A 223,147-nucleotide genomic window follows, 5' to 3' on the forward strand; every position below is an offset into this window, starting at 1 on the left:
CCCACGACATGGGCCGCGAGGTCGCCGTCCAGCGCGGGCTCGCACCGTTCTGGCCGATGGTGCCGAAGGTGTACGGGTTCTGCGAGGACACCTCGGTGATCGGCGCCGAGTTCTACGTCATGGAGCACCTCGCCGGCGTGATCCTGGGCTCCGAGCTCCCGCCGGGGGTCGAGCTCGACCCGGCGCGGGCGCGCGTGCTGGGCGAGACGGTGATCGACACCCTGGCCGACCTGCACGGCGTGGACGTCGGGAAGGCCGGGCTCGCCGCGCTCGGCAAGGGCCAGGGGTACGTGCGCCGCCAGATCGAGGGCTGGTCGCGGCGCTGGCTCGGCGCGGCCACCGACGACGCCCCCGACGCAGGGCCGCTGCTGGCCTGGCTGGACGGGAACCAGCCCGGCGACGTCGCCGCCCGGATGCTGCACGGCGACTGGAAGCTCGACAACCTCGTCCTGGACCTGGACGGCCCGGCTCCGCGCGTCGTGGGCGTCCTGGACTGGGAGATGGCCACCGTCGGGGACCCGCTGATGGACCTGGGCGCGTCCATGGCCTACTGGGTCACCGCCGACGACGACCCCTTCTTCGCCCTGCTGCGCCGCCAGCCCTCCCACCTACCCGGCATGCCCACCCGCGAGGAGATGGTCGCCCGCTACCTGGAGCGCACCGGCCTGCCCGCGAACGGCTGGCGCTTCTACGAGGTGTACGGCCTGTTCCGCCTCGCGGTCATCGCCCAGCAGATCTGGGCGCGCTACCGCGCCGGGCAGACCACCAACCCGGCCTTCAAGGACTTCGGCTCCGCCGTCGCCGTCCTCGTCGACCGCGCGACCCGGCTGATCCCGGAGCGGGCGTGAGCGGCGCGGCGGTGCGCGGCGAGGGCCGCGAACGCATCCTCGCCGCGGCCACCGACCTCTTCGCCCGCCAGGGGTACGAGGCCACCGGCACCCGGCAGATCGCCGAGGCCGCGCAGGTCACCAAGGGCGCCCTCTACCACTGGTTCGACTCCAAGCAGCACCTGCTGATCTGCATCTACCGCGACCTGCTCGCCGAGCAGACCGGCCGGCTGGCCGCCATCGCCGCCGAGGACGCCCCGGTCGAGCGGCGGCTGCGCGCCGCGGTGCTCGACCTCGTCGAGCACGTCGCCGAGCACTTCGAGCCGCTGACCGTCTGGGCCCGCTCGACGCACCTGCTGGAAGGCGAGCCCGCCGCCGCCATCCGCGCCGACCGCCGCCGCTACCACCAGATGTTCCGCAACCTCCTGGCCGAGGGCCAGGAGGCGGGCGCCGTCCGCACGGACGTCTCGGCGAGCGTCATGGCGCACGGCTTCCTCGGCACCGTCAACAACGTCCACACCTGGTTCGGGGCGGACGGCCCGCTCACCCACCGCCAGGTCGGCCGCCAGCTCGCCGTGCTCTTCCTGGACGGCCTGCGCCCGCCGGAGAGATGATCACCACTTCGTCCCCCGACAGCCCGTCACGGCGGACTTGACGCATTCCAGCCCAGGTCGGGGAGCGATTCAGTAATCTGCCCCCCATGGGAGTGGTCGGGACCTGGCGCGTCCCCGGATACGACGAGGTACGGGAGCTGAGCAGCGGGTCACAGGGCCGTACGGTCCTGGTCCGCCACCACAGCTCCGGCAAGCCCTATGTCATCAAGTACCTGACCTCGACGAACCCGGCGACCCGCCGCAGGTTCGAGGAGGAGTCGTCCCTCATCCAGCAGATCTTCAGCCCGTACGTGGCCCGCTGGTACGGGCACCTGGACCAGGGTCCCGTCGCGGCGATCCTCCTGGAGGCCGTCGACGGCGTCCCCCTGCGGGACGTCCTGACCTGGCACGGGCACCTGTCGCCCGAGGCGGCGCTGGCGGTGCTCAAGAGGTCGCTGCTCGGGCTGCAGGAGGCGCACTCGCGGGGGATCGTGCACCGCGACTGCAAGCCCGCGAACATCGTGGTGCGCCGCAACGGGCTGAGCAAGCTCGTCGGCTTCGGCGTCGGCACGCTGGCCGGGGAGCGCCGGCATCCGGGCACCCCGGCCTACAAGGCGCCGGAGCAGTGGCTGAACGCCTCCGCCGTCCCGGCGACCGACGTCTACGCCGTCACCTGCGTCTTCTTCGAGTGCCTCACCGGCCGCCCTCCCCTGGGCGCCGCCAAGGAGGCCCACCTGTCGGAGCCGGTCCCCCTCGACCACGTCCCCGAGCCGCTGCACGACCTCGTCCTCAGCGGCCTCGCCAAGAGCCTCCTGCACCGCCCCTCCAGCGCGGCGGGTTTCGCCGCCGACCTGGAGAGGCGCGCCACCTCGCTCTACGGGCCGGAGTGGGAGCGCCACGGCATCACCCTGCTCGGCGGCCTCGCCGGGAGCCTGGCCCCGCTCCTTCCGGAGGCCGAGCCCGACCCCGCCCGCTGAGTCAGGCCGGGGACGCCGTCCCCGAGCCCTCTGAGCCGAGCTCGAAGCGGGCGCGGCGGTCGGCGGGGACCAGGTCGAGGTATTCGGGGTGGCGCTGGATGTAGCGGCGCACGAACGGGCAGAACGGAAGGACGTCGAGGCCCTGGGCGCGGGCCGCGTCCAGGGCGCCGCGGACCAGGACCGAGCCGAGCCCGCGGCCCCCGAACCGCGGGTCGATCTCGGTGTGCAGGAACGACAGGCCCGCAGCGGTGCGCTTGTAGTCGATGAAACCGGCCAGGTCGTCGTCGAGGAAGACCTCGAAGCGGTGGGCCTGCGGGTCCTCGGTGACCCGGGTCTGCTGCTGTTGCATGCTGCGCTCCTTCAGGGGGTCGGGTTCAGGCGGCGACGGCGGCGTGCATCTCCCACACCAGGATCTCGGCGTCCGCCACCGCGGTGACCTGCTGGCCGCCCGTGGCGGTGAAGCGCACCGCGTCCCCGGTGTCCAGTGCTCCGGCGCCTTCCAGGTTCACCCTGCCACGCGGGACGAACAGGTGCAGATAGGGGGCTTCGGGCAACTGCACGCTCTGGCCGGCCGCGAGGCGGGCGGCGTACAGGCCCGCGTAGCGGTTCTTGATGCGGATGGCCGCGGCGTCGCGGTGCTTGTCCATGCCGGACGCGACCGGCACGAGGCCGCCCTTGAGGAGCTCGTCGCCGATCTCCAGCTGCTCGTAGCCGGGGGCGATGCCGGCCTCGTCGGGGACGACCCACATCTGCACGAAGTGCACCGGCTCGTCGTGGGCGTCGCCGCCCCGCAGCCGCCAGGAGTCGTTCTTCTCCGAGTGCCGGATGCCGGTGCCCGCGCTCATCCGCTGGGCGAGGCCGGGGTAGATGACGCCGTTGTGCCCCTCGGAGTCCTGGTGGACCAGCGAACCCTGGAGCACCCAGGTGACGATCTCCATGTCCCGGTGCGGGTGGGTGTCGAAGCCGGTGCCGGGCCGTACGACGTCGTCGTTGTTGACCAGCAGCACCCCGTGGTGGGTGTTGGCGCGGTCGTGGTGGTGGCCGAAGGAGAAGGAGTGCCGGGAGGTCAGCCAGCCGGCCTCGGTGGGGAAGCGCTCGGCGGAGCGGCGGATGTCGATCTGCGGGGTCGAAGTGGCGGCCATCGTGACCCTCCCAAGAAGATGACGTGTCATGTACCTGCCCCAACCTATCCGGGTCCCCGCTCATTCCGCAAGATGACATGTCATCTAAACCGCTACAGTGAGGCCATGAGCGACACCCGGTGGCTGAACGACGACGAGCAGCGCTCCTGGCGTGCCTACCTGCGCCTGCAGGGAGCGCTCGGCGCGGAACTCAACCGGCGCCTGCAGGCCTCCTCCGGCCTGTCCCTGGCCGACTACGACGTCCTCGTCCACCTCACCGACGCCCCCGATGGGCGGCTGCGCCCCTACGAGCTGCAGCACGAGCTGCACTGGGAGCAGAGCCGCCTCTCCCACCACCTGAGCCGCATGCAGAAACGCGGCCTCGTCCGGCGCGAGGAGTGCGACGAGGACGGGCGCGGCGCCTACGTGCTGCTCACCGAGGCGGGCCGCCGGGCGATCACCGAGGCGGCCCCCGACCACGTCGAGACCGTCCGCCGCCTGTTCATCGACGCCCTGTCCCCCGAGCAGATCACCGCCCTGGAGGAGCTCGCCACCCGGGTCCTCGCCCGCCTGGAGGAACCCGCCGGAGACGCCGGCTGATCCCGGGGCTCAGGCCTGCCGGGAGGCCAGCTCGATCACGGTGATGTCGGAGGGCGCGCCGACCCGGACCGGCGGGCCCCACGCGCCCGCGCCCCGGGAGACGTACAGCTGGGTGTCCTCGTAGCGCTCCAGCCCGGCGAGGGTCGGGTTGGCCAGGGCCGCCACGTAGCTGACGGGCCACATCTGCCCGCCGTGCGTGTGCCCGGACAGCTGGAGGTCCACCCCGTGGCGGACGGCGTCGTGGACGACCACGGGCTGGTGGGCGAGCAGTACGGAGGCGCGCGTGCGGTCGCGGTCGCCGAGCGCGCGGGCGAAGTCCGGGCCCTGCCCCTCGTCCTCGCCCGCCAGGTCGTTGACGCCGGCGAGGTCGAAGCCGGGCAGCTCGACGCGGGCGTTGGGCAGCAGGTGCAGGCCGAGCCCCTGGACGTGCTCGACCCACTGCTCCGCGCCGGAGATGTACTCGTGGTTGCCGGTCACGAAGTAGGCGCCGTGCCGGGCGCGCAGCCCGGCCAGGGGCGCCACGGCGGGGCCCAGGTCCTCGACGTTCCCGTCGATGAGGTCGCCGACGACGGCGATGGCGTCCGACTGGGTGGCGTTGATCGTGTCGACGACCCGCTGGGCGAAACCGCGGCCCAGGACCGGGCCGAGGTGGATGTCGCTGACGACGGCGATCCGGAAGCCGTGCGCGCTGCGCGGCAGCTTGGCCAGCGGGACCGTCACACGCTTGACCTTCGGCCCGCGGAGCGTCCCGTACGCGCCGTAGCCGACCGTCCCGAGCGCGGCGGCCGCGGCTGTCCCCGCCACCACGCGGGAGACGAAGAGCCGCCGCGAAGGGCCTCCGGCCCGCTCCGGCGCGTCGGACGCAGGCTCCGGAGCGGCCGCCGGGGACTCCTCGGACGCCTCCCCCGCCGGCACCGTCACGAGCTCCGACACCTTGGCCTGGCGCGGCGCCTCCTTCTCGCGCGGCAGCCGGACCAGCAGCGGCCGGACGAGCTCGCCGACCGCCAGCGCCAGCAGCAGGTACAGGAAGACGGCCAGCCACAGGTACCCCGGCCAGGCGATGACCTGCACCACCTCGAACGGCAGCACCGTCCTCCCGCCGACGAAGGTGGCGACCGTCAGCAGCGGCAGCCCGATCATCACGATCCGGCCCGCCCGCCGCGCGGCCGACCCGGGGGCCGTCGTGTCCCTGACCAGCCGCCGCCAGACGTACCAGTGCAGCACGCCGAGCAACGTCAGGACGGCGACCGCGACGAGAACGAAGACGACGACCACGACAACACCGTTCCACGAGTTCTCAAGGGGATCCGCAAGCGGGCGAGGACCTCACCACCTGCACACCCCCGCATAACGCATCCTCGCATCCCGGGGTTCCCGCCGGGCAGGCCGGGCTCAGCGGGCCGCCGGAGGCCCTTCGGGAACGGAGGACAGGCGGTGCGCCTTGACGGCCAGGTGGAGCAGGAGGCGGTCCTCGCCGGACTCCAGGTCCAGGCCGGTGAGCGCCTCGATCCGGGAGAGCCGGTAGTACAGCGTCTGGCGGTGCACCGAAAGGGCGGCCGCGGCCCGCTGGACGTGGCCGGCGTGGTCGAGGTACGTCTCGGCGGAGTGCAGGAGGTCGGTGCGGGCGGCGTCCAGCAGCGGGAGCAGGACGGGATCGGCGGACGGGGCCGGGGGCAGCGAGGCGATCAGGCGGTAGGCGCCCAGCTCGCCCCAGCGGGCCACCGGACCCAGCCGGGGCTCGGCACGGGCGGCCCGGAACGCCGTCCAGGCCTCCCGCCAGGAGTCCACGGCCTCCTCCAGGAGGGCCCGTCCGCCGCCCACCCCGGCGAGTGGCGCGTCCGGCGCGGGGCCGAGGACCCGGACGGCGGCGGCTTCGGCGGGCGAGGTGTCCGAAGGATCCGCCAGCGGGACGAGAAGCGCCAGTCCGTCGGGGCTCTGGTACGCCAGGACGCCGTGCGGGATCCGGGCCCGCACGTATGCGGACGCCGGACTCACCACGACCGCAGAGGCCCGCGCCGAGGAGATCGGGTGGCCCATGGCGGCGAGGGCCCGGGACCCCTCCGCGCGTTCGGCGCCCGAGGCGGACAGCAGGCGCGCGAACGCGCGCGGGGCCGCCTCGCCCTTCCAGACCTCGGCGGCCAGCAGTGCTCCCGCCCGTTCCGCCAGCGCCATGGCCCGGCCCAGCCGGGGATCATCGATCTCGACGGCGCCGTTGTCCAGCAGCCACAGGTAGCCGTAGGCGCGCCCTTCGTGCCGGGCGGGGAGGCACAACCGTCCGCGCACCCCCGTGGCGGGATCGGCGGGAGTGCGCACCGGCCCCGCCGCCTCCGCTATCCCGAAGCCCTCGAACCAGGCGCGGACCTTCGGGGAGGACCTGCGGCTCAGGATCGAACGGGCGCGCACCGGGTCCGGCTCGTCCTCGTGCGAGCTGAAGGCGATCAGCGTGAACTCCCGGTCCTCCAGCGTCACGGGGGCCCGGAGCAGCCCGGACACCTCGTCCACCAGGCTCTGATAGTCGCTCACCGGCACCCCCTTCAGACAAATGTATGACGCGTGCCGCCCCAGGTCATGACGGTTGTCGATGGTCCTCCCGGCTCCCCGCTCCTAGGTTCGAGAAGACCGGAATCCGCTCCCCGTCCAGGAGGCCGCCGTGCTGACGCCCCTGCTGCTCACCGCCTCGCGCAGCGAGCTCATGCGCCGTTTCGTCAGCGGCGCCCCCGTGACGCGCCCCGTCGTCGACCGGTTCATCGCCGGGGACGCCCTGGCCGAGGCGCTGGCGTCCGTCCGGACGCTGGCCTCGCAGGGCGTCGACGTCACCCTCGACCATCTGGGCGAGGACATCACCGAGCCCGCCCAGGCCCGCCGCAACCGTGACTCCTACCTCGCGCTGCTGGCCGCGCTGGGCGGCGAGGGCCTGGGGGACCGCGCCGAGGTGTCGGTGAAGCTGTCGGCGTTCGGCCAGTCGCTGCCGGACGGGCACCGGCTCGCCCTCGACGGCGTCCGCGCGGTGTGCGAGGCCGCCGCGGCGATCGGCACCACGGTCACCCTCGACATGGAGGACCACACCACCGTCGACTCCACCCTGGCGATCCTCGCCGAGCTGCGGCGCGACTTCCCGCGGACCGGCGTGGCCGTGCAGGCCGCCCTGTTCCGCACCGAGCAGGACGTGCGGGCGCTGGCCCTCCCCGGGTCGCGGGTCCGGCTCGTCAAGGGCGCCTACAAGGAGCCCGCCTCGGTGGCGCACCAGCGCAAGGAGGACGTGGACCGGGCGTACGCGCGGTGCCTGAACGTCCTCATGGCCGGGGACGGCTACCCGATGGTCGGCTCGCACGACCCGCGGATCATCGACCTGGCCCTGCGGCTGGCCGAGCGGTACGGCCGCGGGCCCGACTCGTACGAGTTCCAGATGCTCTACGGCATCCGCGACGCCGAGCAGCGGCGGCTGGCCGCCGAGGAGCACCGGCGGGTCCGCGCCTACGTGCCCTACGGCTCGGACTGGTACGGCTACTTCATGCGCCGCCTGGCGGAGCGTCCGGCCAACCTCGTCTTCTTCCTTCGTTCGTTCCTCATCCGTCGTTGATCGGAGACTCCTCATGGACGCCATCACGAACGTTCCCGTGCCCGTCAACGAGCCCGTGCACGGCTACGCGCCCGGCAGCCCCGAGCGGGCCCGGCTGGAGGCCCGGCTGGAAGAGCTGTCGGCGGGCGGAGCCGAGCTGACCTGCGCCATCGGCGGGGAGCGCCGCATGGGCGGCGGCGGGCGCGTCCAGGTCGTCCAGCCGCACCGGCACGCCGAGGTGCTGGGCGTCACCGCCCACGCCGACCACGCCGACGCGCAGGCGGCCGTCGAGGCGGCCCGCGCGGCGGCCCCCGGCTGGCGGGAGCTGAGCTTCGAGGACCGGGCCGCGGTGCTGCTGCGCGCCGCGGACCTGCTGACGGGCCCCTGGCGGGAGACGATCGCCGCCGCGACCATGCTGGGCCAGTCCAAGACCGCCCAGCAGGCCGAGATCGACGCGCCCTGCGAACTCGCGGACTTCTGGCGCTTCAACGTGCACTACGCGCGGCAGATCCTCGCCGAGCAGCCGGAGTCCTCCCCCGGCGTGTGGAACCGCGCCGACCACCGGCCGCTGGAGGGATTCGTCTACGCGGTCACCCCGTTCAACTTCACCGCGATCGCCGCGAACCTCCCCACCTCGCCCGCCCTGATGGGCAACACCGTGGTGTGGAAGCCCTCCATCACCCAGCAGTTCGCCGCGCACCACACGATGGCGCTGCTGGAGGAGGCCGGGCTGCCGCCGGGCGTGATCAACATGGTCACCGGTGACGGGCTGGCCGTCTCCGACGTCGCGCTGACCTCCCCGGACCTGGCGGGCATCCACTTCACCGGCTCCACGCCGACCTTCCAGCACCTGTGGCGCACCGTCGCCGAGAACCTCCCGCGGTACCGCTCCTACCCGCGGCTCGTCGGCGAGACGGGCGGCAAGGACTTCATCGTCGCGCACCCGTCGGCGGACCCGGCCGTCCTCGTCACGGCGATGGTCCGCGGCGCGTTCGAGTACCAGGGCCAGAAGTGCTCGGCGGCCTCGCGCGCCTACGTCCCGCGCTCGTTGTGGCACCGGATCGAGGACGAGCTCGCCGCCGTCGTCGACGGGCTGACCATGGGCGACGTGCGCGACCTGGGCAACTTCATGGGCGCGGTGATCGACGCCCGCTCCTTCGGCCGGCTCAAGGGCGTCCTGGAGGGCGCCGCCGCCGACCCGGCCGTCCGGATCGTGGCGGGCGGCACCTGCGACGACTCCGAGGGCTACTTCGTGCGCCCGACCGTCCTGCTCTGCGACGACCCCGGCCACGACCTGTTCCGCACCGAGTTCTTCGGCCCGGTCCTGGCCGTCCATGTCTACGAGGACGGCGACTACGAGGCCATGCTGGCCCAGATGGAATCGGTCAGCCCGTACGCGCTGACCGGAGCCGTCATCGCCCGCGACCGCGCCGCGATCGCCCATGCCACCGCGGCCCTGCGGTTCGCCGCCGGGAACTTCTACGTCAACGACAAGCCCACCGGAGCCGTCGTCGGCCAGCAGCCCTTCGGCGGCGGGCGCGCCTCGGGCACCAACGACAAGGCGGGCTCCGCGCAGAACCTGCTCCGCTGGACCTCGACCCGCACGATCAAGGAGACCTTCGTCCCGCCGACCGACCACCGCTACCCGCACATGGGCTGAAACGCCCGTTTCAGGGCTTCCTCCGGTGGCGGAGCAGGACGACCTGGGAGTCGAACGTCCGCGACTCCACGAGCTCCAGGCCCGCCCGCCGCCCCCGGGGCTGGAAGACGGGCTTGCCGCCGCCGAGGAGCACCGGGTGGACGCACACCTGGTACTCGTCGATCACGCCTTGCTCGGTGAGGTGCGAGGCGAGCTCGGAGCCGCCGAACAGCAGCAGGTCGGTGCCGGACTCCTTGAGCGCCGTCAGCTCCTCGGCGGCGTTCTCGCCGATCACGCGGGTGTTCCAGTCGGCCTTCTCCAGCGTGCGGGAGACGACGACCTTCGGCGTCTCCCGCCAGATCGGCGCGAACGCCAGGTCGTGCTCGTCGGTGGAGTACTGCTCGGCGTTCGGCCAGTAGTTCGCCATCATCTCCCACACGACCCGCCCGTACAGGAAGGTCTTGCCGCCCCTGCTCAGCTCCTGGGAGTAGGCGGACAGCTCCGGGCCCATCAGCGGCCAGTCGAACTCTCCGTTCGGTCCCTCGATGAAGCCGTCCAGGGACTGGTGCACGAAGTGGATCAGCTTGCCCATGGTGGGGTCCTCTCTGCCGGTTCCGCGCCCCTGCGGCGCGTTCTCATCCGGTGGTCGGAGCCGTCGCCGCCTTCTCTACATCCCTCGCTGAAGTTCCCTGATTTTCTTCGGACCTCCGTGAGTCCTCTCACCCAGGGTTCCACGGGCACCTTCTCCGACCTGCGGAAAGGCCTTCGCACGATGTGCCACCGCCCGCCGCACTCGTTTTGGTGAAGTTTGTCCTGGGCACAGGGGCTTCATGGTAATTAGTCCGGAAAGACAGGCGCGGCAGGCCTCGCAGAGCAAGACGATGGGCCTGCTGGCACGGCTGGGACTGGCCGTGCGCGGCGTCCTCTACGTACTCATGGGGCTGCTGGCCCTCCAGATCGCCTTCGGCTCGGGCGGCGAGGAGGCCGACAACTCGGGAGCCATCCAGACGCTGGCCGCCCAGCCCGGCGGCGAGTTCCTGCTCTGGCTGATCGTCGCCGGGCTGGGCGGGCTGGCGCTGTGGCGGCTGGCCGAGGCCGCCTTCGGGGCGGCGGGCCCCGACGGCCACAAGGCGTCCGAGCGGCTCATGTCCCTGGGACGGGGCGTCGTCTACACCGCCCTGTTCGTCACGACCCTCCTGTTCACGCTCGGAGCCGGCGACCAGAAGTCGACCGACTCGCAGTCCAAGGACCTCACCGCCCAGGCGATGCAGGACATCCCGGGCGGTCGCTGGCTCGTCCTGCTGGCCGGTCTCGCCCTCATCGCCGGTGCCGCGTGGATGGCCTGGCAGGCGGTGGCGCACAAGGACTTCATGGACAGGCTCAACGTCACCGGCAACGCCCGCGAGGTCGTCGAGAAGCTCGGCATGGCCGGTTACACGGCCCGCTCCGCCGTCTACGTGGGCATCGGCGCCTTCCTCTCCTACGCCGCGATCACCTTCGACGCCGGCAAGGCCAAGGGCATCGACGGCACCCTCCGCGAACTCGCCGGCACCCCCGCGGGCCCCTGGCTCCTGGCCGTCGTCGCCCTGGGCCTCGTCCTCTTCGGCGTCTACTCCTGCTGCGAAGCCCGCTGGCGCCGCGTCACCCCCGGCTGATCCACAGGGCCCCGTCCGAGATTGTCTACAACAAAACCATCTGCTAATGTCCCTTCTGTCACGGAACGAACCGCAGAGAGGCGCTGATCCAGATGGCCGAGCCCACCACCGCACCCCCGGAAGAAGAAGCAGGACCCGCGCCGCGCGCCCTCAGCGAGAAGGAGGCCTCGGACCTCATCGGAGCGCAGGAGTTCGGCGTGCTGGCGACCGTGAAGCGCAGCGGCCACCCGCACCTGTCCACCGTCCTCTACCGCTGGGACCCGGCGGAACGGATCATCCGGGTCTCCACCACCGAAGGACGGCTCAAGACCCGCCACATCCGCAACGACCCCCGTCTGGCCCTGCACGTGAACGGCCCCGACGTCTGGTCGTTCGCCGTCGCCGAGGGCGAGGCGGAGATCTCGGAGCCGACGGTCGAACCCGGTGACGCGACCGGCAGGGAGCTGCTGTCCCTCACCCCCGGCTTCGACGACCCCGCGGAGGAGGCCGCCTTCCTCGCCCGGCTCGTGGCGGAGCGGCGCGTGGTGATCCGGCTGCGGGTGACGCGCCTGTACGGCACCGCTCTCGACTTCCCGACGGGAGACGACGACGGGAACTGACACTGTCGGTGATCGGCCTCCGAAGATTACTGTCGTTGTCGCAGCTCCCCGTACCTTCCTCGAAGGAGGCCGCGACCGTGACAGCCACCGCCGACCGTCCCGTACGACTGGAAGACCGCTACGAGATGCTCGACGGGGAGGTACACCTCTCGGGACTGCAGGCACTGGTGCGGATCCCGTTCGACCAGATGCGCATGGACCGCCGCCGGGGGCTGAAAACTGCGGTCTTCGTCTCCGGGTACGAAGGCTCTCCGCTGGGCGGCTACGACCTCGAACTGAACCGGCGGAAGAAGCTGCTCGACGCGCATGACGTCGTGTTCCGGCCCGCGGTCAACGAAGAACTCGCGGCCAACGCGGTGCAGGGGTCGCAGCTCGTGCCCGCGTTCGAGGACCGCCTCCACGAGGGGGTCCTGGGCATCTGGTACGGCAAGGCGCCCGGCCTCGACCGGGCCACCGACGCGCTGCGGCACGCGAACCTCGGGGGCGCGTCGCCGACCGGCGGTGCGCTCGCGCTGGTGGGCGACGACTCGATCGCGAAGTCCTCGACGGTGCCGAGCGGGTCCGAGAGCGCCATGGCGGGCATCGGCATGGCCGTGCTGTCCCCGGCCGACCCGCAGGACATCCTGGACCTGGGGCTGCACGGGATCGCGCTGTCCCGGTTCAGCGGGTTGTGGGCGGGATTGAAGCTGGCCACGAACGTCGTGGACGGCACGGGCACCACGGTCGTCCGCGGCGACCAGATGACGCCGGTCCTGCCGGATCGCGACATCGACGGGCGGCCTTTCGTCCACGGGGTCTCGGCGGACTTCCTCCAGCCGAACCTGGCCGTGCTGGAGGAGAGCCTGGTCACGTCGCGGGCGGAGCTGGCCCGCCGGTACGCGTACGCGAACGGGCTCAACAAGATCGAGGGCGACCCGCGGGCGAAGGTCGGGATCGTCGCGGCCGGAGGCACGTACCTCGACGTGCACCAGGCGCTGACGGCGCTCGGCGTCTCCCGGGCGGATCTGGCGTCCTCGGGGATCCGGATCCTCAAGCTCGGGATGATCTCCCCGTTGGAGCCCCGGATCGTGGCGGAGTTCGCCGACGGCCTCGCGGAGATCGTCGTCGTCGAGGAGAAACGGCCGTTCATCGAACCGGCGCTCAAGGACCTCCTCTACGGACGGCCGGGCGCTCCCCTGGTGTCCGGCAAGCGCACCCCGTCGGACGAGCCCCTGCTCCGCTCGCACGCCGACCTCCCGCCGCACCTCATCGCCGAGGCGCTCGCTCCCCGGCTGCTCGCGCACCTCGACGACGACCGGTTCCGGGCGGTGAAGGCCGCCCGGCCCCGCCCGCTGCTGCCGGTGGTGGCCCGGACCCCCTACTTCTGCTCCGGCTGCCCGCACAACCGCTCCACCGCCGTGCCCCCGGGTTCGCTGGTCGGGGCCGGCATCGGCTGCCACACCCTGGCCACGCTGATGCCCAAGGAACGCGTCGGCGACATCATCGGGCTCTGCCAGATGGGCGGCGAGGGCGCGCCCTGGATCGGGATCTCGCCGTTCACCGGGCGCAAGCACCTCATCCAGAACCTCGGGGACGGCACCTTCCACCACTCCGGAAGCCTCGCGATCCGCGCGTCCGTCGCGGCGGGCTCGAACATCACCTACAAGCTGCTCTACAACGACGCCGTGGCCATGACGGGCGGGCAGCGGGCGGTCGGCCGGATGGCGGTCCCCCAGGTCGTCCGGTCCCTGCTCGCCGAGGGCGCCGCCCGGGTGGTGATCACCACGGAGGACCCCGGACGGTACCGCAAGGCGCGGCTCCCCCGGGGCGTCGAGGTCCGGCACAGGGACGACCTGCTGCGGACGCAGGAGGAGCTGGCCGCCGTCGCGGGCGTCACCGTGCTGATCCACGACCAGGAGTGCGCCACCGAGCTCCGCCGCAAGCGCAAGCGCGGCCGTGCCGCGGTCCCCGCCGAGCACGTCTTCGTCAACGAGCGGGTGTGCGAGGGCTGCGGCGACTGCGGGGCGGTGTCGAACTGCCTCTCGGTGCACCCCGTGGAGACCGAGTTCGGGCGCAAGACCCAGATCCACCAGGCCTCCTGCAACAAGGACCTCTCGTGCCTGGACGGGGACTGCCCGTCGTTCGTCACCGTCCGCCCCGGCAGGAAGGCCGCGCGGGCCGCGGAGCCCTTCACCGGCCGGGACCTGCCCGAACCGGTGCTCAAGGTCGGCGCCGCCGACTTCGCCATGCGCCTCACCGGGATCGGCGGGACGGGCGTCGTGACGACCGCGCAGATCATCTCGACCGCCGCGACGATGGCGGGCCTGCACGTGCGCGGCCTGGACCAGCTGGGCCTGGCGCAGAAGGGCGGCGCGGTCGTCTCCGACATCAGGCTGTCGGACTCCCCGTTCCTGGGCGCCAACAAGGTCGGCCCCGGCGAGTGCGACCTCTATCTGGGCTGCGACCTGCTGGTGGCCGCGAGCGAGGCGAACCTGGCCGTCACCTCCCCCGAGCGGACCATCGCGGTCGTCTCCACGTCCAAGGTGCCGACGGGTCCGATGGTGACCGACGTCCGGACGTCCTTCCCGCCCGTGGACGGGATCGCCGACGGCGTCCGGGCCCTGACCCGCCGGGAGGACGGCGTCTTCACCGACGCGGGGGCGGCCGTCCGGGGGCTGTTCGACGACGACCAGTACGCCAACGTCTTCCTCGTCGGCGTGGCGGTGCAGGCCGGGGCGCTGCCGGTACCGGCGGACAAGCTGGAGCAGGCGATCGCGCTCAACGGGGTGGCCGTCGAGCGCAACATCGAGGCGTTCCGTCGCGGCCGCCAGCTCGTCGCCGACCCGGAAGGGCTCCGGGCCGCCCTGCCCTCGCGCGCCGTGCACCGCGGCGCTCCCTCCGGCCGTGTCGCGGCGATCGCCGCTTCGGTGCGCTCGGGGGAGGACGTCGAGCTCGCGGATCTCGTCTCCCGGCGGGTCGCCGAACTCATCGCCTATCAGGACGAGAGGTATGCGAAGCGGTATGCCGGGTTCCTGGAGCGGGTGCGTTCCCGGGAGGCCGAGACCTGCGGTGAAGCCGGGGCCGTCACCCGCGCCGTGGCGCGCAACCTCTACAAGCTCATGGCCTACAAGGACGAGTACGAAGTCGCCCGGCTCTCGCTCGATCCCGCGTTCGAGCAGGCCGTCCGGGAGCGGTTCGGCGAAGGCGCGAGGTACTCCTACCGGATCCATCCCCCCGTGCTGCGCGCGCTGGGCCTGGACCGGAAGATCAGCCTCGGGCCGTGGTTCAGGCCCGTTTTCCGGGCCCTCCACGGTCTGCGGCGGCTGCGCGGGACCCGGCTGGACCCCTTCGGCCGCGCCCGGGTGCGGGTCGTGGAGCGGGAGCTCGTCCCGGAGTACACCGAGGCGGTGGCCACGGCCCTGCGGTCCCTGACACCCGAAAACCGGGCGGCCGTGGCCGAACTGGCCGAGCTGCCCGACCTGGTGCGCGGTTACGAGGAGCTGAAACTGACCAACGTCACCATTTACCGCACAAAGCTCGCCGATCACCTCCGAGCCCTGTAAAGATCCGGAAGAACGAGGGAGCAGCGTCATGAAGGCAGCGCGGTGCCACGGGTTCGGCGATCCGGACGCCGGCCGCCTCATCCCCGCGCCGGCGGGCGCCGCCCCCTCGCCGAAGCCCACCCAGGCAGGTCCAGGCAAGGCCCTGGTCCTCCCCGAATAAGGCAGTGACACCATGACCCTCCCGCTGTCCAGCCCGGACGCCGTCGTCCTCGGCACGAACACGATGGACGCCACCGCGGCCTTCCTGCAGAACCTCGGCTTCACCGAAACCAGCAAGACCGTGCTCTCCTCGGACGCCGCGCAGGCGCTGTACGGGCTCACCGGCGAGGCGGAGCAGCGCACCTACGCCGTGCGCGACGCGTCCGGCCAGTCGCTCCCCGGCCGGATCCGCCTGGTGCACACCGACGAGGAGCCCCTGGAGTACAACGCGTACCGGACCGGCGGGCACGCCATCGACGTCTACTGCCTCGACCAGGAGAAGGGCTCCCTCCTGGCCAGGGAGGGCGGCGCGGAGGTCGGCGAGACCGCCGTCTTCAAGACCGCCTTCTTCACCATGTCCGGCACGTTCTGCATCATCCCCGGCGGCGGCCCGGTGGTCCTGCTGAGCGCCGAGCGCCGCCTGCCCAGCGTCCTCGACGACGACCCGTCCCGCCTCCACTCCCAGGTCCACAGCCTCATCTGGATCGTCCCCGAGCTCGCCCCGTCCCTGGAGTTCTTCGCCGCGGCCGGCCTGCCCGAGACCCGCCGCAACGTCTTCGGCCCCGACCCGGACGTGGCCGCCCTGATGGCGCTCCCCGAGCCCGCCCCCTTCAGCATGGCCCTGCTCGCGGACGCCGCGATGACCCCGTCCCGCCTGGAGCTCCTGGCCTTCGACACCCCCGACGTCCCCCTCGTCCCGGACCCCGGCCGCCCCCTCCGGCCCGGCCAGATGGTGTTGTCGTTCTCCGTCGCCTCGCTGCCCGCCGCGCGGACGCTCCTGGCCCGGCACGGCGCGTCGTTCGGCGCCACCGCCGCCGCCGGCGACGCCCAGGCCGTCACCGGCCTGGCCCCGGGCGGCATCTGGCTCGAACTCCGCGCCCGCTGAACCGCCTCCGAGCGGCGGCCCGCGACCGGGAGATGCCACTATTGGTCGAGGAAGCCCGGCTGTCCTCGGCCGGGCTCCGCGTCGGTTACCTATCCGGAAGGACCTCCATGGCCACGCTGCGCCTCGGCGACGAAGCCCCTGACTTCACCGCCGCCACCACTGACGGCACGCTCAGCTTCCACGAGTGGAAGGGCGACAGCTGGGCGGTGCTGTTCTCGCACCCGAAGGACTTCACCCCGGTGTGCACCACCGAGCTCGGCCGGGTCGCCGGCCTCAAGCCGGAGTTCGACAAGCGGAACGTCAAGGCCATCGGCGTCTCCGTCGACCCGCTGGAAGACCACCACGCGTGGGCCGGTGACATCGAGGAGGTGACCGGCAACGCCCTGAACTTCCCGCTGATCGCCGACTCCGACCGCAAGATCGCCGATCTGTACGACATGATCCACCCGAACGCCAACGACACCCTGACCGTGCGTTCGGTCTTCATCATCGGCCCGGACAACAAGGTCAAGCTGACCCTGACCTACCCGGCGTCCACCGGCCGCAACTTCGACGAGATCCTGCGCGTCATCGACTCCCTGCAGCTGACCGCCCAGTACACCGTCGCCACCCCGGCCGACTGGAAGGACGGCGACAACGTCATCGTCGCCCCCGCCCTCTCCGACGAGGAGGCCAAGCAGCGCTTCCCCAAGGGCTTCGAGACCAAGAAGCCCTACCTCCGCGTCACCCCCCAGCCCAACAAGTAGGACCCCGCACTCCCGCTCGTGAGCCGGCGCCCTCCCGTCCGGCTCACGAGCAGCCCCGCCGCAGAGGTCGTCGCGAGGGGCGGGACCGCGGCTTGGGGACCGGCTGGCGCGGCGCCGGGCGGACGTGGGTCGCGTGACGCGCGGAACGGGCATGATCCGCGCGAGGCCGCGGTCGGCGCTCAGCCGCGGGAGCCGGGGCGCTTGGGCGGCCTGATGCGCACCCGCTCGTCCTCGCTGGCGTTCTCGATGTCGTCGAGCTGCGCGCGGACCGTCTCCCGCAGGTCGTCGTAGTCGCGGAACGAGTGGTCCTTGAACAGGGTGTAGCCCGTCCACATCAGGTTGGCGCACACCCGGGGCGGCACCTGGCCCGTCGCCGCGCCCATCCCGACCAGCGCCACCGACGCGATGCCGCCCTGCGCCCTCTCGTTCTGCATGTGGACGGCCTGGAAGGCCGCGGCGCACGCCAGTGCCACGTTCAGCGTCCGGCTGACGTCCTGCGCCGAACTCTCCATCGTCGGCGTCGAGATCAGGAACTTCGGGTTGGTCGCCCCGGACGGTACGCACACGGCGCTTCCGACCGGCATCCGCCCCTCGAACCGGTCGCGGATCGCCCGCTGGACGCGGAGCTGGATGCCCGCGCCGAGGTGCCGCTTGATGACCGCGTCGGTCCCGCCGTCCATCCGCCCGCGGGAGTTGGTCGGGGTGACCCAGGCGTCGACGTGCTGGTCGAGGATCGACCCGCGGTGGATGTCGACCTCCGGGGTGTCGGCGAACGCCGCCAGCCAGGCCTCCACGACTTTCGTGTTGACGTCCGCCAGCACGACCCTGAGCTGCGGTTTCACCCGATCGACGGCCATGACTCACTCCGGTCTCCAAGAGGGGCTTTCCAACACCGGCGAAACTACCGCGGCCCACCGACAAACCATTACCGGCCGCAGGACCGCGCCCGTTCGGTGCGATTGCGGGTGTCATACCCCGGTGTTACTCTGCCGCGAACCAAGCCCTGAAAGACGATGACCGCGGCGGAAACACCATCCGCTCCCCCGGTTTCCGGACATCGTGGCCAGGGCTTTTACGCGAGCGATTCCGTCTCGACAGCCCCGTGCCGACAACGGTACTTTTCGCCAATCCTGGAGTCCACGATGAGCGACGCCTCCGACCGGCCCGACCCGCATGACCCGCTGGCTCTCGCCGAACTCTTCGAGGGCGGCGGCGAGCCGTGGCTGCCCCTGCTGAAGCCGGTCATCGAAGGGAATCCGGCCGCGGCCACGTTCATCGGCCCCGGCCGCAGCCCGGAGGTCGTGCCCGTGCGGGAACTGACCTTCCAGGCGCTCAAGCCCAACCCGCCGCACAAATGGAAAGTCGTCGTCTTCGGCCAGAATCCGTATCCGCGCCCCGAGAGCGCCACCGGAATCGCCATGTTCGACAACACCTTCCACGACTGGAAGGACAGCCAGTTCGGGCGGGTCGTCTCCATCCGCTGCATCATCAAGGCCGCGGCGATGTGGAAATACGGCATCCCCAAGAAGACGCCCATCGCCGATATCCGTGCGCTCCTGAAGAAGCAGGAGACCGTGCAGCCGCCGGAATGGTTCCAGGCGATGCTCACGCAGGGCGTGCTGCTGCTGAACGCGGCGCTCACCGCCAGCAGCAGCGGCGTGATGGCCACCGACCAGCACACCGCGTTCTGGCGCCCGGTCGTCGAGCGGATCGTCGAGGAGATCCTGAAGGCCAAGCAGAACGCCGACGAGGACGACCGGGGCGTGGTGTTCGCCTGGTGGGGCGTCCACGCCCGCGGCCTCAAGCAGATCGTGCTGCGGCTCCAGCAGAAGTACCCCGACGTCGAGGTCTGCCACATCGACCACCCCAACCCCGCGGCGCAGGGCGACATCTTCTGCGACGGAGACCACTTCGGCGCGGTGAACACGGCGCTCAGGTCGCTCGGGGCCGACGAGGTCGACTGGCTGCCCCGCAAGGGCTGGAACAGGCCCACGTCCCAGGGCGGCGGACCCGACGCGGACACGGCGGAACGCATGGGAGCGTTCATCACCTCCACGATGGAGGCGCACAAGCTCTACCTCGAACGCCTCGCGAGCGTCAAGGACGAGGGGCTGGTCCTCCCCGCGATCACCGGTGTGTTCGACTCCCCCCTCATGGACTTCCGCGAGACCATCGCCCCGGTGGCCAAGCTGCTTTCGGGGCTCGACTCCTACGTCCGGCGTTCCTACGAGTTCGGCAAGATGCAGGCGGACGGAGTGACCGAGGGCCTGTCCGCCGACGAGATCGCGGCGCTCTACCTCTACACCTGCGAATCGGCCTTCTACCGGCAGATCAACGCCACCCTGCGCAACCCCGACCGCACCCGGGCCGTCCCGTACCTGCCGTACCTGCGGCTTCTCTTCGCCGCCGTGTCGCGCCTCCCCGCCCGCAGGGAGCCGCTGTGGCGCGGAGTGTCGCTGGACCTGCGGGCGCAGTACCCCCTCGGCCGGACCGTGACGTGGTGGGGCGTGTCCTCGTGCACGTCGAAGCTCAGCGTGGCCCGGTCCTTCCTGGGCGGCCGCGGCAAGCGGACGCTCTTCGAGGTGACCCCCGTGCGCGCCGTGGGCATCCGCGACTTCTCGGCCTTCACCGGCGAGGAGGAGTTCATCCTCCCGCCCGGCACCCAGCTCAAGGTGACCGACGTGAAGGCCGAGCGCGGCGGCCTCTACACCGTGAAACTGACCGAGCTCGACGAGCAGCCCCTGATCACGTGACCGGTCACACCGCACCGGTCTTCTCCGCGATCTACCTTTTTCGCGGAACACTCTGACAACACAGCTTTTCTTTAGGAAAAGGAGCGACTTCTAGTTTTTCTTGGTTCATCGCAGAACAACAGCGACGGTTCTCGGTACTCGGTGACGGCCCGTGGCCGCCTAGCCTCGGTATCCGGACGACAGGTGGAAGCCACGAGTCACACCCTCACTCCGGAGGCAGGCATGATCAGGAGAACGCTCGGCGTCGCGGTCCTCGGCACGGCCCTGCTCGGCGCGCCCGCCATGGCGACCTCGGCGGAGGCCGCCACGGGCGTCACCGCGTCGGCCCAGGCGTCGGTCCAGGCCCGGGACTGCCGGTGGAAGCACGACTGCGACCGCGACTGGTGGAAGGACCACCACCGCAAGTACTGGAAGCACCACGGATGGAAGTACCACCACAAGTGGAAGCACCGCCACCACGACAAGTGGGACCACCACGGTAAGTGGCACAGGGGGGACCACCACGACAAGTGGCGTCACCACGACAAGGGGAGCCACTACGACAAGGGGAGCCACTACAGCAGGTACTGAGACCTGAGGCCGCGCCACCGGCCGGTGCCGCGAGAACGAACCGGGTCCGGCTCGGGACCAGCGTCCCGAGCCGGACCTTCGCCGTGCAAGCGCAGGGCCGGACACGTCCGCGCACCGTCCGCGGCTTTGACGCGGCCCGTTCCCCCCGACCCGCGGCGCACCGGACCGGCCCGCCGGACGAGCCTCACCCGAGGTCGTCCGCCCCGTCCGCGGACCGCTCCGAGGCGGAGGCGAGCAGGGTGTCGAGTGCCCGCCGGGACTCCTGAAGCCTGGTGATCTCCCCGGTCACGCGGCTGCGCTCCCGCCGCAGATCGGTGACCATGCCCGGACAGCCCGACGGCACGAGCCGCTCGCCTTCGTCGTGGACGCAGTGGAGAAGGCGGGCGATGACGGCGGTGGGAAGACCCGCGGCGAGAAGCCCCCGGATATGGCGTACCGCGGTCACGTCCGACTCGGAGTACTCGCGGTAACCGTTGGCGAGCCGTACCGGCCGGAGCAGGCCCTGCTCCTCGTAGTAGCGCAACAACCGCCGGTTGACGCCTGTCGCGCCGGCGAGATCTCCGATCCGCACGGGTCCCTCCGCGGTTGACCTTCACACCGATGTGACGCCTTAACGTCCCCATTGTCACCGATCACGACCGAACAAGGAGACAGGGATGTCCGGAGCAGTGGTCATCGGAGCGGGTCCGGGCATCGGCCGGGCCGTCGCCCGCCGGTTCGCCCGGGAGGGACTGCCGATCGCCCTCATCGCACGCGGTGCGGAGACGCTGAGCGCCGCGGCCCGGGACCTCGCCCCCAGCGGGGTGCGGGTCGCCGCCCTGGCCGCCGACAGCAGCGACGACACCGCGCTGCGCGCCGCGCTCGACAGGGCGGCCGACGAGCTCGGGCCGCCGGACGTCGTGGTGTACAACGCCGCGGTCGTCCGGGCCGACGCGCTGGGAGAGCTGTCCGTGCGGGCCCACCTGGACGCCTGGGCCGTCAACGTGGTCGGAGCGGTCACCGCCGCCGCCCACGTCCTGCCGGAGATGGCGCGGCGCGGCGGCGGTTCGTTCATCATCACCGGCGGGATGCCCGAGCCGAAACCGCAGTACGTCAGCCTCTCGCTCGGCAAGGCCGGAGTGCGGACGCTGGTGGCGCTCCTCGACCGGGAGTACGGGCCCTCCGGCGTCCACGTGGCGACCGTCACCGTGGACGGCCCGGTCGCCCCGGGCACGGACTTCGACCCGGACGACATCGCCGAGCACTACTGGCGGCTGCACGGACAGCCGAGGCACCGGTGGGAGCGGGAGGTCCTCCACCGGGGCGGCCGTCAGTCGCGGGACCTCTCCCACATGCGCAGGTAGGCCTCCGCACCGTGTGACATGTCGGTGATGATCTCGTCGCCGCCGACGGTGTGGACGTCGGCGAGCCAGTCGGGGATCAGGCCGTAGTTGGCGACGCCCTCGGTGTTGACGTCCCAGGCGCGTTCGCCGGTCCGCTGGCGGTCCAGCCGCACGCCAGGGTCGAACGGAGAGGTGAACGGGTAGCGCACCGGGTTCGCCGCGTTGCCGCCGCGGGGGCCGGGGAGCGGGCCCATGCCGTTGGCGTCCAGGCCGAAGCCGAAGCCGAAGAAATCACCGGGGACGCTCGCCTTCCGCGCCTGGCGCCAGCTCGCGACGAAGCCGTCGGCGGCGGAAGCGTAGGAGGTGGCCATCCCGCCGAGCCGGTAGATGCGCTGGAGGAAGTTGCGGTCGGTCCAGCTGTGGCTGGAGACCACTCCCGGGTAGTCCTCCTGTTCCAGGATCGACAGCGTCCGGTCGGCCGCCTCGACACTCATGTGGTCGACCTCGACGAGCATTCCGCGCTTGATCATGCCCTTGACCGCGTACGCGCCGAGGTCGGTGAGCCCGTTGATGTTGCAGTGCGGCGGCTCGGGATAGGCGGGCACCGTGAGGCCGAGCGGTCTCAGGTGCGCCAGCGGGCCCGCGAGCACGGAGGTGAACTCGTTCGCCGGCGAGATCGTGTTGTCGCGTTCGGGTCGCCTGCAGGTGTCGGCCTGCCAGAAGCGGCCGCTTCCCAGGAAGTTGCCGATGTTGAGGACGAGCCCGGTGGTGTCGGGGTCGAAGCGGACCCCGCACAGCGCGTTGTCGAACTTGTGGCAGAGGAACATGGAGCCGACCCCGAGCCGCTGCATCTCGTCCAGCCCGTCGTCGATCTGCTTCTCGGTGCACCGCGCCCGCCCGCGGACCTGCCTGCACCCGAACGGTTCGGAGGTCTCGACGCCCAGCACGACCGCGAGCTTCCCCTGCTCGATGACGCGGCGCGCCTCGTCCGGCCCGCGCACGATCCGGAACCAGCCCCGGCCGGGCCCTCCGCTGCGCCCGTCGATGTACTCCTGGAGATCGTACGTGCGTTCCGCCTGGAGCCGGATCGAGCTCATCTCGTCGCAGGGGTGCTTCTTCAGCGGGTACACCTCGCAGAGGGTCCGGTTGGACACCAGGTGGTTGACCAGCAGCCGCTGCCCCGCGCGCCAGGACCGCTCGATCCAGGTGTGGTAAGCCTGCTGGTGGGTCCGCGAGCTCCTGCTGGGCCAGTCCTCGAACGTCGGCCAGCCCTCGGTGTCGTGCTTCCCGAACGGGCTCCCCGTGCTGACGAGGTTCTCGAACCAGGCCGTCGAGCCGTCGGTCCCGTGGTCGGGGCAGTCCTTCAGCGCTTCCGCGACCCCTCCCTCGTCGAACACGCTCCCGCACATCACCCTGCCGCCGAAGCCCTCGTACGACATCAGGTGGCTGTGCAGGTCGGCGTAGCCGCGCACCAGCCCGTCCGGCGAGGTCCCGCTGAAGGGCTCCCCGCTGACTTCGACCGCGTCCTCACGCGGGGGGACGGGTTCGGCGCGGCTCGGCGCGGCTCCGTGGACCAATCCGCCGAGAACGGCCGTCGCGGTCAGGACGGTGAGGACGGCACGAGTGGCGAGATTCCCATGAGGCATGGCGGGCACCCTCCAAAGGCGAATATTTTTCGCACTTCTAGCTGAGTACCACGCCCTGGCACATCCGGGAAGGGCCCCATCACCCTGCGCGTCGGCTCTGCCACAGGGTGGCGGGAACGCGAAACGGCGCACACCGCCAGGGGTGTACGCCGTTCGTGCTGGTGCCGGGCTAGCGGGCGGCGGCCGCCCGCGGGCGGCCGTGGCCGACGCGGCGGGGGTTGCCGGAACCGGAGCGGCGGCGGCCGCCCTGGGCGGCGCGAGGCGCGGCGGGAGCGGGCACGGAGGCGATGACCACCGGGATGCCGGAGGGCGCGCGGGCGCCGGTGATGCGGGTGAGGAGGTCCTCGCCCGCGGCGACACGCGCCTCGTGGGGGGTGATGCCCGCGGTGCGCATCATCTGGTCCATCTCGCGGCGCTGGTCGGCCAGGACCAGGGTGACGACCGTGCCGGACTCGCCCGCGCGGGCCGTACGGCCGCCGCGGTGCAGGTAGTCCTTGTGGTCGGTCGGCGGGTCGATGTTGACGACCATGTCGAGGCCGTCGATGTGGATGCCGCGGGCCGCCACGTTGGTCGCGACCAGCACGTTGACCTCGCCGGTGCGGAACTGCTCCAGGGTCCGGTTGCGCTGCGGCTGGGACTTGCCGCCGTGCAGGGCCGCGGCGCGGACGCCGCTGGACAGCAGCTTCTTGGTGAGGCGGTCGGCGGCGTGCTTCATGCCGACGAACATGATGGTGCGGCCCTCGCGGGCGGCGATGTGGACGGTGGCGTCCATCTTCCCGCCGTCCGAGACGTACAGGAGGTGGTGCTCCATCGTGGTGACCGCGCCGGCCGACGGGTCGACCGAGTGGGTGACCGGGTCGTCGAGGAACCGCCGGACCAGCCGGTCGACGTTGCGGTCGAGGGTCGCGGAGAACAGCATGCGCTGGCCGCCGGCCTCGACCTGGTCGAGCAGCCGGGTCACCTGCGGCAGGAAGCCCATGTCGGCCATCTGGTCGGCCTCGTCCAGCACCGTGATGCCGACCTGGTCGAGCTGCACGGCACCGCGGTCGATCAGGTCGGCGAGCCGGCCGGGGGTCGCGATGACGACCTCGCGGCCCCGCTTGATCGCCGAGGCCTGCCGGCCGATGGACATGCCGCCCACGACCGTGGTGAGGCGGACCCGCACGGCGTCGGCGTACGGGGTGAGCGCGTCGGTGACCTGCTGGGCGAGCTCGCGGGTCGGCACCAGCACCAGGGCCAGGGGCCTGCCCGGCTCGGCGCGCCTGCCGGCGATCCGGGAGAGCACGGCGAGCCCGAAGGCGAGCGTCTTGCCGGAGCCGGTGCGGCCGCGGCCGAGCACGTCACGGCCGGCGAGCGCGTTGGGGAGCGTCGCGGCCTGGATCGGGAACGGGGCGGTCAGGCCCTGCTCGGCGAGGACGGCCAGCAGCGGGGCCGGCATGTCCATCGCCGCGAACTCCTCGACCGGCGGGAGCGCGGGAACGACGTTGACCGGCATCGCGAACTCGTCGTGCCGGGCGGCGGGCCGGGAGGATTTGCGGGGGGCGTTCGAGCGACGCGGTCTGCGTTGCTGGGGCTGGGGTGTACGGGTCATCGGATCGACCTTCCTCGATGCGGCACGTATCGAGGAGACGAATCCAAGTACGAACCAGGTGTGGGGCAGACAGCCCACAGGGGCTCGAATCTCTGCGGATTCGAGCCCCCGTGGGAGGTGAAGCCTTAGGCGGGAACGATGTTCTCCGCCTGCGGGCCCTTCTGGCCCTGGGTGACGTCGAAGGAAACCTTCTGGCCCTCCTGCAGCTCGCGGAAGCCCTGGGCGGCGATGTTCGAGTAGTGGGCGAAGACGTCAGCGCCGCCGCCGTCCTGCTCGATGAAGCCGAAGCCCTTTTCCGCGTTGAACCACTTCACGGTGCCAGTAGCCATGTCTGAATTCTCCTCTGGAGGCATGCACGGAGCCCGCACCTTACGAGCTCCCAGCTGCCGAAATGACCCCGTCAGGTAGAACCTGTCAAACAAAAATGCGCCACCGCCAGCCAGATGCCTGCGGGGCGCATAGAACGTCTATGGGAACCACAACTACAACCGCTACTAACTGTAGCCTCTGCCCTCACAAAAAGCAACCGCACGGCCGAAGCCGCTGCGACAGGGCCCTGAGCAGGCAGGACACCGGGGAGCCGCCGCACTCCACGACCACGACCGCGCCGGATGCCTCGCCGTCGAACGCCCCTTCCGGAAGTGGCGTCTTGACCGGCGATCCACACTGACGGGTGTGGACGGGAACGATCGGGAGTACGCGCGGAGCTGGCTGGCGGCCGACGGCGTCGTAGAGATCAGTGCCGGCGTTTGGACCAGCGCCGAGGAGCCGGATGCACGGCTGACGGCGTGCGAAGTGGCGCACGAATGGGCGCAGGCGGCCCTGAACGACTCCGAACTCGAACCGGTCGAGCGGCTTCGGCTCGGTTTCGGGATGCTGGACCTGCTCGACGAGTTCTGGGTGACCGCCGAGATCGGCTTCATGGTGAAGGCGGAGAAGAACCCGCAGGTGAACGAGGCGCTCTGGGACGCCTACCGCCGCAGACTCGAGGCGCCGCAGATCGCCGAGAACGTCTCCTACTCCCTGTGGGTGGACTGGTTCGAGAACCACGCCACCGTGGAGACCGCCTTCGCCGAGGTGCTGGGCGCCGACATCGGGGAACTCCAGCGCGGTGGCCGGCTCGACGAGATCACCCGCGATCCGCTGATCCGGAGGGTCCGCCGGGTGCTGGAGGTCTCCGGCCCCGTCCCCTGGACGATCAAGCTCCCCGTCCACCAGGCCGTGGCGGGGTTCCCTGAACTGCACCCCGCGCTGTTCAGGGGCCTCCTCCTCAGCTACCACGACGTCTACGGCGACCTCGAACCCCGTGCCGCCCTCGCCCTTCTGGAGCGGCTCGAACTTCCGCCCGGAACCGAGCACCTCGCCACGCTGAGCGCGGTCCTCAGGGAAGGCCACACCAACCACTACCGCTCCCCGGGGGCCTGGGACCACGCAAAGCAGTGAGAAGCGGCAGGGCTTCCACATCCGCACGAAAGCCTGCGGAAATCAATAAATCCGGCAAACTCCAGCGATAAGCCATTACCATGCACCAATGGATGACGACACACGAAGGCAAGCAGCTCTCGAAACGATGTGGGAGCGTTTCCCCGCCGTCTCGGAAAGGGTCCAGCAGGTTTACGGACTGCGGCTCCCCCGCCACCTCGCCGTGTTCTGCGCCTTGTGGAAGAGCGCCGATTCCGCAGAACGGCAGGCGCTCGGCCACCTGGGCGTGGGCCCGTTCGGCGTCTCCGACTACTTCGGCGACGACGGGCTGCGGCTGGTGGGCCGCGACGGGCTGGACGAGCGGCTCCACGGCCGCTTCCGGTGCGACCCCGCCGAATTCGTGACGGTGATGACGGGCGGCTCCGACGGGCTGCATTACGGCCTTTGGTACGACGACCCGGCCGAACTCCCCTCGTTCGTCGCACACAACTACGCCCGCGATTCCGCGGAGACCTGGACCAACCATTTCCCGGCCCTGATCATGGAGCTGCGCGACATCGTCTCCATGGCGATGTCGGACTACGGCGACAGCGGCGAGGAGGCGGAAATACTCCAGCCTCTCGTCGCCGCCCTGGAATGGTTCGCCCCTGCGGAGTACCAGGCCCTGGAGACCGACGGAAAACCGCGTTGGGCATCGGCGGCGCGGCCTTCCGGCTTCCCCTCGATCTTCCCCGCCCTGCCGCCGGACAGCGGCGATCCGCACTCGTCGCAGTCGAGCAGCCGCCTGTCGGCCTTCCGGAACGGCACTCCCGAGGCCGCCGAATGGATCACGCGGGCCGAGCAGGAGCTGGCGGCCGGCAGACCCGCCCTCGCCCTCGCCGTGGGCGGCGAACTGCACTGGATGGACCGCGACGACCACCGGCAGCAGTCCCGGCGCCTTCTCGTCGACGCCTACCGGCTGCTCGGCCGCGACGCCCTGGCCGACCTCGTCGAAGTGCACACCGCGCACCGCGACCTGCGTTCCGTCGACGTGCTCGTCAAACCCGACCACTGACGCTCTGCCGGGCCGCGATCATCCGACCGGCACGAACGGGCGCCCTTGAGGCGTCGCCTGTGATCGGCCTCCCGTCAGGGAGAAGGCCCGGACGGCTCCGTGACCTGCGCTGCTCGCTCCTCGGCCTGTCCGGGGAGGAAGAGCCGGACGGTGAGGCCGCCTTGGGGGGCGGCGACAAGGCGGAGGGTGCCGTGGTGGGCGGCGGTGATGCGGGAGGTGAGAGCGAGACCGAGACCGTGGCCGCGGCGGGTGGGATCAGGGTCGGCGGTACGGCCTCGGCCGCGGAGGAAGGGTTCCAGGTAGGTCTCGACGGCGTCGGCGGGAAGGCGCGGGCCGGTGTTGGTGACGGTGAGGAGCGCGCGGCCGCCTTCGGCGGAGTCGGGGCCGGTGGTGATGGTGAGGGAGCCGCCGGAGGAGAGGTTGTGGCGGACGGCGTTCTCGAGGAGGTTGCCGATGGCCCGCCGCAGGAGGACGTCACTGGCCTGGACGGTGACGGGCCGCAGGTCGGCGGAGACGGCGATGCCGCGTTGGGCGGCTTCGGCGCCGCACGCCTCCAGTGCCTGCGCGGCGACGGCGGCCAGATCGACCGGGGCGGTGGTCAAGGGGGTGCTGTCGAGCGAGGACAGCTGGAGAAGCGCGTCGATGATCTCTATGCCGCGCTGGTTGGTCTCGTACAGCCTGGTCAGGAGGCGGTCGTCCGGACCGTCGGGGTCTGCGAGGGCGACCTGCAGCATGGTCCGGGTGATGGCCAGCGGGGTGCGCAGCTCGTGGGAGGCGTTGGCGGCGAAGCGCCGCTGCTCGTCGAACGAGCGCTGCAGGCGGTCGAGCATGGTGTCGAAGGTGTCGGCGAGATCGGTGAACTCGTCTTTGCGGCCCGTCAGCCGGATGCGGTGGTCGAGGGAGCCGTTCGCGGCGCGCACGGCCGCCCGGTTGATGTGCTGGAGCGGCCGCAGGACCCATCCGGCCAGCAGCCAGCCGCCGGCCAACCCGATCACCGCCAGTACCGCCAGCGCGGCGCCCGACGCCGTCACCAGGGTGTCGAGGATCTCCTCACGCGAAGGAGCCGTCCTCGTGTCCCGGGGGTTCGCCGCGGTGAGGGGGTAGTTGGGCACGTACCGCATCCCCAGATAGAGGATCGCCATGGTGACCGCCCCCGCGCCCACGAGGAAGCACGCGTAGCCCAGGGTGAGGCGCAACCGCGCGGTCACGGCCGGGGGCTCCCGTCGTCCATCCGGTAGCCGACGCCCGGCACCGTGGCGATGGCGGAGGGCTCGCCCAGCCGGGCCCGCAGCGACGAGATCGTGATGCGAATGGCGTTGGTGAACGGGTCGGCGTTCTCGTCCCATGCCCGTTCCAGCAGTTCCTCCGCACTGACGACGCCGCCGCGCGCGGTCATCAGGATCTCCAGGACGGCGAACTGCTTGCGGGCGAGTGCCACGTAGCGTCCCGCCCGGTAGACCTCGCGGCGGAACGGGTCGAGCCTGATCCCGGCGTACTCGACGACCGGCGGCGTCCCCCGCGCCGGGCGGCGGGCCAGGGCACGCAGCCTCACCACGAGTTCGGGCAGGTCGAACGGCTTGGTCAGGTAGTCGTCGGCGCCCAGCCGGAAGCCGTCGAGCTTGTCGGTGAGGCCGGCCGCCGCGGTGAGCATGAGCACCCGGCAGCCCAGGCCCCGCTCGACCACTCTCCGGCACACCTCGTCCCCGTGCACGCCGGGAAGGTCGCGGTCGAGCACCACGACGTCGTAATCGTGGACGCCGAGCCGCTCCAGTGCCGCCTCGCCGTCCGGGGCGAGGTCGGCCGCGATCGCCTCCAGCCGCAGGCCGTTCTGGATCGCCTCGGCGAGATAGACCTCGTCCTCGACGACGAGCACACGCATCGGACCCCGCTTCTCCCTCGACCATCACCGGCCGTGTCACCTTATGCAAGCACGTCTATCGAAAAGGTATGCGGAAAGGCATACGGCCTGGTGACACGGGCTGCGGTGCGGTGGGCGCATGCGATCTCGTCTTCTTCTGCCCCTGATCGGAGCCGCGAGCGCCCTGGTCCTGAGCGGCTGCGGCCGTCCGCCGGCACCGGACGTCCGGCCCGGCTCCGCGGCCCCCGGTTCGGCGACGGCCCCGGCGCCCCGAGGCGACGGGCGCATCGCCGACGACCGCGGCCTGAGCCCCTTCGAGACCGACCACGTCGCCCTCACCGAACTGGACCCGCGGCTGCTGCGAGCCGTCCGCCAGGCGGCGGCGCGGGCCAAGACCGACGGCGTGGACCTGTTCATCACCTCCGGCTGGCGCAGCGCCGACTACCAACGCCGGCTGTTCGACCAGGCGGTCACCCAGTACGGCAGCCGGGAAGAGGCGAAACGCTACGTCCTTCCACCCGAGAAATCGGCCCATGTCCGGGGGGAGGCCGTGGACATCGGCCCGACCGACGCCGCCGACTGGCTCGGCCGCCGGGGCGCCGCGTTCGGACTCTGCCAGGTCTACGCCAACGAGATGTGGCACTTCGAACTCGCGACGCGCCCTGGAGGCGCCTGCCCTCCGCAGCTCCCCGACGCCACCGCGGCCGAGTACTGACGTCCCGTCCCGAAGGTGGTGCGGGTCACTCGTAGCGGAGCCGCGAGATCACGGAGCGGACGGTTTCGCCGTGCAGTTTCACGACCTCGCGGTCCTGGGTGAGCAGGCCGTTCATCTCGTCCTGCACATCGCTCAGCTGGGTGTACACGGTGGCGCTCAGCCCGCGCGGGATCGCCGGGATGATCTGCTCCTCGTGGAGGCGCTGGAAGGCGCGGGTCAGGTCCTCGGAGGAGCGGTAGCGGCGGTAGCCGAAGAGCTTTTCGCTGCTGCGGTGCCCGTCGACGGCCAGGCTGTAGCCGCCGTACTCCGTCAGCGCGAGCACCCGGCGGTCCCGGCGCCGCCGTTGGCGGGGGACCCGGAAGCGGCGGAAGTAGACGTGCAGGCTGCGCAGGTCGCCGCCGCCCTGGTCGTGCCAGCCGCTGGCGTGGTCGACGCTCCGGGTCGTGTCGAGTTCGGCGAGCTCGGCCGCGACCCGGGCCGCGTCGAACTGGCCCCAGCCCTCGTTGAACGGCACCCAGACGGCCAGGCTGACCACGTTGCGCAGGTGCTCGACGGTGGCGCGCAGCTCGCGTGCGAACTGCGCGCGGCCGGCGGCGTCGGCGCGGCCGAAGCGGCGGACCGCGCCGAGCCGGTCGTCGCGCAGCCGGACGAAGGGGGCGACGGCCGGGAGCGTCACGGCCGCCGGGTGGTAGCGGCCGCCTCCGTTGACCATGTCCTGCCAGACCAGGATGCCGAGCCGGTCGCAGTGGTGGTACCACCGCAGCGGTTCGATCTTGATGTGCTTGCGCAGCATGGTGAAGCCGAGGTTCTTCACGGCCTGGATGTCGCGCACCATCGCCTCGTCGGACGGCGGCGTGTACAGGCCCCCCTCCCAGTAGCCCTGGTCGAGGACCCCGGCGTGGAAGTACGGGCGGCCGTTGAGCAGGAGCCTGGGCAGGCCGGACGCGTCCGGGCCGACGCCGAACGAGCGCATGCCGAAGTAGCCGCGCACCCGGTCCTCGCCGAGGCGGACCTCGACGTCGTACAGGAACGGGTCCTCGGGCGTCCACGGCCGGACGTCCTCGACCGGCAGGCGGACCGGCTCGCCGGGCCCGGCCTCCGCGGTCGCGATCACGGCGCCCTCGCGCAGTACGTCGATGCGGGCGGTCCGCCCCTCGGCGGCCTCCGCGCGCACGGTGATCTCCACGCACGCCTTCGCGAGGTGCGGGACGATGACCAGGCTCCGGACGTGCGCCGCCGGCACGGACTCGGCCCAGACGGTCTGCCAGATGCCCGACTGCGGGGTGTACCAGATCCCGCCGTGCTCGCCGCGCTGCTTGCCGCGCGAGTGGTGGGCGGTGTCCGTCACGTCCCGCACCTTCACCACCAGGGTGTTCTCCCCCGGGACCAGCGCCTCGGTCACGTCCAGGGCGAACGGGAGATAGCCCCCCACGTGATCGCCCACCGCCACCCCGTTGAGCAGCACTTCGCAACTCTGGTCCACCGCGCCGAAGTGGAGCAGCACCCGGTCCCGGACGAACCCCTCGGGCAGCACCAGGGCGCGCCGGTACCACAGCGCCTGGTCCGGCTCCAGCGTCCGCCGGACGCCGGACAGCTCGGCCTCCGGGGAGTAGGGCACCAGGATCTCGCCGTCGTACGTCTCCGGTTCGGCGGCGTCCGCGGCGGTGATGGCGTAGTCCCACCGCCCGTTGAGGTTCAGGTAGCTGTCGCGGGTGAGTTGCGGGCGCGGGTACTCGTCGAGCATGGAAGGTCTTTCCGTTCCTCAGATCCCGGTGGTGGAGAGCCACACGGAAGTGTCCGGCGGGAGCATCCCGTCTTCGAGCGGGTCGCCGGCCAGGAGAGCCCGGGGTGCCGCGACAGCGCCACGGGCGCCGTGCCGAAGTCGGTGGTGGACGACCGCGTCGTCAGCGAACACCTCGGATCCTCCAGACCAGTGAGGCCCCGGTCAGCGCGGCGAGCGCCGCGACGCCGTACATCAGGGGGTAGCCGCCCGCCGAGGTGACCAGCGGCGCGGCGACCACCGGGCCGAGGACGAACCCGAGCGAGTTGGCCAGGCTCACCACGCCCAGGTCCTTGCCGCGGTCGGCGTCGGCGGGCAGCAGCCGGGTCACCATGGCCTGGTCGACGGAGACGAAGATGCCGGTGCCGGCGCCCAGCAGCCCGGCCGCGACCAGGGCCGCGGTCCAGTTGTCGCCGAAGGCGAGGGTCAGCGCGGCGAGGGCCATCACGGCGCCTCCGGTGAAGACCACGACGCGGGTGCGGCCGCTGCGGTCCGACCACCAGCCCGCCGCGAGGCCGGGGAGGACGCTGCTCAGCGAGAAGACCGTCACCATGACCAGCACGCCCTCCTGGTTCGTGGAGCCGGGGAAGAGGCTCTCGTAGCGCAGCGAATCCCGCAGGTAGTACAGGAGGTAGCCGATGCCCATCGAGAGCGACAGGTTCACCAGGAAGCGGCTGAGCCAGGCCCAGGCGAAGTCCGGATGCCGCTTCGGGTCGACCCAGAGCCCGGACCAGATCGGCCGGCGCGGTCCGGGCGGCGGCAGCGCGGGCTCGCGGTAGCGCAGCGGGAACGGCAGGGCCACCACCAGCAGCAGCGCGCCCATGGCCAGGTACCCGGCCAGCAGGTCCTCGACCGCGAAGGTCACCACGGCGCCGCCGATCAGCGGGCCGATCAGGACCGCCACTCCGGCCAGCGCGGAGGCCCTGCCGCGCTGGCCGACCGGGACCTGGTCGGGCACCGCGGCGACCGCGGTGGCCAGCACCAGCGTGAACGCCAGCTGCGCCAGCGCCCAGCCGAGGACGAGGCCGGCGATCGAGTGCTGCGCGCCCAGGAACCCCAGGGAGGCCGCGGCCAGGAGGGATCCGGCGACCACCCACGGCCGCCGCCGCCCGAACCGGGTGCGGGTGCGGTCCGACAGGGCCCCGGCCAGCGGGTTGGCGATCGCGGTGACGATCGAGCCGACCGCGAAGACGAGGGCGAGCGACGCCTCCTTGTGGAGGGCGTCGATGCGCTCGACGTGCGAGGGGAGCAGGATCTGCGTCGACGCGTTCGAGGCCATGATCACGCCGAGCTGGACCAGCGCCAGAAGGGACATCCAACGCAGCGAGACGTCCGGGAACCGGTCGTCGTCGCGGGCCGCGGGCCTGGCGAGCTCCGTCACGGCCGTCACCTGCCTTAACTGAAACATGAGGAGGCGCCATGTTAGAACATGACGGGTCGCCATGTTATGACTGTGCCGTGGAGAGTCAAGGGGTGCGCCGCACACCGGTGCAGCAGCGCAGCCGCGAACGCGTCGAGCGCATCCTCGACGCCTGCGCCGAACTCCTCGACGAGGTCGGCTCCGACGGCCTGACCATCACCGAGGTCGCCCGCAGGGCCGGGGTCCCCACCGGCACCGTGTACCAGTTCTTCGAGGGCAGGCTCGGCCTGCTGCGCCAGCTGGCCCTGCGCCACCTGGACATCCTGATCGGGCGGCTGCGCGCCCGCGCCGCGGAGGAACCCGGGCTGACCTGGCCGCGCGCGGGGCGGATCGTCATCGAGGAGACGGTGCAGATGCGGCGGCTGATCCCCGGCTTCACCGTCGTCGACTTCGGCGAGGCCCGCCCCGGCGGCGAGAAGTACCTGCCCGAGGGCACCACCGAGGCGGGCGGCGACATCCTCGCCGAACGGCTCTACCGGTTCGCGGTCGAGGAGGCCGGGCTGCCCCCGCTGACCGACCCCTACCGCGTGACCAGCCTCGCGATCCAGGCCGCCGGCGCGGGCCTGGAGCTGGCCTTCCGCAACTCCCGCGAGGGCGACACCGCCCTGATCGAGCAGACCGGGCACCTGCTCGCCGCCTACTTCGCCGACGCCGCCCGGCGTTCGAGCGCCGACCTGCCGGGTCCCGGTGGCCCGGCCCGCACAGACCAGGACGGTGGCCAGTGACCACGCACGAACCAGAGATCATCGCGGCCACCGACCTGTGCGGCCCCGACGGCCGGCTGAACCCCGCCGCCGCGGGCTGGTCGCGCACCCCGCTGCACCGCGCCAACCTGAGCGGCTGGGGCCGGACGAAGCGCTGGGAGTACTGGTGCGTCACCTCCCCGACCCACCTGGTCGCGGTGACCGTCAGCGACCTCGACTTCATGGCCCTCAACTCGTTCTACGTCCTGGAGTACGCGCGGGACGGGCGGCCCGCCGTCGAGTTCGACCGCACCGCGCTGGTCCCCTTCGGCCGCGGGGTCTCCCTGCCGGAGGGCATCGCCGGAAGCGGCGGCCCGTACGGCGGCGACGTGGTGGTCGGCCCGGAGAAGCCCGTCGGAGGCCAGGTGCGGGTCTCGCTCACCCACGAACAGGGCGGCACCCGCCTGCGGGCGCGCGCGGTGTCCCCCGACAGGCGCCCCGTCGAGCTGGACGTCTTCGCCGCGCTGCCGGAAGGCCACGAGACCCTCAGCGTCGTGGTCCCCTGGGACGAGAAGCGCTTCCAGTTCACCTCCAAGCACACCGCGCGCCCGGCCTCCGGCAGCCTGCGCGTCGGCGACCGCGTCCTGCCCTTCGCCGAGGACTCCTGGGCGACCCTCGACCACGGCCGAGGCCGCTGGCCCCGCAGCATCACCTGGAACTGGGGCGCCGCCTCCGGCACCACGGACGGCCGCACCGTGGGCCTGCAGTTCGGCGGCAAATGGACCGACGGCACGGGCGCCACGGAGAACGCCCTGTGCGTCGACGGCCGCCTCGACAAGATCGGCTCCCCGATCGACTGGCACTACGACCCCGCCGACTTCATGCGCCCCTGGACCCTGCGCACCGCGGACTCCGACCAGGTCGACCTGACCTTCACCCCGTTCCACGACCGCCGCACCCGCACCGAGGCCGTGCTCATGGCGAACAACGCCGACCAGTGCTTCGGCCACTACTCCGGTCGCATCAGGACCGACTCCGGCGAGACCATCCGGATCGAAGACCTCCTCGGCTGGGCCGAGGAGGTCCACATGCGCTGGTGATCCGGCCGGCGGTGCGCCCCGGGTCAGGAGGTGGTCGCGGTGACCTTGATCGCGGGGTTGAACTTGAGCGCGCCGTCGAACGCGATGGTCTCCCCCTCGGTCAGCATCCCCTGGCAGTAGGGCTCCTGACCTTCGGGCGTCCCGAGCCTGGTCTGGGCGGTCGTGGTCTTCAGGGTGGAGGTGGCGTTGGAGTAGGTCCCCGCCACGGACTGGACGAAGAAGGCACAGGTGGCGCCGGCACCCACCTGGCTGAACATGTAGGCCGGGGTCGCGGGCGTCATCCCGCTGTGGGTGACCGTGGTCGTCCCCGTCGCGGCGTTGAAACCGGTGGCCCTGAAATAGCTGGGCCCCACCATGACGCCCAGCATCCCGGCCCATTCTTCTCCACCGGCGCCGGTGCAGGAAATCCGGTGGTAAGAAGTGAACTTCCCCAGGTGCTGGCCGGAGGTCGTGGACTGGCTCTTCATCTCGCCTATGAGCGGGACATTCGCGCAGGTGAAGAGCGTCCGGCCGGCGGAGTTCTTCACCGTCAGCGGACCCGACGTGGTGAAGGCGCCGTCGGCATGGGGGTTGACGACCTTCCAGGTCGTGGCCGCGGCCTGCACGGGAGCAGCCTGCGCCCCCAGTGCGAGCAGCGAGGACAGGGCCAGCAGCGACATGGTCTTCTTGCTCATGGGATCACTCCTCCGCCCGCTCCCGCGGGTGTCCGACGATCAGGCTCTGCAGGGAACCTAGATCACGGGGAGCGGAAAACAAAGGTCTGATTTCTATTTTTCAATGCCGTCCCGAATCGCGTCCCGCAATATACCCGACGGGTATCGAGGCCACTCCGCCCGACATACCCGTTCCGTCATCCGGCCGCTCGGGGGAACGGGCGGCGGATTCGAGAATGCTCCCGGCCGCCAAGGGCTTTCATCCTTTTGTGAAAACAGGACGGCCTCCGGCGGAACCGACGCGATCCTCCCCTGACCCGTGAGCCGACCGGCCTGAAACGCCGGGAGGCCCGGCTCCGGACCCATGCCCCGAGCCGGGCCTTCGCGCAGGGAGCGGAGCACTCCCGTCAGCCGATCCGGCCGACGGGTCGTGCGCCGTGCCCCGCCGGGTGTTCAGCCGCAGTGCTCGAAACCGCTGTACCACCACTGGTTGTTGGTGCCGCCGCCCCACTTGACGCACTGGCCCGCGGCGCTCGCCCGGGTCGGCCCGGCGTAGTAGGAGTAGTCGTCGACGTCGGTGAGCGGGGACTTGTTCTGGACCTGGAGGTAGGTACCGGTGCGGGTGGGGGTGCCGACGGAGGTCGTCTTGACCGTCACCACGCAGTTGCGGCCGGCCGAGCCGCTGTAGAGCAGGTAGACGACCGAGCCCTTGAGGGTCTGGGAGTCGATGATGCCGTACCCGGAGCCGCAGACGGCGGCGGGGCTGGTCGCCGCCACGGCCGGAGTCGCGGTACCCGCGACGGCCGCGGCGAGGGTTCCGGCGGCGAATACGGAGAAAAGTGCCTTCTTCAAGAGCGTGCGCCTTTCGTCTCCCGGACGGACACCGGGCTGGCAACGATCTTGATTCGCGGGAGTGAATCCCGCATGAACCGGCGGAGGCGGTCTTCACCGATCTTGGTTGCCCCACCATGAACGATCTTGAACCCATTCACCGGCAAACCGTCCCACCCGTCCGTGATACTCACCCGCATGGTCACGGATCCACGCGAACTCATCAGATTCCATCTCGCCCTGGGGCAGGACGGCCACGGTGCCCTCCTGAGCCGCTGCAAGGACCACCTGGGAGATTCCACCGACGTCACGCCGATCGTCGCCGAGGAGTTCGCGTCCTACCTGGACGACCAGCGCACCTGGCCCGACGTCCTCGACTCCGACCGGCTGCTGCGCGCGTTCGGTGACCTGAACACCGCCGGCATCGTCGCCCGCACCGATTTCACCTGCTGCCTGGCCTGCGGAACGGACGAGATCCACGGCGAGGTCCCCGACGGCCTGGAACGCCGCGGCTACGTCTTCGCCCACCGCCAGGACATGGAGAGCGCCGCCGCCGGTCTCGGCTGCCACCTGGCCTTCGGCACCTTCGGCGCCGCCACGACCCGCGAGATCGGCGAGGAGGTCGTCACGGCGCTCCGCACCCACGGCCTCGCCCCCGACTGGAACGGCGAACCCGCCGTCCGCATTCACGTCCCCCTGACCTGGCGCCGCCGCCGCTTCGGCCACCTCGCCGCCTGGCCGGGCGGGCCCGGTCCCGAGGACACGGCCCCGCACCCCCTGCACGTCTTCTACAGCGGTTACCAGAACCGCGTGGAGAACGCCGAAGTCCCCATGTCACTTGCCGAAGCCAGGAACGTCCTCCTGGAACTGCCCCCCTACGAAGGCAACTTCGCCGGGTTCGTAGGCCGCTCCGAAGGCTGCGTGCAGGTCGCGTGGACGCGGGACGGAGACCTCTCGCTGGACTCCCCCGACCCCGAGAACCGCTGCTTCCGCCGCCGCAACGTGACCATGGCCGAGGCCGAGAAGATGATCACGATCCTCGCCGACGAAGACCGCGTCGCCATCGACGAACTGGGCGGCCTGACCATCGAGCCCTGGTCCTGATCGCGCGTTCCGCCCTCGGCCGTCTCCTCGCCGGAGGCGTGCGCGTGCCGCTTCGAGACGCTCGCGGTGGTCCGGCATGGAGATCTCCACGGGCCGGGTCTCCAGCTGTCCCAGGACGCCGGAAGACGTTCCGCTCGTACGGACGCAACGGGACCACGCCGATCCCGGCGTGGTCCCGTTCGTGTCCTATCTGCTGCGTGACGGTGCGGGTTCCCTTTCGAAGTGTTCAAGCCGTCGGCTGGGCCGCTTCGTTGGTCTGTCCGCTGCCGAATACTTCCTGGACGAGGCGCTGGGTGGCTTCCTGGAATGCCGGGCCGAGGGAGAGGTCGGCGTCGTCCACGTAGTTCAGTGCGGCGGTCAGGGTGGTGGCCCCGTCGGGGGTGGTGTACATCAGTGCGGCGTGGCCGGAGATGCCGCCGTTGTGGGTGATGAGGGTGCCGCCGCCGTTGGGCTGGACGAACACTCCCAGGCCGTAGCCGGCCTTGTCCTCGGGGGTGAGCATCTCGGCCAGCAGCCCGGCGGGCAGCAGGCGGCCGCCCACCAGGGCGGTGATGAAGGTCTGCAGGTCCCGGGTGGTGGAGATCATGTCGCCGCCGCTGGAGATCCAGGACGGGTTCTGACGCGTGACGTCCACGGTCCGGGTCTGGCCGTCTTGTTCGTAGCGGTAGTAGGCGTGGGCGTGCGGGCCGGGGATCTGCGGGCAGTCGGGCACCACGGTGCCCGTCAGGCCGAGGGGCTCCAGGATGAGGCGCTGCATCTCCTGGGCGATCGTGCGGCCGGTGACCTTCTCGATCAGCAGCCGGGCCAGCACGTAGTTGGTGTTGGCATAGCTCCAGTCCGTGCCCGGCGCGAACCGCGCGGGCTTGGACAGCGCCAGCTCCACCAGCTCCTGCGGCCGGTAGACGCGCAGGCGGTCTTGCACCCATTCCCGCCCCGACCACACGATCCCGGGCACGAAGTCGGGGTAGTAGTCACCGGTGAAGTTGAACACCCCGCTGGTGTGCTGCAACAGCATCCGCACCGTGATCCGCTCGTCCAGCCCGAACCCCGGCAGATAACCCGCCACCGAATCCTCCAGAGCGATCCGGCCTTTGGCCACCAGCTGCAACACCACCGTCGCGGTGAACGTCTTGGTGTTACTACCGATCCGCACATGCCCCTCGACCGGCGGCGGCGCATCCCCGCCCAGCTCGGCCGCCCCGGCACTGCCGGCCCACTCGCCGTGCTCGTCACGCACCCGCAGCGACATCCCGACGAAACCTGAATCGACGATCTCCTGGATGACCTTCTGCAGTTCGGGGCGGTCCTGACCGTTGGTGGTGGCGGACATGATCATGTACTCCTTCACATCTGTGACGAACGTCCATCGCATGGACGGCTGGTGGAAAGCGGTCCCGTGCCGGGGGCACGCGGGTGCGGTCAGAGGCTGCGGGCGGTGATGTCGCCGTAGGCGGTGGTGGCCTGGATGGCGAGCCCGGCGGCGGCGCCTTCGGTGTTCCTGAGGGCGTTGGTGATCCGGCCGTAGGAGGTGCCGGCGTCCAGGGTCGCCGAGACACCGGGAGCGGCGCCGACCGTCAGGTCGCCCGCCTGGGTGTCGAGCACGAGCGTTCCGCGCACGGCTTCGGTGACGCGGATGTCGCCCTTGGCGGTGCGGATCTGCCCGGGGCCGTCGAGGCGGCTGATGTGGACGTCACCGGCTTCGACGGCGATACGGGCGCCGGCGGCCTCGTCGATCTCGATCCAGCCGTGGGCGTTCTCGTAGTCGATCTCGCCGAGCCGTCCCACGACCCGGAACTCGGCGCTGGCCGTCCTGGCCCTCAGGGCGGAGCCGGCGGGCAGGCGGACGGTCACCTCGACCGACCCCGAGGACCCGAGGAGCCGGTCGGCGGCCGGGTCCTCGATCCGCAGGACGCCCTCGCCGTACTCGACGCGGATCCGCTCCGCGGCCTTCACGTCACGACCCCGGGAAGGATCGGCGGGACGCACCTCGACCGTGGTGTCCGCCCGGTCGTCGGCGATGAGCTGGATGCGCCCGGCGGGGACGTCCAGGACGGTGGAGATCGGGGTGGGGGTGGGGAACCGCATCGTGGCCTCCTGCGCCTCGTCGTTTCTGACATCGCAAACGCTACGTTGCTTTCCAAAATTAGGCAAGGAGTTCATTGCGTAAAAACTACGTTTACGCAGGTAGAAGCAAGCATATTGTTGCAACAGTCTCGAAACTAACGCAACGATCACCACCGATCCGTTGCAACACATTGGGAGTGAACGCTATGGCGGAGACCTCGGGGAGCACCCAGGGAAGCGATACCGTCCGCAGCAGCCCGAACCGGCCGGTCCCAAGACCGACGGGCTTCTCGTGGACCTCTGGCGGGTCGGCACCGGCGAGTCCGGCAAGGGCACCGTCGCCCTCGACGGCCCCGGCTGGTTCACCGCCCGCGTCGCTCCCGGCGGCCCGGCCGACGGAGGACCACCCGTCACCGGCCGTCCGGTGCCGAACTACGGCACCCGGGCCCTCGCAGGCTGCCCCCGTGATCTCCGTGGCCGCGACCACCCGCGGCTTCCGCTCATCCGTCCACGCACCCGCCGAGGGTCAGGCCTCCTCGAGCCGCCGCAGGTACTCGGCCAGTTCGGGGACCGTCGGCAGCACCCGCGGGTCGACGCTCTCCCGGATCAGGCCGGCCTCCTCGTCCCCGCGCTGCCCTTCGAGAACGGCGACGACGAATCCGGACGGAAGCGAGCGGTGGACGCCGCCCCGGCGCGCTGTGGCGGTCATCGCCCTGCAGACCTTGGCCATCGCGGCGTCGTGCGCCTCCTCGAGCGCGCTCAACGCCGCGTCCTGCTCGGCCTCGGTGGCAGCGGACGCCAGGTACTCCTCGGTGAGCCGGCGGTACCAGGGCGACATCGCGCCGCTCGCGGCGTCCAGGACGTCCCACCCCCACTCCGACGGGACGAACCGCGTCGAGTACCCGCCGTCCTCGCGTACCGCCGCCTCGGTGTTGGCGGCCAGAGCAGGCGAAAGGATCTGGACGTCGTCCATGTAGAAGAGATGGAAGGCCGCGGCGTACAGCCGCTCGCCTGGACATGCCTCCGCGAGACCGCTCAGAACGCGGCATCCGTGGTCATGCCATGCCGTCTCGAAGGCGCCCCAGTCCATCGCCGCATGCTACTCCGGACCTTTCAGCGAAATCCGGTTCTCCTTCTCGCGGACGGTGCTTCCTGAAAAGATCCATCGAATGCCCGGCTGCGGCGTCTCCGTCCGCCCCGGGGGATCGGAGGCGACGTGCGGGTCGGGTTGGAGCTCGCCGGGCGGTACCGCCTGGTGCGGAGCGTGGGCCGGGGCGGCTTCGGCGAGGTGTGGGCGGCCGACGACCTGCTCCTCGACCGCTCCGTGGCCGTCAAGTTCCTGTACCGAGAGGTCGTGTCGAAAAGCCCGGTATGGCTCAGCAAGTTCAAGCAGGAGGCGCGGATCGCCGCCCGGCTCGACCATCCGGGCATCACCGCGGTCGACAACGTCGGCGAGTACGACGGCCAGTGGTACCTCGTCATGGAGTTCCTCCCCGGCAGGGATCTGGCCCGGGAGCTGGAGTCGCACCCGAGCGGGCTGCCGGTGGACCGGGCCCTGGACCTGGGCGCCCAGGTCGCCGAGGCCCTCGCCGCCGCGCACGGGCACGGCATCGTCCACCGCGACCTCAAGCCCGGCAACCTCATGCTGCTCGACGGCGACCGGGTCAAGATCTGCGACTTCGGCATCGCCCGCATCGCGGAGGCGACGGCCACCCACACCCTCAACGGCACGGTGACCGGCACCCCCGCCTTCATGGCGCCGGAGCAGTGGCTCGGCGGCGCGGTCGACCACCGCACGGACCTCTACGCCCTCGGCGGGATCCTGTACGCCCTGCTGACCGGTGGCACCCCGTTCCCCGGGCCGTCGGTCCCCGCACTGATGGGCCAACACCTCCACGTGCCGCCGACCCCGCCGGGCGAGGCACGGGCGGGGATCCCCGCCGAGGCCGACCGGCTCGTCCTCGACCTGCTGGCCAAGGACCCCGACCGGCGGCCCGCCTCCGCCGCACGGGTGGGCGAGGCCCTGCGAGCGGTCATCGTCCGCATGTCCGCGCCGCCCGACCCGCCGCCGTCGGCTCCCCGGTCCGGCGGACGCGTCCTCACCGGGCACACGAGCGCCGTCTCCACGGTGGCGTTCAACCCGGACGGCACGGTCCTGGTCTCCGGCGGCGACGACGGCACCGTACGGCTGTGGGACCCGGACTCCGGCCGCACGACCAGGAGACTGGCGGACCAGACCGGCCGCGTCCTGCTGACGGCGTTCGGTTCCGGCGGCACGCTCCTCAGCGGCGGCGACGATGCGACCGCCCACCTGCGGGACCTGGCGACGGACCGGACCTCCCGCCTCCTCACCTCCCACCCCGGCCCCGTCCACGCCATGGCGTTCAGCCCGGACGGCACGGTCCTGGTCACCGGCGGAGACGACGCCTCGGTACGGCTGTGGGGCGGGGTCACCGCGCGGCCGATCCGCGTCCTCACCGGTCACACCAAGCCCGTCCGCGCCGTCGCCTTCAGCCCGGACGGCACCATCCTGGCCTCCGGCGGCGACGACGGCACCGTACGGCTGTGGAACCCGGGCTCCGGCCGTCTCCTGGGAGCGCTCACCGGCCACTCCGGCGCAGTCAACTCCGCGGCGTTCAGCCCGGACGGAGAGATCCTGGCGACGGCCGGCGACGACGCGGCCGTCTACCTGTGGCACGTCGCCGCCGCCAACGCCATCCGGGTCCTCACCGATCATCCCGGCCCCGTCCGCGCCGTAGCCTTCGCTCCCGACGGCGCCGTCCTGGCCTCCGGTGGCGACGACGGCACCACCCTCCTGTGGAACATGGCCTCCGCCACCCCCTTGCGCGACCTCACCGCCCACACCGGCCCCGTCCGCGCCCTGGCCTTCGCCCCCCGCACCCCCGCCCTGGCCACCGCCTCAGCCGACAAGACCCTCCGTATCCATCCCCTCTGACCACGTCCTCGCCGTCTCCTCCACCGGGAACCCGCCGAACGGTCTGCCCGGCAGGCCCCCCAGCGCTTCGCCCACACCACCCGGAGCAGACCGGCGACAGGATTTGTAAGCTGCGTATGGGTGCGGCTCATCAGCGGTCTTATCCGCTGCGGTGACCCGCGTTCCCCTGCTGCTTCTCCAGGATGCCCAGGTTGTGCATGGCCTGGGGCGCGGCATCCGCATGCCCGGAGTCGATGGCTTGTTGATAGAGGACACGTGCAGCGTCCAGATTTCCCCGCTGCTTCTCCAGAACGCCCAAACTGTTCATCGCCCGGGGCGCAACATCTGCATGCCCGGAAGCAGCGGCCTTGCCGTACCAAGAGCGCGCGGCATCCAGATTCCCCTGCTGCTTCTCCAGAATGCCCAGGTTGCGCATGGCCCGAGGTGCTTCGTCTACGTGCCCTGAATCGATGGCCTGCCGATAAAGGGCACGTGCAGCATCTAGATTCCCCTGTTTCTCTTCCAGATACCCCCAGCCGTTCATCGCCTGTGGCACAACATCTGCATGCCCGGAAGCAGCGGCCTTGCCGTACCAGGAACGCGCAGCGTCCACGTTCCCCTGCCGCTCCTCCAGAATGCCCAGGCTGCGCATGGCCCGGGGCATTTCGTCTACGTGCCCTGAATCGATGGCCTTGCCGTACCAGGAACGCGCGGCGCCCAGATTCTCCTGTTCCCCCTCCAGGTATCCCAGGCCGCGCATGGCCCGAGGCATTTCATCTACGTGCCCTGAATCGATGGCCTTGCCGTACCAAGAACGTGCCGCGTCCACGTTCCCCTGCCGCTTCTCCAAGATGCTCAGGCTGTTCATAGCCCACGGCGCGGCATCTGCATGCCCGGAGGCGGCGGCCTTGCCGTACCAGGAAAGCGCAGCGTCCACGTTCCCCTGCTGCTCCTCCAGATACCCCAAGCTGTTCATCGCCCGGGGCGCGGCATCTGCATGCCCGGAATCGATGGCCTTGCGATACCAGGAACGCGCAGCGTCCACCTTCCCCTGCCTCTTCTCCAAAATGCCCAGGCTGCGCATGACTCGCGGCACGGTGTCCGCGTGCCCGGATTCGACGGCCTGCAGATAGAGGACACGTGCAGCATCCAGATTCCCCTGCTGCTCCTCCAGATACCCCAAGCTGTTCATCGCCCGGGGCGCGGCATCTGCATGCCCGGAATCGATGGCCTTGCGATACCAGGAACGCGCCGCATCCACGTTCCCCTGCCTCTTCTCCAGAATGCCCAGGTTGCGCATGGCCTGAGGCGCGACGTCTGCATGCCCGGAGTCGATGGTTTTGCCGTACCAGGAGCGCGCCGCGTCCGCGTTCCCCTGCTGCTTCTCCAAGATGCCCAGGTTGTTCATAGCCCACGGCGCGGCATCTGCGTGCCCGGAGGCGGCGGCCCTGCCGTACCAGGAGCGCGCAGCGTCCGCGTTCCCCTGCTGCTCCTCCAGGTATCCCAGGCTGCGCATGGCCCGGGGCGCCTCGTCGGGGTGTGCGGAATCGATGACCTGTTGGTAGAGGGCGCGTGCTGCTTCGATGTCGCCGGCTTTCGTTCGGTCAGCCGCGGCGGCGAGCAGTTCGCCGCGCTTGGGCGGACCAGCCAGGGATGCGAGGACCGAGGCGTGGTCGGGACGCTGCTCGGGGTCTTTCTGGAGCAGCGTATGAACGAGTTCGTCGAGGTGGCGGGGAACACCGGGACGCGCGATGCGCGGTGGGGGAAGAGTGAGGTGCTGGCCCATGAAGGCGGTGACGGTGGGGCCGGGAAAGGGCGGAGCACCCGTGAGGAGGGCGTGCAGGATGCTTCCCACCGCGTACAGGTCCGTCCGGTGGTCGACCGGCCGGCCCAGCCACTGCTCGGGTGCCATGTAGGCGGGTGTCCCGATCTGGCGGCCGTTGATGCTGTGGCTGGCCGACGCCTCGGCGATGTGGGCGATCCCGAAGTCGCAGATCTTGATCTCGTCACCGGCCAGGAGCATGAGGTTGCCCGGTTTGAGATCCCGGTGCACGATCCCCTTCTCATGGGCGGCGCTCAGCGCCCGCACCACCTTCTCCATCAGCCTCACCGCCCTGCCGGGCTCCAGTCCCTGCGGATGCTCGGCGAGCTCACGGCCGAGATCCTTGCCCTCGAGGAACTCCATCACGAGGTACCACTGCCCGTCGTACTCCCCGAAGTCCTCGACCGACGTGACCCCGGGATGGTTCAACCGGACCGCGATCCGGGCCTCCTGCCGGAACTTGCTCAGCCACAACGGTTCAGAGGCCGCCACATGCCGGTACAGGAACTTGATGGCCACCCGTTGCTCCCGCAACAGATCCTCGGCCGTCCACACCTCGCCGAACCCGCCCTGCCCCAGCCTCTTCCCCACCTGGTAACGCCCGGCGATCTCCAGCCCCGCTCGCACTCAAGCCTCCCCGCTCTCGGCCCACCGCCCCCATCATCCCGACTCGACCCTCCTCCACACCAGGAAAAGTCACACCCCATGCCCATGTCCGATCCGAGCACTCCACGCCGGCCGACGGCCTTGCCCACAGCCGGACGAAGCCTCAGCGAGAACTGATCCGAACCGTCACCTTGAGCCTCTTCATGAAGGAGACTCACCGTATGCCCACCGAACACCTGGAGTGCGAGGGCGCGAACTGGATGCTCCTCGACACCTATGTCCCCTCCTCGTCGGAGTGGAGCATCGAGCTGACCAAGGTGACGCCGGACAACGAGTTCGTAGTCGGCATCGCGGTCCCTGACGATGACCTCGGCCGTCCCTGCACCGTCTCGATCCACACCGAAGAGAACATCCCGAACGCCGTCCTGCTCCGCCTGCTCCTGAGGGTGGCGGACACCAGCCGTCACGCGGGCGTCGAGCACAGGCGAGAACGCTCATCGCCAGAATCCTGATCACCCGCCCTGGCAATCGTCCCCGCGTCGGTGCGACTGGGGACTTGAGCCGCTGTGCTGTGGGTGAGACGCTCGTCTGGTCACCTCAACAGGTGTTGCCGGGGCACCCGAGGTCCGAGACCGAACCGGCGGGAGAAAGCGGCGGCGCAGGTGGCAGCCGTACGCGTGACGCACGATCGGCGTCCCGAATGAACCCCTCTGGAACCCGGCCTGAACGGCGGCGGAAGCGGGGCCCGAGCCCCCGCTTCGCCCGGTCAACCGGCTCTGCCCGCGCGAACATGCCGAGCCTAGAATGACCGAATGAGACGACGCAGCCCTCAGGAGAAGAAACGTCTCAGCTATGCCCGCGATCGGCGAAACGACTATGGCGAGAACGACAAGAGTTCACGCTCCGCCGTCCGACTCAACAAGCGCTTTCCGCACAGGGCCAACCGCGTACTCGTCCGTCAAGACCTGAGAACCGCGTCCGGCATCCTGGATCCGGACCGCGGATCCGCAGCCGAAAGCACCTTGCTGGCCCGGCGCCCCAAAAGCTGGAGAAAGGTCCCCGACAGATCCCTCGGCGATCACGTCGAAGCCGCTCTAGCCCGCCGAATCTCCAAGGAAAAGGCCGATACCTCCTCCCGACACCGGCTGGCCGAAGTCCGGGCACAGCGGCGTTCTCACCGCCGCCGCGCCGGCAAGGCCACGTTGACCTACTCGGGCACCTGGCCCCAGAACTGGTGAGAGCACCCCAGACCGCAGAACACCGGCCGGCAGAGCATCGCCCTGCCGACTGCGACCATCGCGAACGGCTGAAGGCCCTGCTCGGGATCTCTATCCGGAGCAGGGCCTTCATCTCGAAAGCGGCCCTCACGGACGAGTGCTCCGACCTGCGGGAGCTCCCATCGCGCGGCCGATGCGGTCGAGCATGTCAAGGGTGGGAACACCACCGCCGAGTTCGATGCGGGACAAGGTCGGCTGGGTGATCCCGGCCTTCCTGGCTACTTCGGCCTGGGTGAGATTCCGGCCGATACGGATGTCGCGGAGCCTGTCTCCCAGAGCCAGATCACGGACGGCCTGGGTGTACTCGGGATGCTCCTGGACCTCTTCGCCCTGGAGCCGCTTGGCCTTGAGGGTCTTCCAAGTACTGTGTCTGGCCATCACGGCCTCCTGTCGAAAACATGGGTGACGGTCATGTCGTGTTCCGCCTGGCAGACCCTCTTGGCCCTGACGGCCCGGTTCACGTCATCGTGCTGCGGTCCGTTGCGCGTCTTGGCGAAGACCGTGAGCAGCACGATCGCCGGTCCTCCCGGTTTCCAGAAGGTGATCCGCCATGAACGGTCACCCACCGCCAACCGTAGTTCGCTCACCCCGTCCCGCAGGCTCTTGACGTGATCGCCATCGGGCACGCCGCCCTTCTCCACGAGGTAGCGGTCCACGTTCCGAGGACCGGAGGCAACGCGTCACCCGATCACCTGCGACCACGCGAAAGCCTCAACCCCAACGTGGCGGTCGTCGTAGTCAGCCGATAACCGATTTCACATCAGGTCCAGGACCAGGCTGCTCCAACCAAGGGCATGGGGCGCTTGCCAGTCAGCCCTTCCACCGCGACGAGCGAGCTCGCGTCCCTCCTCGAAGCTGCCACGCACCAATGGACCGACCGCGAGGGCGCGTTCTATCAGTAGCCGTGCCTGATCAAGCTCGCCTCGACTCACTGCCAGCTCCACAAGATGCTGAGCCCGCCCTTTCACCAGACGGTCCGGAACCGTTTCTGCCAAACGGGCTGGATCGATCGTGCTTGCGAACCACGGGAAAGCGATCTCTGCGACGTGCTCCGCCCATGCCCCGACCCTTGAAAGGCGGCTTTCCGGCTGAGAGAGTTCCACCCAGTATCGCGAGGTCAGGTCCAGGAAACTGGTCGTGCACGCTAGGCCGGCCAGCCCTTCCGGCCGCTTCGCCGACAGCTCCGGATGCCTCTCGCGCCACTCCTTGACCTGGTCATCGTGGACAGCCAGTCCCGCGACCCAAACCTTGGTCCGTTTGCCCGCCCGGTTCCGGTAGGACGAGGACAACTCAACTTGTTCCCGCCGCTCTCCCCGGTGCCGCTCCCAACTCTTGCGCGATCGCACCCAAGAAAAGCCCGCGGCGGTCCACTGCCGCTCAACCCACTTCCCCGTCGCCTGGACGACCTCGCGCGACAACCGGGCTTTAACCAAAAGCTCAACAAGGTCGACACGAACAGCAGCCTCGTCAGAACCAACCACCGACACAGAATGTCCTACTAAGCCAGGCAAGACGAGTACCGTGCATCTCCATCCCAGCCACGCACCAACCTCGACCCAACGTGGCAACCTACGCATTACAAGACAAACGAGCGGCGTCCAGGGCCGTCCACACCTGTCCTCTGGTCAGCCCGGAGAGGCCGCATGCCCGCGGTCCGACCGAACCTAGCGGACCGCCTTGAACCCGTAGAGAAAGTCCTCATCGGGAGTGCTGGGCCTCTTGTCGTGACCTGGGAGATGCTTGACGCTCCTGTCCCAATCGATACTGACGGATGCTTGTTCGGCTTGGCTGTCATGCGTTCGTTTGCGGGCGTCTCACAGGTCAGAGGCCGGGATCGGCACTGGTGGAGTTGTCGGTTGTCGAGCAGTGTTGTCGGGGGTGTCAGTGACCGAGGCCGCTTGCGGGCGGGGTACCTCATCAGAGCATGCGTGCCTGGCTGGGTTGGCCGACCGGTCGAAGAAAGCCGGCCTCCTCACCAAAGCGGATGTGATGCCTGCGGGCGGCGAGGCGGTGGGGCGCGGCCTAAGGCGTGTTGGCCCGATGCGGTGGGGGTCAGAGTCCGTAGGAGTCGGTTTTCACGGCGTGGGTGAGGGTCCGCCATTGGGCTGGGGTGAGGAAGAGGGGCGGGGTGGCCGGGTGCTTGGAGTCTCGGATGGCTATGGAGGGGCCCAGACGGGTGAGTTCTACGCAGGAGCGGTCGTCGCCTGCGCCTGAGTGGGAGGACTTGCGCCAGGTGGTCAAGAGGACTCCAGGAGGGTGTGGAGAAGAGTTTTGGTGGCTGCTCGGGTGAGGGCGTCGGCGCCTATGTGATCGAAGGCGATGGCGCAGGTACGGACGCCGGAGGCTTCGGTGACCAGGCGGCCGCCTATAGCCGCGTCGGTGTAGGCGATGTCGCCGGAGGCGGTCGTCAGGATCTCGAAGGGGCCGTTGAGTCCGACGTGCAGACCGCTCGACAGGGGAACGACTCTGATGATCGTGTTCGGGTGGTCGGCGGCTTCCAAGAGCTTGGAGAGCTGGCCTTGGGCGAAGGGCCTGGCCTTGAGACGTAGCAGGGCGTTCTCATCGATCAGGACAGAGACGTGGGGCGGGTCGTCGCTCGTCAGGATCTGCTGGCGTCCCAGACGTGCGGCCACTTGCTCGTCCACCTGTGTCGATCGGCCTGCGGTGAGTACAGCGCGGGCGTACTCCTCTGTTTGGAGGAGCCCTGGAATCCACGATACTTCGTGAATTCTGATCAATGAGGCGTGTGCTTCGTAGCGCAGGTATTCGACGAACCAGTCCGGGTTGTGGGCCGTGGTCGCATAGAAGTAGATGCGTTCGAGCAGGCCGCCGGTCTCCCAGGCTTCGTCTAGTTTGCGGCAGGCTTCTTCGCTCGGCTTGTGACGGGCGGCTTCCCAGTTCTGGACAGTCTTGCGCGAGGTGGGGACGTGACAGGCAGCGTCGGCCAAGGATTCTCCCCGGCTCGTGCGCTGGAAGCGCAGCTCGTAGGCCAGCCAAGCCCACATGCCGGTCTTCGGATCCACTGACTGTGGGGCGCTGGTCGTCGACACTTCGGCTCCTCCAACTGTCTTGACTGTCCCGCGAGGCAACCAAGAGTAATCATCTGGTGTCAATCTGTTCCCGGAATCGGTGTCGTTTCGAGGGGGCGGAAGTGTCGAGAGGCGAGGTTCGGCTTGAGGGCGGGCGCTCAGAGACGCAAGACACGCGAGACGGTCTGGCCTATTGGTCACAGGAGAAGGAGTTCCTCGCCGAGCTGGCACAGGTGAGGGTGGGGAGGAGATGGGTGCGGGAGGTGTTTCCGCCCATGTGCTCGTTGCGGGACGACTGCGTGACGGTGCTGTCGGAGTTGCTCGCGAACTGCGCCGAGCATGGCGGCGGCGGGCAGGTGAGCGTGCTCGTGACGCATGTGTGGGGACGGGTGACGGGGATGCTGGTGCACCATGCGGCACCCACAGCTCAGGTATGGATTCCCGAGCTGGAAGTGGACGAGGTCGGGAACATCGAGCAGTTGGAGGAGTCGGGCCGCGGGTTGGTCGTGGTGGCCGAACTCTGCGGCGGAGAAGTGGAGATCGTCCAGAAGGCCGATCGCACGGTGACACGGTGGCGGCTTCACGGCAGCTGTTCTTGTGAAGAGGCTGATGGGTATTGAGGCGGAGCAGATCGAGGGGCGGCCTCGTGCCGACGGACCGAAGGCAGGGTGTACGAGCCGCCAGGCTCGGGGCACCGCCGAACCTTCTGGCGTTCCTACACGGAGCATGGCCAGGTGTTCTCGGGCGGTGCAGAAGAGAGCGCTCGGCCAACGGGGAGCGGGAGCCCCTCGTCCGGGGTCTGGGGCTGAGCCCCGGAGAACACAGTTTCGAGCGTAGCGAGGGCCATGCTTTCAGGAGCGGCAGGCAGGAGGTGGCTGATCCTCCGTCGGCTAATTGCCCGTTAATCGTCCACGCTAGATCAACAGCCCTGGAAACGATGAGGCCCGACCCGGGATCATGTCCCTGAGCTGGGCCTTCGCTATGAGAGCGGATGACGGGAATCGAACCCGCGCTGCCAGCTTGGGAATCAAACGAAGCTCCGCCCTTCCAACCTCTGACCTGCGAGCGGCTCTGCCCGCGGATATCCCTACTGCCCTCCGTTCACCCTGGCTGATTGCACGGCGATCCGGCGCAGCTGCATGTCAGTCGGGTGCTGCTGCGCTAGGTCGTTCGTTGGTGCACACTGGGTGTATGAGGTACGCGGACAGGCGGACTTATGCGATACCGGAGGACCTGGCCCAGTTGACCGGGCCCGTCTCCGGTGTCGTCGAGCTGCCTCGTCACCTCGACTGGTCCGAGCAGCGCACCTATGACCTCGACGACCCGGCCCAACTCGGGCTGATGTACGAGCGAGTGATCCGGGAGGCGTCCTCTCCGGAAGATCTCGCCACCTACCTCGACGCCCAGACTCTCGTCCGCTGCTGGGGACGCCTCTACCTGCCCGTACAGGCGCGTCGGCTCTGGGAGATCCGGTTCCCGTCCCTGGTGGCGGCGGCGTAGCCCCGGGATGGATCCTCTCCACGAACTGGTGACGCGTATCGGTCTTGCCGCGACCGGCGAGTACGGGTTCGCTCTCGCCGGCGGCTACGCCGTTCAAGCGCACGGCTTCCTCGACCGGATCTCAGAAGACGTCGATCTGTTCACGGTGGACGAAGCGAGAGCCCAGTTCCAGGAAGCGGTCACCGCTGCGGTCGACGCCTACCGCAACGAGGGCTTCGACGTTGAGACGACCCTGGCCGGAGACGGTTTCGTCCGGTTGCTCCTCATCTCGTCCGACGGTCGCTCGGTGAAGGTGGAGTTGGGCATCGACTGGCGGGCACACGCCCCGGTCACGCTGCCCGTAGGTCCCGTTCTGCATCCTGATGATGCCGTCGGCAACAAGGTCGCAGCACTTTACGGCAGGGCTGAAGTACGCGATTTCGTCGATGTGGAGGCGATCCTTCGAAGCGGTCGCTACACGACCCATGATCTGCTGCGCCTCGCCGCCAACGCAGACCCCGGCTTCGAGCCCGAGATGTTCCTGCTCGCCCTCAACGCCCTCGACCGCCTTCCCGACCAGGCGTTCGCCGTCCATGGGCTCTCGCCGGTCCGCACCCACGAACTGCGCCAACGCTTCAAAGCATGGGCAGCCGAGATTGCCCGTTAATCGCCCGCGCCAGATCCACATCCCCAGAAACGATCAAGGCCCGGCTCCGGATTCACATCCTGAGCTGGGCCTTCGTTATTGGATGGGCCGCCCCTTGGTCGACCGGCTGGAGGGCTCGCAGGTCCACAATCTGAAAGAGCTGCGGCCCGGCTCGGCAGTGCACTCCGAGATCAGGATCATCTTCGTCTTCGACCCCTGGAGGTCAGCGATCCTCCTGGTAGGCGGGGACAAGTCAGGGGACTGGTCGGGCTGGTACCGGCGGGCCATCCCCCGTGCCGAGGAACTGTACGCCAAATACGTGAAGGAACGAGAGGCCGAGGAGGGACAGTGATGACGGACTTCCCCAAGTGGAGTGACGTGCGGGCCGACATCGTCGCCGAAGCCGGCGGAGAACAGGCCGTGGCCGAGGCCCGCAAGCGCAACCAGTCCTACATCGACGGACACCGACTCGCCGAACGCCGCACCTCACTCGGTCTCACCCAAAGCGAAGTCGCCGAACGCATGGGCGTCACCAAAGGCCGCGTCTCCCAGATCGAACGCGGCGAGGTCTCCACCGTGGACGCCATCGCCCGCTACGTCCAAGCCCTCGGCGGACACCTCCAGATCTCCGCCGTCTTCGGCGACGACCCGTACATCCTGCGCGGCACCAACACCGACACCGCATAACCCTGCCCCGGTCACCTCATCAACCACTCACCACCCGCACCAGGGCAACAGCCCTAGAAACGATCAAGGCCCGGCTCCGGGCTCACATCCTGAGCCGGGCCTTCGCTATGAGAGCGGATGACGGGAATCGAACCCGCGCTGTCAGCTTGGGAAACAAACGAAGATCCAGTCTCATGGCCTCTGACCTGCGAACCACTCCGCCCGCGAGTGCCCTCTACTGACCCCTGTTCACCCTGGCTAATTGCACGCCACCGCCCGTCTCACCTGGCTGAGCACAGCTCCCACAGCGCCGTGCCTCAGACCAGGCACATGAGGGCATCAAGGGCGCCAGGCGTCCCGAGGAGAGCACGAGACAGAACATGACTGAATGGTTATACTCGCTGCATGAGCTGGGAGATCAGCCTTCACCGGAGGTCGAGGCGTGGTACCTGCAGATCTGCAAGACCGACCCAGAGAGCGCAGACCTGATCAAAGACGCGATCGATCAGCTCGCCGAGGAAGGACCTACGGCACGTCGCCCGCTGGTGGACCGGGTCCAAGGCAGCCGCTACCACAACATGAAGGAACTGCGTCCTCCCTCCTCCGGCACGAGCGAGATCCGGATGCTGTTCTGCTTCGATCCCGCCCGGGAAGCGATCTTCCTAGTCGCCGGAGACAAGGCCGGCAACTGGAACCGCTGGTACCGAGAGGCGATACCGCTGGCCGATGAACGGTTCACCGAACACCTGATCACCCTCAAGGAAGAAGAGCAGGAGGAGCGATGAGCACCCGCTACAGCAAGTGGTCAGACGTCAAGGCCAAGGGAGCCTCGCTCGACCCCCGCAGCGAGGAAGAGCAGGCCGCCGGAGCCGCCATCGCGCGCGAACGGCGCGAAGCCTACGTCCGCGGATTCCAGCTCGCCGAGATCCGCCAGGCCGCCGGCGTCACCCAGGCCGAGCTCGCCCAGACCCTAGGCGTCAGCCAGGCACGAATTTCCAAGATCGAACACGGCGAGGTCTCCGGCATCGACGTCGTACGCGACTACATCACCGCCCTCGGCGGCCACCTCGACCTCGTGGCTACCCTAGGCGACCGAACCTGGAAGGTCGCCTGACAGCACGGCAGCCCACCCTGAACAGATAGCCCCGAAAGCAACCAAGGCCCGGCTCCGGACTCACGCCCTGAGCTGGGCCTTTGTGATGAGAGCGGATGACGGGAATCGAACCCGCGCTGTCAGCTTGGGAAGCTGAAGTTCTACCATTGAACTACATCCGCGCGTGTCTCCGGGGAGACGGCTGCGTGAAACATAGTAGCGGAAGCTCGGGACTGGTGGGTCAGGAGCTCATGCGGAACCTGACCGGGGGGGCGTCCGGGGTCGGGTCGCCCACCAGGAGGTGGGCGTGGAGGTGGCGGATGGTGCCGCCGGTGTGGCGGCAGTCGCCGTTGCGGACGCCCAGGGCGTAGTAGGTCAGGTCGTGGTGTTCGCGGGCCCAGGCCAGGGCGGTGAAGAGCTCCAACTGGGCGGGTTCGCTCAGGTCTGCCATGTCCTCGACGTGTTCGTGGGGGAGCAGGAGGAGGTGGAGGTCGGCGCCTTTGTAGGGGTAGGCATTGGGGGTGATGGTCCAGTGGGCGCCTTCCCACAGGATGCGCTGGGTGCCTTCCTTGCGGAACGCGTCGGGGCAGAAGAGGCAGATGCCGGCGGCTTCGAGGCGTTGCATCTCGGCCAGCTGCTCGGGGGTGCGGTGGTTGTCGAAGCAGTACAGGCTCATCGGGCGTATTCGATGAAGGAGTAGCCGGAGTGGTCCTGGCGGGAGCGTTCGGTGAAGCCGGTGAGCCAGCCTTCGGGCATGGTGGCGTCGCCGTCGACGTCGCGGTGGACGCGGGTGAGGTGGATCTTCGTGATGTCGGGGAGGGCCTGGGCGTAGACCGAGGAGCCGCCGCAGACGAAGATCTCCCGGCCGTCCGGGGCCGCCAGGCTCCGGGCCGCGGACAGTGCCTCTTCGATGGTGGTGGTGACGGTGGTGTCGGGGTGGGGGGCCACTTCCGACGGGTCGCGGGTGAGCACGACCGTGCTGCGGTCGGGGAGGGGCCGGCCCAGCCGCGTGATGATGGAGTCGTAGGTCTTGCGGCCCATCACGACCACGTTGCCGGTGGTCAGCTTCCTGAAGTGGCGCAGGTCCTCGGGGAGGTGCCACGGGAGGGCGTTGTCCCTGCCGATGACGTCGTTGGCGGCCGCGGCGACGATCAGGATGAGGGTCATGAGGACACCGGGATTCCGGGCATGGACGGGTGGGGGTCGTAGTCCGTCACGTCGAAGTGGTCGCCGCGGAAGTCGTGGATGTCGTCGATCTTCATGCCGACGTCGGTGAGGCCGACGGTGGGCAGGCGGCGGGGTTCGCGGTCCAGGAGGACGCGGACGGCGTCGGCCTGGTCCTCGTAGATGTGGGCGTCGGAGATCGTGTGGTAGAAGGTCGACGCCTCGTGGCCGGTCAGGTGCTCCAGCATCAGGAGCAGGGCGGCGTACTGCACCATGTTGGACGGGACGCCGATCGGGAGGTCGCCGGAGCGCTGGAACATGTGCAGGTGGAGTCTCCCGTCCAGGACGCGGACGTGGACCCAGCCGTGGCAGGGGGCGATGGTCGCCTTGGGCGTCTTGCCGGTCCCGCGCACGAGGTACTGGGGGATCCAGGGGCTGACGAAGTGGGTGCGGTCGCCGGGGAGCTCGCGGATCTGCTCGACCAGGTGCCGGAACTGGTCGAAGCCCTCGGGCTGCTCCAGCGACGGGAAGGAGTGGAACGCGCCGCCGTACGAGCCGGGGCCGAGTTCTCCGGGGGCGAGGCCGCGCTTGGACGTCTTCGCCTCGGTGGCCCAGGCACCCCACCAGTCGCAGCCGTACTCGGCCAGCTCCTCCAGGGTGGTCGCGCCGTTGATGAAGGCGCACAGCTCACCGATGGGCTTGCGCCAGAACGAGCCGAGGCTGCGCTCGGTGATCAGCGGGAAGCCGTTGGCCAGGTCGAAGCGCATGGTCTGCTGCATCAGCGTCAGCGCGGCGGGGCCCTGCCGGGTCGGGACGCGGACGCCCTCGTCGAGCACCCGCCGGAGGAGTTCCCGGTACTGCCCGTCCGGAGTCCGCTCCGCATAGGGCAAGTAGCGCATGAAAGACCTTCCGGGAGCCTCAGGAGTGACAGACGAAGCAAGGCTACCCTCGCCGCCCCCTCCTCCCGGAACCGGCGCTCCGATCGGAGCCGGTGCCCCGAACAGCCCCTTTTCCCGAGCCCAGCAGGTCACAACACCCGACGCGATAGCATGAATCCGCTGAAGCCGATCGGGAGGAAAGCAGGAGTGACCAGGAGCACGCAGAAGAAGCGCCCCTTGGTCAGCCGCGACTTCTTCGACGACGCCTCGAACTTCGAACTCCGCTACGTCCAGGACTACGACCGCATCAGCGAGATCGTCGACGCCCTGCGCGCCGTCGACAACCGCATCGTCCTGACCAACGGCTCCTTCGACATCCTGCACGAGGGCCACTCCATGTACCTGGAGGCCTGCCGCGGCTTCGGCGACTTCCTGATCGTGGGCGTCGACAGCGACGACAAGATCCGCGCCCGCAAGGGCCCGCACCGCCCGGCCGTCCCGGAGATGGAGCGCCTGCGCATGGTCACCCACCAGCGCGGTGTGGGCCTGGTGACGCTCAAGCACCTCGACCACGAGAAGTGGGCGCTGATCAAGGCGGTCCGCCCGGACGTCCTGATCGCGACGGCCGAGACGTACTCCCCCGAGCAGATCGCCGAGCTGGAGGCGAAGTACTGCGGCGAGGTCCGCGTCCTGGAGCGGATGGCGACGATCAGCACGTCGGCCCGCCTGCGCCGCATCCAGCTCGGCCTGGCCGAGAACGCGGAGCGATGAGCGGTAGCGCGAAGCGGCTCGTCCTCTACCTCCCCGTCCTGCACGCCGGCTACGAGCGGCTCCTGGAACGCCACGGGGACGCCGAGGTCCTCCTCCTCGGCAGGGGCTTCCACGAGGTGTTCCCCGCCCTCCGCAAGGACATCCGCGCCCTGGACCCCGCGAGGGCGGCCGCCTATCTGGGCGGCCCGCCCCGGGTGAGGGTCATCGAGCCCGAGGACCTCCCCGGCGCGCTGGCCGGGGATCTCGTCATGCCCGACGAGGAGGTCATGCGCGAGCTGGCCGGCAGGTACGGCCTGGAACCCGCCTTCGAGCGGACCTTCCTGCGCTGGGACCGCCCGTGGAGCCTGGAGGAGGCGCCGGTCGGCTCGGCCGGGATCACCAGGACGGAGCTCGACCGCCACTTCATCAGGGAGGCCCGGGGCCAGGCCGGGCGCAGCTCCGACTGGTGGCGGCAGGTGGGCGCCGTGGCCGTCCGGGACGGCGAGGTCCTCGCCGAGGCCTACAACCGCCACCACCCCTCGGAGTACTCCCCCTACGTCGACGGCGACCCGAGGAACGAGTTCCGCAGAGGGCTGCGCGCGGACCTCTCCACCGCCATCCACGCCGAGGCCGCCGTGGTCGCCGAGGCGGCGCGTGAGGGCTTCTCCCTCAGGGGCGCGGACCTCTACGTCACCGCGTTCCCCTGTCCCGCGTGCGCCCGCCTGATCGCCGAGACGGGCTTCCGCAGGCTCTACTTCACCGGCACCTACTCCGTGCTGGACGGCGAGGGCGTCCTCAAGGCCGCGAACGTCGAACCGGTGTGGGTGGATCTCAACGGTTAAACCAGGAGACGGTAACAACCTGGCAACGCCGTCGTCGCGGGGAAAGTATTCAACGTCACACCTGTCGTGCGTGTGAGGAAGGGCCTGGCACGGCGGGTGCGGCGCGGGCCGACCCTGCTGCTGCCGGAGGTGCCCCAGCGGCTTCTGGAGACCGTGCGGCTGTTCGCTCCGGAGGCCCGGCAGGAGGAGGGGGTCGTCGTGGCGGGCTCGGCCCTGCTCGAGGGCCCGTTCGAGGTGACGTCCCGGCTGGCCCGGCTGGCGGAGCTTCCCGAGGGCTGGGCCGTGGCCTATGTGGGCGAGGGCCCGGACGGCCTGGTGGCGGGGCTGGCCAGGCGGCTCGGCGGGTTGTGGTTCCAGAACGGCCGCCCCGTGGCGTACCGGGACGACGAAGACCAGACGGTCACCGTCTACCTGCCGCGGAGGCCCGACCCGGAGAGGCTGACGAGCCTCGTGGAGAACACCACGTACACCGCCACCCCCGACACCGACCTCTACAGCGGCGGGCTGGTCTCCCTGCTCGTCCAGAAGGTGCACGAGCACCATGTCACGTGCGACCTGCACTCCGCCGACGCCCACCGGCTGGGCCACACCGCGCTGGCCATCGCCCGCGAGTTCGGCGGCGTCGCCCTGGACGGCGACGGCTACCGCATCACGGCCCCGGAAGACCTGAAGCCCGTCCCCAGGCAGCGGGGACGGGCTTCAGAACACTGACCGGGGAGAGGTCACTCCTTGCCGGCGGGGACCGCGGCGGGCTTGATCGACTGGAGCAGCAGCTGCGCCACGTCGACGACCTCCAGGGTCTCCTTGGCCTCACCGGAGGTCTTCTTCTCGTTGATGGCGTCGCCGAGCATCACGAGGCAGAAGGGGCAGGCCGTGGACACGGTGTCGGGGTTGGTCTCCAGGGCCTCGTCGACGCGCTCGGTGTTGATGCGCTTGCCGATGCGCTCCTCCATCCACATGCGCGCGCCGCCGGCGCCGCAGCAGAAGCCCTTGTCCTTGCAGCGGTGCATCTCCTGCGTCTTGACGCCGGGGACCTTCGCCATGATGTCGCGCGGCTGCTTGTAGACCTTGTTGTGGCGGCCGAGGAAGCAGGGGTCGTGGTAGGTGATGTTCTCCTCGATGGGAGTCACCGGCACGAGCTTGCCGTTGTCGACCAGGTCGGCGAGCAGCTGGGTGTGGTGGACGACGTCGTAGTTGCCGCCGACCTGCGGGTACTCGTTGGCGAGGGTGTTGAAGCAGTGCGGGCAGGTGGCGACGATCTTCTTGACGCCCGCGTCGTTCAGGGTCTCGACGTTCTGCTGGGCCATGCCCTGGAAGAGGTACTCCATGCCGAGGCGGCGGGCCGGGTCACCGGTGCAGGCCTCCATCGGGCCGAGCACGGCGAACTTGACGCCCGCGGTGTGCAGCAGCTCGGCGACGGCCTTGGTGGTCTTCTTGGCCCGGTCCTCCAGGGCGCCGGCGCAGCCGACCCAGAAGAGGTACTCGGCGTCCTCGGGGATCTTCTCGTCGATGACCTCGACCTCGAAGTCCAGCTCCTCGATCCACTCGAGGCGCTTCATCTCGCCCATGCCCCACGGGTTGCCCTTGTTCTCGAGGTTGCGCAGCATGACGCCGGCCTCGGACGGGAAGGACGACTCGATCATGGCCTGGTAGCGGCGCATGTCGAGGATGTGGTCGATGTGCTCGATGTCGACGGGGCACTGCTCGACGCAGGCGCCGCAGTTGGTGCAGGACCACAGGACGTCGGGGTGGATGACGCCGTCGTCGGCGACCAGCGGCTTGTCGACCTCCATGGCGAGCTTCTGCTCGTCGGTGAAGGCGCCCTGCTGCTCCTCGGTGGCCATGAAGAACGGCGCCTTGTGGAAGGCGTGGTCGCGCAGCTCCATGATCAGCAGCTTGGGCGACAGGGGCTTGCCGGTGTTCCAGGCGGGGCACTGCGACTGGCAGCGGCCGCACTCGGTGCAGGTCGCGAAGTCGAGGAAGCCCTTCCAGGTGAAGTCCTCGATCTTGCCGCGGCCGAAGAGGTCCTCGTCGGGGTCGGCCTCTTCGAAGTCGAGGCTGGTGCCGTCGGCCTTGAGGACCGGCTGCACGGCGCCCAGGCCGTTCGGGCGGCGCTTGAACATGACGTTCAGCGGCGCGAGGAAGATGTGCAGGTGCTTGGAGTTCACCACGATGACGAGGAACACCAGCGCCACGCCGATGTGCAGCAGCAGGCCGATCGAGCCGAGGATCTCCAGCGTGTCGTACGACATGCCCTCGAAGAGCCTGCCGGTGGCGTAGGAGCCGAACGCGGCCTTGCCGAACCCGAGGTGGTCCATCGCGGACAGCACGCCGCGGTAGAAGAACATCGTCCAGACCACATTGAAGATCATGAACAGGATCAGCCACGCGCCGCCGGTGTGCGAGCCCTTGAACCGGGACTTGCGGTCGAGCTTGGCCGGGGCGTTCTTGATCCGGATGATGCTGAAGACCACCAGGCCCAGGAAGCACATGATCGCGATGAAGTCCTGGACGAACCCGATCGGGCCCCAGGTCTGCAGGATCGGAATGTGCGCGTCGAGCCCGAAGAACAGGCCGACGGCGGCTTCGAGGTACACCGTGGCCAGCAGGAAGAACGCCCACATGACGAAGAAGTGGGCCAGGCCGGGGATGGTCCACTTGAGCAGCTTGCGCTGCCCCAGGACCTCGGTCACCTGGTCTTCGACGTCGGCCTTGGGGTCACGCTTGACGCTGGCGACCCGATCCGGAGCGGGCTGCCCGCTCTTGAACAGGTTCCATAGGAAGAGCACTCGCTTCCCGGCGAGGAACAGGGTCACCGCAATGCCGGCGAGCCCGATTATCAACGTGAGCCAGAACATCTGTTCCGTCCTCCTGAGGTACGGCCATCGGCTGAAGCGTAGGGCTCGCTACAGGCTGTCATGACATGGGGCCCCCGATTGTACCGACGAGTAACTTGTTGGGCCAAGCCGCCGGAGCCTCGAGTTGACGGGCCGATCCCCGCTAGAGGTACCCCGCGTTTCCCGTTCGTGACACAACAGATCTTGGAATGCCTGTTTTGTGAGGTTACTCTCACCGGCAACAGGAGGCAGGCGCGGCCTCCCTTTTTCACCCACCCCCCAAGGAGCAAGTCCATGCGCCGTGTCATCACGACCGGGCTCGCCACACTGGCTCTGACCTTCGGTTTCGCCGCCGCACCAGCCTCCGCGGCCAACCCCTACACCCCGTCCGAGGCCGACTTCGCCGACTGCCCGCCCAAGCCGGCCGGCGCCACGGAGTGGAAGTGCTTCGTCATGACGGCGCTCGACGGGCAGTTCCGGCTCAAGAACATGAAGGTGCGGATCGACCATGCCGTACGGTTCACCGTCGCCCAGGGCAAGGTGAACGGGCAGAAGGTCGCGCAGATGGGCGCGGTGCGCGGCGAGGCGATGCCCTTCGTCACCGGCGTGCTCGGCACTCCGCTGGAGGTGCCCGACCCCACCGGCTGGCAGGTGAAGATCGAGTCCACCGGGCAGGCCTCCCCCGGCGTCCTGTACCCGTCCAAGATCGGGCTGAAGGCGCGCATCATCGGCGAGGGCCTCGGCGACAACTGCTGGATCGGCTCGGACGCCGCCCCCGTCGTGCTCGCCCCCCGCATCCAGTGGAGCATCCCCTCGCTCCAGGGCGGCCTGCTCATGGTCAAGGCCAAGGTCTACGACGACGTCTTCGCCATCGACTGGGCGACCGGCTGCCAGAGCCCGCTCGTCAACACGCTGATCGGCAAGGCCAACGCCACCAGCAACCACTTCGACGCCACCTGGGCGATCCGCCACAAGACCTTCTAAGGGGACGTCCAGATGAAACTCCGCCGTATCGGCGTCGTCTTCGGCGTCGCCGCGCTCGCCCTCGGGCTGACCTCCTCCCCCGCCAGCGCCGAGCTGTCCTACGTTCCCTCCGAGGCCGACTTCGCCGACTGCCCGCCCAAGCCGGCGGGCGCCGAGAAGTGGACGTGCTACGTCTCCACCGCGCTGGAGGGCGGCTTCACCCTCGGCACCAAGCGGAACATCCGCATCCTCATCGACAAGCCGATGCGGATCACGTCCGCCGAGGGCCAGCTCGCCGACGGCACCAAGGTGGCCGCGTTCGGCGGCGTGCGCCAGCCGCAGAACTTCAAGGTCGTGACGGTCGTGCCCGGCACCAAGGCCATCCTCTCCGTCCTGCCGGAGATCGAGGGCCGGTTCGTCGGCGTCGGGCTCAATGGCGACGAGGCCGACGAGTTCAAGGTGCGGTTCCAGTTGTGGAGCCCGGGCGGCCTGCTCGGTCCGAACTGCACGATCGGCACGGACGCCGCCCCGATCGTCTTCAAGCCGAAGATCAACGTCTCGATGCCGTGGCTGTTCTGGCTGACCCCGATGGCCAAGGTCTGGGCGAACGAGAAGAACTTCGCGCTGCCGGCCTCCACCGGCTGCAACGCCTACCCCCTGCTGGGCCACCCCGACCAGCTGCTGGGCCTGCCCTCGGGCGGCGGTACCAACTCCGCCGACTTCGTCTGGGCGGTTCGGCATAAGACGTTCTGATTCGTTATCAGCGAGGCGTTCACTTCGGGATAAGCGGCGGGTTACGCTCCTCATCCCGGAGCACGCTCCCCCCTAGACGAACAGGCTCGTTGCCTTCCCCCCCGAGAGGTGACGGGCCTGTTCCCTTTCCCGCCCCGTCCCGCCGAGGACCCGGAGCCGGAGAAACGGACAGGCCCGCCGCTTTCCCCCCGGAAGCGAGCGGGCCTGTTCCGTGTTCCTATTGTCCCCCGTTCACGGCGCTTCTTCCGTCCAACCGGACGAGACGATCGTCACTGCGTTCCACAGGGCGCCCGCGGGCAGGGTCCTTTGATAGCCGCCCGGCTCGACGATGACGCTGTCGGTCTGGAGGGCGCGTCCGGTCGCCCGGTCGAACACGAGGCGGTTGAGGAGGACGGCGCCGCTCGCCTTCTCCTTCATCGTCACCGCGGTGCCCGACCTGCCCTCGAAGTCCGTGACGTTCTCCACCACCTGGACGGTCTTGAGCTCCGCCAGCATCCGGAACGCCGCGCCGCGGACCTTGGGGGTCACCGGCATGTCCGCGATCAGGCCGGTGGTGACGCGGTAGAGCCAGGCCTCGGACGTCATGGGAACGCTGGACGACTCGGTGTCATGGCCCTTGTAGGAGCGGAGAAGCCATGCCTTGAGCCGCTTCGGGTCGCCCGGAAGCTCCTGCAGCTCCTTCATCGTGACGTTCTTGCCGAGCCAGAAGACCTTGTCCCCGTCCACCAGCCGGCTGCGGGAGACCCTTTCTTTCCCGGGCTCCCGGTCGATCGGGTAGGAGGCCTGTTCGGCGCTACCGGCTTTGACGGGCTTCGGGGCGCCCACGGAGACCTTGGACGGGGAGCCCGCCTGCTTCCACGCCGCCTCGTCCTCCGGCGAGGGGAACTCGAATCCGCGCCGCTGCGAACGGCTGATCTGCTCCCCGCCGGGTGCGTACGGTGTCCACGCCTCCGTTTCACTCAGCTCGTAGACGGCGTACGAGGGCTCGCCCTGCACGCGTGACATGTGGCGCTGAACGGACGTGGAGCTCCACCAGGTGCCGGTCTTCTCCTGCTGCGCCTCGGCCTGGGTCGCGGCGGACAGCAGGACCGTCCGGGCGTCCAGCGCCACGGAAGCGGTCGGGGCGACGACGGGATCGGTCGAGACCTCTGCCTGGGGGTCGAAGAGCACGCCGGAGGCCACCACCGCAGCCGCCGTCACGGCCCCCGCGAGCCCCAGACCCCATACGGGTCGGAAGCTCCGCCGTGACGCCGTCTGCCGGTGCTGGGAGAAGGCGTGGTCGAGTTCCCGGGTCCGCGTACCGGGGTCCGTGGGGGTGTCCAGGTGAGCGGGCCGGGCCGCACGAAGACGTTCCATCGAGTTCATGAGCACTCCTGGGGGGAGATCCGGACCTGGGGAGAGATCCGTGCGGGGGTTTCTTCGAGTGCCCGCGTGAGGCGTTTGCGGGCACGGTGCAGCCGTACGCGGAAGGCCGCCTGACCGCAGCCGACGACCGCGGCGGCGTCCTTCACCGCCAATCCCTGCCAGGCGACGAGCAGGAGCAGCTCCCTGTCGTCCTCCGAGAGGGAGGCCAGGGCGCGCAGCACCTCCAGCCGCTCGGCCACCTGCTCGGCGTGGTCGCCTTCGGTCCAGGCCCTCAGTTCCGCCTGCAGGGAGTCGCGGCGGACCTGGGCCCTGATGTTCTCCCGCAGCACGTTGCGGGCCACCCCGATGAGCCAGGGCAGGGGCTGCTCCGGCAGGTCGTCCAGCCGCCGCCAGGCGATCGCGAAGGTCTCGCTGACCACCTCGTCGGCGATCTGCCGGCCCGCCCGGCTGACCACGTAGGCCCACACCCGTTGTCGGCACCCGTCGTACATCTCGGTGAAGCGCCGGTGATCTTCGTTCACGCGCTCCCCCCTTCGTCCGGCCGTCTCTGACACCGGGTAGTGGTCGCCAGAGAACTCCTGTTACATCCCATCTCATCGGGACAGGCGATTCGGGAACATCTGGAGCTGCTCAACCGTTCTGCCAGTAGATCGGCAAGAAAGTTGAGTCGGGGGGACTCAAGTGATTTGACACTGGAACGCCCCCACGGCATCCTTGGACCAGCAGATCTCTTTCAGGCCGACCAAGACCTGACGAACAACGGAGGATTCTGACGATGGCACGTGCGGTCGGTATCGACCTCGGGACGACCAACTCGGTCGTCGCGATTCTGGAGGGCGGCGAGCCCACCGTGATCGCCAACGCGGAGGGGTCGCGGACCACGCCGTCCGTCGTCGCCTTCGCCAAGAACGGCGAGGTCCTCGTCGGCGAGGTCGCCAAGCGGCAGGCGGTCACCAACGTCGACCGGACGATCCGGTCGGTCAAGCGCGAGATCGGCACCGATTGGAAGATCGGTATCGACGGCAAGGACTTCACCCCGCAGCAGATCAGCGCGTTCGTGCTGCAGAAGCTCAAGCGCGACGCCGAGGCCTACCTGGGCGAGACGGTCACCGACGCGGTGATCACCGTCCCGGCCTACTTCAGCGACCACCAGCGCCAGTCCACCAAGGAGGCCGGCCAGATCGCGGGACTGAACGTCCTGCGCATCATCAACGAGCCGACTTCCGCCGCGCTGGCCTACCACCTGGAGAAGGAGGGCGAGGCCACGATCCTCGTCTTCGACCTCGGTGGCGGCACGTTCGACGTCTCCCTGCTCGAGGTGGGCGACGGCGTGGTCGAGGTGAAGGCCACCTCCGGCGACAACCACCTGGGCGGCGACGACTGGGACAACAAGGTCGTCGACTGGCTGGTCACCAAGTTCAAGAACGCGCACGGCGTCGACCTGTCCAAGGACAAGATGGCCCTGCAGCGGCTGCGCGAGGCCGCCGAGAAGGCGAAGATCGAGCTGTCCTCCTCCGCGGAGACCACGATCAACCTGCCCTACATCACGGCCTCGGCCGAGGGCCCGCTGCACCTGGACGAGAAACTCACCCGCGCGGAGTTCCAGAAGCTCACCGCCGACCTGCTCGAGCGCTGCAAGGCGCCGTTCCAGCAGGTGATCAAGGACGCGGGCATCAGCGTCAACGAGATCGCCCACGTGGTCCTGGTCGGCGGCTCGACCCGGATGCCCGCCGTGACCGAGCTGGTCAAGGAGCTCGCCGGCAAGGAGCCCAACAAGGGCGTCAACCCGGACGAGGTCGTGGCCGTCGGCGCCGCGCTGCAGGCCGGTGTGCTCAAGGGCGAGGTCAAGGACGTCCTGCTGCTCGACGTGACCCCGCTGTCGCTGGGCATCGAGACCAAGGGCGGCATCTTCACCAAGATCATCGAGCGCAACACCACGATCCCGACCAAGCGCTCGGAGACCTTCACCACGGCCGACGACAACCAGCCGTCCGTGGAGATCCAGGTCTACCAGGGCGAGCGCGAGATCGCCGCGTACAACAAGAAGCTGGGCACCTTCCAGCTGACCGGCCTGCCCCCGGCGCCGCGCGGCGTCCCGCAGATCGAGGTCACCTTCGACATCGACGCCAACGGCATCGTGAACGTCTCGGCGAAGGACCTCGGCACCGGCAAGGAGCAGTCGATGGTCATCTCCGGCGGCTCCGCGCTGCCGAAGGACGACATCGAGCGCATGATGCGCGAGGCCGAGCAGTACGCCGAGGAGGACCGCCGGATCAAGGAGCAGGCCGAGATCCGCAACCAGGCGGAGACGGCCACCTACACCACCGAGAAGTTCCTCAAGGAGAACGGCGAGAAGCTCCCCGAGGACCTCAAGAAGGAGGTGGAGGAGGCCATCGCACAGGTCCGCAAGGACCTCGAGGGCACCGACACCGAGGCCATCAAGACCTCGAACGAGAAGCTGGCGCAGGTGTCCCAGAAGCTGGGCGCGGCCCTGTACGCGCAGCAGCAGGCCGAGGGCGGCGCGACCACGCCGGGCGCGGAGCAGCAGCAGGAGGCTCCGCAGGACGACGAGGTCGTGGACGCCGAGATCATCGACGATGACAAGGACGCCAAGTGACCAACTCTCAGGACGAACCGGTGATCCGCGACTCGCGGCGCATCGATCCTGAGACCGGTGAGCTGCGGACTCCTCCCGCCGAGCAGACGGACGAGGAGGAGCCCGCGGCCCTGGCCGGGGAAGTGGTCGATGAAGCCGCCGAGCAGCCCGCGGACGGCAGGCTGCAGGAGGAGCTCGACGAGCGGACCGCGGATCTTCAGCGGTTGCAGGCCGAGTACGTCAACTACCGCAGGCGGGTCGAACGGGACCGGGTGGCCGTGCGCGAGCAGGCCATCTCCGGGGTCGTCACCGACCTGCTGCCCGTCCTCGACAGCCTCGACAAGGCGCGCGAGCACGACGAGCTGGTCGGCGCGTTCAAGTCCGTGGGCGAGTCCCTGGAGACCATCCTGGGCAAGCTGGGACTGGAGAAGTTCGGCTCGGTCGGCGAGCCGTTCGACCCCAACGTGCACGAGGCGCTGACCCACGTGCCCTCACCGGACGTGACCGAGGAGCAGATCCTCGAGGTCTACCAGCCGGGTTACCGGATCGGTGAGCGCGTGGTGCGGCCCGCACGGGTCGTCGTCGCCGGCCCGCAGGACTGAAAACAGAACAATCCGCCCCGGGGGTGCCGCCACCCCCGGGGCGCACCGAAGCACTTTTTTCGAAGGGGAGCCGGTGAGCACCAAGGACTACCTTGAGAAGGACTACTACAAGTCCCTCGGTGTCGCCAAGAACGCCACCCAGGACGAGATCAAGAAGTCTTACCGGAAGCTCGCCCGCAAGTACCACCCCGACGCCAACAAGGGCGACGTCGAAGCCGAGGACCGCTTCAAGGAGATCTCCGAGGCCTACGACGTCCTGTCCGACGACAAGCGCCGCAAGGAGTACGACGAGATCCGCGCCTACGGCGGCGGCGCCTTCCGGCGCGGTCCGGGCGGCGGCGGCACCCAGGGCTTCGACCTGAACGACCTGTTCGGCAACGCGGGCGGCGGCGCCGCCCCCGGCGGGCTCGGCGACATCTTCGGCGGGCTGTTCGGCCGGGGCGCGCGGACCACCGGCCCGACCACCGCGGGCAGGCGGTCCCGCCGCGGCCAGGACATCGAGTCCGAGGTGACGCTGACGTTCTCCGAGGCGCTCGAGGGCATCACGGTCCCGCTGCGGCTGTCGTCCGAGGCCCCCTGCCCGACGTGCCGGGGCACCGGCGCCAAGGCCGGGACGCTGCCGAAGGTCTGCCCGCACTGCGAGGGCACCGGCCAGGAGACCCGCAACATGGGCGGCTTCGGGTTCGCCGAGCCGTGCAGCAGGTGCCACGGGCGCGGCATGGTCGTGGACGACCCGTGCGGCACGTGCCGGGGCAGCGGCCGGGCCATGAGCACCCGCACCATCCAGGCCAGGGTCCCGGCCGGCGTCAAGGACGGCCAGACCATCCGGCTCAAGGGCAAGGGCGCCCCCGGCGAGAACGGCGGGCCCCAGGGCGACCTCCTGGTCAAGCTGAAGGTCACCCCGCACCCGGTGTTCGGCCGCGAGGGCGACAACCTGACCGTCACCGTGCCGGTGACGTTCCCCGAGGCCACGCTCGGCGGCGAGATCCTCGTGCCGGTGCACGGCGGCCAGCCGGTGAAGCTGCGCATCCCCGAGGGCACCCCCAACGGGCGCACGTTCCGGGTCAGGGGCCGCGGGGCGACCCGCCGCGACGGCACCAAGGGCGACCTGCTCGCCACCGTCGAGGTGCAGGTCCCGCAGAAGCTGAGCAATGACGAACGCGAGGCGCTGGAACGCTTCGCCCGGAGCCACCGCGGCGAGGAGCTGCGGGACGACCTCGTGAGACAAGCCAAGGAGGGGTAGTGAACCTTCCTGACGACACCCCTGTCTACGTCATCTCGATCGCGGCGCAGCTGTCCGGGCTCCACCCGCAGACGCTGCGCACCTACGACCGGATGGGGCTGGTGTCGCCCGGCCGCACGTCCGGCCGGGGCCGGCGCTACTCCATGCGCGACATCGTCATGCTGCGCGAGATCCAGCGCCTCTCCCAGGAGGAGGGCGTCAACCTCGCGGGCATCCAGAAGATCCTCGAACTCCAGCACGCCAACGAGGAGCTCCACGCGGAGATGAAGCGGCTGCGGAGGCTGGTCGAGGATCTGGGCAACGAACTCGAATCCACCCGAGCCGTGGCGGCACGGCTGGCCCAGCTGCGCGGGGAGAGCCGCGGAGGGGACCTCGTGCCGATCAGGCAGGCCGGGGTCGTCATCTGGCGGCAACAGCAGGAATCCGGGGGCTGAAATGGACTACAAACTCACGAACAAGAGCCAGGAGGCGGTCTCCGTCGCGGTCCGGCGGGCGGCTTCCGAGGGCAGCCCGCAGGTCGAACCCGCGCATCTGCTCGCCGCGCTGCTGGCCCAGCAGGACGGCACGACGGTGCCGCTGCTGGAGGCCGTCGGGGCCGACCCGGCCGCCGTCCGCCGCCGCACCGAGGAGCTGGTCGAGCAGCTGCCGAAGGCCAAGGGCTCGACGGTCGCCGCGCCGCAGAGCTCGCGCCCGCTGCTGGCCTCGCTCAACACCGCGGCGTCGCGGGCCCGGCAGCTGCAGGACGAGTACGTCTCGACCGAGCACCTGCTGGTGGGTCTGGCCACCGACGGCGGCCAGGTCGCGACGCTGCTGAAGGAGTCCGGGGCCACCCCCGACGCGCTGCTCGACGCGTTCGAGAAGGTGCGCGGGCACGCCCGGGTGACGAGCGAGAACCCCGAGGACACCTACCAGTCGCTGGAGAAGTTCGGCGTCGACCTCACCGCCAGCGCGCGGGAGGGCAAGCTCGACCCGGTGATCGGCCGCGACGCCGAGATCCGGCGGACCGTCCAGGTGCTGTCGCGGCGCACCAAGAACAACCCGGTGCTGATCGGCGAGCCCGGCGTCGGCAAGACGGCCGTCGTCGAGGGCCTGGCGCAGCGGATCGTGGCCGGCGACGTGCCCGAGTCGCTGCGCGACAAGCGGCTGATCGCGCTGGACCTGTCGGCGATGGTGGCGGGCGCGAAGTTCCGCGGCGAGTTCGAGGAGCGGCTCAAGGCCGTCCTCAACGAGATCAAGCAGTCCGAAGGCCAGATCATCACCTTCATCGACGAGCTGCACACCATGGTCGGGGCGGGCGCCGCCGAGGGCGCGATGGACGCGGGCAACATGCTCAAGCCCATGCTGGCCCGCGGCGAGCTGCGCATGATCGGCGCGACGACCCTGGACGAGTACCGCGAGCGCATCGAGAAGGACCCGGCGCTGGAGCGGCGCTTCCAGCAGGTGCTGGTCGACGAGCCGTCCGTCGAGGACTCCGTGGCGATCCTGCGCGGCCTCAAGGGCCGGTACGAGGCGCACCACCAGGTGCAGATCTCCGACTCGGCGCTGGTCGCGGCCGCGACGCTGTCCGACCGGTACATCACCTCGCGGTTCCTGCCGGACAAGGCCATCGACCTGGTGGACGAGGCCGCGTCCCGGCTCCGGATGGAGATCGACTCCCGTCCGGTGGAGATCGACGCGCTGCAGCGGACCGTCGACCGGATGAAGATGGAGGAGCTGGCGCTCTCCAAGGAGTCCGACGAGGCGTCCCGGCAGCGGCTGGAGAAGCTGCGCGCCGACCTGGCCAACAAGCAGGAGGAGCTGAACGCGCTCGTCGCCCGCTGGGAGCAGGAGAAGGCCGGCCTGAACAGGGTCGGCGAGCTGAAGAAGAAGCTCGACGACCTGCACGGGCAGGCCGAGCGCGCCCAGCGCGACGGCGACTTCGAGGCCTCCTCGCGGCTGCTGTACGGCGAGATCCCCATGCTGGAGAAGGAGATCAAGCAGGCGTCGGAGGCCGCGGAGTCGCGGGGCGCCATGGTCAAGGAGGAGGTCGGCCCGGACGACGTCGCGGACGTGGTGTCGGCCTGGACGGGCATCCCCGCCGGGCGGCTCATGCAGGGCGAGACCGCCAAGCTCCTGCACATGGAGGACCACATCGGCAAGCGCCTCATCGGGCAGAAGGCCGCCGTCATGGCGGTGTCCGACGCGGTGCGCCGCAGCCGGGCCGGCGTGGCCGACCCGGACCGCCCCACGGGCTCGTTCCTGTTCCTGGGCCCGACGGGCGTGGGCAAGACCGAGCTGGCCAAGGCGCTGGCGGACTTCCTCTTCGACGACGAGCGGGCCATCACCCGGATCGACATGTCGGAGTACTCCGAGAAGCACTCGGTGGCCCGGCTGGTCGGCGCCCCTCCCGGTTACGTGGGGTACGAGGAGGGCGGCCAGCTCACCGAGGCCGTCCGCCGCCGCCCGTACAGCGTGGTGCTGCTGGACGAGGTCGAGAAGGCGCACCCCGAGGTCTTCGACCTGCTGCTGCAGGTGCTGGACGACGGCAGGCTGACCGACGGCCAGGGCCGCACGGTGGACTTCCGCAACACGATCCTGATCCTGACGTCCAACCTGGGCTCGCAGTTCCTGGTGGACCCGACGCTGTCGCAGGAGCAGAAGCGCGAGACGGTCATGGCCACGGTGCGCGCCTCCTTCAAGCCGGAGTTCCTCAACCGCCTGGACGACGTCATCCTCTTCGAGCCGCTGACGCAGCTGGAGCTCGCCGAGATCGTCGACCTGCAGGTCGAGCGCCTGTCCAGGCGCCTGGCCGACCGCCAGCTCACCCTCACGGTGACGCCGGAGGCCCGCCAGTGGCTCGCCGAGACCGGCTACGACCCGGTCTACGGCGCCCGCCCGCTGCGCCGCCTCGTCCAGACGGCCATCGGCGACCAGCTCGCCCGCGCCCTCCTGGACGGCACCATCCGCGACGGCTCCGAGGTCGTCGTCGACCTCGACAAGGAGTCCGACAAGCTCACCGTCGGCTCCCCCCTGTCCCTGACGAAGTGACCCTTCGTCGCCGGGCTGCGCCCCTTTGGGGCGCGGCCCCGGCGACGAAGGGCCCTCGAGAGCAGCCGAACGCCACCCGCGCCCTCCGGGCGCGGGCCCGGCGAAGGACGCCTTCCAGGGCGGGCAGCCGTCGGCCCGCGCCTTGCAGCGCGGGTTTTCGGCGGGATCAGGGCATGCCGCCGTCGACGCGGAGGGTGGCGCCGCTGGTGTAGCTGGACGCGTCGGAGATCAGGTAGAGGACCGCGCCGACGATCTCGGCGGGGTCGCCGATGCGCTGGAGGGCGTGGGGGCGTACTCCTTCGGCGAGTCTGTCCTCGTCCCAGCCGCGGGTGGCACCGGTGGCGAAGGGGCCGGACATCAGGGTGTTGACGCGCACCTTCGGGCCCAGTGCCAGGGCGAGGCCCTCGGTGAGGGCGTTGAGGCCCGCCTTCGCCGCGGCGTAGGGGACGATCGCGGGGCGGGGCCGGATCGAGCCGGTGGAGCTGATGTTGAGGATCGCGCCGCGGCCCGCCTCGGCCATGCGCTCACCCGCCAGGACGGACAGGCGGAAGGGGCCCTTCAGGTTGAGGTTGAGCACGGAGTCGAACAGCTTCTCCGTGACCGAGCCGAGGTCGTCGTAGACCGGGGACATGCCCGCGTTGTTGATCAGCGCGTCGAGCCTGCCGAACCGCTCGTAGACGGCGTCGACCAGTCCCGGCAGCTGGTCCCAGCGCCCCACGTGCACGCCGTAGGGCATCGCCGCCCGCCCGGTGGCCTCCTCGATCTCCCTTGCCGTCCTGGCGCAGGCGTCGCGGTCCCGGCTGGCCACCACGACGTCCGCCCCGCACCTCGCCGCCGCGAAGGCCATCTCCCTGCCCAGCCCCCGGCTCCCGCCGGTGACCAGCACGACCCGCCCCGTCAGATCGAAGAGCTCGTCCGCGTAACCCATTCGCGCCTCCCGCATTCCACGATAGGAGAATGTCATTCTCCATAGGCAGAATGCTAGTTACCAGAGCTTCGCCTCACAAGACCGCCCGGCCCGCGCCGTCCGTACGATGAGCACGTGGCAGGTCGCAGCAGAAAACAGAAGAAGCCGGACTCGCGGAAGAGGGCCGAAGCCGCACAGAAGGCGCAGACCGCGCAGAGGGCACGCACCGCGCGACGGGCCCGCGCCCCCCGGCTCCCGGCCGGTCGGCCCGCGAAGCGCACCCCGTGGCTTCCCCTGCTGCTCCGCGGCCTGCTCGTCGTGGCCGCCGGCTACCTGGCCTCGCTCATCTCCTTCGTCTCCTTCTTCAGCGGCGGCACCCTCTTCGCCGCCGACCCCGCCCGCCCCTTCTCCGGAGCGGCCCTGATCGCCGGAGGCGTCCTCCTCCTCCCCCCGCTCCTCTACTACGGCGCGGCGAGACTGACGGCCGCCGCCACTCCCCTCACCCGGACCTGGCAGGGCCGTCTCCGCTGGAGCATCGTCGCCTACGTCCTCACCATGCTCCTCGCGGTCCTCCTGGACTTCAGCCAGATCTCCTTCCTCCTGGCCGCCCTCCCCGCCGCCTTCATCCTCGGCGAACGCACCTTCCGCGCCGCCCTCCTGGCCTGCGCTCTCCTCACCTGCACCGTCATCGCCCTCTGGTGACCACCACGCCTAAAACGAAGCACCACCTCCGGCCAGGGCGCCCCACCACCTTGGGACCGCCATCAGCACCTTCGCCACCTGGCGAACACCAACCCGAAACGACGCGCCGCCCCCGACCGGAGCATCCCGCCGCCCAGGGACCACCATCAGCATCTGCACCACCTGACGAACACCAACCCGAAACGACGCGCCACCTCCGACCGGAGCGCCCCGCCGCCTTGGGACCGCCATCAGCACCTTCGCCACCTGGCGACACCAACCTGAGAACGACGCGCCGCCCCCGCCGGGGCGTCCCGCCGCCCCGGGACCGCCGTCGGCGTCCTGTCGCCGGAGGGTCGGCGGCCGGGTCGGGCACGGCGGGCGTCAGGGCAGGGGGGCCGCGAGGTAGGGGACGGGCGGTCGGCCGGGCCGGACGACGAGTTCGGTGCCCGCGGGGGCGGTGCGCAGGGTCGTCTCGACGGCGGCGGCGACCTCGTCGGCGCTGAGCATGGGGATGCCGGCCGCGCGGAAGCGGTCGCGGGCCCCCGCGGTCAGCGGGGTGTCGACGAGGCCGGGGCAGACGGCGCTGAGGCGGACGCCCTCCTGGGACAGGGTGGCGGACAGGGCGCGGACCAGGCCGATGACGGCGTGCTTGGTCATCGTGTAGACGGGGTCCTGCGCGACGCCGTGCAGGGCCGCCAGGGAGGCGACGGCGACGATGGAGCCGCCGCCTCCCGCGCGCATGACGGGGAGGGCGGCGCGCAGCCCGTAGACGACGGAGTGCTGGTTGACGCCGACGACGGCCTGGTAGCGGTCGAGGTCGAGGGTGGCGGGGTCCTTGTCGACGGAGTTGGTGCCGGCGTTGAGGACGAGCAGGTCGAGCCGGTCGCCGGCGGCCGCGACGGCCCGCAGCGACAGGTCCGGGTCGGTCAGGTCCCCCACCAGCGCGGCGCCGCCGATGGAGGCGGCGACGCCTTCGACCTTCGGGTCGCGGTCCACCAGGACGCAGCGGGCTCCGGAGGCGGCCAGGCGGCGGGCGACGGCCTCGCCGATCCCGCCCGCGGCTCCCGTGACGATCGCGGTCTCACCCATGATGATCTCCCTACTTACATGTAGGTAGGTGACGGTAGCGGACGGCCGCACCGGTACGGTCGTCGGGTGGCAGAACAGACGCCGGGCGGCAGGCGCGAGGAGATCGTCGCGGTCGCGCTCGAGATGGTCGCCGAGCGCGGCTACCGCGGGACCTCCCTGGACGCGATCGCGCGGGAGGTCGGGCTGACCCGCCAGGGGGTCCTGCACTACTTCCCCGGCAAGAAGCACCTGCTGGCGGAGATCCTGCGGCGCCGCGAGGACCTCAACCGCGAGCACCTGCTGGCCGGGCACGCCCATGAGGACTGGCCCGCCCAGATGGCCCGGGTCGTCGACCACGACCACCGGCGGCCCGGCCTGGCCCGCGCCTACAGCGTGCTGATGGCCGAGAGCGTCACCAGCGGCCATCCCGCCCAGGAGTACTTCCGCGACCACTACGCCGCCGCGCGTGAACGCATGGTCGCGGCCTTCACCGACCGGTGGGGCGAACGCCTGCCCAGCGGCCTGACCCCGCGCGCCGCCGCCGTCGCGCTCCTCGCACTCCTGGACGGCATGCAGCAGCAATGGCTCCTGGACCGCGACCAGGCCGACCACCCGCAGATCATCCGGGAGGTCCTCACCGTCGTGCTCGGCACCGGCCCGCACCCCGAGGATCCGGAACCCGGCCCCGGATGACTCCGTCCGCCGCCGGTGGCCCCTCACACGCCGCGGTTCAGGACCCGCCGCGGAAGAGGCGCTTCACGAAGGGGACGGTGTGCTTCAGGGAGGCCGAGAGGGTGCCGCTGTGGTCGGTGGCGTAGGTCTTGAAGGTGAGGGGCTGGCGGTTGGACCTCAGGACGCCGACATAGGCGAGGGTGGCGGGGATGGGGACGTCGGTGTCCTTGAGGCCGTGGGCCATGAAGAAGGGCTTGTCGAAGCCTGATTCCGGCATCCCCATGTAGGCGCGCACGGTCTTGCGGAAGCCTGGGAGGGCCGACGGCGGGCTGGTGAAGTAATCACCGACGTTGACGTTCTTCAGGTGCTTCTCGAAGGTGAAGACGCATTCCTTCTCGGCCAGGGACAGGTATTCGCGGCCGGTGGGGGTCAGGATCTCGTCGATGCCCAACTCGGGATGGACGTGCCTGAGGCTGGTGAAAATGTAGGTGAGGTAGGCGGTCAGGCCGGGCGGCAGCGCTATCGGGGGGACCTTCGGGCCCAGGGGCAGGAGGTAGTTCTCGATGTACGCGGGGGTGCCTGTGCCGACCGCGCCCCGGTAGTCGAGGCGGGAGCCGCCGAACTCGGTGGCGTGGCGGGCGGTGTAGACGGCTGCACCGGCGCCCTGCGACTGGCCGATGGTGACCCACTTGCGCGCGAGCCGGGCGGACCTGGGGAAATGGCGGCCGGAGAATTCGCGGGCCGCCAGCACCATGTCCACGACGTTGTAGGCGGTCGTCTTGCCGTCGAGATAGGCGGGCAGGCCCCGGGTGCCGAGGCCCGCGTAGTCGCTGGCGACGACCGCGTACCCCTGGCGCATCCAGGAGGCGAGGTACTTCCAGTCGCGTTCGGGAAGCGCGGGACCGGTGCGGGACGGGGCGCACGAGTCGTGCAGGCCGGACGTGCCGTGCGCCCAGGAGATGACCGGCCAGCCGCCCTTGGGCGCCCTGCCGCGGGGGACGAACACCGTGCCGGTGCTGCGCGCCCGCTTGCCGAACGCGTCCACCGTCACGTAAGTGAGGACGAACGCCCTGCTCGTCGTCTCCGGTATCCACAACGAGCGCGCCAGCGGCGACCATGACACCACGGATCCCCGGGGAGTTCGCGCCTCCGCCGAGGCGGGCCCCCCGTACGGCAACAGGACCGAGAGGAGCACGAGGACAGCGAGGGTCCCCCTTTTCAAGGGCCGGACTGGCATACGGGCCTCCGCGGTCGCACGGTGTCTGCCGGAGGCTACAACGCGGACCGCCGCCAGGACTTGTCAGTTCTGGATGGAAGGCCGGACCCCTGATGGTCGGATCGCACGAAGGACGGCCACCGCCGCGCCCGTCGCGGCGAGCATGCCGATCACGACCATGCCGGCGCCGATCGCCCACAGGCCGCTGTCGTCGTCGGACCAGTCGACGACGACGGCCAGCGCCATGCCGAAAGTGGGGGCGAGGACCGCCGTCCAGGGGCGGCGGGCCAGTGCCGTCGCCACGACCAGCGCGGCCAGGACGACCACGAGGCCGGCCACCTGCCAGGCCTCGTAGGGGCCGCTGACACTGCCGTCGGGATGCTCGTCGTACTTCTGGTCCCAGCCGAGCCAGACCGCCCAGTTCGCCGCCGTGAGAGCCGCCACCGCGACCCAGGCACCGGCCTTCTTCAACGCATCGCTCATGAGAAGAGAATCCCCTCTCCGGCGGCGCCCTCGGCACCGTCGGGATACTCAATCACCGCTGAGTACCCGAACCCGCGAAGAAATATGTTGACACCACCGCGGCCCGAGTTTATTGTCATGGGCATGGAGATTTGATTCTTACGGGTTGAGCCCCCCGGCGCCCACGCGGCGCGGGCAGGTTCCCCTTCCCTCATCTCATCACACAACCCTTGTGCCGTCGACGTCCCAGGACGTCTCCGTCCGGCCCGGGTCTCTTCCTTTCTTCTTTCACTTCAATGCCCTGCCCTTTTTACGCGGCGGGCACGGAGGTTTTTCACCATGCGCGACGGCAGCCGAATTCAGCGACCCCAGAACATCACCATTCCCGGTTTCGAGAATTCGCAGGAGGCTGTTTTGCCCGCCAAGAACAACAACAAGAAGTCCAACCGCAAGTCCCTGCTCAAGGGAGCCGACCAGCGGCACACCGCCATGGGCCGGCACGCCGCGGGACGCCACAACGCCCGCAAACTGCCGACCCGGCAGATGAACAACCGCGGCGGCCGCTGAGGTCATCCGGCGGTGTGGTCGCCGAGCCTCTCGCACAGCGACCACACCGCCGCCCGCGCCCTCGGGTCGCGGACGCTCTCCGGCCACGGCGTACGACGCCCGCCGGGTCCGATGTAGACATCGGTGACGCCCTCGAATCCGGCGTCGGACGCCAGGCGGACGGCCGCCCGGGCCGGCTTGGCCAGGTCCGACAGCACGAACGGGCCCAGTACCCGCAACAACGGGACCACCGGGCGGTAGGCCCTCGGGAACGAGGACATGGGCAGGCCCTGGTTGCCCGGCGTGTTGCCGTGTCCCGGGTAGACCACGTTGACGGTCACGCCCGTGCCGGCCAGGCGTCCGGCCATCTCATGGCTCATCGCCATGAGCGCCGTCTTGGCGTGGTTGTACTGGCTGAACGTCCAGCCCACCCGGATCTTCTCGCCCTGCAGGTTGTCCGGGTCGATCGCCCCGCCCGGTATCCCTCCGGTGACGTTGACCACGCGCCCCCGGCCTTCCCTCAGCAGCGGCAGCAGCAGGTTCGTGAGGGTGAACGGGGTGAGGACGTTGGCGGCGAAGGTCGCCTCCAGTCCCTCCTCGGTCGGAGGCAGGCACGGATCGAGCACGCCGAAATTGTTGACGAGGGCGTGCAGCCGGTCGGTCCGCTCCCGCACCCGCCGTGCCAGGTCGCGCACGTCGCGCTGGAGCAGCAGATCGGCGGTGAGCGCCTCGACCTCGGCGTTGCCGGCGGAACGGGCGATCTCCGCCGCGGCGGCCGCCGCCCTGCCCGCGTCGCGCCCCACCAGGAGGACTCTCGCCCCGAGCCCGGCGAGCCCGCGCGCCGTCTCCTTTCCGATCCCCCCGGTACTTCCGGTCACCAGCACCGTTCTGCCTCGCAGGTCCATCTCCCGCCTCCCCTGTGCGCACCAAATGAAATTCTTGTCACCTGATGACATTAATAACACATGATGCCGTTCGCTAACCTCGGTGCATGCCGAGAACCAAGGGGACCGGAAGCGATCTGCGGCAGCGGACGCGGCGGGCGGTGCGCGCCGAGCTGGCCGAACTGGCGATGGCGATGTTCGTCGAACGCGGCTACGACCAGACGACCGTCGACGACATCGCAGCCGCGGCGGGCCTGTCCAAACGCAGCTTCTTCCGCTACTTCCCCGCCAAGGAGGACGTCGTCTTCGACGAGGTGGAGGAGGTCGCCGACCGCGTCGCCGCCGACATCCGCGCGCGGAGCGGCGACGAACCCGCGTGGGACTGCCTGCACGCCGTCCTGCGCCGCTGGAACGGCGAGATCCTCGATGCACGCAGGGAGCTGACCGGGTTGCGGTTGATCGAGTCGAGCCCCGCGCTGCGCGCCCGGCTGCACCACAGGCGCGACGAACTCCGGGTCAGGGTCGGCGAGGCGCTGCTCCAGCGTGAGGGCTCCGAACTGGACGTGTTCACCGCCGACCTGCTCACCGCCGCCGCGGGAGCCGCGCTGGACGCGGCCGACCGGGCGTGGCTGCGTTCGGACGGCACGGCCGACCGCGGGGAGCTCGTCGACCGCGCCTTCGCGTTGCTGGCCCCGCAACGGTCTCGGGACCGCCCCGGAACGTGAAGACGACGACCGGCCCGGTGGAGAGGTCGCGGGGCCGGCCGTCGGTATGCGTACCGGGTCATGTGGCCCGGCGGTGCGCGTCGGGTCAGGCGAGGGTGCGGAGGCGGCGGAGGGCCAGCACGATCAGCAGCGCGGTGAGCGCGAGGAAGATGCCGGTCTCGATGCCCTGGAACAACCAGAAGCGGTCGCCGGGCTGGTAGAGCTGCCACTGGTGGGCGCCGGGGCCCAGCGACTGGATCTCCTGGCCGCAGGCCGACTCCGCGGGGCAGGGGCCCATCCGCGCGTCGGGCATGATGAGCTCGCCCGATCCGTCGCGCACACCGTGCGACTGGATCCAGTCGCCGGAAGCGGAATTGGGCTGGTCGGTGCTCAGCAACGAGTAGGTCAGCTCCTTCGGCGCCAGGTAGCGGGGCCGTGCCAGCAGCTCGATCCCGCCGCGCACGACGGTGAAACCCGCGAGCGCCACGCCCATAGCGGGCAGCACCCTGCGCCAGTACGTTCCGGTGAAGACGCCCAGCGCCAGGGCGAACAGGGTGTAGGCCACGGGCACCACGCCCTGCACGTCGAAGGCGAGGTACTCCATACGGGAGCCCACGGCGGCCACCAGCGGGGTGAACCACCAGGAGACGCCCAGCGCGTACACCACGGCCACCAGCAGCGCGAACCCGCCGATCAGCCCGAGCTTGGCCAGTGCCCAGCGGGTACGGCTGACGCCCTGCGTCCACACGAACCGGTGGGTGCCCTGCTCCAGTTCCCTGGCCACCAGCGGGGCACCGAAGAAGACGCCCACGAAGACCGGCAGGATCACGAACAGGACAGCGACGAAGGCCAGGCTGCTGTACTTCTGCTGGAACTCGTTGGCCAGCCTCTGGCACTCGGCCGCGCTCTCCGTCTGCGGGATCAGCGAGGCGGTGCCCAGCCCGTCCATGCAGGCCTTCAGGCCGGTGTCCTCGAACCGCCCGTGCATCGTCAGGCCGGTGGGCACCAGGATCGCCGCCAGCGCGGCCAGGGCGATCAGCGTGTACAGCACCTCCTTGCGGTGCTGCCTCCAGGTCAGCCAGATCACGCGGTCACCTCCCAGGCGGTCTCCGCCTCGCGGGTCTCGGCGTCGGCCAGATACGCCAGGACGAGGTCCTCCAGGCCCACCTCGTGCTCGGTCCAGCCGGACGCCGGAGCGGGCAGCGCCCGGGAGCGCACCAGGAGGGTCGACTGGCGTTCGGTGTGCGCGGCGCGGACCACCTTGTCCACGCCGGCCGGCGTCGCGGCGTCGCGCGGCCCGATCAGGAGGCGGTGCCCGTCCAGCAGCTCGTCGACGGACCCGGACAGCTGGACGTGTGCGGTCTGCAGGACGATGAGGTGGTCGCAGGTGCGTTCCAGCTCCGCCAGCAGGTGCGACGAGAACAGCACGGTGGTCTCGCTCTCGGCGACCGCGCCCATCAGCGCCTGCATGAACTCCCGGCGGGCGAGCGGGTCGAGGGCGGCGACGGGCTCGTCCAGCAGCAGGAGCCGCGGCCGTTTGGCCAGCGCCAGGGCGAGCGCGACCTGCGCGCGCTGGCCGCCGGAGAGCTTGCCGACCGGCCTGTCCGGCGGGATGTGCAGCGCGGACAGGCGGTCGCGGGCGAGCGCGGCGTCCCAGCGCCGGTTGAGCCTGCCCCCGAGGGAGATGAGCTCGCGTGCGGTGAAGTCCCGGTACAGCGGGGTGTCCTGGGCGACGAAGCCGATCTCGTCGAGCACCTCGGGGCCGCCGCGCGGCTCCCGGCCGAACACGCGCACCCGTCCGGAGTCGGGCTTCAGCAGCCCGACGGCCAGGTGCAGCAGCGTGCTCTTGCCCGCGCCGTTCGGCCCGACGAGCGCGGCGACCCGTCCTGGGGGCAGTTGGAGCGAACAGTCCTGCAACGCCCAGGTCCGCCCGTAGCGCTTGCCCAGTCCCTCTGCTTCCAGAGCCTGTTCCATCTCACGCTCCCCGGCTGTCGGCCGGCGCCGCGAGGTCCTGCGGCGCCGGAGGTTCGAAGTCGCTCCGCATCGTGGTGTCGATCAGGGCGGCGATGTCCTCCCGCGACAACCCCGCCTTGCGCGCCTTGCCCAACCAGACCACCAGTTCCTCCCTCAGCTCCCCCTGGCTGGCCAGAGACGGCCCGGCGAGGGTGTTCACCACGAACGTCCCCACCCCCGGCCGCCCTTCGGCCAGCCCTTCCAGCTCCAGCTCCCGGTAGGCCTTGTGCACCGTGTTCGGGTTGATGGCCAGCGACTGCGCCACCTCCCGCACCCTCGGCAACCGGTCCCCCGGCCGCAACAACCCCACCCGCAACGCCTGCTTCACCTGCAGGACGAGCTGCATGTACGTCGCGACCCGCGACCGCCCGTCCAGCACGAACTCGATCACCGGCATCCCTTCCTATTGTTCTACTACAATAGGACAGCACGCGGGGGCGTCCCGGCGCAACCTCTTCGCCCGGCCCTCTCGTTCTGGTGGTTCTCATCACCTCGCCGAGTTGCGGGTCATGTGGACGGGAAGGGAAGAGTTCGGGTGTGATGGCAGGCATGACGGCAGCATTGGTGATTGGGCCACTCCTCCGAAATGTCACGGAGCAGACGGCGACCGTGTGGGTGGAGACGAGCGAGGCCTGCGAGGTGAGCGTGCTCGGACGGGCCGAGCGGACGTTCACGCTGCACGGTCACCACTACGCCCTGGTGGACGTGGAGGGGCTGGAGCCGGGGAGCTCCACGGCCTACGAGGTGCTGCTGGACGGCAGGAAGGTGTGGCCGCAGCCGGGAAGCGAGTTCCCGCCCAGCACCATCCGGACGGTCGACCCGTCGCGGACCCCTCAGGTGGCCTTCGGCTCGTGCCGGGTGTCACCGGCCTCGCAGGAGACGCACGGGGTGGACGCGCTGAGCGCCTTCGCGCACGAGCTGAAGAACGGGGCCGAGCCTCCGACGATCCTCGCGATGATCGGCGACCAGGTCTACGCCGACGCCACCGGCGAACGCATGCAGGAGTTCATCAAGGGCCGGCGCGACATCGAGAGCGGCGCGGGCGACGAGATCGCCGACTTCGAGGAGTACACCGAGCTGTACCGGCTGGCCTGGATGACCGATCCGGCCGTCCGCTGGCTGTTCTCGACCGTGCCGGTCTACAGCATCTTCGACGACCACGACGTCCGGGACGACTGGAACACCTCCTACGTGTGGCGGAAGTGGGTGGCCGAGCAGTCCTGGTGGAAGTCGCGGATCGTCGGCGGCCTCGCCTCGTACTGGGTCTACCAGCACCTGGGCAACCTCACCCCGGAGAAGCGCCGCGCGGACCCGCTCTACCAGCGCGTCAAGGAGGCGGCGGACGGCGGCGGGATCCTCGACGAGTTCGCCGAGCGGGCCGACCTGGACCCCTCGACGGCCCGCTGGTCCTTCCGGGTCGACCTCGGCGGCACCCGGCTGGTCTTCATCGACACCAGGGCGTCGCGGCTGCTGACCGAGACACGCCGCGCGATGCTCGACGACACCGAGCAGGCGTGGGTCGACGAGCAGCTCACCGGGGACGTCGACCAGCTCGTCATCGCCAGCTCGCTGCCGTTCCTGCTGCCGCCCGTCATCCACCACGCCGAGGCGTGGAACGAGAAGGTCGCGGCGGGCGGGCGCAAGGGCGACCACACCAGGAACGGTTTCGGGGAGAAGCTCCGGCAGGTGATCGACCTGGAGCACTGGGCGGCCTTCGGAGACAGCTTCGACGCCGTCGCCAAGGCCGTCGTCGAGGTGGCGGGCGGGCGGCGCGGCAGGCCCCCGGCGCACATCTCGTTCCTCGGCGGCGACGTGCACTACAGCTACCTGGCGCGGGTGAAGGGGCTGCCGATCAACCAGATCGTCTGCTCGCCGTTCCGCAACCCGCTCGGCGCGAAGTTCCAGTGGGCCAACCGGCTCGCGGCCATGGTGTGGGGGAACGTCCCCGCGCGGCTCGTCGCCAAGACCGCGCGGGTGCCCCGGCCGCCACTGCGCTGGCGGCTCACCGACGGACCCTGGTTCGACAACGCGATCGCCACGGTCGGCCGCGACGAAGTCGTCTGGCGGACTCCGTCCGGCCCGACCGCCCTGACCGAGCTGCACCGGGCTCCGTTGGACCACGGACGGACGCGCTGAACGTCCGGACGAACGCCCGGGACGCCCGTCCGGACGCGCCAGGCGCCCAGACGGACGCCCCGGACTCCCGAACGGACTCCCAGAGCATCCAGACGGGCGCACAGGCGCCCGAAGGCGGACGCACGAAGCGTCCAAAGGCGGACACCTGAGGCATCCAGACGGGCACACGAGGTGCCCGGACAGACGCGCACGGCATCCAAAGGCGGACGCACAAAGCATCCAGGCGGGCGCCCACGGCGTCCGGACGGGCGCCCACGGCATCCAAAGGCGGACGCACGAAGCGCCCAGATGGGCGCTCTAGGCGTCCGGACGGATGCGCAGGCATCCAAAGGCGGGCACACGAGGCGCCCTGATGGACGCCCAGGCGCCCTGGTGGGTGCGCGAGGCGTCCGGGTGGACGAGAGTCCGGGTGGGCGTGCTAGGCGTCCAGGAGGGCGTCGTACTCGTCCTCGGGACGGCCCAGGTCCACGCGGGCGCGGAAGCGCAGCCGCAGCAGCCCTTCGAGGCTGTCGGTCGCGTCTCCGCGCTCGTGTTCGGGCCGGCTGAGCACGAGGTCGGCGCCCTCGGTGGCCCAGGTGTGCACGCCCAGCAGGTCGCCGTGCTCGTACAGCACCTCGGCGACGCTGCGGTACACCTCCGGGTCGCTGGGCCTGCTGTCCCTGACCTGTGCCAGCAGGTCCAGCGCCCCGGCGTTGTCGCCCAGCTGCAGCAGGGCGTCGGCCAGGTAGACCCGGGGGTCCCCGTACACCTCGCCGCCGTCCTCGATGGCCTTGCGGTACAGCTCCGCGGCACGCGCGTGGTCACCGGCGTGCTGGAACTGCTCTCCGGCCCGCAGCAGCACCTTGGCCCGGGAGACACCTCCCGCACCGGTGGCCCGGTCCGCCAGCTCTGCGAGACGCACCGCGGCGTCCCGGTGCTGACCGGTCCGCAGGCCGTCGAACTCCAGATCGTCGAGATCGGCTTCCGTCACGTGGGTCACGGCTATGACGTTACCCGCGAGTCGCCCCCGAAACCGGAGGAATCCTCAAGATCGTCTAAACCCACGCCAGCGGCGAGCATGTTCCGGAGCGCCCCCAAACCACGCACCGCGCCGAGCACCGGCGACGGAGGCCGCGGCGGAGACCGGCGAGGCGGAAGGGCGGCGGAACCCGGCCACGGGAACCCGCGGTGAAGTGCCGCAGGACGCCCGGCCGCGGCGGAGGTCACGGCGAGAACCGCGACGGGGTCAGCGGCGGGCCCGTTCGAGGGCGTCCCAGAAGCCCCGGCGCAGGGCGTGGCGGACCTCGTCGTGCAGGAGGAAGTCGATCGGCAGGGCCGAGCCCTGCAGGAGGCGCGCCTCGAGGTCGGAGGGCATGCGCGGCTTGCGGGCGAGGACGGCTTCCAGCCACAGCGCGGGCGCGTCCCTGGCGACGGACTCGCCGAAGTCCTGGCCCTCGGAGTGCGCGGCCTGGACGGCGTCGGACAGGGAGGGCGCGGGCTGGGCGGCGCGCGGCTGGGGGACCAGGGAGTTCGTCCCGGTGTAGGAGCCGTACGTCGGGGGGTTCTGCAGGGGCGGCTGGGCGGGGGGAGGCGTCAGCGGGTAGGCGGGCAGGCTGCCGGCGTTCGTGCCCGCGTGGCCGGTGTACCCGTCCGTGCCCGTCGTGGTGGGGCCGCCGAAGCCGCCGGAACCCGTGGACGTCGGGCTGGAGAAGGCGTCCGGTTCCGTGGACGTGAGGCTGCCGAAGCCGCCGGGGTTCGTGGACGTCGGACCGCCGAAGCCGCCGGAACCCGTCGAGGTGGGGCTGGAGTAACCGCCCGTGGACGTGGGGCCGCCGAAGCCGCCGGAACCCGTGGACGTCGGGCTGGAGTAACCGCCCGTGGACGTCGGGCTGGAGTAGGACTGCGGCGACAGGGACGGGGACGTCGACGTCGGGGACGGCAGGGCGCTCGGGCCGGCGGACGGCGGCGAACCGTAGGAGGGGGTGGTGTAGCTCGGCTGGGACTGCTCCGGCGAGGTCGAGCCGAAGAGCCCGTTCAGCACGGCCGCGGCGCCGCCTTCGGCCGGGGCGGCGAGCTGCGACACCGCGGCGGGCTGCGGGGTGAGCGGGGTGGACGGCGGCGGCGAGGGGTGCGCGGTGTCCTGGAGCACCGAGAGCGGGGAGCCGCTCATGGTGCCGTGGCCGTTGGACAGCGGGGACGGGCCGGTGTCGTAGGCGCGGTCCACACCCGACAGGAGGCTGACGTACGGGCGGAGGTCGCCGGAGCCGACCGCGACGACGTCGTCGCACTCCTGGCGCAGCACCCGCGAGAACGTCGTGGAGCCCTCGCCCGCGACGTGCATGACGGTGACGCGCACACCGAGGTCCTGCGCGTCGCACAGCACGCCCGCGAGGTCCTCGTCGCCGCTGACGACGACGGCGTCGGCGATGGCGCGGTTGCGCGCCAGGGTCATCAGGTCGCGGTTCAGCTCGGTCTCGACGCCGTCGCCGCGGCCCGGACGGGTACGGCCCAGCCGCAGCTTCAGGCCGGGGAGGTCGGCCAGCGCCTCGTGTTCGGGGCCGCGCCTGCCCTCGGCCGCGGACCCGTACCAGTAGCAGCGCAGCAGCGGCAGTCCCGAGTGCTCCCTGGCCAGCTCGCCCAGCCGGTCGAGCAGCCCGCTGAAGTTCCAGGAGACCCGCTCGCTCTGGCGGGTCCCGTGCACCGCCATCGCGCCGTCCGACAGCAGGTAGCCGGCGTCTATGAACAGCGCACAGCGATCCACGAGAACACCGAACCTCTCGACCCTGGGGTAGCTCTAGCGTAGTGAAAGCCACTCGTGCCGTATGCCGTTCCGGCGATTCGCCATCCTTCACCGCGCAAAGAACGTGCGCAAGAGCCCGGACTCGAGCAGAGTGACCTGGGTAACTGCCAGCGCGGACGTTACCAGTCGTTCTGGTCTGTCCGGAATGAGTTCACACCATCTTTACACTGAATCTCGATACCGGTCAGCGATGAGAAGGTGCTGTGATCGTGACGACGCCCACCACCGTGGCGTCGGCGGTGGAGACCACCTCCAGCACGGACGGGTCGCCGAGCTCCGCTTCGTAGGCCACCGCGTCCATGCCGAAGGCGAGCGCCCTGCCGCTGTGGGGCAGCGTGCCGGTGAACGCGTTGGGCGAGCTCAGCGGCCTCCCGTCGAGCAGCACCCTGTCTCCCGCGCGGGCGGCGTCGCCCTCCCAGGCGAGCAGCCCGATGCGCGCCGCGGGACCGCCGCGCGGCAGCCCGCCCAGCGGGACGCGCAGGCGTGTCGCGTCGGCGACGCCGAGCGGCCGGGCGCCGTCGAGCACCACGGTGCGGGCGGGCGCGGCCGCCGGGTCGTCGGCGACGACCACCAGGCTCCAGCCCGCGTACCTGCCGGGGCCTTCGAGCGCGGGCACGTCGGCCACCCACCAGCGGCCCCGCCCGCCCCGGCGCACCTGCTCGGTGACCTCGGCGAACGCCTGGTAGGCGCGCTGTCCGGGCAGGCCGACCCGGTCCACCCAGGACGCCTCGACCGTCCGGTAGCCGCCGGACGGGCCGCGCAGCCGCGCGGTGTACTCGCGGGCGCGGGCGGCGTCCCGCCCGGTGGTGCCCGACCAGTAGAGCCCGGCCCAGCGCACCCTGCCCGGCACCTCCAGCACGGCCGGGCTGGAGGTGCGGGTGTCGGCGGCGCCGTCGAGGTCGAGCGGGCCCATCTCCCACTGGTCGTTGTCGAGCCGCACTCCCCTGCGCTGCCGGGCCAGCCCGCATGCGGCCTCCCGGTGCGGGCAGCTCAGCAGGACGTTGCCCGCCGTGGTGACGCGCGCCCGCCCTTCGGTGACGAACCGGGCGGGCAGCCCCGACGTGCTCACCCCCGTCGAGGCGCGGGCGCTCACCCGCGAGCCGGCGAGCCGGACCTCGGGCGACGCCCCGGCGCGCGCGTCGGAGGCCACGGCGACGGGCAGCAGGGCCGAGCTCCCGCCGCCGGGCGGGAGCGGGACGTGGACGCAGCGCAGCGCGCGCTCCGCGGGCAGGCACGACCATCCCGCGCCGGCCGGGCCGTCCGAGCGCACACCGCGCGGCAGCGACACGTCGGCCACGACCTCGCCGGACGGCGCGTTCCCGGCGTTCCACACCGTGAGGACGACGACGCCCGTCCGGCCCGGCTGCAGCACTCCGGCCGTCCCGATGTCCGCCTCCAGCACCGGCGCGGCCCACGGCTCGACGGGCCGCGGCGGCACGGGCGACGTGGGCAGGGAGGCCGGCGGGCGGGCCTTCGGGCCTCCGCCGGGCCCGGCCCCTCTGTCCGCGCGGTCGGTCCGGTCCGTCTGCGCCCGGCGGGAGGGTGAGAGCGACGGCTGCTCCGGCCCCGCCGCCACCCGTGCCTCGTCGGGGACATCCGGCCGTTGAGCGGGCTCCGTCCCGCTCAACGGCCACGCCAGCAGCCCCGCGGTGAGCGCGGCGACCAGGACACCGGCCGCCAGCGCCTGTTTTCGCCGGTTCGGGGACGAGCGCCACCACCATGCCGCCAGCACCGCGCCCGCCCACCGGAACGGCCGTCCGAAGCCTCCCGGCACCAGGTAGCCGGAGGCGGCCGTGCCCAGCACGAGAGCCGCGACGTCCGGCAGGCGGCCGTCGACCTCCCGCAGGTCGGCGACCGCGGTCCTGCACCGCGCGCACTCCCCCAGATGCCGCCGCATCCGCGCGTTCTCGCGGTCGGGGAGGTCGCCGCGCAGGTAGACGCGGATCCTGCCGAGCAGCGGGCGGCACTCCTCGGGCTGCTCCTCCGCGGGATGCAGCCGCAGGTACGCCTGCCTGAGCCCTTCCCTGGCGCGGTGCGCCAGGGCGGTGACCCCGTCGGCGCCGATCCCGAACAGCGGCAGCACCCGCGCCGGGCTCGCGCCCTCGACCGCGGTGTGCCAGAGCACCGCCCGCCACCGCTCGGGCAGCGAGAGGTACGCCCGGACCATCGGCCTGTGCTCCAGCCCCTCCAGCGCCGGGTCGACGAACGGCGCGTCCGGGTCGAACGCCTCGCGCTCCTCGTCCGGGTGCCCGGCGAGCCTGCGGCGCAGGGTGGTGAGCAGGAAGGGCCGGAAGGCGTCGGACGGGCCGCCGCCCTGCCGCAGGATCTCGAACACGCCGGCGAAGGCCAGGTCCACGGCGGCCTCGGCCTCGGCCTGGTCGCGCGTCAGCAGCCCCGCCAGCCGCAGCGCCGCCCGCCCGTGCCGTTCACGGAGCACCCCGCAGGCCTCGTCATCACCTTCTCTGGCCCTTGTGATGAGGACGGCATCACCCTGATCCGCCCCGGCGTGCTCACCCATGGATTCCCCTTTGCCCCTGCCTGAATGTAACCTATTGGCTACCGAGGGTCGCCGGGGCGGATTCCACAAAGCGTTATTCCGGCCGGGCGGATTCCAGGAGCGGGGGTTCAGAGGTCCTCGATCAGCTCCAGCAGCGCGGGCGCGAGCCCGGCGGGTCCGGCCTCGGCCGTACGCCAGGCGCGCAGCCGCGCCGCGTCCAGCCGCGGGTCCCCCGGGGAGGTCGCCAGGTAGCCGCACGGGGCGTCCGGCCAGTCGCCGGCCGGCGCGGGCGGCTCCGCGTCCACGAAGACGTAGCCGCCCACCAGCCGGTGCGCGGCACGCTGCGCGCCGCCGAGCGCGGGCAGCGCCGGACCGGCCGCGCCGTACGCCACCAGGACGAGCGGCGTCCGCGGGCCCGCCGCGCCGATCCGCAGCGCGGCCCCCGCCACGTACCGGGGGCCCGCCTCGGGCGCGTCCGGCGGGTCGGCCGCCACGAGGCCGTGCCCCGCGGCGCGCAGCTCGCCGTACGGCGTGCGGGACGGGGGGAAACCGAGGAGAACGAGAGTGCCGGGCGTCATACCGGCCATCGTGGCAGTTCGCGGGACGCGCGATGCCCGGACGCCGCCGGGCGCTCTAGGGTTTGGGGGTGAGCGATCGCGATGAGCTGCTGGAAGAGATCAAGACCAAGGCCGTGGTGCACGGCGACTTCACCCTGTCGTCGGGGAGGAAGGCCTCCTTCTACGTGGACCTGAGGAGGATCACCCTGGACGGGACGGCGGCGCCGCTCGTCGGCCGGGTGATGCTCGACCTGACCACCGACCTCGGGTACACCGCCGTGGGCGGGCTGACGCTGGGCGCGGACCCGGTGGCGGCGGCGATGCTGCACGCCGCGGCGGCGCGGGGGCAGCGGCTGGACGCGTTCGTGGTGCGCAAGGCCGTCAAGCAGCACGGGATGCAGCGGCGGATCGAAGGGCCGGACATCGCCGGCAAGCGGGTGCTGATCGTGGAGGACACCTCCACCACGGGCGGCTCCCCGCTGACGGCGGTGGAGGCGGCCCGGGAGGCCGGTGCGACGGTGGTCGGCGTGGCGACCGTGGTGGAGCGCAGCGCGGCCGAGCCGATCACGCGGGCGGGCCTGGAGTACCGGTACGCCTACGACCTGGAGTCGCTGGGCCTGTGAACCCGGGGCCGGGCGGCCGCGGCGGCGCGGATCGTCCGGCCCGACCCCCGGGGGCCGGCACCGTCCCGGACGGACGGACTCATTCGACGAGTTCGGGCACTCCGCCGACGAACCGGATGCTGATGTTCCCCTTGGCGGGGAGCTGGAAGCGCTTGCCCTTGACGGTGATCCGGACCGCGGACGCGTCCGAGATCGTCAGGTCCAGGTCCTTCCAGCTGATGTTGCGGATGTCGCCCCGGTTGAACAGGCCGTTCCAGATGACCTCGCTGTTGCCCGGCTCGGCGGCGTAGACCTTGACGCTCTGCCCGACGACCTCCAGCTTGGCGTAGGGCTGCTGGCTCTCGCCCTTGGTCAGGACCTGCGCGGGCTGCTCCTGTGGAGACGCGGTGGCGCCCGGGGCGGCGCTCTCGGAGTTCATGGAGCGCACCAGCGCCGAACCGCCGACCGCGATCAGGCCGATGACCACGGCTACGGCCACGACGATGATCGCGATACGAGCGAGACCCTGAGGGTCATTCCGGTGACGTCCCACGCGCCAGAGAGTATCGACACAAAGGGAGTGGGGCGACCGGTATGACCTATCCGTAGGAGATAAACACATCCGTTATCTCCTGACCGAGACGCTTGGTTTCGGTCTTCCCTTTCCCCGTTCCGTGTCCGCCCGGAGCCCGCGGCGGTGGCGGCCGGTGCCGCCGGACCCGCCCCCGCGGTGCCGATTAATAGAACAAATAGGACGGCGAGCTAAAAAACCCCACAGTGGCACAAGGTGGCCTAAGTGGTGGAGATGTGCTGGTGGGAGGTACCGGCAGGCAGAACCCCTGTCCGGGTCCGGAGAGGGGGTACGAGATAGTAAGGGCTGAGGCAGACCATCGCCGCACCCTCCTGCGGCACCACCGCTCCGGCGGTGGCTGACCTGCCCCGTCATGAGAGGAACGCACATGCCCATCGCCACTCCCGAGGTCTACGCCGAGATGCTCGACCGCGCCAAGCAGGGCGGCTTCGCATACCCGGCGATCAACGTGACCTCCAGCCAGACGCTCAACGCGGCACTGCGCGGGTTCGCCGAGGCGGAGAGCGACGGCATCATCCAGGTGTCCACCGGCGGCGCCGAGTACCTGTCCGGCTCCCTCAAGAGCATGGTCACCGGCTCCGTGGCGTTCGCCGAGTACGCGCGCGTCGTGGCGGCCGAGTACGACGTCCGGATCGCGCTGCACACCGACCACTGCCCGAAGGACAAACTGGACGGGTTCATGCGCCCGCTGATCAAGATCTCCCAGGAGCGGGTGGCCCGGGGCCAGGAGCCCCTGTTCCAGTCGCACATGTGGGACGGCTCGGCGGTACCGCTGAAGGAGAACCTCGAGATCGCGGTGGAGCTGCTGGCCGAGTCCGTCAAGGCGCGCACGGTCATGGAGATGGAGATCGGCGTCGTCGGCGGCGAGGAGGACGGCGTCTCCCACGAGATCAACGAGAAGCTGTACACCACCGTCGAGGACGCGCTGGCGACCGCCGAGGCCGTCGGCACGAACGACAAGGGCCGCTACATCCTGGCCGCGACGTTCGGCAACGTGCACGGCGTCTACAAGCCGGGCGCGGTCAAGCTCCGTCCGGAGGTCCTCAAGGAGCTGCAGGACGCCGTCGGCGCCAAGTACGGCAAGGACAAGCCGTTCGACCTGGTGTTCCACGGCGGCTCCGGCTCCAGCCTCGAGGAGATCCGCGAGGCCGTCTCCTACGGCGTGATCAAGATGAACATCGACACCGACACCCAGTACGCCTTCACCCGCCCGGTCGCCGACCACATGCTCCGCAACTACGACGGCGTGCTGAAGGTCGACGGCGAGGTCGGCAACAAGAAGCAGTACGACCCGCGCTCGTGGGGCAAGGCCGCCGAGGCCGCCATGTCCGCGCGCATCGTCACCGCCTGCGAGGACCTGATGTCCGCGGGCAAGAAGATCAAGTAGCCCTCGGGGTGAACGCCGGGGGGCGGGTTGCTTAGCATTCGGGTATGACCCAGAACCTGCTTGACGGCCCGCCCCCCACCCACCTGCCCGACGTGCCCGAGGCCGCGGGCATGCTCTCCGACGGCACGGACCCGTACGAGGTGGCGGCGAAGTTCCCCGCCTACCCGGCGGTCTGGGCCGAGCTGGCCGAGCGCTCCTTCGCCAAGGGCAGCGTCATCGACTGCTACGCCTACGCCCGCACCGGCTACCACCGCGGCCTTGACGCGCTGCGCCGCAGCGGCTGGAAGGGCCACGGACCCATCCCGTGGTCGCACGAGCCGAACCGCGGCTTCCTGCGGGCGCTGGCCGCCCTGGGACGGGCCGCGGCGGCCATCGGCGAGGAGGAGGAGGCCCAGCGGTGCAGGGCGTTCCTGCGGGACTCCAGCCCCGAGGCGGCGGACGAACTGGGCTGACCCCGCTGTTTCCTCGCAGCTCAGAGCCGGGTAAGATCTGATCGCAAGAGGCCCCTTGTCGCACTTGCGATCAGGGGCTTTATCCATGGCCTTAAGGAGATCGTCAGATGCCGGCCATCGTGCTCGTCGGGGCTCAGTGGGGTGACGAAGGGAAGGGGAAGGCGACCGACCTGCTCGGGGGGAAGGTCGACTACGTCGTCCGCTACCAGGGGGGCAACAACGCCGGACACACCGTCGTCATCGGGGACAAGTCCTACGCCCTGCACCTGCTGCCCTCGGGGATCCTCTCCCCCGACGTCGTCCCCGTGATCGGCAACGGCGTGGTGATCGACCCGGGGGTGCTGCTCCAGGAGATCGACGGCCTCAAGGCCCGCGGCATCGACTGCGAGCGGCTGCTGATCTCGGCCAACGCGCACCTGATCATGCCCCACCACCGGGCGCTGGACAAGGTCTCCGAGCGCTACCTCGGCAAGGCCCGGATCGGCACCACCGGCCGCGGCATCGGCCCCGCCTACGGCGACAAGATCGCCCGGATGGGCGTGCGGGTCCAGGACCTGTTCGACCCGGGCATCCTGCAGAAGAAGATCGAGCTGTCGCTGCGGGAGAAGAACCAGGTCCTCACCAAGGTCTACAACCGGCGGCCCATCCTGGTCGACCCGATCGTCGAGGAGTACCTGGAGTACGGCGAGCGCATGCGCCCGTACGTGGCCGACACCGAACTGGTCGTCAACCGGGCGCTGGACGAGGGCAAGGTCGTGCTGCTGGAGGGCGCCCAGGGCACCCTCCTGGACATCGACCACGGCACCTACCCGTTCGTGACGTCGTCCTCCCCGACGGCCGGCGGCGCCTGCGCGGGCTCCGGCGTCGGCCCGACGAAGGTCAAGGGCGTCATCGGCATCCTCAAGGCCTACACCACGCGCGTCGGCGCGGGACCGTTCCCGTCGGAGCTGCTGGACGAGATGGGCGAGTACCTGCGCACCACCGGCGGCGAGTACGGCGTCACGACGGGCCGCGACCGCCGCTGCGGCTGGTTCGACGCCGTCATCGCCCGTTACGCCGCGCGCGTCAACGGCATCACGGACTTCTTCCTGACGAAGCTGGACGTGCTCTCGGGCCTGGAGCAGGTCCCCGTGTGCGTGGCCTACGACGTCGACGGCGTCCGCCACGACGAGCTCCCGTCCACCCAGACGGAGTTCCACCACGCCAAGCCGATCCTGGAGTACCTCCCGGGCTGGCAGGAGGACATCACCATGGCGAAGTCCTTCGACGACCTGCCGCCCAACGCGCAGGCCTACGTCCGGCGCGTCGAGGAGCTGTCCGGCGCCCCCATCTCCGCCATCGGCGTCGGCCCCGGCCGCGACCAGACGCTGACGCTGCGCGACCTGATCTGAGGCCTCGTCGCCGCACACGACGCCCTCCGGCTCCCGCCGGGGGGCGTCGTGCTTCTCGTCGGTCTCCCCTCAGGCGGAGGCGAGGGCGCGGGTGGAGGACTCCAGGATGTCGCCCAGGGCCGTGCGGGCCCGGGTGAGGTCGCCGATCCGGGAGTCCAGGTCGGCCAGCTGGGTTCTGAGGTGGTCCAGGACGCAGGCCTGGAGCTCGGTGCCGTCGCCGGCGAAGCAGGGCATGAGCTCGCGGATGACCTTGGTGGGGAGTCCGGCGGCGAGCAGGGCGCGGATGCGGGCGACGGCGGCGGGCGCTTCGGCGCCGTAGTGGCGGTGGCCTCCCTCGCTGCGGTGGGAGGTGAGGAGGCCCTGCGCCTCGTAGTAGCGCAGGAGGCGCACGGCGACGCCCGTCTCGCGGGACAGTTCACCGATCTTCATGTGGCCCACCTCACGGGGAAGCGACTTGAATCTGACACTTATGTCACATTCTAACGTTGCTCACATGACGACGACATCGACGACCTCGACTTCGCAGACGCCCGTCTCCCTCTACGGATTCCTCACGCCCAGGCCCGGACACGCCGACGAGCTCAGGAGGCTCCTGATGGACCTCGTCGAGCCGTCCCGGGGACACGAGGGCAGCCTCCAGTACCACCTCCACGAGCAGGAGGACGGCCGGTTCTTCCTCTACGAGGTCTGGCGCTCGCGGGAGGATCTCGACCGGCACAACGCGACACGGCTGCTGCGCACCACCCTGAGCGAGCTGCCCGAACACCTGGAAGGAGCACCCGAGTCCTACTTCGGTGCGATGCGGAGCCCCTACCCGTCCGGCGCGGCCTGACCGGCGGAACGGGGGCCTGGGCCGTTCACGGGGGATGCGAGTGGATGTTCCACACCCGGATCAGCCCGTCGCGGCCGCCCGACAGGACGACGGGACGGCCGTCGGCCTCGCCGAACGCCACCGAGGTGATCGCGCCCGTGTGGCCGGTGAGGGACAGGCCGCCGGAGCGCGGGGCGTGCAGGTCCCACACCCGGACCGTCCCGTCGCGGCCGCCCGCCGCGGCGACGGGACGGCCGTTCACCTCGCCGAACGCCACGGAGGCGGCGGTGCCCGAGGGGCCGGTGAACGGTTCGCCGACGGGGCGCAGGTCGGTCAGGTCCCAGGCCCGCACCGTGCCGTCCGCGCCGGCGGACAGGGCGGCGGGGCGGCCGTTCATCCGGCCGAAGGCCACCGAGCGGACCTCTCCCGTGTGTCCGGCGAGCGGTTCGCCGACGAACCGCATCGCGGCCGGGTTCCACAGGCGCACCGTGCCGTCGCCGCCGCCGAACAGCACCAGGGGCCGGTCGGCCGATCCGCCGAACGCCACGGAGACGGCGTCGCTGATCGGACCGGCCAGCGGCACCCGGCGCAGGTCGATCGGATCCCACAGCTGCGCCGCCTCCCCGTCTCCGGCGGACAGGGCGACGGGGCTCCGCCAGACCTCGCCGAAGGCCACCGACCTGATCCGGGTGCCGTGGCCGACGGAGGCCCTGCCGAGGATCTGCATGGTGCGCAGGTCCCACGTCCGCAGCAGGCTCCCGCCCGCGGCGAGCGCGACCGGGCGGCCCCTCACCTCGCCGATCGCCACCGTGCCGACCGCGCACGGCAGGGACGGACCGAGCCGGTGGCTCTCGAGCCGGCCCAGGGAGCGCATGCCGTCCAGGTCCCAGACGCGCAGCTCGCCGCCGGCCCCGCCCGACAGTGCGACGGGGCGGCCGCCGACCTTCCCGAACGCCACGGCGGTGACCTCGTCCCCGTGGTCGAGGGAACCTCCGTGGAGCAGCTCTGGCGCCGGGTCGTGGCCGGAGGGCGCAGCGGCCTCGGACGGGACCGGCGCCCGCGGCGGCGGCGGAGACAGCAGGGAGATGAGCGCGTCCGCGGCGGTGGGGCGCAGCTCGGGGGCCTTGGCCAGGGTGGAGGTGACGACGTCCCGCAGCGGGACGGGGAGCGCGGACACGTCCGGATGGTGGTGGAGGACCCGGTGCAGGACCGCGGGGACGGTCGCCGCCTGGAACGGGGAGACGCCGGTGGCCGCGTAGCAGAGGGTGGCGGCCCAGGCGAACAGGTCGGTGGGCGGGCCGATGGTGCCGAGGTCGGGGTCGACCTGCTCGGGCGCCATGTAGGCGGGGGTGCCGATGAGGCGGCTCGCGTCGGCGGTGATGGTCTCCAGCGCGCGGGCGATGCCGAAGTCGACGACGCGGGGGCCGTCCGGCCCGAGGACGATGTTCTCGGGCTTGAAGTCGCAGTGCACGATCCCGGCCGCGTGGATCGCCACCAGCGCGGTGAGCGTCCCCGACGCCAGCCGCGTCAGCTCCCCGCCCTCGACCGGTTTGCCGTCGGCGACCCGCGCGGCGAGCGAGGGCCCGGAGATGTACTCGCTGACCACGTACGGGATGCCGTGGTGCTCGCCCGCCTCCAGCACCCGTGCCGTGTAGTCCGACACCCGCCGGGCCACCTCGATCTCCCGCAGGAAGCGGTCGCGGGACGCGCCGCGGGCCACGTAGCGCGGATGCAGCAGTTTGAGCGCGACCGCCTCGCCGTCCGCCTCGGCGAGGTAGACGATGCCCTGCCCGCCCTCCCCCAGCACCTCGGCCAGGGAGTACCGGCCCACCCGCCGGGGATCCCAAGCGTCCAACGGCCGAGCCCCCGGCATGCCACCTCCATCCCCGGCCTAAGGACCTATCACCCGGGGCGGTCATACGTCTCCGATTTCGAAGATCCCTGAGGAATCATCCTGTACCGGACTGCGGAAACACCAGGTTTCCGAAGGGACGAGACCACCTGCGGCCGACGCGGAGAACACATACTCGGACGGAAGTCAGCATGGGGTAAGTGCCACGGCAGTCAGAGCGGAAGGGCGGGGGCGGCGGCGAATCCGAGCGCGACGCAGACGGGCGCCCAGAGGGCTCCGGCCACGGTGGACCAGACGAGGTAGCCGCGCAAAGGCGTGCCGCTCATGCCGCACAGGGCCGGGACGAGGGTGCGCAGGACGGCGGTGAAGCGGGCGATCAGCACGGCCTTGCCGCTGTGGCCCGCGATCAGGCGCAGGGCGCGGTCGGTCTGGCCGGGCCTGCGCCAGCGGGCGGGGACGCGGTGCAGCAGCCCCTCCTGCCAGCGGCGGCCCGCCAGGTATCCGGCGAAGTTGCCCGCCACCGCGCCGATCAGCGCGGCCGCGAGGATCGCCGCGAGCGGCACCCGCTGGTGGTAGGCGAGGATCCCGCCGACGACCACGGCCGTCTGCCCGGGGACCACCACTCCGATCAGGGGCAGCGCCGCCTCCAGCGCCGGGATGAGCAGCACCATGGCCAGCGCCCCCCACACCCCGATCGACGCCGCGTTCGCAGCCAGCCACCCCGTCATTTCTGCCCCTCCGCATCGTTTCTTCCGATACGTCAAGACAATCGGATCTTGCTCCGGGAAACCCTCCCCCTGATCTCTCTTTCCGGGGTGGCACCAGTGCCACCCCCGCCCTCCGTCTGCCTTCTCCTCCGCCGCCGGCCGCGGACCCGGCCGCCTTGTCTCCAGGGGTTCCCGGCCCGCATACGGCGAACGTCCGGGGCGGGTGGGCCGCCCCGGACGTTCGCCGCGAGACGCCCTCGCCGTTCGAGCGGAGCTCAGCGGGTCGAGCGGCGCAGGCCCGTGAACTGGAGTTCGGCGTAGGCGGCGACGATGAGGGCCATCAGCAGCATGAAGGCGACGCCCAGACCGGTGAGGGGGACCAGGTCGGTGAGCGCCAGGACCACGAGCCCGGCGGCCGAGAGGGCGTTGCCGCCGATGACGAACGCGACGTGGCGCGGGACGGTGTCCGGGTGGTCGACGACGAGGGCGACGGCCAGCGCCCAGCCCAGCAGGGCGATGCCGAGGGGGACGCCCCAGGCGACGGGCAGGCCGAGCAGGTCCTCGAGCGGCCGTGCCGCGGCGAGCAGGAGGACCCCGGAGGCCGCGGTGCTCACGCTGTCGATCCACAGGACGCGGCGCAGCAGGGGCGAGGCTTCGGCGGTCGCGGGACGGTGAAGCGCTCCGGTCTGCATGCTCATACGAGCCTCCTCGGTCGGAAGCGGGCCTGACCTGGCCCGATGCGAGAAGCGTGCCACCGCACCGTTCACGGCCTCAATAACCCGTCAGGTCATCATCCGGACCAGCCTTGGCCCATCAAGTGGGGGAACCACAACCGCGCGGCGGCGTCCCGGGCGACGAGGAATCCGGCGATGGCGATGATCCAGCCGGTGGCGCCGCCGGCCTTCTCGGTGATCCATGTGTTCATGCGCTGCAAGAGCGGTTCGATCCGGGACCGGGCGGTGACGCGCGCGGTGAGGAGCACCGTGGCGGGAAGCACCATGAGGAGGCAGTAGCCGGCGAGGAGCGCCGCCACCCAAGGGGTGCCGAGCTCCGAGGTGGTGATCATCCCGATGGCGCCGAGGTAGGGCAGCATCGTGGCGACCTCGACCAGGCCCGCGAGGAGGGCCAGTCCCATCAGCCACGCCGTCGACGTGGACTCCGCCGTGGCGCGGTCGCGCCACCGGGAGACGCCGCCGGTCCCTTTGGCGCGCTCGGGGTCGAAACGGAAGCTCCACGCGAACAGGGCGATGCCGATGGCGAGCTGGACCCAGAGCGCGGCGCGGCCGTCCAGTGCCGCGCCCGCGGCGTCGGCGGCCGAGCCGGCGCCGAGCACGACGAGCAGGCCGACGCAGAAGTAGAAGACCGTGATGGCGGCGAGGTAGGCCAGCACCCGTCCGGCCCTGACGCGGCCGGGCGCCAGCAGCAGCCAGACCGGGATGAACAGCGTTCCGATGCTGGTGCCGTCCACCAGGGCGAGACCGGCCAGGGACAGGACCAGTCCAGTGCTCAACGTTGCTCCCGTTCGTCAGGGGGTGGTGAAGATGCGGCCGATGTGGCGGCGGAGCATCCGGCGGGCGGCCTCCTTGGTCACCAGGTCGGGTTCGAGGGCGCGTTGGAGCGCGATGCCGTCGGCGAAGGCCGCGAGCGCGACGGCCTCGTCGCGGGGGTCGAGGGCCGCGTCGACCTGGCCGAGGGAGCGGGCGACCTCGAACGCGTGCTGACACCGGACGCGGATCATCTCGGCGCCCGCGACGTGCCGTTCGCGCAGCACCGGGTGGAACGCCGCCCGTGCGAGGAACGCGAGCCAGATCCGCCCCTCGCCGTCCTGCTCGTCCTCGTCCGCGCTGGCCAGCACGCTCATGCTGCGGAGGAGCCGTTCGTCGATGCCCTCGTGGGCGGTGTCGGCGAGCGCGGCGTCGACGCGTTCGTTCACCAGGTCGGCGAGGTGGTCGAAGGCGAACAGCAGGAGCTCGTCCTTGCTGCGGAAGTAGGTCTGCACCAGGCCGGTGGTGGCCCCCAGCTCACGCGCGATCCGGGGGATGCTCGCCGCGTCCAGCCCCTCGGCGTCCACGACCCGCAGGAGCGCTTCGGCCACCTCGCGGCGGCGCTGCAGGGGGTCGACCCGTCGCGGCATATTTTTAAATTAAGGTCTTAATCTAAAACCGTCAACCGGCGCCGGGGTAGTGCTGGGGCTACCTCCAGGTTGGTGGATCGCCGTGATGCCGGCACCGGGGCGATGGGATCGGCGAGCGCGAGTTCGAGCTGTGCGCCGTCGCGCGTGCCGGAGGCCCTGGAGAAGAACGGCAGCGACAACTTCCTGGTGCCGCGCGGCCTCGTCCCCGCCGCGATGCTCACGGACGCGCCGGCTGAGACCATGGTCCAAGTCGCCCCGGCATGTCGCCGCAGGCGGTCGCCGACCGGATCCGCGCCGCCGGGGTCGGCGAGGTGCGCACCCTCCGGCAGCGGGCCGACGCGTCGGCCGTGAGCGCCGCGCTCGCTGGGCACCGGCCCGCCATCGCGCCTGAGGCAGGGGTCTGCGAGCACCGGGCCCCGGCTCGGCCGGGGGCGAGCCGGGTGATGTTCCGGCCGGTCAGGGTCGCGGCGGAAGTGCGGGACGGCGGCCTCGATGGGTCGAGGCCGTGGACGACCAGGTCGGCCGGGCGGCTCAGGAGGGCGGGTGGGCGGGACCGGTGGGCAGGGTGTCGAGCCAGTGGAGGAGGCGGGCGCCCTCGCGGGTCATGATCTCGGGGTCCCGGAGGGCGTTGGCCAGGAGGGACATGCCCTGGTAGGAGGCGACGAGGGTGAGCGCGAGGTCGTCGGGGGCGGGGAGGGACAGTTCGCGGAACTGGCGTTCCACCCAGTCGAGCAGCAGGCGGATGACCCGGCCGGCCTCCAGGTCCATGCCGCCCTCGGTGCGTTTGTCGAGCTCGACCGCCAGCGTTCCGGTGGGGCAGCCGTACTGAGCCGCGGTCTCCCGCTGGCTCACCCAGGCTTCGACCAGGGCCCTGAGGCGGTCGAGGGGGTCGGGGAGGCGGTCGAGTTCGCCGGTGAGCCGCGCGAGGTGCTCGGAGTGCTCGGCCAGGGCGGCCTGGACCAGCTCGTCCTTGGTCTTGAAGTAGTAGTACACGTTTCCGACGGGGACGTCGGCGGCGCGGGCGATGTCGGCGATGGTGGTGCGCTCCACGCCCTGCTCGTGCAGGACTCTGGCGGCGGCGCCCATCAGGCGCCGCCGCTTGTCGGCTCCCCGTGCCCGGGGTTTCACTGAGTCGGACATCTGACTGACTATAGACAGCCCGCCATGGAGGTGTGCTAGCGTTCTTCTAAGTCAGCCAACTAACTAACAGGAGAACGCAATGATCGTGGTGACAGGGGCGACCGGGAACGTCGGCCGTACGCTGGTGGGTCTGCTGGCGGAGGCGGGCGAGCCGGTGACCGCCGTGTCCAGGAAGATCACCGAATCCGACGTGCCGCGGGGTGTGGCGGCCTTCGCGGCGGACCTGACCGATCCGGCCGGCCTCCGGCCCGCCCTCGAGGGCGCCGACGCGCTGTTCCTGCTGATCTCGGGTGACTTCGTGGCGGCCGCCGACGACCCGAGCGGCGTCATCGACGCCGTCCTCGCCGACGCCGAGGGCGCCGGGGTGAAACGGGTGGTGCTGCTGTCCTCCCAGGGGGTCGCCACCCGGCCGGACTCGCCCTCCCACGGGATCACCGGACGGTCCATCGAGGACGCCGTCCGGCGGTCGGGCGCCGACTGGACGATCCTGCGCCCCGGCGGCTTCGCCTCCAACACCTACGCCTGGGCCGAGTCGATCCGCGCCCGGCGGACGGTCGCCGCGCCGTTCGGCGACGTCGGCCTGCCGTTCATCGACCCGGCCGACATCGCGGAGGTCGCCGCCGCGGTCCTGCGCGGAGACGGGCACACGGGACAGGTCTACGAGCTGACCGGGCCCGCCCCCACCACGCCCCGGCAGCGGGCCGAGGCGATCGGCGCGGCCATCGGCGAACCCGTCCTGTTCGTCGAGCAGACCCGCGAGGAGGCACGCGCGCAGATGCTGCAGTTCATGCCCGAGCCCGTGGTCGAGACCACCTTGGCCATCATCGGCGACCCCACCCCCGCGGAGCTGCGCATCAGCCCCGACGTCGAGCGCGTCCTCGGCCGCGCACCCCGCTCTTTCGCCGAGTGGGCCCGCGACAACGCCGCCGCCTTCCGCTGAGCGGCGCGAGCGCGAAGCCATGGCACACGGTCCGTCGGCCACCGAATGACGTGAGTCGTCGGGCCGGTGTCGGTTTCTTCTCGTGTACGGGTGGGTGCGTTCCGATGCTCGGAAGCGGCGCCTGCCCGTGCCGGGCACCGAGAGGGCGCGGGGCCGGGCCGTCGCGTGCGCCTGTACCGGGTGCGGCGTCCGCCTTACCCCGACGGGATGGTGGCTTCTTCGGCGGTCGCGGTCGGTGTGAGGGGCGGTCATGGCCGATTCGTTCAAGCCCTGGGCGGGTGCGCGTGCGTATGTTGCCGCTCGTGGACTCGCCGGACACCGGCCCGCCACCGCGCTTGGGACAGAGGCCTACGAGCACGGAACCCCGGCTCAGCCGAGGGCGAGCCAGGTGATGTTCCGGTCGGTGAGGGCCCGGGTTTCGGCGGGGGTGAGGGGGAGGCGGCCGGTGGCCTTGCGGAGGAAGGTGGCTCGGTCCCAGCCGTCGGGGCGGGAGGCGCCGCCGAGGAGGAGGTGTTCGACGGCCCGGGCGGCATGCGGGGTCGGCCACGGGGTGCGGGCGAGGGCGGCGGCCAGGTCGAGGCCGTGGAGGGTGAGTTCGACCAGGCGGGTCAGGAGGAAGTCGGCGAGGAGCATGGCGTCGCCGTGGCGGGTGCGGACGACGCGGGGTGCGGGCTCGGCCGCGCAGAGGGCATGGGCCAGCCGCCAGGTGGCGGCGAAGTCCTCGACGAGGTCGGGGGGCGTGGCGTGGGCGGCGGCCTTGGCGCGGGCGAGGGCGACGCGGGCCTGGTCGGTCTGCGGGGAGAAGCGGTCGTCGGGGCGGTAGTAGGCGGCCGCGGAGACCTCGGCACGGGACGGCGCGGGATCGGTGAGCATCGCGGGGAGCCAGGAGATGACGACCGTCAGGTGGCCGACGAGGTCGCGGACGGTCCACGGCTCGCAGGGAGTCGGAAGGTCCCATTCGGCCGGGGTGAAGGTGGTGAGGACGTCTTCGAGTTTCCAGGCTTCGTCATGGAAAGCCTGGATCATCGATTTCTGGGCGGTCTTCATGAGTTTTCCCGCCTTTCGGGGGCTCACCGGGCTGGGTCTTCCCGGCTCCATGGTGCAGATCCCGGGCGATACCCCTCCGGTTCGCCCGAACGACGAAGAAAGCATGGGTGCCGTGCTCACCGGTGCCTGCCCTTCCGCCCGGAGAGGGCGAGAAAGGCCAGGGTCGCGGCCAGGGACAGCACCATCACCATGAGGAGGACGAAGCCGACGGCCCCCATGGCCGTCACCGGTACCTCGTTCATCGGCCGGCCTCCCCCGGGAAGGACACGGACTCCTCCGGACAGGGTTTCCCCGAAGGAGGCGCTTGCAAGCCGGGCTCCCCCGAGACGGGCTCGCACGGCCCGGCCTCCCGCAGGGCGGACTCGATGTCGAGCTGGACGGACAGCTCGTCACGGAGGTCCTCGGCCGAGTCGGCCAGGAGGGTGCAGGCCAGACCGGCGGTGAGCTCGTCGTCGGTGAGGGAGCAGCGGCGGCGGGTCGCCATCCAGCCGCCCGCAGGCAGCACCCGCACCCGCCAGCCCGGATGCCGTTCCCGCAGGTCCTCCAGCATGTGCTCGCCCATGGTCGCGCCCCTTCCAGATCTTTCGCGGTTCAGGGGACCAGGATCGTGACGCGCGGATACTCTCGGCTACATACCGGTCACACCCAGAGTCCCCCCACCCGGGCGTGCAGGACCTACCAGAGGACCCCCATGGCACAAGGCGAACTGGCCCGAGATCCCCTGATCAGGGCGTTCGGCGCGGTGGTGCGCACTCATCGGGAAGCGGCAGGACTGTCTCGCGCCAAACTGGCGGACGCGCTCGGTTGTTCACCGCAGTGGATCGAGAAGATCGAGACGGGAGCACGGCCCCCATCCGAGGCGACTGCGATCGATCTGGACACCTATTTCAAAACGCCTGGCGTCCTCCACGCCATGTGGAAGGAGATCAAGCGATCCGGGAAGGCCGTGGAACTACCACCCGGGTTTCCGGGATTCATGGTTTTGGAATCCAAGGCCCGAGTCATGAGCATCTTCGAGAACATGACCGTCACAGGACTATTCCAGACCCCCGATTACGCCTATGAGATACTTAGTCCCGGCCGTGGGAAGGAGGCCATTGAGGAAGTAATACAGACCCGCCTGGAACGCCAGAAGATCCTTACCAGAAGAAACCCTCCAGAGATCGTCCTCGTCCTCGACGAAACCGCCCTCCATCGCCCTATCGGGGATGCAGCGCTGCGCAGAAAACAACTCGACCACCTGGCATCACTCGCCGAATCCCCCAACATCACCGTCCAGGTCGTCCCCAAGACCAAAGGATCATACGCAGGGATCATGGGGACCTTCACGCTCATGGAATTCGACGATGGACCTCATCTCGTCTATACCGAAGGCCACATCGATGGTCACGTCATAGACCATCCCGAGAAAGTAATGAAATACGGAATCAGATTTAGCCTCATCCGGAGCGCAGCAATGTCAGCCGACGATTCACTAAACCTCATCCGCGCAATTGAGGGCACTCTATGAATCAGAAGAACGAGACGTTCACCACATGGCGCAAAAGCAGCCATAGTGGCGACACCGGCGGCCAATGCGTCGAAGTCACCGCGCTCCCCGGCCAAGTCGGAGTACGCGACTCCAAGAACCCCGACGCCCCCCACCTCACCCTCACCCTCTCCACCTTCCACCAGCTCACCCGGCGGCTCCGCTCCGAGGGATGAACGCGAAGCCATGACACACGGTCCGTCGGTCACCGAATGACGTGGGGCCGTCGGGCCGGTGTCGGGCTCTCCCTCTCGTGTACGGGCGGGAGGTGCCGTTCCGGTGCTCGAAGGTGACGGCTGCCCGCCGTCCGAGGACTTCGCCGAGCGGTGGGAGAGAGCGGGCCTGGACCGGCGTGTGCGTGCTCGGAAGTGCGGCCGGTCGACAGCCGGAGGCGGTCTTTCGGTCTGCTCGCGTGGCGGATGCCGGGGCACCGGCGGGTCGGGCCGTCAGGGTGCCAGGCCCTGGAACAGGGTGGCGAGGGTGCGGCGGCGCAGATCGTCGTCCCAGGCGCCGTGGACCGCGCCCTGGCAGACGGCTCCGAGCAGGGCGACCACCTCGTCCGCTCGTACCTCCGGGCGGACCGTGCCGGCCTGCTGAGAGCGGAGGAGCAGAGCCTGGACGCCGTCGTGGAGCAGGGCGACGGCCTCGGCGACCTGGAAACCGGAGCCGTCACGTGACAACAGGTCGATGACGGTTCGCTTGCGGGCCGCCTGCTCGACCGTCCGGGTGAAGTAGACGAACAGGCCTTCCGCCGCGTCGCCTGCGGCCAGTTCCTCCGCCTGGGCGAGGAGGTCCGCCAGCAGCCGTTTCATGACGGCCTGCAGGAGCTCCGCCTTGGTGGGGAAGTGCCGGAAGACCGTGCCGATCGCAACTCCGGCCCGTGCCGCGACCTCCTCGGTCGAAGCGGTCGCGCCGTGTTCGGCGAACACCTCCTCGGCCGCCGCCAGGATCTTCTCCCGGTTGATCCGCGCGTCCGCGCGCATGCCCTTGGACGTTGACAAGATGAGTCTCCACTCAGCATCATGAAAATGAGCCCCGACTCACCTTAATGGGAAAGGACGTTCACCATGCCGACCCCCCGTGATGTCTTCGAGCACATGCGCCGCCAATGGCTCGGTCCCGTTCCCGGACCCCACGCCGACCTCCTCGCCGACGACGTCGTCATCGAGACGCCCTTCGCCCCACCCGGCCGGCCCTCCCGTATCCAGGGCCGCGAGGCGTTCCTCGCCTACGCCGGTCCCCAGCGCGCCGCCCTCCCCGTCCGCTTCGAGGCCGTCGACGTCCTGGCCGTCCACGACACCGCCGACCCCGAGGTCATCGTCGTCGAATACACCATCACCGGCGCCCTCGGCGAACACCGCGCCACCGCCCCCTTCATCGGCGTCCTACGCGCCCGCGACGGCCTCATCACCCACTGGCGCGAGTACCAGAACCCGCTCGCCCTCGCCCTGCTCTCCGGCGCTTAGCCCCGACCGACGAGCGCGGACGCCTGTCCCACCGCCCTGCCCGCCGAGCCGGTCGATCGGGAGCGGCTTCTCCGGTGTCCGAGCTCGGTGCGCAGGGGGCACGGCCGATTCGTTCAAGCCTCGGGCGGGGCGCGTGCGTATGTTGCCGCTCGTGGACACGGGTGAAGGTGTGGTGCTGCGTCCGGGGGACGCGGGTTATGACGGCGAGCGGCTCGGGTTGAACCGGGCGGTCGGGTCGCGGCCCGCGTACGTGGTCGGGGCGGCCGGGGAACGGGACGTGGTGGACGCGGTGCGGTCGGCCGGCCGGCGGGGGCTGGCCGTGGGGGTGATGGCCACCGGGCACGGGCCGGCGGTGTCCGCCGACGGCGCCGTGCTGGTCAACACGCGGCGCATGGACGGGGTCGCGGTCGACGCGGCGGGCGCCACCGCGTGGGTCGAGGCCGGGGCGCGCTGGGAGCGGGTGCTGGCGCGCACCGCCCCGCACGGGCTGGCGCCGCTGAACGGGTCGAGCCCCCACGTGGGCGCGGTCGGCTACACGACGGGCGGCGGCGCGGGGCTGCTGGGCCGCCGGTTCGGTTTCGCCGCCGACCACGTACGCCGGTTGCGGCTCGTCACCGCCGACGGGCGGCTGCGCGACGTGACGGCCGAGACCGACCCCGACCTGTTCTGGGCGGTACGCGGTGGAAAAGATAACTTCGGCCTGGTCGTGGGCATGGAGATCGACCTCTTCCCCGTTCCGCGGCTGTACGGGGGCGGGCTGTACTTTCCGGGCGAAGCAGCGGCCGAGGTGCTGCACGCCTACTCCGCATGGACCCGGCACGCTCCCGAGGAGCTGGCCTCCTCGGTGCTGCTGGTCCGCAACCCCGACCTGCCCTCCGTCCCCGGGCCGCTGCGCGGACGGTTCGTCATCCACGTCCGCGTCGCCCACAGCGGAGACGCGGCCGAAGGCGAACGGCTGGTGCGGCCGCTGCGCGACCTGGGCCCGACGCTCCTGGACACCGTGCGGGACATGCCCTACGCCCAGGTCGGCTCCATCCACCACGAACCCGTCGCCGAACCGTACGCCGCCGACGACCGCAACCTGCTGCTGCGCGACCTGACCTCCGACGCCGTCGAAGTCATCACCGCGCACGCCGGACCGGACGCCCCGTTCGTCACCGAACTGCGGCACTTCGGCGGCGCCTACGCCCGTCCGCCACGCGTCCCGAACTGCGTAGGCGGCCGCGACGCCGCGTTCTCCCTCTTCACCGGCTCCACCACGCGGCCCGCGGCCCTCAAGCGGCGCGAGGACCTGCTCACCCGCATGCGCCCGTGGAGCACCGGGAACACCAACCTCAACCTCGCCGGCATCCAGGACACCGGCCCGGACCGGGTGGCCGCCGCCTACACCCCGGCCGACTTCGACCGCCTCTCCGCGCTCAAGGCCCGCTACGACCCTGAGAACACCTTCCGGATCAACTTCAACATCCCACCCATGAAGGAAGCCCCCGCACCCCGCCTCCCGCTGTGAGGAGTGGCGGGCCTCAGGTGAAGAGCGCGGTTTCCAGCATCGTGACGAGGGCTTCGGCGGCGGCCTCGGTGTCGTAGGCGGCGTCCTGGAGGCGTTCGCCGATGATCGCGTCGATCGCGCCGCCGACGATGAGCGCGAGTGTGCGGGGGTCCGTTCCCGGGGCGAGGCCGCGGGCCTCGCGGGCGCTCCGCAGGAGGGCGGCGAGCGGCCTCCAGCGGGCCTCCGCGTCGGGGCGGTCGACATTGATCATCGCCTCGATGATCATCCGGGCGTGGTCCGGGTGCTCGGTCAGGTGGCCGATCATCCGCCGCACGTAGGCGGCCGGGGCCCGGTCGGCCGGGGCGGCGTCGACCGCCGCCCCCACGTCGGCCACCAGCGCGTTCAGGACGTGCGCGTGCGCCGCCGCCACGACGGCGTCCTTGGAGGCGAAGTGGTAGAGCACCGCGCCCTTGGTGAGCCCCGCGGCCTGCGCGATCCGCGCCAGCGAGGCGGCGGCGTATCCGCGCTCGGCCACCAGGTCGACCGTGACCCCGATGAGCTGGTCGCGCCGCGCCTGCTCGATGAAGCTGAGCGGCCTGTCCCCGGTGCCCGAGGGTGTTCGCCTCACTGCCATGGGGACGAAGTTACCCCATCTTCACATATTCTCTGACCATGAGGTCAAAAATATGACCGGTGTTCAGCACGGAGGGACCGATGGACGGCGTCGAGCAGAGCGGACCAGGCGAGCAGGCCCGGCAGGCCGAGCCGGGCCGGCGGGCCGAGCAAGCCGGACGGGAGCGGCAAGCCGAGCGACCCGGGCAAGCCGAGCGGGACCAGCAGGACCAGCAGGACCAACGGACCGTTCAGGACCGGCAGGCCGGTGAGGCGGTGCGGGCGGCCGCTCGGGCGGACCGCGGGCGCCGTCGCTGGCGGGTGTTGAAGATCTCGGCCGCCGTCGCCGCCGTGGCGGTCGTGGCGCTGGCCTTCGCCCTGCGCAAGCCGTCGCCCGTGGGGCACTGGAACGGCGCCGAGGGCCACGCGGACTTCATGGCCGCCTACGACAGGGCGATGGCGGACATGCCGCGGGCCGCCGAGACGATCGACGTGCGCACCGGTTTCGGGTTCGTGCGGGCCTACCGGTACGAGGGTTCCTCCGACCGTGCCGAACCGCTCGTGCTGCTGCCCGGGAGGGCGTCCGCGTCACCAGTGTGGGCGGACAACCTGCCGCGCCTGCTGGAGATCGGCGACGTCTACACGATCGACCTGCTGGGCGAGCCGGGCAAGAGCGTGCAGGAGGCGCCGATCACCTCCGACGCCGACCAGGCCGCGTGGCTGGACCAGGTGCTCGCGCACCTGCCGGAGAAGTCCTTCCACGTGGTCGGGCTGTCGATCGGCGGCTGGACGGCCGCCAACCTCGCCGTCCACAGGCCGCGGCACGTCGCCACGCTGACGCTGATCGACCCCGTGTACACGTTCTCGAACATCCCGATCGGCACGGCGGTCCGCGCCATCCCCGCCTCCGTGCCGTGGCTGCCGAAGTCCTGGCGCGACTCGTTCAACTCCTACACCGCGGGCGGCGCTCCCGTGGAGGACGTGCCGGTCGCGGACATGATCGAGTCCGGCATGAAGAACTACACGCTGCACCTGCCCCAGCCCTCGCTCATCGACGAGAAGGCGCTGGGCCGCCTGACGATGCCGGTGCTGGCGATCCTGGCCGGCGAGTCGGTGATGCACGACGTCGAGGCCTCTCCCGAGGTCGCCGAACGCGCGCTCCGGAACGGAACGGTGAAGCTCTACCCGAACGCCTCACACGCGATCAACGGCGAACACCCGAACGAGATCGCCGCCGACATCGCCGCGTTCCTCGACGCCCGCTGACCCGATCCCGGCCCCGCGAGACCGACCGCGACGACCACAGCCAGGCCACGCCGTCACCGCACTCCTCGGCTTCCGCTGAACAACCCCCGGCCCGCGAGACCAGCCGCAGCGACCGGGACCAGGCCACACCGTCTCCGCGGCTCCCGCCGAGCGGCTCCCGAACCCGCCGCAGCGGCCGGGCCAGGGCCTACGTGGCTCTTCGGGCGGGACGGCGGAGCGGGGTTCTGGGCGGGGGTTCGAGGGTGCCGGAGGCGGCGGAGCGCAGGAAGTCCTGGAAGGTGGGGCATTCCAGGTGGGTGGGGGCGGGGCAGGCGGCGGCGTGGCGGAGGCCGTCGCGCAGGGCGGTGAGCCTGGCGACCGTCTCGTCCAGTTCCTGCGCCTTGGCTGCGAGCATCTCCCGGTCGATGTGCGGTCGGCCGTCCGGGGCGAACATGCGGGCCATCTCGTCGAGGGAGAAACCGGCGGTGCGGCCCAGGCGGATCAGCGCCAGGCGCTCCAGCACGGCCGGGCCGAACCGGCGGCGCAGGCCGTGCCTGCCGCTGGAGGCGATCAGGCCCTTCTCCTCGTAGAAGCGCAGGGTCGAAACGGCGAGGCCGGTGCGGCGCGCCACTTCGGCGATGTCCAGATCCGTCATGCTCTTGACCTCAAGTCGACTTGAGGTGGCACGGTTGCACCTCCGGCAGGGAAAAGCAACCACGAGAACCAGGACGGGAGACGAACGTGGACACCACGCGCACGAGCGAGGACCAGAGCGCACGCTGGAACGGGCCGTCCGGGCAGGTCTGGACCGAGTTCCAGGCGATGATGGACGAGATGTTCCGGGACTTCGAGGAGATCCTCGTCGAGGCCGCCGGGCCCTGGGGACGGGTGCTCGACGTCGGCTGCGGCACCGGCGGCACGACGGTGGCCATCGCGCGGCGGCTCGGCGAGAAGGGGCACTGCACGGGCGTCGACATCTCCGGCCCGATGGTCGAGGCCGCGCGGGCCCGCGCCGAACGCGAGCACGTGCGGGCCGAGTTCGTCCAGGCCGACGCGCAGGACCACGCGTTCGAGCCGGCCTCCTTCGACACGATCGTCTCGCGCTTCGGCGTCATGTTCTTCGGCGACTCCGTCCGCGCCTTCACGAACCTGCGGCATGCCGCGAAGGACGGGGCCCGGCTCCGCCTCATCGTCTGGCGCGGGGCCGAGGACAACCCCTTCATGACGACGGCCGAACGCGCCGCGGCCCCGCTCCTGCCGGGCATCCCCGCCCGCGTCCCGGACGCGCCGGGGCAGTTCGGCTTCGCGAACCGCGACAGGGTCCACCGCATCCTGGAGGAGAGCGGCTGGTCCGGCATCGGCATCCAGCCGATCGACGTGACCTGCGCCTTCCCCGAGAGCGAGCTGACCGGCTACTTCACCCGCTTCGGACCGCTGGGCCAGGTGCTTCCCGACGCGGACGAGCGGACCCGCGAGCAGGTCGTCGAAGCGGTCCGCGGCGCGTTCGCCCCCTACGTGCGCGGCACGGAGGTCCGCTTCACCGCCGCATGCTGGCTGGTCGACGCCCGCCGGAACGGATAGCTTCAAGACGATCATGGGCACGGGGCCGGTCTCCGGCCCGTGATCCGTCGTTCCGCCCGCGGGCCCTCCCGCGGCCCGCGGGCCTCCCCTCGAAAGGAGACACCCATGGCGAAGACCGTGACCCTGATCCGCTCGGGCAGGCTGTCCGACGTCGCCGAATACGCGTACGCGGCCACCGCTCCCGCCGACGCGCGGCTGGTCTACCTCGCCGGCGCCTGCCCCCTGAACGCCGACGGCACCACGGCCGCCATCGGCGACTACGCCGGCCAGGCCGCCAAGGCCGTGGAGAACCTGCGCATCGCCCTGGAGGACGCCGGGGCCTCGCTCGAAGACGTCATAGGCACCCGGGTCCTCGTCGCGTCCACGCGGCAGAGCGACCTCGTCACCGCCTGGGAGGTCGTGCGCGGCGCGTTCGGCGAGCACGACGTGCCCAGCACCCTCTTCGGCGTCACCGTCCTCGGCTACGACCACCAGCTCGTCGAGATCGAGGCCGTCGCCGCCGTCCGGGACCTGCCCGCCACCTGAGAGCCGGGCGGGGCCCGTGCGGCCCCACCCGTACAGATGCCTTTACCGGCGTCAGAAATTCATTCACGGAGAGTGATGAGGTGAGCCGGGCCACGGGGGGCGCCAACTTTTGAGGGACGTTGGGGGTGTTGTGCCTCACAACACACGGTCAATCGGGTGAACACGGGCATGGAGGTGTTGGGAGGGCCCCTAGCCTGTGGGGCCATAAGGGTTGTTCTTGGAACAACCACCGGTTTGAGCGGGGGTCTGGCCCATTACTCTCCGTACGTTTTCCCCTTTCCTGCGCAGGGTGGAGCTCCAGGGCCACCGGGGGGCGCGCGGGCTGCGGCCCGAGAACACGCTGCCCGGCATCGCGCACGCGCTCGCCCTCGGCGTCGACGCGGTCGAGTTCGACGTGGGGCTGACCGCCGACGGCGCGGTCGTCGTGCACCACGACCAGACGCTCTCGGCGCTGACGTCCGTGGACGGGGCCCCCGCCGAGCCCGGCGACCCGATGTGGCCCTATGTGGGGCGGCGCATCCGGGAGCTGACGCTGGCGCAGGTCAAGACCGTCGACTCGGGGGTGCGGCGGCCCGACGACCCGCTGGACCCCTTCACGCTGACGCAGCTCCCGCTGCCGGGGACCCCCGTGGCGACCCTGCAGGAGGTGTGCCGGCTGATCCGGTGCGCGCCCACGGTGCGGCTCTGCGTAGAGCTGAAGACCGACCCGTCCTGGCCCGACGCCGAGGTCGGGGAGTTCACCGCCACCGTGGTGCGCGTGCTGAACGAGCACGGGCTGCTCAGCCGGTCGCGGCTGCTGGGGTTCGACTGGCGGTTCCTCAAGCACGCGCGGCGGCTCGCCCCCAGGCTGGGCCGGGTGGCGCTGGCGGAGCCGCCGACGCTCGCCCCGGAATGGCTCGCGGGAACCGATCCCGGCCATCCCGTGGTCTCGGCCTTCGCGGCGGGGGCGACCGTCTACTCCCCGCAGTACACGATCCTCGACGAGGACGTCGTCAAGGAGTCCGCCGAACTCGGAATGCCGGTGACCGTCTGGACGGTGAACGATTCCGAGGAGATGGAGCGGTTCATCCGGATGGGGGTTTCGGCGATCGTCTCGGATTATCCGGATCAGCTGCGCATCGTCGCCAGAAAGCAGGGGCTGAATCTGCCCCGGCGTTACCGGACGCGGGAAGCCGTCTTCTTCTGAGCCTTGGGAAAAGCCCCGGCCGTGTGCGCACGGCCGGGGCTTTTCCCGCGGATTCAGATACGGCCTTCGGCCGCCTTGAGAGCGATGTCGGCGCGGTGGTGCGACCCGCGCAACGAGATCCTCGCGACCGCCTCGTAGGCGCGGCTGCGCGCCTCGGCGAGGTCCGCGCCGGTGCCCATCACCGACAGCACGCGCCCGCCGTTGCTGACGAGCACGTCGTTCTCGTCGAGCGCGGTGCCCGCGTGCAGGACGTACGCGCCCTCCACCGCCTCGGCTTCCGCCAGGCCCTCGATGGCGTCGCCCTTCACCGGGTTCGCCGGGTAGCCGTCCGCGGCCACGACGATCGTCACGGCCGAGCCGGGCTTCCACTCCAGCTTGGTGTCGGGGGCGAGGTTGCCGATGGCGCAGGACTGCAGGAGCAGGCCCAGCGGGGACGCCAGCCGGTCCAGGACGACCTGCGTCTCCGGGTCGCCGAACCGCGCGTTGAACTCGATCACCCGCACCCCGCGCGACGTGAGCGCCAGGCCCGCGTAGAGCACGCCCACGTACGGGCTGTTGCGGCGGCGCAGCTCGTCGATCGTCGGCTGGACGACGGTGCGCATCACCTCGTCGACCATGCCCTCGGGGACCCACGTCAGCGGCGTGTAGGCGCCCATGCCGCCGGTGTTGGGGCCCTCGTCGCCGTCGAGCGCGCGCTTGAAGTCCTGGGCGGGCAGCAGCGGCACCGCGTGCTCGCCGTCGGACAGGGCGAACAGGGAGACCTCGGGACCGTCCAGGTACTCCTCGATCACCACGCGCTCGCAGCTCAGCGCGTGCGCGAGCGCCTCGGCCCGGTCAGCGGTGACCACGACGCCCTTGCCCGCGGCCAGCCCGTCGTCCTTGACCACGTACGGGGGGCCGAAGACGTCCAGGGCCTGCTCGATCTGGCCGGCGTCGTCGCACACGAACGCGCGGGCCGTCGGCACCCCGGCGACCTGCATGATCTCCTTGGCGAACGCCTTGGAGCCCTCGATGCGGGCCGGGCCCGCGTCGGGCCCGAAGCAGGGGATGCCCTCGCGGCGCACCGCGTCGGCGACCCCGGCCACCAGGGGGGCCTCGGGTCCGATCACCACGAGGTTGATCCTCAGCCGGACGGCCAGTTCGACCACGGCTATCGGGTCGGTGGGGTCCAGTACGTGGTTCTCGGCCGACGCCGCCGTTCCGGGGTTGCCGGGGGCGCAGAACAGCGCGGTCACGGAGGGGTCTTGGGCAAGGGATCGGACCAGGGCGTGCTCGCGGCCGCCGGATCCGAGAACAAGGACGCGCACGTTGGTTGAGCCTATCTCGCCGTGGGTGTGAACCTTGACGTTGACCGGTACGTCTTAAGTGTCAGCTGCTAACCTGGCAGAAGTTCGTGGCCCTGTCCCCCAGCCGAGAGGAGGTGGCCGGAATGAGTACTGGTGATCCATGCAGTACCAGCGAAATGCCTCATCATCCGCAGTCCACCTCTTGCAGGGGTCCGGTCACGCCCGCGCTGCGCTCCTTCCGATAATCGGAGGTCGAGCGCCGCTTTCGGCGTTTTTGCCTTGATGGTCCGGGTCCCCCGTCCTGCGTGAAGGAGCCCGTCATGGCCATGACCAAGGTGCCCGGCTTGTCCCTGTTCGGACGCAGCCCCAAGCCCGTCGCCTGCGACCCGGTGGTCCGCCGCGGCAGCGCGGTGATCGACTGGGCCGTCTACATCGACGGCCACCGCGTGGTGACCGAGAGCGTCGCCGACGCGATCCGCCTCGTGCGGGACGGCGAGCTGTTCGTCCCGCGGGACACCGAGTCGCCCGGGTTCGTCTGGGTGGGCCTGCACAACCCCGAGTCCAGCGAGCTGGAGCGGCTCGCCGAGCTGTTCGGGCTGCCCGAGCTGGCCGTCGAGGACGCCATCAACGCCCACCAGCGCCCCAAGCTGGAGCGGTACGACGACATGCAGTTCTTCGTCCTGAAGACCGCCGGTTACGTCGACAGGGACGGCGTCGACTCGGTCGAGACCGGCGAGATCATGGTCTTCTGCGGGCCGGACTTCGTGGTGACCGTCCGCCACGGCGCGCACGCCGAGCTCGCGTCCGTCCGCCGCCGCCTGGAGGCCGACCCCGAGCGCCTGGCGCTGGGCCCCACCAGCGTCCTGCACGCGGTCGCCGACCGGGTCGTGGACGGCTACCTGTCGGTCTCCGAGGCCGTCCAGCAGGACGTCGACGAGGTCGAGGAGTCCGTCTTCTCCCCCGAGCGCACCAACGACACCAACCGCATCTACCACCTCAAGCGCGAGACCATCCAGCTCAAGCGCGCCGTCGGCCCCCTGGCCGCCCCCCTGCGCACCCTGTGCAACCGCCGCTCGGTCCCCCTGGAGATCCGCGAGTACCTCCGCGACGTCGAGGACCACCTCACCCGCGTCCGCGAGCAGGTGGACGCCTGCGACGAGCTCCTGAACCCCATCCTGCAGGCGCACATGACCCAGGTGACCGTCGGCGACAACCAGGACATGCGCAAGATCTCCGCCTGGGGCGCCATCCTCATGCTCCCCACCGCCATAGCCGGCATCTACGGCATGAACTTCGACCACATGCCCGAACTCGGCTGGGTCTACAGCTACCCGGCCGTCATCGCCGTCATCGCCACCGGCTGCCTCCTCCTCTACCGCGGCTTCCGCCGCAACGGCTGGCTCTGACCAGGCACGGAGCGGGTCGACTACCGTGTGAAGGGTCGGCGGTGTGGCCGATCCGAGGGCCGAGGGAGAAGGACCGCGCATGGGCACGCTGGTCGCGTTGAACGTTCATCCGCTGAAGAGCGGGGCGGGGATCCCGCTGACGGAGGCGGTGCTGACGCCCAGGGGGCTGCTGCACGACCGGGAGTTCATGCTGGTCGACGCGGAGGGCGCGTTCCTGTCGCAGCGGAAGCACCCCCGCATGGCCCTGCTGCGGACGGCCTACGACGGCGAGGTGCTGAGCGTCAACGAGTTCGTCCACAAGGCCGTGGACGACGGAGGCGTCCGGGAGGTCACCGTCCACGGCAGGCCGTGCCTCGGAGTGGAGCAGGGGGACGAGGCCGCGGCCTACTTCTCCGACTTCCTCGGGCTGGAGTGCCGCCTGGTGCGGTTCACGGGGCACCGTGCGACGCGGCGCGGCGAGGGCGAGCTGGCCTTCGCCGACGGGTACCCGCTGCTGGTGGTCTCGCAGGAGTCCCTCGACGACCTGAACGGCCACCTGGACGAGCCCGTGCCGATGAACAGGTTCCGGCCGAACCTGGTGTTCTCCGGGCTGGGGGCGTTCGGGGAGGACGGCGTCGGGCGGCTGCGGGTCGGCGAGACCGAGATCGAGCTCATCAAGCCGTGCGGGCGGTGCGTGATCACGACCGTCGACCAGGAGACCGGGGTGAAGGGGCGGCAGCCGCTGGCCGCGCTGGCCCGCTACCGGGCCCGGGAGTTCGAAGGTCAGCGGCAGGCGATGTTCGGGCAGAACGCGATCCCCCGGACGACCGGTAACCTCAAGGTCGGCGACCCGGTGGAAGTTCTGGAGTACAAGGCGTGAAGCACCTGCACAGCGGCAAGGTCCGTGACCTCTACGAGCTGCCGGGCGGTGAACTGCTCATCGTCGCGCGCGACTCGATCTCGGCCTACGACCACGTGTTGAAGACGCCGATCCCCGACAAGGGCAGGGTGCTCACGCAGCTGTCCCTGTGGTGGTTCGAGCAGCTGGCCGACGTCGTGCCCAACCACGTGGTCTCCACCGAGCTGCCCGAAGGCGCTCCCGCGGAGTGGGCGGGGCGTGCCGTCGTCGTCAAGAAGCTCGACATGGTGCCCGTGGAGTGCGTGGCGCGCGGCTACCTGACCGGCGGCGGGCTCAAGGAGTACCGCCAGAGCGGCTCGGTGTGCGGGGTGGCGCTGCCGGAGGGCCTGGTGGACGGCTCGCGGCTGCCCGAACCGGTCTTCACGCCGACCACCAAGGCGGCGGTCGGCGCCCACGACGAGCCGATGAGCTTCCCCGAGGTCGAGCGGGCCGTCGGCGCGGAGCTCGCGGCGCAGTTGCGCCGGATCACCCTGGAGGTCTACCGGCGCGGCGCGGAGCTCGCCCGCGACCGCGGCGTGATCGTCGCCGACACCAAGATCGAGCTGGGACTGCGCGACGGAGGGCTGGTACTGGGCGACGAGGTGCTCACACCCGACTCCTCCCGGTTCTGGCCCGCCGACGACTGGGAGCCCGGCCGTTCCCAGAAGTCCTTCGACAAGCAGTTCGTCCGCGACTGGCTGGTCTCCCCCGAGTCCGGCTGGGACCCGGCCTCCGGCGCCGAGCCGCCCGTGCTGCCCGAGCACATCGTCGAGCAGACCCGCGCCAAGTACGTCGAGGCCTACGAGCGGCTCACCGGCCGCACCTGGATCTGAGCGGCACGGCGCGGCCCGGTCCGGCCCGCCCGACCGGGCACGTGAGGCCGTCCCCACCGGATAGGTTCTGTGGCATGTCGGTGCCCAGGGTCGCGCTCACGGTCGATCTCGTCGTGCTCACCGTGCGGGAGCAGCGGCTGTGCGCGCTGACCTGGATGCGGGACCGCGAGCCCTACCGCGGCTGCTGGTCGCTGCCCGGCGGCTTCATCCAGCTCGACGAGGACCTCCCGGTGGCCGCCGCCCGCGTCATGGACGAGAAGGCCGGGCTCGCCGACGTCCGCATCCACCTGGAGCAGCTCGCGACCTTCGGCTACCCCGACCGCGACCCGCGCCAGCGCGTGGTCAGCGTGACCTACCTCGGCCTGGCCCCGCACCTGCCGGCGTCGTCCCGCGCCCAGGTGACGTGGAAGCCCGTGGACGTGCTGCTCGACCTGGAGGAGAACGCCTTCGACCACCGGCGGATACTGCGCGACGGCGTGGAACGGGCCAGGTCCAAGCTGGAGTACACCTCGCTGGCCGCCGCGTTCTGCCCGCCGGAGTTCACCGTCGCCGAGCTCCGCCGGGTCTACGAGATCGTCTGGGGCACCCCGCTGGACCCGCGGAACTTCCACCGCAAGGTGACCGGCTCCGACAGGTTCCTGGTGCCGACCGGCACGACCACCACCCGCGACGGCGGCCGGCCCGCCCGGCTCTTCCGGCGGGGCAGCGCGGTGCAGCTCCACCCGCCGATGCTCCGGCCGGGCGCCTGAGCCCCGGGCATAAAGTGTGCAGGACCCCGCAGAGGAGAGAGACGAGATGAGCCCGCGATTCCGTTCCGTTCTCGACCGCTTCCAGGCCTACAAGCCGGGCCGTACGGTCGCCGCTCCCGACGGACGGTCGTTCAAGCTCTCCTCCAACGAGTCGCCCTACCCGCCGCTCCCGTCCGTGCTGAAGGCCATCTCCGAGGCCGCCCTGCAGGTCAACCGCTACCCCGACAACACCTGCGCCGAGCTGATCTCCGCGATCGCCCGGCACCACGGGGTGCCCGAGGAGCACGTCGCGGTCGGCTGCGGCTCGGTCGGCGTGGCCCAGCACCTCTTCGAGGCCGTCGCCGAACCCGGCGCCGAGGTCGTCTACGCCTGGCGCTCCTTCGAGGCCTACCCGCTGCTGGCCGACCTGTCGGGGGCCACGTCGGTGCGGGTCCCGCTGCTCGCCGACGAGCGGCACGACCTGGACGCGATGCTCGCCGCGATCACCCCGGCGACCCGGCTGGTCCTCGTCTGCAACCCCAACAACCCGACCGGCGAGGTCGTGCGGCGCGCCGAGCTGGAGGCGTTCCTCGACCGCGTCCCGCAGGACGTGCTGGTCGTGCTGGACGAGGCCTACCGCGAGTACCTCACGGACGCCGACGTCCCGGACGGCCTGGAGATCTACCCGTCCCGGCCGAACGTGGCGGTGGTGCGCACGTTCTCCAAGGCCTACGGGCTGGCGGGGCTGCGCGTGGGCTTCCTGGTGGCGCACCCGGTCATCGCCGAGGCCATCCGCAAGGTGTACCTGCCGTTCAGCGTGAACAGCCTCGCGCAGTCCGCCGCGATCGCGTCCCTGGCGGCCGAGGACGAGCTGCTGGAGCGCGTCGCCGTCACCGCGAAGGAACGCGAGCGCGTCATCACGGCGCTGCGCGGGCAGGGCTGGACGGTCGTGCCGTCCCAGGGCAACTTCGTGTGGCTGCGGCTCGGCGAGCGCACTCTGGAGTTCGCCGAGCTCTGCGAGGGGGCCGGGGTCAGCGTCCGGCCGTTCGCCGGGGAGGGCGCGCGCGTCTCCATCGGCTCGCCGGAGGAGAACGACGCCTTCCTTGCCGTCGCGGCGTCAGCGGCAGGAGTACTCGAACGAGGCTGAGGCCTCCCGTGCGGACGGCGCGCTCACCTCGAAGGTCCCGGTGAGCCTGGTGCGCCCGGTGCCGCTCACCTGCCAGTTGAGCGGCACCACGAGGGTCTCCTCACCGGCGGAGACCTCGGCGGTGGCGAACCCGCCCGGCTCGCGGTCGCTCTGCCGCCAGCGGTAGCGGATCTCGCCCGTGCCGCCGTTCAGGGTGAGTGCCGCCGTCAGCCGCACCGTGCGCGACCGGCTGGCCTTGTCGCACGCGAGCAGCCCCTCGGGGGCTTCCACCCGCACTCGCGTCACCTCGAGGACGGTCCGTTCGCGGGCCTGCAGCCACAGCAGAACGCCGCCGATGACGGCCAGGGACACCGCGATGCTCACCCACGAGGTCAGTCGCGACCTGCGCCGGCGCCGGGCGGCCGTGGCCGGGTCCCACATCCTGGGCGCGTCCTGGCCGGGACGCCGGGCGAACCGCTCGTCCTCCGGCGGCGCGGCCGGTCGCGGCACCCGGCCGTAGGCGTCCAGGGGGCGGCGCGGACCGCCCGGGTCCTGGCGCGTGGCGTCCGCGGGGACGTCGCCGCGGACGGCCTCGGGCTCGTCGGGCGTCATTGGGCGAGGATGCCGCCGCCCTCGGTCTTCTCAGGGGTCTTCGAAGCCGTCGGGCGTTCGGCGGGGGCGCCCGGCGCGACAGGGCCGGTCGTGTCCTCCGGGACGGCCGGCGTCTCCGGGTCCGTCGGCTTCCCGCCCGGCGGGGTGGGCTCCACCGGGTCCGTGGGATCCGTCGGGTCCGTCGGGTCGGTCGGATCCGTCGGGTCCGTCGGATCGGTGGGGTCCGTCGGATCGGTCGGATCGGTGGGGTCCGTCGGGTCCGTCGGGTCCGTGGGGTCCGTCGGATCGGTGGGGTCCGGGTCGACCGGGTCCTCGGTGGGCTCCTCCTCGGTCGGGTCCGGGTCGGGGGAGTCGGTCTCGGACGGCTTGGGACCGGTGGGGGTCCCGGGCTCGGAGGGCTTGGCCGGGCCGTCCGGGGAGGGGGCGCCCGAGGGCGAGGCGGTGACCGTCACGGTGATGGACGGCCGGTCCCCGACCGGCTGGACCCCGTCGGGCTCGCCGGTGGGCACCTCGCCGCCGGTCTGCGCGGTCGGCGAGGACTGGGTGGCGGGCGCCGCCTGCTGGACGACCTGGTCGCGGTCGGCGGCGTTGACCGCCAGCAGCGCGCCGGTGACGACCAGCGCCATGACCGCGCCCGCGGCGGTGGCCACCAGGCCCATGCGGGTGCTCGGCCGGTACCTGGCGGGCTCCGGCGGGAGCAGGAGCGGCGCGGACGCCGTCGCGTCCATGACCGTGGTGAGGACCTCGGTGTTCGGCTCGTACTGGGGCCGGGTCACGGGGAACAGCAGCGCCAGCGAGTGCGCGCGGGCCTTGAGCTGGGCGCGGCCCCTGTCCTCCCAGTCGGCGCCGTAGGCGGCGCCGGCCGTCATCTCCAGCTCCAGCAGGTAGGCGAACGCGCTCTGCGGGCGGCCCCGCACGTCCTTGGCCAGGCCCGCGGCGACGAGGTCGCGCAGGCCGGGCGGCACGTTCTCCACCGGGGCCGGCCGGCTCTGGTGCATCATCGCCAGTTCCTGCAGCGTCCGCGCCTCGTACGGGCGGCGGCCCGTCAGGCACTCGTAGCAGACGGCGGTGGCGGCGTAGACGTCCGCGGCGGCCGTGACGGGGCCGCCCGCCCACTGCTCGGGCGGCATGTACGCGGGCGTCCCGGCGACCGGGAGCCTCTCGTCGGCGCGCGCGGCGACGCAGAAGTCCGACAGCAGGCTGTTGCCCTCGCCGTCGACGAGCACGTTGCCGGGCTTGTAGTCGCGGTGCACGACGCCGGAGGCGTGCGCGGCGGCCAGGCCGAGCAGCGAGCCCTTGAGCACGACCAGCGCGGCCTCGGGCGCCAGCGGCCCGCCGTCGGCCAGGATCTGGGACAGGCTCACCCCGTCGACCAGCTCCATCACGACCGCGGCCTGGGTGGACGTCTCGACGTACTCGAAGAACTGCACCAGGTGCGGGTCCTCGAGTTCGGAGAGCAGCTGGGCCTCGTCGCGAAAGCGCGCCACGAAGGCGGGGTCGAGGGCGAGCTCGGGGTTCAGGTACTTGACGGCGACCTGGATGCCGGATTCCATGTGCTCGGCCATGACGACCCGCCCGGTCGCCCCCGTGCCGATCTCACGGATGTGCCGGTAACCCGGTACCGTCCATACGCTCTCCACGCCGAATCCTCCAGACCACGCGCAATCACAGCTTGAGACGCGCCTCGTTGTGCAGTGGTTGCGGGGATTTTAGTCTTTTTCTATTAAGTGTCTGTTACCCGGGGCTCTTTCCGGGGCCCAGCTTCTCGACGATGAGCCGGTAGAGCTGGCGGGGCCGACCCGGCTGGGGAGTGCGGTTGGGCGGAAGAGGCCAGGCCAGGCCCTCCTCCACCAGCGTCCTCAGCAGCCGGCGAGCGGTACGGGGTGTGACGCCCAACATACGTCCGGCGTTCTCCGCGTCGACGATCAGCGGAGCCCCCATGTCCCCTTGGTCACCGAGCTTATCGGCCAACCGGGACAAAGTTTCCAATCCCTTGGGTTTGGCGGGCTGCCCGCCGCGTGCGGGCTGGCGCGGCGCGGGCACCAGGGCCCGCCCGTCGCGGTCGAGCGCGAAGCCCTGCGCCCGCTGGGAGGTCTGCGAACGGGCCAGCGCGGCGCGGGCGTGGGTCTCGGCCTCCTGGGCGGTGCGGCCCATGCCGATGCCCACCTCGATCACCAGGCCGAGCTCCTCGCGGACCCGCTCCACGAACGGCGGCGTGCGAAACCCCTCGGTGCCCGAGACGACCGAGCCGCGGGTGGCGGTGACCAGGTAGCTGTGGTCGTCCAGCGGCCACACCGTGGCGTTCATCCGGTGCGCCTCCTGCAGCAGCACCCGGTGCAGCGCCAGCTTGAGCTCCTCGCGCCAGTAGCGGGGGGTGACCCGGCGCGGCGACTCGCGCAGCGTGGGCACGTCCACCAGCACCACGACCAGCTGGGACTCCTCCAGCCGGTGGTGGGCGCCCAGCAGCGCGGCGGTCTGCAGCGAGCTGCGGATGGCCGCGCCGGTCGGCCGGATCCGCAGGGTGGGCACGCCCGCCAGCTCCATGCGCTCGGCGGTGGCGTGCACGCAGGTGAGCGCGACGCTGGTGAGGCCGCGGCGCCACAACCGCTCGTGGAAGGCCGCCAGCGTGCCGGGGCCGGCCACCTCCTCGCGCAGGTGCACCTGGTCCACGGGCAGGCCGACCTCGGCGAAGGCCTCCTCGACCTCGCCGCGGCCCAGCACGTCGACGCTCACCCTGGCCGGGTCGAAGCGCTCGTCCAGCGCGGCCCGCAGCAGGGCGCCCTGCAGCGCGGCGCCGTTGAGCGGGACGTAGGTGGCGGGCATGGTCAGCACGCCGGCCTTGCGCGCGAAGTCGTAGGGGACGGGGCTGGCGAACAGGCAGACGTCGACGCCCGAACCCAGCCGCACGACCTTGTCCGCGGCCTCCTGCTCGTCCCGGTAGGCCGCCGCGACCAGGCGGCTGGGCACCGGGGTGGGCCCGTGGCCCATCAACATGACGCGTTCGACGAGATCATGGGGTCCGACGACGCCGATGGTCAGGTCCGGGGTCATCGCAGCACCCGTCCGCGGTCCACTCATGCGCCCCTGCCTCTCGGCCGCCCACGTTGCCCTATGTAGCTCGATACAGCTCGCCCGCGATGTCGCGGGTTCCCCATCCTCTTCAGGCGGACCGCGCATCCGCCCACAGATGTGGCTCTCTGACGCGAAACCGAATCAAGAGTGCGGCGAAAAAGTAACCTAAGGAAGGGTGCGGACAGAAATTCCTTACCGAGGGGTCAGGTTCCGGTCAACGCACACAGCCCATGAACACGCACCTTAAAGTGCGGATCATGGGCTGTGAAGGGGTTTAAGGGCCTGATAACCGGACCGAAGGGTGACCGAATCCGGTCGCTTTAGTCGGTCCCCCGCTGCACGTCGGCACCCAGGGCGGCGAGTCTCTCGGCGAAATTCGAGTGGCCCCGGTCGATGTAGTAGGCCTGGCTGATCTCGGTCTCGCCCTCGGCCGCCAGACCCGCCAGCACCAGCGCCGCGCCCGAGCGCAGGTCGTGGGCGACGGTCTGGGCGCCGCGCAGCGGCGTCGGCCCGTAGACCTTGGCGCGCTGGTTGCCGGCGACCTCGATGGAGGCGCCCATCCTGATCAGCTCCTCGGCGAGCTGGAAGCGGCTGTCGAAGATGCGCTCGTAGATGTAGGACTCGCCCACCGCCTGGGTGGCCAGCGCCATGATCGGCGACTGGAGGTCGGTGGCGAAGCCCGGGTACTCGTCGGTGATGATGTTGATCGGGCGCAGCGGGCGGTCGCGCCGCACCTGCAGCACCGCGCCCTGCTGGTTGAACTCCACGCCCATCTGCTCGAGCTTGTCGACCGCCACGCCCAGGTGCTCCAGCTCCGCGCCGACCAGGCTGACCTCGCCGCCGGTCATCGCGCAGGCCATGACCAGCACGCCCGCGTCGATGCGGTCGGGCATCACGGTGTGCTCGACCGCGGTGAGCTCCTCCACGCCGGTGACCCGGATGAAGCCGGTGCCGCCGCCCTCGATCTGGGCGCCCATGCGCTGCAGGAAGTCGATGTTGTCCAGGACCTCGGGCTCCAGCGCGCAGTTCTTGATCAGCGTGGTGCCGTTGGCCAGCGCGCCGGCCATGACGAGGTTCTCGGTGCCGGTGTGCGAAGGCGTGTCGCAGTACAGCGTGCCGGCCTGCAGCTGGCCCACCTTGACGTGGATGTAGCCGCCGTCCGCGCTGTCGGTGTCGTGCTCGGTGACCGTCGCGCCCATGCGCTTGAAGCCGTTGTAGTGGAAGTCGAGGTTGCGGGAGCCCAGGTTGCAGCCGCCGACGCCCTCGATCACCGCCTCGCCGAGCCGGTGCAGCAGCGCCGGGACGAACAGGAACGAGCCGCGGAAGCGCGCGGCGATCTCCGCGGGCAGCACCGGGCTGCTCAACTCCGAGGCGTCGATGACCAGGGTGCGCTCGGCCTCGTGCAGGTCGGCCTTGGCGCCGACCGCCTGGGCCAGCTCGACCGCCCGCTTCACGTCCTCGATGATCGGGATGTTGCGCAGGACCGTGCGACCCTTGGAGGCCATCAGCGCCGCGCCGATCATGGGCAGTGCCGAGTTCTTGGCCCCCTGGATGAACACGGTGCCCTGCAGCTGCTTGCCGCCCTTGACGCGGTAGGTAACGCTCATTGCCGGGTGGTCCCTTCCCCTTAGACACACGCGCCGCCCAGTATCGCACCGGGCCCTGAATGCGCCGACCGTCCGGAATCTGCGGCCGCGCTCCTCGACGTCCGATAGGACTGTCCTACGCCCCCCTAAGTTCACGTCTTTTCACGGCAGTACCCGGGCGGCCTGCTCGTGGGCGAGCGTGCCGACGCGCTCGGCCTCCCGGCGGGAGGCCTTGGCCCCGTACACACTGATGGTTCCCAGGTAGCCCCGTGCCTTGAACACCACGAACCACATCGTGACCTTCGTCGACCCGCTCATCGTGAGCAATCCCACGGTCCGCGAGCCCTCGCCGACGAAGCGGCGGTCGGGCGTGGCCTCCACCACCTGGTGGGTGGACCACCGCCCGCCGACCTTGGTGCGGAAGGTCCGGCACAGGGCCGGGACGCGCCGGCCGATCTCCTCGGTGGCGGTCAGCTCCGGGACCGCCACCAGCGTCTGGGTGATCGTCTGCCCGTCGGCGCGGGCGAAGGTGGTCAGGGCCGCGGGCGCCGAGGCGAGCCCGGCGCCGGAGCCGAGCGTCTGGGAGGCCGTGGCGCACTTGGGCTTGTCGAGGGTGACCTGGCCCTGGAGCTGGGCGAAGTTGCGGACGGGCTTGAGCATCCCGTAGACGCCCGAGTCGGGCTCACCCGCCCTGACGTACTGCTGGATCTCCGGGAGCAGCGCCTGGCGCAACTGGTCGGAGGTGTACGTCCGCGCCTGCGCCGGGACGGAGGCGGCGTCCTCGCGCGCCGCGACCGGTGACTCGCGGGTCTCCCCGGCGCACCCGCCCAACCCGACGAGGACCGCCAGACCGGCGGGGAGGAGCTGCTTGATCCGCATGGGACCGACGATACTGCCGGTCCCCCGGCCCGCCCCGCTCATCCGGGGGGAACGTCCCCCGGGCCCGCCGCTACTTGCTCTGGTGGTCGTTGTACTCCGGCACGTACTCCTGCTCGGAGAGCTTCTGGATGGCCTGGACGATCTCGTCGGTGATCGCGCGGCGGGCGCGGCCCTTGGGCTCGCCCTCGTAGCGGCCGAACTCCAGCACGGGGCCGATCCGCACGGTCACGCCCTTGCCGATCTTGGGGAACCTGCTGCCGTAAGGCTGGAGCTCCTGGGTGCCGATCAGGCCGACCGGCAGGACCGGGGCCCCGGTGGCCAGGACCACCCACCCGGCGCCCGTCCGGCCCCGGTGCAGCCGCCCGTCGATGGAGCGGGTGCCCTCGGGGTAGATGCCGAAGACCGCGCCGCCGCTGACGATCTCCGCGGACTGCTCCAGCGAGGACAGCGCCGAGGCGCCGTTGCCGCGGGCCACCGGGATCATGCCCAGGGAGGTGAAGAACCAGCGGCTCACCCGGCCCTTGAAGCCCTTGGTCTCGAAGTACTCGGCCTTCGCCAGGAACACGACCTTCAGCGGGAGCAGGGCGATCGGGATCACGTAGCTGTCGATGAAGGACAGGTGGTTGCTCGCCACGATGAGCGGCCCCTTGGCGGGGATGTTCTCCTTGCCCTCCACGCGAAGGCGGAACAACAGCCGGAAAAGAGGCGGCACCACCAGCCTCATGAACCGATAGAACAACAGCTCTCCCCAGGCTCCCGATGACGCGATTTTTGCCCCACACCCTAGCCTCCGGCCGTTACCGCTCAGCGACCGGGTAGCTACCAGTTAGTAATACTTATCACCTGACTCCATGGCACAGGCCAGGAACTTGTCACCATCCCTTAAGTAAGCGATGTGACCCGGCAGACAGACTGATCGAAAAGCGGCTATTGTTACTTCTATGTAACGAGGAGCAACGCACCAGAGACATCCGTCTCACCAGGGGAGGTCCTCATGGCCCTGACCGATCGCCTCAGCGTCCCCGACCTGCTGCGTCTGCCTCATCTGCCCGGGCTCCCCGGCCTGCCGAACCTTCCCGCCCTGCCGCGGCCCCACTACCGGGTGTCCCACGTCAAGGACATCCCCGTCGTCATGCCCGACGGGGTGAAGCTCCTGACCGACCGGTACGTCCCGGTGGGGGTCAAGAGCCCGCCGACGATCCTCGTCCGCACCCCGTACGGGCGGCGCGGCGTCACCGGGGCGATCAACGGCTACCCGTTCGCCTACTTCGGCTACCAGATCGTCGTGCAGAGCGTGCGGGGGACGTTCGGCTCCGGTGGGGAGTTCGACCCCCTCAACGAGCAGGTCGACGGGCTGGCCACCGTGGAGTGGCTCAAGCGCCAGCCGTGGTTCAACGGGGCCTTCGGCACCTACGGGCCCAGCTACCTGGGGCACACCCAGTGGGCCGTGGCCTCCCGGTCCGGCCCCGAGCACAAGGCGATGGCCCTGTCGGTGACCGCCTCCCAGTTCCGCGACGCGATCTACATCGGCGGCTCGTTCGCCCTGGAGTCCACGCTGGGCTGGGTCTCGGTCACCTCCAAGATCGAGAACCCGCTGGAACTGCTCCGGATGCGGCGGCGCACCACCCGCGCCATCCGGGCCGGGCTGCCCCTGGAGGAGCTCGACGCCTTCACCACCGGCGGCAACGTGCCGTTCTTCCAGGAGCTGCTCACCGGGCACGGGCTGGCCGAGAACCCGTTCTGGGACGGGCGGGTGCACACCTCGGCGATCTGCGCGGACCTGCCGGCCGCGGCGATGGTCGGCGGCTGGTACGACGTCTTCCTGCCCTGGATGATCAAGGACTACCTGGCCATGCGGGAGTGCGGCCAGCAGCCCCAGCTCACCATCGGGCCCTGGTGGCACGCCGACCCGAGGCACGGCCTCGTGGCCGTCCGCGAGTCCCTCAACTGGTTCCGCGCCCACCTCAAGGGCGACCGGCGCGGCCTGCGGGAGCACCCCGTCCGGCTGTTCATCACCGGGGCGGGCGAGTGGCGCGAGTTCGAGGACTGGCCGGTGCCCGGCATGAAGATCCGCCGCTGGCACCTGCACGCCGGACGCGGCTTCCGCACCGGCACGCCACGCGCCTGCGCGCCCGACAGATACCGCTACGACCCGGCCGACCCGACGCCCGCCTACGGCGGCCCGACACTGCTGGGGCTCAGCCGCCCGGTCGACCAGCGGCCCGCCGAACGCCGCCCGGACGTGCTGGTGTTCACCTCCGAGGAGCTGAAGGCCGACCTGGAGCTGATCGGCCCGGTCGGGGCGGAGCTGTTCGTCCGCTCGTCCCGCCCGCACACCGACTTCATCGTCCGGCTGTGCGACGTCGCACCCGACGGCACGTCCAAGAACGTCTGCGAGGGCGGGCTGCGGCTGAGCGAGCACAACGCGCCCCCGGACGGCGAGGGCGTGCGCCGCATCGACCTGGAGCTGTGGCCGATCGGGCACCGGTTCAAGAAGGGGCACCGGCTGCGCGTCCACGTCAGCAGCGGGGCCTACCCGAAGATCGCCAGCAACCCGGGCACGGGCGAGCCGATCGGCTCGGCCCGCAAGGCCGTCGCGGCCGAACAGGAGGTCTTCCACGACCCGGAGCGCCCCTCGGCCCTCCTGCTTCCGGTGGTCTGAAAGTTCATCATCGGGAGTGATGACCTGTTCAGGCGGGTCATGCCACGCTCTTAGGCGTGAACATTCTGATCAAATTCGTCATCACCGCGGCCTCGCTGGCCGCGGCCGCCTACTTCCTGGACGGGATCAGCGTCGCGGGCGGCGACAACGTCGAGCGCGGCGTCACGCTCGTCGCCGTCGCCGCCATCTTCGGCATCGTCAACGCCCTGCTCAAGCCGATCATCAAGACGCTCGGCTGCGCCTTCTACGTGCTGACCCTCGGCCTGTTCGGGCTGGTCGTCAACGCCCTGCTGCTGATGCTCACCGGCTGGATCGCCGAGCAGGTCGACCTGCCGTTCGCCGTGGACGGGTTCTGGCCGGCCCTGTGGGGCGCGATCATCGTCGGCGTCGTCGGCTGGGCGCTCAGCCTGGTGCTCGACCGGGAGTAGGCGGGTTCACGGGCTCAGCGGGCGACGCGCAGGTGCGCCCTGGTCACGGTCACCGGCCGCGCCCCCTCGTTGACCAGGTCGACGCGGTAGCTGCGGTCGTTCCTGAGCCACATCAGGCCCGAGAGGGTGTACTCCGAACGCGTGCCGTTGCCGATCTTGTCCTCGCCGAAGTGGTCCTTGACCCGGGTCGCGCCGGACCTCTCGTACTCGGCGAGGGCGAGCCTCAGCTTCTCGCCCGCCGCCTGGCCGTCCACGACCGTGCCGAGCGTGACCAGCGCCCAGTCCTTGGACCTGGGCGTCCAGGAGGGGCCGCCGCCGTGCACGTTCGACGGGTCGGCGTACTCGGCGTCCCACGGGATGGACACCCGGCTGCCCGGCGGGACCGTCAGGGCGTCCCGGATGCCCGCGTTGAGCAGGATCTCCAGCACGTCCTCGGGCGGCGCAGGGGGCTTCTCCGGCGGCCGGGAGCCGCCCTTCGGACGGGGGGCGCCCCGCTCCACCCAGGCGTAGAGCCTCGCGCCGGGGCAGTCGGTGGCGTAGCCGTCCCGGTGGCCCTTGATCTCCCGGCCGGCGCCGCCCTTCGCGCGGACGTGCTCGATGGCGTCGCGGATGCCGTGCAGCATCCCGTCCGTCGGGGTGACGAGGCCCTTGTTGCCGACCATGCCCAGGACCGCGTAGTGGCCCGTGTTGAGGCCGGGGCCGTTGGCCGCCGGGAGCCGGTGCAGGCCGCGCCCCTCGAAGACGTACTGGTGCGGGCACACCGCGAAGCTGTAGCCGATGTCGTTCCAGCCGTTGCCGTCCATGTGGCCGTTCTGGATCTGGCGCATCAGCGCGGCGCAGCGGCCGTGGTCGTCGGCCACGCGCGGGTCCACGTAGCTTCCGGTGTAGTGGACCTTCACACCGCGGGTCGAGGCCAGGTATCCGGCCTGGCCGCGCGCCGGGCGGGCGCCCCACTGCCGGCGGGTCACGAGTTTCACGGCATCCCCTTCTCCGACGGACCGTCGTGTGCGACGGTACTCGGAATCGCGGGGATACCGCAGTTCCTCACTACCTATAGGGCTGTGTCTTTCTCCTCGCTTTCGAGAAGGAACTCCAGTTTGTCGCCCAATTCGGCGCGCACGCGCTTCTCCATCGCGCGGGCGACGAACGGGTTCACCACCATCTGGACGAGCGGGCGCATGCGCCGGACGACCTCCGCGACGCGCACGGCGTCCTTTCCGAGCAGGTCGGCGTCCGCGATGACGTGCTCGTTCACCAGGTCCACGAAACGGCCGGCGATGACCTCGCAGTCGCGGCGGATCTCGCCGGCGATGCCCAGCACCGCCTCCAAAGGAACGCCGTTGGCCACGAGCTCCGCGCCGACGTGCAGGAGCCGGGGGCTGGGGGCGCGGTAGCGGTCGCCCTCCGGCTCGACCAGGCCGAGTTCCACGGCGCGGGCCAGGAGGGCGTCGATCTCCGCGGCGTCGCGGCCGGGGCCGAAGACCTCGACCAGCTCGGCGAAGGACAGCCACGCGGGGATCTCGTCGGACCAGGGGTCGGTGAGGACCTGCTCCAGGCCCAGGACGTCGCCCACGTCCCGCCCCGCCTCCCAGGCCGCGACGAGGTCGCCGATGTTGGACAGGGTGTAGCCGCGCTCCAGCATCTGGCCGATGAGGCGGAGGCGGGCGAGGTGAGCATCGTCATAGATGCCGACCCTGCCCTGCAGGCGCGGCGGCGGCAGGAGGCCTCTGTCCTGGTAGGAGCGGATGTTGCGCACGGTCGTCCCGGCGGTCTGCGCCAGCTCGTCGATCCGGTACTCGCGCATCTCCGTCTCCCCGCTTGACCTGGTGTCCCCGGCGTACGAATCTTACGCCTGACAGGAATGAGACATTGACTGATGTAACGGTGGTGGCCTGCCATGGCGGAAACACGCGCGGTCGAGGAACTCCTGCTCGGTGAACCGCTGCTGTTCACCCTCCACGACGTCGTGGACGAGTCCGGCATCGAGCTGGAGCTCGGGCTGCGGATCTGGTCCGCGCTCGGCTTCCCCACCCCGCCCGGCGACACGCCCGCCTTCACCGCGGAGGACGTCGTGGCCATGCGCACCATCCGGGAACTGCTCGAACACGAGTACGTCGACGAGGAGATGGTGCTCCAGCTGTCGCGGGGCGTGGGCCAGACGATGAGCCGGCTCGCGCACTGGCTCGGCGAGGTGTGGCTGGAACGGCTCGCCGAGCACCTGGTGAAGCCCGGCGACCCCGTCACGGACGAGGTGGTCACGGCGGCCCTGGTGGCCAGCGCGGAACTGCGGCCCAAGTTCGAGAACCTGCTGCTGCGCGGATGGCGGCGGCAGCTGTCCGCCGTCGGCGTCGGCACGCTCACCGGGACGGCCGCCGCCACCGCCGACCCCGGTGCGGGAACGGCGACGCTGGCCGTCGGGTTCGCCGACATCGTGTCGTTCACCCGGCTCAGCCGCCGGCTCGACACCGACGGGCTGGCCGAGCTCATCGACCGCTTCGAGACGGAGACCGCCGCGATCATCGCCTCGCACGGAGGGCGGGTGATCAAGACGCTGGGGGACGAGGTGCTGTTCACCGCGCCCGACGCGGAGTCGGGGGCGGAGATCGCGCTGCGGATCTCGGAACGGGCCGCCGGGGACGACTTCCCGCAGGTCCGGGTCGGAGCCGCCTACGGGGAGGTCATCCTGCGGCTGGGGGACGTCTTCGGAACACCGGTGAACATGGCGGCCAGGCTGACGGCCACGGCGCATCCCGGGACGGTACTGGTCAGCCCGGAGCTGGCCGAGGCACTGGAGGGCTACTCGTTGCGGCGGCTCAAGGCACGTTCGCTGCAGGGGCTGGGGAAGGTGCGGCCGTGGTTGTTGCGTCGTCCTTCGCGGGCTTAGGAACCCTTCCGGCCTACAGGAGGCCGAGGCCCCAGCGGACCGTCACCTCTTCTTGCGCGCCGTTCTCCACGTTGGTGATCGAGACGACGGCGGAGCCCGCCAGGCGGACGAGGCTGAGCGGGAGGCGCACCCGCAGGTCGTAGGCCTGGCCCTCGGGCAGGACACCGCTCCCGGCGTCCAGGGTGATCTTGTCGCTGCTGGAGGCCGCCTGCCAGGTGACGGCCCCGTTGAACGCCTGGAACCTGATGTCCGCCGACCGGTTCGCGCCGATCTCCACCAGCGGGGTGTCCACTTTGATCTCCGTGGGCTCCACCCTGATGGACGGCGGCTGCAGCGGCGCCTGCTCCTCCTGCGGCGGTGGCGAGGGGGCGGGCGGCGGCGGACGGCCCTCCTCGGTGTACTGGGGAGCCGGATGCGGCGGCGACACGGACGAGGACGGCGCCGCCGAGCCCAGCGGGGACGGCGTGCCGTACTGGGTGACGTCCGGGGCGGGAAGGTCGTTCTCCACCTGGGAAGGCGGCGAGGAGGTCGACATGTGCGTCACGTCCGGGACGCCCGGCGCCCCTTCGGGGTGCGGCCGAACGGGCGCCTCGCGGGGCACCGTGGGCTTGGTCACCACGGGCTTCTCGGTCCGGTCCGGGGCCGGCGGCCCGGAGAGCGTCGGCATCCCCAGTTCCGGCCCGATGAGGAAGGTCGTCACGAGCGCCAGCACGAACGTTCCAGCCATGCCGCTGCCCGCCAGAAGCCAGCGCCGCCCGAGCGGCGAAGGCACGTCCGGCTGGCGCGGCATGCCCTCCGGAGTGAGGTTCCCGCCCTTTCCGGCGATGTCGGCACGGTATCCGGCGAGTTCGGGATCGGTACCCGTGTGCAGCACCCTGTGCCGCAACCCCGGCGACGGCACGGGCGCGGGCGGCGCCTCCAACAACACCGGAAGCGGCACCGCGGCCATCCGCCGGCACCGCGCACACCGCTTGCGATGCCCGTCCTGCGCCTTCTCCCCCCGCTCGCGCCGGCACCGCTTCTCCTGCGCCCGCAGCTGCGCCTCCAGCGCCGCCTCGGCCCTCCCCCGCGCCTTGCCCACCAGCGCCGCCGCCTTGAACGGCGACACCCCCAGCACCGCCGCCAGATCCGCGGCGGCGACCCCGTGGCGGAACGTCAGCAGCAGCAGGTCCTGATCGCTGAGCGAGATCCTGTCGAGCGCCCCCTCGAGCAACTCCCGGGCCTCCCCTGCCGTCACCCCCCGAAGGACCCCCGCCCCCGGCAGCTCCCAGTCCCAGGCCAGCCCCCTGGCCCGGCTCCGCTCCATCCCCCGGCGCCGCACCGCCGCGTACAACCACGCCCGCAACCGCCCCCGGTCCCGCAACCGCGGCCCCCGCCGCGCCGCGTCGATGAAGACGTCGTGCACCAGAGCCTCGGCGGCCTTGCCCTCCCCCACCAGCGAGACCGCATAATCAAACATTTGTTCGACGTAGACGTCGTAGAGCCTCGCAAGCGCGTTCTCCTCGCCGTCGCTCAGCCCCCGAACCAACCCCCGGTCGATCTCGGGAACGAACGCAGACCATCTGGGCATGCGTGCTCCACCTCACAAACGGCTTCCTGAATACACCCACCCCCCCACCACGTCCAGGGTTCCCCCAAAAACGTGCACTCCCCACTCTTCACATAGCCGTACAACGGGCTTTCCAGACGCCCCTCCACCCCCGCCCCCGGCACCCCCCGCCCAACCGATTCGCCTACATGCCCGACACCCGGTATGCTCATCTCTCGTTGCGGCAATCGCAACGGGCACCCGTAGCTCAATGGATAGAGCATCTGACTACGGATCAGAAGGTTAGGGGTTCGAATCCCTTCGGGTGCGCACAGCTCAAAGGACCCTTGCGAATGATCGCGAGGGTCCTTTTGCTAACGGATCTGCTAACAGGAGCGTCAGCCGGCCTTCTCCACCTCCCTGGCGAAGACGTCCGCGGCTTCGGCCAGCTGCTCGCTGACGACGTGGGCGTAGACGCTCAGCGTGATGGACGGGTCTGCGTGGCCCAGCCGCGCAGCCACTACATGCACGGGGACGCCCGCCAGGAGAAGGATCGTGGCGTGGACGTGGCGCAAATCGTGGAGCCTCGCGTGCGGGAGTGGGTTGGATTGAGTGCCTTCCTTCGGCTCGTTGTGGCGCTGGATCAGCCGGGGGACCAGCGAGGAGGCCGTGTCCGGGTGGATCTGTTCTCCCCAGGCTGTGGAAAACACATAGCCTTCCGAGCCGCCGCGCCAGGCTTCACCGAGTTCCAGCTTTCGGCGTTCTGCTTCGCGCAGTGAGCCCGGAGAATCTTGACGGTCTCCTCGTCGAGACTGACCGTTCTTGATCTGCCGCTCTTGGTGGTCCCCTCGATGCGCTCCCCCGCGATAAACGCGGCCGAACCGGTGATGCGGATCTCGGCGGCGTCGAAATCGACGTCTCGCCAGCGCAGGTTCAACAGCTCGCTCCGGCGCGCGCCAAAGTAGGCGGCGAGGCGGAAGAAGGCGAACAGGCGGTGCGTCTGGGCGATGCTCAGGAACGTTCGGAGCTGGGCCGAGGTCCACGCCTTGCCCGGCTCGCTCGTCTGCCTACGGGGCGTTTGGCTCGCTCGACGGGGCTGGAAGGGATGAGCTGGTCGACTTCCACAGCGTCCCGGAATGCCTTGCGTAGGACGGCATGGACGTAGGCGACCGTTCGAGGTGGCAGGCCCTTGCCGGACCGGCCGCCGGAAGTCACCAGGTCCCGGTGGAGCTTGGTGATCTGGGCTGCGCGGACGACTTGGAGGCGCAGGCCGCCGATGTTCGGCTTGATGTGGCGGTCGATCAGGCACAGGTAACCGCAGCGCATACGTCATGCTCTACAGCCATGGCGAACGTGCACAACAGCAGGTGGGACCAGTGGTTGAGCACCCTGCCCGAAGACCGACAAGGCACAGCGGCCACGTTGCGAGACCGCTTCGCCGAGCTCGGTGTCGATGCCCCCGAAGAGTGGGCGCAGTCCGAAGTCGACGAGGACGTCCCGCAGCTGGCCCGTCTTCTCATCCTGCGGCGACTGTGGGCTGAAGGCGTCAACGGATGGGAGCGCCCAGGAGCCATCGAGAACATTCCGGCAGCCCGCCGTCTCCTGGAGGCCGGCGCCAACCGCGCCGACCTCATCACAGCCATGAGAGCCGCAGCCTTCGAAGCGATCTCAACCACAGTCGACATACTCCAGAGCGACCTTCACGACCCTGACCACACGACGCACCCAGGCTGGTCACTCCAGGAGACCACCCACAACGGCCGGCCCACCGGACGGCGCATCGACGGACTACAGGAAGACCTCCGAGGGACCGATCCGTCCGGCCACGAAGCCGACGATCTGTGGAGTTGAAGCCGACTACCGGCAATGCCGTTCTGGCAGGTCGGCTCAGTCTTCGCTGAAGCTTCGCCTGGTCGCCGCGAAATCCATGACGACTTGGTTCTGCCCCCAGCAGTCGGCCTGCTCGGCGGCCACCGGCGTTCCGCACCCTGCGCAGATGAGGTTCGGCCCGTCGATGCCGGAGGGTCCGCAGCATCCGTCCCCGGTGCTCTCGTCCGGGTTCCGCGCCGTTCCGATGACATCGCCTGGGTGGAGCACGTATCCCTCAGGCTCGCGCGTGTGCTCGCAGGGGTACAGGTTGGCCGCGTAGGTACCGCGAGGCATCCGCGGAGGAGGGATCCGGTCAGCAAACGTGATCTCCCCTGAGAACGCGGTGAAGTCAACGTAGACCTTGTCAGGCAGATTGATCTTCACCAAGAGCAGACTCAGGGGCTGTCGACACCGATCACAGATGAAGCGGGGCACCCAGGCATCCTCCGGCACGCCCCGACGAGCAGCAAGCGAGTACCTCAGGCAGTCACATCAAGTGCAGCGCCCACGAGAGCAACCGCCACCAGCCCACCGCCAAGCCCCAGGTCAAGGCAGAACTCTCAGCCACCCCGATGAGAACTTTCGTTACGGGTGTGCTCTCGGTCCTGTATCGGGGTGAGCATGCCGAGGCTGCTGCGCGGGCGTCGTCGGGCCGGTGGCTCGACCTGCGTGCGGGACCAGAAGGGATCCATCAAAGTCCGCTGGCCGGGAAAAAGCTCAGCCTCGGACGGGGTACCTGATCCGGCGCGCGGCGGCCAGGTTGGCGGCGAGTCGCTCGCGCGTCTGGTGGGCGTGCGCCAGCCAGGCGGGCTGGCCGGGGCCGCTTCGCCAGGACTCGCTGAGCGGACTGTTGTCGACGGTGTCGAATCCGAACTCGTCGTACAGGCGCGTGACGAGTTCCACCGCCTCGGGGTGGTCGCTGGAGACCGAGAGAGCGTGCCGGTCGGGAGTGCCCGGGGCTCTGGCGGAGAGGAAGAGGCGCGGAGCCTGGATGTGCGTGAACGCCTTGGCGACCTTCGAGGCGGGCAACTGCTCCTGCCGCAGCTCGTGCACGGTCTTCTCCCCCGAGTCGATGGCCTCGAAGCGGCCGTCGCGCCAGGGCATGTAGTTGTTGGTGTCGAGCACGGTCTTGCCGGCCAGCTGCTCCACGGGCATGTCGTTGGCCGGCTTGAGGGGGGCGGCGATGATCACGAAGTCGCCCGCTTCGGCGGCGTCGGCCGCTGTCGCGGCACGGGCCGAGGGCCCGAGCTCGTCGACGAGGTAGCTCAGCGTCTCCGGTCCTCGTGAATTGGCGATGACCACCCGGTAGCCGTGGGCGACCGCTGCGCGGGCGAGCTGGCTGCCCACCTCGCCCGCTCCGATGATGCCGATCGTGGTCATGCGTCGCTCCTCGGAGAGGAGATGATGCCGGCGAGCTCGAGCTTGGACTCGTCCTCGCTGCCCGGGACCGCCGCATAGGCGACGATCTTGAGGTCGGTGTCCCCGTCCGTCAGGACGTCGCAGTCGACGCTCACCTCCCCGATGACGGGGTGCCGGATGGTCTTGCGGTCCTCGGCGTGCCGCCCCACGGCGGCCTCGGCCCAGAACGCGGCGAACCGGGGGTTGCCGGCGACCCTGCCGGCCACCAGCCCGGTCACGCGCGGATCGTCGGGGAACCGGGCCGCGGCCTGGCGCAGGTCGGCCACAAGGGCCCGGTCGGCGGCCTCGGCGTTGTCCGGGATCACCGGCCAGCTCGTCAGACGGCCGCGGTCGGAGGCGACCGGAAAGCGCAGCCGCACCAGGTTGCGCGCCTCGTCCTCGATCTTCGTGGGTTCGCCGAACAGCGCCGCCCACCTGGGGTTCCACCAGACCAGCTTCCAGTCCGCGGCGAAGACCGCGACCGGAGTGGAGTCGAGCAGTGCCAGCAGCCGCCGCATGCTCGGCGGAATGTCGTCGACGACCCGCCGGTCCTGCGGCGGCCCGAACCCGGCGAGTCGATGGAGGTGGTCCCGCTCGTCCCGGGAGAGCCGCAGTGCGCGGGCCGACGAGCCGATGACCTGCTCGGAGGGGCTGAGGGCCCGGCCCTGTTCGAGTCGCACGAGGTAGTCGACGGAGAGGCCCGCCAGCTCGGCGAGCTCTTCACGCCGCAGGCCCGGCGATCGCCGCGCCCTGTCCACCGGCAGCCCGACGGTTTCCGGCGAGAGCCGGTCCCGCCAGGCACGAAGCGTCGCTCCCAACTCGCCGCTCTCCATCGATTCCCGCACAGGGATCGACGACCCAGAAGGAGAAACCGATGACCGACTCCGGCCTCAAGGACTGGTACCTGCGCTACGTGGCGGCGCTCAACGCCCACGAGTTCGACGGCATGGACGCATTCATCGCCGACGAAGTCGTGCTGAACGGCGAACCGGGCACCCGCGACGACGTCATCACGGTCCAGAAGCATGACATCGACGCCGTTCCGGACCTCCACTGGTTCGTACAGATGACGGCGCTGCACGACTCGTCCGACCTGCTGCGGCGGCTGGCCGCATGACCTCAGCCGGTGTCGGCGCGGCATCCCGGTATGCCGCGGCGACGAGCGACCGATCCGTCGCACGTGACCGTGGTCCATGTGCGCCGGATCAGTCGAGCAGTGCGGTCGCCTCGACCTCGACGAGCACGTCCGGCTCGAAGAGGTGGTCGACACCGATGAGGCTGGCCGGCGGCATGGGGAGCCGGAGGCCGATCTCTTCGGCGACGGCCTCCACCCCGGCCATGAAGTCGCCGATCTTCTCCGGGCTCCACTGGGTCACGTAGAACGTCAGGCGCAGCACGTCCTCGAACGAGGCGCCCGCACCCGCCAGGCCGAGGGCGGTGTTCCGCAGCGCCTGGGCGACCTGCCCGGCGAGATCGCCGGGGGCCACCGGGGTTCCGTCGGCCTCGCGGGCGATCTGCCCGCTGACATGTACCTGAGTCGTGCCCTTGCCGACGGCCACGTGGTGGTAGGGGGTGGGCTGCATCATGCCTTCCGGCGTGAAGTGCTGGACAGCCATGGCCGTTCTCCTTCTCTCAGTAGGTATCCGTAAGATATCTAGTGCAAGAAAGGCACTTCAACGAGACCAGGTTTCACCATGGACACCAACGGCGAACTCCGCATCGACGCCCCGCACCGCGAGCTCCTCGACCAGGTGCTCGACAAGTGGTCCCTCGGCATACTCAAAGAGCTGTGCGAACGCCCCTGCCGCTTCAACGAGCTCCGCCGCGCCATTCCCGCGGTCACGCAGAAGTCGCTGACCGCTACTCTTCGCCGACTCGAGCGCAACGGAGTGATCGAACGCGAGGTCGTCTCCACGCGCCCGGTGGCGGTCAGGTACCGGATCACGCCGCTCGGCAAGACCCTGCGGCAGCCCATTGACGTACTGCTGGCATGGGCCTCGGAGCACATGCCCGCCATCGAACGCGCACGCGACGCTTTCGACACGCGGGAAGAGGCAGGCCTCTGAGCCTTCTCCCCGACCACACCACCCACCTGCTCGGACGGCGACCGAGAGGAGCCTCCTTACCCACACGCGTTGCCGGCATCGCTCGAGCGGTACCTCCTCGATCGGTTCATCGGACCGGTTCGGTTCGCATCGCCTGGGTGCCCACGACGGTCAGCAGCGAGAGTTTCTCGGCGGTGTCGGTCCCGGCACGTGGGGTGAACCAGAGCAACCGCTGGCGGCCGTCCTCGCTGAAAAGGCTGAGGCAGTCGAGGTCGAGCATGCCGACGGTGGGGTGGACGATCCGCTTGCGCTCGTCTCTGCGCACCTCCACGTCCTGATCGGCCCAAAGCGCCTGGAACTCCGGCGACTGCTGCAGCAGCCCGTCCACCAGCTCGGTCGCCTCGGCGTCGCCTGGGCTGCGTCGCCCCACTGCCGCACGCAGGTCGGCGACGAACGAGCGTGACTGCGGGGCGAGGTCCTCCTGCGGGTAGATCTGCCGCGAGGCCGGGTCGGTGAACCATCGGTAGATGAAGCTCGCCGCGCGGCCGTGGTGCGCGGACAGGTCGCCGAGCATCGCGATGGCGAGCGGGTTCTGGACCAGCACGGTGTGCAGGTCGGTGCTCACCATCGCCGGGGTCCCGTCGATGCGCCTCAGCAGGTCGAGCATCGCGGGGTGGACGTGTGACACCGTCCCGCCCCGGTGCGGGATCGGGCGGTTCGCCAACCGGTACAGATGGTCGCGTTCGTCGCGACTGAGGCGCAGGGCGCGGGCGAGCGCGGCCAGCATCTGGTCGGAGGGCTGCGAGCCGGCACCGCGCTCGAGCTCGGTGTAGTACTCCACCGAGGCTCCGGCCAGAACGGCGACCTCGTCGCGACGCAGACCGGGGACGCGGCGCCGCGGACCGGGCGCGAGCCCGACCTCCTCGGGGCGGATCCGCTCGCGTCGCGAACGCAGGAAGCCACCGAGTTCGGAGTACCTCGTGTTCGACATGGGCAAAGCCTCCCCGGGCGGCGCCGTTGGTGCCAGGGGATGTCGTCCCCACCTTTGGAAGCAACTGTCGCGGGCCCGCGCCGCGTCACAGAGTGGACGCCATGAACACCTCACTCACCGGCTCCGGCGCGTCGCCGGTCGCTGGAAAGACGGTCCTGATCACCGGTGGCACGAGCGGGATCGGCGCCGCGACCGCTCGGCTCCTGCTCGTGCGTGGCCACCGGGTCGCCGTCACCGGGCGCGACCCTGGTCGGCTCAAGGCCTTCCTCGACGAAGTCGGCCACGCGGACCGCGTCCTGGGCCTGGTGGCAGATGCCTCCGACTGGGACTCCACGGACACGGCGGTCACCAGCACGGTGGAGCGCTTCGGGTCGCTCGACGCGGCGATCGCGAACGCAGGCGGCGCGTCCGCGGACCACTTCCGGACGGGCGGTGCCGGCGTCGTCGACGGCGGCGATCCGAAGCTGTGGGCGCCGATGGTACTCGCCAACGTGCTCGGTCCGGCTCTGCTGGCCAAGGCGACCCTGCCCCACCTCGAGCGGTCCCGCGGCCGACTGGTGCTCATCGGCAGCGTGGCCGGAATCAAGAACAGCCCGGGCAACCTCTACTCCGCCACGAAGTGGGCAGTGGTCGGCTTCGCCGAGAACCTCCGCCTGCACGCCACGACCCGCGGCATCGGGGTCACGGTCGTGAACCCGGGCATGATCGACACCGCGTTCTGGCACGGCCAGGCTCCCCCCGTCGCGATGAGCCCGGATCCGGTGGCCGAGGCGATCGGCTTCGCGCTCGACCAGCCGGCAGGCGTCGACCTCAACACGGTCACGATCCGTCCGATCGGCCAGCCCGTCTGACCCCGGGCGGGCAGCGGCTCACCGGCGCGCCATCCTCACCGGCTTCCGCGACCGCCCGCTACACGTTCGTCCGGATCGGCCGGTTGACGTTTCTACGGATTCGTCCAGTGGAACCAGATGCGGGGCGCCTGGAATTGAGGGTTTGTTACAAGCTGCCCAGTGGGCTGGGGTGGATTATTCCGGTATGCGGAGAAACTTGGTGGCCGTGCTCACGGCTGCGGCCCTGCTGATACCGGCGACGGCCGCCCACGCAGATGAGCGTCCGTGGCGGGAGGTGCCGCTGCCGTCCCTGTGGCCCGAATTCCAGGTCAGCGAGCTCGCGGGGGCGGGCCCGGACGAGGCCTGGATCGCCGGCTACGAGGGCAGGAAATGCGTCTCCTGGTCCGTGCCGGGCTGGGGCAACCCGTCGGTGTGCAGTATGAACGCGATCGTCCGCAAGTGGAACGGCGCCTCCTGGGAGAACAAGAACCCGCCCGGCCGGTGGAACCTCCAGGTCGAGGATCTGGAGGCGTCCAGCCGCACCAACGTCTGGCTGACCGGCCAGAACCCCCAAGGCCAGTATCTGGCCCGCTGGGACGGCAGGCGCTGGAACAAGATCACCAATCCGCCCGGCTGCTTCTACCCCCGCAACCTCCACCCCGTCGGCCCGGACGAGCTGTGGGCCTCGTTCAACGGCTCGGCCTGGGGCGACAGCTGCGTCGCCCGCTGGAAGGCCGGAACCTGGCAGGTCCACCCGTTCACCGCCCGCACGATCGACTTCATCGGCTCGCCCGCCCCTGACGAGGTCTACATCTCCACCAACACCGTCGAGGGCCTGAACACGCGGGCCACGCTCCGCTTCACCGGCTCCGGCTGGGAACCCGCCCCGGTCCCCGCCGGCCACCCGTCCCTCGTGCTGGCCGGCGGCGGCGCCCTCTACCACCGCGTCTGGGACCGCGAGGACACCCTCAAGGTCACCACCGCGGGCACCGAGACGATCCCCGCCGCCCCCGACGGCGCTTCATCCCTGCTCCTGGACGACCTGGGCCGCCTCTGGGCCTCCAACGCAGGCTCCACTCTCTACCGGTACGACGCCCCGGCCTGGGTCCCCGTCCCCACGAGCGCTCCGTCCGCCTACTCGGTCGCCTCTCTCCCGGAATCCAACGGAGTCCTGTGGACCCTCTCCGCCACCGGCTCCCCGCCCGCCTACCACGCCCACACCAACGGCTGAATCGGTAGACCGTCCGGCGGCGCCAGGTGAACGCCCCATGCGGGGCCGGTGTCCTCGAGGGTCTCCCGCGCCGTGATGGATTGTCCGCTTGAGTCGCTTTCCAGCCCCTGTCGAGCCTGCCGCGGCACCGTGATGCCAACGCACCGCACTCTGGCTCGAGAGAGGCTCGCATGGCTCAGCACCTGCTTCACATCGACAGCACCGCGGCTACCCGGGGATCCGACTCCAAGCAGCTCGCCGCCGTCTTCCGCCGTGTCTGGGCCGAGGAGTGCCCGGCGGGCACCGTGGTCCACCGCGACCTGGCGACCGACCCGCTGCCGCACCTGGACGAGGCGGCGATTTCGGCCCAGTTCGTGCCGAAGGAGGGTTGGAGCCCCGAGCAGCGGGCGTCCAGTGCGCTGCGCGATGAGCTGATCGGCGAGCTGCTGGAGGCCGAGGGGCTGTTGATCAGCGCCCCGATGTACAACTGGAACGTGCCCTCCACCCTCAAGGCGTGGCTCGACTGGGTGCTCCAGCAGGGCCGCATCCTGCCCTACGGAGACGGAGCCGGTCCGCTCGCGGGACGGCCGGTGACCGTGGTGCTCACCTACGGCGGCGGCTACATGCCGGGGGCTCCGCTGGAGAAGTGGGACCACCTGGACCCGTACCTGCGCACGGTGTTCACCGACGCGCTCGGCATGGACCTCGCCGTCATCACCGCGCAGCTCACCCTCGCGGGGCGGGCGCCGGGGATGGACCACCTGGTGGAGCTGGGCAGACAGTCGCGGATCGACGCGGAGAAGGCGATCGAGGAGCGCGCCCGCCGGTTCGCCGGCCTCGGCGGCCGGGTGACGGCGGCCGTCTGACTCCAGGCGACGTCGTAGGGGCCGTCCCGCCGGGACGGCCCCTACGACGCTGCCTCGGAGGAAGGCCTCTCAGCCGGACAGCGCCTCCTTCAGGAACCTGCCGGTGTGCCCCGTGCTCCCGGCGACCTCCTCGGGTGTGCCCGCGGCGACCAGTTTCCCGCCCCGGTCGCCTCCGTCGGGGCCGATGTCGACCACCCAGTCCGCCGTCTTGATCACATCGATGCAGTGGCTGACGGTGATGACGGTGTGCCCCTTGTCCACCAGGCTGTGCAGCACCGTCAGCAGGCGGTCGACATCGCTCGAGTGCAGCCCGTTCGTGGGCTCGTCCAGCAGGTACAGGGTGTGCGCGCCCGCCTTGCGCTGCAGCTCGTTGGCGAGCTTGATGCGCTGTGCCTCGCCGCCCGACAGGGTGTTCGCGGGCTGCCCCAGGCGCAGGTAGCCGAGCCCGACCGCGCACAGCACCTGCAGCGGGGCGACGATCGCCGGCACGCCCTCGAAGAAGTCGAGCGCCTCGGCGATGGGCAGTTCCAGGACCTCCGCGATCGTGCGGCCCCGGTAGCGGACCAGGAGGGTCTCCTCGTTGTACCGGGCGCCTTCGCACTTGTCGCACCGCAGGAACACGTCCGGAAGGAAGTGCATCTCCATCCTGACGGTTCCGTCGCCCGAACACCCCTCGCAGCGCCCGCCCGGCGAGTTGAAGGAGAACCGCCCGAGCTTGAAGCCGCGCGCCTTGGCCTCCTCGGTCCGCGCGAACTCCTTGCGTATCTGGTCGAAGATCCCCGTGTAGGTGGCGGGGGTGGACCGGCCGGACCTGCCGATCGGCGCCTGATCCACCCGGATGACGCGGTCGACGTGGGCGAGGCCCTCGATCCGGTCGTGGGCGCCGGGCGGCGGCGCCTCGCCGCCGAGCGCGCCCTCCACCGCCGGGTACAGGATGGCGTCCACCAGCGTCGACTTGCCCGCGCCCGAGACCCCGGTGACGGCGACGAAGCAGCCCAGCGGGAACGCCGCGTCGATCCCGGTGAGGTTGTGCTCCCGCGCCCCCCGCACCATGATCTCGTACCCGGGCCGCGGCGCCCTCCGCGGCGGCACGGCGATCCGGCGCCTGCCGCTGAGGTAGCCGCCGGTCAGCGACTCCTCGTCGGCCAGCAGGTCCGCCACCGGGCCGGCGAACGTCAGCTCGCCCCCGTGCTCGCCCGCCGCCGGACCCAGCTCGACCACCCAGTCCGCGGCCCTGATCACCTGGTGGTCGTGCTCCACCACGGCCACGGTGTTGCCCTGGTCGCGCAGCGTCCGCAGGGTCGAGACCAGGTGTTCGGTGTCCTTGGGGTGCAGCCCCGCGCTCGGCTCGTCCAGGACGTACAGCAGCCCGAACATGTTCTGGCCGAGCAGGCCCGCCATCCTGACCCGCTGGGCCTCGCCGCCCGACATGGTGCGGGCCGGCCGGTCCAGGGTCAGGTAGTCGAGGCCGACGTCGACCAGGTACCCCAGCCGCTGGACGATCTCCCCGGTCGCCTGGGCGGCCACCTCGCCGTCCCGGCCCGGCAGCCGCAGCTCCTCGAAGAAGCGCAGGCAGTCCGCGACCTGGAGCCCGGTCGCCTCGGCGATGCCGAGTCCGCCGACCTTCACCGCGAGCTGCGCGGGGAGCAGCCGCCCTCCGCCGCAGGCGTCGCACCGCGCGGGCCGCATGTAGTTCTCCAGCTGGCCGAAGCTCTCGCCCTGCTTGGCGCGGTACCGCTCGTACAGCCAGGGCGCCGCCCCGACGAACGTCAGGTCCTCCACCCCGCCTCCGCCCTTGCGGTACTTGCGGCACCGCACCGGGATGCCCGTGGCGTACAGCAACCGGTCCCGCAGGTCCTCGGGCAGCTCGCGCCAGGGCGTGTCCAGGCTGTGGCCCTCGGCCAGCACCAGGGCACGTGACTTGTTCTGTTCGGGTTCGGCGAAGTTCGTCCGCCACGGCGCGATGGCGCCCTCGAGCAGCGACAGGCCGTCATCGGTGACCAGCGTCTCCGGGACGACGACCAGGCGGGTACCCACCCCGAGGCACTCCGGGCACTGCCCGAACGGCAGGTTGAAGGAGAACGCGCCAGGGGACATGTCCGGCACCGGGGTGTCGTGCCCCTCCGGGCACACCGGCGCGGATCCGGTGCCCGGGTCCTTCAGCTCCTGGTCGCACACGGTGCAGTGCGGGCGGCCGCTGCGCGCGTACACCACCCGCATCAGATCGTAGATCTCCGTCGCCGTGCCGACCGTCGACCTGGGGCTGCGGGAGGCGGAGGAGCGCTGGTCGACGGCGACCGCCGTGCACATGCCCTCCAGCCGGTCCACGGCGGGCTTGTCCAGCTGCTGCATGAACTGCCGCGCGAACGTGGACATCGACTGCAGCTGCCTGCGCTGCCCCTCCGCGTAGACGGTGGCGAAGGCCAGGGACGACTTGCCCGAGCCCGAAACGCCGGTGAACACGGTCAGGGTCCGGTGCGGCAGGTCGACGTCGACGTTCTTGAGGTTGTGCTCTCTGGCGCCGCGCACCACGAGTTTGTCCGGAAGTGCCATGATCTCCCTTTCCTGAGCGGTGGCGTTCCACCGTCGCAGGGGCTCCTCGACGCGCACTTGACCCGACTTCCAGAGCGGCCCGGCACGTTTGCCGCAAGATGGTCGTACCGACAAAGGAGACAAGACGTGCTCACCCTCCGGGCCCTCAACCGCGCCTACCTTGACCGGCAGCTGCTGCTACGCCGCTCGGAGATGACGGTGCCGCAAGCTCTGGAGCACCTGGTCGGGCTCCAGGCGCAGTCCACGCACACCTGGTACCTCGGCCTGTGGACCCGCCTCGCGGACTACACGCCCGAGCCCACGGGGCAGCTGCTCACCGACCGGCGGGTGGTCCGGATGGCGCTCATGCGCTCCACCATCCACCTGGTGACCGCCGACGACTGCCTCTGGCTCAGGCCCCTGGTCGAGCCGGTCATCGAGCGGATGACCAAGGCCGTGTTCGGCCGGAACGTCGCCGGTCTCGAGCGTGCCGAGATCGAGGCCGAGGCCCGGCGCCTGATGCGGGAGGAGCCGCGGACGTTCAGCGAGCTCGGCCGCCGCATGGCCGAGCGGTGGCCCGGCCACGACCCCGCCTCGATGGCCCAGATGGCCCGCGCGTACGTCCCGCTGGTCCAGGTGCCGCCGCGCGGAGTGTGGGGCAGGACCGGGCAGGCCGCCCACCTCCCGGTGGAGACCTGGCTGGGTCGGCCGGTCGATCCCGGCGCCTCCCTGGAGACCCTGGTCCTGCGCTACCTGGCGGCGTTCGGGCCCGCCACGGTCCGCGACGTCCAGCACTGGAGCGGCCTCACCCGCCTGGCCGAGGTCGTGGACCGGCTCAGGTCCCGGCTCGCGGTGTTCCGCGGCGAGGACGGGCGCGAGCTGTTCGACCTGCCGGACGCCCCGAGGCCCGACCCGGACACCCCCGCCCCGGTCCGCTTCATCTACGACTTCGACAACCTGCTCCGCTCGCACGCCGACATCACCCGGGTGAAGACCGTGGACTTCGCCGCGCACGGGTTCACCGCGCGGACCGGCCAGGAACCCCAGGTGGTCCTCGTGGACGGCTTCGTGGGCGCCACCTGGACGCTGGTCACCAAGCGGGGCACCGCGACCCTGACCGTCCGGCCGTTCCGCGAGCTCACCGCGACCCAGCGGGACGACCTGTACTCCGAGGCCGAGGCCATGATCGCGTTCTCCAGCCCGAAGGCGAAGGCCCGCGACATCGTGCTGGAGCCGCCGACTCCCGGGTGATCAGGCCGTGGCGCGCCGGTTGCGGTCCTCGAGCCGCTGCTGCAGCACGTTGATCCCGTCGAGCCAGCCTTCGTGGTCGGTCACCCGGGCGGCCGCGTGGTCGGCCGCCTCGGGATGCGGGAGGATCAGGAAGCGCCCTTCCTCGATGCCCTTGAGCACGGCGTCCGCGACCTCCTCCGGCCCGATCGCGGCCGAGGTGAGCATCAGGTCGGCCGAGCCCTCGGAGACGTGGTGCAGCCCGGTGCGCACCCCGCGCGGGCACACCGCGTGCACCTCGATCCCGCGGTGCCGGTAGGTGACCGCCAGCCATTCCGCGAAGGCGAGCGCCGCGTGCTTGGACACGCTGTACGGAGCGGAGCCGATCATGGTGGTCATCCCCGCGGCCGAGACCGTGGCGACGAAGCGGCCCCGGCCGCGCTCCAGCCAGCCGGGGAGCAGCTCGCGCGCCGCCCGGACGTGCGCCTTGAGGTTCACCTCGAGGGCCGAGTCCCACACCTCCTCCGGTGTCTCGGGGCCGCCGGTCGGCGCGATCCCTGCATTGGCGCAGAAGATGTCGACGGTCCCGCCCAGCGCGTCGAGGGCGGCCGGCACGATGGCGCAGGCGTCGCCGGGCAGGGCCGTCCCCCCTATCTCGGCGGCGACCGCCCCGGCCCGCTCCGGATGCCGGTCGTTGACCACGACCTGGGCGCCCTCGGCCGCGAACCGCCTGGCCAGGGCGGCGCCGATGCCCCGGCCCGCCCCGGTGACGACGACCTTGGCGCCGATCAGGCTCTCCATCGTTCCTGCCTCCTCATCGTGCGGCCGGGCGCCGGTGCGCCACCGCGCCCCAGGCCGCGTCCGCCTCCCGGCATGTGGCGTAGTCGGGCAGCAAGTGCCGCTCTCTCGCCTGGGCGAGCGTGAGCCCTTCCCTGTCCCGTGGCGACAGGATCGGCTCCATCCCCTCCGGGATGGGCAGGCGCAGTTCGGGGTCGAGGGGGTTCAGGGCGTGTTCGTACTCCGCGACGTAGGCGGTGGAGAGCAGGTAGGCCATGGTGGTGTCGTCCTCCAGCGAGACGAACAGGTGCCCCACGCCCACCGGGAGGTACACCGAAGTGAACCCGTCCTGGCCCAGCGTGACCGCGTCCCAGCGCCCGAACGTCGGCGACCCCGTCCTGGTGTCCACGACGACGTCGAGCGCCCGGCCGCGCGAGCAGAAGGCGTACTTGGCCATTCCCGGCGGTGTCGCGGTGAAATGGACACCCCGGACGACCCCGCGGCGAGACCGGCTGTAGCTGCACTGCGCCACCGGAAAGAGCGCGTGCCCCACTGCCTCGGTGAACGCCGCCTCCTGGTACGGCGAGAGGAACACGCCGCGGTCGTCGGGGAAGGAGCCTGCGGCGAACGCGTAGGCTCCCTCGACCGTCAGTTCATGCGCCCGCATGGCCTACTTACCCCGCACTCCGACGAAGAGGCCCGGCCCCACGTGCTCGTACGGCACGTACTCCACGGTGAGCCCCGCCCGCTCGAACGCCGCTTGGTACCGCTCCCTGTCGAACAGGCTCATCACGTGCGTGTCCGTGAAGTGCCGCAGGCCGGACTCGCGCTCCGCGACCACGTAGTTCACCTCCATCCGGCTCGCCCGTCCGTGCGGCTCGCGCACCGTGTGGGAGATCCGCGAGATGGTGCGCCCGTCCACGGCGACCACGTCGCCCGCGACATGGCCGGGCGTGAACGTGTCCGGGAACCACCACGGCTCGACGACGACGACGCCGCCGGGGTTCAGATGCCGGGCGAAGGTGCGCAGCGTCGCGTCCAGGTCCTCCTCGGTCGGCAGGTAGCCGAACGAGCTGAACATGCAGGTGATCGCGTCGAAGGTCTCACCGAGGGTGAAGTCCCGCATGTCGCCCTGGGTCACCGGGACATCGGGCACGTACGACCTGGCGATCTCCAGCATCTCCGCGGAGATGTCCAGGCCCGCCACGCGGTCGAAGGCACCGGTGAAGAACTTCAGGTGCGAGCCGGTGCCGCAGGCGACGTCGAGCAGGGACGCCGCCGCCGGGGCGCGGTCGCGGACGTGCCCGATGACGATCTCGGATTCGGCGGCGTAGTCCTTGCCCCGCCCCCGGTAGAACGCCTCGTACACATCCGCCCGCGCGTAGATGTCGACGATGTCGTCCGCCGGCACCCGCGCTCCCCGCTCGACGAGCCTCTCCAGCACGGAGACGACCTCGTCGGCCGGAGGCAGTGCGGCGATCTCGCGGGCGATCTCGCGGGCGCGGTCGCGGTAGGAGGAGTCGGCGAGCAGCTTCTCGCAGGCCGCGGTGATCGCGGCGGTGGTGTTCTCGCCGAGCGGCAGGGTGATCGCCGCGCCGTAGTCCGCGATCCGCTGCGCCGCCGGGACGGACACCCCGCGCGCGGGGATGAGGAGCTGCGGCACCCCGGCGCTCAGCGCGGTCATCTCCGTGGCCCCGCCGCCGTGGTGGACCAGCAGGTCGCAGGTGGGCACCAGCACGTCCAGCGGGACCCAGCCGACCCTGCCCTCGGGGAACTGCGTGCGCAGCTCCGACGCGATGTCGTCGGGCGCCGCGACCACGATCTCCAGGTCGGAGAACGCCGGGTTCCCGGCGAGCTCCCGCAGGAACTCGGCGCCCAGCAGCTCGTCCTTGCCCACCCGGCTTCCTCCGGTGACGCAGACCCGGCGGCGCTCGCCCCGCGTGTACATCCAGGGCTCCAGGGGGAGCTGCCGGTTGGCCGCGACGAAGCGGAGCGGCTGGTCGTCCCGGGCGTCGGCCGGGAGCAGGCTCGGCGGCGTGATCTCGATGAACAGGTCGGGCTCGGGGAGGCCGGTCAGGCCGAGCTCGCTGAGCTCGGGTTCCAGCTCGGCGACGGCGGCGGCGTCGAAACCGGTGTTGTCGATGGCGTCCCAGGCGTGCCGGACGTACGGGACGCCCAGCTCGCGCGCCAGGAGGCCGGCGGCGTAGCAGAGCGAGCCGCCGACCACCAGCTGCGGCCGCCAGTCCCGGCCGAGCGCGCTGAGCCCCTCGCGGCCGGCGAGCGCGAGCCTGGCGAAGGCGCTGCCGACGAACCGCTGCTCCTCGGCCAGATTCGTCGGGGGCTTCACCCTGTTGCCGGATCGGTCGGTGAACATGCACTGCCCCAGGCTCACGGGGGTGACCGCCACGGCCGGGAGGCCGATCTCGGTGGCGGAGGCCGCCGCCTCCGCGGGGGCCGCCACCAGGATGTCGTGTCCCGCGTTCCGGGCCGCCGTCGCCAGTGGTGCGAGCGCGAACACGGTCGGCCCGCCGGCGCCGCCTGTGACGAACAAGATACGCATGCGTCTGTCTCCTTCTGGTGCTGGCCGGAGCGGTCGTCCACCCCGGGATCGACGCCGGCGACCCGGGCGCCCCCGCCTCGGCGGAGGCGCCCGGGTCACTCGGTCAACGGCTGGCCGCCTTCTTGTACAGGTGGCTCGCGAGCGGCACGAACACGATCAGCAGGACCGCGGTCCAGATCAGCGAGGCGGCGACGGCGTTCTCCATCGGCCAGGCGCCGGACTGCGCGACTCCCGCGGGCGGGGTGTTCCCGAACAGCTCCCGGGTGGCCTGGGCGACCGCGGACACCGGATTCCATTCGGCCAGCACCCGCAGCACCGAGGGCAGGCCCTGACTCGGCACGAAGACATTGGAGATGAACGTGAACGGCAGGATCGCCATGAAGCTGACGTTCGCCAGCACCTCGGGGGAACGCACCAGGAGGCCGGCCACGGACATCATCCACGAGGCGGCGTAGGCGAACGCGAACATCAGCGCGTACGCGGCAACGGCGTCGGTCAGCGAACCCCGGATCCGCCAGCCGACGAGCAGCCCCGTCGCCGTCAGCACGACCATGACGATCGCGATGTTCGCCAGGTCGCTGGTGGTCCGGCCGACCAGCACCGCCGAGCGGGCGATCGGCAGGGAGCGGAACCGGTCGATCACGCCCTTCTGCAGGTCCTCCGAGAGCCCGACCGCCGTGTTCGACGCGGTGAACAGGATCGTCTGGACCATGATCCCGACGACGAGGAACTCCCGGTAGCCCGTCCCCGGGACGTCGATGGCGCTGCCGAAGACGTACGCGAAGAGGAGCATGAAGACGATCGGGGCGATCGTCGAGAAGATCAGGACGTCGGGAACCCGCTGGTTCTTGATGACGTTCCGCTTGGCGATGACCATGCCGTCGCCGAGCGACCGTGTCAGAGTGGCCATCAGAGCAGCTCCTTCTCACGGGTGTCCACCGGGGGCGCGTCCTCCACCGGGGTGCCGGTGAGGGTGAGGAAGACCTCGTCCAGCGTCGGGCGGCGCAGGCCCGCGTCCCTGAGCCGCAGGCCGGCTCCGTCGAGGACGCGGACGCCCGCCAGCAGCGCGTCCGAGCCGTCCGTCACCGGCACGGTCAGCCGCAGCGCCTTCTCGTCGACGACGATCTCGCCCTTGGCCAGCGGGACCAGTGCGGCACGGGCGGTGACCAGGTCTTCGGTGCGGCCCACGGTGAACTCGAGGCGTTCACCGTCGAGGCGGTCCTTGAGCTCGTCCGAGGTGCCCTCGGCGATGACCCTGCCGTGGTCGATGACCGCGATGCGGTCCGCCAGCTGGTCGGCCTCCTCCAGGTACTGGGTGGTGAGCAGCAGGGTGCTGCCGGAGGCCACCAGCTCGGAGATGACCTCCCACATGGCGATCCGGCTGCGCGGGTCCAGGCCGGTGGTGGGCTCGTCGAGGAACAGCACCGAAGGCCTGGCGACCAGCGCGCACGCCAGGTCGACGCGGCGCCGCATCCCGCCGGAGTAGCCCTTCACCGGCCGGTCCGCGGCCTCGGCGAGGTCGAAACGCTCCAGCAGCTCGTCCGCGCGCTTCCGGCTGCCCGCCCGGCCCAGGTGGTACAGGCGGCCGACCATGTCCAGGTTCTCGCGCGCGGTCAGATGCTCGTCCACCGCCGCGTACTGCCCGGACAGGCCGATCCGCTCGCGCACCCGGTCCGCGTCGGCGACGACGTCGAACCCGGCCACGGTGGCCCGTCCCGAATCGGCCCGCTGCAGGGTCGTCAGCACCTGGACGGAGGTGGTCTTCCCGGCTCCGTTGGGGCCGAGCAGGCCCATCACCGTGCCCTCCTCGACCGTGAAACTGACGCCGTCCAGTGCGGTCACCGCACCGAAGCGCTTCGTCAGCCCCTCAGCGACGATCGCGTCCGTCATGGCCACCTCCATTACGATCATTGGTGTCGTTCGTTGTTCTCCTCATCGGCCCCCAATCTGGGGCGAGGCCCTCGAGGCGGCATCGAGTCCAGGTGGACCGGGTCCCCCAGCGGCGCTCGAGCATTTCCCGACCCTTGCGCCGCACGCTCCGCCAATGACCATTCACGTATGGGACTATCTGCCGGAATACGAGAAGGAACGCGACGATATCCACGACGCCGTGGACACGGTCTTCCGCTCGGGCAGGCTCGTGCTCGGTGAGAGCGTGCGTCTTTTCGAGGCGGAGTACGCGGCCTACCACGGGATCGGGCACTGCACCGGCGTCGACAACGGCACCAACGCCGTCAAGCTCGGCCTCCAGGCGCTCGGCGTCGGCCCGGGTGACGAGGTGATCACGGTGTCCAACACCGCGGCGCCGACCGTGCTCGCCATCGACGGGGCGGGCGCGACCGCCGTCTTCACGGACATCCGCCCCGACACCTACCTCATGGACACCGACCAGGTCGCCGCCGCCATCACCCCGCGCACCAAGGCGCTGCTCCCGGTGCACCTGTACGGGCAGTGCGTGGACATGGCCCCGCTGCGGCGCCTCGCCGACGAGCACGGCCTCGCGGTGCTCGAGGACTGCGCGCAGGCCCACGGCGCCCGCCGGCACGGAAGGCTCGCCGGGACGTTCGGGGACGCCGCCGCGTTCTCCTTCTACCCCACCAAGGTCCTGGGCGCGTACGGCGACGGCGGGGCGGTCATCACCGGCAGTCCGGCGGTGGACGCCAGGCTACGGCGGCTCCGCTACTACGGCATGACCGACGCGTACTACGTCGACGAGACCCCCGGCCACAACAGCCGGCTCGACGAGGTGCACGCGGAGATCCTGCGCCGCAAGCTCCGCAGGCTGGACGAGTACGTCGCCGGACGCCGCGCGGTCGCCCGCCGCTACGAGGAGGCGCTGAGCGACCTCACCGGGCCCGGCGGCCTCGTCCTGCCCGCCGTCGCCGAGGGCAACGACCACGTCTACTACGTGTACGTGGTGCGCCACCCCAGGCGTGACGACATCATCGAGGCCCTGCGCGGCCATGGCATCTCGCTCAACATCAGCTACCCGTGGCCGGTGCACACCATGACCGGCTTCGCCCACCTCGAATACGCCGAGGGTTCGCTTCCCGTCACCGAGGCGCTGGCCAAGGAGATCTTCTCCCTGCCCATGTACCCGTCGCTCCCCCGGGAGACCCAGGAGAAGGTGATCAGTGCGCTGCGCGAGGTGCTGACCGGTTGGTGAGGACGTCTGATAGCCGCCCGTTCCGTTGGGAACAGGCGGCTTCGCCGCGCTTACTAGGACTCCTCGAAAAGAGCGTTCGCGTAGTTGGCCGCCGCCCGGGTGATGTCATAGCGCAGCGCCACGTGGCTGGCAGCGGCGTTGATGTCGCGCCAGAAGCGCTGGAGTGCGCCGGATTCGGACATGCCCCGGGTCCCCGTGGCCGAGAGGAGGCCGGACAGCGCTTCGGTGACCTGTTCGGCGGCGAAGGCGGCGTTGCGCTGGTTGCGGGCGAGGAGGGCCGGGGCGAAGGTCCGCTCGTCGATGACCCGGGCGTTCTGCTCGACCAGGAAACGGGAAGTGTCGATCTTCGCTGAGGCGCGGACCAGGTCGACCTGGGTGGCCTCCAGGACCCGCTTGCCCCTGAGCACCGCGGCCGCGGCCTTGAGCGCCCCCTCGGCGGCACCGACGGCGGGCGCGATGAAGGTGAGGCCGCCGAAGGCCGGGAACGGGATGTTGTGCGTCGGCTGTGTGGACCAGGCGCTCCTGCCCGCCTCCATGTCGGCACGGGCGAACGACAGGTGGGCCGGGACGAAGACGTCGTCGACGATCACGGTGTGGCTGCCGGTGGCCCGCATGCCCGCGCAGTCCCAGGTCCGAAGGACCTCGAAGGAGCCCCGGGGAAGGGTGAAGAAGCGCAGCTCCGGGGCCGGATCACCGGGGATGGACGCGCAGAGCAGGGCCCAGTCGGCGAAGTCCACGCCGCTGATGTAGTCCCAGCGGCCGGTGACGCGGTGGCCGCCGTCCACCTGTTCTGCCTTCCCCATGGGGACGAGGCCGGTCACCAGGCACGTGTCCGGGCTCGATCCCCACAACTCCTCGTGGCCCGCCTCCGGGAGATGCGCGGCGTACCGCGAGGAAGCCGCCAGCAGGGAGGCGCACCAGCCGGTGGAGGCACAACCCCTGGAGACGTTGAGCACGCCCTGGGTCAGCTCTCCGAACGTTCCCTCCCTGCCGCCCCAGCGCGCCGAGACGAAGTGCCGGGCGAAACCGGCCTCGCGCAGGCCGTCGACGATCTCGGGAGAAAGGGTTCGCGAGGCATCGGCTTCTGCGGCGTGCTGCGCGGCCAACGTACCGAGCTTCTCGGACGCACCGAGCAGTCCGGTATCGGGCAGTGGGGCGTTGGACATTTCGATGACCTCCACGAAGGGGTTGTGGGATCGCGCGTCACGGCCGACGGTGCTGCTCCCTCCTCGAAGCGACCTCGCGCGTGGCTGGAGCCGCCGAGGCGGGTTCGCGGGGCCGGCGGTGCTGCGCGGTCACCGCCTCAAGGCTGACGCCAGCACGCCTCGAGCAGGTCGGCGAACTCTTCGGGCAAGGGGAGCCGAACCTCAAGGAGAGACGAACATGGCGACACTGACCTTTGACCGGCTGAAGGAAATCCTGCGGACCAGTGCCGGCGAGGACGAGGGCATCAACCTCGACGGCGACATCATCGGTACCCCGTTCGGCATGCTCGGCTACGACTCTCTGGCGCTGCTGGAGACCGCGGCCCTGATCAAGCGCGAATACGGCATCGACGTCACCGACGACATCGCGGAGATCGAGACCCCCGGCGCCCTGCTGGGGTACGTCAACGACAAGATCGCGGCATGACCGGGAGGCGGACCGCCTTCGTCACCGGGGCGAGCAGCGGCATCGGCCTCGCCGTGGCCCGGACGCTCGCCGAGCAGGGCATCGCGGTCTTCGGCGTCGCAAGGGACCTCGGCAGGATGCAGGCCGCGGCCGACAAGCTCGCCGCCGAGGGGCTGGACGTCACCGCCGGGTCCTGCGACGTGACCAGCCGCGACGGCGTCCGGGACGCCGTCGCGGCCGCCGTCGCCGCGTACGACCGAATCGACGTCCTGGTCAACAACGCCGGCCGCGGCGGCGGCGGGGAGATCGCCACGCTCGACGAGCAGGTCTGGCTCGATGTGATCGAGACCAACCTCAACGGCGTCTTCCGGGTCACCCGGGAGGTCATGGCCAACGGCGGGATCGGGGCGGACGGCTACGGCCGGATCATCAACATCGCGTCCACCGGCGGCAAGCAGGGCGTGGTCTACGCCTCGCCGTACTCGGCCTCCAAGCACGGCGTGGTCGGCTTCACCAAGGCCGTCGGGCTCGAGCTGGCCAAGACCGGGATCACCGTCAACGCGGTCTGCCCCGGCTATGTCGAGACCCCCATGGCGGAGAGGGTCAGGTCGGGATACGCCGAGTACTGGGGGACCACCACCGAGGACGTGCTCGAGCGGTTCAACGCCAAGATCCCGCTCGGCCGGTACTCCACGCCGGACGAGGTCGCGGGCCTCGTCGGCTACCTGGTGACGGACACGGCCGCGTCCATCACCGCCCAGGCCCTCAACGTGTGCGGCGGGCTGGGCAACTACTAACGCAGGGCGCACGAAGGGAACGAGGCCGCCGACGCGACGTCGGCGGCCTCGTTCCCTTCCGGCTCACCGGACGAGGTCGCAGACCTCCAGGACGGCGACCGACCAGGCGAAACCGCCTCCGGCACTGATCAGCGCGACGTGGCCGCCCTCCTCCAGCGCCCCGGTGCGCCTGAGGTGCGCGAGCCCGGCGAACTGGTCGCCGGCGCCGAGGTGGCCGACGCCCGCGCCCCAGTTCCAGGTGGTGCGCTCGGGGTCGATGCCCAGGGCGCCGAAGAACTGGAACTCCATCTTGGGCCGGCCCAGATGCGGCACCACGGACCAGTCGATGTCGCCGGCGGACACGTCCGCGTCCTTGAGCGCGCGCTCATAGGCCTCCTGCTGCCCGGAGTGCAGCCGGTCGATCAGCTCCGCCATGCCGATCTCCCTGACGAGCCTGGCCCGGTTCTCCTCCACGCTGATCGGGCTGCGGTTGGCCAGCGGCAGCGTCGCGAAGGGGTCGTCGCCGCGGCCCATCTTCTCCAGCGTCGGATCCGAGACCGTCACCAGCGAGCGGATCCGGGCGAACCCTCCCGCCTTGGAGATCACGGCCGCGGTGCCGCCGTCGCCGGTGACCGTCCCCGGGTCGGTGGCCCACCGGTCGAACCCGGGCGGGCTGAACCTGTCACCCGTCGTGATCAGGGCGCTGTGCCGCGCGGGTTCGGCGCGCAGGTAGGAGACCGCGAGTTCCAGCGCCGCCATGCAGCCGTTCGACAGGTTCGAGACGTCCATCGACGGACACGTGTTGCCGATCGACTCCCGCTGGACGTAGGAGGCGGGCGCCCACAGGTCGTGCCCCTGGAAGTAGGTGCTCGCGTGCAGCACCAGGTCGATGTCGGCGGGTGCCGCGCGGGCCGTCCGCAGTGCCTCGCGCGCGGCCTTGACGGCCATCTCCGGTCCGGACTCGTCGGCCACGCACACCGACCGCATCCTCGTCCGCCGGACGTTCCGTTCGTCCGTGAGCCCGGCCGCCACGGCCTCCTCCGCGGGCATGGCCGGGGGGATGTGGAGTCCGACACCGGAGAAGTAGACGTCCTCGACCCTCACCTTGTCTCCTTCCGCTGAGCAAATCCGACTCCCGACCCTGCAACGCGCCACTCGGAGGCGACTCAAGCCGAATTGGACTGATTCGTCCTCAATTGATCCTCAGGCGAGCCGCTACCTCCGTGCCCCACCGTCACGAAGGACGGAGAGAAAGGTGTGGATATGTCACACAAACCCACTACACCGGTGGCTTTCATCTTCCCCGGGCAAGGTGCACAGCACCCGAGGATGGCGGCGGGCCTCTACGGATTCGACGAGACCTTCACCACCTGGATGGACATGGGCTTTCGGCTCATGGCCGAGGACGGGCCCAGGCTGCGCAGGCAGTGGCTCGCCGAGGCGCCGTCCCCCATGTACGACGACGTGTCCGTGGCGCAGCCCCTGCTCTACATGGTGAACCACGCCCTCGGCCGAATGCTCTTCGACTGGGGGGTCACGCCGGTCGCCATGCTCGGGCACAGCGTCGGCGAGTTCGCGGCGGCCACGCTGGCGGGAGTGCTCGACTTCGCCGAGGGCATGCGCCTGATCCGCGACCGGGTCGAGCACTTCGCGGACACCCCGCCGGGCGGGATGCTGGCCGTCGCCGCCGGTGTCGAGGAGATCTCCGACCTGCTCGGCGGGAAGGTCGCCCTCGCCGCGGTGAACGCCAGGCGCCAGCTGCTGCTGGCCGGCGACCGCGACAGCCTCGCCGAGGCGTCCAGGGCGCTGGACGCCCGCGGCATCGTCAACCGCGACGTGGCCGCCCGCCAGGCCTTCCACAGCCCGCTGGTCGACGGCGCCGTCCGGGCCGGGCTCCCGGGCTTCAGGCGGGTGCGGCTGAACCTGCCGAGGTTGAAGGTCTACTCCGCCTACACGCAGGACGTCCTCAGCGACGGCGAGGCGGTCGACCCGGAGTTCTGGGCGAGCCAGGCCGCCAGGACCGTGTACTTCGCGCCCACCCTCGACACCCTGCTGGACGACGTCGACTGCGTGCTGCTGGAGGCCGGGCCCGGCGACGGCCTCAGCAGGCTGGCGCGGCGGCAGCCCCAGGTGCTGGCGGGAAGGAGCAGCGTGATGTCGCTCCTCCCCGACAGGTGGCGCGGCGACGAGGTCGATCGCCGCTCCGCCGCCGCGGCCCGGAGCCTGCTCTGCCCGGGGCCGGTCCTCACGGGAGCCGGAGGCACCGGTGTCTGAGAACCCGCCCCCGGAACCGCTGGCGGTGGTGGGCATGGCCTGCCGCCTCCCCGGAGCCGACGACCTCGACGGGTTCTGGACGATGCTCGTCCACGGGCGGGAGGCGATCGGCCCCGGCCCCGAAGGCCGCGAGGACCGGCGCGCCGGTGGTTACGTGGGCGGGGTCGACCGGTTCGACGCCGGGTTCTTCGCCGTCTCCGCCCACGAGGCCGCCGCGATGGACCCGCAGCAGCGGCTCCTGCTCGAACTGACCTGGCATGCGCTCGAGGACGCCCGAACCGCTCCCGACAGCCTGAAGTCCACTCCGACGGGCGTCTTCGTCGGCTCCTGCGCCGACGACCACGCGCTGGTGACCAGGATGTCCGGCAACATCGACGCCTACACCATGACGGGAGTCGGGCGCGCCTTCCTGGCCAACCGGATCTCCTACTGCTTCGGCTTCACCGGCCCCAGCCTGGTCGTCGACACGGGGCAGTCGTCCTCGCTGGCGGCGCTGCACCAGGCCGCGCTCAGCCTGCGCGGCGGCGAGTGCGAAACCGCGGTCGTGGCGGGCGTCCAGCTCAACCTGACCGCCATGGGCGACCGCGTCGTCGAAGAGCTGGGCGCGATGTCGCCGTCCGGGAAGTGCCACACCTTCGACTCGCGCGCCGACGGGATCGTCCGCGGCGAGGGCGCGGGCGTCGTGGTGCTCAAGCGGCTGGCCGACGCCGTCGCCGCGGGCGACCGCGTCTACTGCACCCTCCTGGCGTCCGCGGTGGGCAACGACGGCGGCGGGCCCGGCCTCACCACGCCGAGCCGGTCCGCGCAGCGGAACCTGCTGGCCGAGGCCTGCCGCAGGGCGGGCGTCGCCCCGTCGGACGTGGCGTACGTCGAGCTGCACGGCACCGGGACCAGGGCGGGCGACCCGGTGGAGGCGCGTGCGCTCGGCGCGGTGTTCGGCCGGGGCCGCTCCTCGGGCGACCCGCTGCTGGTCGGATCGGTGAAGACCAACATCGGGCACCTCGAAGGCGGGGCCGGCCTCGCCGGGCTGATCAAGACGGCGCTGAGCCTGTACCACCGGGAGCTGCCCCCGACCCTCAACCACGTCTCGCCGAACCCGGCGATCGACCTGGACGGGCTGCGGCTCGAGGTGTGCACGGAGCGGCGGCCGTGGCCGGAGCGCGAAGGGCCGCTGCTCGCAGGCGTCTCCTCGTTCGGCCTGGGCGGCACGAACTGCCACGCCGTTCTCGGCGAGGCGCCGGCCTTCGACGCCGTGGAGGCGGACCCGGCCGGCCACTCGCTGCCCGTCCTGCTGTCCGGGCACAGCGAGGCCGCGCTCAGGGAGCAGTCCGCCCGCCTCGCCGAGCGCGTCGAGCGCGCCGGCCGGACCGACCTCGCCGCGGTCGGCCTCGCCTCCGCGACGACCAGGACGGCGATGAGGCACCGCGCCGCCGTGGTCGCCTCCGACGAGGAGCAGCTGGTCGCCCGGCTCCGTGCGCTGGCCGACGGCACCCCGGCGGAGGCCGTCGAGGGGGTCGTCGCGGGTGCGGCGGGCGGCGGCCGCACGGCCTTCCTGTTCCCCGGCCAGGGCATGCAGCGCTTCGGCATGGGCCGGGTGCTCCACAAGGAGTTCGGCGTGTTCGCGCGGGCCTTCGACGAGGCGGCCGCCGCGGTCGAGCCGCTGCTCGGCCTGAGCATCCGGGACGCCCTGTGGGAGCGCCCGGAGCTGGTCGATCGCATGATCTACGCCCAGCCCGCGCTGTACGCGCTCGAGGTCGGCCTCTACCGGTTGTTCGAGTCCTGGGGACTCGTCCCCGACCTGGTGCTCGGCCACTCCCAGGGCGAGGTCACCTGCGCCCATGTCGCGGGCGTGCTCTCGGTCGAGGACGCGGCCGTGCTCACCTACCACCGCGGCCGGCTGATGAGCACCCTGCCGCGCGGCGGGGTGATGATCGCCGTCCAGGCCGAGGAGGACGAGGTCGACCGGATCCTGGCCGGGACCGACGGGGTGCTCGGTATCGGCGCGATCAACGGCCCCCGCTCCCTGGTCCTGTCCGGCGAGGAGGCACCGGCCACCGAGGTCGCCGAGTACTTCCGCGGCCTGGGCCGCCGGGTCCGGCCGCTGCCGATCGAGATCGCCGCGCACTCGCCGCTGATGAGGCCGATCCAGGAGGAGCTCGGCGAGATCGCGTCGGGCCTGCGGATGCACCGGCCGACCGGCCCGACCATCGTGTCGACGGTCACCGGCGAGCCCGTGGACCCGGAGGCCGTCAGCAGGCCCGACTACTGGCCCCTGCACCTGCAGAAGACCGTCCGCTACAGCCACGCGGTGACCACGGCGCACGAGCTCGGGGCCCGCTTCTTCGCGGAGGTCGGGCCCGGACCGGGATTGTCGGTGCTGGCGTCGGAGAGCGTCGGCTTCGGCGACGAGCACTTCGCGGCGCCGCTCGGCCACGAGGACGAGACCGCCGGCGTCGCCGAGACCGTCGGCATGGCCTTCCTCCACGGGGCGAAGATCGACTGGCCCGCGGTCTACGGCGGCGGCACCCGGCCCGCCGACCTGCCGCTGTACGCCTTCCAGCGGCAGCGCTACCGGCTGGACGCCGCACCGCCCGACCCGGCGGCCGCGTCCGGGCAGGCGGGCAGGGCCTGGGACGGCGACCCGGCGGCCCTGGTGGTCGAGTGCGTCACCGCGATCCTGCGGCGGCCGCCGGACCACCGGATCGACCTCGCGGCCTCCTTCACCGACCTGGGCTTCGACTCCCGGCAGGCGGTCGCGCTGCGCACCACGCTGGCCAAGGCCACCGGCTTCGGGCTGCCGACCACCCTGCTCTTCGACCATCCCACTCCGCTGGCGCTCATCGAGGCGCTCCGCCGTGCGAAAGGGCATGTGACCCATGACCGGTGAACCGAGAACCCGCGGCGGCGTCGACGCCGTCGCCATCGTGGCCATGGGCTGCAGGTACCCCGGGGGTGTCCGCTCCCCGGCGGACCTGTGGCGCCTCGTGGCCGAAGGCACGGACGCGACGTCCGAGTTCCCGGACAACCGGGGGTGGGACCTTCCGGAGGGCATGTCCAGCACCACCCGCGGCGGCTTCCTGCACGACGCCGACCTGTTCGACGCCAAGTTCTTCGGCATCTCCCCGCGTGAGAGCGAAGGCATGGACCCGCAGCAGCGGGTGCTCATGGAGGTCGCCTGGGAGACGTTCGAGCGGGCCGGCCTGGAGCGGGCGGGCCTGTCCGAGAGCAACACGGGGGTCTTCGTGGGCGCGATGGCCCAGGAGTACGGGCCCCGCATGTACGAGGAGCACCGCGCGGGCGGCCACCGGCTGACCGGCAGCACCCCCAGCGTGGCGTCCGGCCGCATCGCCTACCACTGGGGCCTGCGCGGACCGGCCGTCACCGTGGACACGGCCTGCTCGGCCTCGCTCGTGGCCGTGCACCTGGCCGTCCGGTCCCTGCTGGACGGCGAATGCGACATGGCCCTCGCGGGCGGCGTCGCGCTGATGCCGACGCCGGGCATCTTCGTCGACTTCTCCCGGCAGGGCGGCCTGTCGGCCGACGGCCGCTGCCACTCCTTCTCCGACGACGCCTGCGGCACCGCCTGGGCCGAAGGAGCGGGCCTGCTGCTCCTCGAACGCGAAGAGGACGCCAAGGCGAAGGGCCACCGGATCCTGGCGCTGATCCGGGGCAGTGCCGTCAACTCCGACGGCGCCAGCAACGGCCTCACCGCGCCGAGCAGGCCGGCGCAGGAGGACGTCATCCGCCGCGCGCTGCGCAGGGCCGGGCTCGGCCCGCACGACGTGGACGCGGTCGAGGCGCACGGCACCGGCACCGAGCTGGGCGACCCGATCGAGGCCCGTGCCCTCGCCGAGGTCTACGGCAAGGGCCGCGACCCGCGGCGCCCCCTCTACCTGGGTTCCTTCAAGTCCAACATCGGGCACGCCCAGGCCGCGGCCGGAGTCGCCGGTGTGATCAAACTGGTGGAGGCGCTGCGGGCGGGCGTCCTGCCCAGGACCCTCAACGTCACCGAACCGACCCGGCACGTCGACTGGCGGGGCGGCAACCTCGCCCTGCTCACCGAGGCCCGGGAGTGGCCGCGGGGTGAGCGGCCGCGCCGTGCGGGCGTGTCGTCCTTCGGCATCAGCGGCACCAACGCGCACGTCGTGCTGGAGGAGCCGCCGGCGCCGGTCGAGGCGCCGGCTCCGTCGGAGCCCGCGAAGGGGCCTTTCGTGTGGTCGGTGTCCGCACCGTCCGCCGAGGCGCTGAAGCTGCAGGCCAGGACGCTCGGCGAGCGCCTCGGGCCCGAGGACGCTCCGCAGGACGTGGCCGCCTCGCTGGCCCTGCGCAGCCGGTTCGCCCATCGCGGCACCGTCGTCGCCGACGACATCGAGGGGCTGCGCGCCGGGCTGGCCAAGCTGGCCTCCGGCTCCCCGGTGCCGACGGCGCCCGGCAGATACGTCTCGCCCACCGTGCTGCGCACGGAGTCCTGGCCCGACCCGACGGGACCGGTGTTCGTGTTCCCCGGACAGGGCTCGCAGTGGCGGGAGATGGGCCTCGCGCTGATGGAGCGGTCGAAGGCCTTCCGCGACGGCATGCGGGCGTGCGCGCGGGAGCTCGCGCCGCTGACCGGCCGGCGCCTCACCGACATGCTCAGGAGCGACGACCTCGACCGGGTCGACGTCGTCCAGCCCGCGATCTTCGCCGTGATGGTCTCGCTGGCCCGGCTGTGGGAGTCGGTCGGCGTGCGTCCGGCGGCCGTCGTCGGGGCGTCCCAGGGGGAGATCGCCGCCGCCCACATCGCGGGCGCGCTGAGCCTCGCCGACGCCTGCAAGGTGGTCGTCCTGCGCAGCAAGGCGCTCACCGAGCTGGCCGGCACGGGCGCGATGGCCTCGTTGCCGCTGGGCGTCGCGGAGACCCGCGCCCTCCTGGACCACGTCGACGGCGTCGGCGTCGCCGCCGTCAACGCGCCGACCGCCACCGTGGTCTCCGGAGGCGTCGAGGGCATCGCCGAGCTGATGGCCCTGTGCGAGAGCAGGGGCGTCGACGCCCGCCGGATCGAGGTGGACTACGCCTCGCACGGCCCGGCCGTCGACATGATCGAGGACACGGTACGCCGCGAGCTGGCGGACGTGACGCCGCTGGTGCCGTCCGTCCCGATGTACTCGACGCTGACCGGCTCGGTCATCGACACCGCCGCCACGGACGGCGGCTACTGGTTCGACAACCTGCGCGACACCGTCCGGTTCGAGCCGGTCATCCGGCGGCTCGTGGAGCGGCGCCACCGGGTGTTCATCGAGGTCAGCCCGCATCCGGTGCTGACCTTCGGGGTCCAGGAGGTGTTGGACGAGTCCGGGGTCAAGGGCACCGTGCTCGGCTCGCTCCGGCGCGGCAGCGGCGGCCTCGCCCAGTTCCTGGCCAACGCCGCGGCCCTGCCCGACTCGGCGGGCCCGGTCGACCCCTCCCCGCTCCAGCCCGCGGGCAGGCGGATCGAGCTGCCGACCTACGCCTTCGACCGGACCCGCCACTGGGCCGCGCCGAAGGCCGGTGGGAGCGGCGGACCGGTGCGCGGCTTCGGCTGCGCGGCCACCGACCTGCCGTCCGGCCAGACGGTCGTCACGGCGACGATCGACACGGCACGGCACTCCTGGATCACCGACCATGTCGTCCAGGACACCGTGCTGGTCCCGGCGACCGCGTTCCTGTCGCTGCTCACCGAGGCGAGCGGCGGCAGGGCGATCACCGAGCTGACCCTCGGCGCCGCGCTGCCGCTGACCGGGGACGGCACCGCCGAGCTCCGCGTCATGATCGGCGAGGGCGGCACGGTGACCGTCTTCTCCCGGCAGCCGGACGGCTGGCTCGAGCACGCCTCCGGTGTCCTGGGCGACCCCGCCGCCGCGCCTCGGGCCCCGCAGTGGCCGCCCGCCGACGCCTCCCCGGTCGACCTCACCCGGGTCTACGCGGACCTGGCGGCGCGCGGCTACCACTACGGCCCGGCGTTCCAGGGGCTGCGGGCACTGTGGACCCGCGGCGACGAGGCCTTCGCCGAGGTGGCCCTGCCCGAGCGGGTCACGGGCGCCGGATCGTTCGCGACCGCGCACCCCGCCCTGCTCGACGCCGCACTGCACGCGGCCGTGGTCCGCAACGGCGGCGGCCTCGCCGTGCCGTTCGCCTGGCGCGATGTGACGCTGCCCGCCAGCTCCGCCAGGAGCCTGCGGGTGCACCTGGTCGCCCGAGACGGCGAGTACTCGGTGAACTGCTTCGACGACGAAGGCGGGTTCGCCGGTTCTGCCGGCGGCCTCGGACTCCGGCCGATCGGGTCCGGTGACGAGGGCGCCGTCCTCGAACTCGCCTGGACGCCGGTGACCGGCCAGGAGACCCGCAAGGTCGAATGGGCCAGGCTCGACTTCCCCGACCTCGACGCGGTCCCGTACCCGATCCCGCGGACCGTCGTGGTCGCCCTCGCCCCGAACGGGGGCGACGTCCCCGCCGAGGCCGACGAGCTGGCGATCACCGCGACCGGCCTGATCCAGGGCTGGCTGGCCGACCGCCGCTTCGGCTCGTCCCGGCTGGCGTTCGTCACCAGGGGCGCGCTCGCCGCGACCGAGCGGGAACCGGTGCGCTGCCTGGCCTCGTCCGTCGTGACCGGCCTGGTGCGCGCCGCGCAGTCCGAGCACCCCGACACCTTCCTGCTCGTCGACCTCGACGACGACCCCGCCTCGGGCAAGGCCCTCGGGCAGGCGCTGGCCTGCGGCGAACCCGAGGTCGCCGTCCGCGGCGGCGAGCTGCTGCGGCCGCGCCTGCGCGCCGCGAAGGACGACGGCCTGCTCGCCCCGCCGCAGGGCGCGTGGCGGCTGGACGTCACCCGACGGGGCACCCTCGACGACCTCGCACTGATCCCGCACCCGGAAGCGGAGGCCGCACTCGGGCCGCGCGAGGTGCGGCTCGAAGTACGGGCCGCGGGCCTCAACTTCCGGGACGTCACCGTCGGCCTCGGCCTGGTGCCCACCGAGAGGTTCATGGGCAGCGAGGGCTCCGGCGTGGTGCTCGAGGTCGGATCCGAGGTCACCGGGTTCGTGCCCGGCGACAAGGTGTTCGGCATGTTCGACCGCTCGCTCGGTCCGGTCGCCGTGGCCGACGAACGCATGATCCGGCCGCTGCCCGGCGACTGGAGCCACGCCGAGGCCGCCACGATCCCGATCGTCTACATCACCGCCTACCAGTGCCTGGTGGACGTCGCGAACGTCCAGGCCGGGGAGTCGGTCCTGATCCACACCGCGACCGGCGGCGTGGGCCTGGCCGCGATCCAGCTGGCCCGCCACCTCGGCGCGGACGTGTTCGCCACGGCCGGACCGGCCAAGCAGCCGCTGCTCCGCGCCATGGGCGTCCCGGCGGATCACATCGCGTCCTCCCGGGAGCTGGCCTTCGCCGGCGAGTTCCGCGCCGCCACCGGCGGCCGGGGCGTGGACGTGGTGCTGAACTCGCTGGCCAACCAGGCGATCGACGACTCGCTCGCGCTGCTCGCCCCCGGCGGCAGGTTCGCCGAGATGGGCAAGACCGACCTGCGGGACAAGGCCGTGACCGAGGCCGAGCACCCCGGGATCACCTACGAGGCCTACAACATCTACGGCCAGACCCCGGAGCGCATCGGCCAGGTCCTGGACGCGCTGGTCGCGCTGTTCGCGGCCGGCGCGCTCAGCCACATACCGGTCCGGACCTGGGACGTGCGCCACGGCCGGGTTCCGCTGCGCATGCTCAGCCGGGCCAAGCACCGCGGCAAGCTCGTGCTCACCATGCCGCGGGCCTTCGACCCCGGGCGTCCCGCGCTGATCACCGGTGGCACCGGCGGGCTCGGCGCCCGCCTGGCCAGGCACCTGGTGGCCGCCCACGGCGCGAGCAGCCTGCTGCTGCTCAGCCGGCAGGGCCCGCAGGCGCCGGGCGCGCGGGAGCTGAAGGCGGAGCTGGAGGACCTCGGCGCCACGGTGGCGGTGCTCGCCTGCGACGCGGGCGACGAGAGCGCGATCGCCAAGGTGGTGGTCGAGTACGCGCCCGGCAGCGTCTTCCACACCGCGGGCGTGCTCGACGACGCCATGATCGACCGCCTCACCCCGGCGCAGGTGCGGGCGGTGACGCGGCCCAAGGTCGCCGCCGCCTGGAACCTGCACAGGCTCACGCTGGATCTCGACCTGTCGGCCTTCGTGCTGTTCTCGTCGGCGATCAGCCTGGTCGGCGGGCCCGGCCAGGCGAACTACGCGGCCGCCAACGCCTTCCTCAACTCGCTCGCCCAGCAGCGGCGGGCTCAGGGCCTGGAGGCGACGGCGCTGGCCTGGGGCCTGTGGGGGGAGGCGACCGGCATGACCGGCCACCTGTCCGAGTCCGACCACGCCGCGCTCGCCCGGATCGGACTCGCGCCCCTGCGGACGCGGGACGGGTTCCGCCTCCTGGACGAGGCCCTCCGCTCCGCCTCGTCGCTGCTGGTCCCGATGAGGACCGACCTCGCCGGAGTGAGCCCGGGCAGCCGTGCGGCGACGCTCTTCGACGGGCTGGACGGCTCCGGCGCCGGGGTCGCGAAGACCGCCGGGGCGCCGTCCTCCAGCGGCGCCCGGAAGCAGGACGGCGGCGAGCACACCCCCGCGAGTCTGCTCTCGCTGGTACGCACCCAGGCCGCCGAGGTCCTCGGCCACACCGACGCCGCCGTGATCGGGCCGGAAGAGGTGTTCAAGGAGCTCGGATTCGACTCTCTCCTGAGCGTCGACCTGCGTAACCGGCTCAACGCCGCGACAGGGCTCCGCCTGCCCGCGGGCGCGGCGCTCGACCATCCGACACCGCGACTCCTCGTCGAGTTCATGCTCACCAGATTGGACGGCTCGTGAAGAACACCGAAGTGACACACAGGATCGACGTGGAGGCGTCCGCCGAGGCCGTCTACCGCATCGTGTCGGACGTCGAGCTCTGGCCGCTGTACTTCCCGCCCACGATCCGCGCGGAGCGGGTCGAACGGTTCGGCTCCGAAGAGCGCATCCAGCTCTGGGCGATGGCCAACGGCGAACTGAGGACCTGGCAGTCGAAGCGCTGGCTGTACCCGCAGCAGTACCACATCACCTTCGAGCAGGCCCTGCCCTCGGCGCCGGTCGCCCTCATGGGCGGCGCCTGGTGGATCGACCAGAACGACGACGGCACCTGCTCGGTCCGGCTGGACCACTACTACCGTGCCGTCGACGACGACCCCGCAGTGCTCGAGTTCATCGCGCGGGCCATCGACGCCAACAGCAGGTCCGAGCTGGAGCACCTCAAGAGGGCCGCCGAGCGCGCCCTGCGGGAGCCGGAGTTCTCCGTCGACTTCTCCGACGTCGAGACCATCAGGGGTTCGATGGAGGAGGCCTACGACTACATCTACGACGTGGCCAGATGGCCGGAGCGGGTGCCGCACGTGGCCCGTCTCGAGGTCACGGAGAACGAGCCCGGCCTGCAGTACATGTCGATGGACACCCGCTCTCCCGATGGTTCGGTGCACACGACGGTCTCCGGACGGGTCTGCGACCCCAAGGGGCTCATCGTCTACAAGCAGACCGTCCTGCCGGACGCGTTCCTCGCGCACACCGGCGAGTGGCGCTTCGAGGAGAACGAGCCGGGCGTCATCACCGTGACCGGCCGGCACCGGGTGATCCTCGACCCGGACGGCCTCGCCAAGCTGCCCCGGCCGCCCGCATCGCCGGAAGCCGCGCGCCAGGCGGTCCGGCACGCGCTGGGCACCAACAGCCGCACCACCATGGCCCGCGCCAAGGAGTTCGTGGAGGCGAGGAAATGACCGGCGTGCTCGACCGGTTCAGGGCCTTCGCCCGGGCGGAGCTGACCGGCAAGTCCTCCTATTTCGACAGGCTTCCCGACCAGCCCACCGCCGAGTCGGCCAGGCTGCACGAGGCCGGGCTGGCCAACTGGTGGATCCCGGCCGAGCGCGGCGGGCTCGGGATCTCGCTCGAGGAGAGCATCGACATCGTCTCCGAGCTCTCCTACGCCGACGCCGGGTTCGCCTTCGGCTCGTTCCTGCCGATCCTCGGCACGACCATGCTCCAGCTGTACGGCTCGGAGCAGCTGGCCAAGACCTACTTGGGCGGCCTCGTCCAGGACGGCGGCGTCCTGGGCATCCTCGGCAGCGAGGAGGCCGCGGGAAGCGAGCTGGGACGCACGGCCACCACGTACCGCTCCGTCGGCGGCGAGCTCGTCCTCAACGGCGAGAAGTACTTCTCCACCAACTCCGACGCGGCCGGCCTGCTGCTGGTCCTGGCCGCCTCGGCCGACGACGACGGCGACTACGCCGTCGTCGCGGTGCCGCGGGACACCCCCGGGGTCGAGATCGTCAAACGCTGGGACATGATCGGCGTCCGGGGATCGGGCACCTACCAGGTGAGCCTGCGGGACTGCGCGGTTCCCGGGGCCAACCGGCTGCGCGGCAACGGCCTGCGCAACCTCGAGATCGGGCTGAACGCCAGCCGCATCCTCATCGCGGCCACCGCGATCGGCGTGGCCCGCAGGATCCGCGACCTGGCGCTCGACTACGCGGCGGCCAAGCAGGTCAAGGGCGCGCCGCTGACCGACAACGCGGTGTTCGCCGCCAAGCTCGGGCAGATCGAGGTCGCCATCGACGTGATGCGCAACCAGTGCCGGGCCGCGGCGGCCGAGTTCGACGGGTACATGGCCGAGCCCGACGCGGCCGCCGTCCTGACCCGGGTCGGCACGATGCGCTCGGCCCTCGCCGCGAAGATCTACTGCGGCCGGGCCGGCCACGAGGTCGGCGACGTCGGCTCCCAGCTGTTCGGCGGTCTCGGCTACACCCACGAGCACCCGATCGGCAAGCTCGTGCGGGACCTGCGCTACGTGAGCATCGTCGAAGGCGGTGACGACGTGCTGCGCGACCTCATCTACACCCGTTTCGTCCTGCCTCCCGCGAAACGCCGGTGAAACCGGCGCGCCTGAGGCGACACGACGGCAAATCAAGTCCACTTCAAGCGACATCGTCCACATTCGCCATAGCTGAGGACTCATGGATTGGGAGGGACAGCGATGTCTCGTCGAGCAGTCATCACCGGGATCGGCGTTCTCTCGCCAGGTGCCATCGGGATCAAGGACTACTGGACCCTGCTCTCCGAGGGGAGAACCGCGACGAGGAGCATCACCCATTTCGACGCGACCCCGTTCCGGTCGCGGATCGCGGCCGAGGTCGACTTCGACCCGATCGAGGAGGGATTGTCCCGGCAGGACGTCCGGCGGCTGGACCGCGCGGCGCAGTTCGCCGTCGTCGCGGGCAGGGAGGCGGTGGAGGGGTCGGGCATCGACTTCGACAGGGTCGACCCGACGCGCGTCGGGGTGGCGCTCGGTTGCGCCATCGGCTGCACGACCAGCCTCGAGGAGGAGTTCTCCATCGGCAGCGACGGCGGGAAGCTCTGGGAGATCGACCAGAGCTACACCACCCCGCACCTGTACGACTACGTGAACCCCAGTTCACTGGCGTGCGAGCTGGCCTGGACGGTCGGCGCCGAGGGGCCGACCACGGTGGTCTCCACCGGCTGCACCTCGGGCATCGACTCGGTGGGTTACGCGGCCCGCCTGATCGAGGAGGGCAGTGCGGACATCGTGGTGAGCGGCGCCACCGAGGCACCGCTGTCCCCCATCACCGTCGTCTGCTTCGACGTGCTGCGGGCCAGCTCGGCCCGGAACGACGAGCCGGACACCGCCTGCCGCCCGTTCGACCGGACCCGGGACGGCCTGGTCCTCGGCGAGGGCTCGGCGATCCTGATCGTCGAGGAGCTGCAGCACGCCAGGGCCCGCGGCGCCAGGATCTACGGCGAGATCTCCGGTTACGCGACCCGCTGCAACGCCTACCACATGACCGGTCTCCAGCCCGAGGGCAAGGAGATGTCCGAGGCGATCGACGTCGCGATGGACAAGGCCCGCGTGATAGCGCCCGACATCCACTACATCAACGCGCACGGGTCGGGCACCAAGCAGAACGACCTCCATGAGACCGGCGCCTTCAAGCGCAGCCTCGGCGAGCACGCCTACAGCACGCCGGTCAGCGGCTTCAAGTCGATGATCGGGCACTCGCTGGGCGCGATCGGCTCGCTGGAGATCGCCGGCTCCCTGCTGGCGATGAACGAGGGCATCGTCCCGCCCACGGCCAACCTGCACGAGCCGGACCCCCTCTGCGACCTCGACTATGTCCCCCTTGTCGCGCGCGAGAAGCAGATGAGCTCCGTCCTGACGGTCGGCAGCGGCTTCGGCGGTTTCCAGAGCGCGATGATCCTGCGAGCGGTGAGGTAACGGCACATGACGACACGAGCAGTAGTGACCGGACTCGGGCTGGCGGCGCCGAACGGCCTGGGCCCCACCTCGTACTGGCGCGCCCTGATGCGCGGGCAGTCGGGCATCAAGGAGGTCACCAGGTTCGACGCCTCCCGCTACCGGACCAGGCTCGGCGGCGAGGTCCCGGACTTCGAAGCCGGACGCCACCTGCAGAACCGCCTCCTGCCGCAGACCGACCACATGACCCGGATGTCGCTGGCGGCGACCGACTGGGCGCTGCGCGCGGCGGGGATCAAGCAGGGCGACATCCCCGAGAACGAGATGGGCGTCGTCACCGCGGCGGCGGGCGGCGGCTACGAGTTCGGCCAGCGGGAACTGGCCAAACTGCACGACCAGGGCCCCGACCATGTCAGCGCCTACCAGTCGTTCGCCTGGTTCTACGCCGTCAACACCGGCCAGATCTCGATCCGGCACGGGATGCGCGGCTCCGGCTCGGTGGTGATCAGCGAGCAGGCCGGCGGCCTGGACGCCATCGGCCACGCCCGCCGGCTGCTGCAGGACGGGGTCAAGCTCACCCTGACCGGCGGGATCGACAGCGCGCTGTGCCCCTGGGCGTGGGTGGCCCACCAGGCCACCGGCGACATGAGCCGAAGCGCCGACCCGACCCGCGCGTACCTGCCGTTCGACGAGCGCGCCAACGGCTACGTGCCCGGCGAAGGCGGCGCGATCATGGTGCTGGAGTCCGCGCAGTCCGCCGAGGCGCGCCTCGGCACCAAGATCTACGGCGAGGTCGCCGGATACGCCTCGACCTTCGACCCGCGCAGGCCGGGACGCCCGCCGGGCCTGCAGCGGGCCATCGAGAACGTCCTGGGCGACGCCGGCATGGACCCCTCCGACATCGACGTGGTCTTCGCCGACGCCGCCGGAGACCCGGAGAAGGACCGCCGGGAGGCCGAGGCGATCGGGGCGGTGTTCGGCCCGCGCGGCGTTCCGGTCACCGCGCCCAAGACGATGACCGGCCGGCTGTTCGCCGGCGGCGCCCCGCTCGACGTCGCCTCGGCGATGCTCTCCCTGTACTGGAGCGCGATCCCGCCGACGATCAACGTCCGCGAGGCGGTGCCGGACTACGAGCTCGACCTGGTCCTCGACCAGGCACGCTACGGCCCGCTCCGGTCGGCGCTCGTGCTCGCCCGCGGCCAGGGCGGCTTCAACTCCGCCATGATCATCAGGGAGTACCGCCCGTGACGGCCGAGATGGAAGGCCTGATGACCTGGACGGACGAGCACGTCCCCGTCCAGAAGGACGACCTGCGCGCCAGGACGGAGCACCTGAACCGGCTGAAGGCGGCGATCGTCCAGGGACCGAGCGTCGAGGCCACGAAGAAGCAGCTGGCCAAGGGCAAGCTCACCGTCCGGCAGCGGCTCGAGCTGTTGTTCGACGAGGGCACCTTCATCGAGATCGAGGCCTTTCGCCGGCACCGGTCGGCCTCTTTCGGCATGGCGGACAACCGGCCCCACACCGACGGCGTCGTCGTCGGGTGGGGCTCGGTCTTCGGGCAGCGGGTCTTCGCCTACGCGCACGACTTCCGGATCTTCGGCGGAGCACTCGGCGAGGCGCACGCAGCGAAGATCCACAAACTGATGGACCTGGCGATCGCGGCCGGCGCCCCGCTGGTCAGCCTGTGCGACGGCGCCGGCGCGCGGATCCAGGAGGGGGTCACGGCCCTGGCCGGCTACGGCGGGATCTTCCGCCGCAACGCGGCCGCGTCCGGGGTCATCCCCCAGCTCAGCGTGATCCTCGGACCGTGCGCCGGCGGCGCCGCCTACTCGCCCGCGCTGACCGACTTCGTGTTCATGGTCCGCGAGACCTCGCAGATGTTCATCACGGGCCCGGACGTCGTCGAGGCGGTCACCGGCGAGAAGATCTCCATGGACGGGCTCGGCGGCGCGGACGTGCACGGCGCTAAGTCGGGGGTGGCGACCTTCGTCTACGACGACGAGGCGTCGTGCATCGACGACGTCCGCTACCTGCTGTCCATGCTGCCGCCCAACAACCGGACGACGCCGGCGGTCGTCCGGTCCGGCGACCCGGCCGAGCGCAGGACGGCCGCGCTCCTGGACATCGTCCCGCTCGGCTCCGCGGAGGCCTATGACATGCACGCCGTCATCACCGAGATCGTCGATGACGGCGAGTACGTCGAGCTGCAGGAGCACTGGGCGCAGAACCTCATCTGCGCCCTGGCCCGGATGGACGGCAGGCTGGTCGGCGTCCTGGCCAACCAGCCGATCGCGGCAGCGGGCACCCTGGACATCGACGCGTCCGTCAAGGGCGCCCGGTTCGTCCAGATGTGCGATGCGTTCAGCATTCCGCTGATCACCCTGGTGGACGTGCCCGGCTTCCTTCCCGGCCGCGAGCAGGAACACGAGGGCATCATCCGGCACGGGGCGAAGCTCCTGTACGCCTACTGCGCGGCGACCGTCCCGCGGATCCAGCTGATCCTGCGCAAGGCCTACGGCGGCGCGTACATCGTGCTGGACTCGCGCTCCATCGGGGCGGACCTCTCCCTGGCCTGGCCGACCAACGAGATCGCGGTGATGGGCGCGGAGGGCGCCGCCAACATCATCTTCCGCCGCGACATCGCCGGCTCGGACGACCCCGAGCAGACCAGGGCGGACCGGCTGGAGGAGTACAGGGAGGAGCTCATGCACCCCTACTACGCGGCCGAACGTGGCCTCGTGGACGACGTGATCGACCCGGCGGCCACCCGCACCACCCTGATCAGGGCACTGGAGATGCTCGAGCACAAACACGTTCCGGCCGTCCTGCGCAAGCACGGAAACCCCCCGGTGTAGACATGGCCGAGGAGACCTGGTTCAGCGTCGTCTCCGGACGTCCGGACGAGTACGAGACGGCGGCGCTCACCGCCGTGCTGGCTCTGCTCGCCCGGCGGCCGGGGCGGCCGGAAGGCGGCGCTCCGGCCCGGCCGACGTGGTGCACGCACGCCGCGTACACGCCGCCGGGCGACTGGTCCGGCGGAGAGGATCTTTATTGATCGCAGAAAGGCGGCGTGAGAGGCTCGGGCAGGACTGACGGCGAGTCCGGCCAGGGGGTTCCATGATCAAGGTAGTGCTCGCGGAGGACATGCACATCGTGCGTGCCGCCATCGTCGCTCTGCTCGAGCTGGAGAAGGACATCGAAGTCGTCGCCGACGTCTCCTCGGGCGACGAGATCCTGGAGACCGTCAGGACCTTCCGTCCGGACGTCGCGGTCATCGACATCGACCTGCCGGGCATCGACGGCATCACCGCCTCGCGCAAGCTGCACGAGGAACTGCCCGCGACGCGCACGCTCCTCCTCACCAGCCTCGGGCGTCCCGGCACGGTGCGCAAGGCGCTCGCGGCGAAGGTCGGGGGCTTCATCATGAAGGACGCCCCGCCCGGGGAACTGGTCAACGCGATCCGCGAGGTGGCCGCCGGCCGCCGCTACATCGACAGCCAGCTGGCCATGTCCGCCTGGGAGGACAACGGCTGCCCCCTCACCGAGCGGGAGCTGGACGTGCTGGGCAATGTCGCGAAGGGCGCCAGCCTGGAAGAGATCGCCGCCGAGCTCTTCCTCAGCATCGGCACGGTCCGCAACTACCTCGCCTCCGCGGTGACCAAGCTCAACGCCCGCAACCGCGTCGACGCCATCCGCATCGCCGAGGCCGCCGACTGGCTCTGACGTCCGTCCTGTTCCGGCCGGTCTCGGCCTTCCCCGCGCCGGCCCGGTCCGCGACCGCCACCGGCATGGTCGCCCGCACCGTGAGGCGTCCCTCGGCTCCCCGTTCGACCGTGAGGTCCCCGTCCATTTCGGCGAGGCGTTCACGGAGCTTCTGCGCGCCCTTCCATTCGGTGACGTCATCGGCGGCGCCGTCGTGAACGATCTCCAAGGTGACCTGGCCGGAGTTCGTCCGGACCGTGATGTCGCACCGGGTCGCCATGGCGTGGCGCAGCACGTTCGTCACGCCCTCGCGGAGAGCCGCGGCGAGCACGGTGTGCACCGGCGGGGACAGCTCACCCGGGCCGAGGACGAGATTCGCGTGGATCCCCGTCGTCATGAGGATGCGGCGCGCCTTGGAGGACTCGGTCTCGAGATCGACCTCCCGGTACCCGGCCGCGACCTCGCGGACGTCGTTCAGCGCCTGCCGGGCCACCGACAGCAGGCGCTTCAGCTCCTCTCGTGCCTCTTCGGGGTCCTCTTCGATCTTCCAGTCCGCCTCCGTGGCCCGCATGATGATCGTTGAGAGCCTGCAGCCCACCAGATCCTGCAGGTCCCGCTCGAACCGCAGCCGCTGCTCGGTGACCGCCAGGTCCGCCAGCTCCCGCCGCGCCGCATGCGCCCGGTCGGCCAGTCCGATGAGGCTGGCCAGGGCGAACACCACCACACCCGTGGCGAGCGGGGAGAAGACGCTCCAGATGACCTGGACGGCGGTGCCCCCGAACGCCGCACGAAGCGCGCTGCTGCACAGGACGACGGCAAGGACGCAGGGGATGGCCACGGGTGGACGGAAGGCGAGGAGGACGCATCCGGCCAGGATTCCCAGCAGCCCGAAGTCGACGTTCTGCAGCAGGGCGACCTGGGCCGTCGCGACACCGACGAACGCCGCGAGCACCCACCGGGTGCGGGCCGTGCCGACCCCGGGAGGCGAGGCGAGCAGGTGCCACATCACGAGCGCCGCACCGACGAGGACGCAGGCCAGGCCGAGTACCGTCGCCACGGTCCCGTCGACCGTCCCGAACACCCACATGGCGCTGCGGACGAACTCGCAGGCGAGGATGCTCGCGACCAGCGGTCGCGGATGCCGTACCGGAACGGCCGAATGCGGCCTGCGCTCCCTCGGCGGCCTGACGCGACGGCCCCTCTCCGCCTTCACCGGTACGGACGCCGCCAGCAGGTAGGCGCCGTCGTCCCCGCTTTCCGCGGTCAGCGTTCCGCCGAGGTCTCGCACCCTGCGGCTCAGATTCGCCAGGCCGCTCCCACCGCTCTCGAGCGGGACGTGCGTCCGGGTCCTCGCCCCGTCGTTCGCGATCTTGATCGTGGCGGTGGCGCCGGACCGTTCGAGCACCACGTCGCAGCCGGTCGCGGACGCGTGACGCAGCACGTTGGTCACGCCCTCCCGCAGCACCGTGGCGAACACCGCCTCGACCGGCTCGGGAAGCGGCCCCTCCCCTCTCGCCACGGTGAACCGCACTCCGGCCGCGGCCAGCAGCGACCGTGCCGCCTCGATCTCTTCCCGGAGCAGGAGCCGGGTGTCTCCCAGCACCACCGAACGCACGTCCGAGAGCGATCGGCGGCTGATCTCGAGAGCCTGGAAGATCTCGGCCCGTGCCCGGCCGGGGTCCGCGCCGACCAGCCGCAGAGCCACCTCGCACGTCAGCGTCAGCGCGGACAGGCCGGAGGCGAGCAGGTCGTGCAGGTCGCGGCCGAACCTCAGCCGCTCCTCCGCCACCGAAAGCCGGGCGAGGTCGGTACGCATCCTGCGCAGCATCTGGATCTCCGACCGCAGCCGCACCAGCCCGTAGAAGACCAGCCCGTACTGCATCGTCAGGACGGCCAGGTAGAGGTAGCCGATCGGCGGCTCACCGTAGTGGGCGCCCATGGCGCCGACGCTGGCGACCACCGCCGAGAAGGCGAGCCATCTCCACGGCCCCCGCAGGACCAGCAGCGCGTTGCCCGCCGTGAAGGCCTGCATCCCGAGCCACGGATAACCCACGTACAGGAAGGGAAGGTAGGCCAGGAGCGCCTGGCCCCAGAGCATCATGTGCGCGGTGACGCCGGCGGGCCGCGCGTCGATCCGGCCGAAATGACCGAGTTGGGCGGCCAGCAGGACGCAGCTGGCCAGGACCGCCACCGCCATCCGCCCGAGGCTGTCCCTGTCGGTGGCCACGTGAGTCAACGTCAGCGCGCCGTTGACACCGATGACCGTGAAGATGGCCAGCACGACCAGGCGGGGAGCCAACGGGGACGGCAGGCGTGAAACCGGACCTGCGGCCGGTGTCGAGCTCCCGGCCGGAGGTCCGGTGCGTACGGTCCCCTTCCCGATCACCGGCTGACCGGGTCAGGCAGCCGGCCGACCGTGGCCAGACCCGCTCCGACGAGGTAGGACGCCACGTCCGCGACGGCGCGCTCGTCGAGCGGCAGCGCGTCGGCGAGGTCCCGGGCCGTGCCGCCCCCGCGCATCAGCCGCCGGCCCAGCTCGGCCACCGGTGCGAGAAGGTCCACCCGATGGTGGGCCGACTCCGCGCTCATCATGCACTGGTCGCCGTAATCCTCCAGCTCGCAGCCGGAGACGAGGGCGACGCTGCCGACCGGGGGATCGGGCCTGATGCGGAAGACGGCCCGGCTCGAGATCGGCACGACCGCCAGCACCGCGCCCTCGACGTCGGGGAGTTCGAGCGAAGCGACCACACATCCGGTCAGCTTGTCCAGAACCCTCCGCACGGCGCTCCACGCGCAGTCGGGCCGCCGGTCGCCCGTTCTCCAGCCCAGGTAGGCGTCCTCGAGTCCGGGCACGTTCTCGAGCCTGACCGGTCCCAGCGTCATCCGGCGCAGGGAGTTCCTGATCACCTCCCGGTCGTCGTCGATCCGGATGTCGCCCCAGCGGGTGCACGCGACGAGGCCGCCGTCGTCCTTGAGCTCGACATCCGCGGTCAGCGACCAGAGCGGGCGGCCGGTCAGCATTCTTCTCCTCAGACCCACAGGGGAACGGGATTGAGTTCTTCGTAGGGGGTCGGCTCCGTACGGAGCCCCAGCTTCACGGGGACGTCATAAAGCCTGCCCGGGGCGTACCGGGCCCAGATCGGCCGCATCCCCGGAACGACGACCTTCACGGCGCTGAGCCCGACGTCCGGACGGGTCTGGTCGAGGACGAGGACCTCCATGCCGGCCGATTCCAGCAAGGACTGGAGGTGCCGGACATCGGCTGCCAGATCGAACCGTTCCTGGAACGCGTGGTCGACGCGACGGCGGGCGGGCACGGCCTGGTCCGGGAGCAGGTAGGGGCAGGACGCCGACGCGCCCTCGCCGAGCCACCGGTCGAAGTCGGGGTCTCCGCTCTCCTCCGGATCGTCCACCACCCAGGGCATGGCCTGGTTCACCTCCGTCAGCGCGCGCCGCACGGCCACCGCCGGATCCAGGTGCGCGCCGAACCCGAACATGATGCGCTCCGGCCCCCGGACGCTTCGCGAGAACGCCGCCATCGTCGGCACGGGAAGATCGGCGGTGATGTCGAGGACCCAGACGTCGCGTCCCAGATCCGCGTGGACCTGCCTGTGTTCGTCGATCCAGGGATCGCCCAGGTCGTCGAGATCGAATCCGGGCATGCGAAGGCGGTTGTCCCACCAGAGGGAAACGGCGTCGCGTTCGATCACCTCGAGCAGGCCCTGGAGCACCGCGTCCTCCAGCGCCGCGCCCACGGCGTTTCCGCTCGAGTCCGCCAGGCACGGCCCCGGCGCCCCGAAGTACAGCAATGACGTCGGCAGGAGCCTGTGCTCCTCCCGCGTCAAGGACCAGAGCGGGGTCCAGTCGATGACGGCCCTCTCGTCCAGCGGCTCGGGTATCGAGAGCATCCAGCCGTGGGCCCTGTTCCATTCGTCGCGGTCCCGGTACTGGCGGGCGTCGTACAGCTGGCAGGCGTCGGGATGGATCGCCCTGTCCTCGACTTCGCGGTAGCCGGCGCTGATCCGGTACTCGTCGGCGTGGAACGCCGCGGAGAACCGCTCGGCCGCCTCGCCCAGCGCACCGACCTCGGCGTCCAGCGCGGAGACGCCCTTGCCTCCGCTGGTCGCCCGGAGCACCGATTGCAGGCCTTGCAGGGACCGGGCGCGCAGAGCGAGGTTGGGGCCCGAGCGGTAGCAGTTGAAGAACCGCGGACCCCGGCTGTCGGGGACGATCCGCTCGACGATTCCGGTGACCGGGCTGATGAGGTCGCCGAACCGGCGAAGGGTGTCCTCGGCGGTGGCCGACCGGTGGCCGCCGGCCCCCCAGGCCGCCTTGGGCCGGGAGACGAGAGTCACCGGACGCTTCGCCTGGGCCTCCATCAGGCCCGGATCACCGCATGAACCGCACTGCGGCCGCACGGTCACCGGGTGATGACGGCTGGCCAGGCTGAGGCTGTCCTGGATCCAGATGCTCTTCTGACCGTGGTAGCGGACCCCCGCCAGCCACTTGGCGGCCTCCAGGGCGATCAGCTGCGCCGTGGCCGCGGTGGCGGGCGGGATGCCGACGTTCTGCGGACTGCACCGCAGGGCGGCCCGCGCCCTGCGGTGCAGTCCGACGCGCTCGGCGAGGCAGTGCCAGCAGGCCCCGTCGCCTCGGGTGAAGACCGGGCCCAGCCACAACTCCGTGCCCGTCGGCTTGGCGAGCAGCCAGGGTGTGCCTTTCTCACCGCAGGCCGCGGCGATCGCCTCCAACCCCGGATCCAGATAGTCGTCGCAGAGGACCACGGCCAGGTCGGCGCCGATGTCGGCCGAGTCCACCTTCCCCACGCCGGTTCGGCGCAGCGCCTCGGCCACGTCACCGGCTCCCGGGCTGAGCGAGACCAGGGCGACCCGGGAGGCGGCCAGGTGCCGGACCGCATCGGAACCGTCCAGCCCCGCGGCGTCCCAGTAGGCGAGGACCCCCGGCGCGACCGTCGCGTCGAGGTCGCTGTAGTGGGTGAGAAATCCGGCTTCGGCCAGCTGGCGCACCCCGTTGGCCGCCTGCTCGACGGTGAGCTCCCCCGAAGCCTCGCGGAGGATGCCCTGCAGGTCCCGCGTCCCGTCGAGCAGCTTGGCCAGGGTCGCGGCGCACGGCCCCGCCAGCGCGGTCACCGTGTCCTCCGAAAGAAGATAAGCGGCCTCGCCGTCCGCGATCTCCGCACTCAGATGACGCTTGAACCCGATTCGCGCCCTGCTTGGCATACCAGCACCGAACCTTCGTTTCCGTGGCGCCGGCTAGTGCGCGGCGACGGCCCTGGCGGCCTTGTAGGACGGCAGGATCATTTCAGAAGGATCAGCGGCGCCCGTGATGGGCCGAATGGAAATCACAGTCGCGCTTCCGACCGCACCGACGACCGACTCGATTTCCTTGAGCAGTTCGTTCATGACTTCCTCCAAGAAAGCGTGGTGGCGGATGGCTGAACCAAGGATCAATCGGGGGGCGGTCGGGGCGGTAGTGCCACACACACTACACAGGTGTGGATTTCCCATATCACACGACTTGATCTTAACATTGTCCAGGACAGTTGTGATCAAGCGTGGCAAGATGGTAGCGAACCATGGAACTCGACCATCTCGGCGAACGCGATACCCACATCGATCTGCGCTCCTTGCGGCATTCCATCGAGTTCGGCGTAGGCGCGGTGAAGGTTGCCCACTATGCGTTCGGAATCCAGGAGCGCGCCGAATTCGCCGAGGTCAGCGGCCGCCGCGGCCTCCAGTACCGTGCGTCCGCGTGCGACGCCCTCGATCGCCACGTCCATGAGCCAGGACAGGTAGCGCTCGGTCTGGTCGAGCAGTTCGGGCCCGCCGACCGGTCCGTGCCCCGGGACGACGGTCCGCGGGCCGAGTCCGCGCAGCTCCTCGATGACGGCGAGGGAGCCCGTGACCGACCCCATCAGGCAGAACGGCGTCGTGCCGGCCCAGACGACGTCGCCGGCGAACAGCACTCCGTCGTCCGGCAGCCACACGATCGTGTCACCCGAGGTGTGCGCGGGGCCGGAGTGCAGCAGGCTGACGCGGCGGTCGCCGACGTGCACGGCGGCGTTCCCGGTGTAGGTGATGTCGGCCGCGTCGACGGGCGTCCCGCCCCAGTCCACATCGGGCCACAGCCCGCGCAGTCCCGGGCCGGCGAGGATCTGGTCGCGGGCGCAGTCGGCGTGGGCGATGATCGTCGCCCGCGGCCGGAAGTAGGAGTTCCCGAAGGTGTGGTCGCCGTGGAAATGCGTGTTGACCAGATAGTCGGGTCCGTGCGGAGCCTTTGTTTCGATCGCGGTGATGAGTTCCTTCGTGCGGCGCTCCGTCGCCGTGGTGTCCACCAGGAGCACGCAGTCGGGATCGACGACGAGACCCGCGTTGTTCAGACACCATCCGCCATCCGGCTGGACGTAGGCGTAGACCGACTGCGCGACCTCCACGAGGCCGGGCTGTGATAGAGGCATTTCTCTTCCTCACTCTGTGGACGGGGCCACGATCGCAACCGAGAATCCAGCGCCGCTAGAGCCGCGGGAGAAAGGCTGTCGCCATTCAAGAGCGACGAGAGGACCGCAAGATGGAAGCGCTCGCCCGCCGGAAGGTCAGTGCCGACGACTACGTCGACATCCTGGATTTCTATGCGCGCCAAATGCACGTGCTCGACGCGTTGAACCTCGAGGCGTACGCCGACACCTTCACCGAGGACGGCGCCGTCGACCACGCGCACCGCGGGGAACGTGTCGAGGGGCGCGCGGCGATGATGAGGTCGATGGAGGCCGCCCTGCCCCGCTACCGCGATGTCGCGGTCAGGCACTGGTTCGACCACCTCCTGATCGAGCCCGCCGAGAACGGCTGGCACGTCGTGTACTACTCGCTCGTCACCAGGACCGACGCCGAGGGCAAGGTCGACTTCGAGCCGACCTTCACCGTCGAGGACGACCTGGTCCGCCTCGGGAACGGGGAGATCAGGACGAGGCTGCGCGTGGTCCACCGGGACGAGCCGGCCGGCGCGGGCGAGTAACCGATGAGGGGCATCGTCCTTGCCGGCGGCAGCGGTACCCGGCTGCACCCGATCACCCTCGCGGTGTCCAAGCACCTGCTGCCCGTCTCCGACAAGCCGATGATCTACTACCCGTTGGCGACGCTGATGCAGGCGGGGATCCGGGACATCCTCATCATCACCACCCCGCACGACCGGCCGCAGTTCGAGCGGCTGCTCGGCGACGGTGCCGAGCTCGGGCTGCGGCTGAGCTTCGCCGAGCAGGCCGCCCCCAACGGCCTGGCCGAGGCGTTCGTCATCGGCGAGGACTTCATCGGGTCCGACAAGGTGGCGCTGGTGCTGGGCGACAACGTCTTCCACGGCCAGGCCCTCGACGAGACCCTGGCGCTCAGCACCCGCGACGTGGACGGCTGCGTCCTGTTCGGGTACCGGGTGCCGAACCCGGAGCGGTTCGGCGTCGGCGAGACCGACCTCGAAGGCCGGCTGGTCTCCCTGGAGGAGAAGCCCGTCCGGCCCCGCTCCGACCGGGCCATCACCGGGCTCTACCTCTACGACAACCGGGTCGTGGAGGTGGCGAAGAACCTCCGGCCGTCGGTCCGCGGGGAGCTGGAGATCACCGACGTCAACCGGTGGTACCTGGAACGCGGCGCCGCGCGGCTGGTCGACCTGGGCGAGGGCGTCGCCTGGCTCGACACCGGCACGCCGGAGTCGCTGCTCAAGGCGGGGCAGTACGTCCGCACGATGGAGGAGCTGCAGAAGGTCCGGATCGCCTGCCTCGAGGAGATCGCTCTTCGGATGGGCTTCATCACTCCCGATGAGTGCCTGCGGCTGGGCCGGCGCATGGCGAACTCCGCCTACGGGCGGCATGTGCTGTCGGTCGCCACCGACGAGGCGTTCCGGCGGGAGCTCGTCTCCGTCTGACACGCGGGCTCGGCGGGTGGGAGGGCAGGCCGATCCTGCCCTCCCACCCGGTCCTCCACCGGTTTCAGATGGTCACGAGCGGGATTCGAGCGCCCTTCTGCATCGTCGGCGCATGCTGAAACCAAGGCCCTCGGAAGACCTGGATCTGCCCGCCCGCCTCGCGTCGTCAGCGGACCTCGCCGAGGACGTGCACCTCATCGACGCCTGGATGGAGGAGCGCAGCGCCGCCCACTCCTTCTCCGTCCGCCGGATCCCGTTCCGGGAGATGCACGGCTGGCGTTTCTGCCCCTCCACCGGGAATCTGGTCCACGACACCGGGCGGTTCTTCTCCGTTCAGGGCCTGCGGGCCGAGCGCCCCGGCGCCCCGGCCTGGAATCAGCCCGTACTCCACCAGCCCGAACTCGGCATCCTCGGCATCCTGGCCAAGGAGTTCGACGGCGTCCTGCACTTCCTGATGCAGGCCAAGTTCGAGCCGGGCAATCCGGTGCCGCTCATGCTCTCCCCGACCGTCCAGGCGACCTGGAGCAACTACAGCGGAGTGCACAAGGGCGGCAAGGTCACCTACGTCGACTACTTCGCCGTCCCGGGCCGCGGCCAGGTGCTCTCCGACGTGCTCCACTCCGAGCACGGCGACTGGTTCTACCGCAAGCGCAACCGCAACATCATCGTCGAGGTCGACGCCGAGGACGACGTCCCGGTCGAGGACGACTTCCGCTGGATGTCCCTCGGCCAGATCAACGAGCTCATGGCCCGGGACAACACCGTCAACATGAACGCCCGCACGGTGCTGGCGTGCCTGCCGCAGGCCTCGCCCCCGCCGGGGGCCGCCAAGGACGACTTCCGCCGCTCCCTCGCGGCCTCCCGCGACCCGGAGGCCGGCTCGCTCCTGCCGACCGTGGAGCTGCTCAGCTGGTTCACCGGCCGCCGGTCGGCGCACGACCTCGACGTCGTCCGGGTACCGCTGGGCCGGCTGGAGGGCTGGCACCGCACCCGCGAGGAGATCATGCGGGACGACGGCGGCCTCTGCCGGGTGGTCGCGGTGGCCGTCGGCGCCACCAGCCGGGAGGTCGCGGCCTGGAGCCAGCCGCTGGTCCGGCCGTGCGGCCGTGGACTGGTGGTGTTCCTGGTCAAGGAGTTCGGCGGAGTGCTGCACGTGCTCGTCCACGCGCGCGCCGAGCCGGGGTTCCTGGACGCGGTCGAGCTGGCCCCGACGGTCCAGCTCGTGTCGGCGGACCTCACGGCGGCGCCGTTCCTCGACCAGGTGCCCGCCCCCGGTTCGCCGTCGATCCGCTACTCGGCGATCCATGCCGAGGAGGGCGGCCGGTTCCTGGAAGCCGAGAGCCGCTACATGATCGTCGAGGCCTCCGACGCGACCTGTGCGGCCCCGCCGCCGCCCGGCTACGCCTGGGTGACGGTCGCCCAGCTGTCCGGGCTGCTGCGCCACGGCCAGTACGTCAACGTGCAGGCCCGCACGCTGCTCGCCTGCCTGAACTCGATCCGGTAGAGCGGGCTCGACCGAGGATCAAGCCCTTTCATAGCCGCCTTGACTTACGTGCACGGTAGACCTCTAGGGAGAGATGACCATGACCGCAAGCATTGACGAGAAGCCGGAGACCGAGCAGCCGGTCTTCCCCTATCCCCGCGCGTGCCCGTTCTCGCTGCCCGCCGAGTACGGGCCGGCCATGGAGAAGTCCTCGGTCTTCAAGGTGAAGCTGGTCACCGGCAAAGAGGCCTGGGCGGTTACCGGTTATCAGAACAACCTCGAACTCCTGATGCACCCGCACGTCAGCTCCTCGCGCGAGCACGAGAACTTCCCGTTCTACTTCCACGCGCCGCCGGAGTTCCGCACCGAGACCTCGTTCATCGGGTACGACGCCCCCCGGCACACCACCACCCGCCGCAAGGCCGCGGTGACCTTCACCAACCGCCGGGTCCAGCGGCTGCGCGAGAAGATCGCGGCGAACGTGGACGAGCGGCTGGACGCCATGGAGGCGGCCGGCTCCCCGGCCGACCTGCACGAGTTCGTCTCGCTGCCGGTGCCCATGTCGATGATCTGCGAGCTGCTCGGCGTCCCGTACGAGGACCACGCGTTCTTCGCCGAGCACGGCACCAACCTGCTGGGCGGCCACGCCACCCAGGAGCAGCGGCAGGCCGCGATGGTCGAGGTCGGCAGGTACCTCGACAAGCTGGTGGACCTCAAGGAGGCCGAGCCGGGCGACGACCTGCTCAGCCGGGCGATCGTCGCGTACCGGGAGTCGGGCGAGGAGTACAGCAAGCGCGACCTGGTGAACCTGTGCCGGCTGCTGATGAACGGCGGGCACGAGACCACCGCCAACATGATCTCGTTGTGCACGATGGCCCTGCTGCAGAACCCGGACCAGCTGGCCGAGCTGCGCCGCGACCCGCAGCTGATCGGGCCCGCCATCGAGGAGCTGGTCCGCTACATCACCATCGGCGACCTGGCCGTGGGGCGGGTCGCGCTCGAGGACATCGAGATCGACGGGACGACGATCCCCAAGGGCGACGGCATCCTGTGCCTGATGATGACCGCCAACCGGGACGGCGGTGTCTTCGACCGCCCCGACGAGCTGATCCTGAGCCGCGGCACCCGCAAGCACCTGGGCTTCGGCCACGGGGCGCACTACTGCATCGGCGCCGACCTGGCCCGGGTCGAGCTGGAGATCGCCCTGACGAAGATCATCGATCGGTTCCCCGGCCTCGAGCTGGCCGTGCCGTTCGAGGACATCCGCACCAAGGAAGGCTCGGTCGTCTACGGGGTCTGGTCGTTGCCGGTCCGGTGGTGACCCCCCGAGCGGCGCATGTCCCCGGATCGGCGATCCGGGGACATGCGCCGCTCAGAGCGACTACTGCTGGCGTTCGGGCAGGTCCACCACCAGGCCGTCGAGCTCGTCGGTCACCGGCAGCTGGCAGCTCAGCCGGCTGTTCCCGCGGCGCGGGCATGCCGTCGAGTACAGGAGTTCGTCCTCGATCTCCGACATCTTCGGCAACGGCGCGCCGCTGCTCTCGTCGATGTAGACGTGGCAGGTGGAGCACATGGCGCCGCCACCGCACTCCGCGACGATTCCGCGGATTCCGTTGACCACGGCGCCCCGCATCACCGAATTACCGGTCGGGACGTCGACGACCGTCGCGGTTCCGTCCGTGCTCCTGTACGTGATCTCAGCCATTGATCCTGCCTCCGCGATTTCGCTGACCATGCTCTGCCCCACGTTGCCTCCCGCCGCCGGTGAAGCGCTGGAGGGCCGGTCGAAGAGCCGGTCTCCGGCAGTACGGCTCCAGGTTCCCTCGAGAGGGGCGCCCGATTCTGGCAGTGCGCATCCAGGCGCCCGATGACGAAGGAGGCTTTGATGCCGAAGATCAGCACGCAGCCGGTCTGGACGGCCGCAGGACCCGGGGAGCGGCTGGAGCACACGACGCTCGAGGTCCCCGTGGACTACGCCGACCCGCAGGGTGAGCGGATCACCATCGCCGTGAGCCGGCTGCGGGCCAAGGACCCCGCGCGGCGACGCGGCATCCTGCTGGGGGTGAACGGCGGGCCGGGCGGGGACGGAGGCCTCGGCCGCGACATGCCGCTCCGTTTCGCGGACACACCGCTGGCCGACGTCTACGACCTCGTCGGCTTCGACCCGCGCGGGACCGGCGCGTCCACCCGGTTGCTCATCGAGGTCACCCCCACGACCGCCCCGTTCGACTCCCGGCCTCCGGAGGAGGCTTTCGAGGCGATGGCGTCCGACATGCGAGAGCGCGAACTCGGCTGCCAGCGGGCCGGCGGCGCTCTGCGGCCCCACATCAGCACCCGCAACACCGCACGCGACATGGACGCCATCAGGGAGGCGCTGGGAGAGGAGAAGCTGAGCTTCCTCGGCTACGCCTACGGCAGCTACGTGGGCGTCGTCTACGGGACGATGTTCCCCGAGCGGCTGGACCGCAGCCTGCTGGACTCGTGCGTGCACCCTGGCTGGACCTGGCGGCAGCAGTTCTTGGAGCAGGCCCGCGCCATCCGTGAGAACGTCGACAAGTGGGCGGAGTGGACCGCTCGTCGCAACAGCCGCTTCGGCCTCGGCACGTCCGCCGGCGAGGTGTTCGCGGCCGTGGAACGGGTCGCGGCGCACCTGGACGCCCGGCCGCACGGCATGCACGCCCGCACCTCCTATGACGGCATCGTGGGCGGTCTGTCGACCGACCGTTCGGCATGGGAGAAGCTGGCCGGGCTCGTCGGTGCGCTGCTGGAGGCGGCCGACGACGGTGACACTGGGAAAGCGGACGCACTGCTGGCCGACCACAGCACGGGAGGCTGGGGTGCGCGGGCCAGTGAGCAGACGCGCCAAAGCGTCCTGGAGGCGGTGACGCTGGAGACCGAGTGGCCCGCCGACCTGGAGACGTACTACGCGGACATGCGCATGTGCCGGGAGCACCACCCCTACGGGCACGGAGTCCTGCGGGCGGCTCCTTGGGTGGGCGCCTTCCGCACCTTCGAGTCGCCCGAACCGCCGACGGTCCCCGCCCGGGACGGCTACCCGGTGGGACTCATCGTCCAGGCCGACGGCGACCCGCTCGATCAGTACGAGGGCGGGGTGGCGATGGCGGAGCTCCTCGGCCACCACCTGATCACCGTGGAGCAGTCCGGCGACCACGAGGTCTACGTGCTGAGCGGCGCCAACCCCGCACTGGAGGAGCTCGTGGAGCGCTACCTGGTGGACGGCGCCCTGCCGCCGGCCCGGGTGAGCGTCCCGGGGGCTCACCCGCCTCCGCCGGTCCCGGAGGACACCCCCTGACGCACGCGGGCCGGGCCGCCGGAAGTCGGGGGCGGCCCGGCCCGCGTGTGCGGTGGATCAGCCCGTGACCGCCCTCGTCTTGAGAGGGTTCCACCACGACTCGTTCTGCCGGTACCACTCGACGGTCGCGGCCATGCCCTCGTCGAAGGCCACCCGGGGCTCGTAGCCCAGCTCGTTCCGGATCTTCGAGTCGTCCAGCGCGTAACGGAAGTCGTGGCCCTTGCGGTCCGGGACCCGGGTGACGAGATCCGGATCAGCGTCGCACAGCTTCACCAGCAGGTCGGCGATCTCGCGGTTGGTGCATTCGACGCCCCCGCCGACGTTGTAGACGTGGCCCGCCCTGCCCCGGGCGAGGACCAGCTGGATCGCGCGGCAGTGGTCGGCCACGTGCACCCACTCGCGGATGTTGCGGCCCTGGCCGTACAGCGGCGCGGGCAGGCCGCCGAGGAGGTTGCTCACGAACCGCGGGATGAGCTTCTCGATGTGCTGGTAGGGGCCGTAGTTGTTGGAGCAGCGGGTGATCGACGCCTCGAGCCGGTGGGTGCGCACATAGGCCTGGACGATCATGTCGCTGGCGGCCTTGGACGCCGAGTAGGGCGAGTTGGGACTGATCGCGGAATCCTCGGTCCAGGATCCCTGGTCGATGGAGCCGTACACCTCGTCGGTGGACACGTGCACGAAGCGGCCCACCCCCGCGGACAGGCACGCGTCCAGCAGGGTCTGGGTGCCGAGCACGTTGGTCCTGACGAACTCGCCGGGGACCATCAGAGACCGGTCCACATGGGACTCGCCGGCGAAGTGCACGACGGCGTCATGGCCCGGCAGCACGTCCTGGAGCAGGCGGCGGTCGCAGATGTCACCCTGCACGAAGGTGAGCCGCGGATGGCGGTGGGGCAGGTTGGCGCGGTTTCCCGCATAGGTGAGTTTGTCCAGGACGGTGATGTCGGCCTGCGCATAGCCCGGGTAGTGCCCGTCCAACATGGCCCGGACGTAGAAGGATCCGATGAACCCGGCGGCACCGGTGACCAAGAGTCGCATGGTCGCACCGTCGCCCCCGCCGCTCGAAAGTCTCTGCACTGCCGGTCGATTCGTCCGCGCCTCCGGTTCCGCTCGAGAGCCGTGACTCACCCTTTCAGCAGGTTCAGTGACAAGGAGTGCTCATGACCGACATCCCCGATGTCAAGAAGTCCACGGTCGTCGACGTCCCCGTCGGCGACGCCTTCACCCTCTTCGTCGAACGGCCGGTCGAGTGGTTCCCCGAGCACCACGTGTTCGTGAAGGACCGGGTGGACCTGGTGATCGAGCCGCGGGTCGGCGGCCTCTACTACGACGTGGACGCCGACGGGACCGAGATCGCCTGGGGCACGGTGACCGAGTTCGACCCTCCCCGCCGGATCGTGTTCACCTGGCGGGTCGGGCCGGGCTGGCGGCCGATCCTCGACGATGACAGGGCGAGCTTCATCGAGGTCGACTTCGAGCCGGCCGTGCCGCGCGGCACGAAGGTGTCGATCACGCACAGCGGGCTGCACCGGCACGGGCCGGAGCTCGCCCCGGCCATCCACGCCGCGCTCGACGGCCCGAGCCCCGGGGAGACCCTGGCCAGGTTCGCGGAGGTCGTGGTCCGGCACTCCGCACCCGTCACCCTGCTCAACCGGTTCACGCTGAACGACCTGGCGGACGCGGAGAGGTTCGAGGAGGCCTTCGAGACGACGTCGGCGTACTTCGCCTCGCAGCCGGGCTTCATCGAGCACACCTTGATGAAGCAGACGGACGAGCCCGGTAGCTACGTGAACTTCGCGCGCTGGGAGAGCGAAGCGGCGCTGCGCGCGGCCGTCTCGCAGCCCGGGTTCCGGCCCCATGCCGGGGCTCTCCGCGCGCTGGCGGTGTCCGATCCGAAGGTCTACTCCCCCCGCTTCACCACGACTCCCTCCACCGCGAAGGTTCCCGCGGCCTCAGGCGGCTGAACACGGGGCGGGCCCGGAGCGGACGGCTCCCTCCGGGCCGTTTCGCCTGCCCGGAGGTCTACGGGAACTGCCCGGCCATCACTCCGTCGGCCTCCGGGAGCTCCAGATGCGGGTCGGCGTTCAGGATCGCCTGGTGCAGCCGCTGCAGCCGCGCGGAGGGGTCGATGCCCAGCTCGTCGGCGAGGCCTCCGTGCAGCCGTCGGTAGGTCTCGAGGGCCTGCCACTGCTGGCCCGACCGGTAGAGGGCGATCATGAACTTCGCGCACAGGTTCTCATGCATCGGGTTGCGCGCCACCAGCATCGCCAGCTCCCCGAGCATCGAGTGGTGCCGTCCGAGGCGCAGCTCGGCGTCGATCCGGGTCTCCAGGACCCCGATGCGGCTCTGTTCGAGATGAGTGACCTCGATGCCCAGCGACAGGCCCTTCTGGACGTCCACCAGTACCTGCCCGGACCAGAGGCCGAGCGCCTGCCGCAGCAGCCGGGACGCCTCGGCGTAGTCGCCGCGCTCGAAGGCGCCGTTGCCCTCGCCGACCAGCCTCTCGTAGTTCCGGGCGTCGACGCGCACCTCGTCGGCGGGGAAGAGGTAGCCGTTGTACCGCGTCACCAGCACGAACTTGGCGGCACCGGGTGCGAGCGACCTGCCGATCAGGCGCCGCAACTGCAGGATGTAGGTCTGCAGGGTGGTCAGCGCGCTGCGCGGCGGGCTCTCGCCCCAGATCTCCTCGACCAGGGTCGGCACAGGGACGACCTCCCCGGCGCGCAGGGCCAGGAGTGCCAGGATCTGCCGCGGCTTGGCCGCCGTAGGGGCCACCGATCCTCCGGCCCCGACGGCCTCGAGTGGTCCCAGAACCTTGATGTCCAACATGTGCGCTCCGCCTTCCCGATCCGACTTCGCGATCAAGAATCCAGAATCCATGCATGCACATATCGGACACCAGAGTGCGGTACACCGATCGCGTATGAGCTTTCCACAAGGAGCCGCGGGCGGCGAAGGCGAACCCTTCCGATGCCGGCCGGGGTGCCACCGCGCGTGCGGAGGCGCTGGCGGCGCGTCCCTGAAGGAAATCCGGGACCGCGCGAACTTCTCTGTACCGGCAGGTCATCCTGACTCCCCTGCCGGGCCGCGGGTTCGGGACGTGCCGGGTCGGATTGATCACTTCCCTGCGCGCCAACTCCGCGGGGCCGTGCCCGCATCTCACCCGACATAGCGCGATCATGAAGGATCGCGCACCGAGAACGAGGGCGGGACTCATGCGGAAGATCCTCATCACCGGAGTGGCGGCGGTACTGGCACTCGGCCTGACGGCCTGCACCGGCGATGACGGATCCGCGGCGCCCCCGTCCTCCTCGTCCTTCGACTCGGAGTCCGCGCCGAGCGACACCTCCGCCCCGGACGCGCCCTCCTCGCCGAGCGGTTCGGAAACGCCGCAGGAGCAGCCGGTCGGCCAGCAGATCGCCTCGAAGTGGGGGCAGCTGCGCTACCTGGCGCCCGGCAAGTTCATCGTCGGCGACATCGTCTTCTTCACCGCCACCGACACCGTCCTGTACGTCGCCGGGGGCACCTGCCCCGACGGCACCACCCCGCCCGACGACAGCAAGTGTTCCATCGACGGTTTCGACGCATGGGTGCAGGACGCCCCGCACAACGCCGTCGTGGAGTTCTCCGGCCAGGCCGCCACCCTCATCCGGGAGACCCAGTAACGACCGGCAGCCCGGCGACCTGGTGCTTCGTCCCTTAAGGATCGGGTGGTGGCCTTCCCCGGACCAGGGCTGGGGGAGGGCCGCCGGTAGGTGTGCCGGTCAGGTGACTGGGGTGCCGGGGCGCGGTGGCCTCCTAGCGTGCGGCGGCATGACCACTGATGTCGGCGCGTTGCCGAAGACCAGTTGGGGCACGGTGCTCGTGCTCGCGCTCGCGACGTTGATCGCCGCGAGTGAGATCTCCCTGTCGTCGTTCACCCTGCCGCTGGTCGGGGCGGAGTTCGGGGTGTCGCCGGGGGCCACGGCCTGGGTGCTGCTCGTCTACACGCTGCCTTCCGCGGCGCTGGCGTTGCCCGCGGGGCGGTGGGTGGACGGGGCGGACCTGCGGGTCGTCTACCTGGCGGGGCTGGCGGGGATCGGGGTGTTCAGCGTGCTGGGCGTGCTGGCGCCGAACCTGCCGTCGCTGCTGGCCGCGCGGGCGCTGCTCGGCCTGGTGAGCGTCGGGTTCATGGCGTGTACGACGCCTGCGCTCGTGCGGGCGGTGCGGCCGGAAGAGCGCGGCCGGGCGATGGGATGGCTGATGGCCGTGATGACGCTCGGAGCCACCGGGGCCGCGCCGCTGGGAGGTTGGGTGGCGGCGGAGTTCGGGTGGCGCGCCGTGTTCCTGATCAAGATGCCGCTGCTGGTCGTCGTGGCGGTGGCGGGCGCCCGGCTGCTGCGGCGCGGCGACGGGCGGCTGCCCCTGCCGGGGCGCGGGCTGCTGGCCGAAGGGGCGGTGCTCGGCGGTGCCATGACGGCGCTCGTCCTCTCCGTCGAACTGGTGGACACCGCACCGGTTCCCGCCGCCACCGTCCTGGTGGCGGCGGTGGGGCTGGGCGTGGTCTGGGCGCGGTTGCGGGCTTCACGGCCGGTGGTGGCGGTCCTGCGGTCGGCGATGGCCGGGCTGCCCGCGCTGGTGCTGGCGCTGTTCGCCGTCTCGACCGGGCTGACGTCGTTCGTGCTGCCGTACTTCGTCTCCGACGTCCTGCACGCCGACGCCGGGCTGCTGGGTACCGCCGTGTTGTGCTGGGTGGGAGTGATGTCCTTGGTCACGCCGGTCGCGGGCGGGGTGGTGGACCGGGTCGGGCCGCTGCCGGTCGCGGCCGCGGGAGCCGCGCTGGTAGGCGTCGCGATCCTGCTGCACCTGCCGCTGGACGCCGGTGCCGGGCTGGGTGATCTGGCGTGGCGGCTCGCGCTGCTGGGCCTGGGCGCCGGGCTGCTGAACCCGGCGGTGACCACGGCGGTGCTGCGTTCCGTGCCGGACGAGCAGGCGGGAGTGGCGGGCGGCCTGACCAACACGGCCCGTACCGTCGGTCTGGTGCTGGCTCCGGCGGTGTCGGCGGCGGCCTGGAGCGCGGGCGGCTTCCGCGGCGCGATCGTGCTGCTGGCGGGCGTCGCGTGCGCGGCCTTCGCGGTGGCCGCCGGAGCGGCCGTCGCCGGTAGCCGGACCCGGTCATTCGACTGAGGTGCGACCATGCCTCCGCTTCCTAGCGTCTGCGGCATGAAAGCCATCCGCATTCACGCATTCGGCCCCGAAGAGCATCTCCACCACGACGACGTCCCCACACCCGAGCCGGGGCCCGGGCAGGTCCGCATCGCGGTGCGGGCGGCGGGCGTGCACGTGCTCGACGCGTTCCTGCACGAAGGCGACCCGTCCAAGATCCCCTTTCCGGTGCCGGACCTCCCCCTCACTCCCGGACGGGAGGTGGCGGGCGTGGTCGACGCGCTCGGCGACGGCGTCGAGGAGTCCTGGCTGGGCCGCCGGGTCGTCACGCACCTCGGCCTCGTCAACGCCGGTTACGCCGAGTTCGCGGTCCGGGAGGTGGACGCGCTCTTCCCCGTCCCGGACGTTCTCGACTTCCCCGCCGCGATCACGATGGTCGGCACCGGCCGTGCCGCGCTCGGCATCTGGCGGTCGGCGGAGGTGGGCGCCGGTGACACCGTCCTGATCACCGCGGCCGCCGGAGGCGTGGGCACGCTGCTGGTGCAGCTCGCCAAGGCCGCCGGAGCGACGGTGGTCGGCGCGGCCGGAGGGCCCGCGAAGACCGCGCGCGTCCGCGCCGCGGGAGCGGACCGGGCCGTCGACTACACGCTGCCCGGCTGGGAGAAGGAGGCGGGTGAGGTGAGTGTGGTCTTCGACGGCGTCGGCGGCGAGGCGGGCCGGACCGCCTTCGAACTGCTCGGACCGGGCGGCGTGCACGTGGTGCACGGCTGGGCGGAGGAGATCACGGCCTTCACCTCCGTCGATCTGCGCGACCGGGCGGTCAGCGCCGTGTACGCCCTCGGCCCGAGGATGGCGCGCAGGCCCGGCGGGATGCGCGCCCTGCAGGAGGAGGCCCTCGCCGAGGCGGCGGCCGGACGCCTCGTGCCCGCCGTCACCGCGTTCCCGCTCGCGGAGGCGGCGGCCGCGCACGCCGCTCTGCGCGGGCGGAAGACGGTCGGCAAGGTGGTCCTCCTGCCGTGATATCCCCATGCGGTCAGCCTTGGTTGGACTTTTCGGACACCAGTGCGGAAGTCCGTCTTCCCGGTCGCCTAGGCTGACCGCATGATCTACGGCCGCGAGCAGGAGGCCAGGGTCCTCGCCGAGTCGCTCCGAGCAGCACGTTCCGGCCGCGGCACGGCACTGGTACTGCGCGGCGAGGCGGGGATCGGCAAGTCCGCGCTCCTCTCCGACGTCGCCGACCGCGCCCGCGAGGACGGCGACCTGCTGGTCCTGACCGCCCTCGGTGTGGAAACGGAGCAGGACCTCCCCTTCGCCGGTCTGCACATGCTGCTCGCACCGGTCGCCGACCGCATCGACGCGCTGCCGGAGCGGCAGGCCGCCGTGCTGCACGCGGCGCTCGGCAGGGCCGACGGTCCGGCCGGCGACCGGTTCCAGACCGGCATCGCGCTGCACTCCCTGCTGAACGCGCTCGCCGCCGAACAGCCGGTGCTCTGCCTCATCGACGACGCGCACTGGATCGACGCCTCGTCCGCCGACGCTCTGCTCTTCGCGGCCCGCCGGCTGCGCCACGAAGGCACCGTCATGCTCTTCGCGGCACGTGACGGGCACGCCCCCGCGTTCCCGGCCCCGGGCGTTCCCCAGCTGCTCCTGCCCCGGCTGGACCGGGAGGCGTCCGCCGCCCTCCTCACCGCCCACGCACCCGACCTGCCGCACCAGGTGAGGGAGTTCGTGCTGCGGGAGGCCACGGGCAACCCGCTTGCGCTGAAGGAACTGCCCGCCGCCCACCGCGAGGGCGCCCTCGAACCGTTCGGCTCCGCGATCGGCACCGACCTGGTCCGGCACGGCTTCACCGAGCGCATCGTCAACCTGCCGCCCAAGTCACGCGCCATGATCCTGCTGGCGGCCTTCGACGGCAGCGGCGACCTGCACACCCTCGTCCGGGCCGCCACCCATCTCGGCGCGGACCTGACCGACCTGGAGCCTGCCGAGTGCAGGGGCCTCCTGCACACCTCCGACGGCCACGTCGCCTTCCCCCACCCCCTCATCCGTTCGGCGGCCGTGCAGACGGCGTCGCTCGCCGAACGGGTGGCCGCCCACGCGGCGCTCGCCCGGTCCCTGCCCGGCACCAGCCCGGACCACTTCGTCCGCCGGGTGCTGCACCTGGCCGCCGCGACCACCGAGCCCGACGAGTCCGTCGCCCGCCAGGTCGAGGAGAGCGCCGGCTGCGGCCGCGGACAGGCCGCCTACGGCACCGCCGCGGCGACCTACGAACGCGCCGCCCGGCTCAGCCCGGCCCCCGACGACCGCGGCCGCAGGCTCGCCCTGGCCGCCCGCGCGGCCGCCGACGCCGGTGACGCGCCGCGTGCCGCCGCCCTCGCCGAGCAGGCGACACCCCTCGTGGCCGACCCGGCCGTACGAGCCGGACTCGCCCAGATCAGCGCCCTCGACCCGTACTTCCGCGGCCGTCCCGACACCGCGGCCCGCCTCCTGATGGATGGAGCGACACCGGCGGCCGCGCACGCCCCGGTCAAGGCGGCCTTCATGCTGCTGGACGCCACCGGCGCCGCCTGGGTCAGCGGTCAGCGCACGATCATGCGCGCCGCCCTGGCCGCGACGGACGCCCTGCCGCTGCCCCCCGACGCCGCCGACGCCCGCACGCTGCGCGACGCCGCCGCCGGGCTCGCCCGCATCGCCCTGGGACAGCCCGGTGTCGCCGCGCTGCACGCCCTCTACACCGGTGACGTGCTGCGCCGACTCGCCCCGCTGGAACGTGCGTGCGCTCTGGAATGGGTCATCGCGACCGGTGACCTTTCCCTCGCGGAGCATCTCCTGTCCGAGGTCGCCGACGAGTACCGTACGAACGCGACCGGCGCCCTGCCGGAAGTCCTGCGCGACCTCACGCGCGTCCGCCTGCTCCGCGGTCATCTCCACGACGCGGACGCCACGGCACGCACCGCCGAACGCATCGCGGAGGAGACCGACCAGCCTTTCTTCGCCGCCGAGGCCCGCGGCCTTCGCGCCGCCATCGCCGCCTGGCAGGGCACGCTCACCGACGGCACGCCGCCCGCCACCGCACGCGCCGCCCTCGCGCTGGCCCGTGGCGACCTCGATGACGCGCTGGCGCTGCTCGACGTCCTCACCCGGACCGAACTGCCCGGCGTCATGACCCGCTATCTGTCCATCGACCGGGTCGAGACGCTGGCCCGGCTCGGCCGCACGGACGAAGCCCGCTCCGCCCTCGACGCCATCACCCCGTGGGCCGCCGAGACCGGCCAGGACTGGGCTCGCGGCCTTCTCGCCCGCGCCGAAGCCCACCTCTCCCCCGATCCGGCACCCCTCTGGGACGAAGCCCTCGCCCGCCTGTCCTCCTCGGACCGCCCCCTGGAGCACGCCCGCACCCTCCTCGGGCACGGTTCCTGGCTGCGCCGCACCGGCCGTCCCAGTGACGCCCGCCCGGCCCTGCGCACCGCCGTCGAGACGTTCGCCGCCCTCGGCGCCGCGCTCTGGACGGACCGCGCCCGCGCCGAACTCCGCGCCGCCGGCGACAGCGGCCCCCTCGCACCCGCCCCGGCCGCCGTGGAGGCGACGCCCCTGTCCCCCCAGGAACGGCACGTCGTACGCCTGGCCGCGGAGGGACTGACCAACCGGCAGATCGGCGAACGCCTCTTCCTCAGCCCGCGGACCGTCGGCTACCACCTCTACAACGCCTATCCCAAGCTCGGCGTCAGCTCCCGCATCGAACTGACCCGGATCGACCTCCCCGACGGCTGAACCCGAGGCCAAGACGCATGCACCAAGAGCTGGGTGACGGCCTTGCTCTCTCGTCGCAACAGCGGACTCCGCCCCGATGCCCGGCGGCGGGTACAACCGGCGGTACTTCGACCTGCCGGTGCCCGGGTTCAGCCGAGCCCGGCACCATGCCGAGCGGGGAACGGTGGTCGTCGCGATCGACTACCCGGGCATCGGAGACAGCTCGATCCCGCCGTTCGAGGTGACGGACCTGCCCACCGTCGCAGCCGCCGGCCACGCCGCGGTCATCGGGATCGTCGACCGGCTGCGTCGGGGTTCGCTCGCACCGGAGGCCGGTCCGGTCGCCGTCCGCTGCGTCGTGGGTGCGGGACAGTCGCCCGGCGGGCACGTCCTGGCCGGTATGCAGGCCCACCACCGGACATCCGACGCAGTGGCATTCCTCGGCAGCAGCATGGCCGGAACCCTGGTGCCCGCCCTGGCGCCGCTGGTGCCGAGCCCGCCGCGACCGTTGCGGAACGACTCGCGAACACGGACTTCGTCCGGGTCTTCCACTGGGATGAGGTGATCGGATCGGACACCGCCGGCCCGCCGTATGATCTCGCCTCTCTGGTCTCCGCCGACATCGCCGGAGGGCTGCCCGCGCGAACCGCTCTGCCGCCGCGGGGCACCGGCACCTAGTGAATGCGGTGACCGAAAGCGGAAGGACCCGCTGGGGGGCGGGTCCTGAGGGGGCGGTCGCGGGCCTTGCGTCAGCCGCGGGTCTTGCGGGTCTCGCGGAAGCAGCCGATCACTTCGGTCACGCCGACGGCGAGGACGACCAGGATCGTGCCGGTGTAGAGCTCGTCCGGGACCGTCCAGCCCTTGCCGTCGTTGACGGTGGCGAGGAAGTCCGGGTTGAAGAACGCCTGCTTGTGGAGGACCCAGATGAGGGAGGCCGCGAAGAGGGCTTCGGCGGCGGCGTAGGCGGCGGCGAGGGGGACGGTCCAGCGGCGCACGGCGACCCGGACCAGTTCGCAGAGCACGGTGCCCGCGAGGCCGGCGAGGATCGGCCAGATCCAGCCCGACCACAGGGCCGGGTCGAGGACCGGCATGTGGTCGCCGTCCGTGCGGTACGGCTCGGCGACGTGCTGCCAGACGATCAGCGCGAGCAGCAGCGTGCTGAACGCGGCGGAGGCCAGAGTGCCGGCGCCGGCCGCCTTCTCCGTCTGCGGGGCGTCGGGCAGGTCGTCGGGCGTCCAGCCCTCGGTGCCGCGGAACAGGCGGTCGAGGGAGCGGGAGCGCTCCACCACGGCGAAGACCGCGGTGAGCCAGGCGATCATCTGGGCGCCGACGGCGAGCAGCGCCCCGATGCCGCTGCCGATCGCCGAGCCGACGCCGCCGCCGTCGAGGACCTCGACCGCCATGGACACGGCGACGACCACCGGCAGCACGCCGGCCAGCAGGACCTTCAGCGTCCGGGCGTACGCCGGGTAGAGGCCGGGGCCGATCAGCGCGAGCGGCCGGTCCGCGTAACGGGCGGCGAGGCGGATCGGGTCGCCCATCTCGGTGAGCACCTCGTGCTCGCTCGCACCGCGCGCCTCGGCGGTGTCGGCGATCACGGCGCGCAGCTCCTCGGCGACGTCGTCGCGCTGGTCGGTGGGGATCCGCCGGACGACCTCGTGTACGTAGCGCTCGGTCAGGGTGTTCGCATTCATGGCTTCTCTTCTGTCAGTCGTGAGATCGAGGCGACGAGGTCGTGCCATTCGCCTACCAGGCCCGCCCGCACCCGGGAGCCCTCGGGACTGACCCGGTAGAACTTCCGCGGCCGGGACTCGTCGGTGTTCCACTCGCTGGTGAGCAGCTCCTGCTTCTCCAGCCGGCGCAGCAGCGGGTAGAGGGTGTTGCCGTCGACGGAGACACCCGCATCGTTGAGCGTCTCCAGCAGCGCGTAGCCGTACTGCGGCTCCTCGAGCAGCGCCAGGCAGGCCAGCACGACGGTGCCGCGGCGCAGCTCTTGGGCCTGGGCCCGGATCAGTTCCTCTGGGGACATGCCCAACACCATACAGTGTGCCGCACACTAATGTCCACCATCTAATAACTCAGGCGCTCTACCCTCGAGAAGCGGCCTCAGGCCTTCGACCCCGTCGCGGGTACCCCGCCCAAGGCACCGCATCCGATGTGACTCCCGCTGCCAGCGGTCCACCGCATGGCTACCGGGGCGCCGGACAAGCCGAACCGGCTCCACGAGAAAGCGCCCGCGTGCGGCATTCCGTCCGCTGGCGTGGAGAAGCGACCGGCCACCGCCCAGCGGTGCACGTCGTCATACGCAGACGGTCCGGCCGTGGGCCATTTCGGCGGACTGCCGATGCTGTCCGCAGACGCGACAAGCCTTCCGCAGCCGTACCGCAGCTCACGGAAGTGCACGGAGGCGCCCGCCAGGGGAAGGACGCGGCGCAGGCGTGAGGCCTTGCGGGCGGGAGCGAGTCGGGTGGGCACTTCCCTCTGGTCCGCATCCCGGTAGTGCCGGGGAACCGGGCCGGGTGGATCAGGCCGGGGAAGGCACGCGGCCTTCGGGATCCGCCGCTCTCGGCGGTTTCTTCAATGCCCTCCCCCGCGGTGAGCGCGACCGGGCCGGCGAGGCGTAAGGAGGCGAACGGAGGAGGGCTTCGCGGGTTTTTCTTTCCGCCTACGGGCGGGACTCGACGAGTTCGGCGAGTTGCCGGGTGACGGTGCTCCAGCCGTCGTGGAAGCCGAGCTTTTCGTGCTGGTCCCGGTCTGCGGTGTCGCGGTGCATCGCGGTGGCGGTGTACTCGGTTCCGTCCGGGTGGTCCCGCATGGTGATGACGGCGGTCACGAACGAGGCCTGTGCGGGCCGCCAGCCCGTTACGAGCGCGTCGGTGAAGACGATGCGTTCGAGTTCGTCGACGGCCAGGAAGCAGCCGGTGATGTGGGGGGTGAAGGCGGCGCCGTCCTGGCTGATCTCGGTGCGGAAGGAACCGCCGGGGCGCAGGTCCATGTCGAGAACCCGGCAGACCTCGGGCGCGGGAACCCACCATCGCGCGAAGCTCGCGGGGTCGGTCCAGGCGTTCCAGACCGCCGAGCGCGGGGCTCCGATGACGCGGGAGACGGTCAGGTCGAGTTCGGGGTGCGGGGATGCGGTCATGCGGGCGTCTCCTCGGTGTGCATGGTGACGAACTGCTCGAGCCGGTCGGTGCGGCCTTCCCAGATGTTCCGCTGTTCGACGAGCCAGGCCTCGACCACGCCGAACGACTCCTTCTCCAGCGTGCAGGTCCGCACCCGGCCGGTCTTGCGCGTCGTGATCAGCCCGGCGTCCTCGAGGTGACGGATGTGCTTCATGAACGACGGCAGCGCCATGTCGAACGGCGCCGCCAGTTCGCCGACGCTCGCCGGGCCGGACCCCAGCCGGCCCAGTACCGCACGGCGGGTGGGGTCCGCGAGGGCCTGGAACACGGTGTCGAGCTCCAACAGATACTGAGCCATACGGCTAAGTTATCTTCCTTGGAAACTGAGCGCAAGGGCTAAGTGTCAGGGATGCGTCGCCTGACGCCGGTGAGGCCGCACGAGCGCGGCCTCACCGGCGTCAGGCGGACGGGGATCAGGTGGTGGAAGGGGCGAGGGAGCGGGCGGCCTGGCGGACGTCGAGGCCGGGGAGGGGGCCGAAGCCGACGATCGGGGTGAGGCCCGCGTCCAGGTAGTGGTGGAGGCGGGTGCGGCAGGCGGCGGGAGAGCCGTGGACGATGAGGTCGTCGACGACCTCGTCGGGGATGGCGGCCGCCGCCGCGGCGCGGTCGCCGGCCGCCCAGGACTCGTGCAGGGCCTTGAGCCGCGTGCCGCGGCCGAGCCAGTCGTGGAAGGCCCGGTAGGCGGGGACGGTGAGGTAGGCGGCGAGGAGGCGGCGGCCGATCACCCGCGCGAGGTCGGCGTCCTCGGTGGGCAGGACGCAGATCGGGGCGAGCAGCTCCTTGTCGTGGCCGAACTCGGCGCGCACGGCCCGCACGTCGTCCGGGGACACCCAGTTGGTGATCGCGGCGTCGGCTTCCCGGGCGGCCAGGCGGAGCATCCCGGGACGCAGTGCGGCCAGCGCGATGGACGGAGGGGTCGGGGGCGGCCGCTCCAGCCGGAAGCCGCGCACGCCCAGGCCTCCGTCGGTCACCTTCTCCCCGGCCAGGGCGCGGCGCAGGAACCTCAGGGTGTCGCGGACCCGCCGGTACGGCTCGGTGTAGGGGATGCCGTTCCAGTTCCGTACGACCCCGGGCGAGGACGCGCCGATGCCGAGCGTGAACCGGCCGGGTGCCAGGTCGGCGAGCGTGGCGGCCTGCTGGGCGAGCAGTGCCGGCCCCCGCGTGTGGACGGGGACGATGGCGGTGCCGAGCCGCAGGCCCGGTGCCCATTGCGAGGCCAGGGCCAGCGGCGTGAAGGCGTCGGGGCCTGCCGTCTCCACCGACCACAGGCCGGTGTAGCCGAGCGCGGGCAGCGCCCGGACCAGGTCCCGGTGCCGCGACACCGGGCCCGGCGCCGCGGCGGTGGGCAGGGCGAGGGCCCAGCGGCGGTCTTCGGCGGTCACGGGTCTCCTCTCAGACTCGCTCGAAGGCGACGCAGGTCCAGTAGTTGTGGCCGGTGGACAGGCCGAGCACGCGGCCGCCCGCGGGGACCTCGTCCTCGACCTCGGCGAGGTTGACCACGAGGTCGGCGGCGAAGCAGTGCCCGTTCTGCTCGGTACGGGTGACGAACCGGTCGAGGTCGAGCCGTCCGCCGGCGGCCAGCAGCCGCAGCACGGTGGTGCCGACGTTGCCGGCCACGACGATCGGGTAGTCCTCGCGGTCGCCGCCCGGGCCGGGCGCGAAGAACCCCTCGGTGGCGCGCTGGATGCCGCCGACGGTGCCGCGGACCATGGCGATGGAGTCCTCGGCCGGGTCCAGCGAGTGCATGGTGTGGTCGGCCGCCTGGACGACGGGCCCGACCCGCCAGCCCTCCGCGGGCGCGTCGGCCGACACCATGACGGACGCGGCCGCGTCGCTCATGAGGCAGGTGCCCGCGTCGATCAGGCGTGAGCCGCCGCCCCAGACGTCGGTGGTCACGACCAGGACGTCGCGGGCGTCGCCGGTGAGGACGTGGTTGCGCGCGACCCGCAGGAGGGCGCCGAAGTTGGCGCACACGTTGGCGGTGACGAGCATCAGCGGGACGTGGTCGGCGCCGATCGCCTCGGCGAACCTGTCCGGGTCGCGGCGCAGGTCGACCCGGTCGTCGATCGACTCGCACGCGTAGAGGACCAGGTCGGGTCGCCGGGCGGCCCGCCGCAGGGTCTCGGCGGCGCTGCGGGCGGCGATCCGCCAGGGCGCCTCGTCGGTCCGGTAGAAGCCCGCGATCTTCTCCTTGGCGAGCCGTTCCCGTTCGGCGGCCGACGGCTCGGGCCCGTCGCCGGGCCAGACGTCCTTGTCACCGAACGCCCAGGCGGAGGCGTGCATGTGGGCGGCGCTCATCGGACCGCCTCCGCCTGCTCGCGACCGTCGACCAGGATGGTGAAGGCGGCACCCGAGCCGAACAGGCCGCGCATGATGGCGGTCATGGTGTTCTCGAACGCCTCGATCGCGATCGGGTCGAGCAGCTCGGCGACCGAGGGCATGCCGAGGTCGAACGCCGACTCGAAGACCACGAGGGAGCCCGCGGCGGCGGGTTCGACCCGCCAGGAGCCGTGGAAGGAGTCGAGGTCGCCCTCCAGCTGCTCGAAGGCCAGGGAGCGCGAGCCGGGGCCGGGGGCGTCGAGCTGCGTCCAGCGCATGATGCCCTCGTAGAAGCGCACCTCCCAGAAGGACGTCTGCCGCCCGTCGGCGTCCCTCTTCACCTCCAGGCGCCGGATGACGTCGGTGTGCTCGGTGAAGGCCTCGAAAGCCGACACGCGTGCGAAGACGTCGTCCGGTGCGAGGTCGGGAACGAGGGTGCGGAGCATGAAGTGCTTCATGCCGGGGTCCCTTCTTTCGTCGTGGTCTTCATCAGTGCCGCCAGGCTCAGGGGCTCGGTGCGGGCGTGGCCCGTGGTGCGGACCCAGTACTCGGCGGTCGTGCGCAGGACGGCCAGGGGGTCGTGCGCCGCGCCGTGGCGCTCCAGCAGCGCGCCGCTGGAGGGGAAGGGCTCGGGCGAGGACAGGTAGGGGGCGACGTGCTCGAAGATCCCCGTCACCAGGTGCCGCAGCTTCGGCGGGATGCCGGGCAGGAAGACGGGTTTGATGAGCCGCTCGTACATCTCCAGCGGAACGACCCGGGGGCGGCTGAACGGCCGGCTGATCTCGTCGCCGAGCTCGGTCAGCACCCCGACGAGCGCGTCGAAGGTGATGGCCCGCTCGCCCGCGGTGATCCACACCTCCGCGCGGTCGGGCAGTCCTCCGCGTGCCGCGGCCGCGATGACCCGGGCGGTCAGGTCCTGCGGCACGAAGTCGACGAGGCTTCCGCGCTCGGCGGGGAAGGCCGGGAAGAGGCCCTGCAGGATGGCTCCGCAGGTGCGGTGCAGACCCTGGAACTCGCTGATCTCCCCGGTGCGCGCGTCCCCGGCGACGATGGAGGGCCGCAGGATCGTGTACCCGGATCCCAGCTCGCGCACCTCGCGTTCCGCGGCGCGTTTCGACTCGGCGTAGGGCATCGGGCGGGCCGCGCCGCCGGGCCGTTCGAGGGCGTGCACGAAGGCGGTGCTCACGTAGTGGAAGGGCGCCTGCGCGCGCAGGGCCAGGTCCATGAGGGTGCGGGTGCCGGCCAGGTTGGTCTCCGCCAGCTCCTCCACGGGGCTGTTCAGCCTGGTGTCCGCGGCGCAGTGGACCACGCCGCCGATCCGGCGGGCGAGGTCGTCGTAGGCGGCGGCCGAGAGCCCGAGGCGTTCGGCCCGGACGTCGCCGCGCACGGACGCGACGCCGTCCAGGGGCCGGTCGCGCACCAGGGCGAGGTACTCGTCCGGGCGCAGCACGCGACGCAGCGCCGTCCCGACCACTCCGGACCCGCCCGTCAGCAGGAAGGGTTTCTTCGTCGTCATCGTGCGTCCTCCTCGAAGGCGCGGCCCAGGTCGGCGACGATCTCGGCCGCGGGCCGGACGCGGTCCACACGCGCGCACGACGTGCCCGCGTACATCGCCATGTGGTCGATCCGGCCCCGGGTGGCCCGGGTGGGCGCCGCCGAGGAGAACCGGTAGACGGGATGGCGGGTGCGGCCCACCGTGGTGAAGCCGATGGGAGTGCGGGGGAACCGGCCGGGGGCGTCGGTGACGGCGCTGCGCAGGACGCGGTGCCGCCGCCCGGGCCAGCCGAGGTCGAAGACACCGGTGACGACCGTGTCGGCCGCGTCCGCCTCGACCACCCGCCGCCGGTACAGGGGGTGGGCGTCGGACTCGGCCGCGGCGATGAACGCGGTCCCGCTGCACACCCCGTCGGCGCCCGCCTCCGCGGCGGCCGCCACCGCGTCGGCCGTCGTGAGGCCGCCCGCCGCCAGCAGCACGGCCTGCGGATGCCGGGTGCGCACCTCGCGCAGCAGCGGGAGCAGCGGGCGGTCGCCGAGCAGGCGGCCACCTGCACCCGCCCCTTGCAGGACCACGGCGTGCGCGCCGCCGAGCAGAGCGGCGTCTGCGTCGTCGGCCGTCCCCACCTGGACGATGAGGCGGCGTCCCGCGGTCCTCAGCCGCGCGGCGAGTCCCGAGGGGAGCAGGCCGAACCCGACGACGAGAATCCGGGAGGGCGTCGTGGCCAGGATCTGCTCCACCTGCGCGGCCAGGATCCGGGCTCCGGCGGCCTCGGGCACCAGGCCGACGCCCGCCGGGCCGGCGGTCAGATCGGTGAGGGACCTGAGCAGCACGGCGAGGTCGGCGCCGGTGGCCTTGTAGGCGCCGACGACCCCGAGACCGCCGGCGCGGCCGACGGCGGCGGCCAGGCCGGGCCCGGCCACGCCGCCCATCCCGGCGAGCATGACCCCCCGGTCCAGGGCCAGGCCGCGGGTGTCCCGGCGGGCCCGCGCCGTCGCCGTCACGCCCGCGCTCCCGGGTACGCCCGGACGGCGTCGCAGGCGGCGTCCCAGTCCCCGGCGAACCGGGTCTGCAGCGCGTGCAGCCACCGTTCGACACCGAAGGCGACGCAGGCGGTGTGCGCGGTCTCGCCCTCCACCCGGAGGTCGGCCCGTTCGCCGAAGAAGTTGCGGTGGTGGTTGACCGAGGCGATCGCGACGCCGTCGGCGGTGACGAACTCCTGCTTGACGGGGAAGAGCCGCTGCATCACCGCCCGCGACCCGTCGGGATCGAAGAACGGGTCGGTGGCGACCTCGGTGGCCAGGTCCAGGCCCAGGTGGTCGGCGAACTCTCCGATCAGGGCCGCGTGCCGCTCCAGGTGGGCCTGGACGTCCTCGGGCCCGCCGATGGCGACGATCTCCCGCATGGTGAACCCGTGCAGCCGCCGCAGGCCCTGGTACTCCTTCTCGCGCCGGAAGCACTGCGCGATCGTCGTGGCCTTCACCGTCCGGTCCAGCCGTGCGCCGCGCAGAGCCGAGTAGAGGTTGTAGCAGGCGGCGGACGGCAGCAGGAGGGCGGTGGAACCCAGCCGGTCGGGGCTCAGCGAAGCGTCGTCGCCGCGGCCGGGCAGGGTGTCGGGGTCGGAGGTGTCGACGGGCGCGGCGGCCAGGGCGAGGTGCGGGAAGTTGACGAAGTAGTCGAAGTCGGCCAGGTCGGCGGCGCTGGCCAGCGGCGGGCAGAGCACCCGTTCGGCTCCGGCGCGGTCGGCCCAGCCGGTGAAGACGGCGTCGAGCGCGTCGCGGAGCCGGACCGCCGGGGAGCCCAGGGTGACCAGCCCGGCTTCGACGTGCACGGGCGGGAAGGCGCGGGAGAGCGCCGAGGGAGTGGTCACGGTACTGCCTTTCCGGCCAGGAAGGCCGCGTTGATCCGGTTGAGGGTCCGGAAGTTCATCGCGTCGATCCGCTTGGGGTCGATGCGCTCGCCGGTGAGCTCCTCGAGCAGGAAGAGGAACTCCACGAAGCCGACGGAGTCGAGGATCCGGTCCTCGACCAGGTCCTGGTCCCAGTCGAGGGAGTCCAGCGCGTCGTTGCGCCGCCGGAGGAAGTCGATGACCCGCTCCATGTCCGGCGACGCCGTGTGGTCAGACCGCGACACCCTCGCCTCCCCACGGCGTCCCGAAGATGCCCGCGGACACGAAGAACCTGTCGATCCTGGCCATCACCCTGCGGTGGATCTCCTCGCGGGCCGGGTGGGCCATGGCCTCGCGCCGCACCTCCAGCGGCCGGGCGACGCCGGCGTCGCGGTAGGCGTGCGGGTTGTAGAGGCTGCGCACGGAGTAGGCCATGTAGGCCTTGACGTAGTCCTCGATCTCCGCCGTCCGGCCCTGCCCGTGCAGCTCCACGGCGTGCGCGTACAGGTGCCGGAGGAACTGCTTGCCGAAGGCCACGTGCCGGCTCTCGTCGTGGTGGTGCACCGAGTGCAGCTCCTGGAGGATCTCCGGCAGCCGCCGGTCCCTGCCCATGCGGCTGTTGTAGTAGTCGAAGATCTCCTCGAAGATGAGGATGCGGGCGAAGACCACGACGTCCTCCCACTCCTCCTCGAACACCTCGCGCTGGTACGGGGTGGAGACATCGGGGTAGATGCCGCCCGCGTACCGGTTGCAGAACTCGGCGAAGAACCACATGTGCGCGTTCTCCTCGCCGACGAAGTGGTGCAGGTACTCGGAGTACGCGGCGAACCGGGGCGTGTGGATCCGGCGGGACACCTCGATCATCAGCTCCCGGATGCCGTGGACGTGGAGGCTGAAGAAGTTCACGGTCTCCCGCCGCGCGAGCTCCCTGAGGACCCGCTCGTCGCCCACCAGGCCGGTGCCGTGGACGGTGAGGTGCTCCGGGCTCATCCACCAGGAGCCGTCGTCCATGCGGTCGGGCCAGGTGAAACGGGTGTACGGGTTGTAGTGGTCGTGCCGGGATTTGGCCGAGAGGCGCTCGACCATCTCCGCGAAGGCCGGCTCTTCCTTCACACGCATCGTTGTCCCGATCCTTGCCTTGTACGTGTTTGTCAACTTCCGTGCCGCTCTGTCGGCGGCGTGGATCACACCGCCCAGCGGGTGTGCTGAAAGTCTCGGTTAGGCTGGTTTTCGAGGGGTTCTGGAGAGGTTCAGGACCGGTGCTGCCACGGTCTGGAGCCGGCACGTCTGCAGAACCGAACATGGAATCCTGAAAAGAGGCGAAATGGCGCGACCGGCCCTGCGGATCGACGTGCTGGGATCTCTGAGGGTCAACGTGGACGGATCGGTCCGCCCCGCGCCGCCGCGGGTGGCGGACCTGCTGGCGATGCTCACCCTCCGGCCCGGCGGCCAGCTGTCCACCGACGCGCTCATCGACGGGCTGTGGCAGGGCGCACCGCCGCGCACCGCCGCGAAGGTGCTGCAGGGCAGGATCCACGAGCTGAGGCGGCTGCTCGGCGACTCCGACCGCGTCCAGCGCGGCATCAGCGGCTACACGCTGCTCGTCGAACCCGACGAGCTCGACGCCACCCGTTTCGCCGCCCTCGTCGCCGAGGCCGACGGCGCCGCCCGGCACGGCCGCGTCGACGACCAGGTGGAGCTGCTGCGGGCTGCCGACGGCCTCTGGCGCGGCCCCGCCTACCAGGACCACACCGCCATCGACCTCGTCCACGACGAGGCGATGCGCCTGGAGGAGCACCGGCTGGAGGCCGTCGAGTCGCGCATCGACGGCGACCTGGCCCAGGGCCACCACCACCTGGTGGTCGCCGAGCTCGCCGTGCTGAGCCGCCGCCACCCCGTCCGTGAGCGGTTCTGGAAGCAGCTGATGCTGGCCCTGTACCGGTGCGGCAGGCAGGCCGACGCGCTGCAGACCTACCAGGACGCGCGCCGGGTGCTCATCGAGGAGTTCGGTCTCGACCCGGGCCCGGAGATGCAGGAGCTGGAGCAGCGGATCCTCGCCCAGGACCCCGCCCTGGCCGCGGACGTGCCCGCGCCGCCCCGCGAGACGGCCCGCCCGGCCCCGCCCGCGAAACCGGCGGCCAACGCACCGAACGAGCTGCCCCGCGACATCGCCCTCACCGGCCGGGACGCCGAACTGGAGGCGATCCACACGTCCCTGACCTCGGGCGGCTGCCCCGTCGTCGCGCTCAACGGGCCCGGCGGGACGGGCAAGTCGGCACTGGCCGTCCACGCCGCCCACCGGGCATCGGACCACTTCCCCGACGGGCGGCTCTACATCAACCTGCACGCCACCACACCCGGCGTCGCCGTCCGGCAGCCGCTGGAGGTCCTGCAGCGGCTGCTGCAGACGCTCGGCGCGGCCAACCCGCCGCAGAGCGAGGGAGAGGCGGCCGGGATGTTCCGCTCACTCACCCACGAGCGGCGGCTCCTGTTCGTCCTCGAGGACGCCGCGGACCTCGCCCAGGTCATCCCCCTGCTGCCCAACGGGGCCGGTTGCGCCGTGATCGTCACGAGCCGCCGCCCGCTCGCCGGCCCCGAGGTCACCACCGCGCTGCGGCTCGGGCCGCTCGGCGAAACGGCCGCGGTGGAGCTGCTCGGGCACATGCTCGGCGCGGACCGCGTCGGCGCGGACGGCGCCGCCGCCCGCCACATCGTCGAGCTGTGCGACAGGCTGCCGCTGGCGATCCGGATCGTCGGCGCGCGGCTGCTGGCCAACCCGGTGCAGCCGCTGGCGTCGTTCGCCGCCCGGCTCACCGACGAGCGGCACCGGCTGGACGAGCTCGAGGACGCCGACCTCGCGGTGCGCACGAGCATCGCGACGGGCTACGACTACCTGCGCAGGCACCCGCGCGGCGGTGACGCCGCCGCCCTGTTCGCACACCTGGGCCTGTGGTTCGGAACCCACGTCACCGCCTCCACCGCCGCCGTCCTGCCCGGCTGGCCGACCCACCGGGCCGAGCGCGCGCTGGGCAGGCTCGTGGAGGCCCAGCTGCTGCACTGCCCGAGCCCCGACCGCTACACCCTGCACGACCTGGTCCGCCTCTTCGCCCAGGAGCAGGCGCAGGACCAGTTGACCGGACCCGAACGCGCCGAGGTTGTCGAACGGACCCTGCACTACCAGCTCGACACCGTCCGCAACGCCGTCCTCACCCTCAGCCCGGGCCTGGCGAGCCGGCTGGAGTTCGGCCCCGGCTCCCCCTCCCACCCGGAGCCCGCCCGTCCGGGCCGTTCCTTCGCCGACCGCGCCGAGGCGGTCACCTGGATCCGCGGCGAGCGCGACAACCTGCTCGCCGCCGCGCAGCACGCCGCCGAACTGCCGCCCCCGGCCTGCCTGGTGACCGTCGGCCTCGCCGCCGCGCTGATGTACACCTGCGAGATGCACGGCTGGTTCACCGACCTGGAGACGCTCGCCGAACACGCCCGCCGGATCGCGCTGCGGACGGAGGACGAACGCAGCCTGGCCCTCGCCCTGACCTGCTCCGGGCACGCCGCCAACGGGCTCGGCCGGGCCAGGCAGGCCGTCGTCCGGCTGGAGCAGGCGCTGGAGACCTGGCGGCGGATCGAGGACCGCAGCGGCGAGGCGCTCACCCTGACCTACCTGGCCTACACCTACCTCACCGCCGGGGACGTGGACAGGTCCATGGGGTACTGCCGGCAGAGCCTGACCCTGTACGAGCGGCTCGGCGACCGGCTCGGCCACGCGCTGGCCCTGCTGTTCCTCAGCAACCAGCTCCAGCAGCACGGCATGTACGACCAGGCGCTCACCGCGAACTCCACCGGCACGGCCCTGGTCGAGGGCCTCGACGAACCGCGCATGCTCGGCATCGCCCGCGGCATCCGGGCCGCCGTCCACGCCCGTTGCGGCCGGTACGACGAGGCACTGCGCTGCTTCGAGGAGGCCCTGGAACTGCTCACCCAGAGCCAGGACCGCTACCAGCAGGCGCGCTGCTTCTGGGGGATGAGCCAGGTGCGGGACGCCCAGGGCCGGGCCGGCGAGGCGCTCGCGGAGCGGCACCGGGCCCTGGACATCCTCCAGGAGCTGCGCCTGCTCGGCGCGGAGGACGCGCTGCTGGTCGCGGACCGGCCGGAGGAGATCACCAGGCTGCTGCCGGAGTTCCTGGCCACCGAGCCGTCACACCGGCAGCTTTGAGCGCTCGGGCTCCGCACGCGGCGCCCGGCGGCGGCCGGGCGCCCACCAGTTCCACCGGCCGAGCAGCGCCATCAGCGCGGGGACCAGGACGCCGCGGACGACCGTCGCGTCGATGAGGATCGCCAGGCCCGCGGCCAGGCCGAGCTCCCGCACCGCGGGGATCCGCGCCAGGCACAGCACGATGAACGGGATGAACATCAGCACCGCGGCCGCCGAGACCACCGGCCCGGTGCGCCGCAGGCCCTCCGCGACGGCCTCGTCGTCGGCCAGGCCCCCGTCCCGCTCCTCCTTGATGCGGTGCAGCAGGAACACGCCGTAGTCGGTGGCCAGCGCGAAGACCAGCACTCCGGCCAGGATCAGCGTCGTGACCTCCAGGGAGCCGACGCGCTCGAAACCGAACCAGCCCCACTGGAAGACCGGCATGAGGATCCCGAACGTCGCGCAGACGCTCAGCATGTTGATCAGGAAGGTCTTCACGGGCAGGACGACCGAGCGCGTCATCGCGAAGAGCAGCGCGTAGCCGAGCGCGAACAGGATGCCGAGCGCCCACGGCAGCCGCTCGGCCAGGCTGTCCAGCAGCGCCTCGAACCGTGCGGTCTCCCCGACCACGCCCACCGGGCCCGGCGCGGGCGCCTCTGCGAGGCCGCGGACGGCGTCGCGCGCCTCGGGGGTCAGCGGCGGGAAGGCGAGCCGGACGTCGACCTTCCACATGCCGTCGGCCAGGCGTGTCGGCTCGGCCACGGACCCGACCCCGGCGACCTCGCGCAGCGACGCGGCGTACCGGCTCATCGAGGCGCCGTCCGAGGTCGTGACGAGCAGCGTGGCGGGGGAGGACGAGGCGTCGGCGAAGTCCTGGCGCAGCGCGGTGAAGACCTGGGCGGAGCCGGCGTCCTCGGGCAGGGCGGCGGCGTCGAAACCGCCGAAGGTCACCTTCGTGAAGGGCGCCCCGGCCGCGAGCAGCACGGCGGTGACGACCACGGCGAAGACCAGCGGCCGTTTCATCACCGTGTGCGCGATCCTGTGCCAGCGGTCGCCGGACGCCTCCCGGCCCCGCCGCCAGGCCTTCGGCGCGAGCGCGTCGATCCGGTGCCCGAGCAGCCTCAGCAGGGCGGGCAGCACCACCAGCGCGAACAGCGCGGCCGTCACCGTGACCAGCACGCCGGCCAGGCCCACGGAGAAGATGAACTTCTGCGGGAAGACCAGCAGCGAGGCCATCGCCGACGCGACGAGGGAGGCGCTGAACAGCACGGTCCGCCCCGCCGTCGCCAGGCTCCGCCCGACCGCATCCGAAGGGTTCGCGCCTCCCGCCAACTCCAGCCGGAACCGCGTCACCATCAGCAGGCTGAAGTCGATCGCGAGGCCCATGCCCAGGGACGTCACGAGGTTCATCGCGAACACCGACACCGACGTGAACGCCATCGCCGCGGCCAGGCCCGCGAACGTGACCACGATGGTGAAGACCGCGCCCAGCAGCGGAACGCCCGCCGCCACGAACCCCCGGAACACCACGAGCAGCCCGAGCAGCAGCAGCGGGATCGCCAGCGCCTCGGCCTTGGCCAGGTCCTCGGTGGAGATCTCGGCGGTCTCCACGTTCGCCACGGTGTGCCCGCCCAGCAGCACCGCGTCGCGCAGCACGGGATCGGCCTCGACGGCGTCGCGCAGATCGGCGACGGCCTCCTTCTCCGTCACCTCTCCCACGCCCGCGACCAGATAGGTCGAGCGGCCGTCCCGGGAGATGAGCGACGGGTCGCGCGCGGTCGTGTAGTCGAGGACGCCGGTGACCTCCGGGCGCCCCTCCAGCAGCTCACGCGCCTTCACGACGGCCGGGGGAGGCGCCGCCGACACCTCCAGCGGCACGTCCGACCGGACGACGACCACGTACCCCTGCTGGGGGTTGGCGCCCGTCGCCCGCTGCATGCTCTCCTGCGCGGCCACCACGGGAGAGCCGGGATCGTCGTAGTCGGCGAGGGAGGCGGTCAGCCGGGGGTAGACCACGCCGCCCGACACCACGCCGAGGACGAGCAGCAGGGCGCCGAACGCCAGGGCGCGGCGCGGCCGGCTCCGGGCGAGGCGGTCCAGGAAACCGAACACAGGGGGTCCCTTCACAGATCTGCGCATGGGCGGCGTCCACCTTTCCGGCGCACGGTTCAGGTCCGGTTCCCGTCCGGTTCCGGCGGAGCCCCGGCCCGGTGCAGGCGGCGGCTTCGGGTATGGCCAGGCGAGCGCTCCGTTGCTTGACTACCGCGGACCGGCAGTACCAGGCCCACCCGGGAGGTCACCATGTCAACCGCGACGGCGGACTCGAGGTTCGAGTCGCTCGACCCCGCCACCGGCGAGGTCGTCGCCGAGCACCCGATCCACGACGAGGCGGCGGTCCGGCAGGCCGTCGACCGGGCGCGGGCCGCGGCCCGGTGGTGGGGCGGCCTCGAACCCAGGGAGCGGCGGCGCAGGCTCCTCGCCTTCAAGAGCGCGCTGGTCCGCGGCATGGACCGGCTCGCCGAGGTCGTCCACCGGGAGACCGGCAAGACCCTGGCCGACGCGCAGACCGAGGTCGTCATGGCCGTCGGCCACCTGGACTGGGCGGCCAGGAACGCGGTGAAGGTCCTCGGGCCGCGCACCGTCCGCCCCGGCCTGATGTCGATCAACCAGAAGTGCGTCATCGAGTACCAGCCGCTCGGCGTCGTCGGCGTGATCGGCCCGTGGAACTACCCCGTCTACACGCCGATGGGCTCCATCACCTACGCGCTAGCGGCCGGCAACGCCATCGTCTTCAAACCCTCGGAGTACACCCCCGGCACCGGCGAGGAGCTCGCCCGGATCTTCGCCGAGGCGGTGCCCGAGCACCCGGTCCTCCAGGTCGTCACCGGCCTGGGCGGGACCGGGGCCGCCCTGTGCCGCTCCGGCGTCGACAAGATCGCCTTCACCGGGTCGCCGCCCACCGCCAAGCGCGTGATGGCCGCCTGCGCCGAGACGCTGACCCCGGTCGTCATCGAGGGCGGCGGCAAGGACGCGTTCCTCGTCGACGCCGACGCCGACCTCGAGACCGCCGCGCAGCAGGCCGTCTACGGCGCGATGGCCAACGCCGGCCAGACCTGCGTCGGCGTCGAGCGCGTCTACGTCCACGAGAGGGTCTACGCGCCCTTCGTCGAGAAGGTCGTCGCCAAGGCGGCCCGGCTCAGGCCCGGCTCAGGCCCGGACGCGTCCTTCGGCCCCATCACCATGCCCGGCCAGCTGGAGATCATCGAACGGCACATCGCCGACGCCCTCGCCAAGGGCGCCCGCGCGCTGGTGGGCGGCCTCGACTCGGTGAAGGCCCCCTACGCCGGGCCCGTGGTGCTCGCCGATCCGGCGCCCGACTCCCTGGCCGTCCGGGAGGAGACGTTCGGCCCGACCCTGACCATCGAGAAGGTCAAGGACCTCGACGAGGGCGTCGCCAAGGCCAACGACACCCCCTACGGCCTGGCCGCCACCGTGTTCACCCGCAGCCGCCGCAGCCTCGACCTGGCCCGCCGCCTCAACGTCGGCGCGGTCAGCGTCAACTCCTTCGCCGCGTTCGCCTCCATCGGCGCCCTGCCGTTCGGCGGCGTCGGCGAGTCCGGTTTCGGCCGCATCCACGGCCCCGACGGCCTCCGCGAGTTCTCCCGCGCCAAGTCCATCACCCGCGAACGCTTCAAATCCCCCATCAACCTCCTGTCCTTCGAGCGCAGCCCCAAGGACTTCGCCCGCGCCCTCGCCCTCGTCCGCTTCCTCCACTCCTGACCTGCCGCGCGGCGCCGTCGTCGCATCGAAGACGACGACGGCGCCGCGCGGGCTCGCTCGCAGGGTCATCGGGCCGCCGGCGGCCTGGAGGAGCGGCGCATGCCGCTACGGAGACGCCTCCGACACGGTCACCGGGTGATCCGGAGTGCTTCCCCCGCGTCCCGCCGGGCCCGCTCGATCAGCTCCCGGGCCTCCTCACCGAACACGGCGGCCTGCCGCACCTTTCCGTAGACGTCCAGGTAGGCCCGCACCTCATCGGCTCCCGACAAGGTCAGCTCCCGGGTGAACGTCTCCACCGACACGGCCGTCTCGTCGAACACCGTGAATCCGTGCAGGGGCGCCGCCGCCAGACCCGTGTTCAGCGGAAGGACTCCCAACGACGTGGAAGGGTCGGCCTCGACCCGCAGCAGGTGGTCGAGCTGTCCCGCCATGCAGGCGCCCGACCCCGGCCAGGTCCGCAGCGCGGCCTCGGAGAGCACGAACTCGACACGGCGCTCCCCGCCTCCGGCCGTCGGCCTGAGCCCGCCCAGCCGAGCGGCCTGCGCGTACTCCGCCGTCCGCAGTTGCGCAGGAACCGCCGAGGCCCCGAATCCCCGCACCTCCCGAGCGGTGGCCCCCAGCTCGGCAGCGGCCCTGACCCGGAACGACACTCCCGCGTCCGCCCGCTGGGGGGCCGTCTCCTCGTAAGCCTGCCGGACGAGCTCGGCCAGCCGCCGCGACTCCGCCTCCGCCAGTCTCAGCGCTTCGACGAGCCGCATGACGATCCCGGCGTTCGCCACCCGGTGCCCGGCCTCCACCCGGGACACCGTCGGCTGCGGCACCCCGGCCCGCCGGGCCACCTCCGCCCCCGACAACCCCGCCTCGACCCGAAGCCGACGAAGCCGTTCCCCCACCACCCGAAGCTGCTCAGCACCCATAACCGAGCGTTCTACCATCCGGGTGTGAACCCCCGTCGTACGAGGTCCGATCCGGTTCGCCTCATCGCGGCCGAGGGCGGCGCGGCCCTCTCAGGTCACGGCCAGGTGGTCGTGGCGGTGCCGCGGGGTCTCGGCCTCGTCGAGCAGGACGAGGGCGAAGTCCGCGTAGGAGATGCGGTCCGCGGGGTCTCCGTGCTCGCGGATCTCGTAGCGGCCGGTGCGTTCTCCCTCGTGGTCGAAGTCACCGGACGGGCTGACGTACAACCAGTCCAGCGGACCGGCTTGGGTACGGAGCACCTCGAGGCCGGCGGCATGGCCCAGGCAGAAGGGCCGGAACTCGGCGGGGAAGCCGGGTGCGTCCAGCAGGCGGACCCCGTCGGAGTCGGGGAGGAGCGATGCGAGTCCGACCGTGACGAGCCTGTCCACTCCGGCCTGCCGCAGGCCCTTGATGAGGGCGTGCGCGGTGCTGGTGAAGAAGGTGTCCGGGGCCAGTGCCGCCGCCGCGTTGATCGCGGCGTCGTGCCCGGCCGCGAGGGCCGCGACGTCCGCCGCGTCGGTGGCGTCCCCGGCGGCGATCCGTACGCCGTCGTCCGCCGGACCGTCGTAGCGGGACGGGTCGCGGACCACCGCGGTGACCTGGTGTCCGCGCCTGCGCGCTTCGGCGACGGCCCTCCGGCCGGCCCGGCCGCCGGCTCCGAAAATCACGAAACTGCCCATCGTTGGAATACCTCCCGTTGGCTTGGTGCTCTCGAAAGGTATCTGTGAGGGCGGTTACCTTCTGGATACCGAGATCCCCCTACCGGCCCCGGCCGACAGGCAGGAGACACCATGAAGCATCGGCAGCCACTGCCCCCTGACATGTTCGATGAATTGTGTCCGTCCTCGTTGGTGCCATTCCGCTTCGGTGACAAGTGGGCGGCTCTGATCCTCCGCTGCCTGGAAGGAGGTCCGCGCCGGTTCTCCGAACTCCGCGTGCCGCTGCACCGCGTCACCCCGAAAGTGCTCACGCAGTCGCTGCGCAGGCTGGAGCGGGACGGGCTCGTCTCACGCGCGGTGCACGCCGACCCGAGACCGGGAGTGGAGTACGCCCTGACGCCGCTGGGCCGCAGCATGCTGGAGCCGATGGACGCCGCGTGCGCGTGGGCGGCGGAGCACTGGGACGAACTGATCGACGCCCGGGAGCAGTACACGGCCCCCTGAGCGGCGGGTGTCCGTCGTCAGCTGCGGTCCGGTCCGTCGAGAGCGGCGAGTTTCCGTCTCAGCAGCGCCTGCTCGCTTTCGTTGCCTCGCCGCCGCCAGGATCTTCTCGGCCCGGGTGAGCCGTGCCCGGACGGTGGCGGTCGGGGCACGGCCTCCTCCTTCGAGGCGACGTTGAGGATGCAGAGCCGCGGCAGCCCGGTATGCGCACTTCTTACCTTGATAATTAATGTGAGCAATAGACCTCTCACCAATGGCGGATCCGGTATGCGGAAATGGCATCCCCGGAGCGCCGGAGCGCCGACGCGTCCTCCTCCGCCCGCCTGCGGGCCGGATCCGCGACCGCGCAGAACCCCCTGATCCGGCGCGGTATTCACGTGGACGTGAGCTCCGGCATGACGCGGACGGTTTCCGACCGAACACTCTTCGTCGCCGCCCGCCGACGATTCGGTGTGCCACAAAAGCACTAAAATCGTCGCCTATTATTCTTTGTAGTGTTTGATCATAAACGGGGTTTTCTGACGAAGGGGTGGGTTGTGCGCGTCAGGTGGGCGGCGGGCCCGGTCATGCTCGTGCTGTTGCTGGCCGGGTGCTCGGAGGACGGCGGCGGGTCGGACCCGAAGGCCGCGGCGAAGCCTCCGGCCGAGGTCGTGATCACGCCGGCGGACGGCGCCGGGAAGGTCCGGCCGGAACTGCCGGTCAAGGTGGAGGTGGCGAACGGGAGCCTGCAGAACGTGTCCGTGTCGACGGGCGGTTCCGCGGTGGAGGGCGACCTGGACGCGCTGAACGGCCAGTGGACCGCCCGGCGGGGGCTGGACCCGTCCACGACGTACCAGGTCACCGCCACCGCCCTCGGCCAGGACGGCAAGGACGTCTCGGTCACCAGCGAGTTCACCACGCTCACCCCGAGCCGGACGATCGCGGTCAGCGCGGTCGCGCCCGCGCCCAAGGAGACCGTCGGGGTCGGGATGCCGATCATCCTGAACTTCGACCAGCCGGTCTACAACCAGGCCGACGTGGAGAAGAACCTGACCGTCAAGGCGAGCAGGCCGGTCGAGGGCGCATGGCGGTGGATCAGCCGCCAGCAGGTGGTCTACCGGCCGAAGGAGTACTGGCCGGCCCGCACCGACGTGGTGGTGGACGCGCGGTTCAGCGGCGTGCGTGCGGCCAAGGGCGTGTACGGGACCAAGGACCTCAAGCTGCGCTTCAGGATCGGCGACGACCAGCGGACCCTCACGAACGAGGACACCCACCAGATGGTCGTCAAGAGGAACGGCCGGGTCCTCAAGCGCTTCCCCGTCAGCCTGGGCATGGCCACCACCCGCGCCTACACCACGACCAACGGCATCCACGTGACCATGGAGAAGGTCCCGCACGTCCTGGCGGACTCGGCGACTGTCGGCATCCCCAAGGGCCACCCCGACTGGTACGAGACCCCGCTGGACTGGACGGTACGGATCTCCAGCAGCGGCGAGTACACCCACAGCGCGCCCTGGAGCGTCGCCCAGCAGGGGCGGAGCAACGTCAGCCACGGCTGCGTCAACCTGAGCGAGGCCAACGCCAAGTGGTTCTACGACTTCAGCCGGCGCGGTGACATCTACGAGATCACCGGCACCGACCGGGAGCTGGAGTGGAACAACGGCTGGGGCTACTGGCAGCTGTCGTGGAAGCAGTGGAAGAAGGGCAGCGCCCTCGACTGAGCCGCCCGGACCCCGCCCGGACGCGGGCGGGGTCCGGCCCGGTCAAAGGCGCAGGGAGGTCCGGCGGGCGGTCACGGTGAGCACCGCGAGGAGGGCCAGGGCCAGTAGCGCGGCGGACCAGGCGAGGTAGGCGGGGTCGAAGACCGACTCGCCGAAGGCGGAGCTGATGGAGAGCTGGGCGAAGGGGTGGGAGGGAAGGAAGACCGCCCAGTCGGGGAGGACGGGGCCGAGCATGTAGTCCTGGGCAATGCCGACGTCGATGAAGGGGAAGAACATCGTCACCAGGATGCCGCTGACGCGGTCGAGGGCCAGGCCGACGCAGTAGCCGAACAGGGCGAAGGTCCAGGCGGCCAGCAGGTGGGCAGTGATGAACCAGGTCCAGTTCTCCGGTGTGCGGACGATCGGGACGAGTACCAGGGCCGATACCGTCACCGCGGTCGCCGCGCCGAGGAGGGTGCCCACGCGGAACGCGGTGATCCTGCCGGTTCTGCGGAACCTGTGGCCGAGGCGGCCGTCGGGGGCGTGCAGGTCCGTGGCGATGAGGAAACCGACCGTGCCGCTGAAGCCCACCACTGCGATCATGCCCATGTAGGCGGCGTGCAACTGGGGCATGGTCGTGGTGATGAGGGTGCGGCGGCCGTCCTCGACGGCCGGCACCGCGACCTCGATGCCGCCGAACAGCCACAGGCTGCTGAGCATCAGGCCGAGCGGGCCCGCGACGACGAAGCCGAGCAGGCCGCGGTGGCGCAGCAGGTCGGTGAGGAGCAGGGCGACGCCGCCCCGCGTCACCCCGCCGCCGCCGGGCACGGCCGCGGGCGGCGGGGCCGCGGCCGCCGCCGGCGCCCTGCGCCGCGGCCGGACCACCAGGACCGCGAGGGACGCCGCGCCGACCAGGACCGGCCACACCACCAGCGCCGTGATCTCGCCCGCGCCGACGTCGTTGCCCATGGCCGCGTGTTCGGCGCTGTAGAACGGCGACACGACCGGCTGCCACCAGGTCCCGGACGTCATGGACGGGGCGGTCAGCGCGTCCAGGATCCACAGGCCGCTCACGGAGCCGACGGAGAACACCGCGTCCCGGGTGAAGTACGCGACGAGTTGCCCGATCATGACGTAGAGCAGGGCGTTGTACGCGGCGCCGAGCCACACTCCGGCGCCCACCCCGTCGTAGCGGATCGCGGTGAACCCGATGCTCACCAGCACGGCGAGGCCCGACACCACGACCAGGGCGGCGCCGCGCGCGGTGATCCACCGCGCCATCGGATACCGGACGGCCAGGACCGTGTCCGCGCGGTCCGCCTCGGCGACGGTCAGCGCGCTGATCAGCGCGGCGGTGATCCCCGCCGCCCACATGCCGGACAGGATGCCGATGTGGGAGGGGTGGTGGTGGCCCTCGCCGACCCCCAGGACCTCACCGAAACGGCCGAGGGCGTCGGCGCTGACGAAGACGAGCAGCGCCGGGACGACCAGGAACGCGGCCAGCGCCACGGGCTGCCGGACGATCGACAGCAGGGCCAGGCGGAAAAGCGTCAGCACGGCTCAGCCTTCCGGGTGCAGGACGCCGTCGCGCAGCGTCAGCCGCTGGTCGAACCGGCGCGCGTCGAGTTCCAGATGCGCCACGACGACCACCGCCCGGCCCAGGTCCCGCTGCTGGTCCACGAGGGCCCAGAAGGCCTCGTAACTGGCCAGGTCGAAGGCCGCGTAGGGCTCGTCGAGGATGAGGACCTCGGGGTCTCCGATCAGGCTCAGGCCGAGGTTGAGCTTGGCGCGGGTGCCGCCGGACAGCGCCCGCGTCTGCACCCCCGCGAACCGTTCGAAGTCGAGCGTCTTCAACACCCCCGCGCGGACCGTGCCGACCTTGGCGCCGTCCAGACCCGCCGCCGCGGCGTACAGCGCGAAATGCTCGTCGACCGTCAGGCGCGGATACAGGGCCGGCTCCTGCGCGCAGTAGCCGAGCCGGTCCGGCCGGGTGACGCTGCCCTTCGTGGGCCGGGTCTCCCCCGCGAGGATGCTCAGCAGCGTGCTCTTACCCGCGCCGTTCTCACCCGTGATGGAGACCAGTTCCCCCGGGGAGACGGTGAGCGAAACGCCTTTGAGGACGTCCGAACCCGAGCGCCGGTAGCGCTTCCAGACCTCCCGGGCGGCGAGGACGGCCGTCACTTCCATCGGATGCTCCCGGGGAGTCTCTGGTAACCGGAGATGTTCATGGCATGCACCCATTCGCCGTGCTCGTAATCGATGTCGCGCTCCGTGGACTTCTCCAGCACCACCTGGAGGCCCGCCAGCAGCTGAAGCCTCGCGACGTGGATGCCCAGGCAGCTGTGCGCGCCGCGGCTGAACCCGAGCGCCCGTTGGGAGTTGCCGCGGCCGGGGTCGAAGACGTCCGGGTCGGTGAACACCGCGGGGTCGCGGTTGGCCGCGCCGAACAGCACCAGCAGCTTGGATCCGGCGGGGACGACCACGCCGTTCTCCTCGACGTCCCGCGTGGTCGTGCGGCGCACGTAATGGGTCGACGGCGCGTACCTGATCGTCTCGTCGATGACGGCGTACGCCTCCTTCTCGCCGAGTCCCGCCGCCGGAGGCATCGACCGGTCGAGATGCAAGAGGATGTTGGCGAAGGTCCGCGCGGTGTCCTCCGCTCCGACGACCGCCATGGTCATCAGCAGGCCCAGCGCCTCCTCGTCCGACATCCGCTCACCGTCGACCTCGTGTCGCAGAATGCGTCGCAGGAAACTGTCGCCGTCCTCGCGCAGATGGCCGAGGTGCACGTTGATGAGGTAGATCATCGCCTGGGTGAGGGCGGCGTCGCCCGCCTTGGTGAAACCGAGGTTCCCGCGCTCCCGGCGGAAGTACTCCGCCATCCAGGAGCGCCATTCGCCGCGGTCGGCGTCCGGGACCTCCAGCAGCGTCAGGCTGTTCTCGATCGACCACGGCATGATGAGGTCCGCCATGACGTCGAGGCTCCCCGAGGAGACGGCGCCGATCGACGCGACCATGTTCTCGCGGAAGGCCTCGGCGAACCGCTGGACGGTGTCGGCCTTGAACGCGTACGCCATGAAGCGGCGCAGCCGGGTGTGCTCGGGCGGGTCGGTGAGGGTGAGCAGCGGAATGCCCTCGGGCAGGTCCTCATCGTCCTCGAACTGCACGCCGCGGGCGACCGAGTAGGTCTGCGCGTCGGCGAGCGCCCGCTCGCACAGGTCGTAATGCCCGTACATCCAGCAGTCGGCCTTCGGCGAGTACACCGGCTGGCCCTTCCCCGTGATCCACCGGTATTCGGGGTAGGGGTCGTCCATGAGCTCCGGAGAGCGCGGATCGAAAGACGTCAAAGCGGTCATTTCACTCTCCAGGTGAGGGTGTCGCCGAGCCGTTCCCGGGACCGGATGAGAAGTACCGCCGCCTCGCGGGCGAAGGAGCGCAGGGTGGTCTCCCCCATCGCCCGCAGGACCGCCGGCCGGGTCAGCCGTTCGAGGAAGTCGCCGAGCCGGCCGAGGCCGTCGATGAGGTCGGCGTCACCGGGGCCCGCCGTGCAGGGCAGCACGCGCAGTTGCAAAGTGATCAGGCCGGCCTTCCGTGCGAGCAGCCGCGCGATCACCGCTTCGAAGTGGTCGACGAGCCGGGGGTCGGGGTTCTCGCCGACCAGGCGGGGCGACAGCACCAGGCGCCCCAGCAGGCCCGTGCGCCGGTACCCGCCGAAGACCGGGGAGCGGGACGCCTTCTCCAGCGCGTCCGCCAGTGCCGCTTCCACCTCGGCGGTGTCCCGCTCCCGCTCGTCCATGAGGGCGGCCAGGGCCAGCGCGGCCCCCAGGTCGTTGCGGTGGTGCCGGCGCAGCCACCGGGCGGTCTCCGGCGCCGCCGACCGAACGGCGTCGTAGACGTCCTGCGTGATCATGGTGGCGCCGACGGGGACCAGCGCGTCGCTCAGCGCCTTCGACAGCGCGACGATGTCCGGCCGCAGCGGGCCGCCGGCCAGGAAGCCCTCCGGCCGTGCCCGCCAGAATCCGGTCAGCACCTCGTCGAACCCGACGAGGTACCCCCTCTCGTCCCGGCCGCGGCCGACCTCCGCCAGGACGTGCGCCGGGATCTCCACGCAGTCCAGTCCCTGCACGGGCTCCATCCACACCAGTGCGACGTCGTCCCGCCGCACCGCCCTGCGCAGGGCCTCGACGTCGTCGGCCGCCACTTCGACCACCCGGACGGGGAAGGGCTGGAACGCGTCGGCGTCACGGTCCCGGAAGTGCTTGCTGGTCCGGCTCAGCACCAGCGACAGCGGGCCTTTGCCGGAGTAGTTGCCGGTGAGGGTGACGACCGTGCCGCGGCCCGGCCGCGCCCGCAGCGCCGCGAGCACCGCGAGGTCGACCGCGGAGGCGCCCGACACCGCCGGCAGCATCACCGGCAGGCCGGTCAGCTCGGCGAGCATGTCCTCCAGCGCCTCGGTCCCGCCGCCCTTGCCCGCTTCGGAGACGACCTGCGGGGACTGGCGGTTGTGCCCGCGGAACGCCGGTCCCGCCCCGGAGGCGAGGTCGATGTAGCGCCGCTTCCCCGAACGGTAGATGACGCCGTCCGCCCGGTCGAAGCCCATGTTGATCCCGGCGAGATCGATGGCGCGGGTCTGCCAGGTGTTGCCGTGCATGCGCAGCCGGGTCCGCCGGACCAGCGGGCGCCGCCGCATCCGCGTGATCGCCCCGGCCTCGGCGCGGGACGGCGGCCGCAGGCCGAGCAGGGTCTCGGTGAGCAGTTCGAGGGCGAGCGCGTTCCCGCCGAACGTCGACACATGCGCCACGCAGTCGTCCGGGTTGTTCCACAACGAGAACATCGCCCGGGTGAACGAGACGGTGCCGCACGGGATCTGCCCCTGGACGCAGGACTCGCCCAGGAAGACGGCGTCCGCGCCCAGCGTGTCCTCGGTGAGCCGCTTGAGCGCGCCGGCGTCCCTGAGGACTCCCACGGCGACCACGGCTCCGGACCGGCGCGCGGCCGTGACGGCCCGCTCGGCGTCCGCCCGCGGGAGCCCGTCCAGAACGACGATCAGCGCGTCGACGCCGTCGGCCTCGCCCCCGTCCGGCAGGAGCGTGATCCCGTCGTCGGCCGCCCCGGGAACGAACGCCAGGCGGCAGGTGGACGTCGGGTCGAGCACGCCGATCCGGGCGGTCCGCCCCATGAGCCGGTTGGCGCGGTTCCGCAGGAACTTGACGACGGTCCCCAGCGCCTCGACGCCCGAGTTGACGAAGACCGAGTGCCAGCGGACCCCGGTCGTGTCGCCGCGGCTCAGCAGCCGGTGCAGCAGGTAGCAGGCGACCGCCCCGTCCGGCGGCACGTAGGTGCTGGCCAGCACCATGTTCGGCCGCTTCTCCTCCACCATGCGCACGAGCCGTTCGCGCGCGAGGCTCTGGTCGCGGCTCAGCGCCTCGAACTCCGCCGCCGGGTCAGCGCTCAAGGCGTACTGCCACGTCGTAGGTGACGACCTCCGCTTCGATCGCGAATCCGCCGTGGGCCCCGGGGTGGCCGCCGCCCGCGTGCCCCGGGTGCTGGAGATCCGGGTGCATGCGCTGGAACAGCGCGGATGACTTCCATTTGTCGTAATCAGTTGCACTTTCCCACTCGGTGTAGACCAACCACCGTTTCCCCTCCGTGTGCGGTCGCAGCAACCGCAGGCAGCTGAAGCCGGGAGCATCGATGAGATGGCCCTTGACCTGGTCGAATCGCCGACCCACTTCAGCCGCCTGGGCTTCCGGAACGACAAGGTTATTGATGGAAACGAACATTAGACCCCCCTGGGAAACACTAATTCCAGATTCGATAGTAGAACAGGTTCCACCTCGATCACGGGTCCGCATCCGGCCATTGCGATCAGCGGAGGACGGTGTCGCGGAGGGGAGTACTCCTGCTTTCATGGACAATCCGCCAAGTGGCTCGACCCATGGGGAGGAAGTGACGGGCGGTCGCCGTGCGCAGGAGGAAACCGCTGGCCATCGGCATGATCACTCCGATGTGAAGCCGGAAACACGCATTCGACCCGTTCTCCGAAAAAGCCGACACTCAGCCATGAAAGCCCAAGCCGCGGGATTCCCCGCGATCATCGATCCGGACCGCACCGGCGACATGATCGTCCCGTTCGGACGCGCGCCCGAATGCGAATCGTGCGACTGCGAAAAGATCCTCAGCGCCGGGATCCGAACGCTCGCCGACCAGGCTTGGGCGGCCCCGGTTACCGGCGCACGCGCGGTTGGAAAACGACCGATACAGGCCACTGACCGAAATGCGAAGAGATCCTCCGAGCGTTCACCGGAATCCCGGGCGCGGGACGGCCATGCAGGAGGAACGGCTTGGCGTAGGAAGTCCTCATGCGCCGGTTCGCCGTGCGGGGTGGTGGCGACGGTCCTCGCGAGGAGGACCGCCGCCGTCACCGGTCGGTGGTCACGGGATGACCGTCGCCGGGTCGACGAAGGTGTAGCCGAGGTTCTTGATGCCCTGCACCGTCTCCTGGAGGGGGGCCACCGGGAAGTACGGGTGGTAGAAGAACGAGGCGAAGCCGTCGCGGACGGCCAGGTTGTACTGCGCCGCCCTGATGATGTCGGCCGGGAAGCGCGCCGGGTGGTTGTTGTACGCCTCGGGCTCGTAGTTGCCGAGGTTCTCGGGCAGCACCTTGCCGCCGGTCACGTCCGTCACCGGGTACGGGAAGAACTGGCCGATGAGCCTGGTGTAGTCGAGGGTGCCGCCGGCCAGTGTCCGGGAGGGGTAGATGCGCCGTTCCAGCGCCGCCGAGAAGACGTTCTTGATGGCGGTGTAGTCGGCGATCGACGCGGCGTAGTGCGGGGTCGTCCAGATCGTCGGGGTGGGCAGGCCGCGCGGGGCGAACTGCTGCCTGCCGGTGTTGATCCGGTTGGTCGCCCAGGTGACGGAGTCCCCGGCGACCGGGCCGTCCAGGATGACGCTGTCGTTGGCGTCGACGTGCGCCCGGTAGAACTCGAAGTCGTCGCCGGTGACGCCGTTGTACGGGTTGGGCGCGCTGCCGTTCTGGTGGGTGTAGCCGTGCTGGATGATGTGTCCGCCGTTGTCGAGCATGTAGTTCAGCACGGTGAGCAGCGCGGGCCGGTCCTGGAGCCGGACGGTCTCCGCCACGCCGTTGTTGTAGGTGCCGTTCGGGTCCTCGTAGCGGGGGACGAGCTGGAAGGCGTACGGGATGTCCTCCTGCGCGAGGTACTCGGCGATGTCCTGGAGTTCGCCGGGGTCGCTGTTGGGGCTGATGTCCTCCAGCCGCAGGATCGCGCGGTGCCGGGTCGCGGTGCCGGGGGCCAGCGCGTCGAACAGCAGGTCGTGCCAGGCGATGATGCGGTCGGTCTCGTTGACGTAGGCGTAGGGGATCTCACCGAGGTACGTCAGGTTGGACGAGCGGACCGCCCACGGGTAGGGGGTCGCGGGGGCGGTGGCCGGGTCCTGGCCGGTGGCCAGCTGAGTGACCAGCGGGGCGTTGGTGACGTAGGGCCTGATCACGCCGCTGTCGCCCGCCGGCGGAACGGTCCGGGTGAGCGGCTGGCCCTTGTAGTCGACGCGCGCGGTGCCCGCTCCGCCGAAGAAGGAGTTCGTGGCGTCCCAGCCGTACTTGGTGCTGAACGCCGAGGCGCCGATCTTGTTGGCGAGGTTCCAGATGTTCATCCCGATCCAGACGACGGGCTTGGCCGTGGTGGCGACGTCGCTGTAGAAGGCGTCGGGGATGGCGTCCGGGACGCCGCCGCCGTAGTACGTCGAGCCGATGTAGATCGTCGAGGTGTGGTCCTCGGTCTCGCCCGCGACATAGTTCTGTACCGGCTTGGCGGTGACGGTGCCGAAGTGCCCGGCGAGGTTGGCGGTGGCGACGGCGTAGAGCTCGCCGAGGAATCCGTAGGGGCCGGCGTCGTCGTAGAGCACGAGGGCGGACGTCGCCGGGTCGGCCGCACGCTCCGCGGTGGCCGCTTTCGGCCCGAGGGTCCGCGGCGCCCCGGGCGCCGCCCCGCGGTTCGCGATCCGCTGCCGAACCGTCCTGGGGAGCGGTCTGACGGTGCCGCGAGGGTTCTTCCGGCGTGCGCGCTCACGCTGCTTCACCTGGTCGGACAGCGCCTTCAACACGGGGCTGCGCTCACCGGCGGCCGGGATCGCGAACCCCGCGGGAACCGGGACCGGCCCCGCGTGGGCGCCGCCGCCCGGTGCGGCGAGGAGCCCACCGAGCATCGCGACGATGACCAGCACATGTTTTGTGCGCATAACTATGGACTTCCCTCCGATTGCCCTTATTGGCGGCCTTGCCCTGCCCCGAGAGGCCACCGGGCAGCCAGTATGGGTGGCGGTTAAAGTCCGGTCCACACTTTGCCGGAAGACACAAATCTGAACGTTCTACCAATTTCCATGACCCTTCTAGGCAAAGCAGAATGATCAAGATATCCTTCCTCCGTAACGTGATCGTCAAGGGGCCGCGCAATCGGAGGCGCCGCCCCTCCGGCGGTCGAGGGCGCACGAGGTCCGCAATGACGGGCGCTTGATCAACGGGGACGGGAATGTATGCGAAGCTGCCCTTCGGCACGCTCTTTGTCCTGCTCGGCGTGGCCGTCATGCCGGGAGCCTCGCCCGCCGTCCAGGCGGCGAGAATCCTGCTGGCGCTCGCGGGGGCGGGTTTCGGGCTTTACCTGATCTTTTTTCTGGGCGTCCTCATCGCCCGTTTCCGGCTGCGCGCCATGGAACCGAGGGAACGGCGCGCATTGTGATCATCGCCGTCGGCATCGGGCTCAGCATGGCCATGATCACCCTGGCGATCGGCTACAACGGCGGCATGTTCGTGCTGTCCAGGCGCAGTTACAAAGAACAGAACGGACAACAAGGGCGTTCCCGTTTCTATGTCTTCCTGGTCGCCTGCCTGAACGAGGAGAAAGTGCTCGAGGCGAGCCTGGACCGCCTTTCCCGGCTGCCCGGCCGGCCCCCCGTCCTCGTCGTCGACGACGCCTCCGACGACCGGACCGCGCAGATCGCCCGGGAGGCGGGCGGCAACGTTCTGCTGTACCGGCGGACCCTCCCGGAGGCCCGCAACGGCAAGGGGGCCGCCCTCAACGCGGGCCTGGCGCACCTGCGCGCCTGCGGCCTGCTCGACGGCCGCGACCCCGACGACGTGATCGTCTGCGTCGTGGACGCGGACGGCAGGCTCGACCGGCACGCCGTCGCGGAGGTCGACCCGTACTTCGCCGACCCGCGGGTCGGCGCGGTCCAGATCGGCGTCCGCATGTACAACCGCGACCTGGGCCTGCTGGCCCGGCTCCAGGACATGGAGTTCGTCGTCTACGGCGAGATCTTCCAGAAGGCCCGCCGCCACCTGGGCAGCGTGGGGATGGGCGGCAACGGGCAGTTCATGCGGCTGTCCGCCCTGGAGTCGCTCCGCGAGGACGTCTGGAGCGACTGCCTCACCGAAGACCTCGACCTCGGCGTCCGGCTCATCGCCGCGGGCTGGACCAACGCCTTCTGCGGCTCGGCGGCCGTCTTCCAGCAGGCGGTCCTCACCCCGGGCCGGCTGGTGCGCCAGCGCTCCCGCTGGTTCCAGGGCCACATGCAGGCGGCCCGCAAGCTCTACCCGCTGGTCCTGCGCAGGGTCGGGGGCAGAGCCGCCGCCGACCTGCTCTACCACCTGTCGAGCCCGGTGCTGCTGCTGCTCACGTCGCTGCTGCCGGCCGGCTTCGCGATCGCGCTCGCCGACTCGGTGTGGCGGGGCACGCTCGGCCCGCTGTGGCTCGCCTGGTTCTACGTGATCACCTTCGGGATCGCGAACGTCTACGGACACGTCTACCGGCAGCGCGAGAAGGAGCTGGGGCGGCTGCGCTCCCTGCTCATCGGACACGCCTACATCCTGTACGGCTACGTCTGGTTCCTCTCCGGATGGTGGGCGCTGTGGCGCCACATGTCCGGCAGACAGGGCTGGCTCAAGACCGCCAGGACCTGACCCACCGCCACCACCCCGGGAGCACGCATGCCCACCTTTCCCGAGCCGGTCCGCGCCATGATCGTCCTCGGCACGCGTCCGGAGGCCATCAAACTCGCCCCCGTCGCGCGCGCCATGGCCGGCGACCCCCTCTTCGAACCCGTCGTCGTCAACACCGGCCAGCACCGCGAGATGCTCGAGCAGATGCTGCACCTGCTGGAGGTGAAGGCCGTCGCGGACCTCGCCGTGATGCGCGAGCGGCAGGACCTCGCCGGGCTGACCGGAAGGCTCGTGGACGGGCTCGGCCGCACCATCGCCGAGTCCCGGCCCGACCTCGTCGTCGTCCAGGGCGACACCACCACCGCGATGTGCGGGGCGCTCGCCGCCGGCTACCACAGGATCCCGGTCGCGCACGTCGAGGCGGGCCTGCGGACCGGCGACCTCGGCAACCCGTTCCCCGAGGAGATCAACCGGCAGCTCATCGGCCGGATCTCGCGCTGGCACTTCGCGCCCACCGAGCGGTCGGCCGGCCACCTGCGCGGGGAGGGCGTCCCGGACGAACGGATCGAGGTCACCGGCAACACCGTCATCGACAACCTGCTCTGGATGTTGTCGCGCGGCCAGGGGGCTCCGGCGTTCCGGACCGGGCTGCGCAGGATCCTCGTGACGCTGCACCGGCGCGAGAGCCAGGGCGCGGAGATGACCGCGATGGCGCGTTCGCTGCGCCGACTCGCCGACCGCGGCGACTGCGAACTGCTGCTGCCGCTGCACAAGAGCCCCGCCGTCCGCGAGTCCCTGCTGCCGGTCCTGGACGGGCACGACCGTGTGACGATCGTCGAGCCGCTCGGGTACGCCGACTTCGCCGCGACGCTCGCCGCGTGCGATCTGGTGCTCACCGACTCGGGCGGGGTGCAGGAGGAGGCGCCCAGCCTGGGCAAACCCGTCCTCGTGCTGCGGGCCACGACCGAGCGCCCCGAGGCCGTCGAAGCCGGCGCCGCCAAGCTCATCGGCAC

217 protein-coding genes and 2 tRNA genes (2 of these 219 only partly in view) are annotated in these 223,147 nt (G+C 71.1%); 107 read left to right on the top strand and 112 right to left on the bottom strand.

The window, feature by feature from the left end:
- The 3 genes from C2865_RS01160 to C2865_RS01170 form a co-directional block, all read left to right on the top strand.
- On the top strand, window positions 1-848 hold the 3' portion of the coding sequence (locus C2865_RS01160) for a phosphotransferase family protein (RefSeq protein ID WP_232835280.1). The gene continues 217 nt to the left of window position 1, outside the view; 848 of the gene's 1,065 nt are visible here — the last part of the coding sequence; its start codon lies beyond the left edge, outside the window; its stop codon occupies window positions 846-848.
- The gene (locus C2865_RS39155) at window positions 845-1,441 is read left to right on the top strand and encodes a TetR/AcrR family transcriptional regulator (protein WP_198652809.1); all 597 of its coding nucleotides are present in this window, start codon (window positions 845-847) and stop codon (window positions 1,439-1,441) included. Before C2865_RS01160 ends, C2865_RS39155 begins: the two co-directional genes overlap by 4 nt.
- 86 nt (window positions 1,442-1,527) lie before the next feature.
- A complete protein-coding gene (locus tag C2865_RS01170; RefSeq protein ID WP_106396395.1) occupies window positions 1,528-2,397 on the top strand; it encodes a serine/threonine-protein kinase in 870 nt (289 codons plus the stop codon).
- A 1-nt stretch (window position 2,398) separates the two neighbouring features.
- Here the strand turns inward: C2865_RS01170 and C2865_RS01175 are convergent, their stop codons facing one another.
- Window positions 2,399-2,761 (bottom strand): GNAT family N-acetyltransferase, encoded by a 363-nt coding sequence (locus C2865_RS01175; RefSeq protein WP_332873340.1) that lies wholly within the window; start codon window positions 2,759-2,761, stop codon window positions 2,399-2,401.
- Window positions 2,762-2,771: 10 nt separating this feature from the next.
- Window positions 2,772-3,539: a pirin family protein gene (locus tag C2865_RS01180; RefSeq protein WP_106396397.1), complete on the bottom strand. Its 768-nt coding sequence runs from the start codon at window positions 3,537-3,539 to the stop codon at window positions 2,772-2,774.
- Between the two features lie 105 nt (window positions 3,540-3,644).
- Here C2865_RS01180 and C2865_RS01185 point away from each other — a divergent pair, with 105 nt between their 5' ends.
- Window positions 3,645-4,118, top strand: coding sequence for a MarR family winged helix-turn-helix transcriptional regulator (locus tag C2865_RS01185; RefSeq protein ID WP_106396398.1), 474 nt, complete (start codon window positions 3,645-3,647; stop codon window positions 4,116-4,118).
- A gap of 9 nt (window positions 4,119-4,127) precedes the next feature.
- Here the strand turns inward: C2865_RS01185 and C2865_RS01190 are convergent, their stop codons facing one another.
- Complete coding sequence (locus C2865_RS01190) at window positions 4,128-5,393, bottom strand: metallophosphoesterase (protein ID WP_106396399.1); 1,266 nt, start codon at window positions 5,391-5,393, stop codon at window positions 4,128-4,130.
- A gap of 117 nt (window positions 5,394-5,510) precedes the next feature.
- Entirely contained in the window at window positions 5,511-6,641 is a 1,131-nt protein-coding gene (locus C2865_RS41270) for a PucR family transcriptional regulator (protein WP_269802681.1), read from the bottom strand.
- Between the two features lie 127 nt (window positions 6,642-6,768).
- On the opposite strand from C2865_RS41270, the gene C2865_RS01200 reads away from it, so the two are divergent.
- Together C2865_RS01200 and pruA are read left to right on the top strand one after the other, a co-directional pair.
- Window positions 6,769-7,698, top strand: coding sequence for a proline dehydrogenase family protein (locus C2865_RS01200; protein ID WP_106396401.1), 930 nt, complete (start codon window positions 6,769-6,771; stop codon window positions 7,696-7,698).
- Between the two features lie 13 nt (window positions 7,699-7,711).
- Window positions 7,712-9,337, top strand: coding sequence for an L-glutamate gamma-semialdehyde dehydrogenase (gene pruA, locus C2865_RS01205; RefSeq protein WP_106396402.1), 1,626 nt, complete (start codon window positions 7,712-7,714; stop codon window positions 9,335-9,337).
- A gap of 10 nt (window positions 9,338-9,347) precedes the next feature.
- Here pruA and C2865_RS01210 read toward each other — a convergent pair whose 3' ends face one another.
- Window positions 9,348-9,908: a dihydrofolate reductase family protein gene (locus tag C2865_RS01210; protein ID WP_106396403.1), complete on the bottom strand. Its 561-nt coding sequence runs from the start codon at window positions 9,906-9,908 to the stop codon at window positions 9,348-9,350.
- A gap of 238 nt (window positions 9,909-10,146) precedes the next feature.
- Between C2865_RS01210 and C2865_RS01215 the strand changes: the two genes are divergently transcribed.
- The 6 genes from C2865_RS01215 to C2865_RS01235 all read left to right on the top strand — a co-directional run bounded on the left by C2865_RS01215 (window position 10,147) and on the right by C2865_RS01235 (window position 16,942).
- On the top strand, window positions 10,147-10,971 hold the full coding sequence (locus tag C2865_RS01215; RefSeq protein ID WP_106396404.1) for a DUF1206 domain-containing protein: 825 nt from the start codon (window positions 10,147-10,149) through the stop codon (window positions 10,969-10,971).
- Window positions 10,972-11,063: 92 nt separating this feature from the next.
- Window positions 11,064-11,570, top strand: a complete 507-nt coding sequence (locus C2865_RS01220) for a PPOX class F420-dependent oxidoreductase (protein ID WP_106396405.1) — start codon at window positions 11,064-11,066, stop codon at window positions 11,568-11,570.
- A gap of 77 nt (window positions 11,571-11,647) precedes the next feature.
- The gene (locus tag C2865_RS01225; protein WP_106396406.1) at window positions 11,648-15,112 is read left to right on the top strand and encodes an indolepyruvate ferredoxin oxidoreductase family protein; all 3,465 of its coding nucleotides are present in this window, start codon (window positions 11,648-11,650) and stop codon (window positions 15,110-15,112) included.
- 28 nt (window positions 15,113-15,140) lie between these two features.
- Window positions 15,141-15,272: a hypothetical protein gene (locus C2865_RS41275; RefSeq protein WP_269802682.1), complete on the top strand. Its 132-nt coding sequence runs from the start codon at window positions 15,141-15,143 to the stop codon at window positions 15,270-15,272.
- Window positions 15,273-15,284: 12 nt separating this feature from the next.
- Window positions 15,285-16,196 (top strand): hypothetical protein, encoded by a 912-nt coding sequence (locus C2865_RS01230; RefSeq protein WP_106396407.1) that lies wholly within the window; start codon window positions 15,285-15,287, stop codon window positions 16,194-16,196.
- 107 nt (window positions 16,197-16,303) lie between these two features.
- Window positions 16,304-16,942, top strand: a complete 639-nt coding sequence (locus C2865_RS01235; RefSeq protein ID WP_106397415.1) for a peroxiredoxin — start codon at window positions 16,304-16,306, stop codon at window positions 16,940-16,942.
- A 179-nt stretch (window positions 16,943-17,121) separates the two neighbouring features.
- On the opposite strand, the gene C2865_RS01240 is transcribed toward C2865_RS01235, so the two are convergent.
- The gene (locus C2865_RS01240; RefSeq protein ID WP_106396408.1) at window positions 17,122-17,799 is read right to left on the bottom strand and encodes a macro domain-containing protein; all 678 of its coding nucleotides are present in this window, start codon (window positions 17,797-17,799) and stop codon (window positions 17,122-17,124) included.
- A gap of 285 nt (window positions 17,800-18,084) precedes the next feature.
- On the opposite strand from C2865_RS01240, the gene C2865_RS01245 reads away from it, so the two are divergent.
- Together C2865_RS01245 and C2865_RS01250 are read left to right on the top strand one after the other, a co-directional pair.
- Complete coding sequence (locus tag C2865_RS01245) at window positions 18,085-19,695, top strand: ADP-ribosyltransferase domain-containing protein (protein ID WP_106396409.1); 1,611 nt, start codon at window positions 18,085-18,087, stop codon at window positions 19,693-19,695.
- Between the two features lie 222 nt (window positions 19,696-19,917).
- Window positions 19,918-20,265, top strand: coding sequence for a hypothetical protein (locus C2865_RS01250; RefSeq protein ID WP_106396410.1), 348 nt, complete (start codon window positions 19,918-19,920; stop codon window positions 20,263-20,265).
- Window positions 20,266-20,449: 184 nt separating this feature from the next.
- Here the strand turns inward: C2865_RS01250 and C2865_RS01255 are convergent, their stop codons facing one another.
- Window positions 20,450-20,836: a MerR family transcriptional regulator gene (locus C2865_RS01255; RefSeq protein ID WP_106396411.1), complete on the bottom strand. Its 387-nt coding sequence runs from the start codon at window positions 20,834-20,836 to the stop codon at window positions 20,450-20,452.
- 85 nt (window positions 20,837-20,921) lie between these two features.
- On the opposite strand from C2865_RS01255, the gene C2865_RS01260 reads away from it, so the two are divergent.
- A complete protein-coding gene (locus tag C2865_RS01260) occupies window positions 20,922-21,608 on the top strand; it encodes an SDR family NAD(P)-dependent oxidoreductase (RefSeq protein WP_106396412.1) in 687 nt (228 codons plus the stop codon).
- Here C2865_RS01260 and C2865_RS01265 read toward each other — a convergent pair.
- The 3 genes from C2865_RS01265 to C2865_RS01275 form a co-directional block, all read right to left on the bottom strand.
- Window positions 21,575-23,233: an amidohydrolase family protein gene (locus tag C2865_RS01265; RefSeq protein ID WP_106396413.1), complete on the bottom strand. Its 1,659-nt coding sequence runs from the start codon at window positions 23,231-23,233 to the stop codon at window positions 21,575-21,577. The two genes, C2865_RS01260 and C2865_RS01265, sit on opposite strands and share 34 nt — an antisense overlap.
- Window positions 23,234-23,402: 169 nt before the next feature.
- Entirely contained in the window at window positions 23,403-24,824 is a 1,422-nt protein-coding gene (locus tag C2865_RS01270; RefSeq protein ID WP_106396414.1) for a DEAD/DEAH box helicase, read from the bottom strand.
- A gap of 125 nt (window positions 24,825-24,949) precedes the next feature.
- On the bottom strand, window positions 24,950-25,153 hold the full coding sequence (locus tag C2865_RS01275; protein ID WP_034275260.1) for a cold-shock protein: 204 nt from the start codon (window positions 25,151-25,153) through the stop codon (window positions 24,950-24,952).
- Window positions 25,154-25,499: 346 nt separating this feature from the next.
- Between C2865_RS01275 and C2865_RS01280 the strand changes: the two genes are divergently transcribed.
- Both C2865_RS01280 and C2865_RS01285 read left to right on the top strand, forming a co-directional pair.
- Window positions 25,500-26,267, top strand: a complete 768-nt coding sequence (locus C2865_RS01280) for a hypothetical protein (RefSeq protein WP_106396415.1) — start codon at window positions 25,500-25,502, stop codon at window positions 26,265-26,267.
- 127 nt (window positions 26,268-26,394) lie between these two features.
- A complete protein-coding gene (locus tag C2865_RS01285) occupies window positions 26,395-27,300 on the top strand; it encodes an ADP-ribosylation family protein (RefSeq protein ID WP_157963503.1) in 906 nt (301 codons plus the stop codon).
- A 74-nt stretch (window positions 27,301-27,374) separates the two neighbouring features.
- On the opposite strand, the gene C2865_RS01290 is transcribed toward C2865_RS01285, so the two are convergent.
- Together C2865_RS01290 and C2865_RS01295 are read right to left on the bottom strand one after the other, a co-directional pair.
- A complete protein-coding gene (locus C2865_RS01290) occupies window positions 27,375-28,508 on the bottom strand; it encodes a sensor histidine kinase (protein ID WP_232835281.1) in 1,134 nt (377 codons plus the stop codon).
- Window positions 28,505-29,179, bottom strand: coding sequence for a response regulator transcription factor (locus C2865_RS01295; protein ID WP_106396417.1), 675 nt, complete (start codon window positions 29,177-29,179; stop codon window positions 28,505-28,507). Before C2865_RS01295 ends, C2865_RS01290 begins: the two co-directional genes overlap by 4 nt.
- Window positions 29,180-29,297: 118 nt before the next feature.
- Here C2865_RS01295 and C2865_RS01300 point away from each other — a divergent pair, with 118 nt between their 5' ends.
- Window positions 29,298-29,873 carry a M15 family metallopeptidase gene (locus C2865_RS01300; protein ID WP_106396418.1) on the top strand — a complete coding sequence of 192 codons (576 nt, stop codon included), beginning with the start codon at window positions 29,298-29,300 and terminating at the stop codon, window positions 29,871-29,873.
- A 25-nt stretch (window positions 29,874-29,898) separates the two neighbouring features.
- On the opposite strand, the gene C2865_RS01305 is transcribed toward C2865_RS01300, so the two are convergent.
- A complete protein-coding gene (locus tag C2865_RS01305) occupies window positions 29,899-31,617 on the bottom strand; it encodes a glycoside hydrolase family 2 protein (RefSeq protein WP_106396419.1) in 1,719 nt (572 codons plus the stop codon).
- A 160-nt stretch (window positions 31,618-31,777) separates the two neighbouring features.
- A complete protein-coding gene (locus tag C2865_RS01310; protein ID WP_157963504.1) occupies window positions 31,778-33,034 on the bottom strand; it encodes an MFS transporter in 1,257 nt (418 codons plus the stop codon).
- 92 nt (window positions 33,035-33,126) lie between these two features.
- On the opposite strand from C2865_RS01310, the gene C2865_RS01315 reads away from it, so the two are divergent.
- Together C2865_RS01315 and C2865_RS01320 are read left to right on the top strand one after the other, a co-directional pair.
- Window positions 33,127-33,798, top strand: a complete 672-nt coding sequence (locus tag C2865_RS01315) for a TetR/AcrR family transcriptional regulator (RefSeq protein ID WP_198652810.1) — start codon at window positions 33,127-33,129, stop codon at window positions 33,796-33,798.
- The gene (locus C2865_RS01320; protein WP_106396422.1) at window positions 33,795-34,856 is read left to right on the top strand and encodes a DUF2804 domain-containing protein; all 1,062 of its coding nucleotides are present in this window, start codon (window positions 33,795-33,797) and stop codon (window positions 34,854-34,856) included. The genes C2865_RS01315 and C2865_RS01320 overlap by 4 nt, the downstream gene beginning before the upstream one ends.
- A 23-nt stretch (window positions 34,857-34,879) precedes the next feature.
- Here the strand turns inward: C2865_RS01320 and C2865_RS01325 are convergent, their stop codons facing one another.
- Both C2865_RS01325 and C2865_RS01330 read right to left on the bottom strand, forming a co-directional pair.
- Window positions 34,880-35,530, bottom strand: coding sequence for a hypothetical protein (locus C2865_RS01325; protein WP_106396423.1), 651 nt, complete (start codon window positions 35,528-35,530; stop codon window positions 34,880-34,882).
- A gap of 432 nt (window positions 35,531-35,962) precedes the next feature.
- Window positions 35,963-36,361: an acetyltransferase gene (locus tag C2865_RS01330; RefSeq protein WP_106396424.1), complete on the bottom strand. Its 399-nt coding sequence runs from the start codon at window positions 36,359-36,361 to the stop codon at window positions 35,963-35,965.
- A gap of 177 nt (window positions 36,362-36,538) precedes the next feature.
- On the opposite strand from C2865_RS01330, the gene C2865_RS01335 reads away from it, so the two are divergent.
- Window positions 36,539-37,444, top strand: a complete 906-nt coding sequence (locus C2865_RS01335; RefSeq protein ID WP_157963505.1) for a DUF6891 domain-containing protein — start codon at window positions 36,539-36,541, stop codon at window positions 37,442-37,444.
- A gap of 226 nt (window positions 37,445-37,670) precedes the next feature.
- Here C2865_RS01335 and C2865_RS01340 read toward each other — a convergent pair whose 3' ends face one another.
- The 3 genes from C2865_RS01340 to C2865_RS01350 form a co-directional block, all read right to left on the bottom strand.
- Window positions 37,671-38,774, bottom strand: a complete 1,104-nt coding sequence (locus C2865_RS01340) for a serine hydrolase domain-containing protein (RefSeq protein ID WP_198652811.1) — start codon at window positions 38,772-38,774, stop codon at window positions 37,671-37,673.
- 89 nt (window positions 38,775-38,863) lie between these two features.
- The gene (locus tag C2865_RS01345) at window positions 38,864-39,529 is read right to left on the bottom strand and encodes a DUF4097 family beta strand repeat-containing protein (RefSeq protein ID WP_106396427.1); all 666 of its coding nucleotides are present in this window, start codon (window positions 39,527-39,529) and stop codon (window positions 38,864-38,866) included.
- 505 nt (window positions 39,530-40,034) lie between these two features.
- Window positions 40,035-40,598, bottom strand: coding sequence for a DUF4303 domain-containing protein (locus C2865_RS01350; protein ID WP_106396428.1), 564 nt, complete (start codon window positions 40,596-40,598; stop codon window positions 40,035-40,037).
- Between the two features lie 126 nt (window positions 40,599-40,724).
- Between C2865_RS01350 and C2865_RS01355 the strand changes: the two genes are divergently transcribed.
- Window positions 40,725-42,464, top strand: a complete 1,740-nt coding sequence (locus tag C2865_RS01355; protein ID WP_106396429.1) for a WD40 repeat domain-containing serine/threonine protein kinase — start codon at window positions 40,725-40,727, stop codon at window positions 42,462-42,464.
- Between the two features lie 139 nt (window positions 42,465-42,603).
- Here the strand turns inward: C2865_RS01355 and C2865_RS01360 are convergent, their stop codons facing one another.
- Window positions 42,604-44,892, bottom strand: coding sequence for a serine/threonine-protein kinase (locus C2865_RS01360; protein ID WP_106396430.1), 2,289 nt, complete (start codon window positions 44,890-44,892; stop codon window positions 42,604-42,606).
- A gap of 200 nt (window positions 44,893-45,092) precedes the next feature.
- Here C2865_RS01360 and C2865_RS01365 point away from each other — a divergent pair, with 200 nt between their 5' ends.
- Window positions 45,093-45,383, top strand: coding sequence for a hypothetical protein (locus C2865_RS01365; protein WP_106396431.1), 291 nt, complete (start codon window positions 45,093-45,095; stop codon window positions 45,381-45,383).
- 300 nt (window positions 45,384-45,683) lie between these two features.
- Window positions 45,684-46,109 (top strand): hypothetical protein, encoded by a 426-nt coding sequence (locus tag C2865_RS39160; RefSeq protein WP_157963506.1) that lies wholly within the window; start codon window positions 45,684-45,686, stop codon window positions 46,107-46,109.
- A 126-nt stretch (window positions 46,110-46,235) separates the two neighbouring features.
- Here the strand turns inward: C2865_RS39160 and C2865_RS01370 are convergent, their stop codons facing one another.
- The 5 genes from C2865_RS01370 to C2865_RS01385 all read right to left on the bottom strand — a co-directional run bounded on the left by C2865_RS01370 (window position 46,236) and on the right by C2865_RS01385 (window position 49,198).
- Window positions 46,236-46,526, bottom strand: a complete 291-nt coding sequence (locus C2865_RS01370) for a helix-turn-helix domain-containing protein (protein ID WP_106396432.1) — start codon at window positions 46,524-46,526, stop codon at window positions 46,236-46,238.
- Complete coding sequence (locus C2865_RS01375; protein ID WP_106396433.1) at window positions 46,526-46,804, bottom strand: type II toxin-antitoxin system RelE/ParE family toxin; 279 nt, start codon at window positions 46,802-46,804, stop codon at window positions 46,526-46,528. The genes C2865_RS01370 and C2865_RS01375 overlap by 1 nt, the downstream gene beginning before the upstream one ends.
- Before the next feature lie 99 nt (window positions 46,805-46,903).
- Window positions 46,904-47,635: a hypothetical protein gene (locus C2865_RS39165; protein ID WP_157963507.1), complete on the bottom strand. Its 732-nt coding sequence runs from the start codon at window positions 47,633-47,635 to the stop codon at window positions 46,904-46,906.
- A gap of 565 nt (window positions 47,636-48,200) precedes the next feature.
- The gene (locus tag C2865_RS01380; RefSeq protein ID WP_106396434.1) at window positions 48,201-48,389 is read right to left on the bottom strand and encodes a DUF397 domain-containing protein; all 189 of its coding nucleotides are present in this window, start codon (window positions 48,387-48,389) and stop codon (window positions 48,201-48,203) included.
- A complete protein-coding gene (locus C2865_RS01385; protein WP_157963508.1) occupies window positions 48,386-49,198 on the bottom strand; it encodes a DUF5753 domain-containing protein in 813 nt (270 codons plus the stop codon). Before C2865_RS01385 ends, C2865_RS01380 begins: the two co-directional genes overlap by 4 nt.
- Before the next feature lie 278 nt (window positions 49,199-49,476).
- On the opposite strand from C2865_RS01385, the gene C2865_RS39170 reads away from it, so the two are divergent.
- The 7 genes from C2865_RS39170 (at window position 49,477) to C2865_RS01420 (ending at window position 53,082) form a co-directional block, all read left to right on the top strand.
- Window positions 49,477-49,797 (top strand): hypothetical protein, encoded by a 321-nt coding sequence (locus C2865_RS39170; protein ID WP_157963509.1) that lies wholly within the window; start codon window positions 49,477-49,479, stop codon window positions 49,795-49,797.
- Between the two features lie 571 nt (window positions 49,798-50,368).
- The gene (locus C2865_RS01395) at window positions 50,369-50,677 is read left to right on the top strand and encodes a hypothetical protein (protein WP_106396437.1); all 309 of its coding nucleotides are present in this window, start codon (window positions 50,369-50,371) and stop codon (window positions 50,675-50,677) included.
- 28 nt (window positions 50,678-50,705) lie between these two features.
- Window positions 50,706-51,323 (top strand): nucleotidyl transferase AbiEii/AbiGii toxin family protein, encoded by a 618-nt coding sequence (locus tag C2865_RS01400; RefSeq protein ID WP_198652812.1) that lies wholly within the window; start codon window positions 50,706-50,708, stop codon window positions 51,321-51,323.
- Window positions 51,324-51,405: 82 nt separating this feature from the next.
- Window positions 51,406-51,654, top strand: a complete 249-nt coding sequence (locus C2865_RS41715; RefSeq protein WP_332873321.1) for a type II toxin-antitoxin system RelE/ParE family toxin — start codon at window positions 51,406-51,408, stop codon at window positions 51,652-51,654.
- Complete coding sequence (locus tag C2865_RS01410; RefSeq protein ID WP_106396440.1) at window positions 51,654-51,989, top strand: helix-turn-helix domain-containing protein; 336 nt, start codon at window positions 51,654-51,656, stop codon at window positions 51,987-51,989. The genes C2865_RS41715 and C2865_RS01410 overlap by 1 nt, the downstream gene beginning before the upstream one ends.
- Window positions 51,990-52,348: 359 nt before the next feature.
- Complete coding sequence (locus tag C2865_RS01415; RefSeq protein ID WP_106396441.1) at window positions 52,349-52,753, top strand: type II toxin-antitoxin system RelE/ParE family toxin; 405 nt, start codon at window positions 52,349-52,351, stop codon at window positions 52,751-52,753.
- Window positions 52,750-53,082 (top strand): helix-turn-helix domain-containing protein, encoded by a 333-nt coding sequence (locus tag C2865_RS01420; protein ID WP_106396442.1) that lies wholly within the window; start codon window positions 52,750-52,752, stop codon window positions 53,080-53,082. The genes C2865_RS01415 and C2865_RS01420 overlap by 4 nt, the downstream gene beginning before the upstream one ends.
- A 90-nt stretch (window positions 53,083-53,172) precedes the next feature.
- Here the strand turns inward: C2865_RS01420 and C2865_RS01425 are convergent.
- The 4 genes from C2865_RS01425 to thyA form a co-directional block, all read right to left on the bottom strand.
- Window positions 53,173-53,243: transfer RNA gene (locus C2865_RS01425), tRNA-Gly, on the bottom strand.
- 59 nt (window positions 53,244-53,302) lie between these two features.
- Entirely contained in the window at window positions 53,303-53,737 is a 435-nt protein-coding gene (locus tag C2865_RS01430) for an HIT domain-containing protein (protein WP_106396443.1), read from the bottom strand.
- Entirely contained in the window at window positions 53,734-54,228 is a 495-nt protein-coding gene (locus tag C2865_RS01435) for a dihydrofolate reductase (protein ID WP_106396444.1), read from the bottom strand. Before C2865_RS01435 ends, C2865_RS01430 begins: the two co-directional genes overlap by 4 nt.
- Window positions 54,225-55,124 carry a thymidylate synthase gene (gene thyA, locus C2865_RS01440; protein WP_106396445.1) on the bottom strand — a complete coding sequence of 300 codons (900 nt, stop codon included), beginning with the start codon at window positions 55,122-55,124 and terminating at the stop codon, window positions 54,225-54,227. The genes C2865_RS01435 and thyA overlap by 4 nt, the downstream gene beginning before the upstream one ends.
- Before the next feature lie 186 nt (window positions 55,125-55,310).
- On the opposite strand from thyA, the gene C2865_RS01445 reads away from it, so the two are divergent.
- The 3 genes from C2865_RS01445 (at window position 55,311) to C2865_RS01455 (ending at window position 57,406) form a co-directional block, all read left to right on the top strand.
- The gene (locus C2865_RS01445) at window positions 55,311-55,874 is read left to right on the top strand and encodes an adenylyltransferase/cytidyltransferase family protein (RefSeq protein WP_157963510.1); all 564 of its coding nucleotides are present in this window, start codon (window positions 55,311-55,313) and stop codon (window positions 55,872-55,874) included.
- Complete coding sequence (locus C2865_RS01450) at window positions 55,871-56,695, top strand: deoxycytidylate deaminase (RefSeq protein WP_106396447.1); 825 nt, start codon at window positions 55,871-55,873, stop codon at window positions 56,693-56,695. The genes C2865_RS01445 and C2865_RS01450 overlap by 4 nt, the downstream gene beginning before the upstream one ends.
- A 66-nt stretch (window positions 56,696-56,761) precedes the next feature.
- Complete coding sequence (locus C2865_RS01455; RefSeq protein ID WP_157963511.1) at window positions 56,762-57,406, top strand: hypothetical protein; 645 nt, start codon at window positions 56,762-56,764, stop codon at window positions 57,404-57,406.
- Window positions 57,407-57,417: 11 nt separating this feature from the next.
- On the opposite strand, the gene C2865_RS01460 is transcribed toward C2865_RS01455, so the two are convergent.
- Window positions 57,418-59,553: a (Fe-S)-binding protein gene (locus C2865_RS01460; protein ID WP_106396449.1), complete on the bottom strand. Its 2,136-nt coding sequence runs from the start codon at window positions 59,551-59,553 to the stop codon at window positions 57,418-57,420.
- 273 nt (window positions 59,554-59,826) lie between these two features.
- Here C2865_RS01460 and C2865_RS01465 point away from each other — a divergent pair, with 273 nt between their 5' ends.
- Window positions 59,827-60,516, top strand: coding sequence for a hypothetical protein (locus C2865_RS01465; RefSeq protein ID WP_106396450.1), 690 nt, complete (start codon window positions 59,827-59,829; stop codon window positions 60,514-60,516).
- Window positions 60,517-60,528: 12 nt separating this feature from the next.
- Window positions 60,529-61,248 (top strand): hypothetical protein, encoded by a 720-nt coding sequence (locus tag C2865_RS01470; RefSeq protein WP_106396451.1) that lies wholly within the window; start codon window positions 60,529-60,531, stop codon window positions 61,246-61,248.
- A gap of 231 nt (window positions 61,249-61,479) precedes the next feature.
- On the opposite strand, the gene C2865_RS01475 is transcribed toward C2865_RS01470, so the two are convergent.
- Window positions 61,480-62,613 (bottom strand): CU044_5270 family protein, encoded by a 1,134-nt coding sequence (locus tag C2865_RS01475; protein WP_106396452.1) that lies wholly within the window; start codon window positions 62,611-62,613, stop codon window positions 61,480-61,482.
- A complete protein-coding gene (locus C2865_RS01480) occupies window positions 62,610-63,134 on the bottom strand; it encodes an RNA polymerase sigma factor (RefSeq protein ID WP_232835282.1) in 525 nt (174 codons plus the stop codon). Before C2865_RS01480 ends, C2865_RS01475 begins: the two co-directional genes overlap by 4 nt.
- Window positions 63,135-63,388: 254 nt before the next feature.
- On the opposite strand from C2865_RS01480, the gene dnaK reads away from it, so the two are divergent.
- The 5 genes from dnaK (at window position 63,389) to clpB (ending at window position 70,081) form a co-directional block, all read left to right on the top strand.
- A complete protein-coding gene (gene dnaK, locus C2865_RS01485; protein WP_106396453.1) occupies window positions 63,389-65,230 on the top strand; it encodes a molecular chaperone DnaK in 1,842 nt (613 codons plus the stop codon).
- Window positions 65,227-65,811 (top strand): nucleotide exchange factor GrpE, encoded by a 585-nt coding sequence (gene grpE / locus C2865_RS01490; RefSeq protein WP_106396454.1) that lies wholly within the window; start codon window positions 65,227-65,229, stop codon window positions 65,809-65,811. Before dnaK ends, grpE begins: the two co-directional genes overlap by 4 nt.
- 73 nt (window positions 65,812-65,884) lie before the next feature.
- A complete protein-coding gene (gene dnaJ, locus C2865_RS01495; RefSeq protein WP_106396455.1) occupies window positions 65,885-67,054 on the top strand; it encodes a molecular chaperone DnaJ in 1,170 nt (389 codons plus the stop codon).
- A complete protein-coding gene (locus C2865_RS01500; RefSeq protein ID WP_106396456.1) occupies window positions 67,054-67,488 on the top strand; it encodes a heat shock protein transcriptional repressor HspR in 435 nt (144 codons plus the stop codon). The genes dnaJ and C2865_RS01500 overlap by 1 nt, the downstream gene beginning before the upstream one ends.
- Before the next feature lies 1 nt (window position 67,489).
- Window positions 67,490-70,081 carry an ATP-dependent chaperone ClpB gene (gene clpB, locus C2865_RS01505; RefSeq protein ID WP_106396457.1) on the top strand — a complete coding sequence of 864 codons (2,592 nt, stop codon included), beginning with the start codon at window positions 67,490-67,492 and terminating at the stop codon, window positions 70,079-70,081.
- Between the two features lie 166 nt (window positions 70,082-70,247).
- On the opposite strand, the gene C2865_RS01510 is transcribed toward clpB, so the two are convergent.
- Window positions 70,248-71,024 carry an SDR family NAD(P)-dependent oxidoreductase gene (locus C2865_RS01510; RefSeq protein ID WP_232835283.1) on the bottom strand — a complete coding sequence of 259 codons (777 nt, stop codon included), beginning with the start codon at window positions 71,022-71,024 and terminating at the stop codon, window positions 70,248-70,250.
- 99 nt (window positions 71,025-71,123) lie between these two features.
- Between C2865_RS01510 and C2865_RS01515 the strand changes: the two genes are divergently transcribed.
- Window positions 71,124-71,690 carry a hypothetical protein gene (locus C2865_RS01515; protein WP_106396459.1) on the top strand — a complete coding sequence of 189 codons (567 nt, stop codon included), beginning with the start codon at window positions 71,124-71,126 and terminating at the stop codon, window positions 71,688-71,690.
- 363 nt (window positions 71,691-72,053) lie between these two features.
- On the opposite strand, the gene C2865_RS01520 is transcribed toward C2865_RS01515, so the two are convergent.
- On the bottom strand, window positions 72,054-72,761 hold the full coding sequence (locus tag C2865_RS01520; protein WP_106396460.1) for an SDR family oxidoreductase: 708 nt from the start codon (window positions 72,759-72,761) through the stop codon (window positions 72,054-72,056).
- A gap of 66 nt (window positions 72,762-72,827) precedes the next feature.
- Between C2865_RS01520 and C2865_RS01525 the strand changes: the two genes are divergently transcribed.
- A complete protein-coding gene (locus C2865_RS01525; RefSeq protein ID WP_198652813.1) occupies window positions 72,828-73,433 on the top strand; it encodes a TetR/AcrR family transcriptional regulator in 606 nt (201 codons plus the stop codon).
- A gap of 37 nt (window positions 73,434-73,470) precedes the next feature.
- On the opposite strand, the gene C2865_RS01530 is transcribed toward C2865_RS01525, so the two are convergent.
- Both C2865_RS01530 and C2865_RS01535 read right to left on the bottom strand, forming a co-directional pair.
- A complete protein-coding gene (locus C2865_RS01530; RefSeq protein ID WP_106397419.1) occupies window positions 73,471-74,535 on the bottom strand; it encodes an alpha/beta hydrolase family protein in 1,065 nt (354 codons plus the stop codon).
- A 177-nt stretch (window positions 74,536-74,712) separates the two neighbouring features.
- Complete coding sequence (locus C2865_RS01535; protein ID WP_106396461.1) at window positions 74,713-75,111, bottom strand: hypothetical protein; 399 nt, start codon at window positions 75,109-75,111, stop codon at window positions 74,713-74,715.
- Between the two features lie 393 nt (window positions 75,112-75,504).
- Here C2865_RS01535 and C2865_RS39175 point away from each other — a divergent pair, with 393 nt between their 5' ends.
- Window positions 75,505-75,657, top strand: a complete 153-nt coding sequence (locus C2865_RS39175; protein WP_157963513.1) for a hypothetical protein — start codon at window positions 75,505-75,507, stop codon at window positions 75,655-75,657.
- A 2-nt stretch (window positions 75,658-75,659) separates the two neighbouring features.
- Here C2865_RS39175 and C2865_RS01540 read toward each other — a convergent pair whose 3' ends face one another.
- Window positions 75,660-76,541 carry an SDR family NAD(P)-dependent oxidoreductase gene (locus C2865_RS01540; RefSeq protein ID WP_232835284.1) on the bottom strand — a complete coding sequence of 294 codons (882 nt, stop codon included), beginning with the start codon at window positions 76,539-76,541 and terminating at the stop codon, window positions 75,660-75,662.
- A gap of 86 nt (window positions 76,542-76,627) precedes the next feature.
- Between C2865_RS01540 and C2865_RS01545 the strand changes: the two genes are divergently transcribed.
- Window positions 76,628-77,245, top strand: coding sequence for a TetR family transcriptional regulator (locus C2865_RS01545; protein ID WP_106396462.1), 618 nt, complete (start codon window positions 76,628-76,630; stop codon window positions 77,243-77,245).
- Between the two features lie 85 nt (window positions 77,246-77,330).
- Here C2865_RS01545 and C2865_RS01550 read toward each other — a convergent pair whose 3' ends face one another.
- From C2865_RS01550 to C2865_RS01560, 3 genes are read right to left on the bottom strand one after another with little or no spacing between them, the layout of a single operon-like run.
- On the bottom strand, window positions 77,331-78,311 hold the full coding sequence (locus tag C2865_RS01550; protein WP_106396463.1) for an ABC transporter permease: 981 nt from the start codon (window positions 78,309-78,311) through the stop codon (window positions 77,331-77,333).
- Entirely contained in the window at window positions 78,308-79,198 is an 891-nt protein-coding gene (locus C2865_RS01555) for an ABC transporter ATP-binding protein (RefSeq protein ID WP_106396464.1), read from the bottom strand. The genes C2865_RS01550 and C2865_RS01555 overlap by 4 nt, the downstream gene beginning before the upstream one ends.
- Window position 79,199: 1 nt before the next feature.
- On the bottom strand, window positions 79,200-79,634 hold the full coding sequence (locus C2865_RS01560) for a GntR family transcriptional regulator (protein WP_332873322.1): 435 nt from the start codon (window positions 79,632-79,634) through the stop codon (window positions 79,200-79,202).
- A gap of 152 nt (window positions 79,635-79,786) precedes the next feature.
- On the opposite strand from C2865_RS01560, the gene C2865_RS01565 reads away from it, so the two are divergent.
- Entirely contained in the window at window positions 79,787-81,373 is a 1,587-nt protein-coding gene (locus tag C2865_RS01565) for an alkaline phosphatase D family protein (protein WP_106396465.1), read from the top strand.
- Between the two features lie 418 nt (window positions 81,374-81,791).
- On the opposite strand, the gene C2865_RS01570 is transcribed toward C2865_RS01565, so the two are convergent.
- The 4 genes from C2865_RS01570 to C2865_RS01585 all read right to left on the bottom strand — a co-directional run bounded on the left by C2865_RS01570 (window position 81,792) and on the right by C2865_RS01585 (window position 87,227).
- The gene (locus C2865_RS01570; protein ID WP_232835286.1) at window positions 81,792-82,352 is read right to left on the bottom strand and encodes a tetratricopeptide repeat protein; all 561 of its coding nucleotides are present in this window, start codon (window positions 82,350-82,352) and stop codon (window positions 81,792-81,794) included.
- A 246-nt stretch (window positions 82,353-82,598) separates the two neighbouring features.
- The gene (locus tag C2865_RS01575) at window positions 82,599-84,113 is read right to left on the bottom strand and encodes an NYN domain-containing protein (protein ID WP_106396466.1); all 1,515 of its coding nucleotides are present in this window, start codon (window positions 84,111-84,113) and stop codon (window positions 82,599-82,601) included.
- Between the two features lie 223 nt (window positions 84,114-84,336).
- Window positions 84,337-86,670, bottom strand: a complete 2,334-nt coding sequence (locus tag C2865_RS01580) for a sigma-70 family RNA polymerase sigma factor (protein ID WP_106396467.1) — start codon at window positions 86,668-86,670, stop codon at window positions 84,337-84,339.
- Between the two features lie 107 nt (window positions 86,671-86,777).
- On the bottom strand, window positions 86,778-87,227 hold the full coding sequence (locus C2865_RS01585; protein ID WP_106396468.1) for a hypothetical protein: 450 nt from the start codon (window positions 87,225-87,227) through the stop codon (window positions 86,778-86,780).
- A 68-nt stretch (window positions 87,228-87,295) separates the two neighbouring features.
- Here C2865_RS01585 and pyrE point away from each other — a divergent pair, with 68 nt between their 5' ends.
- Complete coding sequence (pyrE, locus tag C2865_RS01590) at window positions 87,296-87,829, top strand: orotate phosphoribosyltransferase (RefSeq protein ID WP_106396469.1); 534 nt, start codon at window positions 87,296-87,298, stop codon at window positions 87,827-87,829.
- Window positions 87,830-87,908: 79 nt separating this feature from the next.
- On the opposite strand, the gene C2865_RS01595 is transcribed toward pyrE, so the two are convergent.
- Window positions 87,909-88,361: a hypothetical protein gene (locus tag C2865_RS01595; RefSeq protein WP_157963514.1), complete on the bottom strand. Its 453-nt coding sequence runs from the start codon at window positions 88,359-88,361 to the stop codon at window positions 87,909-87,911.
- A gap of 406 nt (window positions 88,362-88,767) precedes the next feature.
- Here C2865_RS01595 and fbaA point away from each other — a divergent pair, with 406 nt between their 5' ends.
- The 3 genes from fbaA (at window position 88,768) to C2865_RS01610 (ending at window position 91,630) form a co-directional block, all read left to right on the top strand.
- Window positions 88,768-89,787 (top strand): class II fructose-bisphosphate aldolase, encoded by a 1,020-nt coding sequence (gene fbaA, locus C2865_RS01600; protein ID WP_106396471.1) that lies wholly within the window; start codon window positions 88,768-88,770, stop codon window positions 89,785-89,787.
- A 44-nt stretch (window positions 89,788-89,831) separates the two neighbouring features.
- The gene (locus tag C2865_RS01605) at window positions 89,832-90,239 is read left to right on the top strand and encodes a DUF3151 domain-containing protein (RefSeq protein WP_106396472.1); all 408 of its coding nucleotides are present in this window, start codon (window positions 89,832-89,834) and stop codon (window positions 90,237-90,239) included.
- A gap of 107 nt (window positions 90,240-90,346) precedes the next feature.
- Complete coding sequence (locus C2865_RS01610) at window positions 90,347-91,630, top strand: adenylosuccinate synthase (protein ID WP_106396473.1); 1,284 nt, start codon at window positions 90,347-90,349, stop codon at window positions 91,628-91,630.
- Window positions 91,631-91,699: 69 nt separating this feature from the next.
- Here the strand turns inward: C2865_RS01610 and C2865_RS01615 are convergent, their stop codons facing one another.
- Window positions 91,700-92,059, bottom strand: coding sequence for a MerR family transcriptional regulator (locus C2865_RS01615; protein ID WP_106396474.1), 360 nt, complete (start codon window positions 92,057-92,059; stop codon window positions 91,700-91,702).
- A 64-nt stretch (window positions 92,060-92,123) separates the two neighbouring features.
- On the opposite strand from C2865_RS01615, the gene C2865_RS01620 reads away from it, so the two are divergent.
- On the top strand, window positions 92,124-92,462 hold the full coding sequence (locus C2865_RS01620; RefSeq protein WP_106396475.1) for a putative quinol monooxygenase: 339 nt from the start codon (window positions 92,124-92,126) through the stop codon (window positions 92,460-92,462).
- A 25-nt stretch (window positions 92,463-92,487) separates the two neighbouring features.
- Here the strand turns inward: C2865_RS01620 and C2865_RS01625 are convergent, their stop codons facing one another.
- The 6 genes from C2865_RS01625 to C2865_RS01650 all read right to left on the bottom strand — a co-directional run bounded on the left by C2865_RS01625 (window position 92,488) and on the right by C2865_RS01650 (window position 98,274).
- The gene (locus tag C2865_RS01625; protein ID WP_106396476.1) at window positions 92,488-94,314 is read right to left on the bottom strand and encodes a WD40 repeat domain-containing serine/threonine protein kinase; all 1,827 of its coding nucleotides are present in this window, start codon (window positions 94,312-94,314) and stop codon (window positions 92,488-92,490) included.
- 191 nt (window positions 94,315-94,505) lie between these two features.
- On the bottom strand, window positions 94,506-95,021 hold the full coding sequence (locus tag C2865_RS01630; protein ID WP_106396477.1) for a DedA family protein: 516 nt from the start codon (window positions 95,019-95,021) through the stop codon (window positions 94,506-94,508).
- 254 nt (window positions 95,022-95,275) lie between these two features.
- Window positions 95,276-95,698, bottom strand: coding sequence for a hypothetical protein (locus tag C2865_RS01635; RefSeq protein ID WP_106396478.1), 423 nt, complete (start codon window positions 95,696-95,698; stop codon window positions 95,276-95,278).
- Window positions 95,699-95,790: 92 nt separating this feature from the next.
- Window positions 95,791-96,510, bottom strand: a complete 720-nt coding sequence (locus C2865_RS01640; RefSeq protein WP_106396479.1) for a GAP family protein — start codon at window positions 96,508-96,510, stop codon at window positions 95,791-95,793.
- Between the two features lie 15 nt (window positions 96,511-96,525).
- Entirely contained in the window at window positions 96,526-97,134 is a 609-nt protein-coding gene (locus C2865_RS01645; RefSeq protein ID WP_106396480.1) for a TetR/AcrR family transcriptional regulator, read from the bottom strand.
- 531 nt (window positions 97,135-97,665) lie between these two features.
- Window positions 97,666-98,274, bottom strand: a complete 609-nt coding sequence (locus tag C2865_RS01650) for a TetR/AcrR family transcriptional regulator (protein ID WP_106396481.1) — start codon at window positions 98,272-98,274, stop codon at window positions 97,666-97,668.
- Between the two features lie 79 nt (window positions 98,275-98,353).
- Between C2865_RS01650 and C2865_RS01655 the strand changes: the two genes are divergently transcribed.
- Window positions 98,354-99,214, top strand: a complete 861-nt coding sequence (locus C2865_RS01655) for an SDR family oxidoreductase (protein WP_106396482.1) — start codon at window positions 98,354-98,356, stop codon at window positions 99,212-99,214.
- 369 nt (window positions 99,215-99,583) lie between these two features.
- Here the strand turns inward: C2865_RS01655 and C2865_RS01660 are convergent, their stop codons facing one another.
- From C2865_RS01660 to C2865_RS01665, 3 genes are all read right to left on the bottom strand, one after another.
- Window positions 99,584-100,261, bottom strand: coding sequence for a maleylpyruvate isomerase N-terminal domain-containing protein (locus C2865_RS01660; protein WP_269802683.1), 678 nt, complete (start codon window positions 100,259-100,261; stop codon window positions 99,584-99,586).
- Between the two features lie 116 nt (window positions 100,262-100,377).
- Window positions 100,378-100,503, bottom strand: coding sequence for a hypothetical protein (locus tag C2865_RS41280; protein ID WP_269802684.1), 126 nt, complete (start codon window positions 100,501-100,503; stop codon window positions 100,378-100,380).
- The gene (locus C2865_RS01665) at window positions 100,500-100,823 is read right to left on the bottom strand and encodes a hypothetical protein (RefSeq protein ID WP_157963515.1); all 324 of its coding nucleotides are present in this window, start codon (window positions 100,821-100,823) and stop codon (window positions 100,500-100,502) included. The genes C2865_RS41280 and C2865_RS01665 overlap by 4 nt, the downstream gene beginning before the upstream one ends.
- A gap of 129 nt (window positions 100,824-100,952) precedes the next feature.
- Here C2865_RS01665 and C2865_RS01670 point away from each other — a divergent pair, with 129 nt between their 5' ends.
- Entirely contained in the window at window positions 100,953-101,771 is an 819-nt protein-coding gene (locus tag C2865_RS01670; RefSeq protein WP_157963516.1) for a helix-turn-helix domain-containing protein, read from the top strand.
- Window positions 101,768-101,965, top strand: a complete 198-nt coding sequence (locus tag C2865_RS01675) for a DUF397 domain-containing protein (protein ID WP_106396485.1) — start codon at window positions 101,768-101,770, stop codon at window positions 101,963-101,965. Before C2865_RS01670 ends, C2865_RS01675 begins: the two co-directional genes overlap by 4 nt.
- 270 nt (window positions 101,966-102,235) lie before the next feature.
- Here C2865_RS01675 and C2865_RS01680 read toward each other — a convergent pair whose 3' ends face one another.
- Window positions 102,236-102,790 (bottom strand): TetR/AcrR family transcriptional regulator, encoded by a 555-nt coding sequence (locus tag C2865_RS01680; protein WP_232835287.1) that lies wholly within the window; start codon window positions 102,788-102,790, stop codon window positions 102,236-102,238.
- A 66-nt stretch (window positions 102,791-102,856) separates the two neighbouring features.
- On the opposite strand from C2865_RS01680, the gene C2865_RS01685 reads away from it, so the two are divergent.
- Together C2865_RS01685 and C2865_RS01690 are read left to right on the top strand one after the other, a co-directional pair.
- Entirely contained in the window at window positions 102,857-103,255 is a 399-nt protein-coding gene (locus tag C2865_RS01685; protein ID WP_106396487.1) for a nuclear transport factor 2 family protein, read from the top strand.
- Window positions 103,256-103,406: 151 nt separating this feature from the next.
- The gene (locus C2865_RS01690) at window positions 103,407-104,765 is read left to right on the top strand and encodes an FAD-binding oxidoreductase (RefSeq protein WP_198652814.1); all 1,359 of its coding nucleotides are present in this window, start codon (window positions 103,407-103,409) and stop codon (window positions 104,763-104,765) included.
- Between the two features lie 13 nt (window positions 104,766-104,778).
- On the opposite strand, the gene C2865_RS01695 is transcribed toward C2865_RS01690, so the two are convergent.
- Window positions 104,779-105,378: a TetR/AcrR family transcriptional regulator gene (locus C2865_RS01695; RefSeq protein WP_106396489.1), complete on the bottom strand. Its 600-nt coding sequence runs from the start codon at window positions 105,376-105,378 to the stop codon at window positions 104,779-104,781.
- Between the two features lie 59 nt (window positions 105,379-105,437).
- Between C2865_RS01695 and C2865_RS01700 the strand changes: the two genes are divergently transcribed.
- A complete protein-coding gene (locus C2865_RS01700; RefSeq protein ID WP_232835288.1) occupies window positions 105,438-106,622 on the top strand; it encodes an alpha/beta fold hydrolase in 1,185 nt (394 codons plus the stop codon).
- Window positions 106,623-106,809: 187 nt separating this feature from the next.
- On the opposite strand, the gene C2865_RS01705 is transcribed toward C2865_RS01700, so the two are convergent.
- Window positions 106,810-107,256: a helix-turn-helix domain-containing protein gene (locus tag C2865_RS01705; protein WP_106396490.1), complete on the bottom strand. Its 447-nt coding sequence runs from the start codon at window positions 107,254-107,256 to the stop codon at window positions 106,810-106,812.
- An 86-nt stretch (window positions 107,257-107,342) separates the two neighbouring features.
- On the opposite strand from C2865_RS01705, the gene C2865_RS01710 reads away from it, so the two are divergent.
- From C2865_RS01710 to C2865_RS01720, 3 genes are all read left to right on the top strand, one after another.
- Window positions 107,343-108,182 carry a class I SAM-dependent methyltransferase gene (locus C2865_RS01710; RefSeq protein ID WP_198652815.1) on the top strand — a complete coding sequence of 280 codons (840 nt, stop codon included), beginning with the start codon at window positions 107,343-107,345 and terminating at the stop codon, window positions 108,180-108,182.
- 105 nt (window positions 108,183-108,287) lie between these two features.
- Window positions 108,288-108,707, top strand: coding sequence for a RidA family protein (locus tag C2865_RS01715; protein WP_106396491.1), 420 nt, complete (start codon window positions 108,288-108,290; stop codon window positions 108,705-108,707).
- 289 nt (window positions 108,708-108,996) lie between these two features.
- Window positions 108,997-109,893, top strand: a complete 897-nt coding sequence (locus tag C2865_RS01720) for a glycerophosphodiester phosphodiesterase family protein (RefSeq protein ID WP_232835289.1) — start codon at window positions 108,997-108,999, stop codon at window positions 109,891-109,893.
- 53 nt (window positions 109,894-109,946) lie between these two features.
- On the opposite strand, the gene purD is transcribed toward C2865_RS01720, so the two are convergent.
- Window positions 109,947-111,200, bottom strand: coding sequence for a phosphoribosylamine--glycine ligase (gene purD / locus C2865_RS01725; RefSeq protein WP_106396493.1), 1,254 nt, complete (start codon window positions 111,198-111,200; stop codon window positions 109,947-109,949).
- Window positions 111,201-111,499: 299 nt separating this feature from the next.
- On the opposite strand from purD, the gene C2865_RS01730 reads away from it, so the two are divergent.
- From C2865_RS01730 to hisC, 5 genes are all read left to right on the top strand, one after another.
- Window positions 111,500-112,585, top strand: a complete 1,086-nt coding sequence (locus C2865_RS01730; RefSeq protein ID WP_106396494.1) for a magnesium and cobalt transport protein CorA — start codon at window positions 111,500-111,502, stop codon at window positions 112,583-112,585.
- A gap of 79 nt (window positions 112,586-112,664) precedes the next feature.
- On the top strand, window positions 112,665-113,444 hold the full coding sequence (locus tag C2865_RS01735) for an MOSC domain-containing protein (protein ID WP_106396495.1): 780 nt from the start codon (window positions 112,665-112,667) through the stop codon (window positions 113,442-113,444).
- Window positions 113,441-114,295, top strand: a complete 855-nt coding sequence (locus C2865_RS01740) for a phosphoribosylaminoimidazolesuccinocarboxamide synthase (protein WP_106396496.1) — start codon at window positions 113,441-113,443, stop codon at window positions 114,293-114,295. The genes C2865_RS01735 and C2865_RS01740 overlap by 4 nt, the downstream gene beginning before the upstream one ends.
- 74 nt (window positions 114,296-114,369) lie before the next feature.
- Window positions 114,370-115,044 carry an NUDIX hydrolase gene (locus C2865_RS01745; protein WP_106396497.1) on the top strand — a complete coding sequence of 225 codons (675 nt, stop codon included), beginning with the start codon at window positions 114,370-114,372 and terminating at the stop codon, window positions 115,042-115,044.
- Between the two features lie 46 nt (window positions 115,045-115,090).
- Window positions 115,091-116,170, top strand: a complete 1,080-nt coding sequence (gene hisC, locus C2865_RS01750) for a histidinol-phosphate transaminase (RefSeq protein WP_106396498.1) — start codon at window positions 115,091-115,093, stop codon at window positions 116,168-116,170.
- Here hisC and C2865_RS01755 read toward each other — a convergent pair.
- The 6 genes from C2865_RS01755 to C2865_RS01780 form a co-directional block, all read right to left on the bottom strand.
- Window positions 116,141-116,761: a hypothetical protein gene (locus C2865_RS01755; protein WP_106396499.1), complete on the bottom strand. Its 621-nt coding sequence runs from the start codon at window positions 116,759-116,761 to the stop codon at window positions 116,141-116,143. The genes hisC and C2865_RS01755 overlap by 30 nt on opposite strands.
- Window positions 116,758-118,401, bottom strand: coding sequence for a serine/threonine-protein kinase (locus C2865_RS01760; RefSeq protein ID WP_106396500.1), 1,644 nt, complete (start codon window positions 118,399-118,401; stop codon window positions 116,758-116,760). Before C2865_RS01760 ends, C2865_RS01755 begins: the two co-directional genes overlap by 4 nt.
- A gap of 94 nt (window positions 118,402-118,495) precedes the next feature.
- Window positions 118,496-119,812, bottom strand: coding sequence for a transcriptional regulator (locus C2865_RS01765; protein WP_106396501.1), 1,317 nt, complete (start codon window positions 119,810-119,812; stop codon window positions 118,496-118,498).
- 341 nt (window positions 119,813-120,153) lie between these two features.
- Window positions 120,154-121,440 carry a UDP-N-acetylglucosamine 1-carboxyvinyltransferase gene (gene murA, locus C2865_RS01770; protein ID WP_106396502.1) on the bottom strand — a complete coding sequence of 429 codons (1,287 nt, stop codon included), beginning with the start codon at window positions 121,438-121,440 and terminating at the stop codon, window positions 120,154-120,156.
- Between the two features lie 141 nt (window positions 121,441-121,581).
- Complete coding sequence (locus tag C2865_RS01775; protein WP_106396503.1) at window positions 121,582-122,298, bottom strand: hypothetical protein; 717 nt, start codon at window positions 122,296-122,298, stop codon at window positions 121,582-121,584.
- 70 nt (window positions 122,299-122,368) lie between these two features.
- Window positions 122,369-123,022 carry a lysophospholipid acyltransferase family protein gene (locus C2865_RS01780; RefSeq protein ID WP_198652816.1) on the bottom strand — a complete coding sequence of 218 codons (654 nt, stop codon included), beginning with the start codon at window positions 123,020-123,022 and terminating at the stop codon, window positions 122,369-122,371.
- 270 nt (window positions 123,023-123,292) lie between these two features.
- Between C2865_RS01780 and C2865_RS01785 the strand changes: the two genes are divergently transcribed.
- Window positions 123,293-124,960 carry a CocE/NonD family hydrolase gene (locus tag C2865_RS01785; RefSeq protein ID WP_198652817.1) on the top strand — a complete coding sequence of 556 codons (1,668 nt, stop codon included), beginning with the start codon at window positions 123,293-123,295 and terminating at the stop codon, window positions 124,958-124,960.
- Between the two features lie 56 nt (window positions 124,961-125,016).
- Window positions 125,017-125,388 (top strand): phage holin family protein, encoded by a 372-nt coding sequence (locus tag C2865_RS01790; RefSeq protein WP_106396505.1) that lies wholly within the window; start codon window positions 125,017-125,019, stop codon window positions 125,386-125,388.
- 14 nt (window positions 125,389-125,402) lie between these two features.
- Here C2865_RS01790 and C2865_RS01795 read toward each other — a convergent pair whose 3' ends face one another.
- Together C2865_RS01795 and C2865_RS01800 are read right to left on the bottom strand one after the other, a co-directional pair.
- Window positions 125,403-126,365, bottom strand: coding sequence for a peptidoglycan recognition protein family protein (locus tag C2865_RS01795; RefSeq protein WP_106396506.1), 963 nt, complete (start codon window positions 126,363-126,365; stop codon window positions 125,403-125,405).
- 74 nt (window positions 126,366-126,439) lie between these two features.
- Complete coding sequence (locus C2865_RS01800; protein ID WP_106396507.1) at window positions 126,440-127,192, bottom strand: MerR family transcriptional regulator; 753 nt, start codon at window positions 127,190-127,192, stop codon at window positions 126,440-126,442.
- A 93-nt stretch (window positions 127,193-127,285) separates the two neighbouring features.
- Between C2865_RS01800 and C2865_RS01805 the strand changes: the two genes are divergently transcribed.
- The gene (locus C2865_RS01805) at window positions 127,286-128,272 is read left to right on the top strand and encodes an adenylate/guanylate cyclase domain-containing protein (RefSeq protein WP_106396508.1); all 987 of its coding nucleotides are present in this window, start codon (window positions 127,286-127,288) and stop codon (window positions 128,270-128,272) included.
- 13 nt (window positions 128,273-128,285) lie between these two features.
- On the opposite strand, the gene C2865_RS01810 is transcribed toward C2865_RS01805, so the two are convergent.
- Entirely contained in the window at window positions 128,286-129,842 is a 1,557-nt protein-coding gene (locus tag C2865_RS01810) for an RNA polymerase sigma factor (RefSeq protein WP_106396509.1), read from the bottom strand.
- Window positions 129,843-130,057: 215 nt separating this feature from the next.
- Here C2865_RS01810 and C2865_RS01815 point away from each other — a divergent pair.
- Window positions 130,058-130,130, top strand: a tRNA-Arg gene (locus C2865_RS01815).
- A gap of 68 nt (window positions 130,131-130,198) precedes the next feature.
- Here C2865_RS01815 and C2865_RS41285 read toward each other — a convergent pair.
- Together C2865_RS41285 and C2865_RS01820 are read right to left on the bottom strand one after the other, a co-directional pair.
- Window positions 130,199-130,510, bottom strand: a complete 312-nt coding sequence (locus C2865_RS41285; RefSeq protein ID WP_269802685.1) for a tyrosine-type recombinase/integrase — start codon at window positions 130,508-130,510, stop codon at window positions 130,199-130,201.
- Window positions 130,444-131,133, bottom strand: coding sequence for a tyrosine-type recombinase/integrase (locus C2865_RS01820; RefSeq protein WP_269802686.1), 690 nt, complete (start codon window positions 131,131-131,133; stop codon window positions 130,444-130,446). The genes C2865_RS41285 and C2865_RS01820 overlap by 67 nt, the downstream gene beginning before the upstream one ends.
- On the opposite strand from C2865_RS01820, the gene C2865_RS01825 reads away from it, so the two are divergent.
- On the top strand, window positions 131,025-131,651 hold the full coding sequence (locus C2865_RS01825) for a hypothetical protein (protein ID WP_198653069.1): 627 nt from the start codon (window positions 131,025-131,027) through the stop codon (window positions 131,649-131,651). The two genes, C2865_RS01820 and C2865_RS01825, sit on opposite strands and share 109 nt — an antisense overlap.
- A 36-nt stretch (window positions 131,652-131,687) precedes the next feature.
- On the opposite strand, the gene C2865_RS01830 is transcribed toward C2865_RS01825, so the two are convergent.
- The 3 genes from C2865_RS01830 to C2865_RS01840 form a co-directional block, all read right to left on the bottom strand.
- Window positions 131,688-132,053: a hypothetical protein gene (locus tag C2865_RS01830; protein ID WP_157963517.1), complete on the bottom strand. Its 366-nt coding sequence runs from the start codon at window positions 132,051-132,053 to the stop codon at window positions 131,688-131,690.
- A 333-nt stretch (window positions 132,054-132,386) separates the two neighbouring features.
- Window positions 132,387-133,049 carry an NADPH-dependent F420 reductase gene (locus C2865_RS01835; protein WP_106396512.1) on the bottom strand — a complete coding sequence of 221 codons (663 nt, stop codon included), beginning with the start codon at window positions 133,047-133,049 and terminating at the stop codon, window positions 132,387-132,389.
- The gene (locus C2865_RS01840; protein WP_198652818.1) at window positions 133,046-133,885 is read right to left on the bottom strand and encodes a helix-turn-helix transcriptional regulator; all 840 of its coding nucleotides are present in this window, start codon (window positions 133,883-133,885) and stop codon (window positions 133,046-133,048) included. Before C2865_RS01840 ends, C2865_RS01835 begins: the two co-directional genes overlap by 4 nt.
- Before the next feature lie 56 nt (window positions 133,886-133,941).
- On the opposite strand from C2865_RS01840, the gene C2865_RS01845 reads away from it, so the two are divergent.
- Entirely contained in the window at window positions 133,942-134,184 is a 243-nt protein-coding gene (locus C2865_RS01845) for a nuclear transport factor 2 family protein (protein ID WP_106396514.1), read from the top strand.
- An 88-nt stretch (window positions 134,185-134,272) separates the two neighbouring features.
- Here C2865_RS01845 and C2865_RS01850 read toward each other — a convergent pair whose 3' ends face one another.
- The gene (locus C2865_RS01850; RefSeq protein WP_106396515.1) at window positions 134,273-134,683 is read right to left on the bottom strand and encodes a RidA family protein; all 411 of its coding nucleotides are present in this window, start codon (window positions 134,681-134,683) and stop codon (window positions 134,273-134,275) included.
- A 78-nt stretch (window positions 134,684-134,761) separates the two neighbouring features.
- Between C2865_RS01850 and C2865_RS01855 the strand changes: the two genes are divergently transcribed.
- Complete coding sequence (locus C2865_RS01855) at window positions 134,762-135,133, top strand: winged helix-turn-helix transcriptional regulator (protein WP_106396516.1); 372 nt, start codon at window positions 134,762-134,764, stop codon at window positions 135,131-135,133.
- Between the two features lie 106 nt (window positions 135,134-135,239).
- Here C2865_RS01855 and C2865_RS01860 read toward each other — a convergent pair whose 3' ends face one another.
- Window positions 135,240-136,103, bottom strand: coding sequence for a helix-turn-helix transcriptional regulator (locus C2865_RS01860; protein ID WP_106396517.1), 864 nt, complete (start codon window positions 136,101-136,103; stop codon window positions 135,240-135,242).
- 101 nt (window positions 136,104-136,204) lie between these two features.
- On the opposite strand from C2865_RS01860, the gene C2865_RS01865 reads away from it, so the two are divergent.
- From C2865_RS01865 to C2865_RS01875, 3 genes are all read left to right on the top strand, one after another.
- Complete coding sequence (locus C2865_RS01865; protein WP_106397427.1) at window positions 136,205-136,954, top strand: SDR family oxidoreductase; 750 nt, start codon at window positions 136,205-136,207, stop codon at window positions 136,952-136,954.
- A 184-nt stretch (window positions 136,955-137,138) separates the two neighbouring features.
- On the top strand, window positions 137,139-138,164 hold the full coding sequence (locus tag C2865_RS01870) for a hypothetical protein (RefSeq protein ID WP_157963518.1): 1,026 nt from the start codon (window positions 137,139-137,141) through the stop codon (window positions 138,162-138,164).
- 170 nt (window positions 138,165-138,334) lie between these two features.
- Window positions 138,335-139,009: an FMN-dependent NADH-azoreductase gene (locus tag C2865_RS01875; RefSeq protein ID WP_106396519.1), complete on the top strand. Its 675-nt coding sequence runs from the start codon at window positions 138,335-138,337 to the stop codon at window positions 139,007-139,009.
- A gap of 69 nt (window positions 139,010-139,078) precedes the next feature.
- Here C2865_RS01875 and uvrA read toward each other — a convergent pair whose 3' ends face one another.
- Window positions 139,079-141,562 carry an excinuclease ABC subunit UvrA gene (gene uvrA, locus C2865_RS01880; RefSeq protein WP_106397428.1) on the bottom strand — a complete coding sequence of 828 codons (2,484 nt, stop codon included), beginning with the start codon at window positions 141,560-141,562 and terminating at the stop codon, window positions 139,079-139,081.
- A gap of 126 nt (window positions 141,563-141,688) precedes the next feature.
- Here uvrA and C2865_RS01885 point away from each other — a divergent pair, with 126 nt between their 5' ends.
- Window positions 141,689-142,792 carry a winged helix DNA-binding domain-containing protein gene (locus tag C2865_RS01885; protein WP_232835290.1) on the top strand — a complete coding sequence of 368 codons (1,104 nt, stop codon included), beginning with the start codon at window positions 141,689-141,691 and terminating at the stop codon, window positions 142,790-142,792.
- On the opposite strand, the gene C2865_RS01890 is transcribed toward C2865_RS01885, so the two are convergent.
- From C2865_RS01890 to C2865_RS01915, 5 genes are all read right to left on the bottom strand, one after another.
- Complete coding sequence (locus C2865_RS01890; RefSeq protein ID WP_106396520.1) at window positions 142,793-143,569, bottom strand: SDR family NAD(P)-dependent oxidoreductase; 777 nt, start codon at window positions 143,567-143,569, stop codon at window positions 142,793-142,795. It abuts the gene before it with no gap.
- A 13-nt stretch (window positions 143,570-143,582) separates the two neighbouring features.
- Complete coding sequence (locus C2865_RS01895; RefSeq protein ID WP_106396521.1) at window positions 143,583-144,212, bottom strand: dTDP-4-dehydrorhamnose 3,5-epimerase family protein; 630 nt, start codon at window positions 144,210-144,212, stop codon at window positions 143,583-143,585.
- Window positions 144,213-144,215: 3 nt separating this feature from the next.
- Window positions 144,216-146,105, bottom strand: coding sequence for a nucleotide disphospho-sugar-binding domain-containing protein (locus C2865_RS41720; protein WP_198652819.1), 1,890 nt, complete (start codon window positions 146,103-146,105; stop codon window positions 144,216-144,218).
- Window positions 146,106-146,208: 103 nt separating this feature from the next.
- Window positions 146,209-147,015, bottom strand: coding sequence for an ABC transporter permease (locus tag C2865_RS01910; RefSeq protein ID WP_106396522.1), 807 nt, complete (start codon window positions 147,013-147,015; stop codon window positions 146,209-146,211).
- Window positions 147,015-147,995 (bottom strand): ATP-binding cassette domain-containing protein, encoded by a 981-nt coding sequence (locus C2865_RS01915; RefSeq protein ID WP_106397431.1) that lies wholly within the window; start codon window positions 147,993-147,995, stop codon window positions 147,015-147,017. The genes C2865_RS01910 and C2865_RS01915 overlap by 1 nt, the downstream gene beginning before the upstream one ends.
- 154 nt (window positions 147,996-148,149) lie before the next feature.
- Between C2865_RS01915 and C2865_RS01920 the strand changes: the two genes are divergently transcribed.
- Window positions 148,150-149,271, top strand: a complete 1,122-nt coding sequence (locus C2865_RS01920) for a DegT/DnrJ/EryC1/StrS family aminotransferase (protein ID WP_106396523.1) — start codon at window positions 148,150-148,152, stop codon at window positions 149,269-149,271.
- Window positions 149,272-149,324: 53 nt separating this feature from the next.
- Here the strand turns inward: C2865_RS01920 and C2865_RS01925 are convergent, their stop codons facing one another.
- Window positions 149,325-150,452: an acyl-CoA dehydrogenase family protein gene (locus tag C2865_RS01925; protein WP_198652821.1), complete on the bottom strand. Its 1,128-nt coding sequence runs from the start codon at window positions 150,450-150,452 to the stop codon at window positions 149,325-149,327.
- A gap of 202 nt (window positions 150,453-150,654) precedes the next feature.
- On the opposite strand from C2865_RS01925, the gene C2865_RS01930 reads away from it, so the two are divergent.
- Window positions 150,655-150,903: an acyl carrier protein gene (locus C2865_RS01930; RefSeq protein ID WP_106396525.1), complete on the top strand. Its 249-nt coding sequence runs from the start codon at window positions 150,655-150,657 to the stop codon at window positions 150,901-150,903.
- Window positions 150,900-151,679: an SDR family NAD(P)-dependent oxidoreductase gene (locus C2865_RS01935; protein WP_106396526.1), complete on the top strand. Its 780-nt coding sequence runs from the start codon at window positions 150,900-150,902 to the stop codon at window positions 151,677-151,679. Before C2865_RS01930 ends, C2865_RS01935 begins: the two co-directional genes overlap by 4 nt.
- Window positions 151,680-151,742: 63 nt before the next feature.
- Here C2865_RS01935 and C2865_RS01940 read toward each other — a convergent pair whose 3' ends face one another.
- A complete protein-coding gene (locus tag C2865_RS01940; protein ID WP_106396527.1) occupies window positions 151,743-152,762 on the bottom strand; it encodes a ketoacyl-ACP synthase III family protein in 1,020 nt (339 codons plus the stop codon).
- A 159-nt stretch (window positions 152,763-152,921) separates the two neighbouring features.
- Here C2865_RS01940 and C2865_RS01945 point away from each other — a divergent pair, with 159 nt between their 5' ends.
- The 10 genes from C2865_RS01945 to C2865_RS01990 all read left to right on the top strand — a co-directional run bounded on the left by C2865_RS01945 (window position 152,922) and on the right by C2865_RS01990 (window position 169,931).
- Window positions 152,922-153,932, top strand: a complete 1,011-nt coding sequence (locus C2865_RS01945; RefSeq protein ID WP_269802687.1) for an acyltransferase domain-containing protein — start codon at window positions 152,922-152,924, stop codon at window positions 153,930-153,932.
- On the top strand, window positions 153,925-156,819 hold the full coding sequence (locus tag C2865_RS01950; protein WP_106396529.1) for a type I polyketide synthase: 2,895 nt from the start codon (window positions 153,925-153,927) through the stop codon (window positions 156,817-156,819). The genes C2865_RS01945 and C2865_RS01950 overlap by 8 nt, the downstream gene beginning before the upstream one ends.
- Window positions 156,809-162,784, top strand: coding sequence for a type I polyketide synthase (locus C2865_RS01955; protein ID WP_106396530.1), 5,976 nt, complete (start codon window positions 156,809-156,811; stop codon window positions 162,782-162,784). Before C2865_RS01950 ends, C2865_RS01955 begins: the two co-directional genes overlap by 11 nt.
- Before the next feature lie 11 nt (window positions 162,785-162,795).
- Entirely contained in the window at window positions 162,796-163,719 is a 924-nt protein-coding gene (locus tag C2865_RS01960; protein ID WP_157963519.1) for an aromatase/cyclase, read from the top strand.
- Window positions 163,716-164,870: an acyl-CoA dehydrogenase family protein gene (locus C2865_RS01965; RefSeq protein ID WP_106396532.1), complete on the top strand. Its 1,155-nt coding sequence runs from the start codon at window positions 163,716-163,718 to the stop codon at window positions 164,868-164,870. Before C2865_RS01960 ends, C2865_RS01965 begins: the two co-directional genes overlap by 4 nt.
- 102 nt (window positions 164,871-164,972) lie before the next feature.
- Window positions 164,973-166,229 carry a beta-ketoacyl-[acyl-carrier-protein] synthase family protein gene (locus C2865_RS01970; RefSeq protein ID WP_106396533.1) on the top strand — a complete coding sequence of 419 codons (1,257 nt, stop codon included), beginning with the start codon at window positions 164,973-164,975 and terminating at the stop codon, window positions 166,227-166,229.
- 6 nt (window positions 166,230-166,235) lie between these two features.
- Entirely contained in the window at window positions 166,236-167,456 is a 1,221-nt protein-coding gene (locus tag C2865_RS01975; RefSeq protein ID WP_106396534.1) for a ketosynthase chain-length factor, read from the top strand.
- A 20-nt stretch (window positions 167,457-167,476) separates the two neighbouring features.
- Complete coding sequence (locus tag C2865_RS01980; RefSeq protein WP_106397432.1) at window positions 167,477-169,063, top strand: acyl-CoA carboxylase subunit beta; 1,587 nt, start codon at window positions 167,477-167,479, stop codon at window positions 169,061-169,063.
- A gap of 2 nt (window positions 169,064-169,065) precedes the next feature.
- Window positions 169,066-169,263: an acyl-CoA carboxylase epsilon subunit gene (locus C2865_RS01985; protein ID WP_106396535.1), complete on the top strand. Its 198-nt coding sequence runs from the start codon at window positions 169,066-169,068 to the stop codon at window positions 169,261-169,263.
- A gap of 62 nt (window positions 169,264-169,325) precedes the next feature.
- The gene (locus C2865_RS01990) at window positions 169,326-169,931 is read left to right on the top strand and encodes a response regulator transcription factor (RefSeq protein WP_106396536.1); all 606 of its coding nucleotides are present in this window, start codon (window positions 169,326-169,328) and stop codon (window positions 169,929-169,931) included.
- Here C2865_RS01990 and C2865_RS01995 read toward each other — a convergent pair.
- The 5 genes from C2865_RS01995 to C2865_RS02010 all read right to left on the bottom strand — a co-directional run bounded on the left by C2865_RS01995 (window position 169,873) and on the right by C2865_RS02010 (window position 176,388).
- Window positions 169,873-172,209, bottom strand: coding sequence for a sensor histidine kinase (locus C2865_RS01995; RefSeq protein WP_106396537.1), 2,337 nt, complete (start codon window positions 172,207-172,209; stop codon window positions 169,873-169,875). The two genes, C2865_RS01990 and C2865_RS01995, sit on opposite strands and share 59 nt — an antisense overlap.
- Window positions 172,210-172,292: 83 nt before the next feature.
- The gene (locus C2865_RS02000) at window positions 172,293-172,931 is read right to left on the bottom strand and encodes a hypothetical protein (RefSeq protein WP_106396538.1); all 639 of its coding nucleotides are present in this window, start codon (window positions 172,929-172,931) and stop codon (window positions 172,293-172,295) included.
- A gap of 8 nt (window positions 172,932-172,939) precedes the next feature.
- A complete protein-coding gene (locus C2865_RS02005) occupies window positions 172,940-175,150 on the bottom strand; it encodes a TOMM precursor leader peptide-binding protein (RefSeq protein WP_106396539.1) in 2,211 nt (736 codons plus the stop codon).
- A gap of 33 nt (window positions 175,151-175,183) precedes the next feature.
- Window positions 175,184-175,333 carry a hypothetical protein gene (locus C2865_RS39180; protein WP_157963520.1) on the bottom strand — a complete coding sequence of 50 codons (150 nt, stop codon included), beginning with the start codon at window positions 175,331-175,333 and terminating at the stop codon, window positions 175,184-175,186.
- A gap of 146 nt (window positions 175,334-175,479) precedes the next feature.
- Window positions 175,480-176,388, bottom strand: coding sequence for an MBL fold metallo-hydrolase (locus C2865_RS02010; RefSeq protein ID WP_106396540.1), 909 nt, complete (start codon window positions 176,386-176,388; stop codon window positions 175,480-175,482).
- A 110-nt stretch (window positions 176,389-176,498) separates the two neighbouring features.
- Between C2865_RS02010 and C2865_RS02015 the strand changes: the two genes are divergently transcribed.
- The 4 genes from C2865_RS02015 (at window position 176,499) to C2865_RS02030 (ending at window position 180,646) form a co-directional block, all read left to right on the top strand.
- Window positions 176,499-176,942 carry a nuclear transport factor 2 family protein gene (locus C2865_RS02015; protein ID WP_106396541.1) on the top strand — a complete coding sequence of 148 codons (444 nt, stop codon included), beginning with the start codon at window positions 176,499-176,501 and terminating at the stop codon, window positions 176,940-176,942.
- A 3-nt stretch (window positions 176,943-176,945) separates the two neighbouring features.
- Window positions 176,946-177,842 (top strand): glucose-1-phosphate thymidylyltransferase RfbA, encoded by an 897-nt coding sequence (rfbA, locus tag C2865_RS02020; protein WP_106396542.1) that lies wholly within the window; start codon window positions 176,946-176,948, stop codon window positions 177,840-177,842.
- A 112-nt stretch (window positions 177,843-177,954) separates the two neighbouring features.
- On the top strand, window positions 177,955-179,346 hold the full coding sequence (locus C2865_RS02025) for an NDP-hexose 2,3-dehydratase family protein (RefSeq protein WP_106396543.1): 1,392 nt from the start codon (window positions 177,955-177,957) through the stop codon (window positions 179,344-179,346).
- A gap of 79 nt (window positions 179,347-179,425) precedes the next feature.
- Complete coding sequence (locus tag C2865_RS02030) at window positions 179,426-180,646, top strand: cytochrome P450 (protein WP_232835293.1); 1,221 nt, start codon at window positions 179,426-179,428, stop codon at window positions 180,644-180,646.
- A 60-nt stretch (window positions 180,647-180,706) separates the two neighbouring features.
- Here the strand turns inward: C2865_RS02030 and C2865_RS02035 are convergent, their stop codons facing one another.
- The gene (locus tag C2865_RS02035) at window positions 180,707-181,030 is read right to left on the bottom strand and encodes a 2Fe-2S iron-sulfur cluster-binding protein (protein WP_106396545.1); all 324 of its coding nucleotides are present in this window, start codon (window positions 181,028-181,030) and stop codon (window positions 180,707-180,709) included.
- A gap of 180 nt (window positions 181,031-181,210) precedes the next feature.
- Here C2865_RS02035 and C2865_RS02040 point away from each other — a divergent pair, with 180 nt between their 5' ends.
- Window positions 181,211-182,638, top strand: coding sequence for an alpha/beta fold hydrolase (locus C2865_RS02040; RefSeq protein WP_232835294.1), 1,428 nt, complete (start codon window positions 181,211-181,213; stop codon window positions 182,636-182,638).
- Window positions 182,639-182,695: 57 nt separating this feature from the next.
- Here C2865_RS02040 and rfbB read toward each other — a convergent pair whose 3' ends face one another.
- Complete coding sequence (gene rfbB / locus C2865_RS02045; RefSeq protein ID WP_106396547.1) at window positions 182,696-183,676, bottom strand: dTDP-glucose 4,6-dehydratase; 981 nt, start codon at window positions 183,674-183,676, stop codon at window positions 182,696-182,698.
- Between the two features lie 122 nt (window positions 183,677-183,798).
- On the opposite strand from rfbB, the gene C2865_RS02050 reads away from it, so the two are divergent.
- A complete protein-coding gene (locus C2865_RS02050) occupies window positions 183,799-184,602 on the top strand; it encodes an antibiotic biosynthesis monooxygenase (RefSeq protein ID WP_106396548.1) in 804 nt (267 codons plus the stop codon).
- 58 nt (window positions 184,603-184,660) lie between these two features.
- On the opposite strand, the gene C2865_RS02055 is transcribed toward C2865_RS02050, so the two are convergent.
- Window positions 184,661-185,467, bottom strand: a complete 807-nt coding sequence (locus C2865_RS02055) for an AfsR/SARP family transcriptional regulator (RefSeq protein ID WP_198652822.1) — start codon at window positions 185,465-185,467, stop codon at window positions 184,661-184,663.
- Between the two features lie 386 nt (window positions 185,468-185,853).
- Between C2865_RS02055 and C2865_RS02060 the strand changes: the two genes are divergently transcribed.
- From C2865_RS02060 to C2865_RS02080, 5 genes are all read left to right on the top strand, one after another.
- On the top strand, window positions 185,854-186,303 hold the full coding sequence (locus C2865_RS02060; protein WP_106396549.1) for a hypothetical protein: 450 nt from the start codon (window positions 185,854-185,856) through the stop codon (window positions 186,301-186,303).
- 148 nt (window positions 186,304-186,451) lie between these two features.
- The gene (locus tag C2865_RS02065; protein ID WP_106396550.1) at window positions 186,452-187,804 is read left to right on the top strand and encodes an MFS transporter; all 1,353 of its coding nucleotides are present in this window, start codon (window positions 186,452-186,454) and stop codon (window positions 187,802-187,804) included.
- A 36-nt stretch (window positions 187,805-187,840) separates the two neighbouring features.
- Entirely contained in the window at window positions 187,841-188,803 is a 963-nt protein-coding gene (locus C2865_RS02070) for a zinc-binding dehydrogenase (protein ID WP_106396551.1), read from the top strand.
- A gap of 81 nt (window positions 188,804-188,884) precedes the next feature.
- Window positions 188,885-191,554 carry a helix-turn-helix transcriptional regulator gene (locus C2865_RS02075; protein ID WP_106396552.1) on the top strand — a complete coding sequence of 890 codons (2,670 nt, stop codon included), beginning with the start codon at window positions 188,885-188,887 and terminating at the stop codon, window positions 191,552-191,554.
- A gap of 76 nt (window positions 191,555-191,630) precedes the next feature.
- Window positions 191,631-192,098 carry an alpha/beta fold hydrolase gene (locus C2865_RS02080; protein ID WP_106396553.1) on the top strand — a complete coding sequence of 156 codons (468 nt, stop codon included), beginning with the start codon at window positions 191,631-191,633 and terminating at the stop codon, window positions 192,096-192,098.
- 184 nt (window positions 192,099-192,282) lie between these two features.
- Here the strand turns inward: C2865_RS02080 and C2865_RS02085 are convergent, their stop codons facing one another.
- The 12 genes from C2865_RS02085 to C2865_RS02140 all read right to left on the bottom strand — a co-directional run bounded on the left by C2865_RS02085 (window position 192,283) and on the right by C2865_RS02140 (window position 201,536).
- Window positions 192,283-193,227, bottom strand: coding sequence for an HAAS signaling domain-containing protein (locus tag C2865_RS02085; RefSeq protein ID WP_106396554.1), 945 nt, complete (start codon window positions 193,225-193,227; stop codon window positions 192,283-192,285).
- The gene (locus tag C2865_RS02090; protein WP_106397434.1) at window positions 193,224-193,562 is read right to left on the bottom strand and encodes a PadR family transcriptional regulator; all 339 of its coding nucleotides are present in this window, start codon (window positions 193,560-193,562) and stop codon (window positions 193,224-193,226) included. Before C2865_RS02090 ends, C2865_RS02085 begins: the two co-directional genes overlap by 4 nt.
- A 636-nt stretch (window positions 193,563-194,198) precedes the next feature.
- Entirely contained in the window at window positions 194,199-194,675 is a 477-nt protein-coding gene (locus tag C2865_RS02095) for an SRPBCC family protein (RefSeq protein ID WP_106396555.1), read from the bottom strand.
- The gene (locus tag C2865_RS02100; RefSeq protein ID WP_106396556.1) at window positions 194,672-195,013 is read right to left on the bottom strand and encodes an ArsR/SmtB family transcription factor; all 342 of its coding nucleotides are present in this window, start codon (window positions 195,011-195,013) and stop codon (window positions 194,672-194,674) included. Before C2865_RS02100 ends, C2865_RS02095 begins: the two co-directional genes overlap by 4 nt.
- Before the next feature lie 115 nt (window positions 195,014-195,128).
- Window positions 195,129-196,097: an LLM class F420-dependent oxidoreductase gene (locus C2865_RS02105; protein WP_232835295.1), complete on the bottom strand. Its 969-nt coding sequence runs from the start codon at window positions 196,095-196,097 to the stop codon at window positions 195,129-195,131.
- 10 nt (window positions 196,098-196,107) lie between these two features.
- Window positions 196,108-197,013: a beta-ketoacyl-[acyl-carrier-protein] synthase family protein gene (locus tag C2865_RS02110; protein ID WP_106396557.1), complete on the bottom strand. Its 906-nt coding sequence runs from the start codon at window positions 197,011-197,013 to the stop codon at window positions 196,108-196,110.
- Window positions 197,010-197,492, bottom strand: a complete 483-nt coding sequence (locus C2865_RS02115; protein WP_106396558.1) for a type II toxin-antitoxin system RatA family toxin — start codon at window positions 197,490-197,492, stop codon at window positions 197,010-197,012. The genes C2865_RS02110 and C2865_RS02115 overlap by 4 nt, the downstream gene beginning before the upstream one ends.
- Window positions 197,489-198,550, bottom strand: a complete 1,062-nt coding sequence (locus tag C2865_RS02120) for an SDR family oxidoreductase (RefSeq protein WP_106396559.1) — start codon at window positions 198,548-198,550, stop codon at window positions 197,489-197,491. Before C2865_RS02120 ends, C2865_RS02115 begins: the two co-directional genes overlap by 4 nt.
- Window positions 198,547-199,533 carry an NAD(P)H-dependent flavin oxidoreductase gene (locus tag C2865_RS02125; protein ID WP_106396560.1) on the bottom strand — a complete coding sequence of 329 codons (987 nt, stop codon included), beginning with the start codon at window positions 199,531-199,533 and terminating at the stop codon, window positions 198,547-198,549. Before C2865_RS02125 ends, C2865_RS02120 begins: the two co-directional genes overlap by 4 nt.
- On the bottom strand, window positions 199,530-200,399 hold the full coding sequence (locus C2865_RS02130) for an aminoacyl--tRNA ligase-related protein (protein ID WP_106396561.1): 870 nt from the start codon (window positions 200,397-200,399) through the stop codon (window positions 199,530-199,532). The genes C2865_RS02125 and C2865_RS02130 overlap by 4 nt, the downstream gene beginning before the upstream one ends.
- Window positions 200,396-200,662, bottom strand: coding sequence for a hypothetical protein (locus C2865_RS02135; protein ID WP_198652823.1), 267 nt, complete (start codon window positions 200,660-200,662; stop codon window positions 200,396-200,398). The genes C2865_RS02130 and C2865_RS02135 overlap by 4 nt, the downstream gene beginning before the upstream one ends.
- Window positions 200,649-201,536, bottom strand: a complete 888-nt coding sequence (locus C2865_RS02140; RefSeq protein ID WP_106396562.1) for a diiron oxygenase — start codon at window positions 201,534-201,536, stop codon at window positions 200,649-200,651. The genes C2865_RS02135 and C2865_RS02140 overlap by 14 nt, the downstream gene beginning before the upstream one ends.
- Before the next feature lie 205 nt (window positions 201,537-201,741).
- On the opposite strand from C2865_RS02140, the gene C2865_RS02145 reads away from it, so the two are divergent.
- Complete coding sequence (locus C2865_RS02145) at window positions 201,742-204,627, top strand: AfsR/SARP family transcriptional regulator (RefSeq protein WP_106396563.1); 2,886 nt, start codon at window positions 201,742-201,744, stop codon at window positions 204,625-204,627.
- Here C2865_RS02145 and C2865_RS02150 read toward each other — a convergent pair.
- Window positions 204,610-206,745 (bottom strand): MMPL family transporter, encoded by a 2,136-nt coding sequence (locus tag C2865_RS02150; protein WP_106396564.1) that lies wholly within the window; start codon window positions 206,743-206,745, stop codon window positions 204,610-204,612. The two genes, C2865_RS02145 and C2865_RS02150, sit on opposite strands and share 18 nt — an antisense overlap.
- A 162-nt stretch (window positions 206,746-206,907) precedes the next feature.
- Here C2865_RS02150 and C2865_RS02155 point away from each other — a divergent pair, with 162 nt between their 5' ends.
- Window positions 206,908-208,386: an aldehyde dehydrogenase family protein gene (locus C2865_RS02155; protein ID WP_106396565.1), complete on the top strand. Its 1,479-nt coding sequence runs from the start codon at window positions 206,908-206,910 to the stop codon at window positions 208,384-208,386.
- A 128-nt stretch (window positions 208,387-208,514) separates the two neighbouring features.
- Here C2865_RS02155 and C2865_RS02160 read toward each other — a convergent pair whose 3' ends face one another.
- Window positions 208,515-209,303, bottom strand: a complete 789-nt coding sequence (locus C2865_RS02160) for a Scr1 family TA system antitoxin-like transcriptional regulator (protein ID WP_106396566.1) — start codon at window positions 209,301-209,303, stop codon at window positions 208,515-208,517.
- 90 nt (window positions 209,304-209,393) lie between these two features.
- On the bottom strand, window positions 209,394-210,008 hold the full coding sequence (locus C2865_RS02165) for an NAD(P)-dependent oxidoreductase (protein WP_332873324.1): 615 nt from the start codon (window positions 210,006-210,008) through the stop codon (window positions 209,394-209,396).
- 123 nt (window positions 210,009-210,131) lie between these two features.
- Between C2865_RS02165 and C2865_RS02170 the strand changes: the two genes are divergently transcribed.
- Window positions 210,132-210,503, top strand: coding sequence for a winged helix-turn-helix transcriptional regulator (locus tag C2865_RS02170; RefSeq protein WP_106396568.1), 372 nt, complete (start codon window positions 210,132-210,134; stop codon window positions 210,501-210,503).
- 533 nt (window positions 210,504-211,036) lie between these two features.
- Window positions 211,037-212,200 (top strand): L,D-transpeptidase, encoded by a 1,164-nt coding sequence (locus C2865_RS02175; RefSeq protein ID WP_232835296.1) that lies wholly within the window; start codon window positions 211,037-211,039, stop codon window positions 212,198-212,200.
- A 42-nt stretch (window positions 212,201-212,242) separates the two neighbouring features.
- Here the strand turns inward: C2865_RS02175 and C2865_RS02180 are convergent, their stop codons facing one another.
- The 6 genes from C2865_RS02180 to C2865_RS02205 form a co-directional block, all read right to left on the bottom strand.
- Window positions 212,243-213,736, bottom strand: a complete 1,494-nt coding sequence (locus tag C2865_RS02180; protein ID WP_106396569.1) for a hypothetical protein — start codon at window positions 213,734-213,736, stop codon at window positions 212,243-212,245.
- Between the two features lie 3 nt (window positions 213,737-213,739).
- Window positions 213,740-214,366 carry an ATP-binding cassette domain-containing protein gene (locus tag C2865_RS02185; RefSeq protein WP_106396570.1) on the bottom strand — a complete coding sequence of 209 codons (627 nt, stop codon included), beginning with the start codon at window positions 214,364-214,366 and terminating at the stop codon, window positions 213,740-213,742.
- Complete coding sequence (locus C2865_RS02190; protein ID WP_106396571.1) at window positions 214,357-215,535, bottom strand: cytochrome P450; 1,179 nt, start codon at window positions 215,533-215,535, stop codon at window positions 214,357-214,359. Before C2865_RS02190 ends, C2865_RS02185 begins: the two co-directional genes overlap by 10 nt.
- Window positions 215,532-217,634: an aminotransferase class III-fold pyridoxal phosphate-dependent enzyme gene (locus C2865_RS02195; RefSeq protein ID WP_106396572.1), complete on the bottom strand. Its 2,103-nt coding sequence runs from the start codon at window positions 217,632-217,634 to the stop codon at window positions 215,532-215,534. Before C2865_RS02195 ends, C2865_RS02190 begins: the two co-directional genes overlap by 4 nt.
- The gene (locus tag C2865_RS02200) at window positions 217,624-217,962 is read right to left on the bottom strand and encodes an antibiotic biosynthesis monooxygenase family protein (RefSeq protein WP_157963521.1); all 339 of its coding nucleotides are present in this window, start codon (window positions 217,960-217,962) and stop codon (window positions 217,624-217,626) included. Before C2865_RS02200 ends, C2865_RS02195 begins: the two co-directional genes overlap by 11 nt.
- 652 nt (window positions 217,963-218,614) lie before the next feature.
- Window positions 218,615-220,438 (bottom strand): DUF2334 domain-containing protein, encoded by a 1,824-nt coding sequence (locus C2865_RS02205; RefSeq protein ID WP_106396574.1) that lies wholly within the window; start codon window positions 220,436-220,438, stop codon window positions 218,615-218,617.
- A gap of 290 nt (window positions 220,439-220,728) precedes the next feature.
- On the opposite strand from C2865_RS02205, the gene C2865_RS02210 reads away from it, so the two are divergent.
- The 3 genes in view from C2865_RS02210 to wecB are tightly spaced (at most 27 nt apart) and all read left to right on the top strand, a layout consistent with a single transcriptional unit that may run on beyond the window.
- A complete protein-coding gene (locus tag C2865_RS02210; protein WP_106396575.1) occupies window positions 220,729-220,935 on the top strand; it encodes a hypothetical protein in 207 nt (68 codons plus the stop codon).
- Entirely contained in the window at window positions 220,932-222,155 is a 1,224-nt protein-coding gene (locus tag C2865_RS02215) for a glycosyltransferase family 2 protein (RefSeq protein WP_198652824.1), read from the top strand. Before C2865_RS02210 ends, C2865_RS02215 begins: the two co-directional genes overlap by 4 nt.
- A 27-nt stretch (window positions 222,156-222,182) precedes the next feature.
- Window positions 222,183-223,147: the 5' portion of a non-hydrolyzing UDP-N-acetylglucosamine 2-epimerase gene (gene wecB / locus C2865_RS02220; protein ID WP_198652825.1), read on the top strand. The gene runs 169 nt beyond the window's last position; the window shows 965 of its 1,134 coding nt (coding positions 1-965); its start codon is at window positions 222,183-222,185; the stop codon falls past the right edge of the window.

The organism is Actinocorallia populi, from assembly GCF_002995495.1.
Taxonomy (GTDB): domain Bacteria; phylum Actinomycetota; class Actinomycetes; order Streptosporangiales; family Streptosporangiaceae; genus Actinocorallia; species Actinocorallia populi.

Bases quoted from the DNA above. Each gene is read 5' to 3' on its own strand.
- C2865_RS01465 (WP_106396450.1), top strand. From the start codon at position 59,827: ATGCGCCGTGTCATCACGACCGGGCTCGCCACACTGGCTCTGACCTTC.
- C2865_RS01715 (WP_106396491.1), top strand. From the start codon at position 108,288: ATGGCGAAGACCGTGACCCTGATCCGCTCGGGCAGGCTGTCCGACGTC.
- C2865_RS01325 (WP_106396423.1), bottom strand. From the start codon at position 35,530: ATGAGCAAGAAGACCATGTCGCTGCTGGCCCTGTCCTCGCTGCTCGCA.
- C2865_RS02065 (WP_106396550.1), top strand. From the start codon at position 186,452: ATGACCACTGATGTCGGCGCGTTGCCGAAGACCAGTTGGGGCACGGTG.
- C2865_RS01775 (WP_106396503.1), bottom strand. From the start codon at position 122,298: ATGCGGATCAAGCAGCTCCTCCCCGCCGGTCTGGCGGTCCTCGTCGGG.
- C2865_RS02085 (WP_106396554.1), bottom strand. From the start codon at position 193,227: ATGAATGCGAACACCCTGACCGAGCGCTACGTACACGAGGTCGTCCGG.
- C2865_RS02060 (WP_106396549.1), top strand. From the start codon at position 185,854: ATGCGGAAGATCCTCATCACCGGAGTGGCGGCGGTACTGGCACTCGGC.
- C2865_RS01980 (WP_106397432.1), top strand. From the start codon at position 167,477: ATGACCTGGACGGACGAGCACGTCCCCGTCCAGAAGGACGACCTGCGC.
- C2865_RS01435 (WP_106396444.1), bottom strand. From the start codon at position 54,228: ATGACCCTCATCCTGATCGTCGCCGCGGCCGCCAACGACGTCATCGGC.
- C2865_RS01645 (WP_106396480.1), bottom strand. From the start codon at position 97,134: ATGCCGCGACGGGTCGACCCCCTGCAGCGCCGCCGCGAGGTGGCCGAA.
- hisC (WP_106396498.1), top strand. From the start codon at position 115,091: ATGAGCCCGCGATTCCGTTCCGTTCTCGACCGCTTCCAGGCCTACAAG.
- C2865_RS02140 (WP_106396562.1), bottom strand. From the start codon at position 201,536: ATGCGTGTGAAGGAAGAGCCGGCCTTCGCGGAGATGGTCGAGCGCCTC.
- C2865_RS01260 (WP_106396412.1), top strand. From the start codon at position 20,922: ATGTCCGGAGCAGTGGTCATCGGAGCGGGTCCGGGCATCGGCCGGGCC.
- C2865_RS02000 (WP_106396538.1), bottom strand. From the start codon at position 172,931: ATGCTGACCGGCCGCCCGCTCTGGTCGCTGACCGCGGATGTCGAGCTC.
- C2865_RS01370 (WP_106396432.1), bottom strand. From the start codon at position 46,526: ATGGCCAGACACAGTACTTGGAAGACCCTCAAGGCCAAGCGGCTCCAG.
- C2865_RS02095 (WP_106396555.1), bottom strand. From the start codon at position 194,675: ATGACCGCATCCCCGCACCCCGAACTCGACCTGACCGTCTCCCGCGTC.
- C2865_RS01945 (WP_269802687.1), top strand. From the start codon at position 152,922: ATGTCACACAAACCCACTACACCGGTGGCTTTCATCTTCCCCGGGCAA.
- C2865_RS02190 (WP_106396571.1), bottom strand. From the start codon at position 215,535: ATGACCGCTTTGACGTCTTTCGATCCGCGCTCTCCGGAGCTCATGGAC.
- C2865_RS01450 (WP_106396447.1), top strand. From the start codon at position 55,871: ATGAGCGGTAGCGCGAAGCGGCTCGTCCTCTACCTCCCCGTCCTGCAC.
- C2865_RS01470 (WP_106396451.1), top strand. From the start codon at position 60,529: ATGAAACTCCGCCGTATCGGCGTCGTCTTCGGCGTCGCCGCGCTCGCC.
- C2865_RS01420 (WP_106396442.1), top strand. From the start codon at position 52,750: ATGAGCACCCGCTACAGCAAGTGGTCAGACGTCAAGGCCAAGGGAGCC.
- C2865_RS01585 (WP_106396468.1), bottom strand. From the start codon at position 87,227: ATGACGCCCGGCACTCTCGTTCTCCTCGGTTTCCCCCCGTCCCGCACG.
- C2865_RS01345 (WP_106396427.1), bottom strand. From the start codon at position 39,529: ATGCGGTTCCCCACCCCCACCCCGATCTCCACCGTCCTGGACGTCCCC.
- C2865_RS02050 (WP_106396548.1), top strand. From the start codon at position 183,799: ATGACCGACATCCCCGATGTCAAGAAGTCCACGGTCGTCGACGTCCCC.
- C2865_RS01615 (WP_106396474.1), bottom strand. From the start codon at position 92,059: ATGAAGATCGGTGAACTGTCCCGCGAGACGGGCGTCGCCGTGCGCCTC.
- C2865_RS01860 (WP_106396517.1), bottom strand. From the start codon at position 136,103: ATGTCGAACACGAGGTACTCCGAACTCGGTGGCTTCCTGCGTTCGCGA.
- C2865_RS01650 (WP_106396481.1), bottom strand. From the start codon at position 98,274: ATGTCCGACTCAGTGAAACCCCGGGCACGGGGAGCCGACAAGCGGCGG.
- C2865_RS02160 (WP_106396566.1), bottom strand. From the start codon at position 209,303: ATGGGTGCTGAGCAGCTTCGGGTGGTGGGGGAACGGCTTCGTCGGCTT.
- C2865_RS01520 (WP_106396460.1), bottom strand. From the start codon at position 72,761: ATGGGTGAGACCGCGATCGTCACGGGAGCCGCGGGCGGGATCGGCGAG.
- C2865_RS01625 (WP_106396476.1), bottom strand. From the start codon at position 94,314: ATGCCGGGGGCTCGGCCGTTGGACGCTTGGGATCCCCGGCGGGTGGGC.
- C2865_RS01605 (WP_106396472.1), top strand. From the start codon at position 89,832: ATGACCCAGAACCTGCTTGACGGCCCGCCCCCCACCCACCTGCCCGAC.
- C2865_RS01305 (WP_106396419.1), bottom strand. From the start codon at position 31,617: ATGCTCGACGAGTACCCGCGCCCGCAACTCACCCGCGACAGCTACCTG.
- C2865_RS01510 (WP_232835283.1), bottom strand. From the start codon at position 71,024: ATGCGGGAGGCGCGAATGGGTTACGCGGACGAGCTCTTCGATCTGACG.
- C2865_RS01850 (WP_106396515.1), bottom strand. From the start codon at position 134,683: ATGGCTGTCCAGCACTTCACGCCGGAAGGCATGATGCAGCCCACCCCC.
- C2865_RS01755 (WP_106396499.1), bottom strand. From the start codon at position 116,761: ATGACGCCCGACGAGCCCGAGGCCGTCCGCGGCGACGTCCCCGCGGAC.
- C2865_RS01870 (WP_157963518.1), top strand. From the start codon at position 137,139: ATGCGGAGAAACTTGGTGGCCGTGCTCACGGCTGCGGCCCTGCTGATA.
- C2865_RS01990 (WP_106396536.1), top strand. From the start codon at position 169,326: ATGATCAAGGTAGTGCTCGCGGAGGACATGCACATCGTGCGTGCCGCC.
- C2865_RS39160 (WP_157963506.1), top strand. From the start codon at position 45,684: ATGAGACGACGCAGCCCTCAGGAGAAGAAACGTCTCAGCTATGCCCGC.
- C2865_RS01930 (WP_106396525.1), top strand. From the start codon at position 150,655: ATGGCGACACTGACCTTTGACCGGCTGAAGGAAATCCTGCGGACCAGT.
- C2865_RS01180 (WP_106396397.1), bottom strand. From the start codon at position 3,539: ATGGCCGCCACTTCGACCCCGCAGATCGACATCCGCCGCTCCGCCGAG.
- C2865_RS01580 (WP_106396467.1), bottom strand. From the start codon at position 86,670: ATGGGTGAGCACGCCGGGGCGGATCAGGGTGATGCCGTCCTCATCACA.
- C2865_RS01630 (WP_106396477.1), bottom strand. From the start codon at position 95,021: ATGACGGGGTGGCTGGCTGCGAACGCGGCGTCGATCGGGGTGTGGGGG.
- C2865_RS01265 (WP_106396413.1), bottom strand. From the start codon at position 23,233: ATGCCTCATGGGAATCTCGCCACTCGTGCCGTCCTCACCGTCCTGACC.
- C2865_RS01855 (WP_106396516.1), top strand. From the start codon at position 134,762: ATGGACACCAACGGCGAACTCCGCATCGACGCCCCGCACCGCGAGCTC.
- C2865_RS01170 (WP_106396395.1), top strand. From the start codon at position 1,528: ATGGGAGTGGTCGGGACCTGGCGCGTCCCCGGATACGACGAGGTACGG.
- murA (WP_106396502.1), bottom strand. From the start codon at position 121,440: ATGAGCGTTACCTACCGCGTCAAGGGCGGCAAGCAGCTGCAGGGCACC.
- C2865_RS02055 (WP_198652822.1), bottom strand. From the start codon at position 185,467: ATGTTGGACATCAAGGTTCTGGGACCACTCGAGGCCGTCGGGGCCGGA.
- C2865_RS01895 (WP_106396521.1), bottom strand. From the start codon at position 144,212: ATGCGGGCGCATGAACTGACGGTCGAGGGAGCCTACGCGTTCGCCGCA.
- C2865_RS02075 (WP_106396552.1), top strand. From the start codon at position 188,885: ATGATCTACGGCCGCGAGCAGGAGGCCAGGGTCCTCGCCGAGTCGCTC.
- C2865_RS02100 (WP_106396556.1), bottom strand. From the start codon at position 195,013: ATGGCTCAGTATCTGTTGGAGCTCGACACCGTGTTCCAGGCCCTCGCG.
- C2865_RS01975 (WP_106396534.1), top strand. From the start codon at position 166,236: ATGACGACACGAGCAGTAGTGACCGGACTCGGGCTGGCGGCGCCGAAC.
- C2865_RS02170 (WP_106396568.1), top strand. From the start codon at position 210,132: ATGAAGCATCGGCAGCCACTGCCCCCTGACATGTTCGATGAATTGTGT.
- C2865_RS01705 (WP_106396490.1), bottom strand. From the start codon at position 107,256: ATGACGGATCTGGACATCGCCGAAGTGGCGCGCCGCACCGGCCTCGCC.
- C2865_RS01985 (WP_106396535.1), top strand. From the start codon at position 169,066: ATGGCCGAGGAGACCTGGTTCAGCGTCGTCTCCGGACGTCCGGACGAG.
- C2865_RS02145 (WP_106396563.1), top strand. From the start codon at position 201,742: ATGGCGCGACCGGCCCTGCGGATCGACGTGCTGGGATCTCTGAGGGTC.
- C2865_RS01635 (WP_106396478.1), bottom strand. From the start codon at position 95,698: ATGAGCATGCAGACCGGAGCGCTTCACCGTCCCGCGACCGCCGAAGCC.
- C2865_RS01220 (WP_106396405.1), top strand. From the start codon at position 11,064: ATGGCCGAGCCCACCACCGCACCCCCGGAAGAAGAAGCAGGACCCGCG.
- C2865_RS01475 (WP_106396452.1), bottom strand. From the start codon at position 62,613: ATGAACTCGATGGAACGTCTTCGTGCGGCCCGGCCCGCTCACCTGGAC.
- pruA (WP_106396402.1), top strand. From the start codon at position 7,712: ATGGACGCCATCACGAACGTTCCCGTGCCCGTCAACGAGCCCGTGCAC.
- C2865_RS01285 (WP_157963503.1), top strand. From the start codon at position 26,395: ATGTGGGAGCGTTTCCCCGCCGTCTCGGAAAGGGTCCAGCAGGTTTAC.
- C2865_RS01935 (WP_106396526.1), top strand. From the start codon at position 150,900: ATGACCGGGAGGCGGACCGCCTTCGTCACCGGGGCGAGCAGCGGCATC.
- C2865_RS41280 (WP_269802684.1), bottom strand. From the start codon at position 100,503: ATGAACGAGGTACCGGTGACGGCCATGGGGGCCGTCGGCTTCGTCCTC.
- C2865_RS01665 (WP_157963515.1), bottom strand. From the start codon at position 100,823: ATGGGCGAGCACATGCTGGAGGACCTGCGGGAACGGCATCCGGGCTGG.
- C2865_RS01410 (WP_106396440.1), top strand. From the start codon at position 51,654: ATGACGGACTTCCCCAAGTGGAGTGACGTGCGGGCCGACATCGTCGCC.
- C2865_RS01300 (WP_106396418.1), top strand. From the start codon at position 29,298: ATGCGATCTCGTCTTCTTCTGCCCCTGATCGGAGCCGCGAGCGCCCTG.
- C2865_RS01765 (WP_106396501.1), bottom strand. From the start codon at position 119,812: ATGACCCCGGACCTGACCATCGGCGTCGTCGGACCCCATGATCTCGTC.
- C2865_RS01610 (WP_106396473.1), top strand. From the start codon at position 90,347: ATGCCGGCCATCGTGCTCGTCGGGGCTCAGTGGGGTGACGAAGGGAAG.
- C2865_RS02150 (WP_106396564.1), bottom strand. From the start codon at position 206,745: ATGCGCAGATCTGTGAAGGGACCCCCTGTGTTCGGTTTCCTGGACCGC.
- C2865_RS02120 (WP_106396559.1), bottom strand. From the start codon at position 198,550: ATGACGACGAAGAAACCCTTCCTGCTGACGGGCGGGTCCGGAGTGGTC.
- C2865_RS01915 (WP_106397431.1), bottom strand. From the start codon at position 147,995: ATGACGGACGCGATCGTCGCTGAGGGGCTGACGAAGCGCTTCGGTGCG.
- C2865_RS01335 (WP_157963505.1), top strand. From the start codon at position 36,539: ATGGTCACGGATCCACGCGAACTCATCAGATTCCATCTCGCCCTGGGG.
- C2865_RS01460 (WP_106396449.1), bottom strand. From the start codon at position 59,553: ATGTTCTGGCTCACGTTGATAATCGGGCTCGCCGGCATTGCGGTGACC.
- C2865_RS01365 (WP_106396431.1), top strand. From the start codon at position 45,093: ATGCCCACCGAACACCTGGAGTGCGAGGGCGCGAACTGGATGCTCCTC.
- C2865_RS02005 (WP_106396539.1), bottom strand. From the start codon at position 175,150: ATGCCAAGCAGGGCGCGAATCGGGTTCAAGCGTCATCTGAGTGCGGAG.
- C2865_RS01235 (WP_106397415.1), top strand. From the start codon at position 16,304: ATGGCCACGCTGCGCCTCGGCGACGAAGCCCCTGACTTCACCGCCGCC.
- uvrA (WP_106397428.1), bottom strand. From the start codon at position 141,562: ATGGCACTTCCGGACAAACTCGTGGTGCGCGGCGCCAGAGAGCACAAC.
- C2865_RS01270 (WP_106396414.1), bottom strand. From the start codon at position 24,824: ATGACCCGTACACCCCAGCCCCAGCAACGCAGACCGCGTCGCTCGAAC.
- C2865_RS02070 (WP_106396551.1), top strand. From the start codon at position 187,841: ATGAAAGCCATCCGCATTCACGCATTCGGCCCCGAAGAGCATCTCCAC.
- C2865_RS01535 (WP_106396461.1), bottom strand. From the start codon at position 75,111: ATGAGCGATGCGTTGAAGAAGGCCGGTGCCTGGGTCGCGGTGGCGGCT.
- C2865_RS01670 (WP_157963516.1), top strand. From the start codon at position 100,953: ATGGCACAAGGCGAACTGGCCCGAGATCCCCTGATCAGGGCGTTCGGC.
- C2865_RS01210 (WP_106396403.1), bottom strand. From the start codon at position 9,908: ATGGGCAAGCTGATCCACTTCGTGCACCAGTCCCTGGACGGCTTCATC.
- C2865_RS01735 (WP_106396495.1), top strand. From the start codon at position 112,665: ATGGGCACGCTGGTCGCGTTGAACGTTCATCCGCTGAAGAGCGGGGCG.
- C2865_RS02025 (WP_106396543.1), top strand. From the start codon at position 177,955: ATGCTGAAACCAAGGCCCTCGGAAGACCTGGATCTGCCCGCCCGCCTC.
- C2865_RS02030 (WP_232835293.1), top strand. From the start codon at position 179,426: ATGACCGCAAGCATTGACGAGAAGCCGGAGACCGAGCAGCCGGTCTTC.
- C2865_RS01780 (WP_198652816.1), bottom strand. From the start codon at position 123,022: ATGAGGCTGGTGGTGCCGCCTCTTTTCCGGCTGTTGTTCCGCCTTCGC.
- C2865_RS01820 (WP_269802686.1), bottom strand. From the start codon at position 131,133: ATGACGTATGCGCTGCGGTTACCTGTGCCTGATCGACCGCCACATCAA.
- C2865_RS01875 (WP_106396519.1), top strand. From the start codon at position 138,335: ATGGCTCAGCACCTGCTTCACATCGACAGCACCGCGGCTACCCGGGGA.
- C2865_RS01920 (WP_106396523.1), top strand. From the start codon at position 148,150: ATGACCATTCACGTATGGGACTATCTGCCGGAATACGAGAAGGAACGC.
- C2865_RS01890 (WP_106396520.1), bottom strand. From the start codon at position 143,569: ATGGAGAGCCTGATCGGCGCCAAGGTCGTCGTCACCGGGGCGGGCCGG.
- C2865_RS01540 (WP_232835284.1), bottom strand. From the start codon at position 76,541: ATGGACCTGCGAGGCAGAACGGTGCTGGTGACCGGAAGTACCGGGGGG.
- C2865_RS02090 (WP_106397434.1), bottom strand. From the start codon at position 193,562: ATGTCCCCAGAGGAACTGATCCGGGCCCAGGCCCAAGAGCTGCGCCGC.
- C2865_RS01865 (WP_106397427.1), top strand. From the start codon at position 136,205: ATGAACACCTCACTCACCGGCTCCGGCGCGTCGCCGGTCGCTGGAAAG.
- C2865_RS01275 (WP_034275260.1), bottom strand. From the start codon at position 25,153: ATGGCTACTGGCACCGTGAAGTGGTTCAACGCGGAAAAGGGCTTCGGC.
- C2865_RS02205 (WP_106396574.1), bottom strand. From the start codon at position 220,438: ATGCGCACAAAACATGTGCTGGTCATCGTCGCGATGCTCGGTGGGCTC.
- C2865_RS01970 (WP_106396533.1), top strand. From the start codon at position 164,973: ATGTCTCGTCGAGCAGTCATCACCGGGATCGGCGTTCTCTCGCCAGGT.
- C2865_RS01430 (WP_106396443.1), bottom strand. From the start codon at position 53,737: ATGAGCCTGTACTGCTTCGACAACCACCGCACCCCCGAGCAGCTGGCC.
- C2865_RS01230 (WP_106396407.1), top strand. From the start codon at position 15,285: ATGACCCTCCCGCTGTCCAGCCCGGACGCCGTCGTCCTCGGCACGAAC.
- C2865_RS02010 (WP_106396540.1), bottom strand. From the start codon at position 176,388: ATGCCTCTATCACAGCCCGGCCTCGTGGAGGTCGCGCAGTCGGTCTAC.
- C2865_RS41720 (WP_198652819.1), bottom strand. From the start codon at position 146,105: ATGCGTATCTTGTTCGTCACAGGCGGCGCCGGCGGGCCGACCGTGTTC.
- C2865_RS01685 (WP_106396487.1), top strand. From the start codon at position 102,857: ATGCCGACCCCCCGTGATGTCTTCGAGCACATGCGCCGCCAATGGCTC.
- C2865_RS01250 (WP_106396410.1), top strand. From the start codon at position 19,918: ATGATCAGGAGAACGCTCGGCGTCGCGGTCCTCGGCACGGCCCTGCTC.
- C2865_RS01340 (WP_198652811.1), bottom strand. From the start codon at position 38,774: ATGTCCGCCACCACCAACGGTCAGGACCGCCCCGAACTGCAGAAGGTC.
- fbaA (WP_106396471.1), top strand. From the start codon at position 88,768: ATGCCCATCGCCACTCCCGAGGTCTACGCCGAGATGCTCGACCGCGCC.
- C2865_RS01655 (WP_106396482.1), top strand. From the start codon at position 98,354: ATGATCGTGGTGACAGGGGCGACCGGGAACGTCGGCCGTACGCTGGTG.
- C2865_RS01620 (WP_106396475.1), top strand. From the start codon at position 92,124: ATGACGACGACATCGACGACCTCGACTTCGCAGACGCCCGTCTCCCTC.
- C2865_RS02200 (WP_157963521.1), bottom strand. From the start codon at position 217,962: ATGTTCGTTTCCATCAATAACCTTGTCGTTCCGGAAGCCCAGGCGGCT.
- C2865_RS02035 (WP_106396545.1), bottom strand. From the start codon at position 181,030: ATGGCTGAGATCACGTACAGGAGCACGGACGGAACCGCGACGGTCGTC.
- C2865_RS02040 (WP_232835294.1), top strand. From the start codon at position 181,211: ATGCCGAAGATCAGCACGCAGCCGGTCTGGACGGCCGCAGGACCCGGG.
- C2865_RS01805 (WP_106396508.1), top strand. From the start codon at position 127,286: ATGGCGGAAACACGCGCGGTCGAGGAACTCCTGCTCGGTGAACCGCTG.
- C2865_RS39180 (WP_157963520.1), bottom strand. From the start codon at position 175,333: ATGAACGAACTGCTCAAGGAAATCGAGTCGGTCGTCGGTGCGGTCGGA.
- C2865_RS01350 (WP_106396428.1), bottom strand. From the start codon at position 40,598: ATGGACTGGGGCGCCTTCGAGACGGCATGGCATGACCACGGATGCCGC.
- C2865_RS01730 (WP_106396494.1), top strand. From the start codon at position 111,500: ATGGCCATGACCAAGGTGCCCGGCTTGTCCCTGTTCGGACGCAGCCCC.
- C2865_RS01800 (WP_106396507.1), bottom strand. From the start codon at position 127,192: ATGCGCGAGTACCGGATCGACGAGCTGGCGCAGACCGCCGGGACGACC.
- C2865_RS02110 (WP_106396557.1), bottom strand. From the start codon at position 197,013: ATGAGCGCCGCCCACATGCACGCCTCCGCCTGGGCGTTCGGTGACAAG.
- C2865_RS02115 (WP_106396558.1), bottom strand. From the start codon at position 197,492: ATGAAGCACTTCATGCTCCGCACCCTCGTTCCCGACCTCGCACCGGAC.
- C2865_RS41715 (WP_332873321.1), top strand. From the start codon at position 51,406: ATGGGCCGCCCCTTGGTCGACCGGCTGGAGGGCTCGCAGGTCCACAAT.
- C2865_RS01910 (WP_106396522.1), bottom strand. From the start codon at position 147,015: ATGGCCACTCTGACACGGTCGCTCGGCGACGGCATGGTCATCGCCAAG.
- C2865_RS01560 (WP_332873322.1), bottom strand. From the start codon at position 79,634: ATGCCGGTGATCGAGTTCGTGCTGGACGGGCGGTCGCGGGTCGCGACG.
- C2865_RS02080 (WP_106396553.1), top strand. From the start codon at position 191,631: ATGCCCGGCGGCGGGTACAACCGGCGGTACTTCGACCTGCCGGTGCCC.
- C2865_RS01675 (WP_106396485.1), top strand. From the start codon at position 101,768: ATGAATCAGAAGAACGAGACGTTCACCACATGGCGCAAAAGCAGCCAT.
- C2865_RS01810 (WP_106396509.1), bottom strand. From the start codon at position 129,842: ATGCCCAGATGGTCTGCGTTCGTTCCCGAGATCGACCGGGGGTTGGTT.
- C2865_RS41275 (WP_269802682.1), top strand. From the start codon at position 15,141: ATGAAGGCAGCGCGGTGCCACGGGTTCGGCGATCCGGACGCCGGCCGC.
- dnaK (WP_106396453.1), top strand. From the start codon at position 63,389: ATGGCACGTGCGGTCGGTATCGACCTCGGGACGACCAACTCGGTCGTC.
- C2865_RS01785 (WP_198652817.1), top strand. From the start codon at position 123,293: ATGGCCCTGACCGATCGCCTCAGCGTCCCCGACCTGCTGCGTCTGCCT.
- thyA (WP_106396445.1), bottom strand. From the start codon at position 55,124: ATGCGCTACTTGCCCTATGCGGAGCGGACTCCGGACGGGCAGTACCGG.
- C2865_RS02155 (WP_106396565.1), top strand. From the start codon at position 206,908: ATGTCAACCGCGACGGCGGACTCGAGGTTCGAGTCGCTCGACCCCGCC.
- rfbA (WP_106396542.1), top strand. From the start codon at position 176,946: ATGAGGGGCATCGTCCTTGCCGGCGGCAGCGGTACCCGGCTGCACCCG.
- C2865_RS01415 (WP_106396441.1), top strand. From the start codon at position 52,349: ATGACTGAATGGTTATACTCGCTGCATGAGCTGGGAGATCAGCCTTCA.
- C2865_RS01545 (WP_106396462.1), top strand. From the start codon at position 76,628: ATGCCGAGAACCAAGGGGACCGGAAGCGATCTGCGGCAGCGGACGCGG.
- C2865_RS01295 (WP_106396417.1), bottom strand. From the start codon at position 29,179: ATGCGTGTGCTCGTCGTCGAGGACGAGGTCTATCTCGCCGAGGCGATC.
- C2865_RS01555 (WP_106396464.1), bottom strand. From the start codon at position 79,198: ATGGAACAGGCTCTGGAAGCAGAGGGACTGGGCAAGCGCTACGGGCGG.
- C2865_RS02210 (WP_106396575.1), top strand. From the start codon at position 220,729: ATGTATGCGAAGCTGCCCTTCGGCACGCTCTTTGTCCTGCTCGGCGTG.
- C2865_RS02185 (WP_106396570.1), bottom strand. From the start codon at position 214,366: ATGGAAGTGACGGCCGTCCTCGCCGCCCGGGAGGTCTGGAAGCGCTAC.
- C2865_RS01245 (WP_106396409.1), top strand. From the start codon at position 18,085: ATGAGCGACGCCTCCGACCGGCCCGACCCGCATGACCCGCTGGCTCTC.
- C2865_RS02015 (WP_106396541.1), top strand. From the start codon at position 176,499: ATGGAAGCGCTCGCCCGCCGGAAGGTCAGTGCCGACGACTACGTCGAC.
- C2865_RS01835 (WP_106396512.1), bottom strand. From the start codon at position 133,049: ATGACCACGATCGGCATCATCGGAGCGGGCGAGGTGGGCAGCCAGCTC.
- clpB (WP_106396457.1), top strand. From the start codon at position 67,490: ATGGACTACAAACTCACGAACAAGAGCCAGGAGGCGGTCTCCGTCGCG.
- C2865_RS01215 (WP_106396404.1), top strand. From the start codon at position 10,147: ATGGTAATTAGTCCGGAAAGACAGGCGCGGCAGGCCTCGCAGAGCAAG.
- C2865_RS01395 (WP_106396437.1), top strand. From the start codon at position 50,369: ATGAGGTACGCGGACAGGCGGACTTATGCGATACCGGAGGACCTGGCC.
- C2865_RS01240 (WP_106396408.1), bottom strand. From the start codon at position 17,799: ATGGCCGTCGATCGGGTGAAACCGCAGCTCAGGGTCGTGCTGGCGGAC.
- C2865_RS01565 (WP_106396465.1), top strand. From the start codon at position 79,787: ATGACGGCAGCATTGGTGATTGGGCCACTCCTCCGAAATGTCACGGAG.
- C2865_RS01845 (WP_106396514.1), top strand. From the start codon at position 133,942: ATGACCGACTCCGGCCTCAAGGACTGGTACCTGCGCTACGTGGCGGCG.
- C2865_RS01965 (WP_106396532.1), top strand. From the start codon at position 163,716: ATGACCGGCGTGCTCGACCGGTTCAGGGCCTTCGCCCGGGCGGAGCTG.
- C2865_RS01745 (WP_106396497.1), top strand. From the start codon at position 114,370: ATGTCGGTGCCCAGGGTCGCGCTCACGGTCGATCTCGTCGTGCTCACC.
- rfbB (WP_106396547.1), bottom strand. From the start codon at position 183,676: ATGCGACTCTTGGTCACCGGTGCCGCCGGGTTCATCGGATCCTTCTAC.
- C2865_RS01695 (WP_106396489.1), bottom strand. From the start codon at position 105,378: ATGGCAGTGAGGCGAACACCCTCGGGCACCGGGGACAGGCCGCTCAGC.
- C2865_RS01660 (WP_269802683.1), bottom strand. From the start codon at position 100,261: ATGAAGACCGCCCAGAAATCGATGATCCAGGCTTTCCATGACGAAGCC.
- C2865_RS01955 (WP_106396530.1), top strand. From the start codon at position 156,809: ATGACCGGTGAACCGAGAACCCGCGGCGGCGTCGACGCCGTCGCCATC.
- C2865_RS01185 (WP_106396398.1), top strand. From the start codon at position 3,645: ATGAGCGACACCCGGTGGCTGAACGACGACGAGCAGCGCTCCTGGCGT.